This is a genomic window from Duganella sp. 3397, from assembly GCF_031456625.1.
Classification (GTDB): domain Bacteria; phylum Pseudomonadota; class Gammaproteobacteria; order Burkholderiales; family Burkholderiaceae_D; genus Rugamonas; species Rugamonas phyllosphaerae.
The window spans coordinates 626891-857576 of the sequence record NZ_JAVDVB010000003.1 but is presented as its reverse complement, the minus strand read 5'-3'; the positions used below and the strand labels follow the sequence as shown (position 1 = coordinate 857576).

The 230686-nt window shown below is 62.8% G+C and carries 197 protein-coding genes, 7 tRNA genes, 1 pseudogene and 1 riboswitch (2 of these 206 cut by a window edge); of the genes and pseudogenes, 129 read left to right on the top strand and 76 right to left on the bottom strand.

Translation table 11 applies throughout. The features are described from left to right. Both J2X54_RS12565 and J2X54_RS12560 read left to right on the top strand, forming a co-directional pair. Positions 1–1686, top strand: partial view of an efflux RND transporter permease subunit gene (locus tag J2X54_RS12565; RefSeq protein ID WP_310181106.1) — the 3' portion only. The gene continues 1572 nt to the left of window position 1, outside the view; only the last 1686 of its 3258 coding nucleotides appear in the window; the start codon falls outside the window, past its left edge; the stop codon is at positions 1684–1686. A gap of 236 nt (positions 1687–1922) precedes the next feature. Then, on the top strand, positions 1923–3344 hold the full coding sequence (locus J2X54_RS12560; RefSeq protein ID WP_310181104.1) for an OmpP1/FadL family transporter: 1422 nt from the start codon (positions 1923–1925) through the stop codon (positions 3342–3344). Positions 3345–3394: 50 nt separating this feature from the next. Here J2X54_RS12560 and J2X54_RS12555 read toward each other — a convergent pair whose 3' ends face one another. Then, positions 3395–3733, bottom strand: a complete 339-nt coding sequence (locus tag J2X54_RS12555; RefSeq protein WP_310181102.1) for a hypothetical protein — start codon at positions 3731–3733, stop codon at positions 3395–3397. A gap of 74 nt (positions 3734–3807) precedes the next feature. Continuing rightward, on the bottom strand, positions 3808–5226 hold the full coding sequence (locus J2X54_RS12550; RefSeq protein ID WP_070250600.1) for an L-cystine transporter: 1419 nt from the start codon (positions 5224–5226) through the stop codon (positions 3808–3810). A gap of 254 nt (positions 5227–5480) precedes the next feature. Between J2X54_RS12550 and J2X54_RS12545 the strand changes: the two genes are divergently transcribed. After that, a complete protein-coding gene (locus J2X54_RS12545) occupies positions 5481–7106 on the top strand; it encodes a methyl-accepting chemotaxis protein (protein WP_310181097.1) in 1626 nt (541 codons plus the stop codon). Between the two features lie 71 nt (positions 7107–7177). On the opposite strand, the gene J2X54_RS12540 is transcribed toward J2X54_RS12545, so the two are convergent. Genes J2X54_RS12540 through J2X54_RS12515 form a run of 6 tightly spaced genes read right to left on the bottom strand, consistent with a single transcriptional unit; the run spans position 7178 to position 14316 of the window. Next, positions 7178–8476: an ATP-binding protein gene (locus tag J2X54_RS12540; RefSeq protein WP_310181095.1), complete on the bottom strand. Its 1299-nt coding sequence runs from the start codon at positions 8474–8476 to the stop codon at positions 7178–7180. Positions 8477–8483: 7 nt separating this feature from the next. Further along, entirely contained in the window at positions 8484–9926 is a 1443-nt protein-coding gene (locus tag J2X54_RS12535; RefSeq protein WP_310181093.1) for a sigma-54 dependent transcriptional regulator, read from the bottom strand. A 13-nt stretch (positions 9927–9939) separates the two neighbouring features. Continuing rightward, positions 9940–11142, bottom strand: coding sequence for an ABC transporter permease (locus J2X54_RS12530; protein WP_310181092.1), 1203 nt, complete (start codon positions 11140–11142; stop codon positions 9940–9942). Next, positions 11139–12386, bottom strand: coding sequence for an ABC transporter permease (locus tag J2X54_RS12525; protein WP_310181091.1), 1248 nt, complete (start codon positions 12384–12386; stop codon positions 11139–11141). The genes J2X54_RS12530 and J2X54_RS12525 overlap by 4 nt, the downstream gene beginning before the upstream one ends. 9 nt (positions 12387–12395) lie before the next feature. Further along, positions 12396–13058: an ABC transporter ATP-binding protein gene (locus tag J2X54_RS12520; protein WP_310181090.1), complete on the bottom strand. Its 663-nt coding sequence runs from the start codon at positions 13056–13058 to the stop codon at positions 12396–12398. A gap of 10 nt (positions 13059–13068) precedes the next feature. Beyond that, entirely contained in the window at positions 13069–14316 is a 1248-nt protein-coding gene (locus tag J2X54_RS12515; RefSeq protein WP_310181088.1) for an HlyD family efflux transporter periplasmic adaptor subunit, read from the bottom strand. Positions 14317–14563: 247 nt separating this feature from the next. Here J2X54_RS12515 and J2X54_RS12510 point away from each other — a divergent pair, with 247 nt between their 5' ends. The 4 genes from J2X54_RS12510 to J2X54_RS12495 all read left to right on the top strand — a co-directional run bounded on the left by J2X54_RS12510 (position 14564) and on the right by J2X54_RS12495 (position 18667). Further along, complete coding sequence (locus J2X54_RS12510; protein WP_310181086.1) at positions 14564–15388, top strand: transporter; 825 nt, start codon at positions 14564–14566, stop codon at positions 15386–15388. A 9-nt stretch (positions 15389–15397) separates the two neighbouring features. Next, a complete protein-coding gene (locus tag J2X54_RS12505) occupies positions 15398–16939 on the top strand; it encodes a methyl-accepting chemotaxis protein (protein ID WP_310181084.1) in 1542 nt (513 codons plus the stop codon). Positions 16940–17021: 82 nt separating this feature from the next. Next, a complete protein-coding gene (locus J2X54_RS12500; protein WP_310181083.1) occupies positions 17022–17426 on the top strand; it encodes a response regulator in 405 nt (134 codons plus the stop codon). 134 nt (positions 17427–17560) lie between these two features. Next, positions 17561–18667, top strand: a complete 1107-nt coding sequence (locus J2X54_RS12495) for a DUF418 domain-containing protein (protein WP_310181082.1) — start codon at positions 17561–17563, stop codon at positions 18665–18667. 56 nt (positions 18668–18723) lie between these two features. On the opposite strand, the gene J2X54_RS12490 is transcribed toward J2X54_RS12495, so the two are convergent. Continuing rightward, entirely contained in the window at positions 18724–19320 is a 597-nt protein-coding gene (locus tag J2X54_RS12490) for a YigZ family protein (protein ID WP_310181080.1), read from the bottom strand. A gap of 112 nt (positions 19321–19432) precedes the next feature. On the opposite strand from J2X54_RS12490, the gene J2X54_RS12485 reads away from it, so the two are divergent. After that, positions 19433–21388, top strand: a complete 1956-nt coding sequence (locus J2X54_RS12485) for a helicase-related protein (protein WP_310181078.1) — start codon at positions 19433–19435, stop codon at positions 21386–21388. On the opposite strand, the gene J2X54_RS12480 is transcribed toward J2X54_RS12485, so the two are convergent. The 5 genes from J2X54_RS12480 to J2X54_RS12460 all read right to left on the bottom strand — a co-directional run bounded on the left by J2X54_RS12480 (position 21385) and on the right by J2X54_RS12460 (position 23334). After that, positions 21385–21873: a hypothetical protein gene (locus J2X54_RS12480; protein WP_310181077.1), complete on the bottom strand. Its 489-nt coding sequence runs from the start codon at positions 21871–21873 to the stop codon at positions 21385–21387. The genes J2X54_RS12485 and J2X54_RS12480 overlap by 4 nt on opposite strands. Before the next feature lie 9 nt (positions 21874–21882). Then, complete coding sequence (locus J2X54_RS12475) at positions 21883–22245, bottom strand: hypothetical protein (protein WP_310181076.1); 363 nt, start codon at positions 22243–22245, stop codon at positions 21883–21885. Positions 22246–22312: 67 nt separating this feature from the next. Then, positions 22313–22813, bottom strand: coding sequence for a GNAT family N-acetyltransferase (locus tag J2X54_RS12470; RefSeq protein WP_310181075.1), 501 nt, complete (start codon positions 22811–22813; stop codon positions 22313–22315). A gap of 96 nt (positions 22814–22909) precedes the next feature. Beyond that, positions 22910–23047: a hypothetical protein gene (locus J2X54_RS12465; protein ID WP_019924896.1), complete on the bottom strand. Its 138-nt coding sequence runs from the start codon at positions 23045–23047 to the stop codon at positions 22910–22912. 211 nt (positions 23048–23258) lie between these two features. Beyond that, positions 23259–23334 (bottom strand) — tRNA-Lys (locus J2X54_RS12460). Between the two features lie 178 nt (positions 23335–23512). Between J2X54_RS12460 and J2X54_RS12455 the strand changes: the two genes are divergently transcribed. From J2X54_RS12455 to J2X54_RS12445, 3 genes are all read left to right on the top strand, one after another. Beyond that, positions 23513–24664: an acyltransferase gene (locus tag J2X54_RS12455; protein ID WP_310181073.1), complete on the top strand. Its 1152-nt coding sequence runs from the start codon at positions 23513–23515 to the stop codon at positions 24662–24664. 245 nt (positions 24665–24909) lie between these two features. Next, complete coding sequence (locus J2X54_RS12450; protein WP_310181072.1) at positions 24910–27684, top strand: TonB-dependent receptor; 2775 nt, start codon at positions 24910–24912, stop codon at positions 27682–27684. 148 nt (positions 27685–27832) lie between these two features. Next, on the top strand, positions 27833–28057 hold the full coding sequence (locus tag J2X54_RS12445; RefSeq protein ID WP_310181071.1) for a hypothetical protein: 225 nt from the start codon (positions 27833–27835) through the stop codon (positions 28055–28057). A 23-nt stretch (positions 28058–28080) separates the two neighbouring features. On the opposite strand, the gene J2X54_RS12440 is transcribed toward J2X54_RS12445, so the two are convergent. Beyond that, positions 28081–28620, bottom strand: coding sequence for a hypothetical protein (locus J2X54_RS12440; RefSeq protein ID WP_310181070.1), 540 nt, complete (start codon positions 28618–28620; stop codon positions 28081–28083). A gap of 434 nt (positions 28621–29054) precedes the next feature. Here J2X54_RS12440 and J2X54_RS12435 point away from each other — a divergent pair, with 434 nt between their 5' ends. Next, on the top strand, positions 29055–30602 hold the full coding sequence (locus J2X54_RS12435) for a PKD domain-containing protein (protein WP_310181069.1): 1548 nt from the start codon (positions 29055–29057) through the stop codon (positions 30600–30602). 434 nt (positions 30603–31036) lie between these two features. Here J2X54_RS12435 and J2X54_RS12430 read toward each other — a convergent pair whose 3' ends face one another. From J2X54_RS12430 to J2X54_RS12405, 6 genes are all read right to left on the bottom strand, one after another. Next, positions 31037–32146 carry a UvrD-helicase domain-containing protein gene (locus J2X54_RS12430; RefSeq protein WP_310181067.1) on the bottom strand — a complete coding sequence of 370 codons (1110 nt, stop codon included), beginning with the start codon at positions 32144–32146 and terminating at the stop codon, positions 31037–31039. Beyond that, the gene (locus tag J2X54_RS12425) at positions 32143–33780 is read right to left on the bottom strand and encodes an AAA family ATPase (protein WP_310181065.1); all 1638 of its coding nucleotides are present in this window, start codon (positions 33778–33780) and stop codon (positions 32143–32145) included. The genes J2X54_RS12430 and J2X54_RS12425 overlap by 4 nt, the downstream gene beginning before the upstream one ends. Positions 33781–33845: 65 nt before the next feature. Then, on the bottom strand, positions 33846–34715 hold the full coding sequence (locus J2X54_RS12420; RefSeq protein WP_310181063.1) for a hypothetical protein: 870 nt from the start codon (positions 34713–34715) through the stop codon (positions 33846–33848). Beyond that, positions 34712–36385 carry an AAA family ATPase gene (locus tag J2X54_RS12415; RefSeq protein ID WP_310181061.1) on the bottom strand — a complete coding sequence of 558 codons (1674 nt, stop codon included), beginning with the start codon at positions 36383–36385 and terminating at the stop codon, positions 34712–34714. Before J2X54_RS12415 ends, J2X54_RS12420 begins: the two co-directional genes overlap by 4 nt. An 89-nt stretch (positions 36386–36474) precedes the next feature. Next, on the bottom strand, positions 36475–38229 hold the full coding sequence (locus tag J2X54_RS12410) for an ATP-binding protein (protein ID WP_310181059.1): 1755 nt from the start codon (positions 38227–38229) through the stop codon (positions 36475–36477). A gap of 392 nt (positions 38230–38621) precedes the next feature. Further along, positions 38622–39593, bottom strand: a complete 972-nt coding sequence (locus tag J2X54_RS12405; RefSeq protein WP_310181058.1) for a S8 family serine peptidase — start codon at positions 39591–39593, stop codon at positions 38622–38624. Between the two features lie 132 nt (positions 39594–39725). Between J2X54_RS12405 and J2X54_RS12400 the strand changes: the two genes are divergently transcribed. From J2X54_RS12400 to J2X54_RS12385, 4 genes are read left to right on the top strand one after another with little or no spacing between them, the layout of a single operon-like run. Then, positions 39726–40091 carry a helix-turn-helix transcriptional regulator gene (locus tag J2X54_RS12400; RefSeq protein WP_310181057.1) on the top strand — a complete coding sequence of 122 codons (366 nt, stop codon included), beginning with the start codon at positions 39726–39728 and terminating at the stop codon, positions 40089–40091. Then, positions 40057–40773, top strand: a complete 717-nt coding sequence (locus J2X54_RS12395; protein WP_310181056.1) for a hypothetical protein — start codon at positions 40057–40059, stop codon at positions 40771–40773. The genes J2X54_RS12400 and J2X54_RS12395 overlap by 35 nt, the downstream gene beginning before the upstream one ends. Positions 40774–40785: 12 nt before the next feature. Next, positions 40786–41520 carry a hypothetical protein gene (locus J2X54_RS12390; protein ID WP_310181055.1) on the top strand — a complete coding sequence of 245 codons (735 nt, stop codon included), beginning with the start codon at positions 40786–40788 and terminating at the stop codon, positions 41518–41520. Next, a complete protein-coding gene (locus J2X54_RS12385) occupies positions 41517–42461 on the top strand; it encodes a hypothetical protein (RefSeq protein WP_310181054.1) in 945 nt (314 codons plus the stop codon). Before J2X54_RS12390 ends, J2X54_RS12385 begins: the two co-directional genes overlap by 4 nt. A gap of 123 nt (positions 42462–42584) precedes the next feature. On the opposite strand, the gene J2X54_RS12380 is transcribed toward J2X54_RS12385, so the two are convergent. From J2X54_RS12380 to J2X54_RS12335, 10 genes are all read right to left on the bottom strand, one after another. Next, positions 42585–42660 (bottom strand) — tRNA-Lys (locus tag J2X54_RS12380). A 13-nt stretch (positions 42661–42673) separates the two neighbouring features. Further along, a tRNA-Lys gene (locus J2X54_RS12375) sits at positions 42674–42749 on the bottom strand. Between the two features lie 89 nt (positions 42750–42838). Then, a complete protein-coding gene (gene ybgF, locus J2X54_RS12370; RefSeq protein ID WP_070250638.1) occupies positions 42839–43594 on the bottom strand; it encodes a tol-pal system protein YbgF in 756 nt (251 codons plus the stop codon). Between the two features lie 106 nt (positions 43595–43700). After that, a complete protein-coding gene (gene pal / locus J2X54_RS12365) occupies positions 43701–44234 on the bottom strand; it encodes a peptidoglycan-associated lipoprotein Pal (protein ID WP_070250640.1) in 534 nt (177 codons plus the stop codon). Between the two features lie 34 nt (positions 44235–44268). Next, positions 44269–45543, bottom strand: a complete 1275-nt coding sequence (gene tolB / locus J2X54_RS12360) for a Tol-Pal system beta propeller repeat protein TolB (protein ID WP_070250642.1) — start codon at positions 45541–45543, stop codon at positions 44269–44271. Next, positions 45543–46526, bottom strand: a complete 984-nt coding sequence (gene tolA / locus J2X54_RS12355; protein ID WP_310181052.1) for a cell envelope integrity protein TolA — start codon at positions 46524–46526, stop codon at positions 45543–45545. The genes tolB and tolA overlap by 1 nt, the downstream gene beginning before the upstream one ends. A gap of 13 nt (positions 46527–46539) precedes the next feature. Further along, complete coding sequence (locus J2X54_RS12350; RefSeq protein ID WP_070250646.1) at positions 46540–46977, bottom strand: ExbD/TolR family protein; 438 nt, start codon at positions 46975–46977, stop codon at positions 46540–46542. Positions 46978–47007: 30 nt separating this feature from the next. Then, positions 47008–47700: a protein TolQ gene (gene tolQ, locus J2X54_RS12345; protein ID WP_070250648.1), complete on the bottom strand. Its 693-nt coding sequence runs from the start codon at positions 47698–47700 to the stop codon at positions 47008–47010. 15 nt (positions 47701–47715) lie between these two features. After that, entirely contained in the window at positions 47716–48129 is a 414-nt protein-coding gene (ybgC, locus tag J2X54_RS12340) for a tol-pal system-associated acyl-CoA thioesterase (protein WP_070250650.1), read from the bottom strand. A gap of 133 nt (positions 48130–48262) precedes the next feature. Further along, positions 48263–49012, bottom strand: a complete 750-nt coding sequence (locus J2X54_RS12335) for an SDR family oxidoreductase (RefSeq protein WP_310181045.1) — start codon at positions 49010–49012, stop codon at positions 48263–48265. A gap of 235 nt (positions 49013–49247) precedes the next feature. Continuing rightward, a riboswitch (ZMP/ZTP riboswitch) is annotated at positions 49248–49371 on the top strand. Positions 49372–49466: 95 nt separating this feature from the next. Between J2X54_RS12335 and glyA the strand changes: the two genes are divergently transcribed. Both glyA and nrdR read left to right on the top strand, forming a co-directional pair. Then, positions 49467–50714 (top strand): serine hydroxymethyltransferase, encoded by a 1248-nt coding sequence (glyA, locus tag J2X54_RS12330; protein ID WP_070250652.1) that lies wholly within the window; start codon positions 49467–49469, stop codon positions 50712–50714. A 57-nt stretch (positions 50715–50771) separates the two neighbouring features. Continuing rightward, on the top strand, positions 50772–51242 hold the full coding sequence (gene nrdR / locus J2X54_RS12325; RefSeq protein ID WP_070250655.1) for a transcriptional regulator NrdR: 471 nt from the start codon (positions 50772–50774) through the stop codon (positions 51240–51242). Between the two features lie 16 nt (positions 51243–51258). Here nrdR and J2X54_RS12320 read toward each other — a convergent pair whose 3' ends face one another. Beyond that, complete coding sequence (locus J2X54_RS12320) at positions 51259–51972, bottom strand: hypothetical protein (RefSeq protein WP_310181044.1); 714 nt, start codon at positions 51970–51972, stop codon at positions 51259–51261. Between the two features lie 201 nt (positions 51973–52173). On the opposite strand from J2X54_RS12320, the gene pilV reads away from it, so the two are divergent. From pilV to J2X54_RS12280, 8 genes are all read left to right on the top strand, one after another. Continuing rightward, positions 52174–52749, top strand: coding sequence for a type IV pilus modification protein PilV (gene pilV / locus J2X54_RS12315; RefSeq protein WP_310181042.1), 576 nt, complete (start codon positions 52174–52176; stop codon positions 52747–52749). An 83-nt stretch (positions 52750–52832) separates the two neighbouring features. After that, positions 52833–53783: a PilW family protein gene (locus J2X54_RS12310; RefSeq protein ID WP_310181040.1), complete on the top strand. Its 951-nt coding sequence runs from the start codon at positions 52833–52835 to the stop codon at positions 53781–53783. A 4-nt stretch (positions 53784–53787) separates the two neighbouring features. Continuing rightward, positions 53788–54291 (top strand): pilus assembly protein, encoded by a 504-nt coding sequence (locus J2X54_RS12305; RefSeq protein ID WP_310181038.1) that lies wholly within the window; start codon positions 53788–53790, stop codon positions 54289–54291. A 9-nt stretch (positions 54292–54300) separates the two neighbouring features. Next, entirely contained in the window at positions 54301–56586 is a 2286-nt protein-coding gene (locus J2X54_RS12300) for a PilC/PilY family type IV pilus protein (protein ID WP_310181036.1), read from the top strand. Then, a complete protein-coding gene (locus J2X54_RS12295; protein WP_310181034.1) occupies positions 56583–57038 on the top strand; it encodes a type IV pilin protein in 456 nt (151 codons plus the stop codon). Before J2X54_RS12300 ends, J2X54_RS12295 begins: the two co-directional genes overlap by 4 nt. A gap of 38 nt (positions 57039–57076) precedes the next feature. Next, positions 57077–57712, top strand: a complete 636-nt coding sequence (locus J2X54_RS12290; protein ID WP_310181031.1) for a GspH/FimT family pseudopilin — start codon at positions 57077–57079, stop codon at positions 57710–57712. A 7-nt stretch (positions 57713–57719) separates the two neighbouring features. Continuing rightward, the gene (gene ribD / locus J2X54_RS12285; protein ID WP_310181028.1) at positions 57720–58829 is read left to right on the top strand and encodes a bifunctional diaminohydroxyphosphoribosylaminopyrimidine deaminase/5-amino-6-(5-phosphoribosylamino)uracil reductase RibD; all 1110 of its coding nucleotides are present in this window, start codon (positions 57720–57722) and stop codon (positions 58827–58829) included. A gap of 8 nt (positions 58830–58837) precedes the next feature. Next, a complete protein-coding gene (locus J2X54_RS12280; protein WP_070250683.1) occupies positions 58838–59476 on the top strand; it encodes a riboflavin synthase in 639 nt (212 codons plus the stop codon). A gap of 220 nt (positions 59477–59696) precedes the next feature. Here J2X54_RS12280 and J2X54_RS12275 read toward each other — a convergent pair whose 3' ends face one another. Then, positions 59697–59963, bottom strand: coding sequence for a SemiSWEET transporter (locus J2X54_RS12275; RefSeq protein ID WP_070250686.1), 267 nt, complete (start codon positions 59961–59963; stop codon positions 59697–59699). A gap of 134 nt (positions 59964–60097) precedes the next feature. Here J2X54_RS12275 and J2X54_RS12270 point away from each other — a divergent pair, with 134 nt between their 5' ends. Continuing rightward, complete coding sequence (locus tag J2X54_RS12270; protein WP_404990904.1) at positions 60098–61282, top strand: ROK family transcriptional regulator; 1185 nt, start codon at positions 60098–60100, stop codon at positions 61280–61282. Here the strand turns inward: J2X54_RS12270 and J2X54_RS12265 are convergent. Further along, positions 61233–61673 (bottom strand): c-type cytochrome, encoded by a 441-nt coding sequence (locus tag J2X54_RS12265; protein WP_310181018.1) that lies wholly within the window; start codon positions 61671–61673, stop codon positions 61233–61235. The genes J2X54_RS12270 and J2X54_RS12265 overlap by 50 nt on opposite strands. 222 nt (positions 61674–61895) lie before the next feature. Here J2X54_RS12265 and ribBA point away from each other — a divergent pair, with 222 nt between their 5' ends. The 5 genes from ribBA to J2X54_RS12240 all read left to right on the top strand — a co-directional run bounded on the left by ribBA (position 61896) and on the right by J2X54_RS12240 (position 66551). Continuing rightward, positions 61896–63005: a bifunctional 3,4-dihydroxy-2-butanone-4-phosphate synthase/GTP cyclohydrolase II gene (ribBA, locus tag J2X54_RS12260; RefSeq protein WP_070251601.1), complete on the top strand. Its 1110-nt coding sequence runs from the start codon at positions 61896–61898 to the stop codon at positions 63003–63005. Positions 63006–63025: 20 nt separating this feature from the next. Next, positions 63026–63514, top strand: a complete 489-nt coding sequence (ribH, locus tag J2X54_RS12255; RefSeq protein WP_019920536.1) for a 6,7-dimethyl-8-ribityllumazine synthase — start codon at positions 63026–63028, stop codon at positions 63512–63514. Positions 63515–63541: 27 nt separating this feature from the next. After that, a complete protein-coding gene (nusB, locus tag J2X54_RS12250) occupies positions 63542–64012 on the top strand; it encodes a transcription antitermination factor NusB (RefSeq protein ID WP_019920535.1) in 471 nt (156 codons plus the stop codon). 188 nt (positions 64013–64200) lie between these two features. Continuing rightward, positions 64201–64494, top strand: coding sequence for a hypothetical protein (locus J2X54_RS12245; RefSeq protein ID WP_310181013.1), 294 nt, complete (start codon positions 64201–64203; stop codon positions 64492–64494). Between the two features lie 152 nt (positions 64495–64646). After that, complete coding sequence (locus J2X54_RS12240; protein WP_310181010.1) at positions 64647–66551, top strand: MFS transporter; 1905 nt, start codon at positions 64647–64649, stop codon at positions 66549–66551. Between the two features lie 25 nt (positions 66552–66576). Here J2X54_RS12240 and J2X54_RS12235 read toward each other — a convergent pair whose 3' ends face one another. Next, positions 66577–68112 (bottom strand): response regulator, encoded by a 1536-nt coding sequence (locus tag J2X54_RS12235; protein WP_070251598.1) that lies wholly within the window; start codon positions 68110–68112, stop codon positions 66577–66579. 5 nt (positions 68113–68117) lie between these two features. Next, positions 68118–69629 carry an ATPase domain-containing protein gene (locus J2X54_RS12230; RefSeq protein WP_310181008.1) on the bottom strand — a complete coding sequence of 504 codons (1512 nt, stop codon included), beginning with the start codon at positions 69627–69629 and terminating at the stop codon, positions 68118–68120. Positions 69630–69876: 247 nt separating this feature from the next. Between J2X54_RS12230 and J2X54_RS12225 the strand changes: the two genes are divergently transcribed. From J2X54_RS12225 to J2X54_RS12205, 5 genes are all read left to right on the top strand, one after another. Continuing rightward, positions 69877–71079 carry an efflux RND transporter periplasmic adaptor subunit gene (locus tag J2X54_RS12225; protein ID WP_404990903.1) on the top strand — a complete coding sequence of 401 codons (1203 nt, stop codon included), beginning with the start codon at positions 69877–69879 and terminating at the stop codon, positions 71077–71079. 15 nt (positions 71080–71094) lie between these two features. Next, the gene (locus J2X54_RS12220) at positions 71095–74235 is read left to right on the top strand and encodes an efflux RND transporter permease subunit (protein WP_070251595.1); all 3141 of its coding nucleotides are present in this window, start codon (positions 71095–71097) and stop codon (positions 74233–74235) included. Between the two features lie 11 nt (positions 74236–74246). Continuing rightward, a complete protein-coding gene (gene adeC, locus J2X54_RS12215) occupies positions 74247–75725 on the top strand; it encodes an AdeC/AdeK/OprM family multidrug efflux complex outer membrane factor (RefSeq protein WP_310181005.1) in 1479 nt (492 codons plus the stop codon). Positions 75726–75792: 67 nt separating this feature from the next. Continuing rightward, entirely contained in the window at positions 75793–76407 is a 615-nt protein-coding gene (locus J2X54_RS12210; RefSeq protein ID WP_310181002.1) for a TetR/AcrR family transcriptional regulator, read from the top strand. Positions 76408–76467: 60 nt separating this feature from the next. Beyond that, a complete protein-coding gene (locus tag J2X54_RS12205; RefSeq protein ID WP_310181000.1) occupies positions 76468–77175 on the top strand; it encodes a fumarylacetoacetate hydrolase family protein in 708 nt (235 codons plus the stop codon). A 178-nt stretch (positions 77176–77353) separates the two neighbouring features. Here the strand turns inward: J2X54_RS12205 and J2X54_RS12200 are convergent, their stop codons facing one another. Next, on the bottom strand, positions 77354–77632 hold the full coding sequence (locus J2X54_RS12200; RefSeq protein WP_404990902.1) for a hypothetical protein: 279 nt from the start codon (positions 77630–77632) through the stop codon (positions 77354–77356). Between the two features lie 69 nt (positions 77633–77701). On the opposite strand from J2X54_RS12200, the gene J2X54_RS12195 reads away from it, so the two are divergent. Beyond that, positions 77702–77778, top strand: a tRNA-Pro gene (locus J2X54_RS12195). 143 nt (positions 77779–77921) lie between these two features. On the opposite strand, the gene J2X54_RS12190 is transcribed toward J2X54_RS12195, so the two are convergent. The 3 genes from J2X54_RS12190 to katG form a co-directional block, all read right to left on the bottom strand. Further along, complete coding sequence (locus J2X54_RS12190) at positions 77922–78836, bottom strand: lipase secretion chaperone (RefSeq protein ID WP_310180997.1); 915 nt, start codon at positions 78834–78836, stop codon at positions 77922–77924. Between the two features lie 10 nt (positions 78837–78846). Then, positions 78847–79764, bottom strand: a complete 918-nt coding sequence (locus J2X54_RS12185; protein WP_310180995.1) for a triacylglycerol lipase — start codon at positions 79762–79764, stop codon at positions 78847–78849. A gap of 290 nt (positions 79765–80054) precedes the next feature. Beyond that, positions 80055–82298: a catalase/peroxidase HPI gene (gene katG, locus J2X54_RS12180; protein WP_310180993.1), complete on the bottom strand. Its 2244-nt coding sequence runs from the start codon at positions 82296–82298 to the stop codon at positions 80055–80057. Positions 82299–82584: 286 nt separating this feature from the next. Between katG and J2X54_RS12175 the strand changes: the two genes are divergently transcribed. Further along, complete coding sequence (locus J2X54_RS12175; RefSeq protein WP_310180992.1) at positions 82585–82932, top strand: Arc family DNA-binding protein; 348 nt, start codon at positions 82585–82587, stop codon at positions 82930–82932. Between the two features lie 34 nt (positions 82933–82966). Here J2X54_RS12175 and J2X54_RS12170 read toward each other — a convergent pair whose 3' ends face one another. After that, positions 82967–83434: a DUF1854 domain-containing protein gene (locus J2X54_RS12170; protein WP_070251586.1), complete on the bottom strand. Its 468-nt coding sequence runs from the start codon at positions 83432–83434 to the stop codon at positions 82967–82969. A gap of 4 nt (positions 83435–83438) precedes the next feature. Continuing rightward, entirely contained in the window at positions 83439–85715 is a 2277-nt protein-coding gene (locus J2X54_RS12165) for an ABC transporter ATP-binding protein (RefSeq protein ID WP_084640870.1), read from the bottom strand. 331 nt (positions 85716–86046) lie between these two features. Here J2X54_RS12165 and cphA (J2X54_RS12160) point away from each other — a divergent pair, with 331 nt between their 5' ends. The 8 genes from cphA (J2X54_RS12160) to J2X54_RS12125 all read left to right on the top strand — a co-directional run bounded on the left by cphA (J2X54_RS12160) (position 86047) and on the right by J2X54_RS12125 (position 95971). Further along, positions 86047–88224 carry a cyanophycin synthetase gene (gene cphA / locus J2X54_RS12160; protein WP_310180988.1) on the top strand — a complete coding sequence of 726 codons (2178 nt, stop codon included), beginning with the start codon at positions 86047–86049 and terminating at the stop codon, positions 88222–88224. A 21-nt stretch (positions 88225–88245) separates the two neighbouring features. Beyond that, the gene (cphA, locus tag J2X54_RS12155) at positions 88246–90810 is read left to right on the top strand and encodes a cyanophycin synthetase (RefSeq protein WP_310180986.1); all 2565 of its coding nucleotides are present in this window, start codon (positions 88246–88248) and stop codon (positions 90808–90810) included. A 157-nt stretch (positions 90811–90967) separates the two neighbouring features. Then, positions 90968–92431 (top strand): catalase, encoded by a 1464-nt coding sequence (locus J2X54_RS12150; protein WP_310180984.1) that lies wholly within the window; start codon positions 90968–90970, stop codon positions 92429–92431. Positions 92432–92473: 42 nt separating this feature from the next. Further along, positions 92474–93595: a patatin-like phospholipase family protein gene (locus J2X54_RS12145; RefSeq protein ID WP_310180982.1), complete on the top strand. Its 1122-nt coding sequence runs from the start codon at positions 92474–92476 to the stop codon at positions 93593–93595. Positions 93596–93627: 32 nt separating this feature from the next. Further along, on the top strand, positions 93628–94755 hold the full coding sequence (locus J2X54_RS12140) for a M14-type cytosolic carboxypeptidase (RefSeq protein WP_310180979.1): 1128 nt from the start codon (positions 93628–93630) through the stop codon (positions 94753–94755). 2 nt (positions 94756–94757) lie between these two features. Next, complete coding sequence (locus tag J2X54_RS12135; RefSeq protein ID WP_310180978.1) at positions 94758–95222, top strand: CYTH domain-containing protein; 465 nt, start codon at positions 94758–94760, stop codon at positions 95220–95222. 221 nt (positions 95223–95443) lie between these two features. Next, the gene (locus J2X54_RS12130; RefSeq protein WP_167359104.1) at positions 95444–95605 is read left to right on the top strand and encodes a hypothetical protein; all 162 of its coding nucleotides are present in this window, start codon (positions 95444–95446) and stop codon (positions 95603–95605) included. A 21-nt stretch (positions 95606–95626) separates the two neighbouring features. Continuing rightward, positions 95627–95971 (top strand): four-helix bundle copper-binding protein, encoded by a 345-nt coding sequence (locus J2X54_RS12125; protein WP_310180975.1) that lies wholly within the window; start codon positions 95627–95629, stop codon positions 95969–95971. A gap of 45 nt (positions 95972–96016) precedes the next feature. On the opposite strand, the gene J2X54_RS12120 is transcribed toward J2X54_RS12125, so the two are convergent. The 5 genes from J2X54_RS12120 to J2X54_RS12100 form a co-directional block, all read right to left on the bottom strand. After that, positions 96017–97282: a DUF2863 family protein gene (locus J2X54_RS12120; protein ID WP_310180973.1), complete on the bottom strand. Its 1266-nt coding sequence runs from the start codon at positions 97280–97282 to the stop codon at positions 96017–96019. 260 nt (positions 97283–97542) lie between these two features. Next, positions 97543–100251 (bottom strand): aconitate hydratase AcnA, encoded by a 2709-nt coding sequence (acnA, locus tag J2X54_RS12115; RefSeq protein WP_070251577.1) that lies wholly within the window; start codon positions 100249–100251, stop codon positions 97543–97545. 84 nt (positions 100252–100335) lie between these two features. Beyond that, positions 100336–100869, bottom strand: coding sequence for a hypothetical protein (locus J2X54_RS12110; RefSeq protein WP_070251576.1), 534 nt, complete (start codon positions 100867–100869; stop codon positions 100336–100338). Further along, positions 100869–101876, bottom strand: a complete 1008-nt coding sequence (locus J2X54_RS12105; RefSeq protein WP_310180971.1) for an aldolase/citrate lyase family protein — start codon at positions 101874–101876, stop codon at positions 100869–100871. Before J2X54_RS12105 ends, J2X54_RS12110 begins: the two co-directional genes overlap by 1 nt. Positions 101877–101998: 122 nt before the next feature. After that, positions 101999–102988, bottom strand: coding sequence for a malate dehydrogenase (locus J2X54_RS12100; protein ID WP_310180968.1), 990 nt, complete (start codon positions 102986–102988; stop codon positions 101999–102001). Positions 102989–103195: 207 nt separating this feature from the next. On the opposite strand from J2X54_RS12100, the gene J2X54_RS12095 reads away from it, so the two are divergent. From J2X54_RS12095 to gltA, 7 genes are all read left to right on the top strand, one after another. After that, the gene (locus J2X54_RS12095; protein ID WP_310180966.1) at positions 103196–104047 is read left to right on the top strand and encodes a GntR family transcriptional regulator; all 852 of its coding nucleotides are present in this window, start codon (positions 103196–103198) and stop codon (positions 104045–104047) included. 313 nt (positions 104048–104360) lie between these two features. Further along, positions 104361–104783: a succinate dehydrogenase, cytochrome b556 subunit gene (gene sdhC, locus J2X54_RS12090; RefSeq protein ID WP_310180964.1), complete on the top strand. Its 423-nt coding sequence runs from the start codon at positions 104361–104363 to the stop codon at positions 104781–104783. 1 nt (position 104784) lies between these two features. Next, positions 104785–105159 (top strand): succinate dehydrogenase, hydrophobic membrane anchor protein, encoded by a 375-nt coding sequence (gene sdhD / locus J2X54_RS12085; protein WP_070251571.1) that lies wholly within the window; start codon positions 104785–104787, stop codon positions 105157–105159. Between the two features lie 2 nt (positions 105160–105161). Continuing rightward, entirely contained in the window at positions 105162–106940 is a 1779-nt protein-coding gene (gene sdhA, locus J2X54_RS12080) for a succinate dehydrogenase flavoprotein subunit (RefSeq protein ID WP_070251570.1), read from the top strand. Between the two features lie 9 nt (positions 106941–106949). Beyond that, complete coding sequence (locus J2X54_RS12075; RefSeq protein ID WP_070251569.1) at positions 106950–107660, top strand: succinate dehydrogenase iron-sulfur subunit; 711 nt, start codon at positions 106950–106952, stop codon at positions 107658–107660. A gap of 91 nt (positions 107661–107751) precedes the next feature. Then, a complete protein-coding gene (locus J2X54_RS12070; protein WP_070251568.1) occupies positions 107752–108033 on the top strand; it encodes a succinate dehydrogenase assembly factor 2 in 282 nt (93 codons plus the stop codon). Positions 108034–108103: 70 nt separating this feature from the next. Further along, positions 108104–109405, top strand: coding sequence for a citrate synthase (gltA, locus tag J2X54_RS12065; RefSeq protein ID WP_070251567.1), 1302 nt, complete (start codon positions 108104–108106; stop codon positions 109403–109405). A gap of 58 nt (positions 109406–109463) precedes the next feature. On the opposite strand, the gene J2X54_RS12060 is transcribed toward gltA, so the two are convergent. The 4 genes from J2X54_RS12060 to J2X54_RS12045 form a co-directional block, all read right to left on the bottom strand. After that, a complete protein-coding gene (locus J2X54_RS12060; RefSeq protein WP_310180956.1) occupies positions 109464–109919 on the bottom strand; it encodes a hypothetical protein in 456 nt (151 codons plus the stop codon). A 62-nt stretch (positions 109920–109981) separates the two neighbouring features. Beyond that, complete coding sequence (locus J2X54_RS12055) at positions 109982–110359, bottom strand: BlaI/MecI/CopY family transcriptional regulator (protein ID WP_070250358.1); 378 nt, start codon at positions 110357–110359, stop codon at positions 109982–109984. 32 nt (positions 110360–110391) lie between these two features. Continuing rightward, positions 110392–111714 carry a leucine-rich repeat-containing protein kinase family protein gene (locus J2X54_RS12050; RefSeq protein WP_310180952.1) on the bottom strand — a complete coding sequence of 441 codons (1323 nt, stop codon included), beginning with the start codon at positions 111712–111714 and terminating at the stop codon, positions 110392–110394. A 60-nt stretch (positions 111715–111774) separates the two neighbouring features. Then, positions 111775–112641: an MBL fold metallo-hydrolase gene (locus J2X54_RS12045; RefSeq protein ID WP_310180950.1), complete on the bottom strand. Its 867-nt coding sequence runs from the start codon at positions 112639–112641 to the stop codon at positions 111775–111777. A gap of 101 nt (positions 112642–112742) precedes the next feature. Here J2X54_RS12045 and J2X54_RS12040 point away from each other — a divergent pair, with 101 nt between their 5' ends. The 18 genes from J2X54_RS12040 to pbpC all read left to right on the top strand — a co-directional run bounded on the left by J2X54_RS12040 (position 112743) and on the right by pbpC (position 140261). After that, positions 112743–113663: a LysR family transcriptional regulator gene (locus J2X54_RS12040; protein ID WP_310180949.1), complete on the top strand. Its 921-nt coding sequence runs from the start codon at positions 112743–112745 to the stop codon at positions 113661–113663. 302 nt (positions 113664–113965) lie between these two features. Continuing rightward, positions 113966–116818, top strand: a complete 2853-nt coding sequence (locus J2X54_RS12035) for a 2-oxoglutarate dehydrogenase E1 component (RefSeq protein ID WP_070250349.1) — start codon at positions 113966–113968, stop codon at positions 116816–116818. Positions 116819–116888: 70 nt separating this feature from the next. Then, positions 116889–118142 (top strand): 2-oxoglutarate dehydrogenase complex dihydrolipoyllysine-residue succinyltransferase, encoded by a 1254-nt coding sequence (gene odhB, locus J2X54_RS12030; protein ID WP_310180946.1) that lies wholly within the window; start codon positions 116889–116891, stop codon positions 118140–118142. A 94-nt stretch (positions 118143–118236) separates the two neighbouring features. After that, positions 118237–118572: a PspC domain-containing protein gene (locus J2X54_RS12025; protein WP_070250345.1), complete on the top strand. Its 336-nt coding sequence runs from the start codon at positions 118237–118239 to the stop codon at positions 118570–118572. Beyond that, positions 118565–119995 (top strand): dihydrolipoyl dehydrogenase, encoded by a 1431-nt coding sequence (gene lpdA / locus J2X54_RS12020; RefSeq protein WP_310180942.1) that lies wholly within the window; start codon positions 118565–118567, stop codon positions 119993–119995. The genes J2X54_RS12025 and lpdA overlap by 8 nt, the downstream gene beginning before the upstream one ends. Positions 119996–120066: 71 nt before the next feature. Continuing rightward, entirely contained in the window at positions 120067–121164 is a 1098-nt protein-coding gene (gene zapE / locus J2X54_RS12015) for a cell division protein ZapE (protein WP_070250340.1), read from the top strand. 19 nt (positions 121165–121183) lie between these two features. Further along, positions 121184–121885: a hypothetical protein gene (locus J2X54_RS12010; protein ID WP_310180939.1), complete on the top strand. Its 702-nt coding sequence runs from the start codon at positions 121184–121186 to the stop codon at positions 121883–121885. Positions 121886–121960: 75 nt separating this feature from the next. After that, the gene (locus J2X54_RS12005) at positions 121961–122161 is read left to right on the top strand and encodes a YdcH family protein (RefSeq protein WP_008450659.1); all 201 of its coding nucleotides are present in this window, start codon (positions 121961–121963) and stop codon (positions 122159–122161) included. Between the two features lie 154 nt (positions 122162–122315). After that, a complete protein-coding gene (locus J2X54_RS12000) occupies positions 122316–124331 on the top strand; it encodes an ATP-dependent DNA helicase (protein WP_310181169.1) in 2016 nt (671 codons plus the stop codon). A gap of 224 nt (positions 124332–124555) precedes the next feature. After that, on the top strand, positions 124556–125161 hold the full coding sequence (locus J2X54_RS11995) for a toll/interleukin-1 receptor domain-containing protein (RefSeq protein WP_070250336.1): 606 nt from the start codon (positions 124556–124558) through the stop codon (positions 125159–125161). A gap of 20 nt (positions 125162–125181) precedes the next feature. Then, positions 125182–127167 (top strand): KGGVGR-motif variant AAA ATPase, encoded by a 1986-nt coding sequence (locus J2X54_RS11990; RefSeq protein ID WP_310180929.1) that lies wholly within the window; start codon positions 125182–125184, stop codon positions 127165–127167. Between the two features lie 76 nt (positions 127168–127243). Next, positions 127244–127981 (top strand): 5'/3'-nucleotidase SurE, encoded by a 738-nt coding sequence (gene surE / locus J2X54_RS11985; protein ID WP_310180926.1) that lies wholly within the window; start codon positions 127244–127246, stop codon positions 127979–127981. Continuing rightward, the gene (locus J2X54_RS11980; RefSeq protein ID WP_070250333.1) at positions 127978–128841 is read left to right on the top strand and encodes a protein-L-isoaspartate(D-aspartate) O-methyltransferase; all 864 of its coding nucleotides are present in this window, start codon (positions 127978–127980) and stop codon (positions 128839–128841) included. Before surE ends, J2X54_RS11980 begins: the two co-directional genes overlap by 4 nt. A gap of 39 nt (positions 128842–128880) precedes the next feature. Further along, on the top strand, positions 128881–129870 hold the full coding sequence (locus tag J2X54_RS11975) for a peptidoglycan DD-metalloendopeptidase family protein (RefSeq protein WP_310180923.1): 990 nt from the start codon (positions 128881–128883) through the stop codon (positions 129868–129870). Between the two features lie 39 nt (positions 129871–129909). Next, positions 129910–130905, top strand: a complete 996-nt coding sequence (rpoS, locus tag J2X54_RS11970) for an RNA polymerase sigma factor RpoS (RefSeq protein ID WP_070250329.1) — start codon at positions 129910–129912, stop codon at positions 130903–130905. An 89-nt stretch (positions 130906–130994) separates the two neighbouring features. Beyond that, positions 130995–132335, top strand: coding sequence for a 23S rRNA (uracil(1939)-C(5))-methyltransferase RlmD (gene rlmD / locus J2X54_RS11965; RefSeq protein WP_310180922.1), 1341 nt, complete (start codon positions 130995–130997; stop codon positions 132333–132335). Positions 132336–132399: 64 nt separating this feature from the next. Next, positions 132400–138144 carry an MG2 domain-containing protein gene (locus tag J2X54_RS11960; protein WP_310180921.1) on the top strand — a complete coding sequence of 1915 codons (5745 nt, stop codon included), beginning with the start codon at positions 132400–132402 and terminating at the stop codon, positions 138142–138144. A 35-nt stretch (positions 138145–138179) separates the two neighbouring features. After that, complete coding sequence (gene pbpC / locus J2X54_RS11955) at positions 138180–140261, top strand: penicillin-binding protein 1C (protein ID WP_404990906.1); 2082 nt, start codon at positions 138180–138182, stop codon at positions 140259–140261. Positions 140262–140280: 19 nt separating this feature from the next. On the opposite strand, the gene J2X54_RS11950 is transcribed toward pbpC, so the two are convergent. Together J2X54_RS11950 and J2X54_RS11945 are read right to left on the bottom strand one after the other, a co-directional pair. Further along, complete coding sequence (locus J2X54_RS11950; protein ID WP_310180918.1) at positions 140281–140586, bottom strand: hypothetical protein; 306 nt, start codon at positions 140584–140586, stop codon at positions 140281–140283. 102 nt (positions 140587–140688) lie between these two features. After that, complete coding sequence (locus tag J2X54_RS11945; RefSeq protein WP_310180916.1) at positions 140689–141372, bottom strand: Bax inhibitor-1/YccA family protein; 684 nt, start codon at positions 141370–141372, stop codon at positions 140689–140691. A 284-nt stretch (positions 141373–141656) separates the two neighbouring features. Here J2X54_RS11945 and ndk point away from each other — a divergent pair, with 284 nt between their 5' ends. The 21 genes from ndk (at position 141657) to J2X54_RS11840 (ending at position 164385) form a co-directional block, all read left to right on the top strand. After that, entirely contained in the window at positions 141657–142064 is a 408-nt protein-coding gene (gene ndk, locus J2X54_RS11940) for a nucleoside-diphosphate kinase (RefSeq protein ID WP_019920462.1), read from the top strand. 67 nt (positions 142065–142131) lie between these two features. After that, entirely contained in the window at positions 142132–143304 is a 1173-nt protein-coding gene (gene rlmN, locus J2X54_RS11935) for a 23S rRNA (adenine(2503)-C(2))-methyltransferase RlmN (protein WP_070250789.1), read from the top strand. 32 nt (positions 143305–143336) lie between these two features. Then, positions 143337–144131 carry a type IV pilus biogenesis/stability protein PilW gene (gene pilW / locus J2X54_RS11930; protein WP_310180898.1) on the top strand — a complete coding sequence of 265 codons (795 nt, stop codon included), beginning with the start codon at positions 143337–143339 and terminating at the stop codon, positions 144129–144131. A 7-nt stretch (positions 144132–144138) separates the two neighbouring features. Then, positions 144139–145197, top strand: coding sequence for a RodZ domain-containing protein (locus tag J2X54_RS11925; protein ID WP_310180896.1), 1059 nt, complete (start codon positions 144139–144141; stop codon positions 145195–145197). Positions 145198–145220: 23 nt separating this feature from the next. Then, positions 145221–146489 carry a flavodoxin-dependent (E)-4-hydroxy-3-methylbut-2-enyl-diphosphate synthase gene (gene ispG, locus J2X54_RS11920; protein ID WP_070250783.1) on the top strand — a complete coding sequence of 423 codons (1269 nt, stop codon included), beginning with the start codon at positions 145221–145223 and terminating at the stop codon, positions 146487–146489. A 156-nt stretch (positions 146490–146645) separates the two neighbouring features. Continuing rightward, a complete protein-coding gene (gene hisS, locus J2X54_RS11915; RefSeq protein WP_310180894.1) occupies positions 146646–147995 on the top strand; it encodes a histidine--tRNA ligase in 1350 nt (449 codons plus the stop codon). 46 nt (positions 147996–148041) lie between these two features. After that, positions 148042–148704 carry a tetratricopeptide repeat protein gene (locus J2X54_RS11910; protein WP_310180892.1) on the top strand — a complete coding sequence of 221 codons (663 nt, stop codon included), beginning with the start codon at positions 148042–148044 and terminating at the stop codon, positions 148702–148704. Between the two features lie 56 nt (positions 148705–148760). Beyond that, entirely contained in the window at positions 148761–149897 is a 1137-nt protein-coding gene (gene bamB / locus J2X54_RS11905; protein ID WP_310180890.1) for an outer membrane protein assembly factor BamB, read from the top strand. A gap of 4 nt (positions 149898–149901) precedes the next feature. Beyond that, entirely contained in the window at positions 149902–151251 is a 1350-nt protein-coding gene (gene der, locus J2X54_RS11900; RefSeq protein WP_310180887.1) for a ribosome biogenesis GTPase Der, read from the top strand. A gap of 246 nt (positions 151252–151497) precedes the next feature. After that, the gene (hfq, locus tag J2X54_RS11895) at positions 151498–151734 is read left to right on the top strand and encodes an RNA chaperone Hfq (RefSeq protein ID WP_019920453.1); all 237 of its coding nucleotides are present in this window, start codon (positions 151498–151500) and stop codon (positions 151732–151734) included. A gap of 48 nt (positions 151735–151782) precedes the next feature. Beyond that, the gene (gene hflX / locus J2X54_RS11890; RefSeq protein ID WP_310180885.1) at positions 151783–153009 is read left to right on the top strand and encodes a GTPase HflX; all 1227 of its coding nucleotides are present in this window, start codon (positions 151783–151785) and stop codon (positions 153007–153009) included. Between the two features lie 14 nt (positions 153010–153023). After that, positions 153024–154337: an FtsH protease activity modulator HflK gene (gene hflK / locus J2X54_RS11885; protein WP_084640830.1), complete on the top strand. Its 1314-nt coding sequence runs from the start codon at positions 153024–153026 to the stop codon at positions 154335–154337. Next, positions 154337–155230: a protease modulator HflC gene (gene hflC, locus J2X54_RS11880; RefSeq protein ID WP_070250772.1), complete on the top strand. Its 894-nt coding sequence runs from the start codon at positions 154337–154339 to the stop codon at positions 155228–155230. Before hflK ends, hflC begins: the two co-directional genes overlap by 1 nt. 255 nt (positions 155231–155485) lie before the next feature. Continuing rightward, positions 155486–156646 (top strand): ATP phosphoribosyltransferase regulatory subunit, encoded by a 1161-nt coding sequence (locus J2X54_RS11875; protein ID WP_310180879.1) that lies wholly within the window; start codon positions 155486–155488, stop codon positions 156644–156646. A gap of 4 nt (positions 156647–156650) precedes the next feature. Then, positions 156651–157961, top strand: coding sequence for an adenylosuccinate synthase (locus J2X54_RS11870; protein WP_310180877.1), 1311 nt, complete (start codon positions 156651–156653; stop codon positions 157959–157961). Positions 157962–157986: 25 nt separating this feature from the next. Next, a complete protein-coding gene (locus tag J2X54_RS11865; protein WP_070250767.1) occupies positions 157987–158532 on the top strand; it encodes a phosphoribosyltransferase in 546 nt (181 codons plus the stop codon). 51 nt (positions 158533–158583) lie between these two features. Continuing rightward, the gene (locus J2X54_RS11860; RefSeq protein WP_019920446.1) at positions 158584–159180 is read left to right on the top strand and encodes a MarC family protein; all 597 of its coding nucleotides are present in this window, start codon (positions 158584–158586) and stop codon (positions 159178–159180) included. Positions 159181–159401: 221 nt separating this feature from the next. Next, positions 159402–162266 (top strand): TonB-dependent receptor domain-containing protein, encoded by a 2865-nt coding sequence (locus J2X54_RS11855; protein ID WP_310180875.1) that lies wholly within the window; start codon positions 159402–159404, stop codon positions 162264–162266. 140 nt (positions 162267–162406) lie between these two features. Continuing rightward, the gene (locus tag J2X54_RS11850) at positions 162407–162688 is read left to right on the top strand and encodes an autorepressor SdpR family transcription factor (protein ID WP_070250763.1); all 282 of its coding nucleotides are present in this window, start codon (positions 162407–162409) and stop codon (positions 162686–162688) included. Then, entirely contained in the window at positions 162685–163341 is a 657-nt protein-coding gene (locus tag J2X54_RS11845; protein ID WP_310180871.1) for an SdpI family protein, read from the top strand. The genes J2X54_RS11850 and J2X54_RS11845 overlap by 4 nt, the downstream gene beginning before the upstream one ends. A gap of 27 nt (positions 163342–163368) precedes the next feature. Further along, complete coding sequence (locus J2X54_RS11840; RefSeq protein ID WP_310180870.1) at positions 163369–164385, top strand: alpha/beta fold hydrolase; 1017 nt, start codon at positions 163369–163371, stop codon at positions 164383–164385. 13 nt (positions 164386–164398) lie between these two features. Here the strand turns inward: J2X54_RS11840 and J2X54_RS11835 are convergent, their stop codons facing one another. Next, complete coding sequence (locus tag J2X54_RS11835; protein ID WP_070250760.1) at positions 164399–165430, bottom strand: pirin family protein; 1032 nt, start codon at positions 165428–165430, stop codon at positions 164399–164401. Positions 165431–165438: 8 nt separating this feature from the next. Then, entirely contained in the window at positions 165439–167514 is a 2076-nt protein-coding gene (gene uvrB / locus J2X54_RS11830; protein WP_070250758.1) for an excinuclease ABC subunit UvrB, read from the bottom strand. A 279-nt stretch (positions 167515–167793) separates the two neighbouring features. Here uvrB and J2X54_RS11825 point away from each other — a divergent pair, with 279 nt between their 5' ends. From J2X54_RS11825 to J2X54_RS11815, 3 genes are all read left to right on the top strand, one after another. After that, complete coding sequence (locus J2X54_RS11825) at positions 167794–168996, top strand: amino acid aminotransferase (RefSeq protein WP_310180864.1); 1203 nt, start codon at positions 167794–167796, stop codon at positions 168994–168996. 124 nt (positions 168997–169120) lie between these two features. Next, positions 169121–169196 (top strand) — tRNA-Asn (locus J2X54_RS11820). Between the two features lie 86 nt (positions 169197–169282). Then, positions 169283–169358 (top strand) — tRNA-Asn (locus tag J2X54_RS11815). Positions 169359–169503: 145 nt separating this feature from the next. On the opposite strand, the gene J2X54_RS11810 is transcribed toward J2X54_RS11815, so the two are convergent. Then, on the bottom strand, positions 169504–172095 hold the full coding sequence (locus J2X54_RS11810) for a hypothetical protein (protein WP_310180862.1): 2592 nt from the start codon (positions 172093–172095) through the stop codon (positions 169504–169506). 290 nt (positions 172096–172385) lie between these two features. Here J2X54_RS11810 and J2X54_RS11805 point away from each other — a divergent pair, with 290 nt between their 5' ends. From J2X54_RS11805 to J2X54_RS11795, 3 genes are all read left to right on the top strand, one after another. Next, positions 172386–173078: a DUF3334 family protein gene (locus J2X54_RS11805; RefSeq protein ID WP_310180861.1), complete on the top strand. Its 693-nt coding sequence runs from the start codon at positions 172386–172388 to the stop codon at positions 173076–173078. A gap of 415 nt (positions 173079–173493) precedes the next feature. Further along, positions 173494–175680 (top strand): TonB-dependent receptor, encoded by a 2187-nt coding sequence (locus tag J2X54_RS11800; protein ID WP_070251549.1) that lies wholly within the window; start codon positions 173494–173496, stop codon positions 175678–175680. A 56-nt stretch (positions 175681–175736) separates the two neighbouring features. Then, positions 175737–175812 (top strand) — tRNA-Asn (locus J2X54_RS11795). A gap of 57 nt (positions 175813–175869) precedes the next feature. Here the strand turns inward: J2X54_RS11795 and J2X54_RS11790 are convergent. The 3 genes from J2X54_RS11790 to J2X54_RS11780 all read right to left on the bottom strand — a co-directional run bounded on the left by J2X54_RS11790 (position 175870) and on the right by J2X54_RS11780 (position 178631). After that, the gene (locus tag J2X54_RS11790; protein WP_310180859.1) at positions 175870–177075 is read right to left on the bottom strand and encodes a cysteine dioxygenase family protein; all 1206 of its coding nucleotides are present in this window, start codon (positions 177073–177075) and stop codon (positions 175870–175872) included. A gap of 180 nt (positions 177076–177255) precedes the next feature. After that, complete coding sequence (locus tag J2X54_RS11785; protein ID WP_310180858.1) at positions 177256–177411, bottom strand: type II toxin-antitoxin system RelB/DinJ family antitoxin; 156 nt, start codon at positions 177409–177411, stop codon at positions 177256–177258. A gap of 20 nt (positions 177412–177431) precedes the next feature. Next, positions 177432–178631: a YbfB/YjiJ family MFS transporter gene (locus J2X54_RS11780; protein ID WP_310180856.1), complete on the bottom strand. Its 1200-nt coding sequence runs from the start codon at positions 178629–178631 to the stop codon at positions 177432–177434. 244 nt (positions 178632–178875) lie between these two features. On the opposite strand from J2X54_RS11780, the gene J2X54_RS11775 reads away from it, so the two are divergent. Next, positions 178876–179331: an Hsp20/alpha crystallin family protein gene (locus J2X54_RS11775; protein WP_070251545.1), complete on the top strand. Its 456-nt coding sequence runs from the start codon at positions 178876–178878 to the stop codon at positions 179329–179331. Between the two features lie 9 nt (positions 179332–179340). Here J2X54_RS11775 and J2X54_RS11770 read toward each other — a convergent pair whose 3' ends face one another. Further along, the gene (locus J2X54_RS11770; protein WP_310180854.1) at positions 179341–180255 is read right to left on the bottom strand and encodes a hypothetical protein; all 915 of its coding nucleotides are present in this window, start codon (positions 180253–180255) and stop codon (positions 179341–179343) included. Positions 180256–180375: 120 nt separating this feature from the next. On the opposite strand from J2X54_RS11770, the gene J2X54_RS11765 reads away from it, so the two are divergent. The 4 genes from J2X54_RS11765 to J2X54_RS11750 all read left to right on the top strand — a co-directional run bounded on the left by J2X54_RS11765 (position 180376) and on the right by J2X54_RS11750 (position 186851). Beyond that, the gene (locus J2X54_RS11765) at positions 180376–181212 is read left to right on the top strand and encodes a M15 family metallopeptidase (RefSeq protein WP_310180853.1); all 837 of its coding nucleotides are present in this window, start codon (positions 180376–180378) and stop codon (positions 181210–181212) included. Between the two features lie 116 nt (positions 181213–181328). Continuing rightward, positions 181329–185075, top strand: a complete 3747-nt coding sequence (gene tssM, locus J2X54_RS11760) for a type VI secretion system membrane subunit TssM (protein ID WP_310180851.1) — start codon at positions 181329–181331, stop codon at positions 185073–185075. Next, on the top strand, positions 185072–186049 hold the full coding sequence (gene tagF, locus J2X54_RS11755) for a type VI secretion system-associated protein TagF (protein ID WP_310180850.1): 978 nt from the start codon (positions 185072–185074) through the stop codon (positions 186047–186049). The genes tssM and tagF overlap by 4 nt, the downstream gene beginning before the upstream one ends. A gap of 19 nt (positions 186050–186068) precedes the next feature. Continuing rightward, the gene (locus tag J2X54_RS11750) at positions 186069–186851 is read left to right on the top strand and encodes an OmpA family protein (protein ID WP_310180848.1); all 783 of its coding nucleotides are present in this window, start codon (positions 186069–186071) and stop codon (positions 186849–186851) included. 13 nt (positions 186852–186864) lie between these two features. On the opposite strand, the gene icmH is transcribed toward J2X54_RS11750, so the two are convergent. Together icmH and tssK are read right to left on the bottom strand one after the other, a co-directional pair. After that, the gene (icmH, locus tag J2X54_RS11745; RefSeq protein ID WP_070247664.1) at positions 186865–187647 is read right to left on the bottom strand and encodes a type IVB secretion system protein IcmH/DotU; all 783 of its coding nucleotides are present in this window, start codon (positions 187645–187647) and stop codon (positions 186865–186867) included. Further along, complete coding sequence (tssK, locus tag J2X54_RS11740) at positions 187644–188990, bottom strand: type VI secretion system baseplate subunit TssK (protein WP_070247663.1); 1347 nt, start codon at positions 188988–188990, stop codon at positions 187644–187646. Before tssK ends, icmH begins: the two co-directional genes overlap by 4 nt. A 180-nt stretch (positions 188991–189170) precedes the next feature. Between tssK and J2X54_RS11735 the strand changes: the two genes are divergently transcribed. The 9 genes from J2X54_RS11735 to J2X54_RS11695 all read left to right on the top strand — a co-directional run bounded on the left by J2X54_RS11735 (position 189171) and on the right by J2X54_RS11695 (position 198712). Further along, complete coding sequence (locus J2X54_RS11735; RefSeq protein WP_310180844.1) at positions 189171–189761, top strand: hypothetical protein; 591 nt, start codon at positions 189171–189173, stop codon at positions 189759–189761. Between the two features lie 33 nt (positions 189762–189794). Next, a complete protein-coding gene (gene tssB, locus J2X54_RS11730) occupies positions 189795–190304 on the top strand; it encodes a type VI secretion system contractile sheath small subunit (protein WP_070247661.1) in 510 nt (169 codons plus the stop codon). 1 nt (position 190305) lies between these two features. Further along, on the top strand, positions 190306–191802 hold the full coding sequence (tssC, locus tag J2X54_RS11725; RefSeq protein ID WP_310180842.1) for a type VI secretion system contractile sheath large subunit: 1497 nt from the start codon (positions 190306–190308) through the stop codon (positions 191800–191802). A gap of 46 nt (positions 191803–191848) precedes the next feature. Beyond that, on the top strand, positions 191849–192340 hold the full coding sequence (locus J2X54_RS11720; RefSeq protein WP_310180840.1) for a type VI secretion system tube protein Hcp: 492 nt from the start codon (positions 191849–191851) through the stop codon (positions 192338–192340). 73 nt (positions 192341–192413) lie between these two features. Beyond that, positions 192414–192875, top strand: coding sequence for a type VI secretion system baseplate subunit TssE (tssE, locus tag J2X54_RS11715; protein WP_070247658.1), 462 nt, complete (start codon positions 192414–192416; stop codon positions 192873–192875). Continuing rightward, the gene (gene tssH, locus J2X54_RS11710; RefSeq protein WP_310180837.1) at positions 192872–195487 is read left to right on the top strand and encodes a type VI secretion system ATPase TssH; all 2616 of its coding nucleotides are present in this window, start codon (positions 192872–192874) and stop codon (positions 195485–195487) included. Before tssE ends, tssH begins: the two co-directional genes overlap by 4 nt. Positions 195488–195499: 12 nt before the next feature. Further along, positions 195500–196375, top strand: coding sequence for a type VI secretion system protein TssA (gene tssA / locus J2X54_RS11705; RefSeq protein WP_310180834.1), 876 nt, complete (start codon positions 195500–195502; stop codon positions 196373–196375). Between the two features lie 106 nt (positions 196376–196481). Continuing rightward, positions 196482–198044 carry a methyl-accepting chemotaxis protein gene (locus J2X54_RS11700; RefSeq protein ID WP_310180831.1) on the top strand — a complete coding sequence of 521 codons (1563 nt, stop codon included), beginning with the start codon at positions 196482–196484 and terminating at the stop codon, positions 198042–198044. A gap of 11 nt (positions 198045–198055) precedes the next feature. Beyond that, complete coding sequence (locus tag J2X54_RS11695) at positions 198056–198712, top strand: tRNA-uridine aminocarboxypropyltransferase (RefSeq protein WP_310180830.1); 657 nt, start codon at positions 198056–198058, stop codon at positions 198710–198712. 39 nt (positions 198713–198751) lie between these two features. Here J2X54_RS11695 and J2X54_RS11690 read toward each other — a convergent pair whose 3' ends face one another. From J2X54_RS11690 to J2X54_RS11680, 3 genes are read right to left on the bottom strand one after another with little or no spacing between them, the layout of a single operon-like run. Further along, a complete protein-coding gene (locus tag J2X54_RS11690) occupies positions 198752–201646 on the bottom strand; it encodes an Hsp70 family protein (RefSeq protein WP_310180827.1) in 2895 nt (964 codons plus the stop codon). A 29-nt stretch (positions 201647–201675) separates the two neighbouring features. Then, complete coding sequence (locus J2X54_RS11685) at positions 201676–203532, bottom strand: Hsp70 family protein (RefSeq protein WP_310180825.1); 1857 nt, start codon at positions 203530–203532, stop codon at positions 201676–201678. Next, positions 203529–204206, bottom strand: a complete 678-nt coding sequence (locus J2X54_RS11680) for a DUF2760 domain-containing protein (RefSeq protein ID WP_070251427.1) — start codon at positions 204204–204206, stop codon at positions 203529–203531. The genes J2X54_RS11685 and J2X54_RS11680 overlap by 4 nt, the downstream gene beginning before the upstream one ends. A 227-nt stretch (positions 204207–204433) precedes the next feature. Between J2X54_RS11680 and J2X54_RS11675 the strand changes: the two genes are divergently transcribed. Continuing rightward, positions 204434–205600, top strand: coding sequence for a PA0069 family radical SAM protein (locus J2X54_RS11675; RefSeq protein ID WP_404990901.1), 1167 nt, complete (start codon positions 204434–204436; stop codon positions 205598–205600). A gap of 12 nt (positions 205601–205612) precedes the next feature. Here J2X54_RS11675 and J2X54_RS11670 read toward each other — a convergent pair whose 3' ends face one another. Continuing rightward, positions 205613–206626 carry an NAD(P)-dependent alcohol dehydrogenase gene (locus J2X54_RS11670; RefSeq protein WP_310180822.1) on the bottom strand — a complete coding sequence of 338 codons (1014 nt, stop codon included), beginning with the start codon at positions 206624–206626 and terminating at the stop codon, positions 205613–205615. Positions 206627–206729: 103 nt separating this feature from the next. Between J2X54_RS11670 and J2X54_RS11665 the strand changes: the two genes are divergently transcribed. Continuing rightward, the gene (locus J2X54_RS11665) at positions 206730–207362 is read left to right on the top strand and encodes a TetR/AcrR family transcriptional regulator (protein WP_310180821.1); all 633 of its coding nucleotides are present in this window, start codon (positions 206730–206732) and stop codon (positions 207360–207362) included. 2 nt (positions 207363–207364) lie between these two features. Here J2X54_RS11665 and J2X54_RS11660 read toward each other — a convergent pair whose 3' ends face one another. Genes J2X54_RS11660 through J2X54_RS11650 form a run of 3 tightly spaced genes read right to left on the bottom strand, consistent with a single transcriptional unit; the run spans position 207365 to position 209626 of the window. Next, on the bottom strand, positions 207365–208072 hold the full coding sequence (locus J2X54_RS11660; RefSeq protein ID WP_310180819.1) for a gamma-glutamylcyclotransferase: 708 nt from the start codon (positions 208070–208072) through the stop codon (positions 207365–207367). A gap of 36 nt (positions 208073–208108) precedes the next feature. Continuing rightward, complete coding sequence (locus tag J2X54_RS11655; protein WP_310180817.1) at positions 208109–208654, bottom strand: NAD(P)H-dependent oxidoreductase; 546 nt, start codon at positions 208652–208654, stop codon at positions 208109–208111. A gap of 57 nt (positions 208655–208711) precedes the next feature. Then, the gene (locus J2X54_RS11650) at positions 208712–209626 is read right to left on the bottom strand and encodes a LysR family transcriptional regulator (protein ID WP_310180816.1); all 915 of its coding nucleotides are present in this window, start codon (positions 209624–209626) and stop codon (positions 208712–208714) included. A gap of 151 nt (positions 209627–209777) precedes the next feature. Between J2X54_RS11650 and J2X54_RS11645 the strand changes: the two genes are divergently transcribed. Next, on the top strand, positions 209778–210803 hold the full coding sequence (locus J2X54_RS11645; protein WP_310180814.1) for a fumarylacetoacetate hydrolase family protein: 1026 nt from the start codon (positions 209778–209780) through the stop codon (positions 210801–210803). After that, positions 210800–211447, top strand: coding sequence for a maleylacetoacetate isomerase (gene maiA / locus J2X54_RS11640; RefSeq protein ID WP_070251439.1), 648 nt, complete (start codon positions 210800–210802; stop codon positions 211445–211447). The genes J2X54_RS11645 and maiA overlap by 4 nt, the downstream gene beginning before the upstream one ends. A 1-nt stretch (position 211448) precedes the next feature. On the opposite strand, the gene J2X54_RS11635 is transcribed toward maiA, so the two are convergent. Genes J2X54_RS11635 through J2X54_RS11620 form a run of 4 tightly spaced genes read right to left on the bottom strand, consistent with a single transcriptional unit; the run spans position 211449 to position 218391 of the window. Continuing rightward, complete coding sequence (locus J2X54_RS11635) at positions 211449–213506, bottom strand: TonB-dependent siderophore receptor (RefSeq protein WP_310180811.1); 2058 nt, start codon at positions 213504–213506, stop codon at positions 211449–211451. Between the two features lie 30 nt (positions 213507–213536). Beyond that, positions 213537–215351, bottom strand: a complete 1815-nt coding sequence (locus J2X54_RS11630; protein ID WP_310180809.1) for an IucA/IucC family protein — start codon at positions 215349–215351, stop codon at positions 213537–213539. After that, positions 215348–216553: an MFS transporter gene (locus J2X54_RS11625; protein ID WP_310180805.1), complete on the bottom strand. Its 1206-nt coding sequence runs from the start codon at positions 216551–216553 to the stop codon at positions 215348–215350. Before J2X54_RS11625 ends, J2X54_RS11630 begins: the two co-directional genes overlap by 4 nt. After that, a complete protein-coding gene (locus J2X54_RS11620) occupies positions 216550–218391 on the bottom strand; it encodes an IucA/IucC family protein (protein ID WP_310180804.1) in 1842 nt (613 codons plus the stop codon). Before J2X54_RS11620 ends, J2X54_RS11625 begins: the two co-directional genes overlap by 4 nt. A 195-nt stretch (positions 218392–218586) precedes the next feature. On the opposite strand from J2X54_RS11620, the gene J2X54_RS11615 reads away from it, so the two are divergent. The 12 genes from J2X54_RS11615 (at position 218587) to J2X54_RS11560 (ending at position 229137) form a co-directional block, all read left to right on the top strand. Continuing rightward, positions 218587–219909: a glucoamylase family protein gene (locus J2X54_RS11615; protein ID WP_310180802.1), complete on the top strand. Its 1323-nt coding sequence runs from the start codon at positions 218587–218589 to the stop codon at positions 219907–219909. Positions 219910–219958: 49 nt separating this feature from the next. Continuing rightward, complete coding sequence (locus tag J2X54_RS11610; protein ID WP_310181164.1) at positions 219959–220735, top strand: uracil-DNA glycosylase; 777 nt, start codon at positions 219959–219961, stop codon at positions 220733–220735. A gap of 139 nt (positions 220736–220874) precedes the next feature. After that, positions 220875–221357 (top strand): Fe-S cluster assembly transcriptional regulator IscR, encoded by a 483-nt coding sequence (gene iscR / locus J2X54_RS11605; RefSeq protein WP_026637015.1) that lies wholly within the window; start codon positions 220875–220877, stop codon positions 221355–221357. 46 nt (positions 221358–221403) lie between these two features. Beyond that, positions 221404–222660, top strand: a complete 1257-nt coding sequence (locus tag J2X54_RS11600; RefSeq protein ID WP_070249984.1) for an IscS subfamily cysteine desulfurase — start codon at positions 221404–221406, stop codon at positions 222658–222660. Positions 222661–222709: 49 nt separating this feature from the next. Next, positions 222710–223102, top strand: coding sequence for a Fe-S cluster assembly scaffold IscU (gene iscU / locus J2X54_RS11595; protein WP_019920391.1), 393 nt, complete (start codon positions 222710–222712; stop codon positions 223100–223102). 47 nt (positions 223103–223149) lie between these two features. After that, positions 223150–223473, top strand: coding sequence for an iron-sulfur cluster assembly protein IscA (iscA, locus tag J2X54_RS11590; RefSeq protein ID WP_310180796.1), 324 nt, complete (start codon positions 223150–223152; stop codon positions 223471–223473). A gap of 6 nt (positions 223474–223479) precedes the next feature. Continuing rightward, positions 223480–223995, top strand: a complete 516-nt coding sequence (gene hscB / locus J2X54_RS11585; RefSeq protein WP_070249988.1) for a Fe-S protein assembly co-chaperone HscB — start codon at positions 223480–223482, stop codon at positions 223993–223995. A gap of 76 nt (positions 223996–224071) precedes the next feature. Beyond that, the gene (gene hscA, locus J2X54_RS11580) at positions 224072–225952 is read left to right on the top strand and encodes a Fe-S protein assembly chaperone HscA (protein ID WP_070249990.1); all 1881 of its coding nucleotides are present in this window, start codon (positions 224072–224074) and stop codon (positions 225950–225952) included. A gap of 138 nt (positions 225953–226090) precedes the next feature. After that, complete coding sequence (gene fdx / locus J2X54_RS11575) at positions 226091–226432, top strand: ISC system 2Fe-2S type ferredoxin (RefSeq protein WP_070249992.1); 342 nt, start codon at positions 226091–226093, stop codon at positions 226430–226432. A gap of 1 nt (position 226433) precedes the next feature. Beyond that, the gene (locus J2X54_RS11570; RefSeq protein ID WP_141749602.1) at positions 226434–227348 is read left to right on the top strand and encodes an SAM-dependent methyltransferase; all 915 of its coding nucleotides are present in this window, start codon (positions 226434–226436) and stop codon (positions 227346–227348) included. Between the two features lie 20 nt (positions 227349–227368). After that, complete coding sequence (gene ltaE, locus J2X54_RS11565; protein WP_310180793.1) at positions 227369–228391, top strand: low-specificity L-threonine aldolase; 1023 nt, start codon at positions 227369–227371, stop codon at positions 228389–228391. Then, positions 228388–229137 (top strand): rRNA pseudouridine synthase, encoded by a 750-nt coding sequence (locus J2X54_RS11560; protein WP_310180791.1) that lies wholly within the window; start codon positions 228388–228390, stop codon positions 229135–229137. Before ltaE ends, J2X54_RS11560 begins: the two co-directional genes overlap by 4 nt. 25 nt (positions 229138–229162) lie before the next feature. Here J2X54_RS11560 and J2X54_RS25730 read toward each other — a convergent pair whose 3' ends face one another. From J2X54_RS25730 to J2X54_RS11550, 3 genes and pseudogenes are all read right to left on the bottom strand, one after another. After that, positions 229163–229528, bottom strand: a complete 366-nt coding sequence (locus J2X54_RS25730; protein WP_371851802.1) for an FxDxF family PEP-CTERM protein — start codon at positions 229526–229528, stop codon at positions 229163–229165. A gap of 267 nt (positions 229529–229795) precedes the next feature. Beyond that, positions 229796–230020, bottom strand: a pseudogene (locus J2X54_RS25725) (HAF repeat-containing protein); the annotation flags it as partial. A 322-nt stretch (positions 230021–230342) separates the two neighbouring features. After that, a protein-coding gene (locus J2X54_RS11550) for a DUF2721 domain-containing protein (RefSeq protein ID WP_310180787.1) crosses the window boundary here: on the bottom strand, positions 230343–230686 show its 3' portion. It continues 163 nt past the right edge of the window; the window shows 344 of its 507 coding nt (coding positions 164–507); the start codon falls outside the window, past its right edge — the gene reads right to left on this strand; the stop codon is at positions 230343–230345.

The following is a 230686-nucleotide window of genomic DNA, read 5'->3' as shown; positions in this document are numbered from 1 at the left end:
GCCTGGGCGCTGCGCCACCGTACCGCCATGGGCCTGATCGCCGTGGCCTCGTTTGTCGGCGCCCTGGCCCTGCAGCACTTCAAGGGTGGTTCGAGCTTCCTGCCGGCCTCCGACTTCGGCACCATTGCGGTCGATGTGCGCACGCCGTCGTCGTCCAGCCTCGAGTATGCACGCCTGAAACTGCAGAACGCTGCCGACATCGCCTTCACCATCAAGGAAGTCAAGCAGACCAATGCTTACGTGAATGTGGCTGGCGGCAAGATTTACGTGGACCTGGGCAAGAAGCATGAGCGCAACCGTTCCTCGGCCGAGGTGGCCAAGGAGCTGCGCGCCAAGCTGGCCGGCCTGGTCGGCGCCGAATACACGGTGCAGGACGACCTGGCCAACGGCGGCGGCAAGCCGGTGCAGATCCAGTTCACCGGCGCCGATTCGCGCAAGCTGATGGAAATCACCACCGACTACATGGAGCGCCTGCGCAAGGTGCCGGGCGCAGTGGACGTCACGCTGTCCGAGCAGGATCCGAAAGACGAGCTGCAAATCGTGCTCAACCGTGGCCTGGCCAACTCGATGGGCATCGCCGCCGGCGACGCCGCGCAAGCGCTGCGGGTAGCCTTTGCCGGCATCGAAGTGGGCGACTGGGTGGATCCGACCGGTGAATCGCGCGACGTGGCGGTACGCCTGGCGCCGGAAGACCGCGCCAGCGCGGAAAACATCGAGCGCCTGCCGATTTCCGTGGTGGGAACCAACCAGATGGTGCCGCTCGACCAGATCGCTGCCGTCACCATGGGCAAGGGCCCGTCAACCATCAAGCACAAGGACGGCAAGCGCGTGATCACCGTCACTGCCAACGCCCAGGGCCGCTCGGACGGCGAAGTGACCAATGCCGCCAAGGCGCTGGCCGAGTCGATCGACTTCCCGCCCGGCTACGGCCTGTCGCTGGGCGGCGCCGGCAAGGACATGCAGGAAGTGTTCGGCGCCATGGGCATTGCGCTGCTGTCCGGCGTGGGCCTGATGTATTTGATCCTGGTGATGCAGTTCGGTTCCTTCATGGCGCCGATCGGCGTGATGTTGTCGCTGCCGCTGTCCTTGATCGGCGTGGTGCTGGGCCTCCTGATTACCGGCGGCACCCTCAACCTGATGAGCCTGATCGGCGTGATCATGCTGATGGGCCTGGTGGCCAAGAACGCCATCCTGCTGCTGGAAGCGGCCCGCACCCGCGAGGAAGAAGGCCACAGCCGTGAAGAAGCGCTGATGTACGCGGGCCGCATGCGCCTGCGGCCGATCCTGATGACCACGTTCGCGCTGATTGCGGGCATGTTGCCGGTGGCGCTGGCGCTGGGCGAGGGCGGCGAGTTCTACCGTCCGATGGCGGTGGCCATCATCGGCGGCACCATCACTTCGACCGTGCTGACCTTGCTGATGGTGCCGACGTTCTACGACAGCATCGAGATCAAGCGTGAAAACCTGGCCAGCAAGTTCCAGCGCCGCATGGCGTACTGGGGCGCGCGGGCCGGCAACTTCGGCCTGCCACTGGCGGTGATCATTACTGCCATCGAGATCGTGCTGTTCCTGATCCTGGTGCGCTTCGTCTACCGCATCGTGATGCTGGCGGTGCGCTTCTTGATCGATGGCACCCGCAAGGGACCGCCCACCGACCACGTCGATCTCGACAAGAAAGTGGCGTAAATCCAGGCCGGAACCGGATAAGTGCTTGTTTCAAAAGGGACCGCTGGTCCCTTTTGTTTATTCTCAGTGCAGAGCAAGCGCTCGGTTTCAAGCGGAAAATTAGGGGCTTTCCTCTAGTAACTTGACTTTCGTGCGCGGACTTCCATCAGGTAAGCTGCTGGCCTTCCAGCATCTTGTCGCCCAGCCCGGTTGACACGGCGCCGGAACATGACAACCCTACAAAAAGAGACGACACCATGCAACGTAAGATTCTTCCCCTGGTCATTGCCGCCGCCATCGGCGCGCTTTCGTTCAACGCCCACGCTTCTGGCTATCGCTTCGGTTCGCAGAGCGTGTCGGCGCAAGGCACGGCCGACGCCAGCGGCGCCGAAGCCAACGACCCGTCGACCATCTTCTACAATCCGGCCGGCCTGTCGCGCCTGGAAGGCACGCAAATCAGCGCCGGCGCCACCTTCGTGGTGCCGCATTCGACCTACAACGACACCGGCTCGACCCGCTTCGTGGGCAGCCCGACCGGCGGCGGCAACCCGTCCGATTACGTGCCGTCGGTGAAAACTGCGCCGTCGATCTACGCCAGCACGAAAATCAATGACCAGTGGACTGCCGGTATCGGCCTGTTCGTGCCGTACGGCTCCAAGCTCGACTACGGCGATACCTGGGCCGGCCGTTACGCGCTGACCGACGTGATGCTCAAGTCGGTCACCCTGAACCCGTCGCTGTCGTTCAAGGTCAACGAGCGCCACGCATTCGGCTTCGGCGTCTCGGCCGAGTTCATGAAGGCTGAACTGGGCCAGGGCGTCGACGTGCGCGGCACCATCGCCCAGCTGCAATCGCCTGCCAACGCGGCGCAGCGCCAGGCACTGCTGGCAGGCATCGTTGCCGCGGGTGGCAACCCGGCCTTGCTGGCCACCGCCGGCGACGGCCATGGTTCGAACAGCGTCAAGGACTGGGGCTATGGCTTCAACCTCGGCTACATGTTCACGGTCGATGAAAGCACCCGTTTCGGCCTGTCCTACCGCTCGTCGATTGCGCACAAGCTCAAGGGCAGCACGGTATGGGAATTCTCGAACTCGACCACCGACCCGGTCGTCAACGCCGCGCTCAAGTCCGCGTCGCACCGCGTCAACTCGGCCGCGCTGGTCAAGCTGCGCACGCCGGAAACCATTTCCGGCAATATCTTCCACCAGTTCGATTCGAAATGGGCCGGCATGGCTGATATCACCTGGTCGCGCCACAACCGCATGGGCGACCTGCTGATCGAATTCCCGGGCACGCCGGAAGGCGCCGAAGTGATCCGCCAGCAATGGAAGAACACCATGCGCCTGTCGCTCGGTACCAGCTACGCTTATAGCGACAGCCTGACCCTGCGCGCCGGTATCGCCCACGACGAATCGCCGGTGGTCAGCGCCGAGCTGCGCCACCCGGCACTGCCGGACAGCGACCGCCTCCAGTACTCGTTCGGTGCCAAGTGGAAGCTGAACGACCGCTCGTCGATCGACATGGCGTACAGCTACCTCGACTTCAAGGATGCGCCGCTGAACTACACCAACCTGTGCAACACCTTGTCGCGTACTTGCACCGGCAACGGCGAAACCACCCGTGGCGTAGCGCAGACCCACATCTCCTTGCTGGGCCTGTCGTACAACTACAAGTTCTAAGCCGTTCCCGACGGTGTAGCACCAGAGGGCCCTGCGGGGCCCTTTTGGCGTTATTGGCCGCTGGTGGGGGGCGTGCCGGAAGTACCCGAGCCCGAACCGGCATTGCCCGAGCCGCTGGTATCGGCGCCGCTGGTGCCCGAGCTGCTGCCGCTGCCCGGCGTGGTGCCGGAGCTGCCTGTGCCGGTGCCACCGGTGCCGGTGCCGCCACTGCCCGAGCCGGTGGCGCCAGGCGTGGTGCTGCCGGGGGAGGCGGGGGTGGGAGTGGCCGATTCGGGCGAAGCCGAGGGGCTGGCTGGCTGGTCGGCCGGGCGGCGATCGCAGCCGGCGAGGAAGGCTGCGCCCAGTGCCACGCTGAGCGCAATTTTGCCAAAGGTATGCAGGGAAGTCATGATTTTTTCCTTTCAAAAAAAGCAAGAGGAAAATTTAGACCAGCGCCGCGCGGGCGCGTTCCCTGTTTTTTCGATCAGGCGCGCTTGCTGTTGTCCTTGTCACTGCTGTCGCTGTCGATCGACAGGTCGGCATCGCTGTTGAAGACGGCCATATCGGTCTCGCCCATTACCCGGCTGGTCAGCGTGCCGGCCGTGATCGAGCCGCTGACGTTGAGCGCGGTGCGGCCCATGTCGATCAGCGGCTCGATCGAGATCAGCAGGCCCGCCAGCGCCACTGGCAAGTTCATCGACGACAGCACGATCAGCGCCGCAAAGGTGGCGCCGCCACCGACGCCGGCCACGCCCACCGAACCGATGGTGATAATGGCCAGCAGCGGTGCGATGAAGTTAAACGTGAACGGATCGATGCCGACGGTTGGCGCGATCATGATCGCCAGCATGGCCGGGTAGATGCCGGCGCAGCCGTTCTGGCCGATGGTGGCGCCGATCGAGGCGGCAAAGTTGGCGATGCCCTCGGACGTGCCCAGGCGCTGGGTCTGGGTGGCCACGCTCATCGGAATCGAACCGGCGCTGCTGCGCGAAGTAAACGCAAAGGTCAGCACCGGCAGGATTTTCTTCACGAAGCGCAGCGGGTTCAGGCCGGCGCCGGTGACGATCAGCAAATGCACCATGAACATTAGCAGCAAGGCGCTGTACGAGGCCAGCACGAAGTCGATCAGGTGCAGGATGTCGGTCGGGCTCGAGGTGGATACCATGCCCGCCATCAGCGCGAACACGCCGTACGGCGTCAGGCGCAGCACCAGCGTGACGATGCGCATCACGATCGCGTGGGCAACCTTGACGAAATGGTCGAACGAGCTGAACAGCTCGGGCTTCTTGTCGTGGATGCCGGTCGCCGCCACGCCGATGAAGACCGCAAAGATCACTACCGCGATGGTGGAGGTCTTGCGCGCGCCGGTCAGGTCCAGGAACGGGTTGGCCGGAAGGAACGACAGCAGCATATTGGGCAGCGAAATCGCCTGCGCCGTGCCGACCTTGCCTTCCAGGTACACGCCGCGCGCGACGTCGGCGGCCGAGGCGGTCAGGCCCACGGCAGTGAGGCTGAACGCCTTGGCCATCAGGATGCCGATCACGGCCGCCACCAGCGTGGTCAGCATCAGCGTGCCGATGGTCAGCGCGCTGATCTTGCCCAGCGAATCGATGCCCTTGAGCTTGAGAATGGCCGAGACGATCGACACCATAATGAGCGGCATGATGATCATCTGCAGCAGCTTGATGTAGCCGGAGCCGACGATGTCGAGGTACTCGTTGGTGGTGGCCAGCTCGGGTGCGGTCACACCGTAGATGGCCTGCAGCACCGCGCCCAGCGCCACGCCCAGCCCCATGCCGGTGAACACGCGCACCGAAAAGGACGCGTTGCGGCGCTGCAGAATGTAAAGCACGCCCAGCAGGACGGCAGCCGCCACCAGGTTCAGTATCACGTTGATCGCCATATTGTTCTTCTTTCACTGCAATTAAATAAAGCCCGCCAAAACGCAGCGGGTCCAGCTATTTTATAGGGGTTGATCCTGCTGCGGGATACGGAAAGGTTTCAAGGAACGAATAATTGCTTATATGCTCAGCATATTCCTTTATAAAGGTTTCGTGGTCAAATCGCCACGACACATAAAACTCCTTTTATTTTATTGCATTGAAGTAATCGCTTGCCAGTTAGAATCATCTTTCATCGGTATTTCGGAGAGTGAGCATGGCAATCAAACATATGAAGGTTGGAACCAAGCTGAGCTTGGGTTTCGGCCTGGTGCTGGTGTTGTTGTTGGCGATTTCGGCACTGGGCGTGTTCAACATGAGCACGATCCATGCCAAGCTCGACCGTGTGGTCAATGAAAACGCCGTCAAGAGCGACCTGGTGGGGCAGATGTCGGAGTCGGTGCACATCGTGGCGCGCGTATCGCGCACGGTCGTGCTGCTCGAGAACGATGCCGCCATCGTCAATGAAATGAACAAGGTCACCGCCGCCCGTAACGCCTACAACGAGGCGCGCGACAAATTGGCGGCGATGCCGGCCACGGTCGCCGGGATGGCCATCCGTGAACGCATCGCCGGCCTGCAAAACCAGGCGCGCGAGCTGAACAACAAGGTGTTCGAGCTGGCCCGCAGTCACCAGGACGTGGCCGCCACCGAATTGTTGATGAAGCAGGCCGGTCCGGTAACCCAGAAGTGGCAGGACGCCATGGATGAATACGCCGCCCTGCAACGCGCCACCAACCAGGCCGATGCGCAAGCTGCAGGCATCGCGCACGCGCGGGCGCGCACCATGATGCTGGCGCTGAGCGCGCTGGCGATCGCCATCGGCGTGGTGGCCGCAGTGATGATCGCCCGCAACCTGCTGCGCCAGCTCGGCGGCGAGCCCGGTTATGCGGCCGATATCGCCGGCCGCATCGCTGCCGGCGATCTGACGGTGGTGGTCGATACCCGCCACGACGACAACCACAGCATGCTGCACGCGATGAAGATGATGCGCGATGCGCTGTCGGCCATCGTCACCGAAGTGCGCACCGGCACCCAGACCATCGCCACCGCATCGACCCAGATCGCCGCAGGCAACCAGGACCTGTCGTCGCGCACCGAACAGCAGGCCAGCGCGCTCGAGGAAACCGCCTCGTCGATGGAAGAGCTCACCAGCGCAGTGCGCCAGAATACCGACAACGCCCGCCAGGCCAATGCGCTGGCCGACACCGCCACCACGGTGGCGCGCCAGGGCGGCTCGGTGGTGGCGCAGGTGGTCGATACGATGGGCGCCATCAACGAGTCCTCGCGCAAGATCGTCGATATCATTGCCGTCATCGACGGCATCGCGTTCCAGACCAATATCCTGGCGCTCAATGCGGCCGTTGAAGCGGCGCGCGCCGGCGAGCAGGGCAGGGGCTTTGCGGTGGTGGCCACCGAGGTGCGCAACCTGGCGCAGCGCTCGGCCTCCGCCGCGCGCGAGATCAAGGAGCTGATCGGCAATTCGGTCGAGAAAGTGGAAGTGGGCAGCCAACTGGTGGCACAGGCGGGCCAGACCATGGAAGACGTGGTGGCCAGCGTGCAGCGCGTCAACGACATCATGGTGGAAATTTCCAGCGCCGGCAACGAACAGAGCGCCGGCATCGAGCAGATCAACAAGGCCATCACCGAGATGGATACCGTGACCCAGCAAAATGCAGCCCTGGTGGAAGAAGCTGCCGCAGCGGCGGAAGCGTTGCAGGAGCAGGCGGCCAACCTGGAGCGGATCGTCAGCGTGTTCCGCGTCGATGGCCTGGCGGCGGCGCCGGTGGCGGCGAGATTGGCTGCGCCGCGCAAGGCGGTGGCGCGCCTGGCCGCGCATTGACATTGGATTCCCGCCTGCGCGGGAATGACGGATTACCTTGCCTGGCTCTTGATTCGTTCTCCCGGTCGTCGTTAAACCGCCTGCACCATCATCTCGAACTGGGTGCGGCCGTCGCCGGTGGCTGCCAGCCGGTACTGAAAACCATGGCGGCCCATCACTTCGCGCACGAATAGCAGGCCGATGCCCTGGCCACCTTTCTTGGTGGTGAAGAACGGCGTAAACAACTGCTCGGCCGGCACGCCGCCGAGCAGGTTGCCGGTATCGAATACCGACAGCCGCACCGCGCCGTCGTCGCACACCAGCACGAATTCGATGCACTGCGCGATCGATGGCCGGGCGCCGCCGGCCTGATCCACCGCTTCCATCGCATTCTTGACCACGTTGAGCAGCGCCTGCTCCATCAGTTGCCGGTCCAGCGGCAGCAATGGCGCGTCGTCGCAGCGGCCCCAGCCGATCTGGATGCCGCGGCTGCGGCACGGTTCGCGGTACAGGTAGAGGATGTCGTCCATGATGTCGCGCAGCGCGCACGGGCGCAGCTCGGGCGCCGGCATTTTCACCACGCGGGTAAACCGTTCGATGAATTCGCCCAGGCGCACGTTACGCTGCTTGACGGCAGCAATCGCGGTGCCGAAGTCTTCGCCGTCGCGCTCGGCCAGCTGGCCGCGATAATACAGCAGCGAATCGAGCACCGAGCCGGTGGCCGCCACCGTGTTGTTGACCTCGTGCGCCAGTACGCGGATCAGCTTGTCGTAGGTGGATTTTTCCGAGCTTTCCAGTTCCTCGGTCAGTTCCTCGACCAGCAAAAAATGGCGTGGGAAGCCGCGATCGTGGAATTGCCCGCGCTGGCAGCGGTAGCGGCGGCCATCGAGGGCGCTGATCATGCGGCTCTCGCCTAGCGGCACCGCGTCGAGCTGGTCCATCAGCGCGCCGCCGTTGCCCAGCAGCGCCTGGGCGCTGGCGTTGAGCAGGCTGATGTTGCCGTCGAAATCGAACACGATTACCGCGCTCGGGGTGGCCTCCAGCAGCCGGTCGAGGAAACCCTGTTGCTCGCCCAGTTGCAGGCGCTCGCGGTACAGCCGCTCGAGCATGCTGTTGAACAGCGCCACCAGTTCGCCCAGCTCGCCGTCGCTGCTGCCTTGCAGCCGCGCCGCGTAGTGCTGGTCTTGCAGCAGGTCGTGGAAGTGACGGGTGTAGCCGAGCGGCTCGAGCGCGCGCCGGATCAGGCGCAAGCCCGCGAACAGGCTCACCAGCAGCGCGCCCTCCAGCAGCAGCATGGTCTGCGGCGTCTCACGCAGCAGCACCACCACGGCCACGATGACCAGCACGTGCATCGCTACCAGGTACGCGTACAGCTTGTGGCGCAACGTCATGCGCACCTCATGGCTGATTTTCGAACTCTGCCGTGCCCAGGCCATGCCGCTCCAGGCGCCGGTACAGTGCGGTTCGACTGAGCCCCAGCGCCTTGGCCACGCGCGAGATATTGCCCTGGTGCTGGTCGAGTGCGTGGGCGATCATGTGGCGCTCCACCTGCTCGAGCGTCATGCCGTCCACGCCCAGGCGGCGGTTGGCCGACGCGGTGCCGCCGTGTTCATGCTGGCCGGCGGCGATGAAGTCGGCCTGTTTCAGTTCGGTCTTGCCAACCAGGAGCAGGGTGCGTTCCAGCGTCTGCTTGAGCTGGCGGATATTGCCGGGCCACGGCTGGGCCGTCAGCCATTCCAGCGCCTGCGGCGCCAGCGTGGCCGGCCCCAGGCCGTAACTGCGGGCGACGTCGGTGAGGATGTGGCGCGCCAGCAGCGCAATGTCGCTGCGCCGCTCGCGTAGCGCCGGCAGGCGGATGGTGATCAGGTTGAGGCGATAGAACAGGTCTTCGCGAAAGTCGCCGGCCGCCACCAGCTCGGCCAGCTCGCGGTTGGTGGCCGACACCACGCGGATGTCGGCGCGCTCGGTGCGGCTGGCGCCCACCGCCTGGTATGTCTGGTCTTGCAGCACGCGCAGCAGTTTTACCTGGTCGGAGCGATTGAGTTCGCCGATCTCGTCGAGGAACAGCGTGCCCTGGTGGGCGCTGGCCACGTGGCCCTTGCGGTCGGTGCGCGCATCGGTAAACGCGCCGCGCACGTGGCCGAACATTTCGCTCTCGAACAGCGTGGGCGTAATCGCGCCCATGTTGATCTTGACGATGGCCTGCTGCGCGCGCGGGCTGTTGCGGTGGATGGCGTCGGCCACCAGCTCCTTGCCGCTGCCGCTCTCGCCCAGGATCAGCACCGGCGCCCGGGTGGCGGCCACCTGGCCGATGGTGGCCAGTACCTGGAGCAGGCGCGGGTGCTCGCCGACGATGCCGGTAAAATCGAAGCGGGCGTCGAGTGCGCGGCGCTCTAGGGCGTGCGACGTCGCAGGCGACGGTGCTGCTGACGTCGCCAGCGGGGCTGGCGGCGTCAGCGTATCGAGCGTCGCCCGCACCAGCTCGGCCAGCTGCGTGTTGTCCCACGGCTTGGTGAAAAAGTTGGCGGCGCCGGCCTGCATGCCGCGCACCGCCAGGCCGATCGACCCCCATGCCGTCATCAGCAGCACCGGCAGCGCGGGGTAGCTTTGCTTGATGGCGGCCAGCAGCTGCAAGCCTTCGTCGCCGCTGGTGTGCAGCGAAAAATTCATGTCCTGCAGCACCAGGTCGATGGGCTGGCGCGCCAGTGCCGCCAGGGCCTCGGCCGGGTCGTCGCTGCACACGGTGGCGTAGCCGGCCTGCTTGAGCAGCAGCGCCAGCGAGACCTGGACCGCGCTGTCGTCATCGACTATCAGGATGCAGTGCTTGCGGGGTGATTCCATGGATGCGACAGCCTTATTCGTGGTGCAGCGCCTGCACCGGGCTCAGTCGCGCGGCGCGCCAGCCCGGGTACAGCGAAGACAGCAAGGATAGCAGATAGATCACAGCGGCCGATAGCGCCACTGCCACCCAGAACACCGGCCAGTTCAGCGTTTCGCTCATCACGCCGGTGAGCGGCAACTGCACCAGCAACAGCAGGCCCACCAGCATGGCGCCCGAGCTGAGCAGGAATTGTTCGGCGATGATCTGGCGGTAGATGCTGCCTGACGCGGCGCCCAGCGCGCGGCGCAGGCCGATTTCCGGCGTGCGCTGCATGGTGTTTTGCCACAGCACCCCGAACAGCCCGAACGCCACCATCACCAGCAGGAAGGCGGCAATCACGGCGCCGATCTTGAGCGGCACCAATTGCAGGCTCAGCATGGATGCGCGCGCTTCGGTCAGCGGCGTGATCACCAGCGACCATTGCGGCTGCAATTGCTTGATGCGGGTGCTGAGCGCGCTCTCGAACGCGCGCGGCGTGCCGGGCCGCAGCTTGAGCATGATGATCGTCATCGCCTCCTTGCCCACGCCGGGGCGAAAACGCGGCAGCATGAACGGCACCGGGTCCATCAATTCGCCCTGCGAGCGGAATGCGTCAACCACGCCCACCACGCGGTAGCGGGTGGGATTGTTCTCATCGCTGGGGTCGGAAAACAGTTTGCCCACGGCTGCTTTGACCGCACCGGGAAACAGGCGCTCGGCCGCCAGCTGGTTGATCACGACCGGCGTGGTGTCGGCGCCGTCGTCGGCGCTGGAAAACCAGCGCCCGCTGGCAACGCGCATGTCCATGGTCGGGCCGTACTGGTCGCTCGCATCCTGGACGTCGAGTCGGATCGGTCCGGTACCGTCGGCGCGTTCGTATGTGCCGGAGCGGCGCGACATTTGGTACACGGGCAGGGCGGCAAACGCCACCTGCTCCACCTCGGGCAGGGCCAGCAGGTTGCGCTGTACCTGGTCGTAGACGGCAGCGTCGTTGACCAGCGGTTTTTCAGTGCGGATCTGCACCATCCACTGGTTGCGGTATGAAAAGCCGGTGGGCAGCTGTTGCAGCTGGACGTAGCGCGCGGCAAACGCCGCCACCGCGAACACCAGCACGAAGGCGAGCAAAATTTCCAGGCTCAGCAGCAGGTTGCGCGACTTGCGCCGCCAGATCAGTTTCAACAGGTGGCGCAGCATCATGCGGTTCCTTTCAGGGCTTGTACGGGCGCCAGGCGCGACATTTTCCAGGCCGGGATCACGCCCGACAGCACGCCGAACACCAGCGTGAGCAGCAAGCCGTAACCGAACACCGCCAGGTTGAGTTGTACCCGCAGGTACGGTATCAGACCGGAGTTTTCCAGCCACCACAGCACGCCGGCGGCCGCCGCCAGGCCGATCACGCCGCCCGCCAGGCACAGCAGCACGTTTTCCAGCACCAGCTGCGCCACCAGCTGGGCGCTGGTGGCGCCAAAGGCCTTGCGCACGCCGATCTCGCTGCTGCGCTCCAGGATGCGGCCCATGTTGAGGTTGACCAGGTTGAGCGCGGGCAGGGCCATGAACAGCAGCATCAGCACCACGATGGCGGTGAGCAGCTTGCCCACGCCGGCATCCTCGGCACGGCTGGACGTGAGCGTGCGGGCAAACACCTCGAGCTTGGTATCGCCCCAGAAACGGTTGCGATCCATCTTGTTCGGATCGACCGGCGGCACGGTGCGGGCCACGCTGATCAGTTGCTGCTTGATGGCGGGCAGGTCGGCGGCCGTGCGGCCCAGCACCATCACGGTAAACATGCCGTATGTTTCGCCCTTGTATTCGGTGGAGGGCAGGGTGGTGATCGGGGTCCAGATATCGGCGTAGGCATTCAGGTGCAGCGCATCTTCGACCACGCCGATCACGGTAAACAGCTGGCCGCCGACGCTGACCTTCTGGTCCAGGTAGGGCAGTCCGGGAAACAGCCGGCGCGCGGTGGACGCGTTGAGCACGGCCACCATGCGGCCGTGGGCGTCATCGTCTTGGGTGGGCAGGCGGCCTGCCAGCAAGTTGAAATCGAGGATCTTCCAGTACTCGGCATCGACGCGGCGCATCATCACCTCGCTCACGCGGCCTTCCTGGTACACCGAGACCGACTGTGGAAAGAGCGTGGCCGACACCGCCTCCACGCCGCCCTGGCCTTGCAGCGGTTTGAGGTACTGCTCGATCACCTTGTAGCCGAACAGGCCATTGCGGCGGTTGTCCTTGGTGGAATGGCTCGACTCCATCAAGATCATTTGCACGAAGCGCCCGCTCTTGCCTTCTACCCCGGTGGGAAAGAAGGTGTTTTGCAGCAGCGCCGTGACCACCATCAGCACCACCAGCGTGAGCACGATGCACAGCAGGTTAATCGCGGTAAACAGTTTGCGGCGCATGAACACTTTCCACGCCGTCAGCAGGTAATTCCTGAACATGGCGCCCCCTTACGCGACCAGCTGGCCGTCGAACACGCGCACGATGCGCGAAGCCAGGCGGGCGTCGTGTTCGTTGTGGGTGACCATCACCACGGTGGTGCCCTCGCGGTGCAGTTGCAGCAGGATGTCCATCACTTCGCGGCCCATCTGGCTGTCGAGGTTGCCGGTTGGCTCGTCGGCCAGCAAGACCTGCGGCTGGCCGACGATGGCGCGGGCGATTGCCACCCGCTGCTGCTGGCCGCCCGACAGCTGGTTCGGGTAATGGTCCATGCGCGCGCCCAGGCCCACTTTTTCCAGCGCCTCGCGCGCCATGCGGGTGCGCCGCTTGGCGGGCAGGTCGCGGTACAGCAGCGGCAGTTCGACGTTGTCGATCACGCGCAAGTCATTAATCAGGTGAAAGCTCTGGAAGATGAAGCCGAACGTGCTGTTGCGCAGCTGCGCCACGTGCTTGTCCTGGTACGACGCCACCGGCCGGCCGCCGACCGCGATGGTGCCGCCGCCCGGTACGTCGAGCAGGCCGATCAGGTTGAGCAGGGTGCTTTTGCCGCAGCCGCTGGGGCCCATGATGCTGACGAACTCTGCCTTGGCGATATGCAGGTCGATGTCTTTCAGGGCCAGCGTTTCCACCTTGTCGGTGCGGTAGGTTTTGCTCACTTGGTGCAGGCGTATCATATTGGTCCTCTTAGTTGTCGATGCGAACGCTGTCGCGATCCTTGTAGCGGCTGGTATCCGATGTGATCAGGCGGTCGCCCGCGCGGGCGCCTGTTAAAATTTCCACCGCCTTGCCGTCGCCGGCGCCGATGTCGAGCACGGTCTTGCGCGCCACGCCATCGCGCACCACGAACACGTCTTGCGGACCACGGCCGTTGAAGGCGGGCCCGGCGTCCACCAGCAGGGTGTGGTTCTTTTGCGCGGTAATGATGTTGACCTCCACTCGCAGCTTGTTGCGCAGCATGGCGTGGTGCGGTTCGTCGAGCACGACCAGCAGCTTGACGGTGCCGTTCTGGATCTCGGGCAGGATGGTCTGCACCACGCCTCGCAGTTTGACGTTGCCTTGCTCCACCAGCACGGCCTGGCCCGGATCGAGCGCGCGCGCATGGAAGTCCGACAGCGACGCCTCGACCTTGTAGTTGTTCGGTTCGGACACGCGCGCCAGCATCTGGCCGACCGCCACGCTGGCGCCTTCATCGGCCAGCAGCGCACTGAGCATGCCAGTGAACGGCGCCCGCACGGCGGTCTGCGCCAGCAACTGCTGCTGCTCCTGCAACTGCTTGTTGAGGATGTTCTTTTGCAGCCGGGCGCCGTCGATATTGGTGGACGTGGCGCGACGGCTGTCCTCGATCAGTTCCTGCTGCTGGCGCAGGGAAATCTCGTTGCGCTGCACATTCAGTTCGGCCGTCAGCAAATCCTCGGCCGACACGCCGCCCGCCTTGCGCAAGGTCTGGTAGCGGCCCAGCTTCACGCGCGTGGCTTGCAAGTCCAGTTGCAGCAGTTCGATGGCGCTGGCCAGTTGCTTGCGTTTCTGGTCGAGCTCCTGGGTCAGCGCGACGATGCGGTTTTCCTGCAACGCCAGTTGTTCGCGGATGTTGTCGATTGCCAGTACCACGCTGCGATTGTCGAGCTCGAGCAGCAGGTCGCCGGCTTTGACCTCCTGGCCGAGCCGCGCATGGACCTTGCCCACCCGGCTCTGGATCGGGCTGGCCACCTGCTCCTCGTGCACCGGGATGACGATGCCGGACGCGTTGATGGTGTTGTCGATGCCGCCCGCGCGCACGGTGGCGATGGTGACGCTGTCGGCCGCAACGCTGGCGCCCACCGCGCGGTTCAGGCCCCACGCCGCCAGGCACACGCTGGCCAGGACGGCCGTAACGACCAGCGCGATGGTGGTGCGGCGGCGGGCGGTGAAGCGAGGATTGATCGGTTGGTCCATAAGTGTTCCGGCAAGTAAGTATGGCGGGAACTGGTGCAACCACCGTGCCAGCGGCTGTCATCATAAAAATACCTGTCGAATCAAAGTGTTAGATGGCGGCCAACATTGCAGTGCAGGCGCCCGTATGCCCGCCGCCGGGCACCACCGTCCGGATCCGGACACCAGGCTGCTTGTGGAAATTTACCAACCGTTGATTCAAAACAATGTGATACCGTGGGGACACAAAATCAACAATGCGAGGCAAGAAATGACTATCAAAAACTTCGCGACTGTGCCCGGCCTGCTGAGCGTGCTCACTGCGCTGATGCTGCCCATGCTGCCCGGATCGGCCATCGCCGGCGAGGACGACGACGCCATCGTCACTGACCGTCCCGACTTCGTCGAGTCGAGCGACGTGGTGGGCAAGGGGCGCTTCCAGATCGAAACCAGCGTTGCCGTCGAGCGCGACAAATCCAACGGTTTTAAATTACGCACCGTCTCCACCCCCACCTTGCTGCGCCTTGGCATTGCCGAGGACTGGGAGTTGCGCGTGGAAACCGATGGTCGCATGCGCGCCACCGCCGACAACCAGGCCAGCGGCCAGCGCCTGCGCGAGAGCGGCTACGCCGACACCGCTGTCGGCGTGAAATGGCATGCGCTGGACGAGGAGGGTGCGCGGCCATCCGTGGGCGTGCTGGCGCACTGGGAGCTCGATACCGGCTCGGCGCCGTTCCGCGCGCCCGGCAAGGGCGGCTCCCTGCGCGTGGTGGCCGAGTGGGAGCTGCCCGCCGACATGAGCCTGGGCGTGATGCCGGGCGTGGTGCGCCAGCGCAACGACGACGGCCAGCGTTTTACCAGCGGCATCTTTGCCGTGGTACTGGGCAAGGAGTGGAACGACCGCCTGCGCACATTCGTTGAATATTCCGCGCAGCAAGTCGCCCATGCGCGCGACGGCGGTTCGATCAATACGGTTGACGTGGGCGCCGCATGGCTGCTGAGCAAATCGGTGCAGGTCGATACCGCTGTCGCGCGGGCCCTCAATAAAAACGCCCCCGACTGGAGCTGGACGGTCGGCTTGTCGCTCAAATTCTAGGAGTTCTGCATGAGCTGGACCATCAAGCGGCGGTTGCTGCTCTCTAACCTGGTGACGCTGGTGTTCGTGGGGCTGGTCGGCCTGGTCGGCTACCAGGCCGTGGCCGTGATGAGCGGGGCCATGGATGCCATCACCGTCAACGGTTCGGCCATGAAGGATCAATTACAAGCGGACATGATGCACGACGCGCTGCGCGCCGACGTGCTGGCCGCGCGGCTGGCGGCGGACCGCAACGACGCTGCCGAAATCAAGGGCGTGCGCGAGGACACCGCCGAGCATATCGCGCTGTTTCGCAAACTCATCGACGACATGGGCGCGGCCACCACCGACGCCGAAATCCAGCAAGCCATGCGGCAAGTGCGCCCCGACGTTGACCGCTATCTGACCAGCGCCCAGCAGATGGTGACGCTGGCGCTGTCCGACAAGGACGCCGCCCAGGCGCAGTTCGGCGCATTCATGGAAAGCTTCCGCGTGCTCGAGAAAAGCATGTCGGGGCTGAGCGACGTCATCGAGAAGAACTCCGAGGCCACCAAGGCGGTGGGCGACGCGGCCGTCACCCGTTCGCGCTACCAGATCATCGGCTTCGCCGCGCTGGCGGCGCTGGTGTCGCTGGTGATGGGCCGCGCCCTGGCGCGCTCGATCCTGACGCCGCTGAACCAGGCGGTGGGCTTTGCCGCCCGCGTGGCCCAGGGCGACTTGTCCGAGCGGATCGAGGTGGGCGACGACGACGTCTCCGAAACCGGCGTGCTCAAGCGCGCGCTGCGCGACATGAACACCAGCCTGCACCGCATCGTGAGCCAGGTGCGCGGCGGCACCGACGCCATCGCGCTGGCCTCGGGCGAGATCGCGGCCGGCAATATAGACCTGTCGGCGCGCACCGAATCGCAAGCGAGTTCGCTCGAAGAAACGGCGTCGTCGATGGAAGAGATGACCACGATGGTCCATCACAACACCCGCCACGCCAACGAAGCCAATACCCTGGCGGCATCGGCCACCGAAGTGGCCGTGCGCGGCGGCGCCGTGATGACCGAAGTGGTGACCACCATGGCGAAAATTAACGCGTCGTCGCAGCGCATCGTCGACATCATCGGCGTGATCGAGGGCATCGCCTTCCAGACCAATATCCTGGCCCTGAACGCTGCCGTGGAAGCTGCGCGCGCCGGCGAACAGGGCCGGGGCTTCGCGGTGGTGGCGTCCGAAGTGCGCGGACTGGCGCAGCGGTCGGACGCGGCTGCCAAGGAAATCAAGCTGCTGATCGACGCCTCCGCCGGCCAGGTGGAAGCGGGCAGCGCGCTGGTGGGCCAGGCCGGCGGCACCATGGATGAAGTGGTGGCCAGCATCGGCCGCGTCAACGCCATCGTGCGCGACATCGCCAACTCCAGCCGCGAGCAGGAACTGGGCATCGACCAGGTCAACCAGGCCATTGTCAGCATCGACAGCGCCACCCAGCAAAACGCCGCGCTGGTGGAGCAGGCTGCCGCTGCCGCCGGCGCGCTGCAGGAACAGGCTGATCAACTGGCGGGCGTGGTGCAGGTATTCCGGCTGGCGTGACGGCAACATTTCTTGGTGTCATCTTAAGATGAGACCATGCTATGATTTGAGCAACCTCAACACGCGATCTGGAGCGCTCGATATGGAAGCCGGGACGGGGAAAAGACTGGCGGGCCTGCAGTTGCTGCTGGTAGAGGACAATTTTCTCAACCAGCAAATCGCCTGTGAATTGCTGCAGTCCGAGGGCGCGGTGGTCACCGTGGCCAATGACGGCGCCGAAGGCCTGGCCTGCGTCGCCGGTTGCGGCCCCGGCGGATTCAATGCGATATTGATGGACATGCAAATGCCGGTGATGGACGGCTACGAGGCCACGCGCCGCCTGCGCGCCCAGGGCTACACCAGCCTGCCGATCCTGGCGCTGACCGCCCACGTGCTCGACGCCGAGCGCGAGGTATGCCGCGCAGCCGGCATCGACGATTTCATCGCCAAACCGATCGACTTCGATGAACTGATCGGCACCGTGGCGCGCCACTGCGGTTGCGCGTGAGTTAGTTTAGATATCGCAAGAAATCGTTTTCATATAAGCTTGGCATTTTTGCCAAGGATACGCCGACCATGAACGCGCCTTCTTCCCGCCTGGACCTGCTCGACGCCCTGCGCGGCTTCGCCATCGTCTCGATCATGCTGCTGCATAATATCGAGCATTTCGATCTCTATTTCACGCCGCAGGGCGCGCCAGCCTGGCTGGCAGCGGTCGATAAAGTGGTGTGGGACAGCATGTTCTTCCTGTTCGGCGGCAAATCTTACGCGATCTTTGCGCTGCTGTTCGGCGTCACTTTCTATATCCAGTTCCAGCATCGCGCCCAACGCGGCGAAGATTTCCGGCCGCGCTATGCGTGGCGCATGGTGCTGTTGCTGTGCTTTGGCCTGTTCAATTCCATGGTGTATCACGGCGATATCCTGAGCCTGTACGCGGTGCTCGGTTTGGCGCTGATTCCCGTCGCACGACTGCGCAGTGCATGGGTTCTGGTCATTGCTGTGATATTGCTGCTGCAGCCATATGCGTGGCTGGAGTGGTATATGGCCTTATCCGCACCGAATGAAAAACTGGCCGATCCGGCATCGTGGGCTTATTTTGGTCGCGCCAATGACTATATGAAACACGGATCGATTGCCGACGTGTGGATCGGTAATCTCACCAACGGCAAGACCGGTGTGATTTTATGGAGCTGGGAGAATGGCCGGCTGTTCCAGATTCCCGCGCTGTTCATGCTGGGAATGCTGGCCGGCAGGGCAGGCTGGTTTGCGTTGTCGGAAGAAAATAAACGGCGCTGGTGGCGCGTGCTGTTTCTGGCGGTGGTGGCGTTTATTCCCTTGTATTTGATCAAGTCGTCGTCCGTTAACTGGAATGTCGGTCCGGCTTTGGAACGGCCGTTGCTGATCATTATTACCTCGTGGTCAAACCTGGCCTTCATGGCGATATTGGTCGCCTGTTTTAGCCTGGTATTTTATGCCCGTCCCGCGCTGGCATTTTTCTCGCCCCTGGGCCGCATGAGCTTGACCAGTTATGTCGTGCAATCGGTGGTCGGCACCGCGCTGTATTACGGCTATGGGCTCGGACTGTACCAGCACACGGGCGCCACCTTGGCGCTGGCGGTCGGCATCGTGCTGGCGCTGGCCCAGCGCCAGTTCAGCGTGTGGTGGCTGCGTTCCCATGCGCAGGGACCACTTGAAGCGTTGTGGCATCGCGCGACTTGGGCAGGACAGACGCGCCAGAAATTGGCGTGAACGGGCTGCTTTTCAGCGTGCCTGGAGCGGCTGGCTGCACTGCCGGTCTGCCTGGTTTATTCGTCGTCGGGAGCCATCCAGCTAATGCGACCGTGGCCTGACTCGTTCAGGCGCGCTATCAGCGCTTGAGCACCGGTATCGGCCAGGCTGAATTCGAAACGGACATCGTTGCCATGGGCGACATTCTCCAGCACGGCGGCGCTGGACTCCAGTTCGCGCCGTATCATGCCTTCCAGCGCATACGGCGCGGTGCAGATTAAAAAGCGTTGCTTGATAATGGCGATTTTCTCGGCTTTTAATAAGGCCTGGGCCACGCTGTCGGTATAAGCGCGCACCAGGCCGCCGGCGCCGAGTTTCACGCCGCCAAAATAGCGCACCACTGTTGCCAATACGCCTTCGAGATCCTGGTGTCTTAATACATCGAGCATGGGCCGGCCGGCGGTACCACTCGGTTCCCCATCATCGACTGCCGCCGATTGGCCACCGGCCAATAATGCCCAGCACACGTGGGCCGCTTGCGGATGCTGCGCCCATAACTGCGCGACGATCTTTTGCGCAGCGGCGCGATCGGTCATCGGCTGTACGCAGGCAATAAAGCGGCTTTTCTTGATCAGCAATTCGTGCTGGACGGGATTGATAATTGTTTGGGGCATATTCGGCACAGCAACGGTAAACCGGGCCATGGTGCCAGAAACGGCCGGGAAAGACAAAAAACGCGGCAGTGGCGGCGCGATATAATCATGTTTCCAGAAACCGGAAGCGACCATGAGCGAATTAGCAGACCAGGAACACGACGACCAATTGATGCGCGAGCTTGGCCTGGCCGACCTCGGCTTCTCGCTGATGCGCCTCGAAGGCCGGGTGTTCCTGCGCCTGACCGGCGTGGTGCATTACGGCGGCCGCAGCTACCCGTACGACCTGGTGCCGGCGCAAGGCGTGCTGGCCAAGCCGTCGAAGTGGCGCAAGCTCGACGCCGACGCCCGCGCGGCCGTCCTGCGCGAACGCGCCAGCCCGGCGGTGGTCGAGGAACTGCACGGCCACGTGCAGGCGTTCGTACAGGAAATTGCCGACGCCAGCGACGATTGCGACCTCGATCCGCAGCCGTTCCTGCAAGGCCTGGCCGATATGCAGATATCGGAGCCGGCCGGCATGGTGTTCGACCGTATCCGCCAGCGCCTCGAGCACGCGGTCGAGCGCGACATGGAAGAGCAGCACGCCGAGCGCACGCGCCAGAGCATCAACCTGGCCGAGTATCCGGCGTCGTTCGAGGTGGCGCGGCGTCTCAAGCGCAAGTTCATCGCGCTGCTGGGCCCGACCAATTCCGGCAAGACCCACCAGGCCATCGAAGCGCTGGCCAAGGCGCCCAGCGGCGTGTACCTGGCGCCGCTGCGCCTGCTGGCGCTGGAAAACTACGAACGCCTGCAAGCGATGCAGCAGCACGGCCGGCCGCTGGCCGTCAGCCTGGTCACGGGCGAAGAACGGCGGCTGGAACCGGGCGCCACCCACGTCGCCAGCACGGTCGAAATGCTCGACACCCGCACCCCGGTGGACGTGGCCGTGATCGATGAAATCCAGATGCTGGCCGACCGCGACCGCGGCGCCGCCTGGACCGCCGCCGTCTGCGGTGCGCCGGCCCACACCGTGTACCTGGTGGGCGCGCCGGAAGCACGGCGCGCCATCGAAGTGCTCGCCGCGCGGCTGGACTGCGAGCTGGAAGTGCATGTACTCAAGCGCAAGGGGCCGCTGTCGATGGAAGAGAGCCCGGTGCGCAAGCTCACCGGGCTACGGCGCGGCGACGCCATCATCTGCTTCTCGCGCCGCGAAGTGCTGATGTGGCGCGACAACGTCACCGAAGCGGGCCTGTCGGTCGCTACCGTGTACGGCAACCTGTCGCCGGAAGTGCGGCGCGCCCAGGCCCAGCGCTTTCGCGACGGCGCCGCCGACGTGGTGGTGGGCACCGACGCGATTGCCATGGGCCTGAACATGCCGATCGCGCGCATCGTCATGACCACCAGCGTCAAGTACAACGGTGTCGAAGAGGAAGAGATTCCAGCTGCGCTGGCGCGCCAGATCGCCGGCCGGGCAGGGCGCTTCGGCGTCCATGAAGAAGGCCTGGTGGCCGGCTTCGACGCCGAGACCCATAACGTGATGCGCTCGCTGCTGCGCGAAAAGCCGGTGCCACTGAAGACCACCGGCTTTGCGGTCGCGCCCACGCTCGAACATTTGCACCGCATCTCGGCCGTGACCAACGAGCACGGCCTGGCCAAGCTGCTCAAGCGTTTTGTCCACAACATCGACGTGCCCGATGGGTTTTTCTACCCGCGCATCACCGAGGACCAGTTCGAGCGCGCGGCCTGGCTCGACATGCTGCAACTGTCGGTGGCGGAAAAGTTCGCGCTGTCGCTGGTGCCGATCTCGGCCAAGGTGCACAGCCTGCAACATGCCTGGGAAAGCTGGGCAACGGCGCTGGCGCACAAGAAAATCACCCACCTCAAGCCGGAAAACAACCCGCTGCACTACATGAACTTGCAGGAAGCGGAAGACGCCTGCCGCCTGTACTCGGCTTACGCCTGGCTGGCCTACCGCCAACCCGAATACTTCCCCGACACGGCGCTGGCGCTGCGGCTGTCACGTGAAGCATCGGAGCGGGTGGATGCGATTTTGCAAGATCAAAATTCGGCGGCGCGCAGGCGGCAGCCGAAAAAGTTCAGGCGGCGTTAGCCTGCCGCACGCTCATCCGGCATGTCGGGGAGTGGCTTGCCTTCGAGTCTGAACGAGCGGCAAAATTGCCATGGCCGCGACACGCCGCGTGGCTCGGACAGGCAAGGCAAGGCGAACTCCGGTGGCTGCAATAGCACGAGTTTCCAGGTAATGCCGCCGATGAACCGGAACGTTAATTCATTCGGAGGCAACAACTGGAGATCGCTGAAAACGCCGGTCGAGTAGGCTGTCCCAAGCGCGGCAGAATCGATTATCCGATGCTGAGCATCAAGCAGAACCATGCGCAGCGTATCTTCATGCAGGATGTCGTCGGTTAAAAACAGCAGTCGCTTGTCTTCCCACCCGACCGCTGCTTCCAGTATTGCTCCCGTCACCACCAACGCCGTCGCTCTGCCATCGATGATTATTTCTGAGGTTGCCATCGCTTGGCCGGTGTAAGGTCGGCGTGGACGGATGGCGCACTCGGCGTCGGTAAGTAATTTCACGTCAGTTTCCTACCAGATATTACCTGCGCCAAAGGCAGCCACTGCGCCACCGACGAATGCGCCCACTGTGACACACGCGGGTGCGGCAGGACCAACGTCGACGTTTGATTTTCCGGAAGAGGTAGCAATTGCTGCGCGGATGATCTCCATGAGCAGATTGCGGGTTCGACACGCTTGATCTGCAGCTTGCAGCCAGGTCAATTTTCCCGCATGGACATCCGCTCTGAGACTATTGGAAACGGCATTGATCTGATTTGCATAGCTGCGCCTGGCCGTGGAATCCGTCTCCAGATGCGCACCCATGCTTGCTGCGGTCGCCTCGAGGGATTTGATGGCATTTTCAAACGCGATTTCATCTTTGTTCGTCGTCATGACTGTCTCCCGACATGGATGGTGTCGGGAGCTTGCTTGGCGTCCGTAAACGAAGAGTTGAAGAAACTCAACTCAGCATGAATGCATCGACAAGATCGCGCCGCATCACCAGCACGTCCACGCCATGATTTATGGCGCGAAACATCGGCTTCCAGCCCAGCCTGGCATACAGGCCACCTGTAAGCACTTCAGTCTGTAGATGGAGTTGCGTGACGCCGTATTGCCGTGCGCGGTGCACGAGGGCGTCGATCAGGTGTTCGGCAAGATGGTTGCCACGGTCGGCCGCAGCCACATAAAGCGGGCCCAACCAGCAGGTATTTTCAGGGAAGTCAAAGACTTGCTCGGCCTTGAGCTGGACACAGGCGACAACCGCATCGCCGTCGAGCGCGATCAGCACCAGCGGCAAGGCGTTGGCGCGCGTGGCACACAGTGCACGCTCGAAGCGGTCGAGTTCATGTTGGAGCGTGAAGCCGTCGGCGCGTCCCCATTCGTCGTAGCACCAGCGTGCCAGAACAGGCACCGCTGCGGGGTAATCTGCCAGGGTGGCAATGGTGAACTGCTTGGTCATCGTTCGCCTTCTTCCGTGAGTACACCGATTGTGCACTCACGCGAACGATATTTGCTACATTTTTATTACCGGTAATGCTGATCTTGCTGGTGCGGCTTACAGCGGCTGGTAAGGACCGTGGCTGTACGGCTCGGCCCACAGTTCGAAGATGCGGCGAACGATGGCTTTCCACGAACGGCGTGGGGCTTTAGGGGCAGCGGCGATGGTGTTGATGTTGGCGGTAGCGGTGGTCATGATGGGCTCCTGTGAACTGCATTCAATGTGTCGATGAATGAATCTTACCGAAGTCGCAGATATAAAGATAATTTCAATTTCCGATAAATGACATTCTTAAATTGAATTTCTTGGATGGAAGAGATGTGTCTTCTGGTGATATCTGTTATGCCAGGGGCATGGACGAAAAAAAACGCCAACCGGACAGCCGGCTGGCGTTTTGACGATGTCTTGGTAGGCCGTGCGGGATTCGAACCTGCGACCAACGGATTAAAAGTCCGCTGCTCTACCAGCTGAGCTAACGACCCAAGGGCGCGAATTTTACAGGCGGCGGGCGAAAAATTCAACCCTGCGGCAAAGATTTTGCGACCCGATGCTGGCGTGGCCGGATCGTCCGTGCGCCCCCGATTCCCCGACCTCCGCTATGATAGCGACCTTGTTGGCAAGCTTGTCAGCGTATCAACGACAAGTAGGACAAGGAATCACATGACTTCTGCTGTATTAAAAAAACAATATGCGCCATTGCAGTTCGGCTATATCAACCTGCTCAAGGTCGCAGCCGCGCAACTGATCGTGCTGCACCACCTGGCGTTCTACGGGCCGATGGCCGACTACGTGCGCCCGGTATTTCCCGACCTGATCGGCTTCCTGGGCGACAGCGCCCGCATCGCGGTGCAAGTGTTCCTGGTGATTGGCGGGTTCCTGGCGGCCAAGTCCTTGTCGCCTGCCGGTCTGCCGTCGCACGCCCACCCGCTCGGCGCGATCTGGCACCGCTACGCCAAGCTGGCGCCGCCGTTCATCGCCGCCACCCTGGTGGCCGCTGTCGCCTCGGCCCTGGCCAGCCGCTGGATGGTGCATTACTCGATCTCGGAACCTGCCACGCTGGCGCAACTGGCCGCCCACGCGGCGCTGCTGCATGGCGTGCTTGACTATCCGTCGCTGTCTGCCGGCGCCTGGTATGTCGCCATCGACTTCCAGCTGTATGCGGCGCTGGTGTTGCTGCTGTGGGGCGCTGGCGTGCTGGTCGGCAAGCACGCGGTGCGCTGGCTGATGCCGCTGCTGGTCGCCGTCGGCATCATCGTGTCGCTGCTGCATTTCAATCTCGATCCCGCGTGGGATTCCTGGGCGCCCTATTTCTTCGGCAGTTATGGCCTGGGCCTGATGGCGTGGTGGGGCAGCGATCCCGAGCGTAAGCCTGGCGCCGCCACCCTGATCATGCTGGCGGCGCTGTTGCCGGCGCTGGGCGCGCTGGTGCTGGAATTTCGCAGCCGGATTGCGCTGGCGCTGGTGGTCGCAAGCGTGCTGTTCGTTTGCGGCCGCATCAAGACTGCCTCAAACGGCCATGGCTGGGCGGCCATCAACCAGCTCGGCAAAATTTCTTACGCGGTTTTCCTGATTCACTTCCCGGTGTGCCTGCTGGTCAATGCGGCATTCACCCGCTTCGTCGAGCCCGAACCGGAATTGCAAATGCTGGGCATGCTGGTTGCGTGGAGTGGCAGCCTGCTGGCCGGCGCAGCCTTCCATCGCTGGGTGGAACTGCCGCTGGGCCGTGCCGTACAGCTGGTCAGCGACAAGATCGACACACGCGACTGGTTCAAGCCGGACAGCAGCCGCACGGGCGTGGTGACGCTGCGATAAGGACATCGATTGTAGATTTTCAGCAAAACGCCGGCCTCGCGCCGGCGTTTTTCATGGTGTTACTTATATGATTTTGGAATATCAGAACACAAATAAATGATAGCTTGCCATTCCGGTCACAGGCGTAGTATTTCCGTCGTGCAGTCACAATAATTACACAAGCCACTGCGCCGGAACTGCCTGTCACAAAAATATCAACAGGCAGTCATCCATGTCATTTCTAAAAATACAAAGATGGAGACTAAATGGCAATGCAACACTCGAGCCTGCGCAAGACCCTCCTGGCCGCGCTGATCGCCGACATCCTGTTGGCGGCCGGCGCTCAAGCCCAGACGCCCGATCAACCCGCCGTCGATGCCTCCGCCCAGGTGGTGGTGAGCGGCATCCGGGCATCGCTGTCGTCGTCGCTCAACACCAAGCGCATGCAAGATGGCGTGGTGGACGCGGTGTCGGCCGAAGACGCCGGCAAGTTCCCCGACACCAATATCGCCGAATCGCTGCAACGCGTGACCGGCGTGCAAATCCAGCGCAACGGCGGCGAAGGGCGCTACATTTCCGTGCGCGGCCTGGGGCCCGAATTCAACAACGTGCTGGTCAACGGCCGCACCATGACCAGCGATACCGGCGGGCGCGAGTTCTCGTTCGACCTGCTGTCGTCCGACCTGATCTCGAAGGCGCTGGTGTACAAGACCTCGCAGCCGTTCCTGCCCGAGGGCGGCATCGGTTCCACGGTCGATATCCAGACCGCGCGGCCGCTGTCGGGCAAGATTGGCCACAGCTCGGTGGTCAATGTTTCGAGCGCGTGGGATTCCAATTCGAAGAAATACACGCCCAACGCCAGCGGCATGTATTCGTTCGCTAACGCCGATCGCACCTTTGGCGTGACCGGCTCGCTGTCGTACACCGACCGCGCGTCCAAGCAGAACAAGGCCATCAACGATGCCTGGAATTACCGCGACGTCTCGATGATCAATGGCGACCTCAACTCGCGCGGCCTGACCATGGCCGATGTCACCACCCGCAAGCTGTATATGCCGCAAAGCTACGGCTTCCAGCAGGAAGACGAAAGCCGCAAGCGCGTGGTCGGCAATCTGACCGTGCAGTACAACCCGTCGCCGACCTGGAAGATGACTGCCGACGGCCTGTACTCGCGCCTCGACCAGAACAACAAGATCATCGCCTTCAGCGACTGGAACAACCCGGCCCAGCTGGCCGTGAAGTATGACCAGAACGACCAGGTGACCAGCTTCCTGCGCCCCGGTTCCACCTTCTACGCCAACAACCCGGCCTTGGCCGGTCCCGGCACGCTGCTGGGCGAGGCAAATTCCAACGACATGATCGCCAAGGGCGGCGACCGGCTCTCGATCACCAAGGCCTTCGGCCTGAACTCGAAGTGGAAAGTGGGCGACGAGTGGCGCATCGAAGCCGATATCTCCACCTCGCGCACCACGTCCGATTCCAACGACATGTGGGTGGTGGCCGGCATGATCCCGAAGAACGGCGACACGCTCACCTACGGCAGCACGCCCACCATCACCTTTGGCGACAACATCGCCGATCCGAACAACGTCAGCGCCCACGCCGTCTCCAACGGCGACATCCGCAATACCGACAAGCTGCACGAGGGCCGCCTGAGCGCCGCCTGGGAACACGAGATCGGCTACTTCAAGGGCATCGACACCGGCGTGGCCCACTCGCAGCGCAAGGTCGATCGCACCAAGTGGGGCAACGATGCCTGGAACGCGTTCAGTGGGTATCACGTGAAATTGCCGTCATCGCTGTTTACGGTAAAACAGATGGACGACTTCATGAATACCGGCGGCAACATCCCGAGCCAGTACCTGAGCTTCGACCCGTATGCGTACATGAACTACCTGAACCAGCCGTCGCTGCTGCCGCAGTCGAACGATCCGGCCTACTACTCCGACCTGACGCGCTTCCCCAACGGCCCGATGGCGATCGACTACACCAAGCCGTCGATGTGGGCGGTGAAGGAAAAAGTGACCAGCATGTACCTCGACTCGAAGTGGGAGGGCAGCGGCTGGTCGGCCAACGCGGGCGTGCGCCTGGTGCGCGTGAAATCGTCGTCCACCGGTATCAGCCGCGAACTGCTGTCGGCCGTGAAAAGCCCGAACGACACCACCTTCATCCAGGTATGGGGCCCCAACCAGGTCACCACGGTGGACAACAGCTATAACAGCGTGCTGCCCTCGGCGAACATCAAGTTCGACCTGCGTTCCGACATGCTGCTGCGCCTGGGCGCCTCCAAGACCGAAACCCGTCCCACGCTGAACCAGCTGGGCGTGGACAACTGGTACGGCGGCCGTTTCGGCGACGTGCAGACCGGTGGCGGCAACCCGTACCTCAAGCCGATGCAGTCGAAGAACTTCGATGTCTCGTACGAGTGGTACCTGTCCAAGACCAACTACGTGAGCGCGGCCGTGTTCATGAAAAAGGTGTCGGACTTCCTCGAGACCACCATCGTCGACATGCGCATCCCGCAGTTCAACGAGATCGTCCACGACTCGCGCGTGCGCAACGGCCAGAAGGGCAAGATCAAGGGCGTGGAGATCGCCGGCCAGTACGCGTTCGACACGTCGGTCGGCTGGCTGCAGGGATTTGGCGTATCGGCCAACTACACCTACGTGGACGCCAGCGCCCAGCGCGAGACCGACAACGTCGCCACGCCGTCGTGCGGCTATCCGGGCTTGTCGCCGCAGTCGTATAACGGCTCGGTGTTCTACGAGCGCGGCGACTTCCAGGCGCGCGTGAGCTACAACTGGCGCAACCACTTCTCGGTCGATTGCGGCGGCGGCAGCACCCAGGCCCGCAACCGCTCGGCCTATGGCCAGACCGACGCCAGCCTGCGCTACAACCTCACGCCCAACCTGGCGATCTACGCCGACGCGATCAACATCGCCAACTCGCGCACCCACGAGTACGCGGTCAACGAAAGCCAGTTCCTGACGCTGGAGGACGTGGGGCGGCGCGTGAGCGTGGGCTTGCGGGCGGCGTTTTAAGTGTGGCGGGCGGAAGCGTCACCAAGGTGGTGGCGCTCCTGTTTTGTGCTCGTCGTCAGATCGGGGTTGGCGATCCGTCCCGATGCGATTACCATGTGCAACCCTGAGGTTCCATGAATCAATCGCATCAACAAGAGAGGACGGTCGCATGACCTACGAAGAATACCTGGATGAGGTCACCACGCTGATCTTCGAAAAATTTGGCGTGCCGGAAGCGGCTGCCGTGAAACTGGTGGTGTCGGCGCAGGACAAGGAGTTTTTCGTCAGGCACGACGAGGACGAGAAACTGCGCACGGTCGAACAGGCGCACCAGGACGCCAAGGCGATTTACGAAGCGTCGCAATTGGGTGTCAAGAAAGCCCCCAAGCGCTAAGCCGCAACTGTCGCCCGCAAGCGTCAGGCCGATACCGCTGGCGCTTTCTGGCGCTCCAGGTCCAGGCCAAGCGCCGCCTTGCGCAGGCGACCATTACGTCGCACATAGTCGATGGCGGCCCGGGTGTCGTACATCAGCTGATAATGGTAGTAGTTGATCTGCTCCAGTATGGCAATAGAGAGCAGAACACACGAAAACCACAAGTCCTCCACGGTCGCTTCCGCACTTCCCAGCGCGATTAATACCGCCACTCCGACAGTCAGCAAGACGTTGGCATATTTGAAGCGCCGATACAGTGGCTGGAAATACGCGGGCAAGGGCTGGCGCCCGATCAAGGCGCGTGCCTTCAAATGCCAGTACAGCACACCTTGCAGCAGCACGAAAGATACCATCCCCATTGCCGACCAGCGCATCAGCCAATTAACCGGCTCGACCGAGTGGTCGCACTGAATCCAGAATATGGCCGGCATCGCCAGACAGCAGAACGCTTCGGCATTGCGTAGGTATGTCAGTCGTCGGATAAAGTTTGCATGGGGCACCTTATTTGCGTACAACTTTACCATAAGGCAACGCCCTATTTACTTCATTCCGGCTTTATAGTTTTCCAACGGCTGGCACGGAAGCGAAAAATCCACGTGGTAGTGCTCGTCGTGCCTGATCCACGGCGTTGCCTTCATGAACGTCACCGACCTGCGCAGGTAGTCACCGGCACCATGAAGTCGACCGATGTGCCGTTCTGGTGGGTGCGGTGATGTTTCCACAAGCACAAGACGTCAAGCAAGGTTGGCGAAATACAACAAAATTGCACATTTACAATTTGTAAAATAGGCAATATAATTTCCGCCTCTCAATTCCTTAAGCTCCGAATATGAAACAGATCTTTGCGCGTACGCGACCTTGTGCGCCTTCACTTGCGCTGTGCGCTTTGCTGATACTTGCCGGTTGTGGCGGCGGCGGCGACAGTTCACCGGCAGCGAACGTTGCGCCGAAGGCGGTATTGACGTTGGTAGCCGAAGCGGGCGCGCCATCGCTCGGCGCTGAAGTATCGCTGACCGGCGCTGCCAGTACCGACCCGGAAGGCGCGGCGCTCATCTACGCCTGGATCTTGCAGTCCAAGCCGGGCGGCAGCAATGTATCGTTGCCGGCATCGACGGCATCGAGCCTCAAATTTACGCCTGATTTCGTTGGTAACTATGTCGTGCGCCTGCGCGTGACGGACCGTGAGGGTCTGACCTCGGAGCAGGACCTGACCGTGACGGTGGCCAACCGTGTACCTGTCGCAATCATCGACAAGCCTGCCGTTACCGTGCTGGCCGGTGGTGGCGCCAGCATTTCCGGTAGCCTGAGCTACGATGAGGACGGCGACCCGCTTACCTACGCTTGGTCGATCGACAGCAGGCCGAGCGGTTCGACCATGACGCTGGCCAATGCCACCGCCGCCACGCTCAACTTCGCACCTGACGCGCCAGGCAACTACACGCTGCTGCTGAAAGTCAGCGATGGCAAACGTCCGGTGACCGCGCGTGTCGATGTCAAAGTGCTGGCGCAACTGTCTGGCTTTGCCCAGTTGCCGTTTACGCCACTGGCTGCGAAATACAGCAAAACGCTCGACAAGGTGATTATGGTGTCGAGTGGTCCGGATGCCTTGCGCATCGGCGATCCGTTCACCGGTCAGATCAAATCGGTTGTACTGCCGGGCATCTACAAGGCGCTGAGCATTAGCCCCGACGGCAAACTGGCCGCCGTGTTGCACGAAGCGCAGGTCACGCTGGTCGATCTGCAGACGGCCGCCACGCTGCGCACATCGCCGACCGGCGGCTCGCAAACCGAAGTCATGCTCACCGATGCCGGCGTGGTCTATCTGATCGGACAATCCGGCGGCCAGTGGAATACGCCATCGGTCACGGTGCTCAATGCGCGCACTGGCGTCTCCATTCCGGAATCCGGTTCGTCTGGCTACGGCCGTTTCTATGGCACCATGCACGGTGTGTATTCGCAGCTCAATAACAAGGGCTATGCGGCATCCGAGGGCGTCTCGCCGGTGGATATTTCCTATTTCACCACCGATGCAACCAGCAAGGCCGTGAACGGCTACGGCGACTCGCCATACCATGGTGATTACCCGATGAGTTCGACCCTGTTCCTGTCGGCGAACGAAGACCTGGTCATTACCGGGATGGGCACCTACTTCCGTACCGATACGCTGCAGTACGCGGGCCGGCTGGCGCTGACCGGCACCAGTTCCTGGGCCAATTCGATTGTTGCGCTGAGCCAGTCGAGTACGCAGGAGACGCTGGTCATCGAGGGCAAGTATGACTACTACTATCCGGCCGGCTACGCCTGGACCTATCCCGCCACCTACCGGCGCTACACCGGCCAGCAGATGCAGTTTGCCTCCGACCTGAACTTCCCGCTTATCGACGGCCAGGTCAGCTACGGACGCCAGGTCTTCCACAGCGCCGCTGGCAATCACGTCGCCGTGGTGCAGACCGGTGGCGCGATGGATAATGTGAACGGCCTGAAGTTCTACATGATCTATCGCTGATCGGATAAAAAAACCCCGCACATCGGTCATCCGGTGTGCGGGGTTTTTTTATCGGGCTAAAAATACACGCGCAAACAAAAACGCCCACAAACCGAAGCTTGTGGGCGTTCTTGATGAATCTTGGTAGGCCGTGCGGGATTCGAACCTGCGACCAACGGATTAAAAGGGCGTTGGTCGGTCGCTACTTAGGCCGGAAGTATACATGATTTCTCTAGCATCTAGGCACGCTTCTACTCGGTGCTGGCGGCGCGAAGACGAATTTTTGTGCACCATAGCTGGACCAGAGGCGGACCAGATACACGAACTCAGCGCGCTTGACCGGAGATGTACCGGAGCCCGATAGAGACGTTGCGACCCTGGGCTCAGGCCATGGTGTAAATCTTCCATCAGGGGATACAAGGAGTGGAAATGAAACCGATATGTTAAATATCCTGCTAATTGAAATCGTACTCTTTGATGGATACCGGCCACTTGTCTTTCTTCGTTACCACCAGTCCGACACTATATCTTGCGCGGGTGAATGCTACATACAACTTTGATCTTGCAGTTGGTTTTAGTTCAAAATTGTTATCAATGAGCCAATTTAATATTGGTTTGGATGGATATATTAGAGTTCTGTCGAATGTCAGACCTTTAGATTTCCCGAAGTTAAATGCTGCATATTCAGGATGCGTGGCCGATTTCACGCTGTCGCGCAATTGCATGGGGTTGAATAATTCCAAGTATTTCTCTATTTTTTCTTCGGGTATTAAAAATACTCCATCATGCCCCGTAATTTCTTTATTACCCCCTAATGCACTTTCCATCGTTGGGAACAGCTTATTCGCGACATCGCATATGGCTTGGTTACAACGGTGACTGATGTTTAAAGACTTATCATCTATAGTTAAATTTGCCTTAGTGTTTAAAAAGAAATCGATAATTCCACTCTTTGCATATTTCTTGTTTTTTTGGGAAGTATGAGTGGAATAGGTCCCTTGCCTCGGGTCTCCGACTAGTAGAACGTCTATTGGGCTATGAAAGAGAATTTCCAAGATATCCAGGTCTGCACCTGCTAGATCTTGGATTTCGTCGATGAGAATGCAATCAAAACATAGGCCAAGACGTCGAATTACGTTGCCGTTGGACATTTGATTGCATGCTATCACCAGCTTTGCCAACTTATCCGAATAGACGTTGCCGCTTGAGTCTGTGTAGAAGTAACTGGGATTATTTTCTCCCCAATAAACCGGGCGCCCCTTGGAGATAAACCTTAAACCTGATTTTCCATTAAACAAAAGAAGTCCAGCTAGGTCCTTTTGCAATGTTGTCCCTAGATATGGTCTTGCTCCGTGTTCTATAAGAAAAGAAAACCAAGTTTGAATAGTTATGGATGGGGGAATGTAACCGCGATTCAACACCATGCGTTTGCGAATCTCGGATTCGCAAGTTTCTGTGAAGGTGGTTATCAGAACGCGCTTTCCTTGAGTTGCCAACTCTAAGGCGGATTCTATAATCTTTTGTGTCTTGCCGGATCCAGCGGCTGCAACGATGAGGCTGTTCATTTTGCAATCGCGTTTAGTATATAGTCTGGAAAAATTATATTTTCGTTGGATTTGAATATTTTAAGGGCACAATCTGTTTTGTTAGACTTCATATGTAAATGAAGTTCATCAACGCTATTGAATTGCTTGCCTAGAATTTTCTCAATTACGTTTTTCCCATTTGCTTTCACCAACTTTGGTTCCAGCGTATTGTAATTAAACGGAGCCTCTTTCATTTTCAACGCTCCCGCATCTACTATGGGGTCGTAGCAAATTTTTATGTACTTTTTTTCATGCGAATCGTATTTTAAATATTTTTTCTTTAACGCATCTACATCACCATCACTATCAGTTAGCACGCAAACCTCTTTTTTTAAATTGTCTGCGATTTCCAAAAATCTGAGGAATGATATGCCTACCGAAATGACTTCTATTCCATCAGCGATGGGGAGTTTCCCCTGATTATTGTCCATGTAAGCACGCTGGACAATTAGCTCGTCCGAATCACCTTCGACTAAAATAGCTTTTTTGCAAAGGATTAGCCGCAAGGTATCGTAGCCCGCAATTTTTTCAAAGAATTCCTGAGTACTTTCATCGAGCTTACTTAATTTGACGATATTTTTATTATCTAAGAAAATAAGATCATTTAACCCTAATTTATTGGCTACAAAACTACTATGTGTAGTAATGATGATTTGTTTTCCATTTGTATGCTGTTTGATAGTACTGAGTAAGCTGTTAAGCGTGCTGTGGGATAGATGGTTTTCTGGTTCTTCAATCAGTATTAAGTTGGCCTCGGCGGCCTTATTGTGAGACAAGGCCAGTCGAGTCTTTACTAAACATTGTTCTCCCTTTCCGATTTGATGAAACGGAACATTGCTGAGGTAAGTTGTTAAACTGCTTTCCCAAGAAACACGATTTGAAAGATCAATGGCTATTTTTATCGGTTTATCGGAAATATTTTGCTCTTTTATTTTCTTATTCAAAATTTCAATCGAGGGACTATCCATAAATCCCTCTTTCATCTGGCGATGTGATTGCGAAAGTGAAACTAGTTCTTCGTTTGACAGGAGGTCTCTTATCACCCGTCCTATATAAACATCAGATCCATTGTAGTTGCGTGTTGTCGAAGAATCAATTAGCGCGCATTTCGTTGGAATATTTCTGGAAGTGATTGTTTTCCGCGCAAAACTCTTCCAAATAAAGTGATAGTACTCAATCGGAAGTGTCTTAATTTCGTTAGCCTTTAGCAGTTCTGCATAACTATCTCTGTGCTCTTCATTGAATTCAACTTTTATTGAAAGGCCGCAGTGGTCAGCCTTCTCTGAGTTCCCATCTCCGCAAAAAGCTGCGGTTTCTTTAGTTTCCTCAAGAAAGAGTTCAATTTCTAGGGATGGAAGCTCAGCCTTCTTTTCTTGGCGTAGCGCTTCTAAGAAGTTTCTAACGGATTGCTCATTGAAAAGGTATGGTGAGATATCCGTTTGGGCCGAGCGCCCTTGGTAGAGCCCCGTTAGAGCCAGGTGAATTGCCTCCAATATTGTGGATTTTCCAGCCTCATTGTCGCCCACAATCAAATTAATTCCAGTATTAAGCGGAAGCGAGAATATATCGTGAAATCCCTTGAAATTCCTGATTTTAATGCGCTGTATTTTCATATGCATGTCCTATTGAGCCTGGCTTCATGAGGCATTGCTTTTAATCGATGTACATTTCTCAGCCGTCAAAACCCCAAATCAGTTAGGGATGAAGCTGAGTTATTTACTTTTTGTTTCCGTTCCGCTGAGAAATATTCCATTGTTTCTTTGTTGTTAAGGATCGCAAGGAAAAAGGCGTGGTCCCAATTCTCGCTTGGTACACCCAGCCCCCCTTTCTCGTTTAAACGCTGTGAAAACGCAATCGTGACGTCAAGGCCCATTTTCCTAACTAGATCCAGCCAATGATTAAAACTTCTGTGGCAATAGCTGACTATTCTTTTTCTTATTTTTAAATGCTCGACATGCAATTCAAGTCTTTGTTTTTCTAATGCGGAAAGGCTTCCGATGCTTTTGAAATGGACAAAAAAACTTGGAACTGGTTTTATAAACTTCACCTCAATATGAAAAGCTAGCTTTGAAATCAAGTCGGAATAAAATGGGTGAATGAACTTGGCTGAATTTTTAATTTCACAAAAATAATGGCTTCCTTTTGTTGGAGCACATCCTCTGCACTGGGGAACCAGATTATCAGCTAGAAATGCGTATTCCGGCCATTCCTCTTTAGGTATGAAGTGGTCAAGTGTATCGGGAGTATATGGATATCCGCAGTATGGGCACTCATGGAGCGTAGTGTCCGATCGACGCATTACTAAAAGGCGTGACAACTCTGCTGGGGCGGCTGAATAGTAGTCTATTAAAAGCGCTTTTTCTGCAAGAAAAGTGCTGCCGGAAATTTTTGTGGCGACATCATCTATTATTTTTGAATAAGATGCATAAGAATCACGAATCCTGACCGCCTGTGCATCCAGGGCCGTTATATTTTCTTTTCTACTTTTCAGTGCGATTTTTAGCCACTCATCAATTGGGCTAACGCGCATATGATGCAAATATTTCATAGCTCAACGATTTCTATTTTTTGATCTTCGGTATCACTCAAAATTGTTATGGCATATGCAAGTGCTTCATCTCCGACTCGTGCCGATATTTTTTCAATATCGCCAATAGAGATATTTTGATCACGAATCAAATCGGTAATGCTTTTCTGGAAAGGCTTGTTTGTATAGTAATCATCAAATACTTCACCAGAAATTCTGTCGGTCGATTCGCCTAAGGTCTGGAATGGTGGGCGATGGACCGCTGTTCTGCCCTCTCGTTTGCGTAGTATGCTTACCGCGTCTTTGTCAATCTCCCTTACCATTACAGGAGAATGAGTGGCTATTACTGCGTAAGATTTGGTCACACTCAGAACCGTCTTTAGCATGTCCAACAGCGCGATTTCAAGCGTAGGGTGTAAATATAATTCTGGTTCGTCAATAAGCACTAAACTTTCGTCTTCTATCTCGGCCATAAGGGACGGCAACATATAGGCGTAAATGTTCTGACCTGAACTCAAATTTACCTTTACACCATTCAGGAAGAAATTGACTCCCTGATTTGCTTCTAAATGATCGAATTCAATTTTTATTTTTTCTTGATTTTCTTTATTTATGTATGCAAAATCTCCATTTCTTATCTTTATGCCGATGGCATCGAATTCAATATGCCGATTAAGAGCTTCAAAGAGCTGATCAAATTTAGATTTTCCTCGCCACCATCTATTATCGGCATCGTAGGAGAGTAATTTTAGCAAGGAAATTACGCTATGAACTGCAGGCCAAGTCAGGGAGAAATCGCCGTCCTCTTTTTTAAAGCCTATATATGCATAAGAATTTACGTTTAACCTACGTCTTTCTTTCTTGATTTTTGAATCTTTTTTAATAGGTCCTACATGTGTTTCATGCAACGCAGTGGCAATTCCATTTTTAGTGTAAAAATTTTCAAATGGCGAATAGGCAATGCATATTATTTTGTGGAAAAACGGCAATGAATCTCCCGTGCTGTCAATTCCGGTGATACTGCGGACCAATGCTAATAGTGCATGAGATTTCCCAACGCCATTTTCACCCACTAAGACATTTATTCTGCGAGAATTAATGTTGTTCTCGATATTGTCAAAGCTAAGAGTTATAGGGTCGAAGCTGGTAGGTAAGTTTTTAATTGTTACCTGAAAGTTTTCTTCGATTTCGTAGTTGCCGATCGCAATTTGATGCCCCTTTTTAATTGCAGCCTCTGATGCATTTCCAGATCTTAAGATTCCGCTTGAAAAGCCTGACCAAGATCGAAAATTATCTTGCTGTTGATAATGAAAGCTTGCATCACAAATTAATTGAAGGAATTTTTCTATTTCATAGATGTCAGAGAAAATCTTTCCTATTTTTCTATAGTAATCTAGGTCGCTAGATAGCGATATAAATTTCTCGGGATGTAAGATTTCTGTAATTTCAATAATTGAGTCGCTACTCCCATTTGCAAATGCTTTGGATGTGTTGCTTTCGTCCCTTGCGAGAATTTTTACATGGCCTAAATTTTCTTGCTTCTCATCCTTAATGAGAAAGCATTTGAAGGTTATTATATGGCCGTAATCATCCCATGGACTATTATAGGTACTTCCAATATGATCCTGAATTAGGTAGCACCCATCTCCTGCTGTGTTTAATGGTTTTGCCTTGCTAAAAAATATCTTCATTTTTTATTTATTGGTAATTGTTAATGCAAAGAAAAAGACTTTGCGTCCAGACTAATGATGTCGAGTGCAGCTGCTCATCTGCATACTTCTCAAGGAAGCGAGTGCGCCAACTGCCAGTTTAGCTGCCTTCTCGCCGTCGCAATAATGTCAGAGAAAGTCATTGCGTGAACATTTGGCTCGGGGTTGGTGTTGGGGAAATCTGCCGAATTTTTTCCACCAATTAAAAGTACCTGAATGGGTTTGCTAGTGTATTTCGATAAATCGTGTCGATAGTCCGTGGCCTGTTTGTAATCTTCCCTGTTAAGGAAATGCGCAGGCCGCTTAAACTCAATGAGCAAACATTCTCCGTTTAGATTCTCATTGAGTAGAAGATCAGGCCGGTTATTAGCCCGCTCGCCGTCGAACTTCTGGCCGAATCCTTCTTCAATTTGGCGCTGAAGGGTCTTGTTTGAGCTATATAACGAGAATTGTGCACCGAAGATCCACAGGTTCTTCTCTATTGCTTTGTGCATTTGAGTTTCAAGCGTCTTTGGGTCTTGTGCCAATAACTCGAGCTGATCGAGGAATTCTTGACGTGCCTTGGCCTGCTCGACAAGATATGCCATGTCTGTAAGGCCGAACTCAGCAAGTGCGTCTGCCAATGTTGCAATGTCCTTTCGGCTTGCATCTGCTAGGTGTTGAACGACCAGGCCGTAGTCGGAGCGCTCTATGGCTTCCAGTAGGACATAAATGAATGGTGCGATCTTTTCTTCGGATTCTTGATAGAAACGTTCGAGAATTTTTTGAATCGCTTTTTCGGCATACTCACGGCGATTCTCTGGGAGAGCCGCGAGCCGTTCTTTGATGTCACGCCTCAAGCGCGCATGTGCTAGTTGAATCTCGCGGCCGTGCTTCTCTTTGAACGCTGCGAGGATAAGCGGTCGCACGGCATTTGTGACGTGCTCGAGCAACTCACTATTTTCGATGAGGCTATTCCAGCCTGCGGTGACGTGCTTTGACAGACCATCGGCGTCAATCTCGCCGTACAGGCGCTTGAGCAATTTCTGAGGAAAGTCTTCCTGGTCATCGAGACCGAAGAATGAAGGCTTGCCAACCGCCTTACCATCCACACGAATGACAATACCTGGCTGACGTGAAACTGCATTTTTCTCTGAAATGGCAAAGCGTACACGCACTTCTCCGACTTCGGGAACGTCTAGTTTTTCATCTTTAAAATGGCCTTGGACGTCATCGACTCCCAGCACTTTGTCATTTACGTCAATGGCAAAGTCGGTCTCGCGCCCGTATTCCAGCAGCAAAATCTGCCTGAACTTAATTGGGTCGGGGAATGTTAGCTGCTGGTGTAGCGAGCTAAGTGTTATGCGGGTGCCTCGAGATTCTGGTGAGCAAGGCTCGGTGGTCAAATGGATAGGAAGCTGTTCGATATCCTGTACCGATGAGAGATCCTGAACACGGAGCGTGAAACTCGTCCGAATACCTCGGGCATGCGTCTCAAGAGTCATGACTGAGGCAGCCATCAGCCCAGCGAACTTGCCTATACCTTTGCGTCCTTTGACTAGCCTCTTTTTCTTTGCTGTACGCTCGCCACTTCGCTCCCTGCGGTCTGATGCAATAGAGAGATAGTGGCTGCCAACTTCATCCTCTGTCATACCAGAACCGTCGTCACAAATCACGATGGGATCATCGCTCATTGGAGCTGGCAGCAGGATTTTCACATGATCCGAGTCTGCATCCCAGGCGTTGTCCACGAGTTCCTTGATTGCCTTTTCAGTCGAGGAATATTCCTGGCTCAGAAGTTGTGCCAATCGCGAGTTGACATGAAAGCGTACGTTGCTTTTGGTCATATTATGGGAGATTGAAAACGATGACGGCCTCTATGCAACCGCCCCCCGGCTAAGTCAAGAGGGCAATCGCTAAGGATGTTGTGAAACTGGCATATTTTTTTGTAGGAATTACCCTACATTTTGCCGTAGTTTCTCATCGCCAATTCTCTTCAATTGTCACAATTCCGGTCTCGCCAACCCTTGGGGATATCTTGCGCTGATGACCGGTTCAACCGGCAAGGATTTGCACCATGCGACGGTGTACATCCTCTGGGGGATAGAGGGCGTGCAATTGACACTCAGGCTAGGAAGGCCGCTGCTGGAACAGGACCCGCTAAGTTGGACGTCGTTTTGGCCGATACAGTTTGAATCGCTTGTCGAGGAACGGCTTTAGTTCTTTAGCTTCTGTTTGCTTACGTCGTGCGACGCTGCTTTGTGCGGGAGTTTTCCATACACCGCTGCTTGCCTCTTCCCGGTGTACGAAGCGTGAGATGGCCTCGTTCGCGATAGGCGTACTTGATGGCCGAATAGAGTTCATCAGCGGTGCCTGTATCGGGGCTTTGCTGAGGAAGGCAGATGACGTCTGCACCATGATCTACTGACCAGCGAATGCCTTTAGCAATGTCCAGCAGATTTCCACCATCGGGACCTGCTGTCCGTACATTCAAGAGCTGCGCGCCGGGCGCGACGCCTGAAGTGTCAGGCCCATTGCCGTTGCCGCCATGGTTGCCTGCAATGATCGAAGCTACCCCCAGCGAGTGATCCTTATACGCGCCGTTGGCTGGTGACGGGTCCGTGTCGCCGTCCTTGAAGTCGTAGCCGTCGATGATCTTACCGGTGATCTCGGTGTTTGCCGCGATACCGGAGTCGATCACTGCGACTTTGACACCTTTGCCGGTGTAGCCCGCCTGCCAGGCCGAAGGCGCGTTGATGAGGTCTAGGGCGAGGTTATTGTTCTTGCCCTTCAGCGACAGGTCTGGCGCTGTGTCAGGGATGCCGAGAGACTTTGCTACATCGATCACTCCGTAGCCGGTGGAGCTGGACCATTCGCCGAGCGCAGTATGCGTGATGGTTTCGTCGAAGGAGACGAAGGTTGGGCCTGCTATGCCTACCTGTATGTCGCCGTAGGCGGTTGGCATGAACTTGAACCCGATCGTGCCGGTGGCATCCTTCACCTCCCACACGTGCGTGCTATAGGTCTGGTATTGCGCGAGCGTCTTTCCAGGGGCGATCTCTCCATAGGGAACTTCTTTTCCGTCGAAGTCGATCCAATACACCTTTAGCGGTGAGTCGGTCTTGTTTGTGATGATGAAACGTGCGGGTGTTGGGTTGCCCGACGCAGATTTGTCCGGGGCGGTGATTGGTAAAAAGGCAATTTTGGCCATGTATTCTCTACGCTCCTTGGGTTAACTGGTTTTGCTTGTAAATTATCGTTTTATGTCAATAAACTTGCCATATTACATCATTTTATAACGACTCTTGTCATAGGACTATGGGGGCTTTTAAGGAAAGAGCCCATGCCGCGACAGTTGAAGACCGAGAAGGGCGAAGAGCTCGGTAAGCGCATTGGCCGAAACATCAAGGTGGCGCGTACCCAGCTCGGCATTACGCAGGGCCAGTTGGCCGAAGCGCTAGGAATTGAAAATGTAACGGTTTCGCGCATTGAGACAGGTGCGCAGCTGCCTTCACTTGATCGTCTTGATGATGTTGCGAAATATCTGCAGGTGACGCTGCCAATGTTGCTGGGCGATGTAGGTCAAAAAGATAATTTTGCAGCCCTGCTCGCGGAGGTGGTGAAGGACTTGCCTGCGCGGGAACAAGAATTCGTTTATACATTTGCTGTGCAATATGCTCAGCATTGGCGGGCCGGGAAAAAGAAGTAGTGGCTGGATAAGTCTCTATCAGAAGAATAATATATACCTGATTTTTGATTGGATTCGCATGGGTAGTCCAGCTGGTGAAGAGTATAGTTTGTCGACGCCGCAGCAGGCCTTTTATATTCAGTCGATGCTGTTTAATACAAATAGTGCATTGCAGTCATGCTCTCAAGCATCAAGGATAATCCGTGGGATTAGTGATGGGGCGTTTGGACTTCAAGACAAGAAAGATGTGCTGCTAGACGTCCTTCATAATATGATAAATCACTGCGGCGCAATATCTCGATACTTCTATCCGTCCATCGATGGAGTTAAAGGAAAGGGCGAACAATACAAAGGCATCCATAAAAATAGAGGTGCTTTCTTGCGTGATATATTTGAGATAGATGAGGGTAGTCCTCTGGAGAACCGTGGCTTGCGGAACGCTATCGAGCATTTTGATGAGAGACTGGATATTTATCTTGCTGGTGAAATATTCGGGTGTATCTTTCCAAGTTTAATTCTTGGAGAGCCCGACGACAGTGGGGTGAGTCATCACATCTTCCGAGCTTACTATTTAAAAGAAGGAATATTTCAGATACTGGACGAGCGCTTCCATGTTCAACCCATAGCGGATGAGTTATTACGGGTGCATGAACTGCTCGTGCATTTCGACCAAGATGGTGGCATTTTGCGGAAAAGATCCTAGGATGCTCATGCTATGAATGATGGTGGCGAAATCAAGGATGTAGGTTATCGACGCGAACTTAGTGAAGATGCCGACCTTGCTGCGCTTTTTGGTGCGGATTTTGAAGATGTACTTCGTACATGTGGTTGGAACGCCGCTGAGGTCTCAATACGTGACGAGATTGACCTCGCTAAGATTGTTCTCGCGGTAGCTACGCGTCTGGGGCTTCCAATGAAGACAAGACGCGGGTGTGTGACAGATAAATTGAGTCCCGTTGAGGCGGATGAGGCCATCCCGTATTCTTTAAGCAGTAAATACGGATTGCAGGCTTTTCCTTTTCATGTGGATGGTGCGCATTGGCCGGTTCCGCCTAAGTACGTTGTACTTGGATGCCTAGATCCTGGCGAAAATGATACGCGAACACTTCTTGTTGACCGTACGCGAATCAAAATGTCATCCGAAGTACTCAGGCTTGCGAGGCGTGCCGTATTCTGGGTGCGGAACGGAAGGAAATCTTTTTACGCTACCGTCCTGGAGACCAGTCGTGATTTCATTCGTTTTGATCCGGGGTGTATGGAACCGCAGAATGATGAAGCACGAAGGGTGATGGAGCTGCTCTCCTTTAATTCACTTCATGGCCTGTCCGAAGGGATTTCTTGGAAACGCGGAAAGATTCTTGTCTTCAATAATTGGCGTATTTTGCATGCCCGTGACGGGGCGAACCAAATCGATAAACAAAGAATTTTAATAAGAACAGTTACTTTATGAGTAATATGAAGGTTCCTGCGGCATTACATCCTGAGGCAATTTTTTCGAAATCAAAGGAATATATTCGAAAAGCCCTACTACGCAAAGAGGGAAATGATTTAGATGAATATCAGCTTTGGTCTTCGTTGGCATTGGAATTGCTCGGGAAAGCCGCCTTGGCCAAAATTCACCCGAGCCTTATTGCGGACCCCACGCACGCTCCATCTTTGTTCGCCGCTGCGGGGCACAATTTATCAACGGATGTGAAGACAATTGCCGCGCATACGTTGTTCGAACGGCTCAGAACGGTTGTTCCTCGGTTTGACGAGCGGACTAAGAAATTTTGCAGTGAGATAGCGCTCAGAAGAAATGCCGAACTCCATTCGGGTGAAACGCCATTTAAGGCTATGCGACTGGATGCGTGGGAGGCGCAGTACTGGCATGCTGCCCAGATCATTTTGGAGCCCTTGGGGGCGGGGCTGGATGATTGGCTAGGTGCGTCCCAATCAGAGTCGCCGAAAGCACTTCTAAGGCACTCTATTGAGGCCCGAAGGCAAGCGGTGGCTGTCCGCGTTGAGCGTTCGAAGGAAGATTTTCTTGGCCGGAAGAAGGCAGATCAGAAAAGCGCACTGGACCAAGCTGCATCTCGCCACGCCTATCATTATCGCAATCTTTTTACCTTGGTTTCTGACAACGAATGGGGATGTGAATGTCCTGCTTGCACAGGGCTGGCGTTCATGGCCGGTGTGCAGATTAATGAGGAGGTCGTTGATACCTATGGTGACGAGGATGGGGCTTGGGAGTCTGTTGAGACCACTTACTCTGCTGAGCAGTTTCATTGTCCGGTTTGTGATCTCTTCTTGGACGGTGGGGACGAGATTGAGGCGGCGGGATTGGATACGCTGTACTCGGAAACGAGTGAGCGTGAGATGGAGTACGAGCCCGAATATGGTAACGACTAACTCGTGTAGCCTTGCTGAAGGCTGAGTGGGGCATCCGCAGGTACATCGTGACTGACAGGACCAGAAATGGACCAGAAAACAAAAACGCCAACCCGTGAAGGTTGGCGTTTTCGCTTTGAATCTTGGTAGGCCGTGCGGGATTCGAACCTGCGACCAACGGATTAAAAGTCCGCTGCTCTACCAGCTGAGCTAACGACCCAAGGGTTCTTCGGTGGTAGGCCGTGCGGGATTCGAACCTGCGACCAACGGATTAAAAGTCCGCTGCTCTACCAGCTGAGCTAACGACCCCCGAAGAAGCGAGATTATAGGATGTTTCAGCACATCCTGTCAAATGCCTGCCGGACAATTTATTTGTCCGGCCGCCTCACCGCACGCGTTTATTTTCCGCCCAGGCGCTGCTTGGCCGTCGCGGCCGCTTGCGAGTCCGGGAACTGCTTGATCAGGTCCTGCAAGGTCTTCTTGGCCGCTTTGTCTTTCAGCTCGGTCTGGCAGCTGGCAATGTTGAGCATGGCGTCCGGGGCCTTCGGGCTGTCGCCGTAGTTCTTCAGCACCACTTGCTGGGCCGCGATGGCGCTCTTGCAGTCGCGCTGGGCGTAGAACGAGTTGCCGAGCCAGTATTGCGCGTTGGGCGTGTACACGGAGGCAGGGTACTGGCGCACGAAGGCGGCCAGGGCGTCGCCGGCGGCCTTGTAGTCGCCGGCCTTGAACTGGGCCATGGCGGCGTCGTAGCTGCGCTCTTCGTTCGGATCGACCTGGGCGGTTTTGCCGTCCACGTTCACCTCGCGCGGCTCGAGCTTGCGCATGCGCGTGTCGAGGTCGGTGTACAGGTCGCGCTGGCGCTTCTGTGCCATCGAGACTTCGTTGGACAGTACTTCGATCTGGCCGCGCAGCTTGGCGATCTCCTGCAGCGTGCTGTCGTTTTGATTGATCATGTCCAGCGTGCTGGTCTTGTCGGACTTGGTTTCGAGGCGGGCGTTGGTGTCAACGCGCAGGGCTTCGAGCTTGGCGCGCAGGTCCAGCAGCGCCTTGCGGGCTTCGTCGTCGTCGAACAGGCCGGCATGGGCTTGCAGCGGCAGCCAGGTCATCGCAACGAGCACGGCGGCGGAGACGCCGGATTTGGAGAGTTTCATCATGTCGGGCGCTTTCAACAAATCTAAATGGAAACGGGGCGGTGCCTGGACTTGGCAACCAAGTCCGGGTACCGCCCCGTATTATGCCTGTGACCAGGCAAAAGCGAAATTACTTGTAAACGATGTCGGCGCGGCGGTTTTCAGCGCGTGCAGCTTCGTCGGTACCGGCAGCTTTTGGCTTTTCCTTGCCCAGCGAGACCGCTTCGATCTGCGAGTCCGATACGCCCAACGTGGTCATGGCTTTACGCACGGCTTCGGCGCGCTTGAGGCCCAGGGCCAGGTTGTACTCGGAGCCGCCGCGGTCATCGGTGTTACCCTGGATCAGGATCTGGCGCGACTTGTTTTTCGACAGGTAAGCCGAGTGGTTTTCCACCACTGGACGGCCATCGGCGCGCACGCTGTAGCTGTCATAGTCGAAGTAGACGCTGCGGTTGGCCAGCACGCCTTTTGGATCGTCCAGCGGATCGAGCGACTTGGTTTCAACCGGGGCCACGGTGCGGGTATCCGACTGTGCCGGCGCCTGGCCGGTGGCTGGACGCTCCACCACTGGTGGTGGGGTGTTTTCCTTGATCGGGGTCGACGAGCAGGCCGACAGGATCGCTGCCGTGGTCAGGACGAGGGCTAAGCTGCTGATTTGACGCATGAGTTTCTCCTAGTAACGTTAGATTTTGATTGTTTTACTGCATGAACGGACCCCAGGTGGGCTCCTTGATGTTGCCCGCCTGAGTGGTCAAGCGTTGCTTCACACGGCCATCGACCGAGACCACGGCCAGCGATTTGCGGCTGCCTGCCGTGGTGGCGTACATGATGTACTTGCCGTTCGGGGCAAAGCTCGGCGATTCGTCGCTGGTGGTATCGGACAGGCGGGTTTCCTGGCCACTGCCCAAGTCCAGAACATACAGCTGGAAGTTGCCGTCGCGGCGCGAGATATAGGCCAGGGTCTTGCCGTCGGACGATACGCGCGGGCTGGTGTTGTAGGTGCCGGAGAAGGTCACGCGCTTGGCGTCGCCGCCGCTGGCGCTCATGCGGTAAATTTGCGGGCCGCCGCTGCGGTCGCTGGTGAAGTAGATGCTCTGGCCGTCGGCCGACCATTGTGGCTCGGTATCGATGCCGCCGTTGCTGGTCACGCGGCGCAGGTTGCTGCCGTCGGCGTTGACGGTGTAGATCTCGTAGTTGCCATCCTTGGACAGCGCCACGGCCAGCTTGTTGCCGTCCGGCGCCCACGAAGGCGCCGAGTTGTTGCCTTTTTCGTTGGCGACCACGGTGCGGGCGCGGGTGACCAGGTTCTGGATGTAGACGACCGGCTTTTTCTGCTCGAACGATACGTAGGCGACCTTGGTGCCGTCCGGCGACCACGACGGCGAAATGATCGGTTCGTTGGAGCGCAGCGCCAGCTGTTCGCCTTCGCCGTCGGCATCGGCAATCATCAGCGTGTAGCTGCGGCCTTGCTCCTTGACGTAGGAAATGCGGGTGGAAAACGCGCCGCGCACACCGGTCAGCTTGAAGAACACGTCGTCGGCAATCAGGTGGGCCGACAGGCGCGTGAACTGGGCGGTCACAGCCTTGTCCAGGTTGGAGATCTGCGACTGCTTGACGGTGTCGTATAGTTTATAGCGCACGTCGTAGCGGCCGTCGGCCATGGCGTTGACGGTGCCCACCACCAGCGCATCGGCGCCCTTGGCTTTCCAGCCGCTGTAGTCGACGTTGTTGACGTCGCTGATCACGCCGGCGTCGATGATCTTGAAGGCGCCGCTGCGCTCGAGGTCGGCCTTGATGATGGCCGACACCATGTGCGGGGCCACGCCTTCGTTGGCGAAGCCGGCGACGGCGACCGGAATCTGGTTGCTGCCGGCGCCGGTAATTTCAATGCGCATCTGGGCCTGGGCGCTGCCCATGGTGGCGGCGATGGTGAGGCCAGCGTAGAGGATGACGTGTTTAAAATTGGTTTTCATTAATGCATTTCCTTCATGTTGAAGACGAGTTCGATTTCGCGCTCTACCGTACCATCTTTTTTCTTGGGTAGCGGTGACGATTTGGCAATTGCGTTCTCAATTGCACTGTCGTAAGCAGGCGAGGTGCTGCCCTTGACCTTGCGCACGCCGATAATTTCACCGGTCGGCAGCTGGGTGATCTTGTAGGTTGCCGTCAGGCTGTCGTCGGTGCCGCCATAGACCAGGTTGTTCTTGACCTTGGTGCGGATGGCTGCCGCGTAGCCGCCATCGACCTTGCCGCCGGTCGATTGCGCAGCCGTGCCGGTGGAACCCTTGGCGGCCGATCCGGTAATCCGGCTCATTTCCGCTGCAAACGCCTTGTCTTTCGCTGCCTTGTCGGCCTTATCCTTGGCTACCTTTTCGGCGGCAGCCTTTTTCTTGGCCTGCTCGGCGGCGAGTTTCTTTTCTTTCTCTTGTTTCTCTTCCTGCTCTTTTTCTTCCTCTTCCCGGGCTTTTTGCTCGGCGAGTTTTTTCTGCTCAAGCTTCTTCTTGGCGTCGAGCTTGGCCTGCTTCTCGTCCGCTTCTTTCTTCAGCTGGGCTTCCTTGAGCTCTTTGGCTTCGGCGATCTTTCTCTCTTCCTCGAGCTTTTTCTTCTTTTCTTTCAGGCGCTCGAGTGCAATGTCCGGCGCCTTGGGCGCAGGCGGCACTTCCACCGGCGGTGGCGGTGGTGTTTTGACCACGGGCGGCGGCACCGGTTCCGGCTCGGGCGCCGGCTCGGGATCGGGTTCTGGTTGGGGCTCCGGCGGGGCGGCGGGGGCGGCATCCTGCACCGTCATGTCCCAGATTTCTGCCTGGACTTCGGTCGGTTCGGTGTTCTGCCAGCTCACGCCCACCCACAGGAACAGCAACAGCACCGCGTGCACCGATACGGCAAGTATCGTTGCGCGCCAGCCGTTGTGTTGTCGCGGCACCTTGTACGGGCCGCCTGCGCTAGGGGGATTCATCTATTCAACGTTCTTATTGAGTGGCCAAACCCACGCGGGTAATGCCCATTTTCTTCGCTTCCGAGATCAGCTGGATCACGTCGTCGTATTTGCTTTCCTTGTCGCCCGAAATCAGTACCGGGTAGTCGGGATGCTCCTCGTGCAAGGTGCGCAGCTTTTTGACCAGCGCGTCGCGGCTCGGCGCCGTTTCCGGTGCGTCCGCATCCTTGCCCTTGACGCCGATCGACAGCGCGCCGTTGGGCTTGATGACGATCTGCACGTAGTCGCTCGGCGGCTTGGTCGATTTTTCCGCGTGCGGCAAATCCACCACCGAGGCATCGTTGGCCGATGGCATGACCATGAAGATGATCAACAGGCACAACATCACGTCGATGTACGGCACCACGTTGATTTCGGACTTGAGCTTGCGGCCACGGCCGCCGCGCATGCTGCTGTTAAAAGAAGAACCCATGATCGCTCTGCCTTATGAAATGACCCGCGCTTAGCGCGACTGGCGTTGCAGGATGTTGGAGAACTCTTCGACAAAGCTTTCGAAGCGGATCGCCAGGCGATCGATGTCGTGCGAGAAGCGGTTGTACGCGACCACCGCAGGAATCGCCGCGAACAGGCCGATGGCGGTAGCGATCAGCGCTTCGGCAATGCCGGGTGCCACCGCCGCCAAGGTGGCCTGCTGCACATTGGCCAGGCCACGGAATGCGTTCATGATGCCCCACACAGTACCGAGCAGGCCGATGTACGGCGACACCGAACCGACCGACGCCAAAAAGGCCAGGTGCGATTCCAGGACATCCATTTCGCGCTGGAAGGCGGCGCGCATGGCGCGGCGGGCACCGTCCAGGATGGCGCCGTGGTCCATGGTTTCACGGCTGGCGGCGTAGGCGGCCTTGCTCTTGATGAATTCGCCCATGCCGGCTTCGAAGATGCGGGCCAGCGGGCCGCTGCCGGCGCGGTCCTTGCCGGCGTTCTGGTGCAGTGCGTGCAGGTTGCCGCCGGCCCAGAAGGTTTTTTCGAAGTCCACGGTCTGACGTCGGGCGGAACGCACCGCGAACAATTTGCTGAAGATATACGTCCAGCTGACCAACGAGATAATGAGCAACAACGCCATGATCAACTGCACGATCAGGTGGGCATTGGTGATGAGGGAGATGAAAGAGAGGTCTTGGGTGACGTTCATTGTTTATCAGTCTGATCAGTCGGAGATTACGTAGTGACGCATTTTTTCGGCCACGGCAGGCGGTATGGCGCGCAAGCGCATGGCCGTATCGACACAGGCGATGGTCACCTGGGCCGAGTTCAGCAATTGCTCGCCGCACCATGCTTGCTGCTGGAAAGCAACCGATGCACGGCCTAATTTTTGTATAACAAGGGTTAATTTTATTACGTCGTCAAGCTTTGCAGGCGCATGATACTCCGAGGTGACGCTTTTGACGACGAACAACACATCATGTTCCTGCTGCAATGCGCGCTGGTTCACATTGAGATGACGCAACCATTCGGTGCGGGCACGCTCGAAGAATTTCAGGTAATTGGCGTAATAGACAATCCCGCCGGCGTCGGTGTCCTCGTAGTAGACCCGGACATTCCAGTCGAACCGTGCTGGCATGTTGTATTGACCGTATATAAGATTGTGCAATATTCTACGCGAATTTATTGCACTGGTAGAAGGAAGTGCGGGTAATTCCGTCCTTCCCCCGCTAAATTCAGCGCCAATTAAGTTTGGCGCTGCCAAGGTGCACCTACAAGGTGCGCTTGATGTTGAGCGGACCATACCCTTGGCACGTGGGCATCATCTCGATGCGGTTGATATTGATATGCGCGGGCAGGGTGGCAATCCAGTACGCGGTATTGGCGATATCGTCGGCAGTGAGCGGCGTGGTGCCTTCGTACACCTTGGCTGCGGCCTCGTCGTTGCCCTTCATGCGCACGTTGGAAAACTCGGTGCCGCCGCACAGGCCCGGAGCCAGGTTGGTGGCGCGCACGCCGGTACCCACCAGGTCGGCGCGCAGGTTCAGCGTGAACTGCTCGACGAACGCCTTGGTTGCGCCATACACATTGCCGCCCGGATAAGGCGTGTCGCCCGCCACCGAGCCGATATTGATGACGGTGCCGCTGCCGCGCTTGACCATGTCGGGCAGGATGGCGCGGGTCATGGCGACCAGGCCGCTGACGTTGGTGGCGATCATGGTGTCCCAGTCTTCCAGCGACGACTCGTGGGCAGGGGTCGTGCCCAGGGCCAGTCCGGCGTTATTGATCAGCACGTCGATCTGGCGCCAGGCTTCGGGCAGACCAGCGAGCACGGAGGTGATCGAAGTTCGGTCGGTTACGTCGAGCACGACCGGCAGGGCGGCGTCGCCCAATTCGGCAGCCAGTGCCTGCAGGCGGTCGGCGCGGCGGCCGGCAATCAGCACTTGGTGGCCGTTTTGCACGAAGATGCGCGCCATGGCAGCGCCGAAGCCGGCAGAGGCGCCAGTGATGAAGACGATCATGGTGATTCCTTGGGTGAGTGGGAGGGTGGCAAAATTGTAGCTGAAATGATCAAAGTGGCTTGGTGTACAGCGAAAAGCTGCCGCAGCCATCGAGCGGACGATCCGTCATCCTCGCGAACGCGGGGATCCATAGGCCGGTGGTACCGCCAACTCAGCATGGGTCCCCGCGTTCGCGAGGACGACGCGCCCACAAATTTGCTCAAATCTGGCGCATAAATTACAATCCCGGTTCCATTACGTCTCACGTAACTGGCGAAAAGCTGCGATCAGCCCCAAAATGGTGCGCTGTTTTAGCGGCGAAAGATGGGCATCCATCGGGAAACGTGAGATTTCAACAGCCGTTCGCCTGGGCAGCCCATCGATGGAATGCACGAAAGAGGCTGCCTGTCCGCTTTGGCTTCCCTCATTCGATCCAGCCTGCCAGCAATAACGTTACTCATTATTGGAGTTTTTCATGTTCGCAAAAGATCACACCCTCGCCAACGTTGACCCGGAACTGTTCAGCGCCATCCAGAACGAAAACACCCGCCAGCACGACCACATCGAACTGATCGCTTCCGAGAACTACACCTCGCCAGCCGTCATGGAAGCGCAAGGCTCGCAGCTGACCAATAAATATGCCGAAGGCTATCCAGGCAAGCGCTACTACGGTGGCTGCGAATACGTGGACGTCGTCGAGCAACTGGCGATCGACCGCGTCAAGCAGCTGTTCGGCGCGGAAGCGGCCAACGTGCAGCCCAACTCCGGTTCGCAGGCGAACCAGGGCGTGTTCTTTGCCGTCCTCAAACCGGGCGACACCATCATGGGCATGTCGCTGGCCGAAGGCGGCCACCTGACCCACGGCATGCCACTCAATATGTCCGGCAAATGGTTCAACGTGGTGTCGTACGGCCTGACCGCCGAAGAGGACATCGACTACGAGGCGATGGAAGCGCTGGCCAAGGAACACAAGCCAAAGCTGATCATCGCCGGCGCCTCGGCGTTCTCGAAAAAGATCGACTTCGAGCGTTTTGCAGCCGTTGCCAAGGCAGTGGGCGCTTACTTCATGGTCGACATGGCCCACTACGCCGGCCTGATCGCCGCCGGCCTGTACCCGAACCCGGTGCCGCATGCCGACTTCGTCACCTCGACCACGCACAAATCGCTGCGCGGTCCGCGCGGCGGCATCATCCTGATGAAGGCCGAGCACGAGAAAATCATCAACTCGGCCATCTTCCCGGGCATCCAGGGTGGTCCGCTGATGCACGTGATTGCCGGCAAGGCCGTCGCCTTCAAGGAAGCGCTGACGCCTGAATTCAAGGCCTATCAGCAACAAGTGGTGATCAACGCCGACGTGCTGGCCAAGACCCTGATCAAGCGCGGCCTGCGTATCGTTTCCGGCGGTACCGAGTCGCACGTGATGCTGGTGGACCTGCGTCCGAAGAACCTGACCGGCAAGGAAGCCGAAGCGATCCTGGGCACCGCCCACATCACCACCAACAAGAACGGCATCCCGAACGACCCGCAAAAGCCGTTCGTGACGTCCGGCATTCGCCTCGGTTCGCCAGCGATGACCACCCGTGGTTTCAAGGAAGCCGAAGCGGAAGAAGTGGGCAACCTGATCGCCGACGTGCTGGACAATCCGCACGACGCCGCCACCATCGAGCGCGTCAAAGCTGCTGTTAAAGTGTTGGCCGACAAGTACCCGGTCTACGCCAAGTAATTCCCTGGCGCGCCGGCGGATACCCCCGGCGCGCCGTTACACCATTCAGTGGCTCATATGAAATGTCCGTTTTGCCAGCATGACGATACCCAGGTTCTCGATACGCGTGTATCGGAGGAGGGGGACGCCATTCGCCGTCGCCGTCGCTGCACGAAATGTGATAAACGATTTACCACGTACGAGCGCATCGAGCTGGTGATGCCGGCCGTGGTCAAGAAGAACGGCAGCCGTACCGAATACTCGTCGGACAAGTTGCGCGGCAGCCTGTCGCTGGCCTTGCGCAAGCGCCCCGTGGCGGCGCCTGCCGTCGATGCGGCGGTCTCGTCCATCAAAGAAAAACTGCTCACCAGCGGCCTGCGCGAAGTCGACACCGGCTACATCGGCGAACTGGTCATGCAGGAATTGCAGCGCCTCGATACCGTGGCCTACATCCGCTTTGCGTCCGTCTATAAAAATTTCGAAGACCTGGCCGAGTTCCAGAATGCGATTGCCGAAGTGGGCGGGGAAAGCAAGCCGCGCAAGGACTGAGCGGACCCGGAGTCTCTCAGTCGCCGCCGCCGCCGCAACCGCCGCCGCCGCAACCCCCACCGCTGTCGCTGTCACCGCTGCTGTCCCCGATGCGGTCGCTGCCGTTGCCGGCCCCGCTGGTGCCGCCAGAATCGCTGCCGCCCAGGTGGGCGCCGCAATAGGTATCGCCTCCGCCAGCACCGCCTTGCCCGCCCTTGCGCGCGACGCTGTCGCAGTCGGGCACGTACACGAAGCCGTTCGGGATCGCCAGTTTGCTGTCGAGCGCAAACAGCAGCGGCAGCCGTGACGGATTGCGTGGATCGATATTTTCCTCGGCGCACGCGAGACGCCAGCTGCGCCGGATGCCGTCGTTGCCCCGATGACGCTGGTCGAGCGCGATGGCCGGGGTATGATGCAGCAGGCCGCCAAAAGCCTTGTGGCAAAACTTCTCGTAAGCGCGGGTGTACAGGATGAATTCGTGCCACAAGTCGTCCACGACCTGCGACGGCATCGAAACAAATTGCCCGCGCCCTTTGAGATGCACCAGGAAGAACTGGCGCAAGCCCTGCGCCACCAGGTGGCAATCTTTCGGTGTCAGCTGCGGATGGTGCACGCGCAGCGCCTCGAACAAGCCATCGGGCAGTAAAAAAGTACGGATGTGGGCCTCGCGCCGGGTGCGTCGCTGGCGTTGCCAGACCGTGCCGGCACCACACGCCAGGCAAGTGATGGCGACGATAAGGAGAAAGCTCATGCATGGCTCCCGTGAAGTGATGGCGCATGATTGCTTAAAAGTTAATCGAATGCAAGCGACTCGCATGGAATTGTCGTGTTCGCCAGCTGTTGTCAACCGGCCCGCCACCAGCGCACGCTTGATCCATCGCAGATCTCAGCTATAAACCACTGCTAACGTCGAATACTGTCCCGTTAGTGGAGGTGTGCGATGCACGCGCGCATGAAATTGTGGTCGGTTGGTGGCTTTACCTTGCTCGAGGTGCTGATTGCCGTCTTCGTGCTGGCGGTGGGCATCGTCGGTGGCGTGTCGATGCAGCTGGCGGCCATGCGCGCGCGGCACCAGAGCAGCTTGCTGGCGCAGGCGTCCATGCTGGCGACCGGCGCGGCCGAGCGACTGCGTGCCAACCCGTCGCAGCTGCAACTGCCCGATGGCGCCAATCCCTATCTCTCCCTCGACTACGACGTGCTCGACCATCCACCGCCAGCGCCGCCGGCCGTGCTGTGCTATGCCGACACCTGCGATGCAACCCAGCTGGCGCGGTTCGATCTCTACGAAATCAAGATCGCGCTGCGAGCTAACCTGCCCAGCGGCCGGGTGGTGATCTGCCGCGATGCCGGCCTGTGGAGTGGCGGCACCTTGCTGTGGCCTTGCAGCGGCGGGAGTTCTGCACCGCTGGTGATCAAGGTGGGCTGGCGCGGCAAGCACGCCGACGGCACGCCGCAAGTCGATAGCGCCGGCCAGCCTGTACCCGGCGTGGCGCTGCCGGTCGGAGCACTGCCGGTCGGAGCACTGTGATGAAGCCCGTGCGCCAGCAGGGCCGGTATCGAAGCACGGTCACGAAGCCCGCGCGCCGGCAGGGCCGGTATGGCAGCACGTGCATGAGCCGCATCCGCCAGCAGGGCTGGAGCCTGGTCGAGTTGCTGGTTGCTGCCGGCCTGGGCTTGATGTTGACGTTGTTGGCCGGCAGCCTGCTGCTGGCATCGGCCAGCAATTATCGCCACCACGCAGAAAGCGCCTGGCTCGACGATGGCGGCCGCTACGCGCTGGACATCATGGCGCAGGCCATTCGCCAGGGCGCCTACGTCAACTGGAACAGCACCGCTGCACCTGTCTCCCTCGCCGCCGATGCACCGGCCGCCATCGGCGGCTGGGACGCGCACAGCCTCGCCAAGGCTAGCGTCGGCATCGCCACGCCGCTGCCCGCTGTCGCCAATGGCAGCGATGTGCTGGCCGTGCGTTTTGCCGGCCACGGCCAGGGGGCCAGCGGTGACGGGTCGAGCGTCAACTGCGGCGGTTTCGGCGTGGCCGCGCCCGTTGATGACGACGCGCTCGGCTGGAGCATTTTCTACGTGGCGCCCGGCGAGGGCGGTTACGGCGAGTTGCGCTGCAAATACCTCGGCAACGGCAACTGGGGTGCGGACGCCATCGTGCGCGGGGTCGAGTCGTTCCAGGTGCTGTACGGCCTGGACACCGACCAGTCGGCCGATGGCGTACCGAACCGCTACCTGAACGCCACTGCCATCCGCGCGCTGGACGCCACGCTAGTGCCCGTGGGCGCCACGCCCGCAGCACAACAGCACGACCTGCAGCGGCGCAGCCACTGGAAGCGCGTGTGCACCGTCAAGCTGGCCCTGCTGCTGCATGGCGACGGCAATACCCGCAGCGACACGCGCGCCATGCAATTCGACCTGTTCGGGCCGGCGTATGCCGATGGTCACAGCCAGGACCAGGGCACGCGCATCATGGAATCGCAGATCCCGGAGGCGGACCGATGGCGGGCCCGGCGCCTGGTGGGGCTGACGGTCGCGCTGCGCAACAAGAGCGGGTGATGCCATGGCCACGGTCATGCGCGCGCAAAGCGGAGTAACGGTGGTGGTGTGCCTGGTCATGATGTTGCTGGTCATGCTGCTGGGCGCGTCGGCGGCACGCCTGGGTTTGCAGGGCGAGCACGCTGTGCGCGGTGAGCGCGACCGCGAGATCGCCTTCCAGGCGGCGGAGGATGCCTTGGCAGATGCAGAGCGGGCGATCGACAACGGCAGCGCCATGGTGGCGCAGGGCAGCTGCGGCGTCGATCCGGCCTGGCAACGCGCCGACCTGGGCGGTGATGACGGCGGCGCCTGCACGGCCGAATACGGCGCGGCCACGGGCGCTGCGATGATCACCGGCATGGGCTTTTTGCCATTCAAAAAGCCGCGCTACGTGATCGAACGGCTCGAATGCCACCAACCCGGCACCGACGCCGCCGATCCGCAGAATTGCTACCGCGTGACGGCGATCGGCTTCGGCCCCAGGCCGGGCGTGGAAGTGGTGTTGCAGAGTGTATTCATACCGAAATGAGGAGGAGATATGTGGACGCGGATGGCTGGCCTGCGCTGGTGCCTGATGGCGTGCGTGATTGCGTGCATGAGCTGGGGCGTGAGCAACGCCGCGCAGTCTGCGCCGCCGCTGTTGACGATCGCCGCCGGTCCGCTGGCATCGTCGTGTCGGTTTGATGGCACCGGGCAACTCGACGGTCCCGCGCTGGTGCGCACTCCAGCGAAGCCCGACCAGGCCGGCACCTTGTACCAGGCGGCGATGCATTCTGCCGACTGGTCCGGCAGCTTCACCCGCTACGCCATGGCGCCCGGAGCTAACGGCTTGACGCAGGCGAAGCAGGCTGCCTGGGAAGCTGGTGGGCTGCTCACCGGCAGCGCCAGCCGCGCACCATCGCCGCTACCGGACCAGCGCGCGCTCCACACCGCCATCGTCCAGGCCGATGGCACGCTGGCCATGGTGCCGTTCGCCTGGGACGCATTGTCGCCCGAGCAGCGTTCCCAGCTTGATCCAGATGGCGATGGCAGCGGCCCGCAGCGCCTGGCGTGGTTGCGCGGAGAGCGCAGCGAGGAAGGCACGCGGTTCCGTACGCGTGGCAGCGTATTGGGCAATTCCGTCCACAGCACGCCGGTGTACGTGGGCCAGTCTGCACAATCCCAAGCACCGGCGCGGCCGGAGATGCTCTACCTGGGCGCCAACGACGGCATGCTGCACGCCTTCAACGCTGCCGATGGCGCCGAGCTGTTCGCGTACGTGCCGGCGGCGCTGTTCGGTGTTTTGCACTGGCTTGCCGACAAGGATTATGTCCACCGTGCCTATGTCGACGGTCCAGCCCAGGCGGGCGACGTGACCATTAATGGCAGCCAGCGGACGGTGCTGATCTCTGGCATGGGCGGCGGTGCGCAAGGCGTGTTTGCGCTCGACGTGACCGACCCCGCGCGCTTTGCCGAACAGGGCGGCGTGCTGTGGGAATTTACCGACCGCCACGATCCCCACATCGGCAACGTCACCAGCACGCCGCAACTGGCCAAGCTGCGCGTGGGCGTGCACGGCGGCGCGCCGGTCTATCGCTACTTTGCGGTCGTGGCCAGCGGCGTGAACAACTACGCTGCCGATGGCCACGCCAGTCCGTCCGGCGACGGCGCCTTGTTCCTGCTGGCGCTCGACAAGCCGCGCCACGCGCCCTGGCGGATCAACGACAATTACTACCGCTTGCGCACGTCGATCGCGGACGCCGCCTTGGCCAACGCCCTGCACGCGCCGGTGCTGGTCGCCGACCGCGAAGGCGCCATCCGCTACGCCTATGCCGGTGACCTGCAAGGCCATCTGTGGCGCTTCGACCTGGGCGATGGTGCGCTGTCCGGCCAATTTGACCAATCTGGGCCGCGCGCCAACAGCCCACAGCAGTCGCCATTGTTTATTGCACGCGATGCCAGCGGCCGGCGCCAGCCCATTGCGCAGCAGCCGCAGGTGGCTTACGCCAACGGTGGGGGCTACCTGCTGCTGTTCGGCACCGGCCAACTGATCGAGCAAGCCGACCGCGATGCCACCCGGTTCGCGCCGCAAAGCTATTACGCCATTCGCGACAGCCTGCGCACGCCGCTCGAAGCCGTCGCCGGCCGGCGCCAGCTGACGCGGCGCACGTTGACCGGCGACCCGCGCGCCGTCCGCCTGGATATCGAAGGCGAAGCGATGACGCCCGACAGCATGGGCTGGTACGTGGACTTGCTGGCCTCGTCCACCACGGGCGAGCGCAGCCTCGACAGCGGTGTCCTGGTGAACGGTGTGCTGGCCTTCAATACCATGCTGCCGGCCCCAGGGGTCTTGCAACCCGCTCAGCCGGGCCAGCCGGGCCAACCATCCACGCCGACGGCACCGGGCAATCCGGTCACGCCGCCCAGTCCCGGCGCAGCCTGCGCGCCTGCCCACGGCCGCACGTATGTGCTCAACGCTCTGACCGGCCTGGCAGCAGGCCAGAGCGTTACCGCCAGGCTGCCGCCAACGCCGGAAGCGCCGCGTCCCATCGTGGCCGAACGCACGACGCGCTACGTGCCCCGGCCGCTGTTGCTGCCGATAGCATCGATCACCCCCACCGCCCCGGCAGAGCCGACCGGCCGTATCAACCTGGCGCAGGACTTCGCCATTGGCATACCGGGACCGCAGGGCGAACCGGCCCTGGGCACGGTTCACACCAGCAAGCGCGCCGGTCGCCTCAGCTGGCGCGAGGTGGCCAACTGGCGCCAGTTGCACCAGTTGTACCAGTTGCACCACGCGCAGCGGGCGCAGCAGGCGAAACCGCCGCAACTGGAATCGCAATGAACGCGCCGCGCGGATTTTCCGTGATCGAACTGCTGGTCGTGTGCATGATTGCCATGGTACTGGCGGCGGTTGCCGCGCCGGCGTGGAACGACCACCTGGTGCGCACCCGCCGCTACGAGGCGCAAGCGACCATGCAGCGCCTGATGTTGCAGCAGGAGCGGTATTTCACCCAGCACGGCAGCTATCTCGCTTTTGGCGCCGAGGCCAAGGGCGACGATGCCGAGCAACGCCAGTTCCAGTGGTGGAGCGGCGCCACGGCGCCGGCCAGCGGCTACGAGATCGAGGGCAAGGCGTGCGACGGCTACACACTCGATATTTGTGTGCAACTGGTCGCCACGCCCGGTACGCGGCGCGTGGATGCGCGCTTCCGCGACGCTGACTGCGGCCAGCTGGTCTTGACCAGCAGCGGACTGCGCCAAGCTGCAGGCCCGCAGGAAAATTGCTGGCGTTAGTTGCCAGGGAAACTACCAGGAAAACGACCAGGAAAACCATGGACACGACCCCTGCCGCTCACACGCTGCGCACCGAGCGAATCAGGCATACCAAGGGGACGCCGCGCCAATCCGGCGCCAAGCCGCCCAGGTCTGCAGCTACCGGCGTCACACTGGTCGAACTGCTGGTCGTGCTGGCCCTGGCCGGCATCCTGCTCGGTACCGCCGCGCCTGCCTACCAGCAGATGTTACAGCGCCAGCGGCTGCGCGCCGCCGTCACCGACCTGGTGGCCGCCATCGACCTCACGCGCTCGCAGGCCATCGCGCGCGGAAGAATCGTCATGCTGGCGCCGCTCGACCCTGGCGGCGTCGACTGGCGCGGCGGCTGGATCGTGTTTGTCGATGCCAATGGCAATCGCCGGCCCGACCTCGAAGAGACCACCGTCTTCCAGCGCGGCCCGCTGCCCGCCGGGTTACGAGTAAGCGTTTCCTTCTCTTCCAAAGCGCCGCCGAGCTTCGTTGCTTATAATGGCGCAGGACGCAGTTGCAGCGCGAGTAACAGCCTGGCCGCCCGCTGGGGCACGCTGTCGCTGGCGCTGGGCGATAACGCCCGCAATATCAAGATCAATATGCTGGGTCGGCTGCGCGTGTGCGATCCGGCCGTAGAGACTGCCTGCACGGGCACGTCAGATTAAGGACAGAGTGAGAATCCATAACGATACCGAGGGCATGACCCTGGCCCTGGCCTGGGCCGAGCGCGGCCTGTACACCACGTCGCCCAATCCGCACATCGGCTGCGTGATCGTGCGCGATGGCGCCGTGATCGGCGCCGGTGTCACCCAGCAGGTGGGCGGCGACCACGCGGAAATCCAGGCATTGAAAGACGCGCAAGCGCGCGGCCATGACGTGCGCGGCGCCACGGCGTATGTCACGCTCGAGCCGTGCAGCCACCACGGCCGCACGCCGCCCTGTGCCGATGCACTGGTGCGCGCCGGCGTCGGCCGCGTGGTGGCCGCCATGGAAGACCCCAATCCCCTGGTGGCCGGGCAGGGCATGGCCAGGCTGGCCGCAGCGGGCATCGCCGTGAGCAGCGGCTTGCTGGCCGAGCAGGCTTATGAATTGAATATCGGCTTTTTCTCGCGCATGACGCGCGGCCTGCCGTGGGTGCGCATGAAAACCGCCGCCAGCCTGGACGGCATGACCGCGCTGCACAACGGCGCCAGCCAGTGGATTACCGGCGAACGCGCCCGCGCCGACGGCCATGCGTGGCGCGCGCGCGCGTGTGCCATCCTCACCGGCATCGGCACCGTCAAGGCCGACGACCCGCAACTGAACGTGCGCGGCATCGACACGCCGCGCCAGCCGATCCGCATCGTCATCGACAGCCGCCTTGAAATCGACCCGTCCGCCAAGATATTGCAGGGAGGCGGTACCTGGATCGTTGCCGCCGTGCGCGATGCGGAAAAAGGCGCCGCCTTGCGCGCGCTGGGCAATGAAGTGATCCTGCTGCCCAATGCCTCGGGCAAGGTCGATTTGCCCGAGCTGATGCGCGAACTGGGCCGGCGCCAGATCAATGAATTGCATGTCGAAGCCGGCAGCAAGCTCAATGGCTCGCTGATCCGCGAAGGTTACGTCGACGAGTTGCTGGTGTACCTGGCGCCGCTGTTGCTGGGCGATGCGCAAGGCATGTTCGCGCTGCCGGCGCTCACGCACCTGTCGCAAAAAAAGTCATTGAAATTCCACGAAGTAAAGCAGATCGGCGCCGATGTACGGCTGCTGGCCCGCTTTATTCACTCCTCCACTCCTACCTGAGAACCACTATGTTTACTGGAATCGTTGCCGCAGTCGGCAAAATCGCCTCGGTCACCCCGCTCGAAGGCGGCTCGTTTGCAGGCGTGCGCCTGGACATCCACGCTGGCGGCCTGCCGCTGGCCGACGTTGCGCTGGGCGACTCGATCGCCATCAACGGCGCCTGCATGACCGTGGTGGAAAAGGACGAGTCCAGCTTCCGCGTCGATGTCTCGCGCGAAAGCCTCAATTGCACCGTTGGCCTCGACACGCTGACCGAAGTCAACCTGGAAAAGGCGCTGACCCTGAGCGAGCGCCTGGGCGGCCACCTGGTATCTGGTCACGTCGATGGCCTGGGCGTGGTGCGCAAGTTCGAACCGGTGGGCGAGTCGTGGGAACTGGTGATCGAGGCGCCGCATGACCTAGCCAAGTTCCTGGCTTTCAAGGGCTCGATCGTGGTCAACGGCGTCTCGCTGACCGTCAACCGCGTCACTGATATCGGCGCCGGCGCCGACCTGGTGTGCCAGTTCTCGATCAACCTGATCCCGCACACCATCGCCATGACCACCCTCAAGCACCTGGTGGTGGGCGTGCAGGTCAACCTGGAGATTGACCTGATTGCGCGCTACGTGGAGCGCATGGTGTCGGTAGGCGCTGCCGGCAAGCTGTAAGCAGACATGCCAGACGCTGCCCAGGCCTGCTTGACTGGCCTGTTCGCGCAGTTGTGGCCAGATCAGCGTGAGCGCTTCCTTGACGACGGCCGGGTCGGCGCCGTAGTGCCAGCGCTCAAAGCGGTTGCCGCCGTGCGTATCGACATGGTTGAAGTCGTGGGCGCCGATCACTTTCCAGATGTGCTTGTCCACATGCTGGAGCGGGGAACAAACTGCATGTTCAGGGATTGTTCCGGTAAGCCCATTTCATCACCAGCACGGAGCACGCCAACACTAGTGTGATGCCGTTGTTGATGGCGATGGGCCAGGCCTCGATGATCACGCCGTAGATCAGCCACAGCAGTACGCCGAAGCAGAACACGCAGTACATGCCGGTGGAAACCCCGGCAGCAGACTTGCGACGCCAGATCAGCAATACCTGGGGGATAAAGGCGACTGTGGTGCAGAAAGCGGCGATCAGGCCGAGCAGGGTGGCATCGAAGCGCATGGGGTTGTCCTTGTTGATTGATAAGTCAACTTGATTTATTAAATAAAAGGAAACTATACTACAAATTTCCCCACCACCTGGTTCGCTATCCCATGTCATCGTTTTTACGCGCGTTAAGTCCCAACGAGCGCCTCATGCTGCACCATGTTCGCCGCCGGGGCAGTATGGCCAAGGCCGACCTGGCGCGTGCGACCGAATTGAGCACGCAGAGCGCGTCGGTCATCATCAACCGCCTGCTGGACGAGCAGCTGGTGCGCAAGCTAGGCGCGGTGCGTGGCAGGGTGGGGCAGCCATCGCAGCCGATCGCGCTCAACCCCGATGGGGCCTATGCAATCGGCGTCCATATCGGCCGCCGCAGCCTGGAAATAATGCTGCTCGACTTGACCGGCCAGCCGCGTTTCCGCGTGGAGGTGGCCTATCCGCATCCGGTAGTGGACGCCGTGTTCGCCGCCATCGGCGAACAAATCGGCGCCATTGTCGCCCGGCTTGGCGCGGATGGCGCAGCGCGTCTGTGCGGCATCGGGGTGGCCGCGCCGCTGGCGCTGGGCACCTGGCACCGATTGCTGGGCCAAGCGCCAGAGCAGGCGCGGCAGTGGGCCGAGATCGAACTTCGCACCCGCTTGCAGGCAATGACTACGCTGCCGGTTACCTTTGCCAAGGATACTGCGGCCGCTTGCGTGGCGGAGTTGCTGGCCGGGCGCGGGCGGGGCGTGAACGATTACCTGTACGTGTATCTCGATGCACTTGCCGGTGGCAGTCTCGTGCTGGGCGGCCGACCGCACCGTGGCGCCAACGGCAACGCCGGCGCGCTTGGTTCCATGCCGCTGCCGCCAGCGATGGGCGTACCACCTGAACCAAGCGCATCGGGCCGGTCACACGAGCACGGCGCACACGTTGAGCACGCCGAGCAGCGTGGACCCGGCGCGCCGCCGGCGCAATTGCTTAGCGTGGCTTCGCTGGCGATGCTCGAACAGCGTTATGCCGAGGCTGGCCTGGAAGCGGCAGCCGCGCGCGACGCGCGCGCACTCGATGCCCCTTGGCGCGACCTCACGCACGTTTGGGCCGGGCAGGCGGCCGATGCGCTGGCGTACGCGATCTGCAGCGCCGCCTGCGTGGTCGACCTGGACGCGGTGATTGTCGATGGCAAGATCGGGCGCGGCTTGCTGGCGCTGCTGCTTTCTCGCGTGGAAATAGCGCTGACGCGCTACGACTGGTCCGGCGCCAACCGCCCGCCAGTGCTGGCGGGCGAGGTCGGGGTGGACGCCAACGTCATCGGGGCGGCATATCTGGCGCTGCATGCTGCGTTCGCGCCGGGGTAAGGCCTGTGCCGACGCCGGGACTGGACAAGCTCTGCAAGTAAGCAATCAGCGCCGCCCGCTCGGCTGCGCTGCTCACCTTGAAATCCATGTTCTGGCCCGGAATGAAACGCTCGGGATCGGTGAGCCACCGGTCGAGCGACCTGGCGTCCCACGTCACTTGCGAGCGCTTGAGCGCGCGCGAATAATCGTAGTCCTTGATGGCGCCGGCGCGGCGGCCGAACACGCCGCGATGGCGTGGGCCGGTCTCGTCGGTGTCGAGCGCATGGCAATCGGTGCAGCGTTGTTGCCACAGGCGCTGGCCCTGCTTGATCGCTGCCGCGCCCTGGGCGTGCGCCTGCGCTGCTGAGAAAATCAGGTACAGGGCAAGGCAGGTGGTCAGGCGCAAGGGCATCGCGGTCTCCGGGTGGGTGAGCCCATCTTACGCCGGGACTTGCTGCTGTAGAGCAAGATTACCCTTCAACCGCAAGAAACAGGCTGTTGATGTCACGGAATGTTTTCAAAAAGAAAAGCATCAAGCTGGCGGCCCAAGGATAAAAGCGGGCTTTTGCGGTGGGAGTGCCGTAAATCCATTAAAATACCGGGTTATTCTCGCATTAGCTCCCAAGGATTAAATATGTCAATTTCCAGCACCGAAGAAATCGTCGCCGAATTGCGCGCTGGCCGCATGGTGATCCTGGTCGATGAAGAAGACCGGGAAAACGAAGGCGACCTGGTGCTCGCGGCGGACTTCGTTACGCCGGAAGCCATCAATTTCATGGTCAAGCACGCGCGCGGCCTGGTATGCCTCACGCTCACCGAAGAACGTTGTGACCTGCTCGAGCTGTCGATGATGTCGTCGCGTAACGGCACCGCCTTTGGCACCAACTTCACGGTATCGATCGAAGCGGCCGAAGGCGTCACCACCGGCATCTCGGCTGCCGACCGCGCCAAGACCATCGAGGTGGCAGTATCGAAAGATGCCAAAGCCGTCGATATCGTCCAGCCGGGCCACATCTTCCCGCTCAAGGCTCAAAAGGGCGGCGTGCTGATGCGTGCTGGTCACACCGAAGCCGGTTGCGACCTGACCGCGATGGCCGGCTTGACGCCCGCCTCGGTGATCTGCGAGATCATGAAGGACGACGGCACCATGGCGCGCCTGCCGGACCTGATGGAATTTGCCAAGGAACACAAGCTGAAGATCGGCACCATTGCCGACCTGATCCAGTACCGCAGCCGCAACGAGTCGCTGGTGGAGCAGGTGGGCGAGCGCGTGCTCAACACCGCGCAAGGCCAGTTCCGCATGATCGCATACCGCGACAAGCCGAGCGGCTCGGCTCACCTGGCACTGGTGCATGGCCAGATCGAAAAAGACAAGGACACCCTGGTGCGCGTGCACCAGCCGGTCTCCATACTCGACGTGCTGGAATCGGAAGCGACTACCCACTCGTGGAATTTGTCGTCGTCGCTGGCAGCGGTGAAAGCTGCCGACAGCGGCGTGATCGTGCTGCTCAACTGCGAAGAAACTGCCGAGCAGTTCTTCTCGCAGTTTGCCGCGCTCGACAAGCCGGAAGCCAAGCCGAAAGGCCGCGCGGCCAGCATGGACCTGCGCAGCTACGGCATCGGCGCACAGATCCTGCGCGAAGTCGGCGTGTGCAAAATGCAACTGCTGGCCAGCCCACGCAAGATGCCGTCGATGACGGGCTTCGACCTGGAAGTGACCGGCTACCTGGCCAAACCCAACTAACCTGATTAAAGAGGCTCATCATGACCGTAGGAAGCTACGATACCAACCTGAACGGCGACGGCCTGCGTGTCGGCATCGTTCAAGCCCGTTTTAACGAAGACATCGGCCACGGCCTGCTGTCGTCCTGCCTGGCAGAACTGAAACGCCTGGGCGTGGAAGACGAAGACGTACTGCACGTGACCGTGCCGGGCGCGCTGGAAGTGCCGCTGGTGCTGCAAAAAATGGCCGAGTCGCAGCAGTTCGACGCGCTGATCGCCCTCGGCGCCGTGATCCGAGGCGAAACGTACCACTTCGAGCTGGTCTCGAACGAGTCGGGCGCCGGCATCACCCGCATCGGCCTCGACTACGGCATCCCGATCGCCAACGCGATTCTCACCACCGAAACCGATGAGCAGGCAGAAGTGCGCATGGTCGAAAAAGGCACCGACGCCGCCCGTGTGGCAGTGGAAATGGCCAATCTGACCATCGCCCTCGAAGAACTCAATCAGGACCAGGGCGACGACGAATAAGTCGCGTCTTTAACAACAGGTAACCCCATGACAGATAAAAGCCTACACGCAAACCCCAGCAAGAACCGCACCCCGCGCCACCGCGCGCGCGAGTTCGCGCTGCAGGGCCTGTACCAGTGGCTGCTGAACAACGAGCCCGCCACCACGGTCGTCAACAACATCCGCGCCGCCCACGGCTTCGACAAGGCCGACGCCGAGCATTTCACCAAGCTGCTGTACGGTGCGATCCAGGACTCCGTGGCCCTGCGCGAAACGTTTGCGCCGCTGGTCGATCGCGGCATCAACGAGTTGTCGCCGATCGAGCACGCGGTGCTGTTGATCGGTGCCTACGAGCTGAAGAACAACCTCGAGATCCCTTACCGCGTGGTCATCAACGAAGCCGTTGAACTGACCAAGTCGTTCGGCGGTATCGATGGCCACAAGTACGTCAACGGCGTGCTCGACAAACTGGCGCCGAAGCTGCGTGCCGATGAAGTCGCAGGCGACAAGAAGCGCTGATCGCTCAACGAACGTGCAAGCATAGGCCGGGTCTGTTGCAGATCCGGCCTTTTTTTACGCCGGTCGTCCGCCAGCGTTAGCTGGCAGACCCAGCAAGCCAATCTCCGCTTGAAATGCAAACAATTCTCATTTACTATAAAATGAATGAGAATTATTCTCATCAATTTCAAAGTGACTGGGGCAACATCATGGCAAGCATGGAACTCACATCGATGCTCAATTGCGGACTGATCGCTGCCTTGGCGGCGCTGTGCCTCTACCTGGCCTCGTCGCGCCAGCGCCTGTGGCCCGCTGCGCGCGCGCGCGCATATTTCCTGCGCTGGCTGTCGGTGCCGCTGCTCACCGGTGCGCTGGCAGCAGTGGCCGAGGCTGCCGGCTTCTGGGCCGGCTTGGTGATCGTGTTGATTTCCATGGCAGCCGTATTGCTGGTAGTTCCTTCCATCGATCTCTGGCTGCAACGCGGCAAGCCGCAGCGGGCCTAGCCAGCCCCGGCGCTGGCCTCGGGCCTGGCCAGCGCTGCCGCAAGCGCCATCTGCCAGTACCATCATCAAGTTGCCTAATCGCATGTCGAGTCGCACCGGCGTGCGGTTATAATCCGCTCACTCTGGAAACTACAAGAACGGACCCGAGCAACATGAGCCAGCCCAACCAGTTTTCCCTGCTGAAGCAACGCCGCTTCGCTCCCTTCTTCTGGACCCAGTTTCTCGGCGCTTTCAACGACAACCTGTTCAAGACCGCGCTGATCGTCGTCATCACGTTCGATGCGCTGAGCTGGACCAATCTCGAGCCGTCGCTGGTCACCAACCTGATCCCCGGCCTGTTCATCCTGCCGTACGTGCTGTTCTCCGCCACCGCCGGCCAGCTGGCCGACAAGTTCGACAAGGCCGGCCTGACGCGCTGTGTCAAATGGCTGGAAGTGGCCATCATGGTCGTCGCGGGCATCGGCTGGATGACCCATCACCTGTGGCTGCTGGTCGCAGCAGTAGTGGGCATGGGTATCCACTCCACCCTGTTCGGCCCGGTCAAATATGCCTACCTGCCGCAGCACATGAAAAAGGAAGAACTGATCGGCGGCAATGGCGTGACCGAGATGGGCACCTTTGTCGGCATCCTGGCCGGCGAGATCCTGGGCGCAATATTGGTGGTGATGCAACCGCACGGCCTGTACTTCGAGGCGGGCGCCACCATCTTCGTGGCGGTCATCGGCCTGCTGGTCAGCTACCGGATTCCGCCATCGCCGGCGCCGTCGCCGGAGCTGAAAGTGGACTGGAATTTTGTCGCCGAATCGGTGCGCAACCTGCGCTTCTCGAGCAAGAACCGGGTCGTGTTCCAGTCAATGCTGGGCAACTCGTGGTTCTGGTTCTACGGCGCCGTGCTGCTGGCGCAGTTACCCGTGTATTCGAAGGATTACCTGCACGGCGACCACGGCGCGTTCGTGATGCTGCTCACGGTGTTTTCGCTGGGCGTGGGTTCGGGCTCGCTGCTGTGCGAGCGCCTCTCTGGCGGCAAGGTCGAAATCGGCCTGGTGCCGTTCGGCTCGATCGGCCTGACCATCTTCGGCGCCGACCTGTACTTTGCCAGCAATGCCTTTGCCATCAGTGGCGCAGCCCTGGCTGGCACCTCGGCCGACGTGATGACCTTGCTGGGACATCATGGTATCTGGCGCATCCTGTTCGACTTTTTGATGATCGGCATGTTCGGCGGCTTCTTCATCGTGCCGCTGTTTGCGCTGATCCAGCTGCGCGCCGACCCGGCCCACATCTCGCGCACCATCGCCGGCATGAACATCCTCAACGCCCTGTTCATGGTGGCGGCGGCCGGCATGGCCATCGTGCTGCTGGGCCAGGGCTTGACGATCCCGCAGTTGTTCCTGGTGACGGCTTTGCTCAACGCGCTGGTGGCGGTCTACATCTTCTCGCTGGTGCCGGAATTTTTGATGCGCTTCCTGGCCTGGCTGCTGATCCATACCGTGCACCGGGTGCACACGGTCAACGCCGAGCGCATTCCGTCCGAGGGCGCGGCGGTGCTGGTGTGTAACCACGTCAGCTATGTCGATGCGATCGTGATCGGCGCCATCGCCCCGCGCCCGATCCGCTTCGTGATGGACCACCGGATTTTCAAGACCCCTTTCCTGGGCTGGATCTTCCGCACCGCGCGCGCGATTCCGATTGCGCCGGCCAAGGAAGATCCGTGGCTGATGGAGAAGGCCTATATCGATATCGCCCAGGCGCTGCACGAGGGCGACATCGTCTGCATCTTCCCGGAGGGGCAACTGACCCGGGACGGCGAAATCAACCCGTTCAAGGGCGGCATCGCCAAGATCATCGAGCGCTCGCAGGTACCGGTGATCCCGATGGCGCTGCGCGGCCTGTGGGGCCACCTGCTGAGCCGCAACAAGGAAAACATCTTCAACCGCGCCTTCCACGCCGGCCTGCGCTCGAAGCTGGCGCTGGCCGTCGGCCAGCCGGTGGCGCCGCAGGATGTGACGCCAGACGGGTTGCGCGAGGATGTCGCTAAATTGCGTGGGGATTGGAAGTAGGGGCCTGCCCGCCAGCAATTCGAGATTACCGCGCCGCCTGCACTTGCTCGCGGTTATGCCGCGCGCCTGCCAGGCGGATGATCTGCGCCAGCTCCACCGGTTTGACCAGGTGATGGTCGAAGCCCACCTCGGTGGTGCGGCGGCGGGCGTCGCTCTGGCCCCAGCCGGTGAGGGCGATGAGCAGGATCTTGCTGGCGCCCGGCTGCTGGCGGATGGCGCGCGCCGCCTCGTAACCATCCATGCCCGGCATGCCCAGGTCCATGATGATCATGTCCGGGATGCGCTCGGCGGCCGCAGCCACCGCTGCCGCGCCGCTGTACACGGCGCGCACGTCGAAGCCGTCGACTTCCAGCAGCGCCGCCAGCGAATCGGCGGCGTCCTGGTTGTCGTCTACCACCAGCACCTGCATGCGCTTGCCGTCGAGCGCGGCGTGGGCGGGCAGCGGGGCGCTTTCCTGGTCGTGGCCGGCGCTCACGTGCACGATCGGCAGCCGGATCACGAACTCGCTGCCCTTGCCGGCGCCGTCGCTCGACGCTGCCACCGAGCCGCCATGCATCTCGGCGAACTGGCGCGCCAGGCTCAAGCCGATACCGAGGCCGCTGGTGAACTGGCCGGCCACCGTGGTGCTCTGCTCGAACATGGTGAAGATGCGCGCCAGCGCTTCCGGCTCGAGGCCGATGCCGCTGTCGCGCAGCGACACCACCAGCACCTTGTCGGCGACATGCGCGCGCACCACCACGTGGCCGCCCTGCGGCGTGAACTTGATGGCGTTGGAGAGGATGTTGGCGAAGATTTGCACGATGCGTGCGTAGTCGGCGTTGAGCAGAATTTCGCTGACCGGCAGCTGCCACGCCACGTGGATACGCTTGGCGCTGGCGGCCTGCGCGCATAGTTCGTTGACGTGGTTCATCACCGCCTGCAGCGCCACCAGCTGGTTTTGCAGCTTGATCTTGCCGCGCGTGATGCGGGCGACGTCGAGCAGGTCGTCCACCAGCCGCGTGAGCAGCTTGACCTGGCGCTCGACCATGTCGCGGATGCGCGCCACCGGCGCTGCGTCCGGGTACAGATGCGTAAGCAGCGAGACCGAGGTGCGGATCGGCGCCAGCGGGTTGCGCAGTTCGTGCCCCAGGCTGGCCAGGAATTCATCCTTGCGCCGGGCCGCCTCGCGCACCTGGTACTGTTTTTGGCGCGCGCGCAGCGTGGCCTGCAGCGCGGTGATCAGCGTGAGCGTGCGCACTGGCCGCTCGAGCAGGGTCAGGTTGCCCAGGCCGGCAACGGCGCGGCGCACGGTGGCCGAATCGGCGCCGTGGTGGGTGAGCAGCAGTATCGGCAGGTCCGACCAGTCGGGCTGGCGCGCCACCACGTCGTGCAGCAGCTTGTAGCCGGCCGGCGTCAACGCTTCCTCCACCGTGAGCACGGCGCCCACGCCCTGGCCGAGCTGCTGTTCCAGCTCGGCCAGGGTGGCGCAGACGTGGCTGTCGAGCTTGGCCAGCGTCAGCACGCGCGCCGCCAGCGGACCATCCTGGCCGGTGGGCGCATAGATCAGGATGCGGGTTTCCATCGGCCTCAGATCTGGATATCGCCAGCGGGCTGGGAAAACGACTGGGCCACCTCGGCGCTGTCGTACGTGGGCACGCCGGTGAGGATGCCGTGGAAGCCACGCAGCACCGGCCCCACCTTGATGCCGCCGGTGCCCACCTCGAAGCGGCGGATGGTGCGTTCGTGCGCGCTGCCGCGCTTCTTGAAGACGGAAATGGCCTGCCGCACTGCGCCCTCGGCTTCGAAGTAGCGCAACATGATGATGTTGTCGGCGATGTAGCTGGCGTCCACCGCCGAGCTGGCGGTGCCGATCATGCCGCGCTGCACGCCGACGATGATGCTGACCACGCCGCGCTGGCCCAGGTACGTCAGCATCTCGTGCAGGTAGGTGGCCAGGAAGCGCTCGTCGGGCATGGCGTTCAGATACCCGTTCAGACTGTCGATCACCAGTATTTTTACGCCGCGTTCCACCGCCTGCACCACCGCGTGGGTCAGTTGGCCCGGCGCCAGTTCGGCCGGATCGACCTGCTGGATGGTGAGCAGGCCGCTGTCCTCGGCGCCAGCCAGGTCCAGGCCCAGGTTGGCGCAGCGGTTGAGCAGGTTGTTGCGCGCTTCCTCGAACAGGAACATGGCGCTCTTTTCGCCGCGCTGCGACGCCGCGTGCACGAACTGCGCCGCCAGCGACGACTTGCCGGTGCCGGACGGTCCGCTGATCAGGGTGCTCATGCCTTCTTCCAGGCCGCCGCCGATCAACTGGTCGAGCGCCGGCATGCCGGAGGACAGCTGGCGGCGGGCGCTGATGACGCGGCTGGAGGCTGCGACCAGGCGCGGATACACGCGCAAGCCGCCGCGCACGATCTTGTAATCGTGGGCGCCGCCGTGGAACGCGATGCCGCGATACTTGACCACGCGGATACGGCGCCGCTCGGCGCCGTAGGCCTGGTCGGCCAATTCGAGCGTGATGACCGCGTGCGCCACGCTGCGCACCTGCAAGTCCGTCGAGAGCGCGGTGCGGTCGTCGAGCAGCACGGTGGTGCAGGAGCGGCTGGTCAGGTACTGCTTGAGCGCGAGCACCTGGCGCCGGTAGCGCAGCGGGTTTTCGGCCAGCAGTTGCAACTCGGACAGCGAATCGAGCACCACGCGGCGCGGCCGCGATTTGTCGATGGCGGCCACGATGCGCTGGGTGGTGGTGCCCATCTCGATTTCGGCCGGGTGGAAGATGGTGTACTGCTGGTCGGGGTCGAGCGCGTTCTCGCCGGGGATGATTTCCTCGATCTGGATGCCGGCCATGTCCCAGCCGTGCGATTGCGCCACGCTGCGCAGTTCGACGGCGGTCTCGGCCAGCGTGATGTACAGCACGTGTTCGCCCCGGCGCGCACCTTCGATCAGAAATTGCAGCGCCAGCGTGGTCTTGCCGGTACCGGGCTCGCCTTCGACCAGGTACAGGCGGTCGGCAGTGAGGCCGCCGCCCAGCACCTCGTCGAGGCCGGGCACGCCGCAGGAAAGAAAGTCGGTGGTATCGCTGTTTTGTGGTTCCATGGAACGGTCCGGTGGGAGTGGGCGCCGGCACAGTCACAGTCAAGTCACAGCCAGCGTATAACCTTGGCATCTTACCGCAATCCGACCTGGCCCGATGGGAGTTCTTGCCGTGCTGTCGCTCGATGACAATGGTGCATGAATTGCTTCGCGGAATTAAATTTCAGCTTGACAGGGTTAGAATGATCGTTCATTCTAGCGTCTGTGTTTTTATAATCTCTCCAGAACTCTCCTCAGAAAGCCTCACCACATGGAAGCTCTTTTCTGCAAACCGTCCCTGCGGACGGCCGGGGTCGCAGCCCTGATCACTGCAACCGCCCTCGTGGCTGGTTGCTCCAAATCCACGTCCGAAGCACCTCAAAAACCGCAGGTGGCGGAAGTGGGCGTATACAAGGTGGTGCAAGAGCCACTTCAAATCACGACCGAACTGCCGGGTCGCACCAGCGCCTACCAGGTGGCTGAAGTGCGCCCGCAGGTCAACGGTGTGATTCAAAAACGCCTGTTTGTCGAAGGTTCCGACGTCAAAGCCGGTACCGCCCTTTACCAGATCGATCCGTCGATCTATCAAGCCAGTGTCAATTCGGCCAAGGCTGCGCTCGCCAAGGCCAAGGCCAACCTGCTGACCAGCGGTCCCAAGGCGGCACGCTACAAGGAGCTGCTGGCCATCGAAGGCGTGAGCCGCCAGGACTACGAAGACGCGCTCGCCGCCGACGCCCAGGCCCAGGCCGACGTGGAATCAGCCAACGCCGCGCTGCAGGAAGCCAATATCAACCTGCGCTATACCAACGTGTACGCACCGATCAGCGGCCGTATCAGCCGTTCGACCGTCACGCCTGGCGCGCTGGTTACCGCCAACCAGACCAATGCCCTGACCACCGTGCAGCAGCTCGATCCGATCTATGTCGACGTCACCCAGTCGAGCGAGGACCTGCTGCGCCTGAAACGCGAAATGGCCGATGGCAGCCTCAAACAATCGGGCCAGGCCAAGGTCACGCTGGTGCTGGCCGACGGCACCAAGTATGCCGAAGCGGGCAAGCTGCAGTTCTCGGACGTGTCCGTGGACCAGGGTACCGGCAACGTCACGCTGCGCGCCATCTTCCCGAACCCGAAACAGAATCTCCTGCCTGGCATGTTCGTGCGCGCAGTGATCGAATCGGGCGTCGACGAAAAAGCCATCACCGTGCCGCAGCAGGGCGTTACCCGCAATCAGAAGGGTGAAGCCACCGCGCTGGTCCTGAACAAGGAAGGCAAGGTCGAACAACGCGTGCTGACCACCGCCGGCACCTACGGCAGCAAGTGGCTGGTCAAATCCGGCCTGGCCGATGGCGACCAGGTGATCGTCGAAGGCGTGCAGAAGGTCAAGCCGGGCGCGCCTGCCGTGGTCGCCAAGGCGCCTGCCGCCGCGCCTGCTGCCGCCGGTGCTGCACCGGCCGCTCCTGCTGCCAAGCAGTAATCGAGGAGATCACACATGTCCCGTTTCTTTATTGATCGCCCGATTTTCGCCTGGGTGATCGCGATCGTGATCATGCTGGGCGGCATCCTGTCCATCATGGGCCTGCCGATCGCCCAGTACCCCGCCATTGCGCCGCCGTCGATCTCGATCAGCGGCTCGTACCCGGGCGCCTCCGCCAAGACGGTGGAAGACGCCGTCACCCAGGTCATCGAGCAGAAGATGAAGGGTATCGACGGCCTGCGCTACATGGCCTCGTCGTCGGACTCGTCGGGCGGCATCAGCATCACGCTGACGTTCGAATCCGGCACCAACCCTGACATCGCGCAGGTGCAGGTGCAGAACAAGCTGCAACTGGCCACGCCGCTGCTGCCTACCGCTGTGACCCAACAGGGGCTGGTGGTCAACAAGGCCACCAAGAACTTCCTGCTGGTGATCGGCTTCGTGTCGCAAGACGGTTCGATGAACCAGGCCGACATCGGCGACTATGTCACCGCCAGCGTGCTCGATCCGATCTCGCGCGTGGAAGGCGTGGGCGACGTCACCAACTTCGGTTCGCAATACGCGATGCGCATCTGGCTCGATCCTGCCAAGCTGCAAAGCTACCAGCTCACGCCAGCGGACGTGACCACCGCCATCACCGCGCAAAACACCGAGGTGTCTGCCGGTGAACTGGGCGGCGCGCCAGCCGTCGCCGGCCAGCAGCTGAACGCTACCGTGTCGGCCCAGAGCCGCCTGCAAACGGCCGAACAATTCGGCGCCATCCTGCTGAAAACCACCACCAACGGTTCGACCGTGTACCTGCGCGATGTCGCCAAAATGGAACTGGGGCGCGAGAACTATTCGATCCTGGCCCGTTACAACGGCAACGCCGCCACCGGTATCGCCATCAAGCTGGCCACCGGCGCCAACGCGCTCGACACCGCCGAGGCGGTGAAGGCCAAGATCGCGCAGATGGAGAAGCAGTTCCCGCAAGGCTTGAAAGCCATGGTGGCGTTCGACACCACGCCGTTCGTCAAGATCTCGATCGAAGAAGTGGTGAAAACCCTGGTCGAAGCCGTGATCCTGGTGTTCCTGGTGATGTACCTGTTCCTGCAAAACTTCCGCGCCACGCTGATTCCGACGATGGCCGTGCCGGTCGTGCTGCTCGGTACCTTCGGCATCCTGTCGGTGCTCGGCTACTCGATCAATACGCTGACCATGTTTGCGGTGGTGCTGGCCATTGGTCTGCTGGTCGATGATGCGATCGTGGTGGTGGAAAACGTCGAGCGGATCATGACTGAAGAAGGGCTTTCGCCGGTCGAGGCTACTCGCAAGTCGATGGGCCAGATCAGCGGTGCGCTGGTCGGTATCGCCATGGTGTTGTCGGCCGTGTTCGTGCCGATGGCGTTCTTCGGTGGCTCCACCGGCGTGATTTACCGCCAGTTCTCGATCACGATCGTCTCTGCGATGGTGCTCTCGGTGATCGTCGCGATGATCTTCACGCCGGCGCTGTGCGCCACGATGCTCAAGCAGGTACCGAAGGGCCACACCATGGCCACCACCGGTTTCTTCGGCTGGTTCAACCGCAATTTCGATCGCGGCAATCGCAAGTACCAGGGCGTGGTTGGCTCCATCATCAACAAGAGCGGCATTTCGCTGGTCATCTACGCGCTGATCGTGGCCGTGATGGCGTTCGTGTTCCTGCGCCTGCCAACGTCGTTCCTGCCGGAAGAAGACCAGGGCGTGCTGTTTACCCAGATCCAGCTGCCGACCGGCGCTACGCAAGAGCGTACGCTCAAGACCATCGAGAAGGTCGAGCAGCACTTCCTGACCCAGGAGAAGGACTCGGTCGCATCGGTCTTCGCGGTGGCCGGCTTCAGCTTCGCCGGTAACGGCCAGAACACCGGTATCGCCTTTGTGCGGATGAAGGACTGGTCCGAGCGCAAAGGCAAGGATCACGCCGTGAGCGCAATCGCCGGCCGCGCCATGGGTGCGTTCTCGCAGATCAAGGATGCGATGGTATTCGCGTTCGCCCCGCCAGCGGTGCTGGAACTGGGTAACGCGTCCGGCTTCGACCTGATGTTGCAGGACACCGGTGGTGTCGGTCACGCGGCGCTGATGGCGGCGCGTAACCAGATGCTGGGCATGGCCGCGCAGAGCAAGGTCATTGTCGGCGTGCGTCCGAACGGCCAGGAAGATACGCCGCAGTACAAGATCACCGTGGACCAGCAAAAAGCCGTTGCGCTGGGCCTGGCGATCGCCGACGTCAACCGCGTGCTGAGTACCGCGTGGGGTTCGGCGTACGTCAACGACTTCATCGACCGTGGCCGCGTGAAGAAGGTGTACATCCAGGGCCAGGCCGAAGCACGCATGGTGCCGGAAGACTTGAACAAGTGGTTCGTGCGCAATGACGCTGGCGAGATGGTGCCATTCTCGGCCTTCTCGCACGGCGAGTGGATTTACGCGTCGCCGCGCCTGGAACGCTACAACGGCCTGCCGTCGGTCGAGATCCTCGGCCAGCCTGCGCCGGGCCAGAGCTCGGGCGCCGCGATGGCGGAAGTCGAAAGCATGGCGGCCAAACTGCCGCCGGGTATCGGCTACGAGTGGACCGGCCTGTCGACCGAAGAACGCGACTCCGGTTCGCAAACCACGCAGCTGTATGCGATCTCGATCCTGATCGTGTTCCTGTGCCTGGCCGCGCTGTATGAAAGCTGGTCGGTGCCGTTCTCGGTACTGCTGATCGTGCCGCTCGGTATTCTCGGTACGGTGCTGGCGACGTTCCTGTTCAAGCTGTCGAACGACGTCTACTTCCAGGTGGGTCTGCTGACGGTGGTGGGGCTGGGTGCGAAAAACGCGATTCTGATCGTGGAATTCGCCAAGGACCTGCAGGAGCAGGGCGTGGAACTGAAGGAAGCGACCTTGCAGGCGGTGCATACGCGTCTGCGTCCGATCCTGATGACGTCGATCGCTTTCGGCCTGGGCGTACTGCCTCTGGCAATCAGCAGCGGCGCCGGTTCGGGCAGCCAGAACGCGATTGGCGTGGGCGTGCTGGGCGGGATGCTGACGGCGACCTTCCTGGGCATCTTCTTCGTACCGTTGTTCTTCGTCCTGGTGCGCTCGCGCTTCAGCAAGCCTAAAGCCAAGCCTGCGGATACACCAGTTGTGGAGGCACATTAATCATGACAAGCATGCATAAATCCTTATTCACCCTGGCGGCGCTGGCGCTGCTGGGCGGTTGCAGCCTGGCGCCCGTGTACGAGCGTCCGGCAGCACCGGTGGGCCAGGCCTGGCCCACCGGCGAAGCCTACAAGGGCTTGCCGGCAGCTGCGGCCGACGCCCGTCCGGCGTCCGAGATCCAGTGGCGCGAGTATTTTGCCGATGCGCGCCTGCGCCAGGTGATCGAACTGGCGCTGGCCAACAACCGCGACCTGCGCGTCTCCGTGCTCAATATCGAGCGTGCCCGCGCGCAGTACAACATCAGCAGCGCACCACTGCTGCCGACCGTGGCAGCCGGTGTGGGCCAGAACGCCACCCGCACGCCGCGCACCATGACCGGTACCGGCGAAGCCGCGATCACCCGCCAGTACAGCGGCGGACTGTCGCTGGCCGCGTATGAGCTGGACTTCTTCGGCAAGGTGCGCAACGGCGCCGAAGCGGGCCTGCAAACCTACCTCGGCACCGAGGAAGCGCGCCGCACCCAGCAAATCAGCCTGGTGGCCGAAGTGGCCAATGCCTGGTTGACGCTCACGGCCGACCAGCAGCGTTTGAAGCTGGCGCAGGAAACCCTGCGCAGCCAGCAGACCACGTATGACCTGAGCCGCAAGCGCTTCGACGCCGGCGCCACGTCGGGCGTGGACGTGTACGACGCCCAGACCAGCGTGGAAACGGCGCGCAATGATGTGGCCACCTACACCGCGCAAGTGGCGCAGGACCAGAACGCGCTGAACCTGCTCGTCGGCGGCACCGTGCCGACCACGCTGCTGCCGGAAGGCGAGCTGGTATCGGTGACCGAACTGACCACGCTGCCGGGCAGCCTGCCGTCCGACCTGCTGCAACGTCGTCCCGATGTGCAGCAAGCCGAACGCGCGCTGCGCTCGGCCAACGCCAACATCGGCGTGGCGCGCGCGGCCTTCTTCCCCAGCATTTCGCTGACGGCGTCGGGCGGCAGCGCCAGCCGCGACCTGTCCGGCCTGTTCAAGGCCGGCTCGGGCACGTGGAGCTTCGCGCCGCAGATCAACCTGCCGATCTTCGACGGCGGCGTCAACCGCGCCAATCTCGATATCGCCAAGGCCGATCGCGACATCTCGGTGGCGCAGTACGAAAAGGCCATCCAGGTGGCGTTCCGCGAAGTGGCCGATGCCCTGGCCGTTCGAGGCACCATCGACGAGCGCCTGAACTCCCAGCAGGCGCTGGTACAAGCGACCGAGAAGAGTTACAGGATCAACGAAGCGCGCTACCGCAATGGCGCCGACACGTACCTCAACTCGCTGGTATCGCAGCGCGCGTTGTACCAGGCGCAGCAAGGCCTGATCACCACGCGCCTGAACCAGACCAGCAACGCCGTTACCTTGTACAAGGTGCTGGGCGGCGGCTGGCAGCCGGAGGCGGCACAGGTAACGCCTGCACCGCAGGCAACGCAAGCGGTGCAGCCGCCACCACGCGGCTGATCCTGCGACCATGCGGCGGCCGCGCTGATGTACCGATGTGCGGCCGCCGCCTACCCAAGGAAATATCATGACCACTTCTCCCGCAAAACGGCGAGTCGATCCCGAGAAGGCAGCGGGGCGGCGCAACCAGGTGCTGGAAGCGGCAGCCGTCTGCTTTGCACGCAGCGGCTTCCACGGCGCCAGCATGTCGGAGATCTCCAAGCAGGCCGGCATGAGCGCCGGCCATATCTACAACTACTTCGACGGCAAGAACGCCATCATTCTGGCCTTCGTGGAGGCGCACTCCGAGTACGTGAGCGATATGCTGAGCAATCTGGGTTCGCTCGAGGATCCGTTGCAGGCGTTGATTGAGGACGCCGAGCGTCACGTGAATGAGGCGCTCGATCCGCAACCATGGCACGTCTCGATCGAAATGTATGCCGAGGCTTCACGCAACCCGGTTATCGCCGAGCGACTGCGCGCCCACGAAGACACCGCGCGCGGCAAGTTGCGCGAGCTGGTCAAGCGTGGCCGCGAACGGCGCAACCTGCCGGTGGACGACGTGCTGCTCGACAGCCGGATCGACACCATGATCGCGTACTTCCACGGCCTGACCGTGCGTGCTCTGCATCGCCCGGACATGAACCGCGCCGGCCTGGTGGAGGCGTTCCAGGTGTCGATGCGGGCCTTGCTGATGACCTGATGCAGGGCGTCAGCGTCTGTTGTACCATGTCCGGTATCCCCAACACGCTATCGGAGCATCATGACTGCCTATGTAATCCCCGCCCATGACATCGTCGGCCTGCCGGTTGCCGGCACCGACGCCCTGTTCCCCGTGCGCCGCGTGTACTGCGTGGGCCGCAACTACGCGGGCCACGCGCGAGAGATGGGTTCCGACCCGGACCGCGAACCACCATTCTTCTTCAACAAACCAGCCGACGCCCAAGCCGTAATCCCGGTGGCGCCAGGCCAGGTGGCCGAACTGCCATACCCGCCCGTAACCGCCAATCTGCACTACGAGTGCGAACTGGTGGTGGCGATCGGCAAAGGCGGCAGCAACATCGCCGTGGCTGACGCAGCGAGTCACATCTTCGGTTACGCGGTTGGCTTCGACATGACCCGCCGCGACCTCCAATTCAAGATGCGCGACGCCGGCCGCCCGTGGGAAATCGGCAAAGCCTTCGACTACTCGGCGCCGATCGGTGTGATCACCCCGGCCGCCCAAGCCGGCGACATCAACAACGCCGCGATCGAACTGAAGGTCGATGGCGTGACCAAGCAGACGTCGAGCATCGACGACCTGATCTGGTCGATCGACGAAACCATCGCCAACCTGTCCACGCTGTTTACGCTGGCCCCCGGCGACCTGATCTTCAGCGGCACCCCGGAAGGCGTGGGCGCGGTGGTGCGCGGCCAGGTGCTGGTGGGTACCGTTGCCGGCATCGATGGCATCACGGTAAAAATCGTATAAACGATATTGATCGTTAGTGGTCGATTCGTCATCCCCGCGAAAGCGGGGATCCATAGACACTAAAATCCGCTGTACTCACGCGCGAAGCATCCGATCAATCGCCACCAACCCCGCCAACGCCCCGCAATCGAGCCCCACACCAGGCCGCGGCAATGCGGGCACACCGGCGCCGTATTCATCAAGCGGCAAGCCGCCTGATCGACCTGCGGCACAAACCCGTCCGCCGGCCAGATCGCCTCGCCAGCGCCGCATCGTCCTCGAACGTACGCGGCGACGCCACGCTGGCAAACGCCAGCTGCGCGCGTGCCAGGGCAGGATAGGCCTTCCAGAAACCCTCGTTGCCACGAAAATCGGGCAAGCCGGAATCGACGCCCATGCCAGCGCCGGCGGCAACCAGCAGCAGGTCGGCCTGGTCAATGAGGGAAGCGGCGCGGATGATGTCGGCGGTGGTGGTCATGGCAGATATTACCCGGCACAACACAAACATGACAAATGCTTACAGTGGCTGCTATAATCTCGGCCTAGTCGGGGCGTAGCGCAGCCTGGTAGCGTACGTGCATGGGGTGCACGGGGTCGGAGGTTCGAATCCTCTCGCCCCGACCAAGAGAATCAAGGAAAAAGGCCAATCTACGGATTGGCCTTTTTTCTTGTCCGGTAGCCCTACTGGTGGGGATCGAGCTCTGGATAGTATTTCAGGATCGGCTGGAACAAATGTTCGTCACTGTCATGGTGGTTCGATATTCCAGCTAGTTCGCTCCCAATCGCCGTTGCTCATCCTGCGAGAACAGCCCATCGGTCACCCGCTGCACCTGCGCCGGATCTTGTCCGCCAGCCCCCAGCGCCGCCTTCTGCGCGCGCCAGGCCGTGATGCGCTGCTGCCACTGCGCTTCCTCGCGATCGAGTTCACCCAACCGCGCCGCCGCTTCCGGCGTGAACGTGGCGGCGCGAAGGCGGTAGACTTCATTATCGCCGCCACCTTGTGCACGCAGCGCGCGCACCGCGCTGTCGAGCGCGCTCACTTGCTGCGGAGCGTCGCGTTCCAGGCGCTGGGCCGGTGACAGGGCGGCGTCGAGCGCCGCCAGCTTCTGCTGGCGCTGTGTTTCGTCCAGCTTGCCATCAGCCATGACCGCGAGTCGTGCCACGGCGTCGTCGTCACGGGCGTCGTCCGCGCCGAACAGGCCGGCGCTTTCCTTTGGGGTGAAATAGCTGGCGCGCAGTGCGCGCATCGCCTGCAGCCTTGCCTGCGCCGCTTGCAGCGGGTCGGCGGAAGGCGTCAAGCCTCGCTCGACGCCTGTCAGCGCCTGCTTGTAGGCGAGATAGGCGCCCAGCAGGCGCTTCGCTTCGCGCGCGGCTGCGGGCGCCAGGCGGCGGTCGAGCTCCAGCTCGATCTGGCTGCGGATGGCGGCCAGCGACTTTTCACCGAGGCCCGCCAGGTAGTAGTCGAACAGGTGACCCAGCTCCGCGTCGACGACCAGGGCGTCGCCGGCTGCGACCGTGACGTTGCCATCGGGGCGCGTGCCATCCATCGAGCGCACGAACGCGAACAGATCGGGGTCCGGCTTCTGCGGTGGCGGTGCTGGCGGCGCGCTCGGCGCCAGCGACCAGAACAGCGCCAGGGCGCCGAGGGCGCCAGCCACAATCAGTTTCAAGTTCGTGCGCATGGCGGCCTCCTTACAAGCCCAGGCCCTGCAAGCGGTTGGCCTGCTGGCGGAACACGGTCACGGGCGAGGTCTCGAACAGGTTGACGATGCCGACGAACTGGTTGATTTCATCGAGGTGGTTCATGGCGTAGTCGTCGCGAATGACCTTGCCCAGGTGGCTCGAGCAGCTGCTGACCAGGCCATCGTTCCTGGCGCCGCCGAAGGCGAGGCTAATGATGGCCAGCGCGGGATCGCCCACGTCGAGTGCATTGGTGTAGGGCTGGGCGCCGCTCCAGGAAAAGTAGTACACGCCGCGTTCCTGGTAGGCGCCTTCGCCGCAGGCGGTGGTCGGCACGCCTTGCGAATGGCGGCGGTTGAAGGCCAGCGAACCGGCGGTCGAGAGCGAGGTGATCGCCGCGCCGGCGTTTTGCGGCAAGCCCTTGTTGCCGGAGATGATGCCGATCAGCGAGGCGAGGGCGTCGCCCAGTGCGGCGCCGCTATTGGGGATGGTGCCGGCCAGGATGTCCGCCACGGCCGAACCCTTGTTGACGCCGGCCACGCTGGTCACCGATGCCACCAGGTCGGGCCGCACCGAGGCGACATAGCGCGCGGTCGGGCCGCCGTGGCTGTGGCCGATCAGGTTGACCTTGGCCGCGCCGGTGACGGCGAGGATTTGCCGCACCTGTGACAGCAATTGTTCACCACGCACTTCGGTGCTGTTGGCGCCCGACACGGTCACCGTGTAGACCTTGGCGCCGCCGCTGCTCAAAGCGGCGGGAATACCATAAAAATACTCGACGGGACCGATCTTGTCGAAACCGAACAGGCCGTGTACGAGGACGATGGGATACCTGGTTTGCGTGTAGCCGGCAGCACCGGCGGTGGCGGGCAAACCGATGCAGCAGGCCAGGACGAGGGTAGATAGCAGTTGCCAGAAGCGAGTCTTCATTTTGTCTCCATTATATTTTTTTGGGAAATGTCGATGCTGCAGCGGACCAGTTACCGGCGTCGCCCACTGGCGCGATCTTTGTCGCGGTTAATAAAGCAAGCGCTCGGTCTTTTGAATGTAGCACTGACGTGACGAAATAGCATGGTAAATCGTTGTTGCAGTGCAATGCGAAGGAGGGGATGGGGCGGGGCAGGAGATGGGTGTAGCAGGCGTCTCTAGAGCGGCGCGCCAGCCTCCGCTGTGATGAAGCTGGCGGTCCGTTTCAGAACCGCCAGCACTTTAACAGGCGATCAACGCCCCAATTCCATCACCTTGCTCCAGGCCGCCACGAAGTCGCCCACGAACTTCTGCTCGCCGTCGGCGCTGCCGTACACCTCGGCGATCGCGCGCAGGTGGGCGTTCGAGCCGAACACCAGGTCGACGCGGCTGGCGCGCCAGGTGATGGCGCCGGTTTTGCGGTGGCGGCCTTCGAACGCGGTCGCATCCGCCGACGTCGCCATCCACACCGTGCCCATGTCGAGCAGGTTGACGAAGAAGTCGTTGGTCAGCGTGCCCAGGCGGGTGGTGAACTGGCCCGCGTCGGACTGCGGGCTGTTGGCGCCCAGTACGCGCAGGCCGCCAACGAGCACGGTCATCTCCGGCGCGGTCAGGGTCAGCAACTGGGCGCGGTCCACCAGCAGGGCTTCGGCCGGCACGGCGTAGCGCACCTTCTGGTAGTTGCGGAAGCCATCGGCGACCGGCTCGAGCTCCTCGAACGAGGCCGCGTCGGTCTGCTCTTGCGTGGCGTCGGTGCGGCCAGGCGTGAACGGTACCGTGACGGTGTGACCGGCCTGCTTGGCAGCCTGTTCGACGGCGGCCGCGCCGCCCAGCACGACCAGGTCGGCCAGCGACACGCGCTTGCTGCCGGCAGCCTTGCCGTTGAAGTCGGCCTGCACCTGCTCGAGCGCCGCAAGTACCTTGGCCAGTTGCTCAGGCTGGTTGGCGGCCCAGTCCTTTTGCGGCGCCAGGCGCACGCGCGCGCCGTTGGTGCCGCCGCGCAAGTCGGAGCCGCGATACGTCGATGCCGAGGCCCAGGCCGTCGAGACCAGTTCGGCGACCGTCAGGCCCTTGGCCAGGATCGCGGCCTTCAACGCGGCGCTGTCGGCAGCGTCGATCAGCGGGTGATCGACTGCGGGTACCGGGTCTTGCCAGATGAAGTCTTCGGCAGGAACATCGGCGCCGAGGTAGCGGCTTTTCGGTCCCATGTCGCGGTGGGTGAGCTTGAACCAGGCGCGCGCAAACGCTGCGGCGAACTCTTCCGGGTTGGCCAGGAAGTGGCGCGAAATCGGCTCGTAGATCGGGTCGAAGCGCAGCGCCAGGTCGGTGGTCAGCATGGTCGGCAGCAGTTTCTTCGACGGATCGTGCGCGTGCGGGATCACCGCTTCGGCATTCTTGGCGAACCACTGGTGGGCGCCGGCCGGGCTCTTGCCCAGTTCCCATTCGAAGCCGAACAGGTGCTCGAAGAAGTCGTTGCTCCACTTGGCCGGGGTCTTGGTCCACGTGACTTCCAGGCCGCTGGTAATGGTGTCGCCGCCCTTGCCGCTGCCAAACTTGTTATGCCAGCCGAGGCCCTGGGCGGCGATGCCGGCCGCTTCCGGTTCGGGGCCGACATTGTCGGCCGGGCCGGCGCCGTGGGTCTTGCCGAGGGTGTGGCCGCCGGCGATCAGCGCCACGGTTTCCGCGTCGTCCATGCCCATGCGGCCGAAAGTGTCGCGAATATCGTAGGCTGCCAGCAGCGGATCGGGATTGCCGTCCGGGCCTTCCGGGTTCACGTAGATCAGGCCCATCTGCACTGCGGCCAGCGGATTTTCCAGGTTGCGGCTGTGGACGTCGCCGTCGGCGTCGTCGTCCGAGACCAGCACGCCGCCCGCTTTTTCAACACCGTCGCTGCCGTGGGCATAGCGCACGTCGCCGGCGAGCCAGGTGGTTTCGCGGCCCCAGTACACGTCCTGGTCCGGTTCCCACGTATCGACGCGGCCACCGCCGAAGCCGATGGTCTTCAGGCCCATGTTTTCCAGCGCCACGGTGCCGGTCAGGATGATCAGGTCGGCCCACGAGATCTTGCGGCCGTACTTTTGCTTGATCGGCCACACCAGGCGGCGCGCCTTGTCCAGGCTGACGTTGTCGGGCCAGCTATTGAGTGGTGCGAAACGCTGCTGGCCACGGCGGGCACCGCCGCGGCCGTCGCCTTTGCGGTAGGTGCCGGCGCTGTGCCAGGCCATGCGGATGAACAGTCCGCCATAATGGCCGAAGTCGGCCGGCCACCAGTCCTGCGAATCGGTCATCAGGGCAGCGAGGTCGCGTTTGACGGCTGCCAGGTCGAGGCTTTCGAATTCCTTGCGATAGTCGAAGTCGGCGCCCATCGGGTCCGACTTGGCGGAGTGCTGATGCAGCAGGTCGAGGCGCAGCTGGTCGGGCCACCAGTCACGGTTGGTGGTGCCGGCGTTGTTGGCCTGGCTGAAAGGGCACTTCGACGTGCTTTGGTCATTGCTCATTATTTATTCCTTTGTTGAATAAGGGGCGCTCTGCGGACTCATCATAACTGAACGCCCAAGCGCTGCCATCACCCACAAAGCGGGGGAACCGTTAGTACCAAAAAATGAAACCGCTGGTTTTACGCGAGCGGCGTTCGACAGGTAGGGGTAAATCGGGCAGGTGCAGGTTGGTGCTGAATTTGTGTCGCTACCAGGTCATCTTTTTGCTATTTCAAACCGTTTTGTCACTATTTCCAGAATTTCAGGCACTAGCGGCTTTGCTGCGTTGATGCCAAGATAGCGCCCTATGACAAACATCTATCGTAGTCAATTCCGCATGCCGTTCTCGCTGTTCGAAAAGTTGAAGGCAGAAGCCGGCAGGGCCGGCCGCAGCGTCAACGCCGAACTGGTGGGACGGCTGGAGCGCAGCCTCACTGACAGCTCCAACGACATCGATATGCGCATCATCTTCGAGGCGCTCGAGCGGCTATCGAATCGCAACCCCGACTTGCGCTACAGCTTCGGCGTCAACCTCGGCCCACAGAACGACGTACGCCCGTCCGAAATCGAACGCGGCAACTGGACCCTGGCGGCCGATCCGGGCAACCCGGTGGCGGACCTGATTGCCCAAAAAGAAGCCGGCGATTCGGCCTGATACTAAAAAGCGGCCAAAAAAGCGCTGAACCGTTTTACAGGAAACGGTCCAGAATCTTCTTGCTGTGCTTGTCCAACTCCCGCACATCGCGCACCAGGAAGTGGATGCCGTGGATGTCCGATATCAAGAGCGTATCGGCCGTCAGCCGGCGGATGTCTTCCTCGCCGCGCAGCACGAATTCGGTGTCGCCGCGGTCGGTATTGACGGTCCAGGTGCACGGCGTGGCGAAGCTGGTCACGGCCACGATGCGGCTGATCTCGGGCATGAATTCGCGCCCGGACAATTCCTCGCGTACCAGCGCGCCCACCGCTGCCGGCAAGTCCTCGATGCGGTCGATCCAGGCCACCTCCTTGCCGTCATGGTTTACCAGCGCGATGCCGTCTTCGGGCGCCTGCACCGGGAACGCGCGCACTGCCGCCACGCCTTCGTGTACCACTCCCTCGGCCGTGGTCAGTACCAGCTTGCCGAACGGGTTGCGTATCAGTTCAAAGTTGATGCTCATCTGCTTAATCCTTGCTGCCACGGTCGTCGAGGTCCGTGTCCACGTTGCGGGCTTGCGCCTGTACCAGGCGGTAGTACGCGCCTTCCTTGGCCATCAGTTCGTCGTGGCCGCCTTCTTCCACCACCACGCCACGGTCCATCACCACCAGGCGGTCGGCTTTCGCCAAGGTGGACAGGCGGTGGGCGATGGCAATCGTGGTGCGGCCTTTGACCAGGTTTTCCAGTGCGCGCTGGATTTCTTTTTCGGTCTCCGAGTCCACCGAGGCAGTCGCTTCGTCGAGGATCAGGATCTTCGGATCGATCAGCAGCGCACGCGCGATCGAGATGCGCTGGCGCTCGCCGCCTGACAAACCCTGGCCGCGTTCACCGACCATCGAATCGTAACCCTGCGGCAGCCGCAAGATGAATTCGTGGGCGTGGGCGGCGCGGGCGGCAGCCATGATTTCGGCGCGGGTGGCGTCCGGCTTGCCATAGGCGAGGTTCTCGGCAATGGTGCCGAAGAACAGGAACGGCTCCTGCAGCACCAGGCCGATCTGGCGGCGATAGTCTGACACGGCCAGCGAACGGATATCGACGCCATCGAGCATGATGGCGCCTTCGGCCACGTCGTAGAAGCGGCAGATCAGGTTGACCAGCGTCGATTTGCCGGAGCCCGAGTGGCCGACCAGACCAACCATTTCGCCGGCCTTGATGTCGAGGTTGATGCCGCGGTTGACCGCGCGGTTACCGTAGCGGAAGCCCACTTCGCGCAAGGTGATATTGCCTTCCACCTTGGCCAGCTTGACCGGGTTGACCGGATCGGGCACCGACGACACGTGGTCGAGAATGTCGAAAATACGCTTGGCCGCCGATGCCGACTTTTGCGTGACCGAGACGATGCGGCTCATCGAATCGAGGCGGCCGTAGAAGCGGCTCGAGTAAGCGATAAAGGCCGACAGCACACCGACCGTGATATTGCCTTTCGAGACCTGGTAGATGCCGAACACCCAGATCACCAAGAGGCCCAGTTCGGTCAGGAACGACACGGTTGGCGAGAACAGCGACCAGATTTTATTGAGTTTGTCGTTGACGGCCAGGTTGTGCTTGTTGGCGGTGCGGAAGCGCGCCGCTTCGCGCGTCTCCTGCGCAAAGGCTTTCACCACGCGGATGCCGGGGATGGTATCGGCCAGCACGTTGGTCACTTCGCCCCACACGCGGTCGATCTTTTCAAAGCCGGTGCGCAGGCGGTCGCGCACCAGGTGGATCAGCCAGGCGATGAAGGGCAGGGGCGCCAGCGCGAAGATGGCCAGGTACGGATCGATCGAGAACAGGATCACGCCGGTCATGATGATCATCAGGCAGTCGGATGCAAAGTCGAGCAGGTGCAGCGACAGGAACACGCAAATGCGGTCGCTCTCGCTGCCGATGCGCGACATCAGGTCGCCCGTGCGCTTGCCGCCGAAGTATTCGAGCGACAGCCGCAGCAGGTGGTCGTAAGTCTCGGTGCGCAGGTCGGCGCCGATGCGCTCGGACACCAGCGCCAGCACATAGGTCTTGGCCCAGCCGAAAATCCACGCCAGCACCGCCGCGCCCACCAGGCCCGACATGTACAGCGCCACCAGGCTCGAATCGACCGGCGTGCCGTTCTGGTACGGGATCAGCACCTTGTCCATCAGCGGAATGGTGAGATACGGCGGGATCATGTGCGCGCCGGTGGACAGCAGCATCAGCAAGAAGCCCAGGCCCAGTTGCAGCTTGTAGGGCCGGGCAAAGCGCCACAGGCGGAACAGGGTCCAGGTGGACGGCGGCGTGTACACCACCTTGGTGCAGACCGGGCATTCTTCCTGGTCCGGTTCGAGCGGCGCCTTGCAGCTCGGGCAGACGTTGGTGTCGTCGACGATGAGCGGCTGGCCGCTGGCGTGGCTGTCGCGTTGGGCGGCAAATTGTTCGACCAGGCGGATCGCCTGCAGGTTCTGGCCCAGGGTAAAGCGCCAGGCCGCCAGGCGGCCGCGCGCGGACACCAGTTCCAGGTGGCCCACGCCCGCATGATCGTGGTGTTCCAGCGACAAGTCGAACGAGAACGGCCACGCCTGCCATTGCTCCTGGCCCGGTGCGCGCGCCAGCAAACGGGTGTTGGTGATGATCAGGATACCCTTGGCGAAACGAAGTTGCTGATCCAGGTCAACCTCCAGGGCACTTACAACGTTTTCCCCTTGGGAAAGTTGTGCCTGTATATCGGAACGCCAGCGGTCGGGCAGCTCGCCGCCGGAGCTCGATAAGGTGGAAAGTTGTTGGCTTGTCATTGTGTGGCGTACTCCGGATCGGGGATAAAGGCGCCGTGCAGGCCGCAATAGATCTACATGGCTGCGACATGCGCGATTTCAATCGGGCGATGACGCTGGTAAAAGTGAGGAATTACGGTATTCTGTCGCTAATAAATTGACAGAAATTAAGTAAATGCTGACTTTTTTGTTCAGGCGGCAAGTATAACGCACGGACAAAAACGCCGGTACTGCTTGATGAACGTAAGCAGGTCATGGGTGCTGCCAGCAGGTGACAGGAATACAGGGTTTACAATACGGCCCGGCTGGGCGCCAAGCCTGCCGCCGATAACGACGTAACAAAATTCGACACATGATCAAGAAGAAAAGCATAGAAATCCTCCGCGTGACCCATCTGCGCGGCCCCAATATCTGGACCTATCGCCCGGTGATCGAGGCGTGGCTCGATATTGGTGAACTGGAGCAATATCCGTCCAACCTGCTGCCGGGACTGTACGAGCGCCTGACCACGATCCTGCCGGGCCTGCTCGAGCACCGCTGCGGCGTGGGCGAGATCGGCGGCTTCCTCGAGCGCCTGCGCGACGGCACGTACGCCGGCCACGTGCTCGAACACGTGGTGCTGGAACTGCAAAACCTGGCCGGGATGAAGACCGGCTTCGGCAAAACCCGCCAGATCGGCGAAGACACCGGCTACTACAAGATGGCCTTCCGCACCCGCCAGGAACAGGTCGGCCGCGCCGCCCTGGCCGCCGGGCGCGACCTGTTGATGGCAATGATCGAGGACCAACCGTACGACCTGGCCGCCACCGTGGCCGAGCTGACCGACCTGGTCGAAACGCTGTGCCTGGGCCCGAGCACCGGCAACATCGTCGATGCCGCCACCGACCGTTCGATTCCCTCGATCCGCCTCACCGACGGCAACCTGGTGCAACTGGGCCACGGCGCCGCCCAGCGCCGCATCTGGACCGCAGAAACCGAGCAGACCAGCGCGATTGCCGAAGGCATCGCCAGCGACAAGGACCTCACCAAGTCGCTGCTGTCGTCGTGCGGCGTGCCGGTGCCCCAAGGTGAACTGGTCACCAGCGCGGCAGACGCCTGGACCGCCGCCCAGGACATCGGCCTGCCGGTGGTGGTCAAGCCGTACAACGGCAACCATGGCCGTGGCGTGTCGCTGAACCTGATGACCGAAGCCGACGTCACCGCTGCTTACGCGCTGGCGTCCGACGAAGGCGACAGCGCGAGCGTGATCGTCGAGCGCTTCATCGTCGGTAACGAGCACCGCCTGCTCGTCGTCGGCAAGCGCATGATCGCTGCCGCCGCCGGCGAAGCGCTGTGGATTACCGGCGACGGCACCCACAACATCCAGCAGTTGGTCGACCTGCACATCAATATCGATCCGCGCCGGGGCGAGGAAGAAGATTTTCCGCTGAGCCTGATCAAGCCGCAGGAAGCCGGCGAAACCATCCTCGAACTCAAACGCCAGGGCATGGATGCGTTCTCGGTGCCGCTGGCCGGCCAGAAGGTGCTGATCCAGGCCAATGGCAACGTCACCACCGACGTCACCGACAAGGTACACCCGGAAGTGGCGGCCATGGCGACGCTGGCCGCGCGCGTGGTGGGTCTGGACATCGCGGGCATCGACCTGGTGGCGTCCGACATCACCCGTCCGCTGCACGAGCAGGGCGGCGCCATCATCGAAGTCAACGCCAGCCCCGGTTTGCTGATGCACCTGAAGCCCGAACACGGCGAGCCGCGCAACGTTGGCGCGGCCATCGTCGATCAGTTGTTCAAGGAAGAAGACACGGGCCGCATTCCGGTCGTGGGCATCACCGGCAAGCATGGCACCACCATGGCTGCGCGCCTGATCGCCTGGCTGCTGCAAGTGGGCGGCAAGAAGGTGGGCGTGAGCTGCGCCGACGGCCTGTACGTCAACAGCCGCCTGCTGTCGCGCGACGGCCTGTCCGACTGGGAAACCGGCGAACGCCTGCTGCTCAACAAAAACGTGGAAGCGGCGGTGTTCGAATCGAGCGCGCGCATGATCCTTACCGAAGGCCTGGCCTACGACAAGTGCACGGTGGGCGTGGTGACCGATGTCGCCGGCCTGGAAGACGTGGCCGAGTTCCACATCGACACCGAGGACAAACTGTATAACGTGCTGCGCACCCAGGTGGACGTGGTGCTGGCCAGCGGCGCGGCCGTGCTCAATGCCGCCGATCCGCAAGTGGTGGACATGGCGGACCTGTGCGACGGCGAAGTGATCTTCTACGGCGTGGACGAACACCTGCCGGCCATCGTCCAGCATCGCCAGGACAGCGCGCGCGTGGTGTTCCAGCGCAAAGAGGGTGACCAGCAGCGCATCGTCCTGGGCCAGGGTTATGTTGACATGGTCAGCCTGCCGCTGTCGCCGCTGGTGCCGCCCGAAGCCGTGCTGGCCGCGATTGCCGCCGGCTGGGCCCTGGGCCTGACGCCAGAACTGATTGCCGCCGGTTTGCGCACCTTCGATGCGACGCCGAAGCGCCTCCATCACTGATACGAAAGAACAAGCAGATTTATGGAAGTCATCCGCACCCGCGCCCTTCGTGGCCCGAATCTCTGGAGCCACCACACCGCCATGGAAGTGGTCGTATCGTGCCCGCCCGACCAGCGCGCCATCGCGCAATTGCCCGGCTTCGAGCAGCGCCTGCAAGCGCGCTTCCCGGAGGTGGGCGACCTGCACGCCACCGGTGACACGATCTCGCTGGCCAATGTGTTAGAGGCCGCCGCCCTGAGCCTGCAGGCGCAAGCCGGCTGCCCGGTCACCTTCAGCCGCACCAGCGCCACGCCGGAAGAGGGCGTGTACCAGACCGTGGTCGAATATTCGGAAGAAGCCGTCGGCCGCCTGGCCGTGACCATGGCCGAAAACCTGATCAACGCCGCCTTGAACGACACCGCCTTCGACCTGGCCGCCGCACTTACCGAGTTGCGCGACCTCGACGAAGACGTACGCCTGGGCCCGAGCACCGGCTCGATCGTCAACGCCGCGCTGGCGCGCGACATCCCGATCCGCCGCCTGACCGAGGGCAGCATGGTGATGTTCGGCTGGGGCTCGAAACAGCGCCGCATCCAGGCCGCCGAAATGGACACCACCAGCGCCATCGGCGAGTCGATCGCCCAGGACAAGGAACTGACCAAGAAGCTGCTGCATGCGGCCGGCGTGCCGGTCCCGTACGGCCGCACCGTGGCAGACGAAGCGGACGCCTGGAAGGCGGCGCAGGACATCGGCATGCCGGTCGTGGTCAAGCCGAAGGACGGCAACCAGGGCAAGGGCGTAACCGTCAACGTCAATTCGAAAGAACACCTGGAACAGGCCTTCCGCACCGCCAAGGAATTCCGCGACGACGTGATGGTCGAGCGCTATCTGCCCGGCCACGATTTCCGCCTGCTCGTGATCGGCAACAAGCTGATCGCCGCCGCCCGCCGCGACCCGCCGCAAGTGGTCGGCGACGGCGTGCACACGGTGCGCCAGCTGGTGGACCTGGTCAATTCGGACCCGCGCCGTGGCAGCGGCCACTCGACGTCGCTGACCAGGATTCGTTTCGACGACATCGCCCTGGCGCGCCTGGCGCTGCAGGACCTGGAAGCGGACTCGGTGCCAAGCAAGGGCCAGCGCGTAATCCTGCGTAACAACGCCAACCTGTCCACCGGCGGCACCGCCACCGACGTTACCGACGACGTGCACCCGGAAGTGGCGGCGCGCGCAGTGGAAGCGGCGCAGATGATCGGCCTCGATATCTGCGGCGTGGACGTGGTGTGCGAAGGCGTGCTGCAACCGTTCGACGACCGTCGCGGCGGCGTGGTGGAAGTCAACGCCGCGCCCGGCCTGCGCATGCACATCGCACCGTCGTACGGCAAGGGCCGCGCCGTGGGTGAGGCCATCGTCAACACCATGTTCGCACCGGGCGAGAACGGCCGCATTCCCGTGGTGGCGGTCACCGGCACCAACGGCAAGACCACCACCGTGCGCCTGATTGCGCACCTGTTTACCGCCAGCGGCCTGCGCACCGGCATGACCAATACCGACGGCGTGTACATCGAAGGCCGCCAGACCGACAGCGGCGACTGCAGCGGTCCGCGTAGCGCGCGCAACGTGCTGCTGCACCCGGACGTGGACGCAGCGGTGTTCGAAAGCGCCCGTGGCGGCATCCTGCGCGAAGGCCTGGCGTTCGACCGCTGCCAGGTGGCCGTGGTGACCAACCTTGGCGCCGGCGACCACCTGGGCATGAATTACATCAACACCGTGGAAGACCTGGCGGTATTGAAGCGCGTGATCGTACAGAACGTCGCCGCCGACGGCTACGCCGTACTGAACGCGGTCGATCCGATCGTCGCCGCCATGGCTGCCAACTGCCGTGGCAAGATCATTTACTTCGGCGCCGACGCCGGCCATCCCGTCATCGCCACCCACCTGGCGCAGGGCAGCCGCACCGTGTACGTGGCCGACGGCCACCTGGTCGCGGCCGAGGGCAAGCAGCAGGTGCGCATTCCGCTCGCGGAAGTGCCGATCACCCGCAACGGCGCGATTGGCTTCCAGGTCGAGAACGTGATGGCGTCGGTGGCTGCCGCGTGGGGCGCGGGCATCAGCTGGGACGCGATTCGCCTGGGCCTGAAAACCTTTGCCAACGATTCCGACAATGCGCCCGGCCGCTTCAACGTGTTCGACTACAAGGGCGCGACCGTGATCGCCGACTACGGCCACAACCCGGACGCCATCCTGGCGCTGGTGCAGGCCGTGGAAACCATGCCGGCCAAGCGCCGTGGCGTGGTGATCTCGGGCGCCGGCGACCGCCGCGACGAAGACATCCGCCAGCAGACCGAGATCCTCGGCCGCGCGTTCGACGACGTGCTGCTGTACGAAGACGCGTGCCAGCGCGGCCGCGTCGATGGCGAAGTGGTGGCGCTGCTGCGCTCCGGCCTGCAAGGCGCGCCGCGCACGTCGCACGTACAGGAAATCTACGGCGAGTTCCTGGCCATCGACACGGCGCTGGGCCGCTTGCAGGAAGGGGACTTGTGCCTGATCCTGATCGACCAGGTGGAAGACGCGCTGGCGCATATTCGCAAGCGCATCGCCGAAGTCTGATCGGCAGTGTTTTAAAAAAAACCGGGGCGCGTCCCCGGTTTTTTATTGTGGATCCTAATTGGCAATGGCTATGAAAGTCATAGATATTTATAGTTTTTACTTATCGCTGTGCGCCGTTAAAATAGCCTCAGTCTATTAAATAACAAGGAGTCATAGCATGAGCCAGCCACCAATTACCACCGCCTCCGGCATTCCTGTCGCCGACAACCAGAATTCGCTGTCCGCCGGCCCACGCGGTCCGCTGCTGCTGCAAGACTTCCACCTGCTCGAAAAACTCCAGCACTTCAACCGCGAACGCATCCCGGAGCGCGTGGTTCACGCCAAGGGTTCGGGCGCCTACGGCACCTTCACCGTCACCCACGACATCACCCGGTTTACCAAGGCCAAGCTGTTCGCCGCCGTCGGCAAGCAAACCGATACCTTCGTGCGTTTTTCCACCGTGGGGGGCGAAAAGGGCAGCGCCGACACCGAGCGTGATCCGCGCGGCTTCGCCATGCGCTTTTACACCGAGGACGGCAACTGGGACCTGGTGGGCAACAACACGCCGATGTTCTTCATCAAGGACGGCATCAAGTTCCCCGACTTCATCCACACCCAGAAGCGCGACCCGCAAACGAATCTGAAATCGCCGACCATGATGTTCGACTTCTGGAGCAGGACGCCGGAAAGCCTGCACCAGGTGACGATGCTGTTCTCCGATCGCGGCACACCTGACGGCTACCGTCACATGGACGGTTTCGGCAGCCACACGTTCAGCCTGATCAACGACGCTGGTGAGCGCGTGTACTGCAAATGGCACTTCAAGACCCAGCAGGGCATCAAGAACCTGCCCGCTGCCGAGGCCATGCGCATCGCCGGTGAAGATCCCGATTATGCCCAGCGCGACCTGTTCGGCGCGATTGCTGGCGGCGACTTCCCGCGCTGGGACGTGCACCTGCAAGTGGCCACCGAAGCGGAATTGGCAGCATGGGAAGAGCGCACCGGCTGGAACCCGTTCGATCTGACCAAGGTGTGGCCGCACGCGGACTTCCCGCTGATTCCCGTAGGCGTGTTCGAACTCAATCGCAACCCGCTCAACTACCACGCGGAAGTGGAGCAGGCTGCATTGTCGCCATCGAACGTGGTGCCGGGCCTGGGCTACTCGCCCGACAAGATGCTGCAGGCGCGCCTGTTCGCCTACCACGACGCCCAGTTGTACCGCGTTGGGGTGAACCACCAGCACCTGCCGGTGAACGCGCCACGCTGCCCGTTCCACAACCAGCAGCGCGACGGCGCCATGGCGATTGCCAACGGCGGCGCGGCGCCGAACTACCAGCCGGTGGACAGCAATGGCAGCAATCCGCAAGGCATGGGCCACGGCGAACCGGGGCTGGCGCTGCACGGCGCGGCCGGCCGCTACGACGGCCGCGGCAAGGAGGACGATTACACCCAGGCCGGTAACCTGTTCCGCCTGATGCCGGCGCAAGAAAAGCAGAACCTGTTCGACAACATCTCCGGTCCGCTGTCGCAGGTGAGCGCCGAGATCATCGAGCGCCAGCTGGGCCACTTCGACCAGGCCGATCCGGCCTATGGCGCCGGCGTGCGCGCCGCGCTGAAAGCGCGCGGTGTGCAACTGGAATAAGTGCACTACAATCTCCACGTTGCCACCAACGTGGAGTACCGTTTGAACCGCACCCCCGCACCTGCTTCAAACTCCGCCTCGTCGCCCCCTGTTGGCCAGGTTGTCCTGGTCCTGCAGGGCGGCGGCGCCTTGGGCGCTTACCAGCTGGGCGTGTACCAGGCCATGCACGAGGCGGGGCTGGAACCCGACTGGGTGATCGGTACCTCGATCGGCGCCATCAACGGCGCCATCATCGCCGGCAATCCACCGGCACAGCGCCTCGAGCGCCTGCGCGAATTCTGGGAACGGATGGAGCGCAACGCACTCGGTGTGACGTCCTTGCCGCGCACGTTCGCCAACGCCGTCACGATCGGGCAGGGCATCCCTGCGTTTTTCGAACCGAATCCCACCGCCTGGTGGAATCCCGATGCGAAAGTCGGCGTGGAGCATGCGTCGTTCTATCAAACCGGCCCGCTGCGCGCCACGCTCGAACAGCTGATCGATTACGACTACCTCAATCACCAGCAGCCGCGCTTCACCATCGGTGCGGTCAATGCCCGCAACGGCGCCATGCGCTACTTCGACAGCCGCCGCGACACGCTCACTGCCGACCACGTGATGGCGTCCGCCGCGCTGCCCCCGGCTTTTCCGGCCGTGCGTATCGACGGCGAACCGTACTGGGACGGTGGCATCTATTCCAACACGCCGATCGAAGCGGTGCTCGATGACGAACCGCGCCGCAGCTCGGTGATCTTCTCGGTGCAGGTGTGGAACCCGGATGGCCCGGAACCGCAAAGCATCCTCGATGTGCTCGACAAGCAGAAAGAGATCCAGTACGCCAGCCGCTCGAGCCAGATCGAGCAGCAGCGCAAGCTGCACCGGCTGCGTCACGTGATCCGCGAACTGAGCCTGCACCTGCCGCCCGAGATCGCGGCGCTGCCCGAGGTACGCGACCTGTCGTGTTGGGGCTGCGGCACCACCATGCACGTGCTGTCGCTGGTGGCGCCGCGCATCGGCGACGAGGACCATACCAAGGACATCGATTTTTCGTCCACCGGGATCAGCGCGCGCTGGCAGGCCGGCTATGAAGAGGCGCAGCGCATGATCGCGTCGAGGCCGTGGGAATCCAAGGTGGATGTGATCGAGGGCGTGGCGCTGCACACCCTGCCGCCGCTGGTAAAATAGCGTCATCGGTATTTACCTCTATTGGATCGACCATGACCATCAAAATCAGCCAGAATTTCGACTCGGGCGCCATCGAAGTGGTGCGCGCGGAAACCGCCGACGCCATCGACCTCAAGCTGCGCAAGGACTCGCACGCCGACATCCACCAGTGGTTCCATTTCCGCCTGCAAGGCGCGGCGGGGCAGGCGGTGCGCATGCGTTTACTCAACGCCGGCGAAGCCACCTACGCCAAGGGCTACGAGAACTACAACGCAGTGGCCAGCTACGATGGCGAAACCTGGTTCCGCGTGCCCACCAGCTTTGACGGCGCGGTCATGACCATCAAGCACACGCCCGATACCGACAGCATCTATTACGCCTACTTCGAGCCGTATTCGTTCGAGCGCCACCTGCGCCTGTTGGGCGAAGTGGGCGAGCACCCGCTGGCGAAGGTCCAGGACCTGGGCAGCACGGTCGATGGCCGGGACATGAACCTGGTGGTGATCGGCGAGCCCGATGCACCGAAAAAAATCTGGTTCATCGCACGCCAGCACCCGGGCGAATCGATGGCCGAATGGTTTATCGAAGGCCTGATCGATTCGCTGCTCGACGACGCCAATCCGATCGCCCGCAAGCTGCTGCAGCGCTGCGTGTTCTACATCGTGCCGAACATGAACCCGGACGGCTCGGTGCGCGGCAACCTGCGCACCAACGCGGCCGGCGCCAACCTCAATCGCGAGTGGATGACGCCAACGCTCGAGCGCAGCCCCGAAGTATTGTGCGTCAAACAGAAGATGCACGAGACCGGCATCGACATGTTCTTCGACATCCACGGCGACGAAGCGCTGCCTTACAACTTCGTGGCCGGTAACGAGATGCTGGAAAACTTCAGCGACGAGCGCCGCGCCAAGCAGCAGGCCTTCATCGACCGCTACAAGAACGCCACGCCGGACTTCCAGGACAAGGTAGGCTACGCGGCCAGCAAGTACAAGGAAGACATGCTCACGCTCGCTTCCAAGTACGTGGGCCATCACTTCGGCTGCCTGGCCTTGACGCTCGAAATGCCGTTCAAGGACAACGCCGATCTGCCCGACCCGCGCGTGGGCTGGAACGGCGCCCGCTCGGCGGCACTCGGCGCGTCCATCCTGCAACCGATCCTGCTGTCGCTGGACGACTACTGATCATGGGCGTCGAGATCGAGCGCAAATTCCTGGTGCAGGGCAGCGCCTGGAAGGCGCTGGGCGAGCCAGTGTTCTTCCGCCAGGGCTACCTGTCCTCGCAAAAGGAGCGCACGGTGCGCGTGCGTATCGAGGGCAAGCGCGCCGTCATCACCATCAAGGGCAAAAGCGTGGGCGCCACGCGCGGCGAGTGGGAGTATCCGATTCCCGTGGCTGACGCCGCCGAATTGCTCGACGGCCTGTGCGAGCAGCCGCTGATCGAAAAATACCGGCGCAAGATCGCCGTTGGCGCGCACGTGTGGGAAGTCGATGAATTCCTCGGCGCCAACGCGGGACTGGTGGTGGCCGAGATCGAACTGGGCGCCGAAGACGAGGCGTTCGATCAGCCTGACTGGGTGAGTGACGAAGTGACCGACGACGCGCGGTACTACAACTCCAACCTGATCAGGCACCCGTTCTCGAATTGGTAACGAAACAGCCGTAGACCGCCGTTCCACGGACGAGCAACCCCGACCTTCGATGAAGAGCGGGGTTTTTTTTCGTCCATGCGACGTAGGGCTTTTCTTACTCGATCTCTTTGCGCCTGCCTACAAGCACGACTGTATTCGGGGGGATAAGATCGTGCTACTCCCAACACTTGGAGGACGTCATGGCCAGGGCAAGGAAATTCCGTCTCCGTACCGATGAGCGCATGCAGCAGATCGTCGATAACGGTATAGCGTTGCAGGCGATCGCCGGCAGTGCGGAGGCGAACCGGTACCTGGTGGCAAATGGCGTGGACGGGAAGATTTTGAAGCGCGTGCTGTATATGCGGATCGCCAGGCCTCACGCGACCACCGCACGATTTCAATGAACAATTCTGACCGGAGGGATTATGGATCAACTACAGTTACAGGAGATCATCGACGCGTGTAATGCATGCGCCACTGCGTGCGACCGGTGTGCTTCGTCGTGTCTGGCAGAAGACGATGTCACGATGATGGCGCGCTGTATCAGGCTCGACATCGACTGTGCGCTCATGTGCCGCCTCACTGCGAGTTACGCCGCGCGGGCCAGCGAATTCCTGGAGGCGATATGCGCACAGTGCGCCGCCATCTGCACCCAGTGCGCGAGCGAGTGCGCCAGTCATACGGCAGCGCATTGCCAGGCATGTGCCGACGCTTGCCGCCGCTGCGAACAGGCGTGCCTCAGTGCTGGCGCCGGGCCTGCATCGGCCTGACGCGACGTAGCAAGCGACGTAAAAAAAGGCCCTTGCGGGCCTTTTTTAATGGAAGTGCTCGGTGCCGGTAGGGGTATCTTCCGGCATCTCGGCGTGCGCCAGCTCGCCGACCGGGTCGGCAAACAGCGGCGCGCCGCAGTCGTCGCAGAACTCCACCACGTAACGCTCGCCATGGCGCTTGATCTGCGTGACGCCCGCTTCGTTCAGGTGGTTGACGATGTCGTCCATCGGCGTGATCGGTTTTTGCACCGTGGGCAGCAGCGCGGCCGGGCCTTCCGGTGGCGTGCCTTCCTCGTCTTCCTGGCCGTACAAGGGCCACACCACGCCGTAGATCACGTCGGGCGACGAGCGGCGGGTGAACGCCACGCGGTATTCGTCGATCTGGCCTTCGCCATTTTCTTCACCGAAGCCGGCGATGACGGCGCGCAGCTCCGACGGTTCGATCGCCAGCGTGTGCGTCAGGTAGTGCACGGCGGCGCGGATCGAGACCGGGCGGATTTGCTTGTCCGCTTCGCGGCAGGCCATGTAATAGGCTTCCGGCAGCAGCAGTTCCACGCCGCAGCCTGGCAGCAGGCGGTTGACCGTCGGCGTGGCCTGCGCGCGCCATTGTTCCAGCACGTTGGCGCGCTCGGTGGCGAAGTTGGCCTGGTGCGCCGGCATCTGCCAGCGGAACAGCGGGGCGCCGGCCGGCGCCACCACGGCCACCATCAGGTAGCGCGTATCGGCCAGGAATGGCGCGGTTTCCGGCACCTTGGTGTCGGCCTTGAGCACGGTGCCCTTGAGGGCGGCCTGCGCCAGCTTGTGCACCTTGCCCCAGGTTTCCACGTGGCTGCGCGGCAGCTGGTCGATCGAGAACAGCGTGGGCGACATCGCCATCTGCGTGCCGTCGGCCAGCAAGTGGGCCGAGAAGTGGGCCGACAGCGTGGTCAGGATATCGGCCGGGATCGGACCCGAAGCGATGGCGAAACGGGTCCAGGCCAGGATCGGCGCGGCAACCAGCAGCACATCGTAGGGCTTGGACACACCGTCGGCGGTCTCGAGCATGATGGAGCTCGATTCGCTGGCCGCTTCCACGCCGTCCATCAGGACGTCGTAGGCATTGAGGTCTTCGCGGAACAGGGCGTTGAGGGTGGCGTCGATGGTGTCCTGGTGGCCGGTCTTGAGCAGCTTTTGCAGCTGCGCATCGAGGCTGCGCTCCCAGGCCCGCTCTTCGAGACGGCTGGCAGCTTGCCCGACTGCCTGCGCATGGCTGACCAGGCGCTGGCTCTCGGCGGACAATTTTTGGGATGAATCTTTAGATGGACGACGCATGGCGCTATAAAATTCTCAGGTAAGGGAAAGCAATAAAAAACGGATCGGTCATGCAGATCATAACCCTTATGCACCATATTGTAGATGAAACCCGTAAATCAAGGCTACCGATGGTGCAGGCATAAAAAAAGCGCCGGACTAGCCGGCGCTTTCCAATCACGAGGTTGTTTAAAAATGATCGCAGCGAGGCGCAGCGCCGCAGACAGTGCGCCTGCACGGCAAGGCGCTGCAACGACGCTGCGATCTTTTTTAAACGACCGTTACGCAGCGAGCAACTGGCGTAATACGAATGGCAGGATGCCGCCATGCTTGTAGTAGTCGACTTCGATCGGGGTATCGATACGCAGCAGCACTTTCACTTCGGTGCTCGAACCGTCGGCGCGGTGGATTACCAGGGTGGCGGTTTGCTGTGGCTTGATCTCGCCTTCGAGGCCTTTCAGGTCGTAGGTTTCCTTGCCGGTGATGCCCAGGGTCTCGACGCTGTCGTTGCCGAGGAATTGCAGCGGCAGCACGCCCATGCCCACCAGGTTCGAGCGGTGGATACGTTCGAACGAGCGCACGATCACGGCTTTCACGCCCAGCAGCTGGGTACCTTTGGCAGCCCAGTCGCGCGAGGAGCCGGTACCGTATTCTTCGCCGCCGAAGATCATGGTTGGCGTACCTTCGGCAACGTACTTCATGGCCGCGTCGTAGATCGACAGCTGTTCGCCCGATGGCTGGTGGATCGTGATGCCGCCTTCCACTGCCGAGCCGTCAGGCTTGGCCGGGATCATGCGGTTCTTGATACGCACGTTGGCAAACGTACCGCGCATCATGATCTCGTGGTTGCCGCGGCGCGAGCCGTACGAGTTGAAGTCGGCTTTCAGCACGCCATTGGCCAGCAGCCATTTACCGGCAGGACCGTCTTCCTTGATCGAGCCCGCTGGCGAGATGTGGTCGGTGGTGATCGAGTCGCCGAACACGCCCAGCGCGCGCGCACCGGTGACACCGGCTTCGGTGACGACCGGCTCCATCGTGAAGCCGTCGAAGAACGGCGGCTCGGCGATGTAGGTCGATTCAGGCCAGTTGTACACCTGGCCTTCGGTGGTCGAGACGTGTTCCCACAGCTTGCCAGGGTTGCCCTTGACGTCGGCGTAGTTGGTCTTGAACACTTTCGAGTTCATCGCGAACTTCATCAGCTTGGCGATCTCCTGCGAGGTCGGCCAGATGTCGCCCAGGTACACGTCGCGGCCGTCCTTGCCCTTGCCAACCGGCTGGGTCATCAGATCGACGGTCATGTTGCCGGCGATGGCGTAGGCGACCACCAGCGGTGGCGAAGCCAGGAAGTTCGAGCGGATGTTCGGGTGGATCCGTGCTTCGAAGTTACGGTTACCGGACAGCACGGCCGAGGCGACGATGTCGTTCTGGGTGATGGCAGCGTTCAGACCGGCGGTCAGGTCGCCGGCGTTACCGATACAGGTGGTGCAACCGTAAGCGGTCACGCCAAAGCCCAGTTGCTCCAGGTATGGCAGCAGGCCGGCAGCGGTCAGGTACTCGGTGACCACGCGCGAGCCAGGCGCCAGCGACGATTTGATGTGCGGCGCCACGGTCAGGCCGGCTTCCACCGCTTTTTTCGCCAACAGGCCGGCGGCCAGCAGCACACTCGGGTTCGAGGTGTTGGTGCACGAGGTGATTGCAGCGATCAGCACGTCGCCGTTTTTCACGTGGACGCCGTCGCTGGTGGTGTAGGTCTTTTGCAGGTCGTCCGGATTCTTGTTGAAGCCGTTCTCGGTGGTCGGCTTGGAGAACAGTTCGGTGAAGTTGGCCTTGACGTTGCCGATTTCGATACGGTCCTGCGGGCGCTTCGGACCTGCCAGGGAAGGCGTGACGGTGGTCAGGTTCAGCTCGACCACGCGGGTGTAGTCGATGTCGCCGGCTTTCGAGACGCCGTACATGCCCTGCGCCTTGAAGTAGGCGGCAAAGGCGTCGATCTCGGCCTTGGTGCGGCCGGTGCCTTCGAAGTATTCGATGGTGGCGTCGTCGACCGGGAAGAAACCCATGGTGGCGCCGTATTCCGGCGCCATGTTGGCGATGGTGGCGCGGTCGGTGACCGACAGCGTCTCGGTGCCTTCGCCGAAGAACTCGACGAACTTGCCGACGACTTTCTCTTTACGCAGCAGTTCGGTGATGGTCAGCACCAGGTCGGTCGCGGTGCAGCCTTCGCGCAGCACGCCGGTCAGGTTCACGCCGATCACGTCCGGGGTCAGGAAGTACACGGGTTGGCCCAGCATGCCGGCTTCGGCCTCGATGCCGCCCACGCCCCAGCCGACCACGCCGATACCGTTGATCATGGTGGTGTGCGAGTCGGTGCCGACCAGCGAGTCAGGGTAGTACACGCCGTCGTTGTCCTTGTGGACGCCGCGCGCCAGGTATTCCAGGTTGACCTGGTGGACGATGCCGAAGCCCGGTGGCACCACGCCGAAGGTGTCGAACGCCTGCATGCCCCATTTCATGAACTGGTAGCGCTCGTTATTGCGCGAGAATTCCAGCTTCATGTTCAGGTCCAGCGCGCCCGGTTCGCGGAAGTGGTCGATGGTGACCGAGTGGTCGACTACCAGGTCGACCGGCACCAGCGGCTCGATTTTCTTGGCATTGATGCCCATCTTGTAGGCGACGTTGCGCATTGCGGCCAGGTCGGCCAGCAGCGGCACGCCGGTGAAGTCCTGCAGCACCACGCGGGCCACGACGAACGGGATTTCGTCGGTGCGCTCGGCGGTGGCGCCCCAGTTGGCCAGTTGCTTGACGTGTTCTTCGGTAACTTTTTTGCCGTCGCAGTTACGCAGCACGGACTCCAGCACCACGCGGATCGATACCGGCAGGCGGGAGATTTTGGTGCCCAGGCTCTTCTCCAGTGCGGGCAGCGAGTAGAACTTCGCCTTTTTGCCCGAAATGTTGAATTCCTTGAGCGTGTTCAAAGTGTTACGGGACATGACATCTCCTTCAGTGGGTATCGTCAAATGATGAACTAAAACAGTGCCGACCGTGCGCAAGCGTGCGCGGCCGGCCAAAACGCCTTACTGCACCACGGTGGTGGTCGACTCGACCGGCTTCTCAGTGATGGCGACCGGTTGCAGTTGCTCCGGTGTGCGGCACTCGTTGGCCAGCTGGCGATTGAGTTTCGAATCGAGCAGCATGCTCTTGGCCGGAATACCGATCCAGATCAGGCCGTACAGCTGGTTTTCGAAGCGCTGGGCGCCGGTGGTGGTGCCTACGCGCGTCAGGCGGTGCAGGCGCTTTTTCCAGCGCAGCGCGATGTGGTCGACGTCGCCCACGTTCTGGTAGATGGCGACCTTGTTGCCCAGTTCGCAGTCGAACTCGGTAACGCTCGAGTCGGTGATCACCGGTTCGTCTTCTTCCGGGTTCGGTTCTTTCGGTACGACCGGCGCTTCCACGGCTTTCTTGGCCTTGGCCTTGGATTTTGCGGTGGCTTTCTTGACGGTTTTCTTGGCGGCCGGCTTGGTTTCGACGGCGGCCGCTGCCGGCGCGGTGGCCAGGCTCAGCGAGGCCATGGCAAGTCCGCAGGCCAGCAGGATTTTGGAGATGGACATCAGTGTGGTTCCAGAGGGTGGACGGGGGGTGGCTGCATCAATGCGGCAGCCGACTCGGGCAGGGTAAGCCCCGCGAGCCTGGCGCGCTGCAAGATGGTCCAATAATATCGGTAGCTGGCGCGGTCGTGCAAGCGCCCATTTTGGGAGATGGGCCCCCACTGGACATTTGCCGCTTCGTGCAGGATGGCGGCCGCTTCGTTCACTTCGGACAGGCGCGGCGTAAACGTCTTGACGATCGGCTTGATCTGGTCCGGGTGGATGCTCCACATGCGCGTGTAGCCGAATTCGGCGGCAGCGCGCTGGGCATCGTTGGCGGCCACGGCCGGATCCTTGATCTCGGTGGTGACATTATGCGACGGCACCTTGCCGTGGGCGTGGCAGGCCGCTGCCATTTCGAGCTTGGCGCGCACCACCAGCGGGTGGGTAAACTGGCCCGGCGTGCGCATGGCCGCGCCGGGAATGGCGCCGTAGTGGCTCGAGACGAAGTCCATGATGCCGAACGACAGGCATTGAACCTGGGGCAGGGCGGCGATGTCGTAGGCGTCGCGCAGGGCGCCGTGGGTTTCGATCAGCACGTGCACCGGCAGGTCGCTGCGGCCGGCTTGCGTCGCATGGCCGTTGATGAAGGCGATCGCCTCGACGACTTCGGCCACGCTGTTCACCTTGGGCAGGACGATGTAGGCCAGCGCCTGCGCGCCCACGCCGCCGGCGATGATCTCGATGTCGCGCGCAAAGAACGGGCTGTGGACATCGTGGACGCGGGCGCCGATGCGGCGGTGATGATTGTCCGGGGAGGCCAGCAGTTCGGCGACCAGCTGGGCGTGCGCCTCCTCGTTGCCGGCGCTGGCGCCGTCTTCGCAGTCGAGCGTGATGTCGAATACGGGACCAAGTTCTTGTTGCAGGACGATCGATTTACGCATCAGCTTTTCGGAGCCGGCGTAGTGGTCGCAAGCTGGCAGCAAGAGCGGCTGGCGATTACCCTGGAATAAAACCTCGGATGGATGCATGCAGGAAGTGGTGGGGAGAGAAGTAGGGGCGGAAACGGAAACCGCGCTGCTCCTGGCAGCGCGGCGGGTGCTGCGGATCGGTAGATTAACCGGTTCCACGAGCATTCATGAAGAAGTGACTGTTATGGCAGCAGGTGCTTGACGCCTTCGCGCTCTTCGGTCAGTTCTTTCAGGGTCAGGTTGATGCGCTCTTGCGAGAACGCGTCGATTTCCAGGCCTTGAACGATTTTGTATTCGCCGTTTTCGGTGGTGACCGGGAAGCCGAACACGGTGCCTTCAGGGATGCCGTACGAACCGTCCGATGGCACGCCCATGGTGGTCCACTTGCCGGCGGTGCCCAGTACCCAGTCGTGGATATGGTCGATGGCGGCGTTGGCAGCCGATGCAGCCGACGACAGGCCGCGTGCTTCGATGATGGCCGCGCCGCGCTTGCCAACGGTTGGCAGGAAGGTGTTGGCGTTCCATTCCTGGTCGTTGATCAGGTCCTTGACTGCCTTGCCGCCGGTGGTGGCGAAGCGGTAGTCGGCGTACATGGTCGGCGAGTGGTTGCCCCATACGCACAGCTTTTCGATGTCCTTGACGGCGGTGCCGGTCTTGGCAGCCACTTGCGACAGCGCGCGGTTGTGGTCCAGGCGCAGCATGGCGGTGAAGTTTTTCGCTGGCAGCGATGGCGCCGATTTCATGGCGATGTAGGCGTTGGTGTTGGCTGGATTGCCCACGACCAGGACCTTGACGTTGCGCGAAGCGACCGCGTCGAGCGCCTTGCCTTGCACGGTGAAGATCTGGGCGTTGGCTTCGAGCAGGTCTTTACGCTCCATGCCAGGACCGCGTGGACGGGCGCCAACCAGCACGGCGACGTCGACATCCTTGAAGGCGGTCATTGGATCGGAGTGGGCGGTCATCTCGGTCAGCAGCGGGAACGCGCAGTCGTCGATTTCCATCATGACGCCCTTGAGCGCTTTCTGGGCCTTTTCGTCGGCGATTTCCAGCAGTTGCAGAATGACTGGCTGGTCTTTGCCGAGCATGTCGCCGTTAGCGATGCGGAACAGCAGGGCGTAGCCGATTTGACCGGCTGCACCGGTAACAGCAACACGCATTGGGGTTTTTGCCATGATGAATCTCCAAGGTAGGTATAGAACAGAGTCGAATACAGTCCAACATCATACTGCAATTTTGTGCACTCGCTACGCAGCGCATGGCCGGGGAGTGTAGGCCTGTGCCCGGTATCTGTCAATTGTATCTTATGTCTTATATAAGACATAGAAGTTCGGGTGGGTTTTGCTGGACGCCAAGGGGTATTTGTGGTGAAATCTCGGTCTATGAATCCCGTCCCGCCCAACTCGAACAGCAACAGCCCAGCCTCAGGTGCCGGTGGCGCTGCCGGTTCGTCCACGGTAGTGACGGGACCCGGTTCCGGAGGTGCGGTGAATGCGCCGACCGCAGTTGCCGCCGTCGCGCCGACGTTCTCCCCACTGTATCAGCAAATCAAGGCGCTGATCACGCAAAGCCTGCAAAGCGGCGAGTGGAAACCGGGTGAGCTGATCCCCAGCGAGGTCGAACTGGCCAACCGCTTCAAGGTCAGCCAAGGCACAGTGCGCAAGGCCATCGACGAGCTGGCCGCTGAAAACCTGGTGATGCGCAAGCAGGGCAAGGGCACGTTCGTCTCCACCCACCACGAAGCGCGCGCCCATTTCCGCTTCCTGCGACTGATGCCCGACGAGGGCGTTCCTCATTACCCTGAAAGTAAATTCATCGAGGTCAAGCGCCTGCGTGCGCCCGCCGACGTGGCGCGCCTGCTCGACCTCAAAGCCGGCGACGCCGTGGTGTTCATCAAGCGCGTGCAGTCGTTCGACGGCGTACCCACCATCGTCGAAGAGTTGTGGCTGCCCGGCGCCACCTTCAAGGGCCTCACCGCCGAGCGGCTGGTCGAGTACAAGGGGCCGATGTACGGCCTGTTCGAGTCCGAATTCGGCACCCGCATGATCCGCGCCACCGAAAAAATCCGCGCCGTGTGCGCCGACGATGGCGCTGCTGCGCTGCTGAAGATCGCCGCCAGCACGCCGCTGCTGGCCTCGGAACGGGTGTCGTTTACCTACGGCGACAAGCCGGTGGAGTTGCGCCGCGGTTTGTATCTGACCGAACAGCATCATTACCACAACGAATTAAGTTAACAGGGAGCCGGTTGCGGGAGCGCGCCGGGACCCGGGCGGTGAACCGTCTTTGAACCGAACTCATGGAGTGGAGCAGGAGACTCTTGCAGTGCACAAAAGCTGCAAGAGGCGCACAATACGGGGCTGTCACACGCTCGTAGCATTGTTGCGCTGATAATACGTTGAGCTACGGAAAGTGGCCGCTGGGGTGTGTTGCAAAACACTATTTTGGTTATATGTAACAATAGATATTGGTTGTATGAGGGTAAATAGGCGAAAATCGATGTTTCATCCGATTTCACCCAATTTTTGTCAAAGTTTAGGAGGTCTTGTTATGTCAGAAGCCGTACGGGTCGCGCCCAAAAAAGAACGGCCGGAGTTCCGTAATATCCACGTTACCGAACTCATGAATTACCGTCAGCCACTGGCTGCCATCGTGTCGATTTTGCACCGCATCAGCGGCGTGTTGATCTTCGCCTTGCTGCCCTTCGTGCTCTACCTGCTGCAAGAGAGCCTGCGCTCCGAGATCTCCTTCGCGCACTACCAGGGTTTCATCACCTACCCGCTGGTCAAGCTGTTCATCCTCGCCCTGGTCTGGGCCATCATGCACCACATGTTCGCTGGCGTACGCCACCTGGTAATGGACCTGCACGTCGGCCTGGACAAGGATTCGGCCCGTAAATCGTCGGCTGCCGTGCTGGCGCTGAGCCTGACCCTGACCGTGCTGGTGGCACTGAAACTGTTTGGAGTGTTCTGAGATGGCAAATAACGTCAACAACAACGTCGGCCCGAAACGCCTGGTCGTCGGCGCCCACTACGGCATGCGCGACTGGCTGGCACAACGCGTGACCGCCGTCGTCATGGTCGCTTACACCGCGGCCTTGCTGATCACCTTCCTCACCGGCCAGAACTTCACGTACGAAGGCTGGGCGGGCATGTTCTCGCAGCAGTGGTTCAAGCTGATTTCCGCTGTCACCCTGTTCGCACTGTTCTACCACGCCTGGGTAGGCATGCGCGACGTGTGGATGGACTACGTTAAACCGGTCGGCCTTCGCCTGACCCTGCAAGCAGCCACCATCCTGTGGCTGATCGCATGTGCCGCCTGGTCGGTACAGATAATCTGGAGTGTGTAATCGTGGCAGCAATCAAATCTGCAATCCCTACCCGCCGCTTTGACGCGGTAATCGTTGGCGCCGGCGGTTCCGGCATGCGCGCATCCCTGCAGCTGGCTGAAGCCGGTCTGAACGTGGCGGTGCTGTCGAAAGTTTTCCCTACCCGTTCGCACACCGTCGCAGCGCAAGGCGGCATCGGCGCGTCGCTCGGCAACATGGCCGAAGACAGCTGGTTCTGGCACATGTTCGACACCGTCAAAGGTGGCGACTACCTGGGCGACCAGGATGCGATCGAATTCATGTGCCGCGAAGCACCGAAGGTCGTGTACGAGCTCGAACACTTCGGCATGCCGTTCGACCGTAACCCGGACGGCACGATTTACCAGCGCCCGTTCGGCGGCCACACCGCCAACTTCGGCGAAAAAGCCGTGCAGCGCGCTTGCGCCGCCGCCGACCGTACCGGTCACGCCCTGCTGCACACGCTGTACCAGCGCAACGTCCGCGCACGTACCCACTTCTTCGTCGAATGGATGGCGCTCGACCTGGTGCGTGATGCCGAAGGCGACGTGGTAGGCGTGGTTGCCCTGGAAATGGAAACCGGCGACGTCATGATCCTCGAAGCGAAGACCACCATGTTCGCCACCGGCGGCGCCGGTCGCATCTTTGCTGCGTCGACCAATGCGTTCATCAACACCGGCGACGGCATGGGCATGGCCGCACGCGCCGGCCTGCCGCTGCAAGACATGGAATTCTGGCAGTTCCACCCGACCGGCGTGGCCGGCGCGGGCGTCCTGATTACCGAGGGTGTGCGCGGCGAGGGCGGTATCCTGATCAACTCCGAAGGCGAGCGTTTCATGGAACGTTACGCGCCAACCCTGAAAGACCTGGCGCCACGCGACTTCGTGTCGCGTTCGATGGACCAGGAAATCAAGGAAGGCCGTGGCTGCGGTCCGAACAAGGACCACGTGATGCTGGACCTGCGCCACATCGGCAAGGACACCATCGAGAAGCGCCTGCCATCGATCCTGGAAATCGGCCACAAGTTCGCCAACGTCGATGCGACCAAGGAACCGATCCCGGTCGTACCAACCATTCACTACCAGATGGGCGGTATTCCAACCAACATCCATGGTCAAGTGGTGGTCCCGAACGCCGACGGCAGCCAGAAGATTGTCAACGGTTTGTACGCGATCGGCGAATGCGCCTGCGTCTCGGTGCACGGCGCCAACCGCCTGGGCACCAACTCGCTGCTCGACCTGGTGGTGTTCGGCCGCGCGGCCGGCAACCACGTGGTGGCCTCGAATCTCAAGCAGAAAGAGAACAAGCCGCTGCCGGCCGACGCTTCCGACTTCGCCATGGACCGCCTGAACAAGCTGGAAACGTCCACCGGCACCGAAAAAGTGCAGGGCGTCGCCAACGACATCCGCGCCACGATGCAGAAGTACTGCGGCGTGTTCCGTACCGACGAGATGCTGAACCAGGGCGTCAAGGAAATCATGGTCCTCGACGAGCGCCGCAAGCACGTCTCGTTCAAGGACAAGTCGAAAGTGTTCAACACCGCGCGCGTTGAAGCGCTGGAGCTGGACAACCTGATCGAAACCGCAAAGGCGACCATCGTCTCGGCAGCAGCCCGCAAGGAATCGCGCGGCGCCCACGCCCAGGACGACTACCCGCACCGCGACGACGACAACTGGATGAAGCACACCCTCTGGTTCTCGGAAGGCAACCGCCTGGACTACAAGGCAGTCGTGACCAAGCCACTGACGGTCGACACCTTCAAACCGAAACCACGTACTTTCTAAGGCTAGAACATGGCACGCACTATCAAACTGAAAATCTACCGCTACGATCCCGACCAGGATGCGAAGCCGTACATGCAGGACATCACCGTCGAGTTGAAAGACACCGACAAGATGCTGCTCGACGCCCTGCAACGCATCAAGTCCGACGTGGACGATTCGCTGGCCCTGCGTCGCTCGTGCCGCGAAGGAGTGTGCGGTTCGGACGCGATGAACATCAACGGCAAGAACGGCCTGGCCTGCACCACCAACCTGAACGAGCTGAGTGAGCCTATCGTGCTGCGTCCGCTGCCAGGTCTGCCGGTGATTCGCGACCTGATCGTCGACATGACCCAGTTCTTCAAGCAGTACGATTCGGTCAAGCCGTACCTGATCAACGACTCGATCCGCCCTGAAAAAGAACGCCTGCAAACGCCGACCGAACGCGAAGAACTCGATGGCCTGTACGAGTGCATCCTGTGCGCGTGCTGCTCGACCTCGTGCCCGTCGTTCTGGTGGAACCCGGACAAGTTCGTCGGCCCGGCCGGTCTGCTGCAAGCCTACCGCTTCATCGCCGACTCGCGCGACGAAGCCACCGGCGAGCGCCTGGACAACCTGGAAGACCCGTACCGCCTGTTCCGCTGCCACTCGATCATGAATTGCGTGGACGTGTGTCCGAAAGGCCTGAACCCGAACAAGGCGATCGGTAAAATCAAGGAATTGATGGTACGCCGCGCGATCTAACGGCGCAGTGGCGGGCGGCGGCAACGTCGCCCGTTTCGTTTAGAAGTAGCGCTCCAGCATGAACGGCGCGCGCAGTGTAAAGTAGTGACCCATGACTGAACCGAAACAATCAGCACATCAGTCGGACCCAGCCAACAGAGCGCGCCTGCGTTGGCGCTCGCGCCGGGGTCTTCTGGAAAACGACATCATCCTCACCCGTTTTCTCGATGCGCATGAAACCGAATTGACCGACGACGAAGTGGACGCGTTCACGCGGCTCCTCGACTTGTCGGACAATGACCTGATGGATCTGGTACTGGCCCGCAAGGAGCCGGACGGCGAAATCGACCTGCCGCACGTGCATGCACTGCTGCAGCGGTTGCGCCAGGCCTGACGCCATAAGCGGCAGGCCGCCAGGCACCAGAACTTTTTTCGCACCATCTCCCTAAAAGAAGGAAGAGTCCATGAACACCTCTGATAACAAAGCCACCCTGTCGTTCTCCGATGGCAGCCCGTCCGTCGAATTCCCGATCTACAAGGGCACCGTTGGTCCCGACGTCATCGACATTCGCAAGCTGTACGCCGGCACCGGCAAGTTCACCTACGATCCAGGCTTCATGTCCACCGCGTCGTGCAATTCGTCGATCACGTACATCGACGGCGACAAGGGCGAACTGCAGTACCGCGGCTATCCGATCGAACAGCTGGCCGTCAATGCCGACTTCATGGAATCGTGCTACCTGCTGCTGAACGGTGAACTGCCTAATAACGTTCAGAAGCAGGAGTTCGTTGACACCGTCACCAAGCACACGATGGTGCACGAGCAGATGCAATTCTTCTTCCGTGGCTTCCGCCGCGATGCGCACCCGATGTCGGTCCTGGTTGGTACCGTCGGTGCGCTGGCTTCGTTCTACCACGATTCGCTCGACATCAACGATGCCAAGCAGCGCGAAATTTCGGCCATCCGCCTGATCGCCAAGATGCCGACCCTGGTCGCCATGGCGTACAAGTATTCGATGGGCCAGCCGTTCATGTACCCGCGCAACGACCTGTCGTATAGCGCCAACTTCATGCGCATGATGTTCGGTAACCCGTGCGAAGAGTACAAGGTCAACGACGTGCTGGTGCGCGCGCTGGACCGCATCCTGATCCTGCACGCAGACCACGAGCAAAACGCTTCGACCTCCACCGTCCGCCTGGCCGGTTCGTCGGGCGCCAACCCGTTCGCCTGTATCGCTGCCGGTATCGCCTGCCTGTGGGGCCCTGCCCACGGCGGCGCCAACGAAGCCGCGCTGACCATGCTCAAAGAAATCGGTTCGGTCGATAACATCCCGGCCTTCATCGAGCAGGTCAAGGACAAGAACTCGAGCGTCAAGCTGATGGGCTTCGGTCACCGCGTGTACAAGAACTTCGACCCGCGCGCCAAGCTGATGCGCGAGACCTGCTACGAAGTGCTGGAAGAGCTGGGCCTGCAAGACGACCCGCTGTTCAAGCTGGCGATGGAACTGGAAAAGATTGCACTGAACGACGAGTACTTCGTCTCGCGCAAACTGTACCCGAACGTCGATTTCTACTCGGGCATCGTGCAATCGGCGCTGGGCATTCCAGTGTCGCTGTTCACCGGTATCTTCGCCATGGCCCGCACCATCGGCTGGATCGCCCAGTGGAACGAAATGATCGCCGATCCAGAACAGAAAATTGGCCGTCCACGCCAGCTGTTCGTTGGCTCGACCGTCCGCGACGTCAAGCCGCTGGACCAGCGTTAATCCGGATTTAACCGGATACAAAAAAACGGGCTGCGGCCCGTTTTTTTTTCATCCCAAGTCAGGGTTGCGTATCTTCCGACTCGAACAAGGCATCGTCCTCGTCGTGCAAGACAGGTGCGCGGCGGTCGGGGCGGATTACCAGTATCCACCAGCCCAGCACGCCCAGGGTCACTTGCGGCAGGTTGAACAGGAACTTGGCGACGGTGGCGTCGCGCCGTTGCGGCCACAGGGCGTCGGCGGTTTCGGCCATGATGTTGGTGTGATAGAAGCAGGCCGCCAGCATCAGCAGGGCGGCAACGGCCCACAGCAGCACGACATTGGTGAGGCGATGGCGCAGCAGCGCGGCGAACGGGTACACCAGCACGCAAGCGAAGCAGTAGGCGAACAGGTTGGCGGCCAAGTTGGCGAGGTCGAAATGCGGCAGGATCACCGGCACCGCGCAGATGGCGACGCCCAGCATGACGGCGACGACGGGGTGGGGCAGGGCGGGCCAGGTCGTAAGGCTGTGGTTCATCGGTGCGGCGCGGAGTCGGGTGGGGCACCATTGTAGTGGCAATGGCGTGGACGCGATACCTGTTACGGTTTTTCCTGGTCCAGCAGCGCCTGGATTTCCGCGCGCTCCTTCTTGCTCACGTGCCCGCCGCGCAGCGCGGCCAGTACCAGCGCCTTGCCCGAGCCGGAAAAGGCCTTCTGGATCAGTTCTTTGAGCAGGTTGGTCTGGATCGCATCCTGCTCCTGCAGTGGCGCGTACACGTGCGCGCGCTGGCTTTCGTCGCGCTTGAGCAGCCCCTTGGTGTGCATCACTTGCAACAGGCGCAGCACGGTAGCGTAGTTCATGTCGGGCCGGGTGTCGAGCGCGGCAGCGTGGACTTGCTTGGCCGTGGCCGGTCCCAGCGCGAACAGCAGGCGCAGCATCTCCAGCTCGGCAGCGGTGGGTTTGGGTACGGTAGTCATCGATCTAGAATAAAATATCTAGATCGATTTGTCTAGTCCTGTTTAGACTGATCGAGCTCATGCAGTCGAGCAGCGATAGCGGCAAACAAGGGCCGCGCCCCCACCTCGGCCTGGGTGCAGGCAGCGTGCAATGCCGCCAGTTGCGCGCGCAACGCTGGCGGCGCGTCGCAACGCTCGAGCAATTCATCGAGCAGCAGGCCGAAAGCACGCACCTCGATCTGCTGCAACGGCATGGCGGCCGGTGAGGCGGGAGCGTAGAAAGCTGCCGCGCCAAAATCGCTCAGCACGCAGCGTCCATTGTCGTCGTGCAGGATGTTGTGGCCATACAGGTCGCCGTGCAGGATGCCGCGTTGATGCAACTGGGCGGCGGCGGACGCCACGCCGTGGGCGATGGCCAGCATGGCCTGCCAGCCGAAGCGCTTGCCGTCGTCATAGATGTCGCGCGAGCAGCTGGCAAAACTCGGCGGGCCGGCCAGGTTGACCAGGGTCGGGTCGAGCAGCGCCATCACCAGCCCCTGCGCGTGCTCCGGGTGGCCGGTGATGCGGCCCAGCACCGGGATCAGGTTCGGATGCAGGCCGGCCGCCACGCACGCGGCCATTTCGTTGAGCGGCGAGCCGTCGCTGGTCATCTCGCCCTTGTACAGCTTGACCGCGACCGGCGTGCTGCCGCCGTCATGTTGCCAGTCGGCGCGGTGGATCACGCCCGAGGCGCCTTCGCCCAGTTGCTGTTGCAACGTCAACTGGCGCCAGTCGATCAAGCGTGCGGGCGCCGTGCTCATCGCCTGCGCGCGGTCGGCGCCCCACGGATTGCCGGCGCACGCGAGCCAGGCCAGGCGCGGCAAGGTCGGCAGCCAGGCTGGCAGCGTGTCGAACCCATTGGCCGACAGGCGCAGCAATTCCAGCTGGTGCAGGTTGGCCATGGTGTCCGGCAGGCTCTTCAACCGATTCCCCGCCAGCATCAGTTTCTGCATGGCCGGACGGCGGCCCAGTTCGTCGGGCAGTTGCTCGATGCGGTTGTCAGTCAGTACCAGCCAGCGCAGCGCTGGCGGCAACGCCGAGGCGGGCACCGAGTCGATCTGGTTGGCCTTGAAGCCCACCATGGTCAAGGCAGGCATCCGGCCCAGCATGGAGGGCAGTTCGGTAAAGCGGTTGTTGGAGCAGAACAGGATGCGCAGCTTGTGCAGGCGCGGCAAGTCGTCGGGCAGGGCCGAGAGGGCGTTGTCGGTGAGGTCGAGGATTTCCAGCGTGTCGGCCAGGTCGAAGATCTCGCGCGGGAAGTCGGTGAGGCCGCCGCGCAATTGCAGGCGCGTGATGCCCTGCAATGCGCCGGCGCGCAACTGCTCAAGTGTGTGCATGGAAGTGACGAGAATGCTAAAGCCGGCAGTCTAGCATTTCGTCACAGTGCCCTTACAGATTTACCACTTCATTTCGCCCTTGGCGACTTTGGCGCTGGTGTCGAGTGCGGCATCGAGGCCGGCGGTCGGGTACAGCTGCTTCATGCGCGCGATCAGCGCCGCGCTGTTGGCTGCCTTGGCGGTCTCGGCCTCGAAACGCACCAGGTAGTCGTGCGTAAAATTCACGGCGGCCGGGGTCAGCGGCGCACCCGGCTTGAAGTGGCCCGGCACCACGGTGGACGGTTTCAGCGCGTCGATGCCGGCCAGCGTGGCGAGCCAGTTCTTGCGTGCTTGCGGCGTCTGGCTGTCGGCGGTCCACACGTGCAGGTCGTTGAACACCACCACGCCGCCTACCACGGCCTTGATCGACGGGATCCACACATAGGTTTCTTCAGGCGACGGGCCTTTCAAACCTTCGATTGTCAGGGCCTTGCCTTCCAGCGTGATGGTATCGCCCTTCAATACTTGCGGCACGATCACGGATTTCGGTGCGTTGTCTTTCAGGATCGGGCCCCAGTAGGCGACCTTGGCGTCTTTTTTCTTTTCGATGCCGGCTACGGTTTGCGGCGTGGCGACGATCTTGGCGTCAGGGAATGCAGCGTGGATCACGTCCAGGCCGAAGTAGTAATCGGGATCGCTGTGGCTGATGTACACGGTGGTGAGCTTTTTGCCGCTGGCGCGGATTTTCTCGACCAGCTTTTGGGCTTCGCCGCGCGAGAACTGGGCATCGACCAGCACCGCGTCCTTGTCGCCGGTCACCAGCACCGAGGCAACCGGGAAGATGGCCGCTTCGCCGGGGTTGAATACTTCCAGTTTCAGCGGCGCGGCAAAGGCCGGGGCGATGACGGCGGCAGCCAGGGCGGCAGACAATACGGTTTGCTTGATCATGATGGGCTCTGTGTTGGTTGAAGATGTCCCATATTAAATTGATTGATACGGTAGAAAAATCGGGTAATCTTCACATGTTAATTGCATAATTCGGACGAATCATGGATCGCATCACTGCCGCACAGGTGTTTGTCAGTATTGCCGAGCGCGGCAGCATGATCGCCGCGGCCGACGCGCTCGACATGTCGCGCGCCATGGTCACGCGCTACCTGGCGGAAATGGAAGCGTGGGCGGGCGCGCGCCTGCTGCACCGGAGCACGCGCCGCCTGAGCCTGACCGATGCCGGCGACGTCACGCTGGCGCGGTGCCGCGCCATGCTCGAACTGGCTGGCGCCGTGCCGGTGGCGGCCCACGATGTCGAGTCGCCGCAAGGGCTGCTGCGAGTGGCGTGCTCGCAGTCGCTGGCGCAGGCCACGCTGGCGCCCGCGATTACCGCGTTCTTGCGCCAGTATCCGCGCGTGACGGTCGATGTGCAGGTGGACAGCCGCGCCGTCAACCTGGTCGAGCAGAGGATCGACCTGGCGCTGCGCATCACCAATGCACTCGAACCGAACCTGATCGCCCGCACGCTGGCGCAATGCGAGTCGGTCACCTGCGCGTCACCGGCCTACCTGGCTGCGCGCGGCACGCCGCTGCGCCCGCAAGACCTGGGCGGCCACAACTGCCTGACGTACACCTATTTCGGCAAGAGCCTGTGGCATTACACCGATGCGCAAGGCGAGGCGTTGTCGGTGCCGGTGGGCGGCAACCTGTCGGCCAACGAGGATACGGTGTTGTTAAAAGCGGCAGTGGCGGGCGCTGGCGTGGTACTGCAGCCCGCTTATAGCGTGGCAAAGCTGATCGCTGATGGGCACCTGGTGGCGCTGATGCCCGATTACGTGCCGCAAAGCATGGGCATCCACGGAATTTATACTTCCAGGCAACACATGGCGCCGGCCTTGCGCGCCATGCTCGATTTTCTGCTCGATTGGTTTGCCCATGACCCTACATGGTTAAGTGTAAGCAACGTCCGCGGTAAATAGCCGAAAAACCCGTTAAATATAAAACTCGCCGGCTGTCCGGGTAGCAATTATTCGGCTTGGGCGCCACTTAAGTGAAAATTAACCCAAGTAAATTTAGGCAGAAATAAATCACAAACGCGAACACAGGCGGTTGTTACGCTACAATACCGGTGCTATGCTAAGTGGCTGTTTTTAGTGATCGAACAAATTTTAAGCCCTTCCCCACAACTTGATGTGCAATCCGCTAACCGGTCAGGCCGTGTCGCGGAAGGTTAGACTAACCCGCTAATTCCTCGCGAAACGCGAAGAAAGGTGAGCAACAAATGCAACAATCCTCGTCCAATTCCTACCTGTTTGGTGGGAACGCACCGTACGTTGAAGAACTGTACGAAGCGTATCTCAACAATCCAGGCTCCGTACCAGACAACTGGCGCGCCTACTTCGACGCCATGCAGCACGTCCCGGCAGTCGATGGCACCAACAAGCCCGACGTCGCCCATGCTTCCGTCATCGCCTCGTTCGCCGAGCGCGCAAAATCGGGCCCGATCCGCACCGTGGTTGCTTCCGCCGACGCCGAAATGGGTCGCAAGCGTGTTGCTGCAACCCAGCTGATCGCCGCCTACCGCTATCTCGGCTCGCGCTGGGCCAACCTGGACCCGCTGCAGCGCCAGGAACGTCCGTCGATCAACGAACTCGAACCGAGCTTCTACGGCTTCACCGATGCTGACATGGACACCGTGTTCAACATCAGCAACACCTATTTCGGCCCGGAGACCGCGACCCTGCGCGACCTGCTGAACTACCTGCGCGACACCTACACCCGTTCGATCGGCGCAGAGTATATGTACATCTCCGATCCGGCTGAAAAGCGCTGGCTGCAAGAGCGCCTCGAATCGATCCGCTCCACCCCGAATTTCACCGCAGAAAAGAAAAAGCACATCCTCGAGCGCCTCACCGCTGCCGAAGGCCTGGAGCGCTATCTGCACACCAAGTACGTCGGCCAGAAGCGCTTCTCGCTCGAAGGCGGCGAAACCTTCATCGCCTCGATCGATGAAATCATCCAGCGCGCCGGCGAAAAAGGCGTGCAGGAAATCGTTATCGGCATGGCCCACCGTGGCCGCCTGAACGTCCTGGTCAACACCCTGGGCAAGGCGCCGAAAGACCTGTTCGAAGAATTCGAAGGCAAGCACGGCGACGACCTGCCAGCCGGCGACGTCAAGTACCATCAGGGCTTCTCGTCCGACATTTCCACCGCAGGCGGCCCGGTTCACCTGTCGCTGGCGTTCAACCCGTCGCACCTGGAAATCGTCAACCCGGTGGTGGAAGGTTCGGTCAAAGCCCGTATGGATCGCCGCGGCGACCACCTGGGCAAGCAAGTGCTGCCGATCCTGGTGCACGGCGATGCAGCATTCGCCGGCCAGGGCGTGGTCATGGAAACGCTGAATCTGGCGCAAACCCGTGGCTACGGCACCGGTGGTACCGTGCACATCGTCATCAACAACCAGATCGGTTTCACCACCTCCGATCCGCGCGACGCCCGTTCGACCATTTACTGCTCGGACGTGGTCAAGATGATCGAAGCGCCGGTGCTGCACGTGAACGCCGACGATCCTGAAGCCGTGGTGCTGGCCTCGCAAATCGCGATGGACTACCGCCTGCAGTTCCAGAAAGACATCGTTGTCGACATCATCTGCTACCGCAAACTCGGTCACAACGAACAAGACACGCCAGCGCTGACCCAGCCGCTGATGTACAAGAAAATCGGCCAGCACCCAGGCACCCGCAAGCTGTACGCGGACAAACTGGTCGCGCAAACCATCATCGCAGCCGATGGCGGCGAACAGATGCAAGCGGCGTTCCGCGATGCGATGGACGCTGGCAAGCACACCGTCGATCCGGTCATCTCCAACTTCAAGAACAAGTTCGCGGTCGACTGGCTGCCGTTCCTGAACAAGAAATGGACCGACTCGGCCGACACCGCCGTGCCGATGACCGAACTCAAACGCCTGGCCACCCGCATCACCACCGTGCCGGAAGACTTCAAGGTCCACTCGCTGGTTGAAAAAGTACTGGGCGACCGTGGCACCATGGGCCGTGGCGAAATGAACCTCGACTGGGGCATGGGCGAACACCTGGCCTACGCGTCGCTGGTCGCGTCCGGCTACGCCGTGCGCCTGACCGGCCAGGATGCCGGCCGCGGTACCTTCGTGCACCGTCACGCCGTACTGCACGACCAGAAGCGCGAGCGCTGGGATTCGGGCACCTACGTGCCACTGCAAAATATCGCCGAAGGCCAGGCGCCGTTTACCGTGATCGACTCGGTGTTGTCCGAAGAGGCAGTGCTGGGCTTCGAATACGGCTACTCGACCGCAGAACCTAATACCCTGACGATCTGGGAAGCCCAGTTCGGCGACTTCGTCAACGGCGCCCAAGTCGTGATCGACCAGTTCATCAGCTCCGGCGAAGTGAAGTGGGGCCGCGCTTCGGGCCTGGTGATGATGCTGCCACACGGCTACGAAGGCCAGGGTCCCGAGCACTCGTCCGCACGTCCGGAACGTTTCCTGCAGCTGTGCGCCGACAACAACATGCAAGTTGTGCAGCCGACCACGGCATCGCAGATCTTCCACGTGCTGCGTCGCCAGATGGTGCGCCAGTTCCGCAAGCCGCTGGTCATCCTCACGCCGAAATCGCTGCTGCGTAACAAGGATGCCGGTTCGCCGCTGACCGATTTGGCCAAGGGCGCTTTCCAGACCGTGATCGGCGAAGTCGACCAGGCCATCGAAGCGGACAAAGTCAAACGCGTGATCGCCTGCTCGGGCAAGGTGTACTACGACCTGATCAACGCACGCAAAACGCGCGGCCAGACCGACACCGCCATCATCCGTGTCGAACAGCTGTATCCGTTCCCGCACAAGGCTTTCGCTGCCGAACTGAAAAAGTTCCCGAAATTGGCCGAAGTGGTGTGGGCGCAGGACGAGCCGCAGAATCAGGGCCCATGGTTCCAGATTCAGCACAACATCTTCGAGAGCATGGACGCCGGCCAGCGCCTGGCCTACGCCGGTCGCCCGGCATCGGCTTCGCCAGCTGTCGGTTACTACGACAAGCACTACGCCCAGCAAAAAGACCTGCTGGAAACGGCGTTCTCGAAGCTCAAGGGCTTCATTCTGACCAAATAATCACCCTTTCTTGACGGAGCGCCGCCAGCTATGCTGGTGGCGCCGCAATAACAAATATACGGAGTTTTTCATGGCACAAATCGAAGTTAAAGTACCCCAATTGTCGGAATCGGTTGCAGAAGCCACCATGCTGACCTGGCATAAAAAAGTCGGCGACGCCGTTGCGCGCGACGAAAACCTGATCGACATCGAAACCGACAAGGTCGTACTGGAACTGCCAGCACCTGCCGCCGGCGTGCTGATCAAGATCATCAAGGGCGACGGCACCACCGTGGTCGCTGACGAAATCATCGCCGTGATCGACACCGACGGTGTTGCCGCTGCTGCTGCGCCCGCAGCTTCGTCCACCTCGGCTGCCGCTCCTGCTGCTGCTCCAGCACCAACTGCCGCGCCAGCCGCTGCCACCGGTGGCAGCAAGGGCGATGTCGCCATGCCAGCCGCTGCAAAAATCCTGTCGGAAAAAGGTCTGAACTCTGGCGACGTCGCCGGTTCGGGCAAAGACGGCCGCGTGACCAAGGGCGACGCCCTGGCCGCATCGGCTACCCCGGCCGTCGCGCCGCTGGCCGCTCCTGCTGCCAAGGCATCGCTGCCACAAGTGTCGTCGTCGCCAGCCAGCCTCGGTGACCGTCCTGAAGAGCGCGTGCCGATGAGCCGCCTGCGCGCCCGTATCGCCGAGCGCCTGCTGCAATCGCAATCGACCAACGCCATCCTGACCACGTTCAACGAAGTGAACATGGCGCCTGTGATGGAACTGCGCAACAAGTACAAGGACAAGTTCGAGAAAGAGCACGGCGTCAAGCTGGGCTTCATGTCGTTCTTCGTCAAGGCAGCCGTTGCAGCCCTGAAAAAGTACCCGATCATCAACGCCTCGGTTGACGGCAACGACATCGTGTACCACGGCTACTTCGACATCGGTATCGCGGTCGGTTCGCCACGCGGCCTGGTGGTGCCTATCCTGCGCAATGCCGACCAGATGTCGATCGCTGAAATCGAAAAGAAAATCGGTGAATTCGGCGCCAAGGCCAAAGAAGGCAAGCTGACCCTGGACGACCTGACCGGCGGTACCTTCTCGATCTCGAACGGCGGCACCTTCGGCTCCATGCTGTCGACCCCGATCATCAACCCGCCACAATCGGCCATCCTGGGCGTGCACGCTACCAAGGAACGCGCTGTGGTTGAAAACGGCCAGATCGTGATCCGTCCAATGAACTACCTGGCAATGTCCTACGACCACCGCATCATCGACGGCCGCGAAGCCGTGCTGGGCCTGGTCGCCATGAAAGACGCGCTGGAAGATCCAGCCCGCCTGCTGCTGGACCTGTAATTCGCTAGTTCGCCAGAACACCCCGGCAGGGCGGGGTCGGACCCCGACGGGGTCCGACCCCAGGCTTCGAGGGGTTCAACACCAAAGGTGATAAATGAGCATCGCGGAAGAAATCCAGCGCCTGCACGACCTGCATAAAGCTGGCGCCTTGACCGAGGACGAGTTTGCCGAAGCCAAGATGCGCCTGCTCAGCCAGGAAGCGCACCGCCCGCGCGAAGACAACGTGGGCAGCCTGCGCCGCTCGCGCAGCGATCGCTGGCTCGGTGGCGTTTGTGGCGGCTTGGGCCGCATCTCCGGCATCGAGTCGTGGATCTGGCGCGTGCTGCTGGTGCTGCTGGTGCTGACCTTTGGCTTTGGCCTGGCGATTTACATTCTGTTGTGGATCTTCGTTCCAGAAGAAGAAACTGATTGGACATATAAAAATGAGTAAACAATTTGACGTAGTAGTCATCGGCGCCGGTCCTGGCGGTTATATCGCTGCCATCCGCGCTGCACAACTGGGTTTTTCGGTCGCTTGCGTCGATGCCTGGGAAAATGAAAAAGGCGGTCCTGCGCCTGGCGGCACCTGCACCAACGTCGGTTGCATCCCGTCCAAGGCACTGCTGCAATCGTCCGAGCACTTCGAGCACGCCGGTCACGCGTTCAAGGAACATGGCATCGATGTTGCCGGCCTGTCGCTGAACCTGGGCCAGATGCTCAAGCGCAAAGATGGCGTGGTCAAGCAGAACAACGACGGCATCCTGTACCTGTTCAAGAAAAACAAGGTGACCTTCTTCCACGGCCGCGCAGCGTTCGCCGGCGCCGCCGGTGCCGATGGCTACCCGCTTGCCATCACCGGCCCAGCCAATGAAACCATCACCGGCAAGCAAGTCATCATCGCCACCGGCTCCAACGCCCGTCAATTGCCAGGCGCAGAGTTCGACGAGAAACTGATCCTGTCGAACACCGGTGCACTGGCCATCGAAGGCGTACCAGCCAAGCTGGGCGTGATCGGCGCCGGCGTGATCGGCCTGGAAATGGGTTCGGTATGGCGTCGCCTGGGTTCGGACGTGACCGTGCTGGAAGGCCTGCCGGTCTTCCTGGGCGCCGTGGACGAGCAGATCGCCAAGGAAGCCAACAAGCTGTTCACCAAGCAAGGCCTGAAGATCAACCTGGGCTGCAAGATCGGCGCCATCACCAAGGGCGACAACAGCGTGTCGGTGGCGTACGAAAACGCCAAGGGCGAAGACATCACCGCCGAGTTTGACAAGCTGATCATTTCGATCGGCCGTACCCCGAACACCAACGGCCTGGGCGCTGACCAGGTTGGCCTGGCGCTGGACGAGCGCGGCTTCATCGCCGTGGACGACGACTGCAAAACCAACCTGCCAGGCGTGTGGGCAGTGGGCGACGTGGTGCGCGGCCCGATGCTGGCGCACAAAGCCGAAGAAGAAGGCGTTGCCGTGGCCGAGCGTATGGCCGGCCAGCACGGTCACACCAACTTCAACACGATTCCGTGGGTGATCTACACCTCGCCGGAAATCGCCTGGGTCGGCCGCACCGAGCAGCAACTGAAGGCCGATGGCGTCGCTTACAAAGCCGGCACCTTCCCGTTCCTGGCCAACGGCCGCGCACGTGCGCTGGGCGACACGTCGGGCATGGTCAAGTTCCTGGCCGACGCGACCACCGACGAAATTCTGGGCGTGCACATCATCGGCCCAATGGCCTCCGAGCTGATCTCGGAAGCCGTGGTGGCGATGGAGTTCAAGGCCTCGTCCGAAGATATCGCCCGCATCTGCCACGCGCACCCGTCGCTGTCGGAAGCCACGAAAGAAGCGGCACTGGCAATCGACAAGCGTACCTTGAACTTCTAATAAATAGTCACTAGCGGACTGCGGCGGACTGCGGTCCGCCTTTTTTTTGCATACTGCGCACAAGCGAACCCATGAACGTCGAAGAGTTTTACCAGAAGGCGCTGCTCGAGCGCGATTTCAAGGCCGATGCCGCCCAGCGCCGCGCGGTCGACCGCCTCCAGCAATGCTATGACGACTGGGTCCATTACAAGGCCCAGCGCTCGAGCACCTTCAAGCGCCTGATCAACCGGCCGCAAGTGCCCAAGGGCGTGTACATGTGGGGTGGGGTGGGGCGCGGCAAGTCCTTCCTGATGGACAGTTTTTACTCGGTGGTGCCGGTGGTGCGCAAGACGCGCCTGCACTTCCACGAATTCATGCGCGGCGTGCACCGCCAGCTCGACGAACTGCGCGGCGTGGCCGATCCGCTCGACGAGGTGGCCAAGCGCATCGCCAAGAAATACCGGCTGATCTGCTTCGACGAGTTCCACATCTCGGACGTGGCCGACGCCATGATCATGTACAACCTGTTGAAGGCGCTGTTCGACAACGGCGTGTCGTTCATCATGACGTCCAACTACGATCCGCAACTGCTGTACCCGGACGGCCTGCACCGCGACCGCATCTTGCCCACCATCGACCTGCTGTACGAAAAGCTCGACGTGATGAATATCGACGCCGGCATCGACTACCGCAGCCGTGCGCTCGAGCAGGTGCAGTCGTACTACACGCCGCTGGGCGCCGCCGCCGACAAGGCCCTGCGCGACGCTTACACGCGCCTGGCCGAAAGCGCCGATGACGACCCGGTCGTGCGCATCGAGGCGCGCGAGATCCGCGCGCTGCGCCGCACCGGTTCGCTGATCTGGTTCGATTTTCACACGCTGTGCGGCGGCCCCCGCTCGCAGAACGATTACCTGGAAATCGCCAGCCGCTTCCACACCGTGATATTGTCGGAAATCCCGCAAATGTCGGCGTCGATGTCGTCGGAGGCGCGCCGCTTCACTTGGCTGATCGACGTGTTCTACGACCAGGGCGTAAAATTGCTGATGTCGGCCGAGGTCGAGCCGGAAGAGTTATATACGACCGGCACCCTGGCCAACGAATTCCACCGCACCGTCTCGCGCATCGTGGAAATGCAATCGCAGGAATACATGGACCGCGAGCAGCGCGCTGCCGCCGGCTCGCTGGCGTAGTAACAGGAAAAGTATGAGCATGAATCTGAAAATCATGATGGCTGTCGTGATGGCGATGACCGCAATGGCCGTCCGGGCCGAGACCCGGGACCCGGTCCCGGTCGTCACGCCCACGCAATCGGTGGCCCAGGCCGACGCCACGCTCGAGCGGGTCGCGCGCGACCGCGCGGTGGTGGCCGATACCTTCGCTGCCGAAGAGGCCGTTTGCAACGACAAGTTCTTTGTCAACAATTGCATGGACAGGGCCAAGGAAAAACGCCGCATGGCGCTGGCGCAGCTGCGTGCCGAGGAAGTGGAAGCCGAGCATTTCAAGCGTGCCGACTCGGTTGCCAAGCGCGACGCCGAGCTGTCTGAGCGCGCCCGCAAGGATGCCGAGGAGTTCTCGCGGCGCGAAGCTGCGCCGCCCAAGCCGGCCCGCACCGAAGAGGAACTGGCCCAGCCCGCCGCGCCCAGGGGCGGCAAGAGCGTGGCCGAACGCGAAGCCGAGCACGCGCAGCGCCTGCGCCGCGACGCTGCCAAGTCCGCGTCCGAAGTGGACAAGCGCGCCGCCAACGTGGCCGCCTACGAGAAGCGCCAGGCCGATGCCGTCCGGCGCCAGGAGCAGGTGGCCAAGCGCGTGGCAGAGCGCCGGGCCAAGGCCGAGGCCCGTGCGGCCGACGAGAAGAAGAAGGCCGATGCTGCCGCAGCTGCTGCCGCTGCGGCAGCGGCCAAAAAGCAATAAGGTTGTTGGCGCGGCCCCGGTAGATTAAACTATGCACCGTGCCGTATCCCGTGAACCCTCCAGTGACTGAGAAACATGACTGATGTACAAGATATCCAGCGTCGTCTGATTGAACTCGACGTCGAACACCGCGACCTGGACGCGGTCATCGACATGCTCACGCTGGACGGCCACCACGACCAGCTGCAATTGCGCCGCCTCAAAAAGCGCAAGCTGCAGCTGAAAGATCATATTACTTTGCTGAAAATGCAACTCGTACCCGACGTTCCTGCCTGAACCTCGACCCTCAACTAAGCACACATTGACCGAAGCCCTGCCCACGCCAGCTGGTTCGCCCGCGCCGGCCAGCCGTCCGATCCTCAAGCGTCCCGTCGAACCAGCAGCTGAGACGCCAGGCACCGGTGTGCCTGCTGCTCCTGCTGCCCCAGCTGTGCCGGCCGTGATAGGCGCCACGCCAGAACACGCACCCGGCATCCACGATGCCGAAGTCGAACAGCTGTTCGGCGCCGGCGGTCCGCTGGGACCGGCCGTGGGCGACTTCCGTCCGCGCCGCTCGCAAACCGAGATGGCCAAGGCCGTGGCCGACGCCATTGCCAACCAGACCACCCTGATCGCCGAGGCCGGTACCGGCACCGGTAAAACCTTCGCCTACCTGGTGCCGGCGCTGCTGTGGGGCGGCAAGACCATCGTTTCGACCGGTACCAAGAACCTGCAGGACCAGCTGTTTTTACGTGACATTCCGAACGTCCGTGCAGCCTTGAAGGCGCCGGTCTCGATCGCGCTGCTCAAGGGCCGCTCGAACTACGTGTGCCACTATCACCTGGAACGCACGCTGCAAAACGGCCGCATGACCTCGCGCGACGACGTCGGCCACCTGCGCGAAATTTCGCGGTTCCTCAAGATGACCAGTTCCGGCGACAAGGCCGAACTGGCGCGCGTGCCCGAGAACGCGCTGGTCTGGAACCTGGTCACTTCCACCCGCGAAAACTGCATGGGCCAGGAGTGCCAGTACTACCAGGACTGCTTCGTGATGAAAGCCCGCAAGGAAGCCCAGCAGGCCGACGTGGTGGTGGTCAACCACCACCTGTTCTTTGCCGACGTGGCCCTGAAGGATTCCGGCGTGGCCGAGCTGCTGCCATCGGCCAACACCATCATCTTCGACGAAGCGCACCAGCTGCCCGATACCGCCACCTTGTTCTTCGGCGACACTTTCTCGACCTCGCACATCCTCGAGCTGTGTCGTGACGTACTTGCCGAAGGCCTGTCCAACGCCCGCGACGGCGCCGACTGGGGCAAGACGGTCACGGTCGTGGAAAAGGCCGCGCGCGATTTGCGCCTGACCTTCCCGCAAGACATCGTGCGACTATCGCTGCCGCAAATCGCGCCATCGAGCGAGTTCTTCCCGGCCCTGCAACACCTGAAGGACGAACTGGACGGCATGCTGGCCGTGCTGGAAACCCAGGCCATGCGCGCCGAAACGCTGGAGCAATGCCGCCAGCGCGGCCTGGAGCTGGCGGAAAAACTGGCCGCCTGGAAGTTCGACCCCAAGGCCAAGGTGAACAAGGGCGAGGAAGCCGTGTACTGGGTGGAAGCCTACGCCTCGTCGCTGCAACTGCATAAAACCCCGCTGTCGATCGCGCCGATCTTTTCCGGCCAGCGCGAAGGCGTACCGCGCAGCTGGATTTTCACGTCGGCCACCTTGGCCGTCAAAAACGATTTCAGCCACTTTTCGGAACAGATGGGGCTGGCGGACGAGCCATCGCGCACATGGCCCAGCCCGTTCAATTACGAAGAGCAGGGCATCTTGTACGTGCCGCAGGGCTTGCCGGATCCCAATTCCATGGGTTATACGGACGCCGTGCTGGACCTGGCTTTGCCGATCATCGAGGCCGCCGGCGGCAAGACTTTCCTGCTGTGCACCACCTTGCGCGCCGTGAAACGCGCGGCCGAGCGCCTGCGCGACGAGTTCGAAAAGCGCGGCTTGCCGTACCCGCTGTTCATCCAGGGCGACCGTGGCCGTACCGAATTGCTCGACCAGTTCCGCAAGGCCGGCAATGGCGTGCTGGTTGGCAGCCAGAGTTTCTGGGAGGGCGTCGATGTGCGCGGCGACGCCTTGTCGCTGGTGATCATCGACAAGCTGCCGTTCGCGCCGCCCGATGATCCGGTGCTGGCCGCCCGCATCGAGGTGATGGAAAAGCAGGGCAAGAACGGCTTCATGCACCACACTTTGCCCGAGGCGATCATCAACCTCAAGCAGGGCGCCGGCCGCCTCATCCGCGACGTCAACGACAAGGGCGTGCTGATGCTGTGCGACCCGCGCGTGATCTCCAAGCCGTATGGCCGCCGCATCTGGCAAAGCTTGCCGTCCTTCAAGCGCACACGCGAAGCGACGGAAGTGCTGGAATTTTTCAAAAAGCTCAACCAGCCCCCGGCCGAAGCATCGTAACTTCCGGTTTTTCCTGCCGGGTGCGCCGTCCGGTGCGCCCGCTTTCCTTTCTTTCCGTTCATACCTTTCCTTGCCCCATTTTCTCGTGATAAATAAGCTAAATATTGGCGTGTAGCCGCCATTTTCAGGCTTGATTCCGTTTGTGCCAGCGCAAAGTCACTGTCGAGTGGATGTTTAGAGTTGGTTAAATGCTGCTGCCTTGTGGAGCAGGAACGGAGGATGTCATGACGATCCGCCACGGTTGTTTTTTCAGCTATGCCCACGGCAAGCACGCGCACATGAAGAAGTTCAAGGACGACCTGGTCGAGGCCATGAAGTGCTATCTGGAGCCGCACTTCGACAACGAGGAGGAGTTGTTTGTCGACAGCGAACAGCTGGGCGGCGGCGACGACCTCGATGGCAGGATTGCGCGCGCGCTGTGCGAGAGCGTGTGCATGATCCTCATTTATACGCCCAAGTACGAAGCCCATGCCTACACCCGGCGCGAGTTTGCTGCGATGCAATTGATCGAGGCCGAGCGGCGCCAGTGGTACGACCTGCCCAGTCACCTGATCATCCCGGTCATCATGACGCGCCACCCCTTCAACCTGCCGCCGCAGATTTCCGGTCCCGGCATGTATGTCGATTTTTCCACTTATACCCTGGCCAGCGGCGATCTCAAAAACAACCCCGACTACCTGCCGGAAATTGCCAGGATCGTCGATCGCATCGCCGCGCACTACCATCATCTGAAACGCTGCACACCGCCGGGGCATGACTGTGGTCGTTTTGTCATGCCGGACATCCCACCGGAATGGCGCGCCATTCCGCCGCCACATTTCCCTCGTTAGGGTTTAAAAAAGGGTTTGCCATGGAAAACGTTTCCTTGTCCTTGCCGCCGCTCAGTGAGAGCGGTGAAGTTGTCACTTTCTACTCGTACAAGGGCGGCACCGGGCGCACCATGGCCCTGTCCAACCTGGCGGTGCTGCTGGCCCGCCAGCACAACTCGACGTCGCCGGTACTGATGATCGACTGGGACATGGAGGCGCCAGGCCTGCACCATTACTTCGACCTGCACGAAGAGCGGCCCGGCGTGCTCGAGCTGTTCGAAGCCTGCCGCGAGCAGCTGGGGCGGCGCCACCGCAGCGCCGGCACCGATGCCGCGACCGACAGCGCGGCGCCCGAAGGCGAAGCGCTGGCCAACGAAGTGCTGGCGGCGGTCGGCTGGCAGCAATACGTCAGCCGGGTGGACCAGAGCAGCCAGTTGTACCTGATGCGCTCCGGCCGCTTCGATGACACCTACGGCGAACGGCTGGCCGCCATGCACTGGGACGACCTGTTCGACAGTTGCCCGGCGCTGTTCCGCTGCTTTGCAGATCTCATGGCGCGCCATTTCCGCTACGTGCTGGTCGATTCGCGCACGGGCCGCACCGACAGCGCCGGCATCTGCACCACGCTGTTGCCGCGCAAGCTGGTGGTGGTGTTTACGCCCAACCGCCAGAGCCTGGAGGGAGTCGAGGCGCTGGTGTCACGCGCAGCCGCCTATCGCAGCAGCCACGAGGACGAGCAGCGCCCCTTATTGGTGTACCCGCTGCCGTCGCGCATCGAAATGGGCGACAGCACCCAGCGCGCGCAGTGGCGGCGCGGCGCCCCCGAGCAGCACATCATCGGTTACCAGCCCATCTTCGAGCGCCTGATGCGCGACTGCTACGGCTTGCCGCACGTCTCGCTCGATTCGTATTTCGACGAAGTGCAGTTGCAGCAGACCCGCACCTTCGCGTACGGCGAGCAACTGGCAGTGCGCATGGACCAGGGCGGCGACCGCTTTTCGCTCACCCGCACCTTCGAAGCGTTTCTCGACTGGCTGGGTCCCGGCTATTTCCCCTGGCAATCGGCGCGCGAAATCCACCTGCTGTCCGCCGTGGCCGACACCCGCCACGCCCTCGAGCAGGGCGGCGGCGAGGCCGGCATCGGTGCCCGGGCGCTGTCGCAGCCGCTGGCGCGCGACCTCAACCTGCTGGGCGAGATGTACCGGCAGGAAGGGCGGCTGCGCCAGGCCGCCGCCTGCTTCGAAGAAAGCCTGGCGCTGCGCCAGCGTTCCATGGGCGACGACCACCTCGACACGCTAACCAGCAAGAGCAACCTGGCCGGTGTATTGCGCATGCAAGGCCAGCTCGACGAAGCGCAATTCCTGGAGGAGGGCGTGATCGCCGCGCGTGAGCGCATGCTGGGGCCGGAACACCTCGACACCCTGGCCGCGCGCGCCAACCTGGCCGCCACGCTGGCCCAGCAGCACCGTACCGCGGAAGCGCTCAACATCCAGGACAGCGTGCTCGATGCCTACCTGCGCCGGTTTGGCCCCGAACACCTGCTCACCCTGGCCTGCCAGGCCGCGCGCGCCGAACTGCTGTTCCAGCGCGGCGATATCGACCATGCGCGCCAGGCCCAGGAACAAGTGCTGGCCGCGCGCAAGCGCACGCTAGGCGCCGAACATGCCGACACCCTGCGCAGCAAGACCGCGCTGGCGCGTACGCTGGTGGTGGCGCGGGACCTGGATGGCGCCCGCCGCCTGCTCGACGCGGTGTTTCGGGCGCAAGCGGGCCGGCTGGGCGCCGAGCATCCGGATACCCGCCGCACGCAGGCGCTGCTCGATGGCGTGGCGCAGCAGGCGGCGGCGCTGCCGGGCGCGGCAACATCGCCGGAATTGCACCAGGATGCAGCGATGGACGATTATGGCGATGCATTGGCGCGGCCGTTCCACTTGCGCGCGCTGACTCCGCACACGCTGGCGGGGTCCGACCCGGTACGGGGCCTGACCCCGGGCGGTATGGCCTACGTCGCGCACAAGGCGGGGTAGGGCTAAGCAAGTATTTGTTGCTCGCATGGTGGGCAAGATGCGCAGCGATGGCGTTGCTTCAGGTAAAATCTACGCCATGAGAATCCTGATCAGCAATGACGACGGCTACCTGGCGCCGGGCATCAACGCCCTGGCCAAGGCTTTGGCGCCGGTGGCCCATATCGTGGTGGTGGCGCCCGACAGCAACCGCTCCGGGGCGTCCAACTCCCTGTCGCTGGACCGGCCGTTGTCGGTCCAGCGCGCCGACAACGGTTTTTATTTCATCAACGGCACACCGACCGACTGCGTCCACATCGCCCTGACCGGCATCCTCGATTACCGTCCCGACCTGGTAGTCTCCGGCATCAACAACGGCCCCAATATGGGCGATGACACGCTGTACTCCGGCACCGTGGCGGCCGCTACCGAAGGTTATCTGTTCGGCATCCCGGCCATGGCGTTCTCGCAAGGCTCGTGGGGCTGGGAGCATATCGACGACGCTGCCTTGCATGCACGCGATATCGTGATGCGGTACTTCGAGACCCTGCCGCGCCCGTATCTGCTCAACGTCAATATTCCGAATTTGCCTTACGGCCAACTGGGCCAGGTGGCTGCCACCAGGCTCGGCCGTCGCCACCAGGCCGAACCCGTGATACGCTCGCAGGATCCGCGCGGCCGCGAAATCTTCTGGATCGGCCCGCCGGGCGCGTGCAAGGACGCGGGCGAGGGCACCGATTTTCATGCCGTCTCCCAGGGCAAGACGTCGATCACGCCGCTGCAAATCGACCTGACCCACAAAACGCAACTCGCCGCACTCGAAAAAGGCCTGGCATGAGCGACAAACCCCGCAGCTTTCCTTTGCCTCTATCGTCCGTGGTTGACAAGGGCGCCAGGAAGGCGCCGGTGTTTGCCCCCGTGGCCACCCCCCAGACCGCTACCCAGAATGCCGCCCGCCACGTGCCGGTGCCGGGCCAGCATCGTCCCGCCGCCGTGGCCATGCCCTCGAAGTCGCATGGCTATGCCCAGGAACGGGCGCAACCGGTAGTCAGCCGCGACCGGCCGCTGGTGTCCGATGCGATCCGCCACGCCATGGCGCAGCGCGTGGCCAAGCAGGGCGTGCGCGACCAGGTCGTGCTGAACGCGCTGGCCACCGTGCCGCGCCACATGTTCATGGACCAGGGGCTGGTGTCGCAAGCGTATATCGACGCGTCGCTGCCGATCGGTCACCAGCAAACCATCTCGCAGCCGTACATCGTCGCGCGCATGATCGAGGTGCTGCGCAATGGTGGCCAGCTCAAGCGCGTGTTGGAGATCGGCACCGGTTGTGGCTACCAGGCAGCAGTGCTGGCATGCGTGGCGCACGAGGTATTTTCGATCGAGCGCATCAAGCCTTTGCACGAACTGGCCAAGAACAACCTGCGCCCCCTGCGCGTGCCGAATCTACGCTTGCATTACGGAGATGGTATGCTTGGGCTCCCGCAAGCGGCGCCGTTCGATGGCATCATCCTCGCTGCTGCCGGTTTGCAGGTGCCGCAGCCCTTGCTCGACCAGCTTGCCGTGGGCGGCCGACTGGTCGCGCCGGTGGGCGACAGGACGCAGCAACTGGTGCTGATCACACGCACCGGCAAAGCGGAATGGACCAGCGAAACGCTGGAGGATTGCCATTTTGTGCCGCTGCGTGCGGGCACCGTATGACGATCCGGCCGCTGCAACACTACTGAATTTAAGATGAGAATGACTAATAAAAGCAATCTGCTCGTATTGAGCCTGGCGCTGGCGTTCCTGAGCGCTTGCAGCACCGCCCCGAGTCAAGCCCCCGTCATCGACCGTCCCGTCGCACGGCCGGCCGTCAAGCCAGCCACGCCGAGCCAGACCGCGCAAGTGTCGCGCGACGAGCGCGGCCTGTACACGGTCAAGCGGGGCGACACCCTGATCCGCATCGCGCTCGAATACGGCCAGAACTACCGCGACCTGGTCACCTGGAACAACCTCAACGATCCCAACGACATCAAGGTGGACCAGGTGCTGCGCGTGCTGCCACCCGAATCCGGGGCCGGCAACGGTGCATCCAACGGCAACGGCGTGGAAACCGCCGCCATCGTCATGCCGCCGAGCGACAAGCCCACCGCGCCGGCTGCGGTCGCGCGCAAGACCGGGCCGAAGGGCGAGAAGCGTCCGTACACCGACGCCACCCTGGCCGAACTGCAACGCCCTGACGGCGACGCCCCGGCAGCGGCGGCCACCAGGCCTGCACCGGCTACCCCTCCGGCCGCCACCAGCACGACAACTACCACCACGCCGCCAGCCGCACGTCCTCCGGTGGCTGCCGCAGCGCCGGGCTTGACCGCCGAGGATGAAAAACTTTCCTGGATGTGGCCGGCCGAAGGGCGCGTGGTCGCCACCTTCGACGAAGGTAAAAACAAGGGCGTCGACATCGCCGGCAAGGCCGGCCAGCACGTGGTGGCGGCCGGGGCCGGAAAAGTCATGTTTGCCGGCAGCGGCATCCGTGGTTATGGTAATCTCGTGATTGTGAAGCACAGTAATACGCTGTTGTCCGCCTACGCGCACAACCGCGCCATCCTGGTCAAGGAAGGGCAAAGCGTGACCAAGGGACAGTTGATCGCCGAGATGGGCGACTCCGATACCGACTCGGTCAAGCTGCACTTCGAGATCCGCCAGCAGGGTAAGCCGGTGGATCCGTCGAAGTTCCTGCCGCCCCGCTGACCGTCGTCCGACCAGTGTTGAAATGATCCGAGCCGAGCCATGACAAACACGCCCCACGATCCGCTCGATGACGACGTCCCGGAAGATTTTCAGGGCGACGATGACGCCGATGAGGAAGACGTCGCGGAAGATGGGGGTGCAGTTGGCGGCACCGTGCTCGAGCCGGTCGACGAACTGAAAAAAGTGCTGGCGGCGGAACTGTCCACCGACACCACCCAGCACTACCTGAACCAGATCGGCACCCGTCCGCTGCTCACCGCGCCGCAGGAAGTGCACTATGCCACCCTGGCCAAGGCTGGCGATTTTTCCGCCCGGCAGACCATGATCGAGCACAATCTGCGGCTGGTGGTGTCGATCGCCAAGCACTACATCAATCGCGGCGTGGTGCTGCTCGACCTGATCGAAGAAGGCAACATCGGCCTGATGCGCGCCATCGACAAGTTCGAACCGGCGCGCGGCTTCCGTTTTTCCACCTACGCCACCTGGTGGATACGCCAGAGCATCGAGCGCGCCATCATGAACCAGGCCCGTACGGTGCGCCTGCCGGTGCACATGGTGCGCGAACTGAACCAGATCCTGCGCGGCAAATACCACCTCGAAGCGCAGCAGCACGACGGCAAGGACGCCACCGCCGAGGACATCGCCGCGCTGGTCGGCCGCCCGGTTGAAGAGGTGCAGGACATCCTCGCCTTGTCCGAACACGCCACCTCGCTCGACGCACCGCTCGACAACGACCCGCAATCGTCGCTGATGGACCTGCTGCCCGGCGACAGCGACGACAGTCCCGACGCCCGCGCCGAACACCACGAGATGACGGTGCTGATGCGCGACTGGCTGACCAAGCTGCCCGATAAACAGCGCATCGTCATCATGCGCCGTTTCGGTCTGGACAACGACGATCCGGCCACGCTGGAAACCCTGGCCGAGGAAATGGGCGTGACCCGCGAGCGCGTGCGCCAGATCCAGCAGGAAGCCCTGATCAAGCTCAAACGGGCGATGGCGGCGCGCGGCGTGGTCCGCGATTCGCTGCTGTAGTTCCCCCTTCTGCTATCATATCGGCCCTGTGCCATCACCGCCCCCGGCGTGCCCGGACGGGTCGGCGTTCCTCTACCTATTAGAATTTTATGCAAGATACCATTCTCGAGATTAAATCGCTCAGCATGGACGCCAACGGCGTCGGCCACCTGGAAAACGAAGACGGTTCGCAAGGCAAGGTGGTGTTTGTCGAGGGAGCGCTGCCCGGTGAAAGCGTGAGCTTCACGACCTTCAAGAAAAAGAAGAACTGGGAAATGGCCCGCATGACCACGCTGCACCGCGAATCGTCGATGCGCGTGCAGCCGAAATGCCCGCACTTCAATATGTGCGGCGGCTGCTCGATGCAGCACCTGGAACCGACCGCGCAGGTGGCGATCAAGCAGCGCGTGCTCGAAGATAACCTGTGGCACATCGGCAAAGTCAAACCGCTGACCGTGATGCGGCCGATGTACGGCCCCACCTGGGAATACCGCTACCGCGCGCGCCTGTCGGTGCGCCACGTGGTCAAGAAGGACACGGTGCTGGTCGGCTTCCACGAAAAGCATTCGGCCTTTGTGGCCGATATCCAGAGCTGCGAGATTTTGCCGCGCCACGTCTCCGACCTGCTGCTGCCGCTGCGCGCGCTGATCGGTTCGCTGTCGCTGTACAACCAGATCCCGCAGATTGAAGTGGCGATCGGCGAGGGCGTCACCGCCCTGGTGCTGCGCATCATGGCGCCATTGAGCGCCGACGATGAAGTCAAGCTCAAGGCGTTCGCCGACCAGCACGGCATCCAGTTCTGGCTGCAGACCAAGGGCCCGGAGACCGCCGCGCCGTACTACCCGCTGGGGCCGGACCTGCATTACCTGTTGCCGGAATTCGGCATCAAGATGCCGTTCAAGCCGGTGGACTTCACCCAGGTCAACCACTACATCAACCGCGTGCTCGTCGCCAAGGCATTGCGCCTGCTGGACGTGCAGCCGCAAGACCGCGTGGCCGACCTGTTCTGCGGCCTCGGCAACTTCACCCTGCCGCTGGCCACCCAGGCGCGCGAAGTGGTTGGCATCGAAGGCAGCACCACCTTGTCCGAGCGCGCGCTCGACAACGCCAAGGCCAACGGCTTATCAAGCAAGACGACGTTCTACACCCGCAACCTGTTCCTGGTCACGGCCGAGCACCTGGTCGAACTGGGCAAGTTCGACCGCATGCTGATCGACCCGCCACGCGACGGCGCCGCTGCATTGTGCGAAGCGCTGGTGGAACTGCGCCAGACCCGCGCCGACCTGCTGCCGCGACGGCTGGTCTATGTGTCGTGCAGCCCGTCCACCCTGGCGCGCGACGCCGGCATCCTGGTCGGCGCCGGCTATGTGCTCGACAAGGCGGGCGTGGTCAACATGTTCCCGCATACCTCGCACGTGGAGTCGATGGCGGTATTTAATCTGGCCTCCTAAAGTTTATTGACTTTACAAGGGGCGTTTGCAACACTGGGCTGACTACTTCAGCATCGGAGCTTGCATGCGTTCCCTGTTTCGCTTCCTCGGCGCTGCCGCGTTCTGCGGCTTGCCCATTCTCGGCTACGCCCAAACCACCGTCACCGCATTTTCACCCACCGGCACCGTCAAGGGCGTGCGCCAGGTAACTGCGCGTTTCAGCGGCCAGATGGTGCCGCTCGGCGACATGCGCCCGGGCGATCCGTTTGCCGTCGATTGCGCCGAACCGGGCCAGGGCCGCTGGATCGACGGCAGCAACTGGAGCTACGACTTCGAGCGCGATCTGCCGGCCGGTGTGGCGTGCAGCTTCACGGTCAAGGACGAGACGCGCGACCTGGCCGGCCAGCCGGTCACCGGTGAGCGCCGCTTCGGTTTCGATACCGGTGGCCCGGCCGTGGCGCAGATGCTGCCGTACGAAGGGTCGCAGATCGACGAGCGGCAAATTTTCGTGCTCGGCCTCGATGCGCCCGCGAGCGACGCCACCGTGGCGCAGCACGCGTGGTGCCGCGCCGAGGGAATCAACGAAAAGATCGGCGTGCGCATCCTGGCCGGCGCCGAACGCGAACAGATACTGGCGCTGCGCAAGGATTTCACCAAGCGCTACCTGTCGCTGTATTTCAAGGCGCGCGGCGTGGTGTGGCATGCCGACCTGGCGGTGAAGGATAAACGCCTGGAACGCTTGCCGCTGGTGGTGCTGCAATGCCAGCGGCCCTTGCCGGCCAAGGCGAAAATGTCGCTGGTGTGGGGCGCTGGCATGGCTGCCGCCAACGGCATCGCCACGCGCCAGGACCAGGTGCTGGCATTTACCGTCCGGCCCGACTTCACCGCCAGATTCACCTGCGAGCGGCTCACGCCCAAGGCTGGCTGCCTGCCGTTCCTGCCCACCCGCGTATCGTTCTCCGCGCAGGTAAGGCGCACCGATGCACTGGCCGCCACGCTCACCGGCCCCGGCGGCAAGGTCTTCAAGGCGGAAGTGGAAAAATACCAGGCCAATGCCGATTACGTGGACAGCATCAGCTTTGCCGGCCCGCTGCCGGCGAGCAGCAGCTTGCGCCTGGCGCTGCCCGCCGGCCTGAAGGACGACGCCGGCCGTGCGCTGCTCAACGCCGCGCGCTTTCCGATGACGGTCAACACCGACGCCCAGCCGCCGCTGGTGAAATTCCCGGCGCGCTTCGGCATTATCGAGGCGCAGGGCGACAAGCTGCTGCCGGTCACCGTGCGCAACGTCGAGGCGGCGCTGGCCGCCAGGCTGGCTGCGGTCGATATCGAAGGTGCGTCGCTGCGCGTGAACGAAGGCGCCACCGACGAGCAGCAGGACCGGCAGATCGTGCGCTGGCTCGGGCGCATGAGTGGCAACGGCGGCTGGGAGCCGCGCGAACTGTACGGCGATCAGATGTACCAGCAACTGCTGGCCGGCTTCGAAGTCAAGGACGGCAGCGCCGACCGCGTGCAGCGCTTTACCATGCCCAAGCCGGGCGGGCGCCAGCAGTTCGAGGTGGTGGGCATCCCACTGAAAAAGCCGGGCTTCTACGTGGTGGAACTGGCCAGCCCGCGCCTCGGCCAGGCCTTGTCGGGCAAGCGCCAGACCGCGTACGTCAGTTCGGCTGCGCTGGTGACCAACCTGGTGGCCCACTTCAAGCGCGGCGCGCAGTCGTCGCTGGTGTGGGTGACGTCGCTGGACAAAGGCCAGCCGGTACCTGGCGCCAAGGTGGCCGTGCGCGATTGCGCCGGCAAGCTGCTGTGGCAGGGCGCCACCAACAACGACGGCGTGGCCAATATCGCCCGGGAGCTGGCCGAACCGGTGTGCCAGGGGCGCGAAGGCCTGTTCGTCAGCGCGCGCCACGGCGCCGACATGACGTTCACCTTGTCGAAATGGGATCGCGGCATCGAGAGCTGGCGTTTCAATCTGCCCACCGAAGACAGCGGCGCCGACAACGTCATCGCCAACACGGTGTTCGACCGCACCCTGCTTCGCGCCGGCGAGACAGTGCACATGAAGCACTTCCAGCGCCGCAAGGTCATACACGGTTTCGCGCTCGCGCCGAACAAGTCGCTGCCAGCCAGCATGTTCGTGATCCACGAGGGCAGCGACCAGCGCTACGAGCTGCCGCTGGCGTGGCGCGCCAACGGCAGCGCCGCCAACGACTGGAGCATCCCGCTCGACGCGCGCCAGGGCTGGTACCAGGTGCTGGTGGGCGGCCGCGTGGCCGGCCGCTTCCGCGTCGAGCAGTTCCGCGTGCCGACCATGAAGGCGCTGCTGCAGGGGCCGAAGGCGCCGGCGGTGCAAGTATCCGGGCTCGACCTCGACGTGCAGCTGAGCTACCTGTCCGGCGGCGGCGCCGGCGACGCGCCGGTGCAGCTGCGCACCATGGTGCAGGACAAGGCGGTGAGCTTCGACGATTATGGCGACTTCACCTTCAGTAATGGTGATGTGAAGGTGGGCGTGGAACGCAAAGGCGGCGCGTTCGACGATGACGAGGGCGTATTCGACGACGGTGAAGCCGAAGCGAGCACCGGTGCTGTCGGCGGTGCGGTGCGCACCCGCAATCTCACGCTGGACAAGGCCGGCGGCGCACGCGTGACCATCGACCAGCTGCCGGCAGTGACGGTGCCGCGCGAACTGGCGGCCGAGCTGTCGTACCAGGACGCCAACGGCGAAACCCTGTCGGCCGCCACCCGCGTGAACCTGTGGCCGGCGGCCGTGGTGGTGGGCATTGCGCCCGACAACTGGGTGCTCAGCCGTGACGCCCTGAAATTCCAGGTGGTGGTGCTCGACCTGCAAGGCAAGCCGGTGCCTGACAGCCCGGTCTCCGTGGACTTCTTCCAGCGCGAATCGACCTCGCACCGGCGCCGCCTGGTGGGCGGCTTCTACGCGTACGAGAGCAGCAGCGAAGTCAAGGCACTGGGCCGCGCCTGCGCGGGGCGTACCGACGCCAAGGGGCTGATGCTATGCCAGGTCAAGGCGCCCGCAGCGGGCAACCTGATCCTGCGGGCGCAAACGCAGGATGCGCAGCAGCGCGTGGCCACCGCCCACCGCGAAACCTGGGTGGCCGACGGCAACGACTGGTGGTTCGAGGCCACCGACAACGACCGCATCGACCTGCTGCCCAATCACAAACGCTATGAGCCGGGACAGAGCGCCAGCTTCCAGGTACGGATGCCGTTCCGCGAGGCGACCGCCCTGGTGACGGTGGAGCGCGAGGGCGTGATCGACAGTTATGTGCGGCCGTTGTCGGGCAGCGCGCCGGTGTTCACGGTGCCGATCAAGGCCGGCTACGCGCCCAATGTGTACGTGTCGGCGCTGGTGGTGCGCGGCCGCGTGGCCGGCGTGCAGCCGACCGCGCTGGTGGACCTGGGCAAGCCCGCCTACAAGCTCGGTATCGCGCCGGTGCGGGTGGGCTGGGCCGCCAACGAACTGAAAGTGCAGGTCGATACCGACCGGCAGGTGTACAAGGTGCGCGACAGGGCCAAGGTCAGGGTGCATGTCACGCGCGCCGACGGCTCGGCGCCCCCGGCTGGCGCCGAAGTGGCGCTGGCGGCAGTGGACGTGGGGCTGCTGGAGCTGATGCCCAACACCAGCTGGAACCTGCTCGAGGCCATGATGCAGCAACGCGCTTTGCAAGTGCAGACGGCCACCGCGCAAATGCAGGTGGTGGGCAAGCGCCACTTCGGCCGCAAGGCGGTGGCGGCCGGCGGTGGTGGCGGCAAGGGCGGCGGGCGCGAGCTGTTCGAGACGCTGCTGTTCTGGAAGGCGCAGGTGGTGCTCGATGCCGACGGCATGGCGTCGGTCGAAGTGCCGCTCAACGACTCGCTCACCGCGTTCCGCATCGTCGCCATCGCCAGCGCCGAGGCGGGCCTGTTCGGCACCGGCCAGGCCGAGGTGCGCAGCACGCAGGACCTGATGCTGCTCTCCGGCCTGCCGGCGCTGGTGCGCGAAGGCGACCGCCTGCGCGCCATCTACACGGTGCGCAACACCACCGGCGCCGCGCTCGACGTGGCGCTCACGGCCAAGGCGGGCGCGCAGTCGCTGCCGACGCAAAAGGTCACGCTGGCCGCAGGCCAGGCCAAAGAGATCGGCTGGGACTACCAGGTGCCGGCCGGTGTGACAGCGCTGGCGTGGGAAGTTGGCGCCAGCGCGAATGCAGGCGGCGGCGCGCGCGACAGCATCAAGGTCAGCCAGAAAGTGGCGCCGGCGGTGCCGGTGCGCACCACGCAGGCGACCTTGCTGCAACTAGATGGCAAGCAGTCAATGGCGGTGCGCCTGCCTGACGATGCGCTGCCCGGCCGTGGCGCGGTGCAGGCGCAGTTCAGTGCGCGCCTCGGTGGCGATCTGCCCGGCGTGCGCGATTTCATGCGCGACTATCCGTACCGCTGCTTCGAGCAGGTGACGTCGCGCGCGATCGCGCTGCACGACCCGGCGCTGTGGCGCACGGCGGTGGCCACCTTGCCGGCGCACCTGGACAGCAATGGCCTGGTCAAGTATTTCGCCCCCATGTTGCATGGCAGCGATAGCCTGACGGCCTACGTGCTGTCGGCCAGCCAGGAAGCGGGTTACGAACTGCCGGCGGAACTGAAGGCGCGCATGGAATCGGGCTTGCAGTCCTTCGTGCGGGGCAAGCTGTCGCTCGAGTCGCCGCTGCCCACGGCCGATTTGGCGGTGCGCAAGGTGGCGGCGCTGGAAGCGCTCTCGCGCAGCAACGCCATCAACCACGACGACCTCGAATCGTTCACGGTCGCACCGAACCTGTGGCCGACGTCGGCCGTGATCGACTGGTACCTGGTGCTCAAGCGCTCGCCCAAGTTGCCGCAGCAGGCCAAGCGGCTGGGGGAGGCCGAACAGATCCTGCGTGCGCGCCTGAACCTGCAAGGCACGACCATGGGCTTTTCCACCGAGCGCACCGACAACTGGTGGTGGCTGATGTCGTCGGCCGACAGCAACGCCAACCGCCTGCTGCTGGCGATGGCCGACAATCCCGGCTGGCGCGCCGACATGGGCCGGCTGGCGCGCGGCACCCTCGGGCGCCAGCGCGCAGGTCATTGGGACACCACCGTGTCGAACGCCTGGGGCGTGCTGGCCATGGATCGCTTCAGTTCCGTGTTCGAGCGCGAGCCGGTGACCGGCAGCGCCACCGCCAGTTTGGGTGGTACCAGCAAGTCGGTGAATTTTGCGCCACCGGCCCAGGTGGTCGCGGCTGGAGTCGAGGCCAATGCCAACGCCGCCACGACGACCGTCGCGCTGCCCTGGCCCAAGGGCAGCGGCACGCTGGAACTGGCGCACGCGGGCGCCGGCAAGCCATGGGTAACCGTGCGCACGCTGGCGGCGTTGCCGCTCAAGGCGCCGGTCTCGAGCGGCTACACCATCGCCAAGACCATCACGCCGGTCGAGCAGAAGACGCGCGGCGTATGGTCGCGCGGCGACGTGTACCGGGTGCGGCTGGAACTCGAAGCGCAGTCGGACATGACCTGGGTGGTGGTGGACGATCCGATTCCCGCCAGCGCCACCGTGCTCGGTTCCGGCCTCGGTCGCGATTCGGCGCTGCTGGACCAGGGCAACCGCAAGGCCGGCTGGGCGTGGCTGGCGTTCGAGGAGCGCAGCTTCGACGGCTACCGGGCGTTTTACCAGTTCGTCCCCAAGGGCAAGTGGAGCGTCGAGTACACGGTGCGGCTGAATAATCCGGGCCAGTTCAACCTGCCGCCCACGCGAGTGGAAGCGCTGTACAGCCCCGAGATGTTCGGTGCGGCGCCCAATGCGCAGGTGGTGGTCAGGTGAGGGGCCTGTCTGCCGCGATGCTGACGCTGGTGCTGATGTCCGGCGTGGCGCCGGCCTGCGCGGCATCGTCCGTCCCCACCCCGGAACAGGTACGCGCCGCGTATCGCAGTTCGGAATCTGTACTGCTCGACCGCCACGGTGTACCGGTACAGTCGCTGCGCATCGACATGCAGGCGCGCCGGCTGGACTGGGTGGCGCTGGCCGATATCTCGCCGGCGCTGCCGGCAGCGATCCTGCAGGCCGAGGATCAGCGCTTTTATGAACACGGCGGCGTCGATTGGAGCGCGGCGGCCAAGGCGGCTTGGGACAACCTGTTCCGCACCCGCCCACGAGGGGCGTCCACCATCACCATGCAGCTGGCGGCGTTGCTCGATCCGGCCTTGCAGCCTCACTCGAAAGGCCGCAGCTGGGGCCAGAAGTGGGACCAGATCCAGGCCGCGCGCGAGCTCGACGCCGGCTGGACCAAGCCGCAGATCATCGAAGCGTATATGAACCTGGTGTCGTTCCGGGGCGAGTTGCAGGGCGTGGGCGCGACCTCGCGCAGCCTGTTCGGCAAGGCGCCGTCAGGCCTGAACCTGACCGAGTCAGCGATCCTGGCCAGCCTGCTGCGCGCCCCAATGGCGGCGCCGCGATTGGTGTCGCAGCGTGCCTGCTTGCTGGCGCACGAACTGCGCATGCCGGCCACCTGCGCCGACATCGAACTGCGCACCGCCATCGCCCTCGGACGTCCGCAGCTTGCCAGCGGCATCGCCCCGGCGCCCCAGGTGGCGCAACAGCTGCTGGCCGGGATGGCGGCCGGGCAGTCGGTGCGCAGCACGCTGGATGCCGACCTACAGCGTTTTGCCCAGGGCGCGTTGCGCCAGCAGTTGATGGCGCTCACCGCGCGCAACGTCAACGATGGCGCGGTGCTGGTGCTCGACAACGCCAGCGGCGACGTGCTGGCCTACGTGGGCAATGCTGGCGGCGCCGAGGTCGATGGCGTGGCGTCGCTGCGCCAGGCCGGCTCCACCTTGAAACCGTTCTTGTACGAGCTGGCGCTGGAACGCCGCCTGCTCACCGCCGCCTCGCTGATGGACGACAGCAGTTTCGGCATCGCCACTGGCGCTGGCATCTACGCTCCGCAGAACTACGACAAGGGTTTCAAGGGATATGTCAGCGTGCGCACCAGCCTGGCCAGCTCGCTCAACGTGCCGGCCGTACGCACCTTGGTGATGACGGGTCTCGACCGCTTTTACGCACGCCTGCGCAACGTCGGTTTGAGCAGCCTGACCGAGTCGGCCGACTACTACGGTTATTCGTTGGCGCTCGGCTCTGCCGAAGTGTCGCTGCTGGAGCTGACCAACGCTTATCGCACGCTGGCCAACGGCGGCCTGTACGCGCCGGCGCGGCTGGTGGACAAGGGCGCGCTTGCAAAACCGGTGCGGGTGCAGGACGCGCGCGCCAGCTTCATCATCGGCGACATCCTGGCCGACCGGGGCGCACGCAGCACCACCTTTGGCCTGAAAAACGAACTGGCCACCACGTTCTGGAGCGCAGTCAAAACCGGCACCAGCAAGGACATGCGCGACAACTGGTGCATCGGCTACTCGGACCGCTACACGGTGGGGGTATGGGTCGGTAATTTCGACGGCCAGTCGATGTGGGACGTCTCGGGCGTGACCGGCGCCGCACCAGTGTGGCGCGACGTGATGGATTACTTGCACCACGGCCAGCCCAGCCGCGCACCGGATGCACCCCCGGGTGTGGTCAAACGCCAGGTAGCCTACCAGCCGGCGCTGGAACCTGCCAGAGCCGAATGGTTTTTGGCGGGCACCGAAACCCCGGTCGTGGCGCTGGTGCAGGGCAGCGACAGTAGTCAGCCGCCGGCCATCGTCTATCCGGCAACGGGCAGCGTGATCGCCATCGACCCCGACATTCCGGCCGACCGCGAACGCGTGGTGTTCCACGCCCAGGCCGCGCAAGGCCTCACCTGGCGCCTGAACGGCAAGCCGCTGGCCGGCGCCAGCACCGACTACCCGTGGGCCCCCCAGCCTGGCAGCTACGAGCTGGCGCTGGTGGACGGCGCCGACAAGGTGGTGGCCAGCAGCCGCTTCCAGGTGCGGGGCAATGCGCGATAGTGAAGTGTCGAGGTGGAGGTTAGGTTAAATGCCAGCGCTGGCGAACCCAGCGCACTGACGTAACGCCGCCCGCAAGTGCCCCTGTCGCCAGCCAGCCCAGGTAGAAAATGACCGCAAGCTGTGACCTCAGCGTCGGCTCGAAGCCGATCGTCAGCATGGCGAGGAGGGCCGCGATCACGACGCCGGCGCCGGCGCCGCCAGCAAAGATAATCGCCAGGGCGAAGGCAGAGCGGGTGGAATACTTGAAGCGAAATAAACAGAACAGGCCGGTGAACAGCGGTGTGCCGACGATGATCATGAAGATAATCGGGACTGCGGGACCCATGGCGCTCCGATGTGTTTTGATTGATAAAAAAGCCGCCAACCCCTGCAGGTTGGCGGCTTTTGTGGTGCGCCGGTCAGGAAGACCCGGCGTGAGCGCTGCAGCTTAGTCGCGGCTACCGCCGGCAAAGCCCAGCAGGGCCAGCATGTTGGTGAAGATGTTGTAGACGTCCAAATACAGGCGCAGGGTGGCGCTGACATAGTTGGTTTCGCCGCCGTTGACGATCTGCTGCACGTCATACAGGATGTAAGCCGAGAAGATGGCAATGGCCACGACCGAGATCACGATGCTCAGGGCGGGAATGGCGAAGAAGATGTTCGCAATCGACGCCAGGATCAGCACGATCACGCCGGCGAACAGCCAGGTACCCATGCCCGAGAAATCACGCTTGGTCACGGTAGCGATCGAGGCCAGTACCGCGAACACCGAAGCCGTACCACCGAACGCCATCATGATCAGCGTGCCGCCGTTGGAAAAGCCCATGATGCGGGTGAGCAGCGGCGTGAGCATGATGCCCATGAAGAAGGTGAAGCCCAGCAGCAGGGCCACGCCCAGGCCGGAGTTCTTGTTCTTCTCGATCGCCCAGATGAAACCGAATGCGCCGGCCAGGAACACGATCATCATCAAACCGCCACCGAGTGGCAGATGCAGCGCCATGCCGAGCGCAGCGCCCATGACGGTCGGGATCATCGACAGCGCCAGCAACCAGTACGTGTTCCGCAACACGTTGTGCTGCACCGCCCGGCGACCGCTACTGAGGTCGTAGGTGTTTTGTTGCAAGTTGTTCATGATGCCTCCAATAGTTGGTGCGGAGCAAATCCGCTTAGTTAAAAGGATAGCACGCCCGCGCATAATTACCCAAAAAACTGGGGCAAAAGCACTTAAAGGGGGCTTAAACAAGCGGTAAGCGCCCGATATGGTGCCAGTCCGCCCCAAAAATGCCCGCGCAGCGCCATTGTTCGGGCCAATCTGGTGCCGGTTTTAGGAATGCGCAAATGTTCTATGTTAAAATCGAAGGTTGATTGAACTATCAATTCTTGTTTTAAACCTTTCTTTTTATTGGAGTTTTTCAAATGGCAATCGAACGCACCCTGTCGATCATCAAACCAGACGCAGTTGCAAAAAACGTAATCGGCCAAATCTACAGCCGCTTCGAAAACGCTGGCCTGAAGATCGTTGCTGCGCAAATGAAGCAACTGTCGCGTGAAGAAGCTGAAGGCTTCTACGCTGCGCACAAAGAGCGCGGCTTCTTCAAGGATCTGGTCGATTTCATGGTGTCGGGTCCAGTCATGATCCAGGCCCTGGAAGGCGAAAACGCCGTCCTGAAAAACCGCGAACTGATGGGCGCTACCGATCCTAAGAAGGCTGACAAAGGCACCATCCGTGCTGATTTCGCCGACTCGATCGACGCCAACGCCGTTCACGGTTCGGACGCTGTTGAAGCCGCACAAGTAGAAATCGCCTACTTCTTCGGCAAGTAATTTTTTGTAATGTTCCCGTTTCCACCTTGGTGGAAACGGAAATTTTTTGTACTGTTTTGAATAGACTATGAACGCACCTCTGACCAACTTGCTGGACTTCGATCCCGCGCAGCTTATCGCTTATTGCGCCGAGTTGGGGGAGAAACCGTTCCGCGCCAAGCAACTGCAACGCTGGATCCACCAGTTCGGTGCGTCGGATTTCGACAGCATGACCGATCTGGCCAAGTCGCTGCGCGACAAACTGAAAACCCGCGCCTTCGTGGCCGCGCCTGCCATCATCAGCGACAACACGTCCACTGACGGCACCCGCAAATGGCTGATCGACGTCGGCAACGGCAACGCGGTCGAAACCGTGTTCATCCCGGAAGAAAACCGTGGCACGCTGTGCATCTCCACCCAGGCCGGTTGCGCCGTTAACTGCCGCTTCTGCTCGACCGGCAAGCAGGGCTTTTCGCGCAACCTGTCGGTCGGCGAAATCATCGGCCAGCTGTGGATGGCTGAATTTGAACTGCGTCGCACCAAGGGCATCGAGCCCGGCCCCAAGGGCGAGCGCCAGATCACCAACGTGGTCATGATGGGCATGGGCGAGCCGCTGCTCAACTTCGAACCGACCGCCACCGCACTCAAGCTGATGTTGGACGATAACGCCTACGGCCTGTCGCGCCGCCGCGTGACCCTGTCCACCTCGGGCGTGGTGCCGGCAATCGACCGCCTGGCGCAGGAAGTGCCGGTTGCGCTGGCGGTCTCGCTGCACGCGTCCAACGACGAGCTGCGCAACAGCCTGATCCCGCTGAACAAGAAATACCCGCTCAAGGAATTGATCGCCGCCTGCAAGCGCTACCTGCAATATGCGCCGCGCGACTTCATTACCTTCGAATACTGCATGCTCGATGGCGTCAACGACAGCGACGAGCACGCGCGCGAACTGATCGCGCTGGTGCAGCACCCGGTCGATGGCATCAACTGCAAATTCAACCTGATTCCATTCAATCCGTTCCCGGAGTCGGGCCTGCTGCGCTCGAAAAATCCCCGCATCAAGGCCTTCGCCCAGATCCTGGTCGATGCCGGCCTGGTCACCACCATCCGTAAAACCCGTGGCGACGACATCGACGCCGCCTGCGGCCAGCTCGCCGGCGAAGTGCAGGACCGCACCCGCGTCCAGGAACGCATGGGCAAGATGGCCGAGTACCAGCAAAAGTTCGGCGCCAATTTCGGCAAGATCGTGGAGATCCATTCCTGATGGCGCGTTGGGCGCAGCAAAACCGGTGTCGCATGGCCATGCTCGGGATGTTCCCGCTGCTGGCCGTCGCACTGGGCGGTTGCGTCACGACCCCGGATAGTCCACAATCTGCCAGTGGCGCCGACAGCGCGCGGACGCCGGGCAGCGCCGAGCGCAAGGCGGCGATTCGCACGCAACTGGCGGTCGGCTATTTCGAGCAGGGCCAGTACACGGTAGCGCTGGGCGAAATCAAGCTGGCGCTCGCTGCCGAGCCCGACAACGCCGAGGCGCTGGGCTTGCGCGGCCTGATCGAGCAAGCGCTGGGTCAACCCGCTGCCGCCGACGAGAGTTTCCGCCGCGCCCGCAAGCTGGCGCCGGAAAATCCGGACCTGGCCAACAATTACGGCTCTTTTTTGTGCGAGAGCGGCCGCGTGGCCGAGGCGTTGCCGCTGTTCGATACCGCGCTGGCCAACCGCGCTTACCGCTCGCCGGCCGGCGCCGCCAACAATGCTGGCGCGTGTGCATTGAAAATCAAGGATTACGCCAGCGCGGAGCGTTATCTGCTGCAAGCGTTGCAGTTGACGCCCGATCTGCCGGCCACCAACGCCAATCTGGCGCGGCTGTACGTGGAAAAACGCGATGTTCAGCGCGCGCATTTCTTCGTGACCCGCCTGGGCGACGTGGCAAAGATGGAGAGCCTGACGGCCGATGTGCTGTGGCTCGGGATTAAAGTGCAGCATCAGGTGGGCGATACGGGAAAACAAGCTGGTTGGGTCACGCAGTTGCGCACCCGCTACCCCGGCTCGACCGAGTATGCTGCTTATCAACGTGGGGCGTTTGATGAGTGAGACAGCAATGAATTCTGAGTGGGTAGAACCGCCAAAAGACCAGGCCAAAACCGGCCTGGCCACGCCCGGAGCACAATTGAAGGAACAGCGCGAAGCGCTGGGCCTGTCCGTGGAACAGATCGCCGACCAGCTCAAGCTGGCGCCGCGCCAGGTGGTGGCGCTCGAAGCCGGCGATTATGCATCGCTGCCCAATATGGCGGTCACGCGCGGTTTCGTGCGCGCCTATGCCAAGGTGGTGCGCATCGACGCCACGCCGCTGGTGGCGATGATCGAAGTGCGTTCGCCCACCAGCCCCGAGGTATCGCCCCCGCGCAAGGAAATCGCCGCCACCTTCTCCGATACGCGGATGCCGCTGATGAAGTCGCGCCACTCGCATACCGGCGCCTGGGTGATGGGCGGGGTAGCGGTGGTGGTCGTGGTCGGCGGGATTTTCCTCTACCAGAGCGGCCTGATTGCCCACACGCTGGCGTTGTTCGAACGTGGCGCCGATAGCGCTGCCGTGGCCACCGAGCCGGCCAAGACCGATACGACGGTGGCGCCGCTCGAGACCACGCTGGTCAAACCAGGCCAGGAAACCGCAGCGCTGCAGTCGCCCAATGTGCCGCTGGTGTCGGTGCCACCGGTCGATGGTGGCGGCGCAGCCAATGCCGGCACGGTCGCCGGCGTGGCGCCCGCGCCCGCTGCTGCTGGCACTGTCGCAACCCCAGCCACCGCACCGGTCAACACGCCGGCTCCTACCGTCAATGGCCAGCCGGCTACCACGGCAGCCACCAGCACGGCACCTGCCGCTGCAACGGCAGCCACGCCAGTTGCTGCGGCCAGCCTGACCGGCACCGCGCTGGTGTTGAAAGTGACCGAGGATTCGTGGGTCGAGATTCGTCGTCCGGGCGCCGCGCCGCTGATTTCGCGCGTGGTCAAGGCCGGCAGCACCGAAACCTTCGACATCAAGGGCCCGTCGCTGCTGATCGTCGGCAAGCCCGCCGGTGTTCAGGCGTCGCTGGGCGGCGCGCCGCTGGCGTTGCCGCAAATCGCCGGCGGCACCATCGCCCGCGTGAACATTAAATAAATCAAGTACCGAGTTAAACGACCATGTCTTCTACGCCAACAGCTATTCCTTCGGGCCAGTCACCGCGCCGCGCCAGCCGCAGCGTGCTGGTGGCGCACGGCCAGCGCCAGATCTGGGTGGGCGGCGACGCCCCCGTGGTGGTGCAGTCGATGACCAATACCGACACCGCCAACGCCATCGAAACCGCGATCCAGATCCGCGACCTGGCCCGCGCCGGGTCCGAGCTGGTACGCCTGACCGTGGACCGCCCCGAGTCGGCCGAAGCCGTGCCCTACATCCGCGAACAGCTCGACAAGATGGACGTCGATGTGCCGCTGGTCGGCGATTTTCACTACAACGGCCACACGCTGTTGAACGATTATCCCGAGTGCGCCAAGGCGCTGTCGAAGTACCGCATCAACCCGGGCAACGTGGGCAAGGGCGCCAAGCGCGACACCCAGTTTGCACAGATGATCGAAGTGGCGGCGCGCTACAACAAGCCGGTGCGCATCGGCGTCAACTGGGGCAGCCTGGACCAGGCGCTGCTGGCGCGCATCATGGATGAAAACGCCGGCCGCGCCGAGCCGTGGACCGCGCAGCAGGTCATGTACGAAGCGCTGATCACGTCGGCCATCGAGAACGCCGTGCGCGCCGAAGAACTGGGCCTGGCGCGCGACAAGATCATCCTGTCGTGCAAGGTCTCCGGCGTGCAGGACCTGATCGCCGTGTACCGCGAACTGGGCAAGCGCTGCGACTATCCGCTGCACCTGGGCTTGACCGAAGCGGGCATGGGCAGCAAGGGCATCGTGGCGTCCACCGCCGCGCTGTCGGTGCTGCTGCAAGAGGGTATCGGCGACACCATCCGCATCTCGCTCACACCGGAGCCGGGTGGCGACCGCACCAAGGAAGTGGTAGTGGGGCAGGAGATCCTGCAAACCATGGGCCTGCGCAAGTTCACGCCGATGGTGATTGCATGCCCCGGTTGCGGCCGTACTACGTCGACGACCTTCCAGGAACTGGCCGACAACATCCAGACCTTCCTGCGCGACCAGATGCCGGAATGGAAAAAGACCTACCCGGGGGTGGAAGCGATGAACGTGGCCGTGATGGGCTGCATCGTCAATGGCCCCGGCGAATCGAAACACGCCAACATCGGCATCAGCCTGCCCGGCACCGGCGAATCGCCGGCTGCGCCGGTGTTTGTCGATGGCGCCAAGTTTGCGACCTTGCGCGGCGAGCGGATCGTGGAAGAGTTTCACGAGATCGTGTTGAATTATGTGAAGGCCAACTACGGCAAGGCTGTGGCAGCGTAGTTGTATAGTTAAATGCCGTCAGCGCCGCTGGCCGTAGAGTCGTCATTCCCGCGCAGGCGGGAATCCATAGACCGCCGGCCAGGATGCTCAGCATGGATTCCCGCGTGCGCGGGAATGACGGATTCAAGAGTTGTGGTATCGGTAAAGAAAACGAATATGTCCGAAAATAAAAAAGCTGAAAAAATCACCGCCGTCAAAGGCATGAACGACATCCTGCCGCAGGATTCGCACCTGTGGCAGCTGTTCGAGAACACCGCGCAATCGGTCGTGCAAAGCTATGGCTTCCAGCAGATCCGCACCCCGATCGTGGAAGACACGGCGCTGTTCAAGCGCGCCATCGGCGCGGTCACCGACATCGTCGAAAAAGAGATGTATTCGTTCACCGATTCGATGAACGGCGACCAGCTGACCCTGCGCCCCGAAGGCACGGCCGGCGCGGTGCGCGCGGTGATCGAGCATAACCTGGTGTACGAAGGTCCGAAGCGCGTGTGGTACACGGGACCGATGTTCCGCCACGAGCGTCCGCAGCGCGGTCGCTATCGCCAGTTCTACCAGTTCGGTTGCGAAGCAGTAGGCTTTACCGGTCCGGACATCGATGCCGAGATGATCATGCTGTGCCGCCGCCTGTGGGACGACCTGGGCCTGGAAAACATCCGCCTCGAACTGAACTCGATCGGCGACGCCGACGAGCGCGCGCGTCACCGCGTGGACCTGATCGCGTACCTGGAAAGCCACGAAGCGCTGCTCGACGCCGAAGCCAAGCGCCGCCTGCACAGCAACCCGCTGCGCATCCTCGACACCAAGAACCCTGCCATGCAGGACATGGTCAATGGCGCGCCGAAACTGCTCGACTACCTGGGTGAAGAATCGCTGGCGCACTTTAACGGCGTGCGCAAGATCCTCGACCACAACAACATCCCGTACGTGATCAACCCGCGCCTGGTGCGCGGCCTCGATTACTACAACCGCACCGTGTTCGAGTGGGTCACCGATGCGCTGGGCTCGCAAGGCACCGTGTGCGCGGGCGGTCGTTACGATCCGCTGATCGCCTCGTTCGGCGGCAAGCCCACGCCAGCTGTCGGTTTCGCCATGGGCATCGAGCGCCTGCTCGAGCTGATGAAGGAAGTGGGCGAGCCTGAGCAGCCTAACCTGTGCGACGTGTACCTGGTGCACCAGGGCGAGGCAGCCCAGCTGCAATCGTTCGTGCTTGGCGAGCGCCTGCGCGACGCCGGCCTCGACGTGATCATGCATGGCTCCACCAGCAATGGTCCTGGCAGCTTCAAGAACCAGATGAAAAAAGCCGACGGCAGCGGTGCGTCGTTCGCGGTCATCATCGGTGAAGACGAAGTGACCAATCACACCGCGTCGGTCAAGGCCATGCGCGGCGCCGAAGGCGAGCAGCAGGCCACCGTACCGTTCGACGAAGTGGTCGACTACGTGGTGGACCAGATCACCGGCAGCGGCGACCATCACCACCACGTGCACGACGAGCACTGCAATCACTAAGCTGTTTGTATTCAAACCTTCCCAACTTTTTAGCAGACGAACTGACATGGCATACGATCTCGAAGAACAAGAACAACTCGCTACGCTCAAAGCATGGTGGGAGCGTTACGGCAACCTGACGACCTGGATCATCATCATCGCCCTGGCCGCTTACTCGGGCTGGGCCGGCTGGAACTACTACCAGCGCAACCAGACCACCCAGGCCTCGGCCCTGTACGAGGAACTGCAACGCGCGGTCGAAGCCAAGGACAACACCAAGGTCCAGCGCGCCGCCACCGACATGGAAAGCAAGTTCGCCAGCACCGCTTACGCCCCGATGGGCGCACTGGTGGCCGCCAAGAGCGCCTTCGATGCCAACGACGCCAAGACCGCCAAGGCCCAACTGCAATGGGCGATCGAGCACGGCGCCGACGAGTTCAAGGCGATCGCCAAGGTGCGCCTGGCCGGTTTGCTGCTCGATGAAAAAGCGTATGACCAGGCGCTGAAAGCGCTGGACGGCAACGTGCCGCCAGCGTTTGCCGGCTCGGTGGCCGACCGCAAGGGCGACATCCTGGCGGCCCAGAACAAGCTGGCCGAAGCGCGCACCGCCTACCAGGCCGCGCTGGACGCCACCGACAAGAAAAACCCGGGCCGCCAGCTGATCCAGCTGAAGCTGGAAGCGATCGGCGGCAGCGTGCCGGCCGACAAACCAGCCAAGGCAGCGGCGTAAGCGTCAGCGCGTTCCACGACTCCGGATAACCCGTAACGAGCAAGGTTGAAAATTTTATGCGCATCACCGAAAAAGCTATTGCTGCAAGCCTGCTGGCACTGTTGGCTGGTTGCTCCTTGTTTGGCTCGAAAGACACCAAGAACCAGCCAGCACCGCTGGTCGAACCGCCGGGCAGCATGCAGCCGCCCGTGGCCTGGAAGTATTCGCTGGGCAAGGCCGGCAATGCCGTCTTCACCCCGGTGCTCGCTGGCGACAGCGTATACCTGGCCGACGGCGACGGCGTGCTGGCGCGCGTGAATGCTGCCACCGGCAAGGAAATCTGGCGCATCAAGACCGGCACCGACCTGACGGCCGGCGTGGGCAGCGATGGCGAGGTCGTGGTGGTTGGCGACAAGAAAGGTGTTATCCTTGCCTTTGATGCCAACGGTAAAGAATTGTGGAAAGCACAAGCCTCGAGCGAAGTGCTGTCCTCGCCGGTGGTCGGTGGCGGGGTGGTGGTGGTACGCAGTGTCGATAACGTCATTACCGCGTACGAAGCCAAGACCGGCGCCAAGCGCTGGAACGTCACCCGTACCACGCCCGCGCTGACCCTGCGCAATGCGCCGGGCATGGTGATCAACGGCCCGAACGTGTATGTCGCCCAGCCGGGCGGCAAGCTGGTGGTGCTGGCCCTGATTGGCGGTTTGCCGCGCTTCGAAGTGGCGGTCGGTGAGCCGCGTGGCGCGACCGAACTCGAACGCGTGACCGACATTGCCGGCGCACCCGTGATTTTCGAAAAAGATGTGTGCGCCGTGTCGTACCAGGGCCGCGTGGCCTGCTACGACGCCACCACCGGCGCGCCGTCCTGGAGCAAGCCTGCTTCGTCCGACGTGGGCGTGGCAGTGGACCAGCGTTTTGTATTCGTCTCCGACGACAAGGGCGAAGTTGCCGCCTATAGCCGCGAAAGCGGCAGCAACGCCTGGAAGAACGACAAGCTGTCCTATCGCCGCCTCTCGACCCCCGTGTCGTATGGCCGCGCCGTGGCCGTTGGCGACTACCAGGGTTACATCCACTTCCTGTCGCGGGAAGATGGCGCTTTGCTAGGTCGAGTCGCGACCGATGGCAGCCCGATCCAGTCGGCTCCCGTCATCGCCGGCTCGAATTTGATTTTTCAAACTCAAGCAGGAACTGTGACCGCTCTCGCGGTCGAGTAATTCAATGAAGCCGGTAATCGCACTTGTGGGTCGACCCAATGTAGGGAAATCGACCTTGTTTAATCGTCTGACCCGCTCGCGCGATGCGCTGGTGGCGGACTTGCCTGGGTTGACGCGCGATCGTCACTATGGCGAGGGCCGTGTCGGCGAACGTCCCTTCCTCGTCATCGACACGGGCGGCTTCGAGCCGGTCGCCAAGGAAGGCATCATGCATCAGATGGCCAAGCAGACCAAGCAAGCCGTAGCCGAGGCCGACATCGTCGTGTTCCTCGTCGACGGCCGCCAGGGCCTGACGCCGCATGATAAAACCATTACCGACTTCCTGCGTAAAAGCGGCCGTCCGGTCATGCTGGTCGTGAATAAATCGGAAGGCATGCGCTATACCGCCGTGGTCTCCGACTTTTACGAGCTGGGCCTGGGCGAGCCGTATTCGATCTCGTCCGCGCACGGCGACGGCGTGGCCGACCTGGTGGAGGAGGCGCTGAACCTGGCCTTTGCCCAGCGTCCCGACGAGCCGGAAGAACTCGATCCTGCCCAGCGCGGTGTCAAGATCGCCCTGGTCGGTCGTCCCAACGTGGGCAAATCGACCCTGATCAACACCCTGGTCGGCGAAGAGCGCGTGATCGCCTTCGACATGCCGGGCACTACCCGCGACTCGATCGAGATTCCGTTCGAGCGCGAAGGCAAGCAGTACACGCTGATCGACACGGCCGGTATTCGCCGCCGCGGCAAGGTGTTCGAAGCGATCGAGAAATTCTCGGTCGTCAAAACCCTGCAGTCGATCTCGGAAGCCAACGTGGTCGTGCTGATGCTCGACGCCCAGCAGGATATCTCCGAGCAGGATGCCCACATCGCCGGCTTCGTGCTGGAAACGGGCCGCGCGCTGGTGATCGCCGTCAACAAGTGGGACGGCCTGCGCACCGACGAGCGCGACGAGATCAAGATCGACATCGACCGCAAGCTCGACTTCCTGTCGTTCGCCAAGATGCACTTTATCTCTGCACTGAAGTCGCAGGGCATCGGTCCACTGATGAAGTCGGTCGATGCGGCTTACGCGGCTGCAATGTGCAACCTGTCCACGCCCAAGCTGACCCGCGCGCTGATCGAAGCGGTGGAAAAGCAGGAGCCACGGCGCAAGGGTTCGATCCGTCCGAAGCTGCGCTATGCGCACCAGGGCGGCATGAACCCGCCGGTCATCGTCATCCACGGCAACGCCCTGGAAGCGGTGGGCGATCCGTACAAGCGCTACCTCGAGAAGCATTTCCGCGATACGTTCAGCTTGATAGGCACGCCGCTGCGTATCGAGCTGCGCACGGGTAAAAACCCGTTCGACAAGCGTACCGAAAAGAAGTAATCGCGTGACAACGCCGGGTCACGTTATTGTGACCTGGCTTTCTCCTTAGTTTTCAATTAAATAGGCTGTTTTTTTGCGGTGCGACACTGCAAAAAAAGCAAAAACAGGTTACAGTGGCTTGGAAGCACCATTCCCTACGTGGCGAGCGGTGTTTCAGCGAATATCATTTGACTTTCGCTGGGCCACGTACTTGAAATCAAGCGTTTCGCCTCCAAATCTAACACAACAACATAAAATGGAGCTGTTATGAGCAACAAAGGGCAACTGTTACAAGACCCATTCCTCAACGCACTGCGCAAAGAGCACGTGCCGGTGTCGATCTACCTCGTTAACGGCATCAAGTTGCAGGGCCACATCGAATCGTTCGATCAGTACGTCGTACTGCTGCGCAATACTGTGACCCAGATGGTGTACAAGCATGCCATCTCCACCGTGGTGCCGGCTCGCGCCGTCAACCTCAGCATCGATAACGACGCGGACTAAGCGCTTGCCTTACCCTTACTGCGTCACCCCAACCTTACAGATCGTCGTATGCGTGCAGCTCTAGTCGGTATTGATTTCGGCCAGGGCGACTTCGCCGCCAGCGTCGAGGAACTGCAACTGCTGGCCCGTTCAGCAGGTGCGGAACCCGTGACGACGATCACCGCCAAGCGCTCCGCCCCGGACTCCGCGTATTTCGTCGGCAGCGGCAAGGCTGACGAAATCGGCCAGGCCGTGCTCGACGAGCGTATCGAAATCGTCATCTTCAACCACGCTCTTTCGCCGGCCCAGCAGCGCAACCTGGAAAAGCGCCTGAATATCCGTGTGCTCGACCGTACCAGCCTGATCCTCGACATTTTCGCCCAGCGCGCTGCCTCGCACGAGGGCAAGCTGCAGGTGGAACTGGCGCAGTTGCAGCACCTGGCCACGCGTCTGATCCGCGGCTGGACTCACCTGGAACGGCAAAAGGGCGGTATCGGCCTGCGCGGTCCCGGCGAAACCCAGCTCGAAACAGACCGCCGGCTGATCGGCGAGCGTGTAAAAGCCCTGCGCGCGCGCCTGGCCAAGCTGCGCAAGCAGCATGAAACCCAGCGCCGTTCGCGTGGCCGCAGCCAGACTTTTTCCGTGTCGCTGGTCGGCTATACCAATGCCGGCAAGTCCACCCTGTTCAACGCGGTGACCAAGGCCGGCGTGTATGTTGCCGACCAGTTGTTCGCCACGCTGGACACGACCTCGCGTCGCGTCTACATGGGACAGGAAGTGGGCAACGTCGTGTTCTCGGACACGGTCGGCTTCGTGCGCGAATTGCCGCACCAGCTGGTGGCGGCATTCCGCGCCACGCTCGAAGAGACCATCCACGCCGATTTGCTGCTGCACGTGGTGGACGCTTCGTCGCCGGTGCGCATGGAGCAGATCGAGCAGGTCAACCTGGTGCTCAAGGAAATCGGCGCCGATCATATTCCGCAAATTTTAGTGTGGAACAAGATCGATGCCGCTGGCCTGGAGCCTTCGGTCGAGCGCGACGAATATGCTAAGATTTCCCGCGTTTTCCTCAGCGCCCGCACCGGTGTCGGCGTGGACCTGCTGCGCGAAGCGGTGGTGGAATGGGCCAAGGCGGCCCCGGGCGCCAGGCTCAACGAAGCGTACCCGATCGATGCGGACGAAGCAGAGCTCGATACAGACGATGCAGCGCAGGAGCCGGAGCCGGACAGGTCTGATTCCGGCGACGACAGCAGTACCTCGCGCAGTTCCCCTACAACTCACGTTGGATCCCACTAATGCGTGTCCCATCAATGATCAAACGTCTCGGCATCAAGCTGTCGCTGAACGACCCCCGCTGGGGCTCGGACAAGAAAGACGGCGAGCCGCAGGCGAACGAAGGCAAAAAGCCTGGCGAAGGCCCTCCCGACATGGAACAGTTGTGGCGCGATTTTAATGAGCGCCTGAACAATTTCTTCGGCCAGAAAAAACGCCCGGACAACAATAACAACGGCAACAACAACGGCGGGGGCGGCATGCCGCGTCCCGATCCGGCCGGCATGCGCGCCACCGCTGGCGCGATTGCCGGCGTGGCCGCGCTGATCTGGCTGGCCTCGGGCTCGTTCATCGTGCAAGAGGGCCAGGCCGGCATCGTCTACACCTTCGGCAAATACACGCACTCGACCGGATCCGGTTTCAACTGGCGCTGGCCGTACCCGTTCCAGTCGAACGAAACCGTGCGCGTGTCGCAGATGCGCATGGTCGAGATCGGCTATCGCGGCAACATCAAGAACAAGCAGACCCAGGAATCCCTGATGCTGACCGATGATGAAAACATCATCGACATGCAGCTGGCCGTGCAGTTCAAGCTGAAAGACCCCGTGGCCTGGCTGATGAACAACCGCGACGAGGAAGAAACCGTGCGCCAGGTCGCCGAGACGTCGATCCGCGAAATCGTCGGCAAGAACAAGATGGACTTCGTCCTGTACGAGGGCCGCGACAAGGTCGCCTACGAAACCCAGGTGCTGATGCAAGCCATCCTCGACCGTTACGCTTCCGGCGTGCTGATCTCGGGGGTGACCCTGCAGGCAGTGCAGCCGCCCGAGCAGGTGCAGAGCGCCTTTGATGATGCGGTCAAGGCTGGCCAGGATCTGGAACGCCAGAAGAACGAAGGCCAGGCTTACGCCAACGACGTCATTCCGAAAGCGCGCGGTACCGCTTCGCGCCTGATGCAGGAAGCCGAAGCGTACCGTTCGATGGTCACCGAGAACGCCACCGGTAACGCCAACCGCTTCAAGCAGGTGCTGGTTGAGTACCAGAAGGCGCCGGCTGTGACGCGCGACCGCATGTACCTCGACACCATGCAGCAGATCTTCTCGAGCACCAGCAAGGTGATGGTCGACTCCAAGAACGGCAACAACCTGCTGTACCTGCCGCTCGACAAGCTGATCGCCCAGGCCGCTGCTGGCGATGCTGCCCGCAACAGCAATAATAGCAACAGCGCCGGTTCGCCAGCGACCGCGCCGACCACGGCAACGCTGCCGGCCGACGTGATGCCATCGGTGGAAGTGAGCCGCCAGCGCGAGCCGCGCCCGCGGGATTCCTCACGTGAACGGGAGAGTCGTTAATGAATCGCATAGTCAGTACCCTCGTGGCAGGTTTTGTCCTGCTGCTGATCCTGTCGTCGATGATCTTCGTGGTCGACCAGCGCAAGTATGCCATCGTGTTCGCGCTGGGCCAGATCAAGGAAGTCGTGCGCGAGCCAGGTTTGCACTTCAAGCTGCCGCCACCGTTCCAGAACGTGGTGCTGCTCGATAACCGCATCATGACCATCGAGTCGCCGGACGCCGAGCGCTTCATCACGGCCGAGAAGATGAACATTTTGGTCGACAGCTTCGTCAAGTGGCGCATTGGCCGCAACGAAGGCCAGGCCAAGCTGTACTACGTCACCTTCGGCGGCGACGAAACCCGTGCCCGCGACCGCATGTCGGTCATCATCAAGTCGGCGCTGAACGAGGAAATCACCAAGCACACGGTGAGCGAAGTGATCTCGGGCAAGCGTGGCCAGGTGATGGAAGCGATCCGCAACAAGGTGGTGCAGGAGTCGGCCCAGATCGGCGTCGAGATCATCGACGTGCGCCTGAAACGCGTGGAATACGTCGAGCAGATCAACAACTCGGTGTACGAGCGCATGAAAGCCGAGCGCCTGCGCGTGGCCAACGAGCTGCGTTCGACCGGTTCGGCAGCGTCCGAAACCATCCGCGCCGACGCCGACCGCCAGCGCACCGTGATCCTTGCCGAAGCCTATCGCGACGCCGAGAACATTCGTGGTGAAGGCGATGCGAAAGCGTCGCAGATCTACGCCGAAGCGTTCGGTCGCAACCCGGAGTTCTACAAGTTCTACCGCAGCCTCGAGGCGTACCGCACGACCTTCAAGAGCCAGGGCGACGTGATGGTGGTCGATCCGAGTTCGGACTTCTTCAAGTACTTCAAGAGTTCCGGTAGCAGCGGTCAGAAGTAACAGGGGAGGGCGCCTGTCCTGGCGCTTTGTTCCTGCCCGCACCCGCTGTTCCGTCATCCCCGCGCAGGCGGGGATCCAGTTTTTCCGGTCCGCCCGCAAATTGGATTCCCGCCTGCGCGGGAATGACGACTCGGCCCCCAGGGCGCATTTTTTACCTCCCCCCAAGCATTTTCGCGTAAAATATCAGGTTCGGCCTGTCACTTGTTGACACGCGGCGCCCGCGCCCCATTGTTCATTATTTAATCATTGTCTCCCATGCCGAATTGGCTTTTGCCCGAGAATATCGCCGACGTGTTGCCGTCGGAAGCCCGCAAGATTGAAGAACTGCGTCGTTTGATGCTGGATAACTTCCGTCTGTACGGGTACGAACTGGTGATGCCACCGCTGCTCGAGTACCTCGAGTCGCTGCTCACCGGCACCGGTACCGACATCGACCTGCGCACCTTCAAACTGGTGGACCCGATCTCGGGCCGCCTGCTGGGCCTGCGTCCCGACATGACCACCCAAGTGGCGCGCATCGACGCCCACCTGCTCAACCGTGCTTCGGTCACGCGCCTGTGCTACGCCGGCAACGTGCTGCACACGCATCCGTCGGGCCTGCACGCTACCCGCGAGCCGCTGCAGATCGGCGCCGAAATCTACGGCCACGCCGGCCTGGAAGCGGACGCCGAAATCCAGGAGCTGGCGCTGTCCACCCTGGCATTGGCCGGTTTCCCGCAAGTGCGGCTGGACCTGACCCACGTCGGTGTGCTGCGCGCGATCATCGAGGGCGACGCTGCTGCTGCCAGGGACGAAGCGGCGCTGTACCTGGCGCTGCGCGCCAAGGACGTCTCGGACCTGAAAGCGCTCACCGCCAACTACGCGCCGCAAACGCGCGACGCGCTGCTGGCGCTGACCCAGCTGTACGGCGACATCGACGTGCTGAAAAAAGCGCGCGAGGTGCTGCCGGACCTGCCGGGCATCGCCAAGGCCTTGGCCGAACTGGCGGCGCTGGCTGCATCGGTGCTTGGCCGCGCCGAGGTCGCCATCGACCTGGCCGACCTGCGCGGTTACCAATACGAAAGCGGTGCGATGTTCGCGCTGTATGTGCCAGGCTTGCCGAACGCGGTGGCGCGCGGCGGCCGTTACGATCACGTAGGCGAAGCCTTCGGCCGGGCCCGTCCCGCCACCGGTTTCTCGCTCGACCTGCGCGAGCTGGCGCGCCTGTTACCCACTGCGGAACGCAAGCATTCGATCCGCGCGCCGTGGGGCAATGCGCCTGAATTGAAAGAAAAAATCGCCGAGCTGCGCAAGTCCGGCGAAGTCGTGATCCAGAGCATGCCTGGTCACAGCAACGAGCTGGACGAGTTCGAGTGCGATCGCGCGCTGGTGCTCGACGATAACAGTAGTCAATGGATTCTTAAAAACTTAGGTTAGTGTGATGTCAAACAAAAACGCAAAGAATGTGGTCGTCATCGGCACCCAATGGGGTGACGAAGGTAAAGGCAAGATCGTCGATTGGCTGACCGATCATGCACAAGGTGTGGTGCGCTTCCAGGGCGGTCACAACGCCGGCCACACGCTGGTTATCGGCGGCGTCAAAACCGCGCTGCAACTGATACCTTCGGGCATCATGCGCCCAGGCGTGGCCTGCTACATCGGTAACGGTGTGGTGGTGTCGGTGCCGGACGTGCTGCGCGAAATCGACAAGCTGGAAAAAGTCGGTGTCGAAGTGGCCTCGCGCCTTAAAGTGTCGGACGCAGCGCCGGTCATCCTGCCTTACCACTCGGCACTCGACCTGGCCCGTGAAGCCAAGCGTGGCGAAGCGAAAATCGGCACCACCGGCAAGGGCATCGGCCCGGCCTACGAAGACAAGGTCGCCCGTCGTGCCATCCGCGTGGCCGACCTGCTCAACGAAACGCGCTTTGCCGAAAAGCTGGCCGAGAACCTCGACTACCATAATTTCGTGCTGGAACACTATCTGAAAGCACCGAAGGTCGACTACCAGAAGACCCTGGACGACGCGCTGGCCTACGTGCCACGCCTGCGCCCGATGGTCACCGATGTCTCGAGCGCGCTGTACGCCGCCCACAAGGCTGGCGCCAACCTGCTGTTCGAAGGCGCGCAAGGTTCGCTGCTGGACGTCGATCACGGCACCTATCCGTTCGTCACCTCGTCGAACTGCGTGGCAGGCAATGCCGCCGCCGGTGCTGGCGTGGGTCCGAACATGTTGCACTACATCATGGGCATCACCAAGGCCTACACCACCCGCGTCGGTTCCGGTCCGTTCCCCTCGGAACTGCCAACCGATGCAGGCGTTGGCCATCACCTGGCGCAAGTGGGCCACGAGTTCGGCACCGTGACGGGCCGCGCTCGCCGCTGCGGCTGGTTCGATGCCGCGCTGCTGCGTCGTTCGGTGCAAATCAACGGCGTGACCGGCATGTGCCTGACCAAGCTGGACGTGCTCGACGGTATCGAAACCCTGAAACTGTGCACCGGCTACACTATCGACGGCGTCACCGTGGACATCTTCCCGTCGGGCGCCGAAGAAGCGGCCCGCTGCGTGCCGATCTACGAAGAAATGCCAGGCTGGACCGAAAGCACCGTCGGCGCCAAGACCATGGAAGCGCTGCCGGCCACCGCCCGCGCCTACATCAAGCGCATTGAAGCGCTGGTCGGCGTGCCAGTCGACATGGTCTCGACCGGGCCGGATCGTGAAGAAACGATCGTGCTGCGTCACCCGTTCGCCTAATCGTTCGCATAATAAGAGGAATGTCATGAACAACCCGCAAACCAATGAAAAACACCTCTGGGTGTCCTGGGACGAATACCACCGCCTGATCGAGCGCCTGGCGCTCAAGGTGCATGAGTCTGGCTGGAAATTCGACATGGTGCTGTGCCTGGCGCGCGGCGGCGTGCGTCCTGGCGACGTGTTCTCGCGTATTTTCGACGTGCCGCTGGCGATCCTGTCGACCAGCTCGTACCGCGAAGACAAGGGCACCACCCAGGGCGACCTCGACATCGCCAAGTACATGACGATGACCAAGGGCCCGCTGTCGGGCAAGATCCTGCTGGTCGACGACCTGGCCGATTCGGGCGTTACCCTGATCAAGGTCATGCAGCACCTGAAGGAAAACTTCGATGGCGTGACCGAAGTGCGTTCGGCCGTGATCTGGACCAAGGGCAGCTCGGCCTTCCGTCCTGATTACCAGATGGAAGAACTGCCGCACAATCCGTGGATCCACCAGCCGTTCGAGGACTACGACGGCCTGCGTCCGCATCAACTCGCGGCATGGATCAAAAAAGGCGACACCGCGCAGTAATCGGTGACACAAGGGGAGCTTCGGCTCCCTTTTTAATTCAAGAACAAAAACATGACCCAAGATTTCTTTCAGACCTTCATCCTGCTGGTCCTGGTGACCGATCCTTTCGGTAACGTGCCGCTATTTGCCAGCGTGCTCAACCCCGTGCCGCCGGCACGCCGCCCGCGCATCGTGATACGCGAGTGCGCGATCGCCTTTGGCCTGCTGCTGATCTTCATGTTCTTCGGTCGCCATTTCCTGGCCGCGCTGCATTTGTCCGAGGTGGCACTGCGCATCGGTGGCGCCGTGATCCTGCTCTTGATCTCGATCCGCATGATCTTCCCCCATCCTGATGGCGTGCTGGGCCGCACCGACGGCGCCGAGCCGTTCATCGTACCGCTGGCCATACCCGCGCTGGCCGGCCCGTCCGCGCTGGCCACCGTGCTGCTGTTCTCGAGCGAGAGCACCGGCGAGGTGCTGGTGCACGTGGCGGCGCTGGCGGCCGTGGCCGTGGTGTGGCTGGCCGTGTTCCTGTCGGCCGAACGGCTGCAAAAAGTGCTGGGTCCGCAGGTGATGACCGCGTTCGAACGGCTGATGGGGCTGATCCTGACCGCGATGTCGATCGAGATGTTGCTGAGCGGAATACGCGAGTTCGTCAAAACCTTGTAGGGTCGCGGGACCGCGTCCCGATTGAAAAAAACGCTGTACAGTGCGCAAGCAACGGCGCTACAGTGGCTGAAACAACAATGTAAACAATTTACATAGTGATGCGTCGCCTGCCGCCAACTCCGCCGGCGGGGACGCGCAGCCTCACCACTGTCAGCATTATCGGCGCCCCCTTGCGGCGCCATGCCTGGTGATTCTTCCGAACGACAAAACCAGGAGTACCCATGAAAAGCTCTGCCCGGCATACGCCTGCCCTTCGCCTGTCCGTTATTTCCAACGCCGTGGCCGCATCGTTTGCCGCCACGTTGCTGATTGCCCCGCTGGCGCATGCCCAGCTCAGTACGGCCACCATCCAGGGCCAGGTCGCCAGCGGCGCCGCCCCTTCGGCTGGCGCTGCCGTCACCGCCACCAACGAATTGAACGGTTATAAGTACGAAACCACTACCCGCGCCGACGGCAGCTATGTGTTGACTGGCGTGGCGCCCGGCACCTACCGCATCCGCGTGGGTGAGCAGCAGGCCGAACCGGTCACCGTCAGCGTCGGTCAGACCAGCCAGGTCAACCTGCAATTGCAGGCCGGTGTGCAGCAGGTGGTGATCACCGGCTCGGCGTCGCGGCGCGACGTGACCGGTTCCGAGGTAGGCACGTCGGTGTCGCGCCAGCAGATCGAAAAGCTGCCGCAGGTCACCCGCAACTTCCTCTCGTTTGCCGACCTGGCGCCCGGGGTGCGCTTCAATGTCGATACTGCCGGCAACGTCAAGATGCAGAGCGGCTCGCAGAGCCAGGACAACGTTAACGTTTTCATCGATGGCGTCAGCCAGAAGAACAACATCCTGCGCGGCGGCGTCTCCGGGCTCGACTCGAGCCGGGGCAACCCGTTCCCGCAATCGGCCGTGGCCGAGTACAAGGTGATCGCGCAGAACTACAAGGCAGAGTTCGACCAGGTGTCGAGCGCGGCGATTACGGCGGTGACCAAGTCGGGTGGCAACACCCTGAGCGGCGATGTGTTCTGGGACCACAGCGGCACCAACCTCACCGCCAAGGACCCGTTCCAGAAGGAGTCGGAGCGCAAGGGCGTGGGCCGGCCGTCGTCGTCGCAGGACCAGTACGGCGTCACCCTTGGCGGCCCGATCAAGGAAGACGTCGCGCACTTCTTCATCGCGTACGAAGGCAAGAAGATCGACAGCCCGCGCCAGGTGATCGCCCAGCGCACCGACCTGCTGCCCGATGCCGGCATCGTGCCGTCGCTGCTGGCGCGCCAGGGTTCGCAGGTGTCGAGCTTCAAGGAAGACCTGCTGCTGGTGAAGGTTGATGCGCAGATTTCGCGTAACCAGCGCATTGAGGCCACTGCCCGCGTGCGCCGCGAGTCGGACCTGATCCCCGAGGACCTCAAGCTCAGCGTGGCAGAGAACGTTCTGGATCGGACCAACGACGAAGACCGCTTCGACGTCAAGCACGAGTGGAGCGATAAAGGATTCCTCAACGAAGCGCGCTTCGGCTACGAAAAATACAGCTGGAACCCGCGCTCGGACGCGGCCAACCCGTACGTGCGCTACCAGGTTTCGCCCAGCAACAGCGACAACAACGTGGTCGATGTGCTGATCACCGGCGGCTCGCCCAACAACCAGTTCCGCCAGCAGCGCGGCCTGCTGTTGCAGGACGACCTGACTTACACCGGTCTGGAAAGCCATACCTTCAAGGCCGGCGTCAAGGTCAAGCGCATCGACTACAACCTGTCCGGTACCGCGCGCGCGGTCGAGCAGCGCTGGGAGCGCATCGATACCGTTACCGGCATACCGAGCCTGATCCGCGCCGAGCCGGCGATACCGGCTGCCGGCGTGGCGTTTTCCAACAACCAGTACGGCATCTACTTCCAGGACGACTGGCAGGCCACCGACAAGCTGCTGCTCAACCTTGGCCTGCGCTACGACTACGAGAGCAATATGCTCAACAACAGTTACGCCACGCCGGCCGACCGCGTGGCCATCTTCGGCCGGCAGGATCCGCGCGAAGGCGCGCCGGCCGGCCAGACCTATGTGCAGTCGCTGGCCAGAGGCGGCGTTAACATCGCCGACTACATCAGCAACGGCAACAGCCGCAAACCGTTCAAGGATGCGTGGGCGCCGCGCCTGGGCCTCTCGTACGACATCAACGGCGACCGCGCCTCGGTGCTGTTTGCCGGCTGGGGCAGGGCGTATGATCGCGCCATCGCCAACCACGCACTGGACGAGGCGCAGAAGAATTCGCAGCCCGGTGGCGAAATCTGGCTGATCAAGAACAACCACAAGATGGCGTACACCGACCAGTTCAGCTTTGGCCTGCGCCAGGCGCTCGGTCGCTGGAATGGCGAAGTGGGCTACACCAACTCGCGCAGCCGCAACCAGTTCAACTGGTTCGGTGGCAACCGCGACGTCAACGGCACCTGGGGCAACGGCAGCCCGATCGATCCGCTGTTCGGTTCCGTGCCCGGCTACAGCACCCTGGTGCTGGGCGACTTCATCACCCAGGCCAAGGCCGAGAACATCTACCTGAAACTGGACAAGCCCTATACCAAGGCCTCCACCTGGAGCCTGGGCGCCACCTACACCTATAGCCGCGGCGAGACCACCAACAACGAGTGGACCAACAACACCTTCAACTGGACCTACGGCCGCTATGCTACCGCCTGGAATCCGTCGACCGACGTCGAGAAACACCGCCTGGTGGTGGCGGGCGTGTCCGATGGCTTGCTGCCGTTCGGCCTGATGCTGTCCGGGAAAATGACCTACGGCTCGGGCCTGCCGTACCGCATCACCGACTGTTCGCGCGGCTCCACCAGTTGCGTAGCGGCCGAGGGTAAAGGCAGCAACTTCCGCCAGGTGGACGTGGGCCTGGCGAAAGAGGTCAAGTTCGCCTTCGGTGCGCTGTCGCTGCGCGCCGATGTGCTCAACCTGTTCAACAGCATCAACTACGGCGGCTACGACGGCTGGGGTGGTGGACCGGGCAATCCAGTCAACCGCCTCGGCGGCGACAACGCCAACCTGGGCGTGCCCAACTCGATCGGCGGCCCGATGCGCACGGTGAAGTTCAGCGCGCGTTACGCGTTCTGATCCTGTTGTACCTCGCATCCGGGCGTTCCCTGCCCGGATGCTGCCAACCCACGTCGAAATGAATTGACCGCTCCCGGCAATTTGCTTTATATTTCGATGGATGTCTAATTAGATGTTTATCTTAATACGAGTGCCGCTACATGAATGCCAACAACAGTGCCTTCAAGGCGATTGCCGATCCGGCGCGGCGCGAGATCCTGCGGCTGCTGCGCGATGGGGAGATGACGGCCGGCGACCTGGCCGAACATTTCGACACGAGCAAGCCGACCATGTCGCACCACTTTGCGGTGCTGGTGGAGGCCGACCTGGTCGCCCGTCGGCGCGAAGGGCAGACCATCTGGTACAGCCTCAATACCACCGTGTTGCAGGACGTCGTCGCGTGGATGATGGACCTGACCGAACCCACCGGGAGAAAAAAATGAAAGCCCGTTTCATCGTTGTCTGCCTCGTCCTGATCGCCATCTCCAGCGCCATCACCTGGCACTTTTACCCCGCGCTGCCCGAGAGCGTGCCGGTGCACTGGAATGCCGCCGGCGAAGTTGACGGTGTTGGTCCGCGCGCCATGCTCTGGCTGCTGGGCCCCGGCCTGATGGCATTGGTGGGGCTGCTCGGGCTGGTGCTGCCATGGCTGTCCCCGCGCCGCTACGGCATGACCGCGTTCGAGTCCACGTACCTGTATTCGACCGGCGTGGTGGTGGCGTTGCTGGCATATATCCACGTGCTGGTGCTGATCGCTGCCACCGGCGGCCAGGTGGCTATGGACCGCGCGGTAGCGGCCGGGATATGCATCGTGCTGATCCTGGTCGGTAACCCGCTGGGCAAGGTGCGCAAGAATTTCTACCTCGGCATCTGCACACCGTGGACATTGAGCAGCGACCGCGTGTGGTACGCCACCCATCGCCTGGCCGCGCGGCTGATGGTGGCCAGTGGCGTGATGGGCCTGATCGGGGTGCTGGTGGGCGCGCCGGCCTGGCTGTTACTGCTGTTGATGCTCTGGTGGGCGCCGGTGGCCGTGCTGCACTCGCTGGCGTGCTACAGGCGCCTGGAAAAAGCGGGTACTCTTGAATCGAACTGAACCACTACATACCGAAGGAGATCGTTGATGCGTATGACGCTGGCCTTGTGCACGCTGTTGTTCTGCTGGACGGCCAATGCCGCCATGCCTATCGCACCCGCTGCACCCGCTGCACCCGCTGCCCCCGCTGCCCCTGCTGCACCTGCGGTACCCTTTGTCGTGCGCGACGTGACGCTCGATGTCGGTGGTGGCACGCTGCGCGGTACCGAGCTCGTGCCCAAGGCGGAGGAGGGCAAGCTGCCGGTCGTGCTGCTGCACGCCGGCTCCGGCCCCACCGACCGCAACGGCAACAGCATCGCGCTGCCCGGCGCCAACGACAGTCTGAAAATGGTGGCCGAAGGACTGGCTGCGCGCGGCATCGCCTCGGTGCGGTACGACAAGCGCCTGATCGCGGCCAGCGTCTCACCGCAGTGGAGCGAGGCCGACCTGCGCTTCGATGATTTCGTCAACGACGCCGTGGCGTGGATTCGCCAGTTGAAAGCCGATCCGCGTTTTTCGAAGGTGGTGGTGGCCGGGCATAGCGAAGGCGCGCTGATCGCCGCTGGCGCCTGCCGGCGCGGCGCGGCTGATGGCTGCGTGGAGATCGCCGGCATCGGTCGCGGCCTCGACGAAGTGCTCGACGAGCAGTTGAAGCCGCACCTGACGCCGGAACAGTTTACCCAGCATCAGCGCATCGTGGCGTCGCTCAAGGAGGGCAAGCTGGCCGACGCGGTGCCGCCCGAGCTGATGATGTTGTACCGGCCGTCGGTGCAGCCGTACCTGATTTCAGCACTGCGCCACGAACCGCGCGCCGCCATCGCCGCCTTGACCATGCCGGTGCTGATCGTGCAGGGCACGTCCGATATCCAGGTCAAAGTGGCTGACGCGGAGGCGCTGGCCAGGGCGCAGCCAGCGGCGAAAGTGGTGATTGTCGAGGGCATGAACCACCTGCTGAAAATTGTCGGTGACGACCAGGCTTTGCAGGTGAAATCGTATGGCAGCAATGCGCTGCCGGTGGCGCCGCAGTTGCTCGATGCGGTCGCCACCTTCGTGCAGGGCCTGTAAGTTGAGCTAAAGCTCAGCTCTCCCGGCGCTCCACCCGGCCACCGACGTGGCGCGCAAAGCGGGTGGGATCGTCGCCGTGAACGGGCGCCATGTCGGGCCACGGCCAGCCGCCGAAGCCGGTGCGCTGGTAGTCGGCATGGGCCTGGCGAATTTCCTGTTCGCTGTTCATCACGAACGGGCCGGCTTGCGCCACCGGTTCACCGATCGGCCGGCCTTGCAGCACCAGGAACTGCGCGGGTTTGGCGCCGTTCTGGATGACCAGCGGCGCATCGGTACGCAGGTCGTTGGCGCTGCGGGCAGCAATGGCCTGGCCGCCGATGGTGGCGCCGTCGCCGTCGAAATAATACAGCGCCCGCCTGGTCTGCGCACCGCGCGTGGGCGGCAGCGTCCACTCGGCGCCCGGTTCCATCGTGATCACCCAGATCGCCAGGTCACTGTCTTCGGCAGACGCCCACGAATCGGGCGGTGGCGCCAGTGGCGTCATGTCAGCCAGCTTGCCAGCCACGCACAGCACGTCGGTGCGGGCGCCGCCAGCATCGGTCACCACCTGGCGCGGCACATCCTCTGACCACAACATGGTGAAATGCGGTTCGACCATCTTGCTGCGCGCCGGCAGGTTGAGCCAGATCTGGAACAGCTCGAGCGGATTGTCGGCATCGGTCTTTAAAAGCGGGAACATCTCGGAGTGGACGATGCCGCGACCGGCCGTGAGCCACTGCACGTCGCCGGCGCCGAAGCGGGCGGCGGCGCCCAGCGAATCGGCATGGTCGATCAGGCCGCGGCGCACGATGGTCACGGTTTCGAAACCGCGATGCGGGTGGCCGGGAAAGCCCGGCACCTGCTGGCCGTGGTACATATTCCAGCCATCGACGTTGGCGAAATCCTGGCCGATGTTGCGGCCCGAAAGCGGTTTGGCGGGGCCGTACTTGCCGTTACCGTGCGGGTAGCCATCGACGTGGTGGACGCAGAATAAAAACGGGTCCATGGTGGCCCAGGGCATGCCCAGCGGGCCGCTGCTGATGATCGGAGATGAGATTGGATTCATTGAATACCTTATGACGGCAGCGTGTCTGCCCCCGGGGCGCCGAACAGCTGCTTTTTGAGCCCATGGAGCTGGTCGCGCACTTGCGCGGCTTTTTCGAATTCGAGATTCTTGGCGTGATCGACCATGGCTTTTTCCAGGCGCTTGATCTCCTTGGCGATCTGCTTTTCGCTCATCGATTCGTACTTGGCCGATTCCTGCGCCACCGCCAGTTCTTCCTTCGCTTCGGCCGGGCTGAATACGCCGTCGATCATGTCCTTGATCTTCTTCTGCACACCACGCGGCACGATGCCGTTGGCGGTATTGAAGGCGATCTGCTTGGCGCGCCGGCGTTCGGTCTCGCCGATCGCGCGTTCCATCGAATCGGTCATGCGATCGGCGTACAGCAGCGCCACGCCGTTGAGGTTACGCGCGGCCCGGCCGATGGTCTGGATCAGCGAGCGCTCGGAGCGCAGGAAGCCTTCCTTGTCGGCGTCGAGAATCGCCACCAGCGACACCTCGGGCAAGTCCAGGCCCTCGCGCAGCAGGTTGATCCCGACCAGCACGTCGAAGGTACCGAGGCGCAGGTCGCGCAGCAGTTCGACGCGCTCCACCGTTTCAATATCGCTGTGCAGGTAGCGCACCTTGATGCCATGGTCGCTCAGGTATTCGGTCAGCTGCTCGGACATGCGCTTGGTCAGCGTGGTCACCAGCACCCGCTCGTTCTTGGCCACGCGGTCGGTGATCTCCGACATCAGGTCGTCCACCTGCGAGCTGGCGGGACGCACGATGATCAGCGGGTCCACCAGGCCGGTGGGCCGCACCACCTGCTCGACCACCTGGTCTGCATGGGTCTTTTCGTAGTCGGCCGGCGTGGCCGAGACGAACACGGTCTGGCGCATCTTCTGCTCGAATTCCTCGAACTTCAACGGCCGGTTGTCGAGCGCGGACGGCAGGCGGAAGCCGTAGTCCACCAGGTTGGTCTTGCGCGAACGGTCGCCGTTGTACATGGCGCTCAACTGGCCGATCAGCACGTGCGACTCGTCCATGAACATCAGCGCGTCCTTGGGAAGGTAGTCGACCAGCGTAGGGGGCGGGTCGCCCGGCATGGCGCCGCTCAGGTGCCGCGAGTAGTTCTCGATACCCTTGGTGAACCCGATTTCCTGCATCATCTCGAGGTCGAAGCGGGTGCGCTGTTCCAGGCGCTGCTCTTCGATCAGCTTGCTCTCGTTGCGGAAGAATTCCAGGCGGTCGCGCAGTTCGAGCTTGATCGACTCGACCGCGCGCAGCACGGTCGAACGCGGCGTGACATAGTGCGAGCCGGGATAGACGGTAAAACGCGGGATCTTCTGCTTGACGCGGCCCGTGAGCGGGTCGAACAGCTGTATCGATTCGAGCTGGTCGTCGAACAGGTCGAGGCGCACGGCCAGGTCGGCATTCTCGGCCGGGAAGATGTCGAGCGTGTCGCCGCGCACGCGGAAGGTGCCGCGGCCGAAATCGACTTCGTTGCGCGTGTACTGCATCTGGATCAGGCGCGCGATGATGTCGCGCTGGGAGACGCGGTCCTTCGCGCGCAGCGTCAGGATCATCTGGTGGTATTCGCTCGGGTTACCGATACCGTAAATGGCGGAGACGGTGGCCACGATCACCACGTCGCGCCGCTCCATCAGCGACTTGGTGCACGACAGGCGCATCTGCTCGATATGCTCGTTGATCGACGAGTCCTTTTCGATGAACAGGTCGCGCTGCGGCACGTAGGCTTCGGGCTGGTAGTAATCGTAGTACGAGACGAAGTACTCGACCGCGTTCTCGGGGAAGAATTCCTTGAACTCCGAGTACAGCTGCGCGGCCAGCGTCTTGTTCGGTGCGAAGACGATGGCGGGGCGGCCCTGGCGCGCGATCACGTTGGCCATGGTGTAGGTCTTGCCGGAACCGGTCACGCCGAGCAGGGTCTGGTAGAACAGGCCGTCGTTGATCCCTTCGCACAACTGGTCGATCGCGGTGGGCTGGTCGCCGGCCGGTGGAAACGGTTGGTGCAGCTTGTAGGGCGAGTCGGGGAAGGTGACCACGGTTGCTGCGGAGTTGTCTACTACGGGTAATTCAGCCATCTTGATCAGACCTTTGTTAGAATGACGGCCTGCCAGCGGCCTAATTTTCGGGTACCAGCAGCCTGTGGGACTTGGGGAGTCAGAGCGAAAAAATAGCTGGTCGAGGACAGATTTTTGTCGCTTTCTCGGCCCATAGCGGGCTATGGGCCGAGAAAGCGGCGAAATATGGACCGATCCAGGTATTTTTGCAGCTGACGATCCCAAGTTCGACAGGCTGCCGCAAGGGGCGCTGTCAAAATTTTCCACTGCGAACCGCTCTCAATCGAATCCAATCTTATCATGACGAATCCTAGCTTGTTCAGCGCCATCGACATGGCACCACGCGACCCGATCCTGGGTATTACCGAAGCTTTCAACGCCGACCAGAACCCGGCCAAGATCAACCTTGGCGTCGGTGTCTACTATGACGACAATGGCAAGGTGCCGCTGTTGGCTTGCGTACAGAAAGCGGAGGAAATCCTGATCGCCGCGCCGGCGCCGCGCACCTACCTGCCCATCGAAGGCCTGGCTGCCTACGACAAGGCGGTGCAAGAGCTGGTATTTGGCGCCGACAGCGCAGTAATTCAAGAGAAGCGTGCAATTACCGTGCAAGCCATCGGCGGCACCGGCGCCCTGAAAATCGGCGCCGACTTCCTCAAGCGCTTCGCGCCCGACGCCCAGGTCTACATCAGCGACCCGAGCTGGGAAAACCACCGCGCACTGTTCGAAAGCGCCGGTTTCACCGTCAACAACTACAGCTACTACGATCCGGCGACCCACGGCATCAACTTCGCCGGCATGATCGCCGACATCAAGGCCATGCCAGCCGGCTCGATCGTGCTGCTGCACGCATGCTGCCACAACCCGACCGGCGCCGATCTGACCTCAAGCCAGTGGGATGAAGTGATCGCAGCCGTCACCGGCGGCGGCCTGGTGCCGTTCCTCGACATGGCCTACCAGGGCTTTGGCGCAGGCATCGCCGAAGACGGCGCCGTGGTGCGCCGCTTTGCCGATGCCGGCGGCCCGCTGCTGGTGTCGAACTCGTTCTCGAAATCGTTCTCGCTGTACGGTGAACGCGTGGGCGCCCTGAGCGTGGTGGCGGCCAGCGGCGAAGAAGCGGCGCGCCTGATGTCGCAGCTGAAGCGCGTGGTGCGCACCAACTACTCGAACCCGCCGGTCCACGGCGGCAAGGTGGTTGCCACCGTCTTGACCACGCCGGAACTGCGCCAGCTGTGGGAAGACGAACTGGCCGGCATGCGCGTGCGCATCAAGGAAATGCGCGAGGCATTCGTCGCCAAGCTCAAGGCCAAGGCGCCGGCGCACGACTTCGACTTCGTGCGCGACCAGGTGGGCATGTTCTCGTACTCGGGCCTGACCAAGGAGCAGGTGGGCAAGCTGCGCGAGCAATCGATTTACGCCGTCGACACGGGCCGTATTTGCGTAGCAGCACTGAACTCGCGCAACATCGACACCGTTATTGACGCCATCGCCAAAGTGCTCTAAAATCTTGCTTCTTCGGATCGCGGCAACGTGATTCGAGAGGGCAACAAGATGTACGGTTAAGAATTGCACTGAAAGAATTATTTCTTGTTAGTGCACGACAAACAGTATAAAATGTTGCCTCTTTTCCCTGATAGCTCAGTTGGTAGAGCGACGGACTGTTAATCCGCAGGTCCCTGGTTCGAGTCCAGGTCGGGGAGCCAGAATTCTTCAGGCAGCGCCTAGGTGCTGTCTGAACCGATGAATGCAATGCTCGCAGCATGCATCGGGTAGTACCAAGCGACACAATTCCCTGATAGCTCAGTTGGTAGAGCGACGGACTGTTAATCCGCAGGTCCCTGGTTCGAGTCCAGGTCGGGGAGCCAGAATACAGAAAAGCCACGTTGAAAAACGTGGCTTTTTTCGTTTACCTCCTACCTCGGGGTCAGTGCCGACATTCGGACACCGCCTCAACCATTAAATGGCTGGGCTCGTGTCCAAATGTCGGCACTGACCCTGAAGTTCCGTACCTTAAGGCCAGACGGCCTCGGTCCAATCACGCCACACCTTCAACCGCCCAGGCTCCACACCCATCTGCGTCGCCTTCCACAGCCCGTACTGCTCGGTCTGCTCGGTGGTTACCTGGCCGATCGAGTTGGTGATCATGTAGTAATCGCCGTTGCTGTACTGGCCCAGCGGCGACTTGGCCTGGTCGAGGCAGTAGCGGAAGCCGGCGACGTTTTCCGGTTCGCCGAGCTGGGTATTGCCGGGGTCGCAGCGGCGCCAGGCGTTCACCGGTTGCCAGGTGTACAGCGCGTTGAACTGGCCGATGGCGCCGTTCACGGTTTTCAGGTACAGCCCCGATTGCAGTTCGTCGAGGAAGCGGTAGCGCGCCGGTTGCACGCCTTCGCGGGTAGCCTTGTCGAGGAAGTTGGCGGTGGCCAGGTGCTTGACGATCTGGGCGCGGCCGTAGCGGGCGGCGTTGTCGTAGCCGGTCGGGCCGTTCGGGTCCCAGATCGGGATGTCATTGTTGACGTACTGCGCGCCCTTGATCCGTCCTTGCAGCAGGCGGATGTTGTGGCTGTTTTGCAGCGCGCGCGCGGCCGGCGTGTTCGAACCGACCAGGTCGCCGATGTACTCGTCGAACGCGGTCAGGTATGGCCAGTCCATCGGATAGTTGACCCAGCCGCTCTGGCCGCCCGGGTTGACCGTCATCTGCAACTGGTACCACTGGTTGCTGCGGTAATAGGAGCCGACGATATTGTCCGCCTCCCATGCCGTGTACCACTCGCGCGTGATCTTGCCCAACGCGTTCTTGTCCTCCTGGTACACCATGTGCGGCGCCAGGAAGAACAGGCTCACCGACTGGAACGGCCAGCCGTGCGCTTCGCCGCGGCCTTTCCACTGGCCGGTGGTTTTGTCCTTGTCGCCGATGAACCAGGTCTGGTTGCCTTCGAGCTGGTAGTCCTGCGCCAGTTCCCATTGCTTGACCGCGTTCCAGTGCAGCATGCTGGCCACCGAGCGCTCGATGAAGGCGTTGGTGGTGAAGTCGCGTGGCTTGGCCGCTGACATGGTGGTGCTGTTGGCCAGGGTTTGCAGGTAGGCCGCGCCGCGCTGGGCGCCGTATTGCTGGCCATTGTCGGTGACGTGGTTGCCGCGTCCGCCGCCGAGGAACTTATAGGCGTCCCAGCCGGTAAAGGTCATCATGGCGTTGATCTGCACGCGCAGGTCGGGGATCAGGTGGCTGTAGTCGGCGCGGTTGCCGTTGGGGTTCTTGTGCTGCTCGAACCAGTTGATCAGGTCGTGGTAACGGCCGTTCGGATTCTGCCAGCCTTCGTTCGGGTGCTGGATGCCGTTGGTAAAGCCGCTGCCGTCCGCTGCGGTCGGCCAGATGTCGAGCGGGTGGGTAGTGGGCAGCCAGGCGTTCCAGTCGGGGAACTGCATCGGGATCGCGGTCTCGCGCACGTTCATGGTGGCGTTCGGATTCATCACGCGGTCAATGTCGGCCTGGGTCAGTGCCAGCGGCGCGTTGAGCGGTTTGCCGAACAGCGCTTTCATGGCGTCCGCCGGGGTAGTCAATACCGCGTCGAGGCCGGCGCCGGCCGACCATTCGGTGGCGCAGGCGGCGGTAGTGCAGTCGAGGCCGGGGCCAGGCTGGTACGGCGGATTCCATGGCCGCGCCTTGCCCACGTACGGCACGTCCTTGAGCGACGAACGCAGGAAGGCGGCGATCTGCGCGCCTTGCGTGTCGGACAGGCCGTGGAAGCGGCTGCGCTGGACGATGGCATTGTTCGAATAATTGAAGTATTGCAGGTCGCGGCCGTTGTCGGCGTGGCACGAGGCGCACGCGGCCTGCAGCTTGCGGGTGACGATGGCCGACTTGACGTTGCTGCCGTGGGCATACCACAGCGCCTTGCCGGCATCGATATCGGCCTGCGCCAGGTTGCCGGTGCCGCGCTCGCTCAGCGGGTCGAAACGCTGGACGGCGGTGGTGTCCACCTGCGCCGCGCTGGCGTCCTGCAATTGCAGGTTGAGGATGCGGTAGCCGTTCGATTCGCCGTCGGTACCGTTGAAGCGGAACTGGATGCGGTTCATGCCCGGCAGCGCCACCAGCCGCGCCTTGGCAGCAGCGTCGAGCGGCAGGGTAATGCGGGTGGTGTAGAAGCCGCCATTGACGCCGCCATGCAGGCGCTCGTCGTCGGCCAGCACCATGTTGGCGTCGGTAACATCGATCCAGGGAGTGTTGCTGTCGTCGCCGGCGCCGCCCAGGATGCGGATGCTGGCCTTGATCTTGACGGGCAGGGCGGTGGTGGCCTCGAACTCGGGCGCGCCATAGAAGCCGCAGCGGTGGCATTGGAACCACAATTGTGTCGCGGCGCCGAGCTTGTCGGCCGCCAGTCCCAGCCGCGCCTCGGCGATCACCGGTGCGGCTGGCGAGCCGTTGCCCAGCACCTCGAGCGGCAGTACCAGGGCGTCGCTGGCGGCCACCACGGTGGTGGCGGCCAGGCGCGATGCCTTGGCTGACGCTTGCTGGTCGGTGCTGTCACCGGCGCCGCAGGCGGCCAGCAAGGCGGCCGCAGCCAGCGCGCACGCCGTCCTTAGCCGTAATCGTAAGTTGTTCATTGGTTTTCCCCGGGGATTGGTTGTGATGTCAATTCGATATGATTGATCAGGCGGTATTGCCAAAGAATGTTACCGGAAATCAAATTCGATTTGAAACGAACAAGGTCTGCTATGGGAGATAGGCGGAAGGCTCACAGAATTTGCAATTCGGCACAAATGTTTCATGAAATTGCAGGTATCGGTGGACGTGAATCTTGCATCTGGTTATTCTTCTTACTCGGGACGTGGTCGTTGCGCAGCGCGCACCCGCCCCCAGGTTTTTACAATTGAAAAGGTCACAGAGGTTCACCATGAGTTTTGAAAAAGAAGTGGTTGTCTACGGCACCGAAGATGTGCTCAAGAGCTTGTGCGATTCCGTCTCGCGCGTGATCAATGTGGCCACGCAGAGCCGCGTGAACTATTCGGGCATGGTGCAGCGCATTACCAAGATCGGGCTGAAGCCGGACATCGGTTGCTTCGTGCTGTTCGACGGTGGCTTTACCGGCCTGGTGGTACTCAATTTCAGCGCCGCCACCGCGATGGAAATCTACGAGCGCTACATGCTAACCATGGGTATGCCGAAGTCGGAACTGGCGACCGCCCATACGTCGGACGAGGTGTCCAACATCATGGGCGAGCTGATGAACCAGATCGTCGGCGACTTCACCGGCAAGGTGCGCCGCGAACTGCAAACCAACATCACCCAGAACCAACCGAAAATGCTGGTGCTCAACAAGCAGGTGATGCTCAACGTCGATACGCCGCTGGACCGCCCGGAAATTCGCCGCGTCACGTTCTACACCGAAAAGAACAACATCTTCTACCTGGAACTGGCGATCGACCGCACCGAGTTCATCCGTTTGCATGACTTCGACGCCAACGAAGAAACCGATGCCGATGCCCTGATGGATGCCGAGCACGCCAGGGGCGGCAAGCCGTCGCAGTACACGCCGGCCGATGACGAGGACGACAACTCCGACCTGCTGCGCTCACTGGGCATGTAATACAGGCAGAGGGTGTGGTGTTTTTTACACACCTACCACGATGATTGCAGAAAAAAAGTCGCGCTCAGTCGACCAGGCGTAACGCGCTAAACAGTATTGATGATTCAGCCAAAAGGCGCCCCGCTCCCAGCCGGGCGCCTTTTTATATTCTGTTTACAGCCGTTGTGTACCGAATATCTAACACTTCAGCGGCCAGGCTATATATTCGGCTTGCAATACCACCTATCAATGAAAGAAAATACCGCCTTTCTCAAAGCGGGTGCATTCTAGACATCTTCAAGATGCATCGCCCCGCTTGAACCGCCATGGTCGCGACAGATGATCAGCCGGAGCCAGACCACCAAAGAGAAGACAGGAGACACTGTTTTGCACTCTTTTCGCACTCTTTAGCTAGCCAATTAAATCGGGAATTCGAATGATCAAACTGTCCAAGATGCACAAGCGCCTGCTGGCGCTGAGCGCCGTTATGCCGATGGGCGCCGCCCTGGCCCAGACCGCCACCCAACCACAACTGGAAACCGTCGTGGTGACCGCCCAGCGTCGCGCTGAAAACATCAAGGACGTGCCGGTATCGGTCACGATGCTCAAGGACGAGCGCCTCGACGTGCTGTTGTCCGGCGGCCAGGACATCCGCGTACTGGCTGGCAAAGTGCCATCGCTGAACATCGAATCGTCGAACGGCCGTACCTTCCCGCGCTTCTACATCCGCGGCTACGGCAACACCGACTTCAACGCTTTTGCCTCGCAGCCAGTGTCGCTGATCTACGATGACGTCGTGCAGGAAAACGGCATCCTGAAAGGTTTCCCGATGTTCGACCTGGCCGGCGTGGAAGTGCTGCGCGGCCCGCAAGGCACGCTGTTTGGCCGCAACACCCCGGCCGGCGTGGTCAAGTTCGAATCGGCCAAGCCGAACCTGGACAAAGTGGAAGGCTATTACAGCCTGTCGGCCGCCACCCACAACACCATCAACCTCGAAGGCGCCGCCAACGTGCCGCTGTCGAGCGAATGGGCGATGCGCGTATCGACCCTGCGCCAGCACCGTGACGACTTCGTCGACAACACCTTTACCGGCGCCAAAGATTCGCTGGAAGGCTACAACGAACACGCCGAGCGCGTGCAGTTCCTGTACAAGCCCAGCACCACCTTCAACGCGCTGTTCAATGTGCACTCGCGTTCGACCACCGGCAGCGCGCGCCTGTTCCGTGCCAACCTGATCCGCCAAGGCACCAACGACTTCGCCGACGGCTACGACTTCACCAAGATCGGCACCAATGCGCAGAACGGCCAGCACCTGCGCACCAACGGCGCCAACGCGCGCCTGTCGTGGGACCTGGGTGCGGTCAAGCTGTTCTCGATCACCGGCTACGAAGGCGTGGACGACTACCTGAGCCGTGGCGACATCGACGGCGGTTTCCCGAACCAGCCGGGCGTGCCATTCCAGGTCGAGACCGCAGGTGGCCTGAGCTACCTGAAGCAGTACAGCCAGGAATTCCGCGTCGAATCGAAAAACGCCGGTCCGCTGAACTGGCAGACCGGTGTGTACTGGTTCAAGGAAAGCGCCGAAGGCCTGACCGACAACTTCGACACCGCCGGCATCCGCACCTCGCGCCTGGTAAGCCATCAGAACAACACCGCCAAGGCCATCTTCGGTTCGGTCACCTACGACCTGAGCAGCGACCTGGTCCTGCGTGGCGGCGTGCGCTACACCAACGACAAGAAGGACTTCCGCACCGTCACCAACATCAACGTGGCGCAAGTTGGCCCAAGCACGGCCGATGCCGACAAGAGCAAGGCCAACTGGGACGCCAGCCTGACCTACAAGATCAACCCGGACGTGAATGCCTACGCCCGCGTGGCGACCGGCTTCCGCGCGCCGAGTATTGCAGCCGCTTCGGCAGCAGTGCCGATCACCGTGGCCGATGCGGAAACCATCACCTCGTACGAAGCCGGTATCAAGGCCGACCTGTTCAACCGTCGCGCCCGCGCCAACTTCAGCGTCTACAACTACGAAGTCAAGAACCAGCAGCTGACCGTGGTCGGCGGCCTGTCCAACGCCAACCAGCTGATCAACGCTGCCAAGACCAAGGGTCGCGGCGTGGAAGCGGACTTCGAAGCCTTCATCACCCCGGCCTTCAAGGTGACTGCAGGCGGTTCGTACAACTTCACCGAGATCAAGGATCCGTCGCTGCGCGTGGCCACCTGCAACCCACTCCGCTGCACCGTAACCGATCCGGTCGACGCCAACGGCTTCGCCCGCATCGACGGCAACGCACTGCCACAGGCGCCGAAGTACACCGTCAACGCCACCGCCCGCTACAACTGGGCGCTGGAAAACGGCAACCTGTTCGTGCTGACCGACTGGGCTTACCGCAGCAAGATCAACTTCTTCCTGTACGAGTCGAAAGAGTTCACCGGCAAGTCGATGGTCGAAGGCGGCGTACGCGTGGGCTACAACTGGGATGGCGGCAAGTATGAAGTGGCAGCATTCGGCCGCAACATCACCAACACCGCGCGCATCATCGGCGGCATCGACTTCAACAACCGCACCGGTTTCGTGAACGAGCCACGCCAGTTCGGCGCCCAGTTCCGCGGCAATTTTTAAAAGTCGCCGTTCAGCGTAGACAGCTGACAAAGGGCCGTATATAATGCGGCCTCTTTTCCCTGATAGCTCAGTTGGTAGAGCGACGGACTGTTAATCCGCAGGTCCCTGGTTCGAGTCCAGGTCGGGGAGCCAGAATTTGTAGCATCGAAAAGCCCAGCCTTTACCGGTTGGGCTTTTTGCATTGGCCCCTTATTTTGCAGCCGTCTCCATCGCTTTTCCCCACTCTTCCCGGATCTTCTTTTTGAAGTCCAGGTACTCCCAGTCGGAGTCCGGCGAGAAGTGCTCGATTTGACCGTTCTCGATGTAATCGAAGTATTCGTAATGCGCCTCGTCGTCGTCCGGGTAGCGGTAGCACTGGATGGTCGCGCAGAAGTCGCCGCCGGCTTTCGGTGACGGATTTTTCAGTTGGTGGATCTGGTAGTAGTCGGGCGTGAGGAAGGTCACATCGCCGGCATGGGCGATCATGCTGCCCCAGGGCGTGAGGAGTTTCGGGCTGAGCGAGCTGAACCACGACACCTGGATTTGCCCATGCAGTACCTTGATCACGGCGCAGGCTTTGCCATGGTCATGGATCGGCGAGCCATTACCCGCCGGCCAGATCTCGAGCACGTAAGGCTGGCCGGGGGAGTCGCCCATATTGGTGTCGAGCGTGATGCGCAGGTAGCCGAACTCTTTGTTCTTTTCCTGGAGCTTGTCGTAACAGAGCGCGCCCTCGGTGACGATGGAATACTGGATCGCCTGGGCGAACTCCGGGAAGTCCGGCGAATTGAGGGTGATGCCGGGGCCGGCAACGTTGGCGTACAGGCGCTGGCACACCGGAGAAAGGTCGTTGACCACCGAGGCGCTGTTTCCGGCGATGACTTCCATGGTGATGGCCGACGTCGGGATGACGGTCGGTGGTGGATCGAGCGTGACCGGGATCTGCATCACCCGCAGGTGATCCTTCACGGTACCCTTGATGTCGACATGGCGCAGGTCTTTGCTGAAGTCCTTCAACGCGTAGGTCGATTCGGTATCCCATTGAAATTCGAGCAGCATCAGGTGACGCAGCATTTCGCCCTTGCCGTAGCGGATGCGCATATTGTTGCTGTCGATGCTGACCCAGTACGGTTGCCTGAGTTCGGGCAGGGTAAGCAGCAGCTTTTCGTCTTCCGATGTCACCAGGTTGGTGAGGTCACTGCCGGTTCTGCAGTCGATGCTGAAACGTGTGCGGCTGATCGCCACCTCCAGCGCGCTGCCTTCTTCGGTGGTAAACACAAAGCGCAGGGTGTCGTCGACAACATCGGGCTTGATCGATACCGTCCCTTGTCCCTTGATCGGCAATACCGCGCCGTTATCGGTGGCAACCGCGTAGTGCAAACTGACGCGCTGTTTCGGGGCTTGCAAACTCGTCATGGTGATCTGTCCTCGTAGATAGTTGGAATGCCGTTAGGCAACTCCAACTATATAAGACAGGACCGGGCTGGAAATGCGCGCATTGTCACTTGATTGGTTTTTCACCGAGGCGGGCGCAACGCTCGGCCATGAGTGCTCGGGCTTCGATCATTGCAGCGCGGGTTGCTGCATTCGGCACTTTCAGGTCCAGCGGAAAGCTTGCTCGGCAACCACGCGGCGCAGCAACATGCTCACCGCATCGGACATGGTCAGGCCCATCGACGCCAGTATTTCACTTGCCTGAGCTTTGAGCTCCGCGTCCACGCGGACGTGCAGCATTGAAGTGTTGGTTGCCATTAGTTACTCCTGTCACATTATCACGCCCTAAGCACCGTGAACTCGGCCAACGCCTTCTGCCGCCAGCCCAGCACAGCAGCAATCAGCAACGCACCGGCCGACGCCATCAGCCCACGCTCGAGACCCGCCGGCCCGTCGGCGATCCAGCCCACCATGCTGGGGCCGACAATTTGTCCGAGCGCGAAGGCGGTGGTGAACGCGCTGATGCCTGCCGACCAGGCTGCCTGCGGCAGGTTGTGCCGCACCAGCGCGGTGGTCGATGCGACGACCGACAGGAACACGCCGCCGAACACCAGCCCCGACAGAAATACCACTGGCGCCGCGCCCGTCAATGCAGGCAAGATCGTGACAGTGGCCAGCAGGGCGTTGAGGATGGCCAACGATTCGCCGCCCTTGAAATGGTCGAGCATGCTGGCCCAGATGCGCGATGAGGCGACCACTGCCAGGCCCAGCAGCGCATAGAAGCCGGTGATCAGCCCGGCCTGCATGCCTTGCTGCTTGAGCAGGGCCACCACGAACGTCATGTAGCCGATATAGCCCACACCGAACATGAAATAGCTGCCCAGGCCGAAGGCAAAGTCGTGCACCGCAAAGCTGCGCGCACCGGCGACGGCAGGCGCGGCGTCGCCGATCGCCCTGGCTGGCCGCGCCATGATGGCGGTACCCAGCAGGCAGGCCGCCGCCATTGCCCACCATGCCCATTGCCAAAGATGTGAGGCGCGGTAGTGCGATGCCAGCGCAATGGCGGCCGGCACCAGCAGGGCGGACACGGTGATGCCGATGCCGGTGCCGCCGTAATACAGGCCGATGATCAGTCCCGCACGGCCGCTGTGTTGTGAGCCGAGCCGGGCCGCCAGCACGCCGCCAGTGATGAAGATAAACGCGCTGGCGATGCCGGCACCCAGGCGCTGCAGGGCCAGCAGCACGGTATCGGTCGTCAGGCCCGCCGCCAGCATGATCACGCTCGCGGCGATGGCTCCCGTCACCAGCAGGCGCCAGACGCCGACCCGCCGCATCAGCGCGGGAGTACTCAGGGCGCCGAGAAAATAGCCGAGCGCGTTATAGGTGTTCATGGAGCCGGCCAGCAGGTAGGACCAGCCAAGATCGTCGCGCATGGGCGGCAGCAGCAAGCCATACGAAAAGCGCGTCAGGCCCAGCGCAATCGCGGCCCCCAGCGAGAGCGCGGCGGCGGTCCGGAGCGTTGAGCGCGGTGCTGGCATGGCTCAGGCCCCGTGGCAGGCGACAATGCGGGCAAGTCGGACAGCGCGGTCAGTGTTGGTGCGACTTGTCTTCATGATCAACCTCCCGTCATTTCGGATACCAATGATGCACAGTAGGCTGAAGACCGTCAACATGCACGTAAGCACCCCTGCGCCCTCGCCGGATTTGATACGGATCAAACGAAGCGCCGCAGTCGATTTTTATCATGATCAGTCCATCAACCCACAATCCAAGGAGGATGTCATGGCGAACAGTCTGATGCGTATCGATCCGTTCCGCGATCTCACCCGTTTCGATCCCCTGCGCGATATCGACGAATTGTTTCGCGACCTGGCCGGCCCGGCCTGGCGTACCGAGCAAATGCCGCGCATGCGCATGGATGTCTCGGAAACCGAGCAGCACTACCTGGTCAAGGCCGAGCTGCCGGGCGTGCAGAAGGAAGACATCAAGGTCTCGATCCACGGCAACCAGGTGTCGCTCAGCGCCGAGGTCAAGAACGAAAAAAGCGCCGATGCCGCCGGCAGCGGCAGTGCCGGCAACCTGCGCAGCGAGCGCTACTACGGCCAGGTGCAGCGCAGCTTCACGCTGCCGCAGGAAGTCGATGACGACCAGGCCGAGGCCCGTTACGAGAACGGCGTGCTGAGCCTGACGCTGCCGAAGAAAATGGGCGCCGGCGGCAAGCAACTGGCGATCCAGTAATCCTGCAAGTTATTGCGCGGGCGCGCTGCAGGCCGGGTCCGACTCCCAGCTGCCAGAGCAGATGCGCGAGCGGCACAGCATCCCTTCCATCAGGCCGAGCTGTTTGCAGCGACCCAGCAAGTCCGCGGTCGGCACGCCGTTCGCGCGTTCGACCACGTCGCGGCTGCGCTCTGGCGCCACGCTGGCAGGCTGGCCGGCGTGGGCGACCAGCGCGGTCAGCAGGGTGACGTCGGAGTCGCTGGTGGTACTCGGGCTCGGGCTCGAGCCCGGGTGTCTGCGTGGTGTCTTCGGCGCCAGTGTGCCGCTTACCGCGGCTGTGTTCTGGTGGGCGCCGGCGTTGTCGGCGGTCTTGGCCACCTTGGCGGACGTAGCGCGCAAGTTGGTCGAATCGGGCGTCTTGGGCGCGCCGCCGGTGAGCGTGCGTGGCGCCGCTGGTGTTGCTGCCAACCCCATTGCCGGCGTTCCATGGTGCGCGTCGATGATCGCCGCCGGGCGGTCGCCGTCGTCGTTGCGAGTGGCTGCGTTGGCCGCCACTGGCGCGGTTCCTGCCAACGCCATCGTTTCTGCGGTTGGCGTCGCTGTCGCTGACCGGACGGGCGCGGCAGTCGTTGCAGGCGCCGTCGCCGTGGTCTGCGCGAATAGGTCGGCTGCGCTGCGGCCGCCGTCCGCGTGACGCTTGAACGTCACCGGCGTAATCGTTTCCTCGTGCATCAGCCAGGCCACGCCGCCAATGGTCAGCAACAGCACGACCAGGCCCATGGTCCAGCCGTCAAGACGCGAGGCGCGGACCGGATGGTTGGCGCGGCTGGAAGCCTTGGGCCCGTGTTCCAGTTGCGCCAGGATGCGCCGGTTGCGATCGGCCGCACCATGTAACGGTCGATGGCTCGCACCCATAAGGTTCGGCATCTGCTTGAAGGTGTCCACATTTATCTCCCGGGTTTGATCTGGTCTTTCACGCGAATTGCCGGCCGGCATACCATTGGGTTTTGCGGCCGCCTGCCAGTGTCCATCCGGCAGCGCGCCCCGTTGTTGACGGAGCGCACTATGTTTCTCTTTTGCATGCTGATGTTTTTTGTCGTGGTCTGCGCCGGTGCGTGGCTGCTGCTGTTTCCCGCCGGGCGGACGCTGCTGGCGCAGGCAGTGACCGGTGTGGCCGGCCGCATCGAGCAGCACCTGCGCAGCCGGGCGGCCCACGGTGTGCTGCAAGCCGGCGTGCTCGGTCGCGGCGCGCGCGCTGGCCTGGCCGGTGGCGCGCACTTGCTGTGGCGGCGTTGGCCGTTGCTGGTGGCCGCTGCGGTGCTGCTGACGGTGCCACCGCTGCTGGCGCTGGTGCTCAGCAGCCCGACCATGTTAAGCGGCTACGAGGACCATCGCGTCACCAACGAGCAGGTGGCGCTGCTGCTCAAGGGCGAACGGCTGGCGGCGCCGGCCGCGCTGCCGCCACCCGTGTTTACCACCGCCGAAGTCACGCTGGTGCGCCCCATGCTCGACAGCGCCAACCGCAACTGGCAGCTGCTCGACCCCGACTTTTCGCGGCGCTTGCTGGTGGTGTTTCGCATCATGAAGGAACAGCACGGATACGACATGGCGATACTCGAAGGCTATCGCAGCCCCGAGCGGCAGAATGCGCTGGCGGCGGCCGGCCCGGCAGTCACCAATGCGCGCGCATTCCAGAGCTATCACCAGTTTGGCCTCGCCGCAGATTGCGCCTTTGTGCGTGACGGCAAGCTGGTGATCTCGGAAAAAGATCCATGGGCCATGCGCGGCTACCAGCTGTACGGCGAGGTGGCGCAGTCGGTGGGGCTGACCTGGGGCGGGCGCTGGAAGATGATGGATTTCGGCCATGCCGAGCTGCGCGTGGCCGGCACGCTCGCTAAATAGTTCCAGGTGGCTATTGTTGTTATTGCTCAAGATTTGCTGGCAATCCAGGTGGCAACATTGATCGGTCCGCCTTCTGCCCAGGCGCCGAATTCTGCTGCCTGCCCGTGAGCCTGCCGATGCGACGATTCTGGAATTACATCACCGATGCCCGCCGCCTGACGATCGCCGGTCTGATCGCCATGGCGGCGCTGTTCTACCTGGGCACAGAAGTGCTGGAGCTGGCGCTGATCTGGGCCCTGGGCGCCTCCGTACTGATGCTGCTCGTTACCGCTGGCATATGGTGGTGGCGCCGCCGCCGCGCCGGCAGCGACGCTGAACAACTGGCGCAAGCCATCACCGCGCCCACGCCGGCCGAGGCCAGTGAGCGCGATCACTCGGTGGAAGAAGTCAAAGCCATCCGCGAGGGCCTGCTCAAGGCCATCGACACCATCAAGGGTTCGCGCCTCGGCATCGTGGCCGGCGCGCGGGCCTTGTACGAGCTGCCGTGGTACATGGTGATCGGCAATCCGGCGGCGGGCAAAAGCACGGCGATCACCAATTCGGGCCTGCAGTTCCCGTTCGCTGACGGCAAGGTGGTGCAGGGCGTGGCCGGCACCCGTAATTGCAACTGGTTCTTCACGCCCGACGGCATTCTGCTCGACACCGCCGGTCGCTACTCGGTGATGGACCAGCACCGCGCCGAGTGGTTCGGCTTTCTCGACCTCTTGAAAAAATACCGGCGCCGGGCGCCGATCAACGGCATCCTGATCGCGGTCAGCATCGCCGAACTGCGCGGCGACGATCCGGACGCCGCCATCCAGCTGGCGCGCGGCCTGCGCAAGCGGGTGCAGGACCTGATCGAGCGGCTGGAAGTGTTTGCGCCGGTGTACGTGGTGTTTACCAAGGCCGACCTGGTGGCCGGCTTCGGCGAATTTTTCGCCCAGGCCGAACGGGCCGAGCGCGAACGTGTGTGGGGCGCCACCATGCCCTATCGACGCAAAAACGCCAGCGGCCAGATCCTGGCCTTCTTTGACCATAGTTTTGATGAATTGTGCGACGGCCTCAAGGCGCTCTCGATCGCCAACATGGGCCAGCAGCGGCGCGACCGCATGGACCCGGGCGTGTTCACGTTCCCGCTCGAATTTTCCACCTTGCGTGCGCCGCTGCGCGCCTTCCTGGCCGCGCTGTTCGAGGAAAATCCGTACCAGTTCAAGCCGCTGTTTCGCGGCTACTACTTCACCAGCGCGCTGCAGGAAGGATTGCCGGTCAGCGCGCAGTCGCAGCACGTGGCGCAGCGCTTCGGCTTGCAGGCGACCGAGCGCGGCGCCGCTGCGCGTGCCGGCACTGGCCACTCGGGCTTTTTCCTCTTCAACCTGTTTCGCAACGTGATCTTCGCCGACAAGGACCTGGTTTCGCAGTATGCCAGCCGCCACCAGGTGCGCCTGAGGTACGCTGCATTCTTCACGGCGATGCTGCTGCTGGGCGGCGCGCTCGGTGGGTGGGGCTGGTCGTACCTGGGCAACCGCCAACTGGTGACCAATGTGCAGGCGGACCTGGACCAGGTGATCAAGCTGCAGCAGGGGCGCCTCGATTTGCAGTCGCGACTGGAGGCGCTGGCGGTCCTGCAGGACCGTATCGATCAGCTGGAGCGCTACCGCGACGAACGGCCCTGGTCACTGCGCATGGGGCTGTACCAGGGCGAGCTGCTCGAGCAAAAGCTGCGCGCCGAGTATTTTGCCGGCGTCAGGGAGGTGATGGTCAAGCCGGTGGTCGCCAACCTGGAAGAACTGCTGACGGCGATGAACACCCATGCCGACCAGCTGCACGCATCCGGCGGCGAAGGCCCGTCTGCTGCGGAGACCATGCAGACCACGGCCGTCACCGAGGCCGCGCAATTCCAGCAGGCGTCCGCCGTCAACGTGGACGATGCCTACAACGCCTTGAAAACGTACCTGATGCTGGCCGATAAATCCCACGCCGAGCCGGGCCACCTGAACGACCAGCTGACCCGTTACTGGCGCGGCTGGCTCGAGAGTCAGCGCGGCGCCATGTCGCGCGAGCAGATGATCCAGGCGGCCGAGCGGCTGCTGACGTTCTACCTGGCGCAGGTGGCCGATCCGTCGTGGCCGCGCATCGAACCGAAGCTGGCGCTGGTGGACCAGTCGCGCGAGAACCTGCGCCGCGTGGTGCGCGGCATGCCGGCGCGCGAACGCGTGTACGCCGACATCCGGGCGCGCGCCAATACCCGCTTCCCGGCCATGACGGTGTCGCGCATGGTGGGCGAACAGGACCAGGCGCTGGTGGCCGGCAGCCATGCGATTGCCGGCGCCTATACCCGCGAGGCCTGGGAAAAATACGTGCAGCCGGCCTTCCGCGAGGCCGCTGCGCGCGAACTGCAAAGCACCGACTGGGTGCTCAAGAGCGCTACCCGTGACGACCTGACGCTCGAAGGCAGCCCGGAACAGATCCAGAAGGGCCTTACCGACTTGTACAAGGCCGACTACGCGCGCGAATGGCAAAAGTTCGTCACCGGCGTCACCGTCGCCAACCTCGATAGCCTTGGTGCCGCCGTTGTCGCCATGAACCGGCTTGGCGATCCGCAGTCGTCGCCGCTGGCTAAATTGCTCGCAACCATCGATCAGCAAACCTCGTGGGACAACCCGTCGGTGATGAACGCGGAACTGCAGGCGGCGCAGGGCGGCCTCGTCAACTGGATCAAGAACCGCGTGCTGCGGCGAGCGTCGTCGCAGGTGAACATCAACCTGCAATTGCCGAACGCCGCAGACCAGCCAATGGGGCCGATCGGGCGCGAGTTCGCCGGCGTGGCCAGACTGCTGGCGGCGCGCGACAAGAATGCTTCGCTGCTGGACGGCTATCTGCACACCCTGTCGAAGCTGCGCGGTCGCCTCAACCAGCTGAAAAACCAGGGTGACCCCGGCCCCGGCGCACGCCAGTTCATGCAGCAGACGCTGGAGGGCACCGGCTCCGAGCTGGCCGATGCGCTGCGCCACGTGGACGAGCAGATGATGAACGGCATGAGCGACAGCCAGAAGCAGGCCATCCGGCCGCTGCTGGTGCGCCCACTGATGCAGACCTTCGCGGTGCTGATCGCACCGGCCGAAGCGGAGATCAACAAGACCTGGCTGGCGCAGGTGGTCGAGCCGTTCCGGCAGACGCTGGCCGACAAGTTCCCGTTCGCGCCGAACGGGCGTAGCGAGGCGGCCGGCGCCGACGTCGCCCGCTTTTTCGGGCCGGAGGGACTGGTTGCCAAGTTTGCCACCACCGCCATGGGACCGCTGGTGGTGCGGCGCGGCGACGTGCTCGCGCCGCGCACCTGGGCCGACATGGGCATTGCGCTGGCGCCGCAAACGGCCACGCGCTTTGCCGGCTGGATCGCACCGCTCGATGGCACGGGCGCCGCCGCACCGACGCCGGCGCAAACGGTGTTCCAGATCCAGCCGCTGCCGGCGCCCGGCGCGCTCGAATACGTGGTCGATATCGACGGCCAGCAGCTGCGCTACCGTAACACGCCGCCGCAATGGGCGCACATGGTCCATCCTGGTCCCAACGGCGTGCAGGGCGCCCGCATTACCGCCACCGGCGTCGATGGCCGCAGCGTGGACGTGTTCAATCAGCCTGGCCCACAGGGCTTGAAAATGATGATCGACGCCGCAGCCAGGCAGCGGCGCGAAGGCGGCGGGTTCGAACTGCGCTGGACCAGCGGCACGGTGACGGTGGCGATGGGCCTGAAAATCATCAGCACCCCCGATAGCGGCGACAGCGAGCCCGAGCCGCCTGCGCCGGGCCAGCGCTTCAAGGGCATGCAGTTGCCCGAGACGGTGGTCGGCGCACCGGCCGTGGCAGTCGCCGGGACCGCGCCATGAAAGGCGGTGCGCAAGCGGCGCGTATCGGCTACTTCGGCAAACTGCCGGCGCGCGCAGACTTCATCAAGGCGGCCGACAACCTGGCGCTGGCCACGCTGCTCGACGACTGGCTGGCCGAGGTGATGAACCGCCTGAGCGCCGCGCCGCGCTGGAAGCTGCATTACGATGCCCTGCGCCCCGTGCATTTCGCCTTCGTGGGCACGCGCAGCCGGCGCGCCATCGGCGGTCACCTGGCGGCCAGCAGCGACGCCTCGCAGCGGCGCTACCCGTTTTTGAGCATGAGCGCGATCGAGGTCGGCGACCAGCCCGGCTTTGCCGCGCTCAGTCCGCTGGTGCTGGCGCCGTTGTGGAATACGCTCGACGTGCTGGCGGCCGAGGTGCTTGGCGCGTGCGACCCGGAGGCAGCCTTGCAGGCGCTGGCTGCCGCCACCGTCGATCTCGACCCCGGCGCGGCCGAGCACCAGATCCTGTTCACCGATTTTCTCGACCGCCAGACCATAGCCGGGCTGGAGGCGCTGCTGGGCCGCACCCAGGTACGCCGCACGATCCTGGCACTGGGCCTGCTGCTGCGGCAGCTGCGGCGCGGCTGCGCGGGCGCCACCATCCGCACGGGCAAAAGCCTGGTACTGCCGCTGCCGGCGGCGAGCCGCGCGCGCTACCTGGTGGCCGCCTTCTGGCTCGACCTGGTGACGCCGTTCGTGCAGCAGGCCGACGTGGAGCTGGCGCTGTTCCTGGCCGACAGCGGCGACCGCCCGGCGCTGGTGATCGGCTTTGCCGGCGCCGCGCCCGAGACGCTGCAGGCGATCATCGATCCCGAGTGCGCGGTGGAACACCAGGTCGGCTTCGACAATACCGCCTGGATCGATGTGCCGGTAGCTTCCGACGCCGCCGTACAAACCCTGTCCGCCTACCTGGACCAGGGCCAGCTCTCGCTGCGCTCGGCGCGCGAGCTGTTTCACGAAACCTTTGTTTGACCATCCTTGGGAGTATGCGATGCGCCAGCGTTCGATCTGGCCGGCCCTGGCGCCGGCGTTGTTTGTCTTTTTGGTTCTAGCGACTGCCCAGGTGAGCGCCGATCCGCGCCCGGGGCAGGTGGTAGTCAACGGCGCCGTCGCCGACGAGGGTGGCAAGGCCGCCTTGCTGGCGCGGGTGCGCGAGTTGTATGGCGTCGAGCGGGTAGTGGACCAGGTGGCGATTTCGAAGGTGTCGCTGCCGCCCAACTGGCATGGCTATGTGCTCAAGCTGATCGGGCCCAACCTGAAGTGGATCAGCAAGGGCGAGATCAAGATCGACGGCACCAATATTACGCTGCGCGGCGAGGTGGCCAACGAGGCGCAACGCCAGCAGATCGCCAGCGACATCGCCACCAGCCTCAATCCCACCTACACCGTCAACAACGGCTTGCGCGTGAGCGCGGCCGAACAGAATCTCCTCGACGCGGCGCTGGCCAAACGCATCATCGAATTCGAGAGCGGCAAGGCGACGCTGACCGATTCGGGCAAGATGATCCTCGACGAGATGGCGGCCGCGCTGCACAAGGTCAAGGGCAAGCAGGTGGAAGTGATCGGTCATACCGACAACCTGGGCCAGCGCGACAGCAACCTGGCGCTGAGCCATGCCCGCGCGCAGGCGGTGCGCAGCTACCTGGCGGAGCAGGGCGTGAGCCAGGACATGGTGCTGGTGTCGGGCCAGGGGCCGGACCGGCCAGTGGCGGAGAACACCACGGCGGAGGGACGCGCGCGCAACCGGCGCATCGAGTTCCGGGTGGCGCAGTAATACTGGCGGCTTATCAGGGCAAGGTAATCGTCACATACGCCGGTCGTGGCGCCAGTTTTACCAGGTCCGAATATCCCGCCAACTGCTCGCGCGCTTCGCTTGCCAGCGACGCTCGCAAGCCGAGGAACGCCCCCAGCCCGCATACCGCGATCAGCGCACCGGCAGTCCACAACGGCGTGTTGGTGCGCAGCTTGTGGACGATCTGGTCGGGCCGTTCGGCCTGCGGCGCGAAGCCGCGGCTTTTGCCCTGGATGTGGGTGATCTCGTCGCCCAGGCGCGCGGTCATGTAGGCCAGCTTGTCGCCGCTGTCGAGCGCGTACTTGCCCTTGAAGCCGATCAGCAGGCACATATGGAAGACCTGCAGCGCGGCCAGGCGTGCGCCGCCGCTGCTGCGCAGCGCTTCCAGGCGGTCGAAGAAGTGTTCGCCGGCCAGCTGGTCGCCGAAGATCACCAGTTGCAGCGGGCGCCGCTCCCACGCTGCGCGCATCGGGAACTGCGACGCCAGGATGATCTCGTCGAGCGCCGCGCAGTAGGCGTACTTGGCGGCGTCGATATCATCCCCATGGGCGCGCAGCTTGCGCGCTTCGCGGTCGAAGTCCGCCAGGTACGCGGTGACGTTGTCGAGGAACGTCGCCTCACCCGGCGGCACGCTGCCGTTCCTGAGCATGAACAGCAGGTAAAAGCCTTCCTGCAGCAAATCGAGCAGGGTTTGAACGTGGCCGTAGCCGGGCTGGATCTGGCGCCGTTGGCCGCCCATCAGGGTGGGATTGGCGCGCCGCTCGACGTGGGTGTTCATGCCGTCACCGCGATCAGGTTCAGGCGCAGGTCGCGAATCCCGGACGGCACGTAGATCGAGATCGATTGCGCCTTGAGCATATGTTCATACAGCATACCCTTGCCCTCCAGTGCGAAATAATAGGTGTCCGGCTGGACCGGTATGGCCGCCGGCACCTGCGGTGCGTGCGTGAGCTTCACGCCCGGCATGGCCGTCAGCACGCATTTTTCCACGTCGTCCGGCGCGCCCACTTTGACCCGCAGCGGCACCACGTCCACCAGTTCCAGCGCCGACAGCGCGGCGCCCACCGCCAGGTACAGCGTGGTGCGCTGGTCGATCTTGCCCGAATCGAGCTTGCCCAGGTGGTAGCTGGGCTTTTCCTCGGTGAGCGCGATCGAAAAATAGCGGGTAGAGATGACGGTGTCGAGCAGGTCGCGGATGATGTGATCGAGGCCTGAAAAACACAGCGCCAGGTCGTCGTGGCGGTAGGCCGGCAACTGCACCAGCGAGTACTGCTTGGAGTAGGTCATCATGGCGCCGGCCAGCGCCAGCAGGCACTCGAACAGGCGCTCGGGGTGCATGCCCGGATGGCGCACGTAGTGCATCAGCGTGGCGGCCGACGTGCTGACCGTGTGCAGCAGCCAGAACGACGAGACATCGCCGGAACGAAACTCAATCACGTTGCGGCTCGGCTCCCGCATATGACCTTGCAGCGATTGCACCTTCGCTTGCAGCGCCTCCATCAGCCGGTCCAGCATGTCCTTGAGCGCCGGCGCACCGGCGATCGACAGGGACGGCGGGATAAACGACGGATCGGGTTCGAAGCCGCCAGTGACCGTGCGTCGCAGCCGTATCACCGGCACGCAGTCGAAGGCCCCCAGCGGTTCCTGGTCCGACACCAGCCGCACCGATTGCTTGAGCAGCGCCAGCTCGGTGCCCACCGCGCCGGTGTACAGGTCTGCGGTCTCGCGCGCGCTCCGGGTGTAGCGTGCGCCCTGTTGGTGCGCTGGCGCGGCAGCGGCATTGCCGCCGCCTGGCGCCAGCGCGGGCAGGGCCGCGTACCACGTCACCTCCTGCAGTGCGGCGGGCAGGGCGGCCAGGTCCACGGCCGTTGGCAGCGGCTCGCTGCCGGGGGCGTCGAAGATTTCGCCGTCGCGGAAGATCAGCGACAGTGCCTGCAGGCGCAGGCGGTCCGCCTTCAACGCATCGAGATCCCACTCGATACGGCGCACGCCCCACAGGAACGGTTGCAGCGCCAGCGCCACCTGGTTCAGGCGCGCCTCGTGGTAGCGGTCCTGCTGTTGAAAATGCTGCGGCCGCAGGAACAGGCCCTCGCCCCACAGCACCCTGGATGGAATGGTCATGCGAACTCCTTTCGGCCGACGATCCTGCATTAGAGCGAATCGTGCGCGGTCGATTGTTGCGTGGTCGCAAGAAAATTGGAAACGCGGAGCAACCACCAGCGCGGTTGCGTAACCGCAATTTCACTTGTTTTGCTTCATGAATAATGGGCCCCTTCCCATGGTTCGGCAAAGGAGAGTGTGATGATGACGAAGAGAAGATGGTTGCCCCTGGCCAGCGCTATCGCTGGCGTGATGCTGGTGTGCGGCTGCGCCACCGACGGCCAGGCGATCCGCACCGAACCACCGAAGGTGGCCACACTGAAAGCCGCGCTGGCCGATGCCAACGTCGCGCTCAGGGCAGGCCAGGGCGACAAGGCGCAGGCGCTGCTCAAGGAGGCCGCGGTGAACTACCCGGCCGACAAGGCGCCGTGGCTGCAGCTGGCGCAGATCAAGTTCGACCGGGCCAGCTACGGCGAGGCCATCATTAACGCCCAGGAGGCGCTGCGGCGCGATCCGGTCGATACGCTGGCCAACAGCATCGTCGCGGTCAGCGGCTTGCGGGTTTCGACCAGGGCGCTGGCCGACCTCAGTGCGCAGAACAACCTCAGTGGCTCGCTGCGGAACGAGGCGCGCGAACTGGCCAAGCTGCTGCGCACGACCCTCGGCGAAGACGTCCTGGTGCCCACTGTGGCGCCGCCGCCGGTGCGCCCCAAGGCTGCACCGGCCAGCCGCATCAAGGGCGCAGCAAAGAACCAGTCGAACAGCAACGAGCCCTTCGGCGGCTTGAAATAGGCCGACTCCCACGATTCAATGAAAGGAATTGCCATGGCCAAAGCTGAAAGTGTTCAGAAACGCCTGACCCGCGTGCGCCCGCCGCGCGTGCAGATGACGTACGACGTGGAAATCGGCGACACGCTGGAGAACAAGGAGCTGCCGTTCGTGGTCGGCGTGGTCGGCGATTTCGGCGGCAATCCGGACGCCGACAAGACACGCCTCAAGGACCGCCTGTTTGTCGGCATCGATGTCGAAAACTTCGACGAGGTGATGAGCGGCGTCGATCCGGTGGCGCGCTTCACTGCACCCAATATGCTCTCTGGCGACGACAGCAGCATCGGCGTGGAACTGCACTTCAAGTCGCTGGCCGACTTCCGGCCCGAATCGGTGGTGCGCCAGGTGGCGCCGCTGGCGAAGCTGCTGGATGCGCGCGGCAAGCTGGCCGACCTGCGCAACAAGCTGGCCGGCAACGACAGGCTCGAAGACATTCTCGGCGAAGTGCTGGGCAATACCGACCAGCTGGCGGCGCTCAAGTCGGCGCAAGCCGGCAAGGGAGAATGAGATGACCGCAGCCGCACAGCAAGTGCAAACCGACAGCGCCATTTCCATTGACAGCGCACCGGCGGACAACCTGCTCGACCGGATCGTCGAGCAAAGCAAGGTGGCCAAGTCTGCGGTCGAGCATGCGCGCGCCCGCGACATCATTGCCGAACTGGTGGACCAGGTGTTGGCCGGCGCGGTGGTCGTGTCGAACAACCTCACCGCTACCCTGGACGGCCGGGTGGCGGAACTGGACCGCCTGATCTCGAGCCAGTTGAGCGCCATCATGCACGCGCCGGCGTTCCAGAAGCTCGAGCAGAGCTGGACCGGCCTGCACTACCTGGTTGCCAATTCCGCCAGCGGCCAGGGCGTGAAAATCCGCATGCTCAACGCCACCAAGCGCGAGCTGGTGAAGGACTTCCAGGCCGCGCTGGAATTCGACCAGAGCACCATGTTCAAGAAAATCTACGAAGAAGAATTCGGCACCTTCGGCGGCGCGCCGTATGCCGCGCTGCTGGGCGACTTCGAGATTTCGCGCCAGCCGGAGGACATGTATTTCATCGACCAGATGTCGCACGTGGCCGCCGCCGCCCACGCACCGTTTATCTCCGCTGCGGCGCCCGAACTGTTCGGCCTCGATACCTACGGCGACCTGGGCAAACCACGCGACCTGTCCAAGGTCTTCGACACGGTCGAATACACCAAGTGGAAGGCGTTCCGCGAATCGGAAGATGCGCGCTACGTGGGCCTGACGCTGCCGCGCTTCCTGGGACGCCTGCCATTCAACCCGGCTGATGGAACCGTGGTGGAAGGCTTCAATTTTGTCGAGGAAATCGATGGCAGCGACCACCATAAATACCTGTGGTGCAACGCCGCGTACGCCTTCGGCGCCAAGCTGACCCGCGCGTTCGAGGACTTCGGCTGGTGCGCGGCAATCCGCGGCGTGGAGGGCGGCGGCCTGGTGGACGACCTGCCCACCCATACCTTCAAAACCGACCAGGGCGAGGTGGCGCTCAAGTGTCCGACCGAGGTGGCGATCACCGACCGCCGCGAGAAGGAGCTGAGCGACCTCGGTTTCATCTCGCTGGTGCACTGCAAGAACACCGCCTACGCCGCATTCTTCGGCGCGCAGTCGGCGCAGAAGGCCAGGAAGTACGCGAGCGACGCGGCCAATGCCAATGCCGTGCTGTCGTCGCAGTTGCAGTACATCTTTGCCGTCTCGCGCATCGCCCACTACATGAAAGCCATGATGCGCGACAAGGTGGGCAGCTTTGCCGCCGCATCCAATGTCCAGGACTTTCTCAATCGCTGGCTGATGCAGTACGTGCTGCTCGACGATAACGCCAGCCAGGAACAGAAGGCGCATTTCCCGCTGCGCGAGGCCTCGGTGCAGGTGCACGAAGTGCCGGGGCGGCCCGGCGTGTATCGCGCAGTGTCGTTCCTCCGGCCGCATTTCCAGCTCGACGAGCTGTCCGTTTCCCTTCGTCTGGTCGCCGAGTTGCCGAAGTCGACCAGCTGATTTACCGAAGTCACCCCCGTAGTTCAACTGCAAAGAGGAGCATGCAATGGCAATCGACGTCTATCTGCAAATCGATGGTATCAAGGGCGAGTCCAATGACGACCGCCACAAGGACTGGATCGAGTGTAAATCGGTCAGCTTCGGGGTGGAGCAGCCGCGCTCCGCAACCTCGTCCACCGCCGGCGGCCACACTGCCGAGCGTTGCGAACATCGCGACATCATACTGTCGAAACTGGCCGATCTGGCTTCCCCGATCCTGCTGCAAACCTGCGCCGCCGGCCGCACCATCCCCAAGGCCAAGCTGGAGTTCATGCGCGCCGACGCCCAGGGCGAACGGGTGAAGTACTACGAGATCGAAATCGAGAATGTACTGATCGGCGCCGTCTATCCGACCGTGACCGAAGGTGACATCCTCACCGAGGACGTGTCGCTCAAGTTCTCGAAGATCAAGTGGCGCTACACGCAGCAAAAAGTGAGCGGTGGTTCCGGCGGCAATACCTCCGGTGGTTGGGACTTGTCCGCCAATCGCGTGGTGTAAACGCCTGGCGTTGATGCGCCGCGCACCAAGCCGGGCCGTTCTGGCCCGGCTTTTTTCTCGACAGGGGTTCTCGATGAATGGCTACACACCCGGCCTGCTGGACCGGCTGCTGGGCGCGCACCTGGGCGGCCTGAGCCTGGAGCAGTACAAGGACAGCGTGGCGCGCGACCTGGAAGATCTGCTCAACACCCGTTGCGCGCTGCCGGAGGAGCTGTTGCGCGCCTATCCCGAATGCGCGCGTTCAATCGTCAACTACGGCCTGATCGATTTTGCCGGCCTCTGTCTCAACAGCGCCGAAGACCGCGACCACGTGTGTACCGCGCTCAAGGTGGCGATCGAACGCCACGAACCGCGCCTGCGCCACGTGCAGGCGCGCCTGGAGCGCGAGCGCGGCAGCATCAACCGCATCAGCTTTGCCATTACCGCCACCCTGGCCGGAATGCCGCAACGCGAGACGGTCAGCTTCGACGCCGTGCTGCAACCATCTTCGCTGCACTATTCCATCAACCGCAATGCGCGTGGAGTGTCACCATGACCATGAACCTGAAAACCCTGATCGGAAAACTCAATGACACCACGCGCCAGGCAGCCACCCGCGCCGCCAGCATCTGCATGGCGCTGGGCCAATACGAGGTGGAAGTAGAGCACCTGCTGCTGGCATTGCTGGAGCAGCAGTGCTGCGATGTCGCCATCATCGCCCGCCGGTGTGGCGTGGACCTCGGCCGGCTGGAGGCCGACCTGCACCGCCAGGTGGACCAGCTGAAAACCGGCAGCACGCGCACGCCGGTGTTTTCGCGCCAGCTGCCGCAACTGCTCGAACATGCGTGGCTGCTGGCATCGCTGGAAACCGAACCGTCGGCACGCATTCGCAGCGCTCACCTGCTGGTGGCGCTGCTGACCAACCCCGAACTGACGCAACTGGCGCAGCGGGCATCACCGCTGTTTGCCTCCATCCCCATCGACGAGATCAAGCACCGACTGGACCAGGCCACGCGCGGCTCGCAGGAGGAGAGGGCGGTGGCGTTAGCGCCGGCGCTGCCGGACCAGGCCCCCGAGGCCGCACAACAGCTGGCCGCGCGCACTCCCGCACTCGACCAGTACACCACGCGCCTGACCCAACTGGCGCGCGATGGCAAGCTCGATCCCGTGATCGGGCGCGAGGCCGAGGTACGGCAGGTGATCGACATCCTGCTGCGCCGGCGCCAGAATAATCCCATCCTGACCGGCGAGGCTGGCGTGGGCAAAACCGCAGTGGTGGAAGGGCTGGCGCTGCGCATTGCCGCCGGCGATGTGCCCGACGTGCTCAGAGGCGTCGAGATTCATACGCTGGACATGGGATTGTTGCAGGCCGGCGCCAGCGTCAAGGGTGAGTTCGAGAACCGCCTGAAAAACGTCATCGATGAAGTCAGGCACAGCACGCACGGCATCATCCTGTTCATCGATGAAGCGCACACCATGATCGGCGCCGGCGGCGCGGCCGGCCAGAACGACGCCGCCAACCTGCTCAAACCGGCACTGGCGCGCGGCGAATTGCGCACCATCGCCGCCACCACCTGGAGCGAGTACAAGCAGTACTTCGAAAAGGACGCGGCGCTGGCGCGGCGCTTCCAGGTGGTCAAGGTGGAAGAGCCCACCGAGGATATCGCCAGCGCCATGCTGCGCGCGATGGCGCCGCTGATGGAAGCCCATTTCGGCATCCATATCCGCGACGAAGCGGTGACCGAGGCGGTGCGGCTGTCGCATCGCTACATCAGCGGCCGCCAGCTGCCCGACAAGGCGGTGAGCGTGCTCGATACCGCGTGCGCGCGGGTGGCGCTGGCGCAAAGCGGCACGCCCGCGCTACTGGACAATGCCGCGCGTGAAATGGAACGCATCGGGGCGGAGACCTCGGCCCTGCAGCACGATGACGACGGCGAGGCTCATCCCAATGCCGCCCGCAAAAAGCGCCTGGCGCTGCTGGCCGAACGGCATGCGGCGCTGACCAGAGATCACGCGCAGCTTGCCCAACGCTGGGAGCGCGAGCAGGGCCTGGTGGCCGCCATCGGCCGCCAGCGCAAGGAAGGGACTGGCGCCGATTTGCGGACCCTCAAGACCGAACTGTCGGCCTTGCAGGGCGAGGCGCCGCTGGTGCCGGTGGAGGTCGACGGCGCCACGGTGGCGGCGATAGTCTCCGGCTGGACCGGCATCCCGCTGGGCAAAATGGTGCGCGATGAAATCAACACGGTGTTGAAGCTGCAGTCCACGCTGCAGGAGCGGATACTGGGCCAGCCGCAGGCGATTGCCGCCGTGGCGCAACGCGTGCGCACCGCGCGCGCCAACCTCGACGACCCGAACAAACCCAAGGGCGTGTTCCTGTTCGTGGGGCCGTCCGGCGTGGGCAAGACCGAGACCGCGCTGGCGCTGGCCGAGTTGTTGTACGGCGGCGAGCGCAAACTGCTGACGATTAACATGACCGAATATCAGGAGGCGCACAGCGTCTCCGGTCTGAAAGGCTCGCCGCCCGGTTACGTGGGCTATGGCCAGGGCGGCGTGCTGACCGAGGCGGTGCGCCGCAATCCGTACAGCGTGGTGCTGCTCGACGAGATCGAAAAGGCCCACCCGGATGTCGTCGAGCTGTTCTTTCAGGTGTTCGACAAGGGCGTGATGGACGATGCCGAAGGGCGCGAGATCGACTTCCGCAACACCATCATCATCGCCACGTCCAACGCCGGTTCGGCCACCATCATGCAGGCCTGCCTGAACCAGCCGACTGCACCGACGGTCGAAGAACTCGAGGCGCTGCTGCGACCGCAACTGATCAAGCACTTCAAGCCGGCCTTTCTCGGCCGCCTGAAGGTGGTGCCGTACTACCCGATACCGGACCCGGTGCTGGCGCAGATCATCGCGCTCAAGCTGGCGCGCATCGGCCAGCGCATTCACCAGCAGCATCATGCGGAATTCAGCTACGACGAGGCGCTGGTGGAGGCGGTGCTGGCGCGCTGCACCGAGGTCGATTCCGGCGCCCGCAACGTCGATCACATCCTGAACGGCAGCCTGCTGCCGGAGATCGCGGAAGCGGTGCTTGAGAAGATGGCGCAGGGCGCGGCGATCAGCAAGATCAAGGTCGGCGCCAACCGCCAGGGTCAATTCAAATATCAGATCAAGTAGCGGAGGCCAGCCATGTTCAGCATCGCCCAAATGCTGTTGCCCATCAGCGCCGAGCGCGCGTGCGGCGACGATGTCGCGTTCAGCGCCGAGGTGGACGCCATCGCCCGCGCCCGCACCTGTGACGATCCCACCCTGGACCAGGGCGAATGGGTTGCGGAACTCAAAGAAGCCGACTGGGGTTTTGTCGCTAGCCGCTGCGCCGCCATGATTGCTTCCCGCAGCAAGGACATGCGGCTGGCGGTATGGCTGGCCGAAGCCCACGCCAAGACGCGCGGCTTGCGCGGCCTGGGCGATGGCTACGCCGTCCTCACCGGGCTGTGCGAGCACTACTGGGACGGCCTGTATCCGCTGGCCGAGGACGGCGACTACGATCAGCGCATCGGCAACCTGTTCTGGCTGCTCAACCGCACGCCGGTGCTGGTGCGCGAGATGGTGTTCGCGGACGGGCTGGCACCGCAGGACGACACCGAGTACTGCATCGCCATGCTGGGCGACCTGGAACGGGTGGCCGATGTGCGCCACGGCGCCGACGGGCCGGGGTTCGCGCCAGCCAGGGATGCCTTGCAGGCGCTGGTGCGCGGCCGCGCGCCGCTCGGGCATATGGCCCATGAAGCCGGCGCGGCGCAGGCAAGTGCGACACCCGGTGTGGCGACCAGTGCGTTCATGGCAGGGCAGCCGTGCAACCGCGCCCAGGCCCTGCAGCAACTGCGCCTGGTGGCCGATTTCTTCCGCCGCACCGAGCCGCACAGCCCGGTGGCCTACCTGGCCGACAAGGCCGCCAGCTGGGGCGACATGCCGCTGCACCTGTGGTTGCGGGCGGTGATCAAGGATCCAGGCGCGATTTCGGGCGTGGAGGAATTACTGGGCTCAGCGTCGTCGGACAACTGACAGTTGCTGCGTTGCTGCAACGCACTACCGATAGTTTCTTTCTAACCTATAACATTTTGTTGATCGGTGCTAGCATGGACTCGACTGTTTTCTGAGGGAGTCCGGCATGAAAAACCTGAAAATCGGCACCCGCCTGGGGATTGGTTTTGCACTGATCCTGGTGCTGCTCACAGCGATGACCGTCATCGGCATCCTGCGCCTGAGCGCCGCCAGCGCCCTGACCGACCACATGATCGAGGTGAAGATCCGCGACCAGCGCCTGATCGCCGAGTGGACCAAGATCGTCGAAGTCAACGCCGCCCGCACCATGGGCGCGTGGCTGGTGGCCGATCCGCTTGATCAGAAAATGATCGAAGGCCTGATGACCAGGTCGTCGAGCCGCGCCACCGAAATCCAGGACCGCATCGGCGCCGACATCGATGACGACGCACTGCGGCCGCTGTTCCAGAACGTGATGGATACCCGCAAGGCCTACACCGCCTCGCGCAAGTCGGTGTTTGCCGCCAAGACGGCAGGCGACCTGGCGCTGGGCAAGCAGATTTTCGAAGGAAAAATGGCACAGGACCGCGTGGCCTACCTGGCTGCGCTGGACGCCTTTTCGCAGAAACAGGGCGCGCTGCTCGACGCCACCGCCGCCACCATCCAGCAGCAGTACACCAGCGGACGCACGCTGCTGGTGCTGCTTGGCCTGGCCGCCATGCTGCTGGGCGTGACCGCCGCGTGGTGGATCACGCGCACCATCACGCAGCCGATCAACGCCGCGCTCAAGGTGGCGGAAACCGTGTCGTCGGGCGACCTGACCAGCCATATCCAGGTCGCCAGCAATGACGAAACCGGGCAGCTGATGAATGCGCTGAAGGTGATGAACGCCAACCTGGTGGGCATCGTTGCCCAGGTGCGCAGCGGCACCGAATTGATGGCCACGGCATCGACCCAGATCGCCGCCGGCAACCAGGATCTGTCGTCGCGCACCGAACAGCAAGCCAGCTCGCTCGAAGAAACCGCGTCGTCGATGGAGGAACTGACATCCACCGTCAGGTTCAACGCCGAGAATGCGCGCCAGGCCAACGAGCTGGCGATCAACGCCTCGCACATCGCCAGCCGGGGCGGCTCGGTGGTTGGCGAGGTGGTCAACACCATGGGCTCGATCAACGACTCGTCGCGCAAGATCGTCGAGATCATTTCCGTTATCGACAGCATCGCCTTCCAGACCAATATCCTGGCCTTGAATGCGGCGGTGGAAGCGGCGCGCGCCGGCGAACAGGGACGCGGCTTTGCGGTGGTGGCGTCCGAAGTGCGCAGCCTGGCGCAGCGCTCCGCTGCCGCAGCCAAGGACATCAAGGTCCTGATCGACGACTCGGTGCAAAAGGTGGCGCTGGGGTCGGACCTCGTGGACAAGGCCGGCCAGACCATGTCCGAAATCGTCACCAGCATCGGCTGCGTGACGCAGATCATGACGCAGATCAGCAATGCCAGCGAAGAGCAGAGCCAGGGTATCGCGCAAGTGAACGACGCCATCACGCAAATGGACCAGGTGACCCAGCAGAACGCCGCGCTGGTCGAGCAGGCGGCGGCAGCGGCCGAATCGATGCAGGAGCAATCGGCCAAGCTGGCCGACGTGGTGAGCGTGTTCAAGCTGCATGACACGGGAGTGTTGGCGCTTCGGTAGAATACCGGTCCATGACTACCCGTACCGACAGCGCCTCCACCGATTCTTCAACAACACCAGCACGCCAGCACTGCCTGGCGTGCCTGCGCCCGCAGCGCACCTGCATCTGCTGCTGGGTGACGCCGATTGCGGCGCAAGTCGAAGTGCTGGTGCTCCAGCATCCGATGGAAGTGTCCAACGCCAAGGGCAGTGCGCGGCTGCTGCATTTGTGCCTGGCCGGCAGCCGGCTGGAAGTGGGCGAGGCGTTCGAGCCTGAGCGTTTGCGGGCCTTGCTGTCCGGTGAGCGTCATAACGTGCTGCTGTACCCGGAAACGGCGGAAGAAAAATCGCTTGGTGTCGCCACGCCGCCGGCGTTCGATGCCGCCTGGCTGGCGACACCCGAGCGCCTGCGGCTGGTGGTGCTGGACGGCACCTGGCGCAAAAGCCGCAAGATGCTGTATCTGAACCCGCAGTTGCACGCGCTGCCCCGGCTGCCGTTGACGGATACGCCGGCATCGCACTACCTGATCCGCAAGGCACACCTGCCGGACCAGCTCTCGACGCTGGAGGCGACCGCGTATGCGCTGGCGCAGCTGGAACAGGCGCCCGAGCGTTACGCGGCGTTGATCGACGCCTTCGATGGCTTTGTGGCGCAGCTGGGCAGCTATGTGCCTTGCCATGCGCCCTGATCACATCGGGTCCCCGCCTGCGCGGGGACGACGTCTCGCTTAGCTGAGCAGCTTGAGGCCCGGCGGCAGCGCCTCGCCCAGCATGCGCTTCTCGTCGGCCTGGTCGAGCTGCACCACTTCGCGCACCATCGCGCTCCAGTTGGCGGGCGCACCCACCGCTGACAGCCGGCGCAGGATCTCAGCGCGCAGCGTGTCGTCGATGTCGCGCGTGCGGTCCCCTGTCATGCGCGCCAGGTGGGCGGCGGCAAAGCCGGCCGGTTCCACCTTTTTCCAGTCCAGCGCCAGGATCGCCGCCAGCCACTGGCCCACCGTGCTGGCGGCGACCACGTCGTGCGCGCTGCCGTGGAACGGCTGGCGTGCGCCCACCCGCGAGAGGCCCCACAGGAAGCGCGCCTGCGTGGCCTCGGCCTTGCCGGCATTGGCCGCCCCGGCGCGGGTTTTATTGAGCGCTGCCTTGGCGGCAGCCTTGGTGGCCGCGTCCAGCCGGCCCAGCATCCAGGCGCCGATCTCCGCCTTGTAGCTGCCCGGGATGCGTTCGAGCGAGGCGCCCAGGCGCAGCATGTCTTCCTCGCTGCCATTGACCAGCGTATGCGGCCGGCGCCCACGTTCCTGGGCGTCGGCCTGCACGTTGAAGGCGAAGTCGTCGAGCACGCGCAGCTGGGCTTCGACCGACAGGCCACCGGCCACGCGGCGCCACAGGGTCCACCATTCGGCGCATACCTGCCCGTCGGCGTGGTGCTGCACACCGGTCTCGTACAGGGCCCACAACTGCTCGATGCGCCACTCGTCGAGCGGGTGGCCAAAGCCGGGCCGCAGGCTGTAGCCGGCCAGGTTGAGCCAGGCTCGTTCGTGCTCGGACGAGCGGCGCCGGCCGCGCGCGCGTTCGATCAGGGCGTCGCACAGGCGCCGCAATACCGGCGTGGTCCAGCTTTCGCGGCTGCCCAGCAGGTGTTCCAGTTGCCCGCGCAGCTGTTTGACTTCTTTCAGGTCGACTTGCAGCGCGCGGCTGCCGAAGATGCGGTCGATTTTTTCCAGCGCGGCAGGCAGGCCGGCGGGCATAACCGCATCGGGCGATGGCGCGCCATCGATGGTGGCGATGTCGTCGTCTTCGGCGCTGGCTGCATGGCCGTCATCGCGCAGCTGAAACTCCAGCTGCCAGCGCTGGCCGCCATCGGTGGCCACGCAGTGTATTTCCAGCGTGCCCACTTCGCTCAGCGTGGCAGCCAGGCGCACGGGTAGTTCCTTGCGGCTGCTGGTGGCGTGGCTGTCGCGCAGTACGGTGGCAATCGGCGGCAGTTGCACGTAGTCGTCGGGCTGCAGATCGACCAGGTCACCGGCTTGCGGCGTAACGACGTCGGACGTGGAAGACGCGATGTGGAAGCGCACCGGGCGCCCCAGCCGCAGGGCGAAAGTGCGCTCGGCCAGCAGCAGTTCGCGGTTCTCGGCGCTGCCGCGCGGCAGCAGGCAGATCGCGCGGCGCGGCTTGTCAGGGCGTTCGTCGTCGAGCAGCAGGAAGTAGCTGCGTGGCGAGCCGCCGCCGATCACGGGCGCCCGCCCGGACTGGCCCAGTGCGTAGGCCACGCCGCCACGTGCCACCGCCACGTCGGGATTATCGTTGTGAAGCACGCGCAGCGGCGCGCCGCGCCATTGCGCCAGTACCTGCTCCAGGCGTCGGCCCAGTGCGTCGGCGCGGAATACGCCGCCGTTGAGCAGCAGCGTGTCCGGTACGGGAATGGTGGCATCCTCGGGCGCCAGGCCCAGCGCCGCGCGCGCGGCCGGTGCATGTTGGCGCAGGAAGCCGGCCAGGTGACGTGTGATGGCGGCGTCGCTGGCGTAGGGCAGGCCGAATTCGATGATGGCGCCGCGCCCGCGCCGCGCGGGCTCACGTTCTTGGTTGAAAGGGAAAAAGCCATCGACCACCAGTTGCACCACTTCTTCGCGCGTGAGGTCGGCCGAGCGCGAGCCGCCGATCAGCTTCGATCCGGCGCCCAGCAGGGTGACCGTGGCCTGGTCTGGTGCATTGGCGGCCAGCAGTTGCTCCTTGGCGGCGCGGCAGCGCTCTGTCAGCTGGGCCAGGCGGCCGGCCGACAGCCGCGCCGGTGCGGCGCCACCAGGTACCGGCAGGCGCGACTCCACCAGGTGCGCCAGCGCCAGGTCCATATTGTCGCCGCCGAGGATCAGGTGGTTGCCCACGCCAATGCGGCTGATCTGTGGCGCACCGTTCACCACTGTCACCTGGATCAGCGAAAAGTCGGTGGTGCCGCCGCCCACGTCGCACACCAGCGCCAGGCGCGTATCGGCCAGGTCGGCAGCCAGCGTGGCGCGCTGGCGGTACAGCCAGTCGTAGAAGGCCGCCTGCGGTTCTTCCAGCAGCCGCAGCGCAGGCAGGCCGGCTTGCCGCGCTGCCTGCAATGTGAGGGCGCGTGCGCCTTCGTCGAACGACGCGGGGATGGTCAGTACCAGTTGCTGCTGTTCGAGCGGGTAGTCGGGAAAGCGGGTGTTCCAGGCGGCGCGCAGGTGTGCCAGGTACGCTGCGCTGGCGGCCACCGGCGACACCTTGGCCACATCGGCTTCCGTGCCCCACGGCAGGATCGGCGCGGTGCGATCGACCCCCTGGTGAGACAGCCAGCTCTTGGCGCTGGCCACCAGCCGGCCCGGTACCTGGGCGCCAAGCTTGCGGGCCAGGCGGCCGGTGACCACTTGCGCCAGGCCTGCGACATCGACATCGCGCCACGGCAGTTGCAGCTCGCCGGCGGCGAACTCGCCTTCGGCCGGGTGGTAGCGCACCGAGGGCAGCAGGGTGGCGGCGCCGATTTCGCCCGGCGCCACCAGTTGTTCGATGTCGAACAGTTCGATGGCCGAGCTGTTTGGCGCCGCGTAGGCCAGCACCGTATTGGTGGTGCCAAGATCGATGCTGACGAGGTACTGGCCCATGCTGGTTCTTCGTGAAGGTAACGTTAAGATCAGGCGCCGCTGCGCACGTCGAACTCCACCTTCCAGCGCTGGCCGTCGCTGGCCACGGCCAGCAGTTCGAGCGTGCCCGATTCGGTGGCCATGGCGTGCAGGCGCACCTGCACCACGTCGCCGGACTGGCGGCCCTCGGGCGACAGGGTGGCCTGGATTTCGTTCATCTCGACCAGTTCATCCGCGCCCCAGAAGTCGAGCAGGTCGCCGATCTGGTCCTGGCGGCGCACCGACGAGCCGAAGAAGCGGAACTGCACCGGCTCGCCGACCACCAGGCCGAACTCCTGGTTCGGCAGCTCGATCTCGCTGCCTTCTTCCATGCCGAACGGCGCCACGCACAGCGCCTGGATCGGCGGCTCCATGCCAGGAATGGCGGGCATCGATGACTCGATCGCCACGTAGTACGAACGCGCCGTGCCGCCGCGTATGCGCACGCCAGTACCGCGCCGCACATAGCTGTAATAGGCCGCGCCGCGCGCCACCGCCAAGTCGAGGTCCGCCCCGCCCAGCATGCGGGCAGGCTCCGCGCCTTCCATGTACAGCCAGTCGTTGAGGGTGGCCATGATGCGCTGGGCCAGCAGCTCGGACTTGAACACGCCGCCGTTGAACAGCACAGCAGTCGGATGGAGGAAGGTAGCATCAAGCTTTTGCTGGCCGCTATAGCCTTCGAGCTCGCTGGTGGCGCCCACCTGGCGCGCCAGGAACGCGGCCAGGTGGCGCGTGACGCCGGCGTCCTGCGCGTATGGCAGACCCAGTTGGGTCAGGCCTGCGCGCTGGCGCACGGCCGGTCGGCTCGATGCCTCAACCGTCGGGAAGAAGCCGTCGAGGATGAACGTGGTCACCTCAAGCCGGGTGAGTTCGGTGCGGATCGAACCGCCGATCAGTTTCGAGCCACGGCTTGGCACCACGATCGGCCAGGTCTCGATGCTGGCGTCGGCCAGCAGCCTTTCCTTGGCGGTGCGGCTGCCGTAGGTTAGAGCGCGCATCTGCCACGCATCGAGCTGGGTGCCGCTGGCGGCCAGCTTGCGCGCGACCAGGTGCGCCAGCGCCAGGTCCATATTGTCGCCGCCCAGCAGGATGTGGTCGCCGACGGCGATGCGGTGCGGTTCGAGCACGCCGTCGCGTTCGAGCACGGCGATCAGCGAAAAGTCGCTGGTGCCGCCGCCCACGTCCACCACCAGGATGATTTCGCCCGGTTTGACTTCCTTGCGCCAGCGGCCTTCGCTGCCCTGGATCCAGCTGTACAGGGCCGCTTGCGGTTCTTCCAGCAGCGTGAGGTTCTGGTAGCCGGCGGCACGCGCCGCTTCGGCCGTCAGTTCGCGCGCGCCCGGGTCGAACGAGGCGGGAATGGTGACGGTGATCGCCTGCTCGTTGAACGGCGCTTCAGGGTGCGCCTGCTCCCACGCCTGGCGCAGGTGGGCCAGGTAGCGGGTGGACGCCGCCAATGGCGACACGCGCGTGACTTCTTCCGGCGCGTCGGCCGGCAGCAGGGCCGAGCGGCGGTCCACGCCGGGATGGCTCAACCAGCTCTTGGCGCTGGAAACCAGTCGGATCGGCGTGGTGGCGCCACGGCTGCGCGCCATTTCGCCGGTTACGCCAGCCACGCCGGATAGCTCGGCGTCGCTCTGCTGCCAGGGCAGCTTGTTTTCTCCGGGCGCCAGTTCGTCGGCGTGCGGCAGGTACAGGAACGACGGCAGCAGCGGCAGGTCTTCCACCGTGCCTGGCGCGGTCAGCTGGGGAATCGCCAGCACGCCGTGCGCGGTCTTTTCGCCGTCGCTCGCTTGCAGGTTCACATAGGACAGGGCGCTGTGGGTGGTGCCCAGGTCGATGCCGATGGCGTAACGTGGATCGCTCACAGTTCCACCTCCGCCGGGGCCAGGATGGCGGCGTCGTGCGCTTCGGCCAGCTTCGGCAGGCGCACGTCGGTCGAGCGCCAGCCGCGATGGCTGAGCGTGCCACGGAACGGCGCCTGGCCGACCACGTTGCCGGTCAGGCGCACGGCGGCGGCATCAAACCCCTGTTCCAGCACCACGCGGCTGCCTTCGGCTTCGCTGCGCACGGCTTCGATGGTGAAGTGTTCGCGCAGCACCTTGCTGCAACCTTCGTGCACCACGCGGGCAGCGGCGCCGATGTCGGCGTCGGAATAGGCAGACAGGTTTTCCTGGGTGAAGTCGATCAGGCGCGCCTCACGCTGGAACAGGCTGAGCAACTGCAGGGCGGCGTCGGGCGTGGCCACGCGCAGGGTGACCGGCGGCGGTGGCGGGGTAGTGACTGGCACCGGCGTCGGCACGGGTACTGGCGTTGGCACCGGCACCGGCGTTGGAACCGGCAGTGGCGTCGGTACCGGCACCGGCACCGGGGTAGGAACTGGAACCGGCACCGGCGTCGGGGCGGCGACCGGGGCGGGCGCGTCGTCCATGCGGGTCAGGCGGGCGGCGTATTCAGCATCGGAAATGGCGCGGAAAAAGGCGCCGATGGCGATCGAAATTCGGCTGAAAAAAGACGGCAGCGGTTGGTTTGGTGTGTTCATCAATTGCTCGCGGTGAGTGTGCCGGCGCGCCGCATGAGGCGGCGTTCCGGCGTGTATTGGTTGGAGTCGCGCAAGGCGCGCGGGGGCCTGGCCCCCGGAAGCCCTGCATGATACCAGTTCGGGCAGGGGCGCCAAAGTGGCCCGGGTGCGCACGCCAGATTTAGCGCTTGATAAGGCGGAGGTGCAGGCCTAGAATACTGTCTATATATACAGTATCAAGGCCGGATATGTCCCAAGATGAAACCCATGACGATAACAACCAGTCGCAAGTGATGCTGCCGCCGCAGTCGCTCAAGGCGCACAAGGGGCGTGGCGCCGTGTCCAATCTGCAGGGCCGGTTCGAGGTCCACGCGCGCGAGGCGTACGACGACGGCTGGCAACGCGAAGAAGAGGAGGCCACCGCATGGAAAACCCAGGTCATCGACGAGGTCTGCAAGTCCATCCTCAGCCGCAATGCCTCGCCGGACTTGCCGTTCGGTGTCTCGCTCAATCCGTATCGTGGTTGCGAGCATGGCTGCATTTATTGTTTTGCGCGCCCCACGCACAGCTACCTGGGCCTGTCGCCGGGCATGGACTTCGAGAGCAAGATTTTTGCCAAGGTCAACGCACCCGATATGCTGCGCCGCGAACTGGCCAAGTCCGGCTATGTGCCGGAATCGATCGCGCTCGGCGTCAATACCGATGCCTACCAGCCGTGCGAGCGCGAGCGCAAGCTCACGCGCCGCGTGCTCGAAGTGCTGCAAGAGTGCCACCACCCGGTGGGGCTGATCACCAAGTCGGCGCTGATCGAGCGCGATATCGACATCCTGGCGCCAATGGCGGCGCAGCGCCTGGCCGGTGTGGCGATCACGCTCACCACGCTCGACCCGGCCATCGCCCGCACGCTGGAGCCACGCGCGGCCGCTCCGGCCCGCCGCGTGCGCACCATCCGCACGCTCACCGACGCCGGCATTCCCGTGGCCGTGAGCGTCGCACCGATCATCCCGTTCGTGACGGAGCCGGAGATCGAGCGCCTGCTGGCGGCGGTCAAGGACGCCGGCGCCGTCTCGGCGCACTACACGGTGCTGCGCCTGCCGTGGGAGGTGGCGCCGCTGTTCCACCAGTGGCTCGAAGCGCACTTTCCCGACCGCGCCCGGCGCGTGATGAACCGCGTGCGCGACATGCGCGGCGGCAAAGACTACGACAGCAACTTCGCCACCCGCATGAAGGGTGAGGGCGTGTGGGCCGACCTGATCAGGCAGCGCTTCACCATCGCCGCCGAGCGGCTGGGCCTGACCGGGAAGGGCAGCCGCTTTCACACCATGGATGCCACGCAATTCGTGCGGCCGCTGGTGGTGCCGCCGCTGGGTGGGCGCGCCAAGGCGCTCAACGGCGGGCAGCTCGACCTGTTCTGACCGACTGCGATGTCAGAACCTGATCATCACCTTGCCGACATGGTTGGCGGCCGCGTAATAGGCATAGGCCTCGGGCGCTTCGGCAAAGCCGAAGGTCTTGCTCACGGTCGTTGTGATGCGGTTGGCGGCCACGGCCCGCAGCAGGTCGCTCATCATGGCCCGGCTGCCGTTGGCAATGCCGCGGATGGTGATGTTGCGGGTGATGAAACTGACGTAGTCGGGCACCGCCGGCTGCTGGCCCGGCGTCACGCCGATAATCACGATGCGGCCGTTGACGGCGGTCGCGGCGATCGAGTGCCCGAGCGTGTCCTGGCCGCCGGTTTCGATCACGATGTCGGCCCCAGCGCCGCCGGTTTGCGCCATCAGCTCGGCGGCCCATTGCGGATGGGTACGGTAATTGATGGTGATGTCGGCGCCCAGCTCGCGCGCGATCACCAGCTTGGCATTGCTCGACGAGGTGATGGCCACGCGCGCGCCGAGCACCTTGGCAAGTTTCAGGGCGGCCAACGCCACGCCGCCCGTGCCCAGGCACAGCACCAGTTCGCCGGGTTTGACGCGGCACACTTCGACCAGCGCGTTCCACGCGGTCAGGCCGGCCGATGCCAGGCCGGCCACGTCCTCGTCGGCCAGCGCGGCGGGCACCGGGAGTACGGCGGCGGCCGGCAGCACCACGGTTTCGGCCAGCCAGCCATCGTGGGTAATGCCGATGTCGTGGCCGAACACGGCGGGATTGAAAGGACCGTCGATCCAGCTGGTGAAATGGCCGCAGACCACGCGCTCGCCCACCTTGACACTGGTCACGCCTGCACCGACGGCAGTCACCACACCCACGCCTTCGGAGACCGGGATGCGCGTTTCGGGCTGGACGCCGCCGTAGGTGCCGCGCACAAATTGCAGGTCGCGGCTGATCAGACTCACCAGGCGCGGGGCAACCAGCACCTGTCCCGGGCCCGCGACCGGTGTCTCGCGCGTGGTTGCGCGCAGTGCATCGAAGCCATCGCGCTTGCCGATTTCAAATGCTTTCATGGTGGTTTCCTTGAGGGTAGTGTTAATTGTGGATCGAATAGTCCATAATTATACAAGTGATCAACACGTGATGATTTGGCGCTGCAGCAAGCGAGGAAAACTTATGGCAACAGCAGGAAGACCGCGCGGTTTCGACCGTGAGGCGGCAGTGGACAGCGCCATGCTGCTGTTCTGGGAACGCGGGTACGATCGCGCCTCGCTCGATGAACTGCGCCGCGCGATGGGGGCTGGCAAGGGCATTTCGTCCGCCAGTTTTTACGCGGCGTTCGAGTCGAAGGACGCTTTGTACCGCGAGGCGCTGTCGCGTTACATGACCCTGCATGGCGGCATGGTCGGCATCTTGCGCGACCAGGGCTTGCCGCCGCGCGAACGGCTCGAACGGGCGCTGCGTGCCTCGATCGCGGTGCAGGGCGATAGCGCGCACCCGTTGGGCTGCATGTTGACGCTGTCGGCGCCGTTCAGCTCCGGGCCGGGTAACCGCGCGCAGGAGGGCGCGCACGCGGTGGCGGCGGCGGGACGGGCTTACACGCGCGAGGTGTTGCGCGACTGCCTGCAAGCAGGCGTCGATGCAGGCGACCTGGCGCCTGGCGCCGACCTGCCGGGACTGCTAGCGTTGTACGACGGTTTTCTGCTCGGTGTATCGATCCAGGTGCGCGATGGCGTGCCGATGGCGGCCATCGAAGCTGCGGTCACGTGCGCCATGGCGGCCTGGGACGCCTGCCGAACCGGGGGCTGACGTCAGGTGCGCGCCATGCGGCTGGCCAGTTCTGCCAGGTGGCGCTCGATCTCGAACACGTGCGCGTCGTCGCGGCCCAGTTCGCGCAGCGCGTGGGCCAGGTGGTTCAGGTAGTCGCTATTGGGACCGCTGGGGCCGGCCGAGCGGGCGATGTGCTCGGCGATGTCGCGTTCTGAGGCTTCGCCAATGAAGGCAATGTTGTCCGGCGTGGCGATGTAGACCAGGCCCAGCACGCTGCCGGCTGCCGTACCAGCCTGGTTGCCCGAACCGTCGCCAGCCGCGCTGCTGAATGCGGCCCCGGCGGCGCCGACGACCTCGGCGGCAGCTGCATCATCGCCGTTGCCGTTGCCATCCCCATCCCCATCCCCATCCCCGAAACTGATCGGCGTCGCCAGCCGCAAATAGCCATTTTTCTCGCGATGGTCGAGATGGGCAAACACCTCGGGCGTGATCAGGTAGGCCATGCCGTGGCAGATCGCGCCCGGGGCTTCGATCAGGGTCACCACGCGGCCCGGCGCCTCGGGCGTGCCGCGATGGTCGTGCGAACCCTGCCAGAAGCGCCGGGTCCAGTTGGCGATGCTGGCGGGGCGCCGTTGCAGGTAGGGGAAATCGGCCTTGTAGATCAGCGAGCCGTAGCCGAACAGCCATACGCTGTGGTGGCCGTCGAACTGGTCCATCTTCTGGTTGATGGCGATGGTGTCTGCTGTCATGTCCGTGTTGCTTTGTTCTGCCGTGCTCTGCTGTATTTAGCTGCGTTCCGCCTGCGCAGCGAAGTCGCTGCTGCGCGCGATCTGCAATTGTCGCACACCAATCGTGGCGAAGGCCGCCTGCAGCAGTTCTTCGTAGTGCTGCACGAGCGGGGCGCTGGCCCGATCGTCGGCGCCGGAGGTGACCAGGATCACCCGTACCTCGGCCATGCAAACGTTTTCACGCGGGTCATGCAAATGCAGCAAACGGTCCAGCCACACCTTCAGCGACGACGGCGCAAAGTAGTTGTGCATGGGGGCGCCGACGACCACCACGTCAGCCTCGATGAATTCTTGCAGCAGCGCGGCGCTGAGCAGGATTTCGGCGCGCAGGTCGGGATGCATGGGAATGGCGGCGTTCCATTGCCGGCTCATCGCTTGCAGCAGCGGGCCGCTTACGTGCGACAGCGGCGCTGCGGCCAAATCGCGGTAGATGACGCGGGCGCCGGGGGTGGTGGCGGCCAGGTTGGCCACGGTAGCGGCCGTATGTCGGCGTGAGCGCGACTGGTCGCCGAGCACGCAGGAGTCGATATGCAGAATGTTCATCCGGTGAGCATAAACAGGCGCTTGTCAGTGTGTCATCGGATTAAATGTAAGTATTCTTTACAGCAATGGTACTTGCCACGGATGGGCAGCGACGAATTGCTTGAGGAAGCCGACAAAACTCTCGGCCGCCGGCGAGAGCGCGCGGGCGTTGCGGGTGTACACGAAAAAGCGCCGGGTCAGTGCTGGCGCCTGTAGTTGACGCATGTGCAGGCCGTACCGGGCCACCATTTTCTCGGCGTACGGCAGGCAGACGGTGATGCCCAGGTTGGCGTGCACCATCGCCAGCGCGGTGGTCATGAAGGTCACTTCGTTGGCCGGCCGCAGCGATAATTCACGAAACGAAGTGTGCATATCACGCAACAACCGTTCGGTGAACTGGCCCTGCAAGGCGATGAACGGGTAGCGGTCAACGTCGGCCCAGGTCACGTGTTCTGCCTGTTGCAGGGGGTGGTCCTGCGGGAATACCACCACGAACGGCATCTCGAACAGCGTTTCGGCAGCGATGTCGGCCGTGGTATCGCGGTCGGGACCGATGCCGAAGTCTACCTCGCCAGAAAATACCCTGGCCGACACCTGCTCCACCGGGCTGTCGGCCAGGCGCACCTGCACGTCGGGATGCAGGTCGCGGTAAGCGGCAATTGCTTCGGGCAGCAAGGTGCACGACAGCATCTGCGGCGCCGCCACCCGCACCATGCCTTGTTTCAGTGCCTTGCGGCTGGCAATGTCGGCCATGGCGCGGTCGAGGTCTTGCAGTATTTTCTCGAACAGCGGCGTCAGTTCGCGCCCCAGTTCCGACAGCTGCGCTTTGCGCGTGGTGCGCTCGACCACGCGCAGGCCCAAGATCTGCTCGAGCTCCTTGATCTGGCCGCTCAGGGCCGACTGGGTCAGGTGCAGGTGCTCGGCGGCCAGCGTAAAACTGCCGGTCTTGGCCAGCGCCACCAGGGCGCGCATGTGGCGCAAACTTGGATTCATCAGAAAACTTGATAGGTGATGTAGGAAATCTCGTTTGCATGATATCTCGGATTGGCGTCTAATCCGAGGGAAACCATCGCATACCAGGAGACCTCATGCACATGCACACCACCGCGATCACCGCCGCCGCCAACACAACGGGAGCCCGCGCATGAAGCTCGCCACCCTCAAGGACGGCAGCCGCGACGGCCGCCTGGTCGTGGTCAGCCGCGACCTGACGCAGTACCAGCTGGTGCCCAAGATCTCGGCCACCATGCAGCACGCGCTCGATAACTGGGACCTGGTATCGCCGCCCCTGCAGTCGGTGTACGACATTCTCAACAGCGGCGAGGCCATCGACGCCAAGCCGTTCGACCAGCACGCATTCCACTCGCCGCTGCCGCGCGCCTACCAATGGGCCGACGGTTCGGCCTACATCAATCACGTGGAACTGGTGCGCAAGGCGCGCAATGCCGAGGTGCCGGCGTCGTTCTACACCGACCCGCTGATGTACCAGGGCGGCTCCGACAGTTTTATCGGGCCCAACGATCCGATCTACGCACTCACCGAAGAATGGGGCATCGACCTCGAAGCCGAGGTGGCCGTGATCACCGGCGACGTCGCGATGGGCGTGACGACTGCCGATGCCGCCGCCGCGATCCGGCTGGTCATGCTGGTCAACGACGTCTCGCTGCGCAACCTGATCCCCAACGAACTGGCCAAGGGCTTCGGTTTCTTCCAGTCGAAAGCGGCCAGCGCCTTTGCGCCGGTGGCGGTCACGCCCGACGAATTGGGCCAGCACTGGCAGGACAGCAAGCTGCACCTGCCGCTGCTGGTGGCGCTGAACGGCCAGCCGTTCGGCAAACCCGACGCCGGCGAGGACATGACCTTCAATTTCGCCCAGCTGGTGGCGCACGCCGCCGCCACGCGCGAGCTGGCGGCCGGCACCATCATCGGGTCCGGCACCGTCTCCAACAAGCAGGGCAACCTGCACGGCTCGAGCATCGCCAACGGCGGCGTCGGTTACTGCTGCCTGGCCGAGGTGCGCATGTACGAAACCATCGAGACCGGCAAGCCGCAAACCGCGTATCTTCAATTCGGCGACCGGGTGCGCATCGAGATGCTGGATGCCAGCGGCGCCAGCATCTTCGGCGCGATCGACCAGGCCGTGGTTAACTACAGCGAAAAAGTGCAATGAAGCTCTACACCTACTTCCGCAGCTCGGCCGCCTACCGGGTGCGCATTGCGCTTGCGCTCAAGGGCATAGCGTATGAGGCGGTGCCCGTGCACCTGCTGCGCGGCGGCGGCGAGCAGCTGGCCGACGCCTACCGCCAGGTCAACCCGTCGGCGCTGGTGCCCACGCTGGAAGACGACAACGGCGTCGTCATCGGCCAGTCGCTGGCCATCCTCGAATACCTGGAAGACACGCATCCAGCCACGCCGCTGCTGCCGGCCGATGCCGCCGGCCGCGCCCACGTACGTGAGCTGGCGCTCACGCTGGTGGCCGACTCGCACCCGCTGGGCAACCTGCGCGTGCTGAAATACGTGAAGGGGGAGCTGGGGCAAAGCGAAGACACCAAGCTGGCCTGGCAGCGTCACTGGCTGCATGCAGGACTGGCCACGTTCGAGGCCATGCTGGCGCGCGCCGGCAGCAGCGGCACCTATTGCCATGGCGACCAGCCCACGCTGGCCGACTGCTGCCTGGTGCCGCACCTGTTCAGTGCGCGGCGCTTCGATGTCGACCTGGCGCCATTTCCGGCGCTGGTGCGCATCGATGCCGCGTGCGCGCAACTGCCGGCGTTCCAGGTGGCGCATCCGTCGCGCCAGCCCGACGCCGAGTAGATCAGAAGCGCGCGCTCACCGTCAAGCTGGCGCTGCGCGGCGCCCCCGGCTGGATCTGCACATTGTTGATGGCCGATTCGAAGAAGCGCGCATCACCGAGGTTGTTGATCTTGAAGCGCACGTCGTACGCCGGCTGGCGGTAGGTCAGCGCGGCATCCACGCGGCCATAGCCGGGCAGGCGCACGGTGTTGTCGGAAAGGGCGAACTGGTCGCTGTTGAGCAGCACGCCCAGGCCTGCGCTCCACGACGCGGCCACCTGCTGGTCGAGCCACAGGCTGGCGCGATGGCGCGCCGTCATCTCGGCGCGGTTGCCGCTCGCAATATCATTGGAGGCGACGATGCGCGCATCGTTATAGGTGTAAGCCGCGCTCACCCGGCCGCCTTGCCACAAGCGACCCTGCAACTCGAGCTCCACGCCTTCGTTGCGCTGCTTGCCTACTTGCAGCTGGCGCAGGCCGGCCGGATCAGTCGGGTCGAGCGTGAGCTGGTTGCGCTGCTCGATGCGGAACAGCGAGGCGGTGGTGAAGAAGCGGCCGCCGAGCCAGTCCTGCTTGTAGCCCACTTCCTGCAAATCGGTTTGCAACGGCTGCACCTGCGAGAGCGCCGTATTGCCGGTGTAGAGCAGGTCGCCGCCGCCCGGCTGGTACGAGCGCCCCACGTTCAGGTACCACGACTGGCCGTCCACCGGCTGGTACACCAGCCCCACGCGCGGCGACGACTTGTTGTCGGTGCGTTCGCTCAGCACATTGGTCAGGCGGTTGGTCTGCTCCTGTTCAAAACGGTCGAAGCGCACGCCCGCCAGCGCCTTCCACCTGGGCGCCAGGTCGATCTGGTCCTGCACATAAAAGGCCTGGGTCTTGGCGACGAAGGCATTGTTGAGCGACACCGGCAGCGCCGACAGATCTGGCATGGCCAGCACGTGCTGCGGCGCGTACAGGTCCACCGGGAAGGCGATGCCGGTTTGCGCCGTCACCACGTCGCGCTTTTGCTTCGATAGCTCGAGGCCGACCAGCACCGCGTGGCCGTTGCCGGTGTAGGTGATCTCGGTCTGGTTGATCAGGTTGCGCTGTTGTTGCGGGAAGAAGGTCACCTGGCGCGACACCGTGCCGTTGGCGTTCACGCGGCGGTTGCGGGTATTCACGCCATCGAGGTCGGTGCGGCTGTATTGCAGCGTGTTGACCAGTGCCAGGCGGTCACTGAAGCGGTGTTCGAGCCTGGCCTTGCCCATGTCGCTGTCGGTGCTGGTGTAGTCGTACCGCTCGCCGTAGAAGGTGGCCGGATCGACCGCGACCGGGCGGCCATTGAGCGACGGCACGCCGCGATCGGGCGTACGGTCTTCGCGCTGCACCTCGGCCTGCAGCAGCAGCGAGGTGGCCGGCGCCAACGCCCATTTCACCGAGGGCGCCAGCAGCTTGCGGGTGTGCTCGACCACGTCGCGGTAGCTGTCGCCGGTGTCGTAGACGGCGATCAGGCGCGCATCGACCTGCTGGTTCAGGGCGCCGCCGGTGTCCACGCTCACGCGCCGCTCGGCGTTCGAGCCGATAGTGGCGGTTATCTCGGTCTGCTGTTTGGCGCGCGGTTGCTTGCTCACCCGGTTGATGATGCCGCCCGCCGAACCGCGCCCGTACAGCGCTGCGGCGGCGCCCTTGATCACTTCGATCTGCTCGACCGTCGCCAGGTCGCGCGAATACAGCGTGTCGTCGCGCACGCCGTCGAGCGTGGTGTCGCGCAGCGAATAGAAGCCTCGGATATAGAATTCGTCGCGGCGGCCTTCGCCCTGGCCGGCCACCACGCTGCTGGTGTAGTCGAGGGCGTCCTTGCTGGTCAGCGCCGAGCGGTTGCGCAGGCTTTCCTGGGTGACCACGCTGACCGCTTGCGGCGTATCGAGCACGCCGCCACGGGTCTTGGCGCCGGCGGCAACCACCGCCGCGCCGTCGGCGCTGCCGGTAACCGTCACTTGTTGCAGCGTCTGCGCCTCCTGCGCACGGGCGCCGGCCTGGAAAATGAACAGGCCGGCGAGCAGCAGCGGCAGGGGTTTGAGTTGGGGAATGGAAGTCATCATATTATGTAATTATCGGAATCGTAGAGGTTAAAGGATGGAAGAAGCCGCCGCGCTGTTGACCACTCCCAGCGGGTGGTACAGCGGCAGGTAGCTGGCTTGCCGGTCGGCCTGGCGCATGAAGCGCGTGAGCAGATTGCCTTTGGCCGGCAAGGGTTCGCCCGCCAGCAAGCCCTGGATGCGGCGGCTGGCGGACGGATTTGGAAACTGCGCGAGATAGTCTTGCAGCGTATCGCGCAGCACGCCCCACAGTCCCAGCGACAGCGCGTGGTTGCCGTTGGCGATGGCGGCGATCACCTCGCACAGGTTGTTGACGAACAGGCAGTAGCCGATGCGAATCCAGGCCCGCTCGTCGTCGCAGCACAGGGCGGCCAGCGTGGCCGGTTCCAGCGCCATGGCCTGCGCCAGGTGGTGCGCGCGCGGCGCCAGGCGCGTCAGCTCGAGGTCGCGCACGATGAAACTGACCGGCGCACCCTTGGCGTCCAGCCCCACCAGGGTGTTCTGCATGTGCGGCTCGAACGCCAAACCGTGCTCGAACAGCAGGTGCAGCGTGGGGTGTACCGCCGTGCGCGCGTACTGCGCGAACCAGGCGCGCGCCGCCTGTTCCAGGCCCAGGCCGTGGTGCAGCGCATAGCGTTCGATCAGCGCGAACGCGCGCTGCCGCCCCGGCGCGCCGTTACCGAACAGTGCTGCGCACACCACCGGCTGGATCTGCTGGTGCAGCAGGCCGGCCACGCCTTCACGCAGCAGTACGCCGAAGCCGTCTGCGATAGCAGCGTCGGCGCCGGGGATGTCGACGGTGGCGTAGGCCTGTTCATCGAGCACGTGGAAGCCGGGGAAGCGCGCCCGCATCGGCTCGCGCAGAGCGCGATACAGGCGGGTGCCGGTCAGCGCGCCCTGCAGCTCGTGGCGGGCGTTGTTGCGCACGCAGTTGGTGATACGCATATTGAGCGAGAGCTTGATGAACGACGCCGCGTCGGCAGCCAGCAGGGTGCGCACCGAGGCGGTGGTGCGGAAGGCAGCGCCGTGCACGCCCAGGTCGCGCATGGCGCCGCTGCGCAGCGCCGCCGCAATGCCGGGCTGGCGCTGCATCCAGCCGGCCTGCCACGGGTGCATCGGCACGATGGCGCAGCCGTTGTCGGGCGCCAGTCCGCCGGCCAGGTGATGCAGCGCTTGAACGGACTGGTCATCGACGCCGTCGCCATGCAGCCATGCCAGCGGCACTTGCAGGTAGTGCAGGCGCAGGCTGGCCTTGTGCTCGGGCGAATACACGCGCTGCTCGGCGGGCGACCAGTCGGAGCGGCTCTTGGGCGCCGGGTGGAACGGATGCCCGGTGACCAGGCTTTGTTCGCTGTCGATGTAGGCCTCCAGCGCCGTCATGGGTGCCCGGCCCAGGAGGGGCGACTGGTCGGGGTGGCGCGCCAGTACATCGTTCATGGTGGCGATGCTGTCGCCGATCTGCTGCAGCAGGTCGTTGTTGAAGGGCGTCTCGGTGCGGCGCGACAGGTCTTCGATGATCAGCGTCGCCACGTCGTGCCATCCGGCCAGGCGCCACGGCTGCGCGCCGCTGCGCAGGTAGACGTCGGTGGTGTACTCGAAGTTGGCGGTCGCACTCACGTGCAGCACGCCGATCCGCAGCCAGCTGTCCATGCGTGGCAGCGAAATTTCCAGCACCTGGCCGTGGTGGCCCGGTGGTGCAGCGCTGGCCAGCACAGCCAGCGTATGCTCCTGCAGCGCCACTTCGCGGGCGTAGCAGTTGATCAGGAGGCGGCTGTTCTGCTGTTCGGCGAAGCGTGCCGGCGCGGAAGCTGGTAGCAATTGGCCGGCTGAGAGCGGAACGTTCATAACAGTTTCCATTTCAACGAGAAAAACACGGTGGACACCAGCACCGCACCGAGCCACAGTGGCGCGGCGTAGCCCAGCGTGGGCGCCAGCAGGCTGGCAAACAGGCCGGCGCAGACGGCGCCCCATTTATTCGCCCCTTCCAGCCGGCCGAAGTGGCGGCCGGCACGGGCCGCCTGGGAGCTGGCAGCCGCCAGGGTATTGATGGCGAGGTAGGCGCCGGTCATGCCGATGCCCATCACCACGCGGCCGGCGATCATCAACGGCAGCGACACCGCCAGCGCCTGCGCCAGCATGCCGACGCAGGTGAGGGCGGCGTACCGGCCAAGGCTGGCGCGGGCGTTGCCGACGCGTACGCGGCGCCCCAGCGGCCAGGCCAGCAGCAGGAACAGCGCATGCGGCAAGCCGAACAGCATGCCCGCCATGGCGGCGTCGATGTCCAGCCGGGTGGCCAGATCGGTGACGAAGTACGGGTACGACAAGACCGTGCCGACCGCGAACAGCGCCTGCAGCCAATACAGGCTGGCCGCGCTGACGCCGCACGGGCCGACGTTTGCTGCGCCGTCGTCAAGTGGCTGCGGCTGCGCGCTGGCGCCAGCGGTGCGGATCACCGGCGGCTCCGGCAGCAGGGCCAGCGCCACGCACGCCACGCCGGGAAACAGCGCCAGGTACAGGAACAGCTTGAGCATGTCGGCGTGGCCGGACAGCAGGCCGATCAGCGCCGGTCCGGCAAACAGCGCGGTGCGCGCCGAAGCCTGCATCACGCCCAGCAATGCGGCCAGGCGCGGCGCGGGCAGGCGCTCGGCCAGAAAGGCGTTGGACGCGGAAAACGTGCCGCCCAGGACGCCTTGCAAGGTCAGGCCGATGGCAAATTCCAGCGGGCTGCGCGCCAGGCCGGTGATGACGAAACTCAGGCACAGTCCGGCGTGGGCGCGGATCAGCGAGGCCCGCTTGCCGATGCGGTCGGCCAGCCGTCTCCAGGCCGGGTTGGCCAGTGCGGCAGCGAGCGTGGGCAAGGTGAAGTACCAGCCGGCCAGCGCCAGCGACGGCGCCTGGCCGGCAAAACTCGATTGCAGGATCTGGGCGTAGAACGGCGGCATGCACAGCGCCGCAAAGGCGGCGCCGAAATGGCCGGCCACGGTGATCGCGACGGCACGGGCCGGCAGGCTGGTGCCGGCGCTGGCGCTGGCAGGAACCGCGCTCATAGCCGGCCGTTGCCGTCTGGCGCCGGGGTCGGCAAGTGAGTTGGCAAGTGAGTTGGCAACTTGGCTGGCACGCCGGTGGCATCCGGGTGGAGGCTGCTGAGAGGATTGGCGACCGTGCGCAGGCGCTGGCTGCTCCAGCCGAGCAGGCGGCGCGCGGCCAGGCATTCGATGCGGACCTGGCCGCCCAGCAGGTCGAACTGCGCGTGCACCGGCGCCATGGCCGGAAACTGTGCCTGGTAGCTGGCGATGCTGGCGGCGGCCTGGCGCCAGAACAGCGCCTCCGGGTAGCTGCAATGCTGCTGCAGCTGCCAGGCCAGCTCGCCCAGGTTGATGAAGAACAGGACTTCCAGAAGATAGTCGCGCGCCTCGGCCGTCCCGGAAAACAGGAAGCCGCCGCTGGCATTGAGGGCGTTGCGATAGGCCGGCGCTGCGCGCAATGCCGCCAGCTGGTCGGCGCCGGTGGCGCCGTCGAGGTAATGCAGGCCGCCCGGCAGGTCGCGCATGGCGATGCGGCGCGGCAGGCCGTCGCGCAGGATCAGCAGGGTGTTCTGGGCGTGGCATTCGAGCAGCACGCCATGCGCCATCATCAGGTGCAGCAGCGGCGGCGCGGCCGCTTCCAGCAGCGCGGCCACCCACTGCTCCACGCCATGCCGGTCCAGCCACGGCGCGATGGTGAGTGCGCCGTCGGCGTCCTGCGTGGTCAGCGCGGTCATCGGAAACACCTGTTCGCCCGCGTGCAGCACCGACTGCGGCGACTGGCGCCAGATCGCGCCCAGCAAACCGTAGGCGCCGCTGCGCTGGTGCGAGGCGTTCACCGTAATGCCGGCCGGCTCCGCCAGGATCGCCAGGCGCGGCCCTTGCGCCAGGAAGGGATCGGCAGCGCACACGCCTTGCAGCCAGGCCGAGATGATGGGGGCGTTGTGCACATGGTGGTCCGACAGGATGCGATCGGCCGAGCTGTTGGCGATGGACAGCGGCAGCTTGAGGTTGTGCCGGTGGTCACCCTGGAGGCTGCTGAGCGAGCGGATCGATTGCTGCGCCAGCCAGTTGCCGCCGCCTTGGCCCAGGTGCAGCAGCGTGCCATCGGCCAGCCAGCCGGCAAAGTGCAGGGCGAGGGCGTGGTCCCATTGCCATGGATGGACCGGCAGCAGCCGGTAACGCGCGGGTGGGTGACCCTGCGCTTCGATCTCGCCGCGCAGCCGGCGGTACTCCGGCGTGCCCAATTGCGCTTCGACGAAGCTCTCGTAGTCGAGGCCATCGAGGGTATGGGTGCTGCTCGCTGCCACCGCGATGGCCAGCCACACCAGGGCGAACGGTTGCGCGTGTTCGGGTGCGTAGCGCAGGTTGTCCTGCACGCTGAAGCCGATGCGCGAGCGAAAGCACGGGTGGTAGGGGTGGCCGTCGCCGAGCTGCGCCTCCTGCAGCGCGTATGGCGATGCCAGGGTAGCGTGCGCAGGGGCCGCCAACGCCCAGGCCTGGTTCAGGGCCGTGTGGCGCAGCTCGTTGATGAACTGGCGCAGCGCCGACGGCGCCGGTTGCAAGTGGCGCACCAGCGCGCTGACGACACCGTCGATGTCGTCCGGTGGCGCGGCGCCCGGCTGCGTGCTGCGCAGCGCGCCCTCCAGGCGCAGCCGGTCGAAGCCGCCGTGGTGGGCGATGTCGATGTGGTAGCTCCTGGCTTGTCCGTGATCATCGCGGCCGTCGAGCCGCAGTCGGGCGCCGCCCGCTTCGATGGCGCCTTGCAGGCATCCTTCGTTCCAGAATGCTTCGATCCATTGGCGCACGGTGCGGGTGTGGGCGGCGGGGTAGCGCGGTGCGAATGACTGGGTCGGTTGCATGGAAGAATATCAATGAGTGAAGGTTGCCTGATTGCTATGCGACCACAATAAAATTTCATGTTGTGACTGTCAATGAAAATGATAATGATTCGTATTTATACTGTTGGTTAGAATACGATCCCATCCGTGCGATGGAAGACATACCATCAGGCCGCGCCGTGTAACGATGTTATTTTTAGACATTGTTGCCAGAAAATGAACAGGATCGCGCTACCCGCCAGCACTGCCGCCACGCGCAAGCTGCTGACCGAGCTGCAGAGGCAGTCGTTCGACTACTTCGTTACCGAAACCAACCCGGCCAACGGCCTGGTGCGCGATAAAACCGCCGGCGCCGGCTGGCCCGCCAGCATCGCGGCAGTCGGCATGGCGCTCACCTGTTACCCGATCGCGGTCGAACGCGGCTTCATGCCGCGCGTGGATGCCATCGCCCGCACCCTGGCCACCTTGCGTTTTTTTGCTGCCAGCGAGCAGAGCGAAGCGCCCACCGCCACCGGCTACAAGGGTTTCTACTATCACTTCCTCGACATGGAGACCGGCGCACGGGCGCGCGACTGCGAGCTATCGAGCATCGACACCGCGCTGCTGATCGCCGGTGTGCTGGCCACGGTCGAATATTTCGCTGGCGACGACCAGCAGGAGCGCGAGATCCGCGAGTTGGGCGACCTGCTGTACCGCCGCGTGGACTGGCAATGGATGCGCCGCCGCAAGCGCTTGCTGTGCCACGGCTGGAAACCGGGCAAAGGTTTCCTGCGCTGGCACTGGGAGGGTTACGACGAGGCGCTGATCCTGTACGTGCTGGCGCTCGGTTCGCCCACGTACCCTATCGAGCGCGACAGTTACGACGCCTGGGCTGCCAGCTACGAGTGGAAGACCATCTACGGCATCGAGTACCTGTACGCGGGGCCGCTGTTCATCCACCAGATGTCGCACGTGTGGCTCGATACGCGCGGCATCCGCGACCATGCCATGCGCGCCCACGACCTCGACTATTTCGAGAACAGCCGCCGCGCCACGCTGGTCCAGCAACGCTACGCGATCGAAAACCCGCTCGGCTTCCCCGAGTACGATGCGCTGCACTGGGGCATCTCGGCCTGCGACGGCCCCGGTCCCGGCACGCGCAAGATCGGTGGCGTGCAGCGCAAGTTTTACGACTACACCGCCCGCGCCGTGCCGTATGGCCCCGACGATGGCACCCTGGCGCCGTGGGCGGTGGCAGCTTCCTTGCCGTTTGCGCCCGAGATCGTGCTGCCCACCATCGCCCACTACCAGGCGATGGACCTGCACGAGGACCGGTCATGCGGTTTCAAACCATCGTTTTCCACCGTGTTCCACCAGGCGCGCGGCGGTTGCGTGCGCTGGGTGTCGCCGTACCACTTCGGTATCGACAAGGGCCCGGCCATCATCATGGCCGACAACTACCTGCACGATTTCGTTTGGCGCCTGATGCGCGGCAGCGCTTGCATCCGCGCCGGCTTGCTGCGCGCAGGCTTCGACGGCGGCTGGCTGGAGCAACAATAAAGGCGACAGGCACGCTACAATGGCGCCTTTGTCCGCTTGCCTTGCCGCCATGACCATTCCCGATCCGATACTTGCCGCGCTCGAAGGCGCCCACGCTTCCTGGCGTCCCCTGTTAATCGAGGGCCTGCAAGCGGTCATGCACGCCACGCCCGCTTACCTGCCGCAACTGGCAGTTGACGAGTATCTGCCCACCGAAGGCCGCTTGTTTGCCGCGTTTGCCCTGCCGCTGGACCAGGTGTGCTACGTGCTGATGGGCGAGGGCCCATATCCGCGCGCGGCCAGCGCCACCGGCGTCTGTTTCATGGATGGCGCCGTCGGCAGCCTGTGGTCGAGCGAGGCGGGCGGTGGCCTGTCGAAATCGGTGAACAAGGCCACGTCGCTGCGCAATTTCATGAAGATGCTGCTGGTGGCCGATGGGCAACTGCAACGCGATAACACCGCCGGCGACGCCATGGCGGCCGTATCGGCCCTTGCGCGCAGCGGCGCCGGCACCCATATCCAGACCCTGGACGATATGCAGCGCAAGCTCACCAGCCAGGGCTTTTTGTTGCTGAACGCGTCGCTGGTGTTCCGCAGCCACGTGGCGCCGGTCAAGGATGCCAAGGCCTGGCTGCCGTTTTTCGAGACCGTGATGGCCGGACTGGCCGCGCAATCGGTCACGACGCCCACCATGATTTTATGGGGCAAGATCGCCGAATTGCTGAAGAAATTGCCGGTTATGCAAGAGTTTCCACAGATCGTGGCCGAGCACCCGTACAACCTGAGTTTCATTGCCAACCAAGACATGCATGCGCTGTTCGCACCGATGCAGCTATTGAAGGCCTGATCGCTGGTGGAAAACCGGGGGCAGACCGGCAAGCTTCGATAAAGTTTGGTATACTTGACTAATTCGATCAACTACTCAGGCTTAAGTCAGTGCCGGGCAGGGAAGTGAAGGTCGATATTTTAACCGAACCGAGGTAGTGATGCGTCTGACCACTAAAGGCCGTTTTGCTGTGACTGCGATGATAGACCTGGCCCTGCGCCAAGGCAAAGGCCCGGTCACGCTCTCGGGCATCAGCCAGCGCCAGGCCATTTCGCTGTCGTACCTGGAGCAGTTGTTCGGCAAGTTGCGCCGCCACGAAATCGTCGAATCGATCCGTGGCCCGGGCGGTGGTTACAGCCTGGCCCGGCGCGCGGACAAAGTCACGGTGGCCGACATCATCATCGCCGTCGATGAGCCGCTCGACGCCACCCAGTGTGGCGGCAAGGAAAATTGCCACGGGGCGGACGCCGCCAGTGGCGTGCGTTGCATGACCCACGAGCTGTGGGCCACGCTCAACGAGAAAATGGTTGATTACCTCGATTCCGTGTCGCTGCAGGATCTGGTCGATCAACAGAAGCAAAAGCATGCCGACCAGAGCGTGGTAGTCATGCACCGCAATGAAAACCAGGCCGCATTGGGTTGAGCGATTGCTTGCCAGGCTAAAAACAAAAGATGAACGGAGTTACCAGATGAACGCCCCAGAAAAAAATCTCGCCGCCGTAAAGTTCCAGACCGCGCCGCATTTCCCTATTTATATGGACTATTCGGCCACCACGCCGATCGACCCGCGCGTGGCCGACGCCATGATTCCTTACCTGCGCGAGCAGTTCGGCAATCCTGCATCGCGCAGCCATATGTACGGCTGGACCGCTGAAAAAGCAGTGGAAGAGGCGCGCGCCCACGTGGCCGCCCTGGTCAATGCCGACCCGCGCGAAATCATCTGGACCTCCGGCGCCACCGAGTCGAACAACCTCGCCATCAAGGGCGCGGCGCAGTTCTACAAGACCAAGGGCAAGCACATCATCACGGTCAAGACTGAACACAAGGCTGTGCTCGACACCGTGCGCGAACTGGAACGCCAGGGCTTCGAAGCGACCTACCTGGAACCGCAGGACAACGGCCTGATCACCATCGAGCAGCTGACCGCCGCCATCCGTCCCGACACCATCCTGGTCTCGGTCATGCTGGTCAACAACGAGATCGGCGTGATCCAGCCGATCGACGAAATCGGTGCGCTGTGCCGCTCGAAAGGCATCATCTTCCACTGCGACGCTGCGCAAGCGACCGGTAAAGTCGTGATCGACCTGCAAAAGACCAAGGTCGACCTGATGACCTTTACCGCGCACAAAACCTACGGCCCGAAAGGCGTGGGTGCGCTGTACGTCTGCCGCAAGCCGCGCGTGCGCATCGAAGCGCAAATGCACGGTGGCGGCCACGAGCGCGGCCTGCGTTCGGGCACCTTGCCGACCCACCAGATCGTCGGCATGGGCGAAGCGTTCCGCCTGGCCAAAGTGGAAATGGACACCGAAATCGCCCGCATCAAGGCGCTGCGTGACCGCCTGGCCACTGGCCTGCAGGAAATCGAAGAAACCTATATCAATGGCGACATGGAACACCGCGTGCCGCACAACCTCAACGTCAGCTTCAACTACGTCGAGGGCGAGTCGCTGATCATGGCCGTGAAAGACCTGGCCGTGTCGTCGGGTTCGGCCTGTACTTCGGCCAGCCTCGAGCCATCGTACGTATTGCGCGCTCTGGGCCGCAGCGACGAACTGGCGCACAGCTCGATCCGCTTTACCATCGGCCGTTTCACGACCGAAGAAGACATCGACTTCGCCATCGAACTGATGAAGTCGAAAGTTGGCAAATTGCGTGAACTGTCGCCGCTGTGGGACATGTTCAAGGAAGGGATCGACATCAGCTCGATCCAGTGGGCCGCGCACTAAAATACCGCGCGCTACGTACGAATCACCTAAAAGATACAGGAGCAACAAAATGGCTTACTCGGAAAAAGTACTGGACCACTACGAAAACCCACGCAACGTCGGCGCTTTCGACAAGGGCGATGACAGCATCGGCACCGGCATGGTCGGCGCGCCGGCCTGCGGCGACGTGATGAAACTGCAAATCAAGGTTGGCGCCGATGGCCTGATCGAAGATGCCAAGTTCAAGACGTATGGCTGCGGTTCGGCTATCGCCTCGAGCTCGCTGGTAACCGAATGGGTCAAGGGCAAAACCCTGGACCAGGCACTGGCCATCAAGAACACGCAAATCGCCGAAGAACTGGCGCTGCCACCGGTCAAGATCCACTGCTCGATCCTGGCAGAAGACGCGATCAAAGCCGCTGTGCAAGATTATCAAGCCAAGCACCCAGCGGTTGCAGCTTAACGTCAAGTGAAATACGCGTCCCTTCGGGGACGTAACGGAGAAACACCATGGCAATTACCCTGACCGAAAAAGCAGCCAAGCACATCAATCGCTACATCGAACGCCGCGGCAAGGGCGTCGGTTTGCGTTTTGGCGTGCGGACCACCGGTTGCTCGGGCCTGGCGTACAAGCTCGAGTATGTCGATGAGCAGGCCGACGAGGACAGCGTGTTCGAGTCGCACGGCGTCAAAGTGTTCGTCGATCCGAAAAGCTTGCCGTACATCGACGGCACCGAACTGGACTTCGCCCGCGAAGGCCTGAACGAAGGCTTCAAGTTCCACAACCCGAACGAAAAAGACGCTTGCGGTTGCGGCGAGAGCTTCCGCATTTAATCGCTTATGCAAAATCATTACGAGCTGTTCCAGCTGCCACAGCGCTTTGCCGTCGATACCGGCGCGCTCGACAACGCCTATCGCGACGTGCAGAGCCGGGTTCATCCCGACAAATTCGTGGGCGCGACCGACGCTGAAAAGCGCGTCGCCATGCAGTGGGCCACGCGCGCCAACGAGGCGTATCAAACGCTGAAAAATCCGCAAAAGCGCGCCCAGTACCTGTGCGAACTGCACGGCGTCGATCTGCAAACCGAGTCGAATACCGCGATGCCGGTGGCGTTCCTGATGCAGCAGATGGAATGGCGCGAAGCGCTGGGCGACGCCCGCGCAGCGAAAGACAGCGATGCCCTCGACGCGCTCGACCGCGACCTGCGCGCCGCCCGCAAGGCGCAGCTGGCCGAGATCGAACAGCAGCTCGACGCCGCCGACTACGTTGGCGCCGCCCAGGGCGTGCGCGCGCTGATGTTCCTCGAAAAATTCGGCGAAGAAGTCCGCTTCGCCTTCGAAGCAATCGAAGCCTGACGCCTGCGGGGCTTGCGCAAGCTCCGCAGGTTGCTGTCACCGCTCAGGCAAACCAACAAGAATACAGGTTCCACCCATGGCACTTCTGCAAATCTCCGAACCAGGCATGTCCACCGCACCGCACCAGCATCGGCTGGCGGTCGGGATCGACCTTGGTACCACCAATTCGCTCGTTGCCACTGTGCGCAACAGCATTCCAGAAGTGCTGGCTGACGAGGAGGGCCGCACGCTGCTGCCGTCCGTGGTGCGCTACCTGCCCAACGGCCATGCCAATATCGGCTACAAGGCCCAGCAGGCGCAAGCGACCGACCCGAAGAACACCATCGTCTCGGTCAAGCGCTTCATGGGACGCGGCCTGGCCGATATCGCTTACGTGGAAAACATGCCGTACGATTTCCAGGACACGCCCGGCATGGTGCAACTGAAAACCGTCGCTGGCGTGAAAAGCCCGGTGGAGATTTCGGCGCAAATCCTGGCCACCCTGCGCCAGCGCGCGGAAGATTCGCTCGGCGACGACCTGGTGGGCGCGGTGATCACCGTGCCAGCATACTTCGACGACGCCCAGCGCCAGGCCACCAAAGATGCCGCGCAGCTGGCCGGTATCAACGTGCTGCGTTTGCTGTCGGAGCCGACTGCTGCAGCGATTGCCTACGGCCTCGATAACGGTTCCGAAGGCGTGTACGCGGTGTACGACCTCGGTGGCGGCACCTTCGACATCTCGATCCTGCGCCTGTCGAAAGGCGTGTTCGAAGTACTGGCCACCGGTGGCGATTCCGCCCTGGGCGGCGACGACTTCGACCACCGCCTGTTCTGCTACATCCACCAGCAGGAAAAGCTCGCGCCGCTGTCCGATGAAGACACTGCCACCCTGATGATCAAGGCGCGCGAGGCCAAGGAACTGCTGTCGAGCAAAGCCGAAGTGACGGTCGATGCGATCCTCAACTCGGGCGAGGAAGTACACCTGCGCATCACGGCCGAGACCTTCCACGAGATCACCAGGCACCTGGTCGTCAAGACCATGAACGCGATCAGGAAAGCGCTGCGCGACGCCAGCATCGATCCGGACGACGTCGACGGCGTGGTCATGGTCGGCGGCGCCACGCGCATGCCGCACGTGCAGCGCGCGGTGGGCGAGTACTTCCATACCACCCCGCACGCCAATATCGATCCCGATAAAGTCGTGGCGCTGGGCGCCGCCGTGCAGGCCAATCTGCTGGCCGGCAACCGCGCCGCCGGCGACGACTGGCTGCTGCTCGACGTGATCCCGCTGTCGCTCGGCATCGAGACCATGGGCGGGCTGGTGGAAAAAATCATTCCGCGCAATTCGACCATTCCGTGCGCGCGTGCGCAGGAATTCACGACCTTCAAGGACGGCCAGACTGCCCTGGCCGTGCACGTGTTGCAGGGCGAGCGCGAACTGGTGACCGACTGCCGTTCGCTGGCCCGCTTCGAGCTGCGCGGCATTCCGCCGATGGCCGCCGGCGCGGCGCGCATCCGCATCACGTACCAGGTCGATGCCGATGGCTTGCTGTCGGTGTCGGCGCGCGAATTGCGTTCGGGCGTGGAGGCGTCGATCAGCGTCAAGCCGGCTTATGGCCTCGGTGACGACGACGTCGCGCGGATGCTGCAAGAGTCGTATAAATCGGCCGACGTGGACATGATCGCCCGCGCACTGCGCGAAGAGCAGGTGGAAGCGGAACGCATCCTGCTGGCCACGCAGGCGGCGCTCGATGAAGACGCTGCGCTGCTGTCCGGTGAGGAACGCGCATCGGTTGACGCGCTGCTCGCTGCCACCCGCGACGTGCTGGCCAAATCGCAAAGCGGCGCAGCAGACCACGGCGCCGTGAAAGCGGCAGTGGAAGCGCTGGCCCATGGCACCGAAGAATTCGCGTCGCGCCGGATGGACCGCAGCGTGCGCAGCGCGCTGGCGGGCAAGGCGTTGGACCAGGTCGTGTAAGACGTAAAAAACCATTAGCCGAAAATCCGTCATTCCCGCGCACGCGGGAATCCATACTGAGCCGGCTAAGTCAAGTGTCCATGGATCCCCGCGTTCGCGAGGATGACGGCGGCGCCAAATTTAATGTAGAGGTATCAAGTGCCACAAATCGTATTCCTGCCCCACGCCAAACTGTGCCCGGACGGCGCCGTCGTTGAAGCCAAGCCGGGCCAGACCCTGTGCGACATCATGCTCGAGAACGACATCAACATCGAGCACGCGTGCGAAAAATCGTGCGCCTGCACCACCTGCCACGTGCTGGTGCGCGAGGGGATCGAGTCGCTGAACGAAGCGAGCGAAACCGAAGAAGACATGCTGGACAAGGCCTGGGGCCTGGAAGCCGTGTCGCGCCTGTCGTGCCAGGCCGTGGTGGCCGATGCAGACATGGTGATCGAGATCCCGAAATACACGATCAACCACGCCAGCGAAGGCAGCCACTGATATGGCGTCTGCCAAGGCCGGTGCAAAGAAGCCGGTAGCACCAAAGATTGGCGCAGGTAAAATCGGCACCACCGTCACCGGCGCCGACAACATGCCGGAAATCCGCGAAGGCCAGACCGTGGCGCTGCTGCAGGAACTGCACATCCTCACGCGCGACGGCAAGATGAACCAGGACAGCCGCCGCAAGCTGAAACAGGTCTACCACCTGTACCAGTTCATCGAGCCGCTGCTCAAAGACGTGCTGGCCGCCAAGGGCCATGTGTCGCTGGTCGATCACGGCGCCGGCAAGTCGTACCTGGGCTTCATCATCTACGACCTGTTCTTCAAGGCGCTCGAAGCCGGCTCGCACATCTACGGCATCGAGACGCGCGAAGAACTGGTCGCGCGCTCGCAGCAGCTGGCCGCGCAATTCGACTTCCCCGGCATGTCGTTCCTGCCGCTGTCGGTGGCCGAGTCCACCGAGTCGAACCTGCTGCCGCCGCAAATCGACATCGTCACCGCGCTGCACGCCTGTAACACCGCTACCGACGACGCCATCGATTTCGCGCTGCAAAAGCGGGCGCAACACCTGGTGCTGGTGCCGTGCTGCCAGGCCGAGGTGGCGTCGGTGCTGAAGAAGAACAAGGGCCAATCGATGGGCAAGTCGGCGCTGTCGGAAATCTGGCGCCACCCGATCCACACGCGCGAATTCGGCAGCCAGATCACCAACGTGCTGCGCTGCCTGCAACTGGAAGCGCATGGTTACCAGGTGACGGTGACGGAGCTGGTGGGCTGGGAGCACTCGATGAAAAACGAGCTGATTATCGCCACGTACAAGAACCTGCCGCGCCAGCGGCCTGCCGAGCGGTTGAAGGAAGTACTCGACACGGTAGGTTTGCAGGAAATGGACAAGCGGTTCTTTACAGAGCAGGTATAACTTCAAAGGGGCAGGGCACGATGGCTGAGCATCATGAAAACTGGCTGGACCTGCGCAGCGACACTGTCACCCGCCCCAGCGCGGCCATGCGCGCCGCCATGAACGCAGCGGAAGTCGGCGACGATGTCTACGGCGACGACCCCACCGTCAACCGCCTGCAGGAATATGCCGCCGACCTGTTCGGCTACGAGGATGCGCTGTTCGCGCCGTCCGGCACCCAGAGCAACCTGCTGGCGCTGCTGGTCCACTGCGGCCGCGGCGACGAATACCTGGTCGGCCAGGAAGCGCACACCTACAAGTACGAAGGCGGTGGTGCAGCCGTGTTGGGCAGCATTCAGCCGCAGCCGATCATCAACCAGCCCGACGGCAGCATCGCGCTCGACGACATCGCCGCCTACATCAAGCCCGACGATTTTCATTTCGCGCGCACGCGCCTGCTGGCGCTGGAAAACACCATCGGCGGCCGGGTGCTGAGCCTCGACACCACCGGCGCGGCCACCAAGCTGGCGCATGACAAGGGCCTGGCCACGCACCTCGACGGCGCGCGCCTGTGCAACGCCGCCGTCAAGCTGGGCGTGAGTCCGCGCGAGGCGCTGGCCGGTTTCGACAGCGCCTCGATCTGTTTGTCGAAAGGTCTCGGGGCACCGGTCGGCTCGATCCTGTGCGGCACCCGGCCCCTGATCAAGGAAGCCAAGCGCTGGCGCAAGATGCTCGGCGGCGGCATGCGCCAGGCCGGCATGATTGCCGCCGGCGGCCTGTACGCGCTCGAACACAATATCGGCCGCCTGGCAGACGACCATGCCAACGCTGCCTACTTTGCCGGCGAACTGGCCAAGATGAAGAACATCAAGGTCAGCACGCCGCAGACCAATATTTTTTACGTCGACATTCCCGCGTTCGTATGCCAGGGCTTGAACGACGTGCTGCAACTGACCCGCATTCGCGTGTCGATGGCGCCCCGGCTGCGCATCGTCACGCACATGGATGCCACGCGCGACGATATCGATCGCGCGATTACCGTATTTGGAGATTTTTTCGGATGAACACCCCTGACAAGGACAACGACAACACCGTGCGCCTGGCCAAGCGCCTGGCCGAGGAACGCCCGTGCTCGCGCCGCGAGGCCGAGGTTTATATCGAGGGCGGTTACGTCAGTGTCGATGGTGTGCTGGTGGAAGACGCCGGCGCACGCGTCACGGCCGAGCAGCAGATCACCGTGGCCGACGACGCCACCTTGCTGGAAATCGTGCCGGTCACGCTGCTGCTGCACAAGCCGGCCGGGGTGAATGGCGGCGTCGGCAAGGACGGCCAGCAGGCGCTGCACCTGCTGCAGCCGGCGTCACTCACGCGCACTGCGCCGGCGCAGCGCGTACTGAAACGTCACTTCGCCAACCTGACCTTGACTACGCCGCTGGAGACCAAGGCCAGTGGCCTCTTGATTTTCACCCAGGACTTCCGCGTGACGCGCAAGCTGGTCGATGATTCGAGCAAGATCGAAGAAGAAATTATCGTGGAAGTGGGCGGCCAGATCCGCGACAACGGCCTGGCGCTGCTGAACCACGGTTTGCCATTCAACGGCAAGCCGCTGCCACCGATCAAGGTCAGCTGGCAGAACGAGAACCGTCTGCGCTTCGCGGTGAAAGCCCCCAAGCCCGGCCAGATCGAGCACATGTGCAAGATGGTGGGCCTGGAGGTGGTGTCGATAAAGCGCATCCGCATCGGCCGGATCGCCATGTCGAGCTTGCCTGCAGGCGAGTGGCGCTACCTGCAGGATCACGAGCGCTTCTGATTACTTCTGATTACTTCTGGTTACATTACGCGGTGCTTTTGGCCGCGCGGCGACGACGCGCCATGAAGCCGAGCATGCCCAGGCCGCCAAGCATCATGGCGTAGGTAGTTGGCTCCGGCACTGCGGAGACGCCTTGCGCCGACAGGATCAGGGTACCGCACTCCAGCGCGCCAGTGGTACGGCAGCCGAACGCGGCAATCTGGTTGTTGTCGTTGATGCCGACGGCCGACTGCAGATACCAGCCCGAAGCCGGATCGATGAGGCTGTTCAGGTTGTACAGCGTGCCGCTGTCCCACAGGTGCGCCGAACCGCCGCCCAAGGCGTTGGTACCCACCACCAGCGATGAGCCGTTGATGTCGAGGCCGCTGAACTCGCCGATGTTGGTCAGCACACCCTTCGAATAGACAAAACTCTCGATGCTGCCGCTCGGGCCATAACGGCCATTGAGCAGGACATCACTGTTGTCGCTGATGCCGCTGGCGTAAATCTGGTAGCCATCGGGGCGGCTGTTGGCCAGTGGCGTGCCGGTGCCATTGGCGTAGATGACCGGGGTGGCCGACCACGAGTATTCGCCGGCGGTGCCAGCGATCTGGCCCTGGTTGTTGATGGCGGTGGCCGATCCCTCGAAAGGCGCAGCCTGTCCCTGGTTGAGGTCGGTCAAAGTACCATCCTGGTACAGGAAGGCGTGGCGCTGGTCGCCCGCCACACCGAAGGTGCCGGCCACTTGGCCCGCATTGTTGATTGACAGATCGCCCACGTCCACGCTGGCGGCGCCGATGTTGGTGAGGGTGCCATTGGACTGGATGAACGCCTGGCGCACACCGGTGTTCGAGGTTTGGTAGCCGACGACAGTGGCGGCATCATTGATGCCGGTCACCACCATGTTGCTGCCACCGAGGACGGACAGGCTGCTGCCGCTGTACAACACGGTTGCGCCGGCGACGCGGCCAACGACCTGGCCGGAGTTGTTGATGGCGGTCGGCGAAAAGTCACCAGCGTAGGTCACGCCGAACAGCGGCACGGCCATTGCAGGCATGGCGGAAGCGCCAACGATCAGTGCTGCCAGAAGTTTCATTTTTGTAAGTTTCATGTGGTGTCCAGGAAGGTTGGCAGGAAGATTGCACTGGTAGGTGCACCGCCTTGTAGTGGATACCACAAGGCTTGTACTTATTATAATTCAATAATTACAAGCATTTATGACAAACTTATTGCGGCGCCAAGGTTTTTCGCCCTTGCTGTGCCGATAGTACCGGCTTGGATGAGCCCTGAAATTCTTCCAGGTCGGCCAGTTCCAGCTCGATCGGCCGCCGTATCATCTGGTTCTCGATGATCATCAGGATCGCCGCCGGTATCACCAGGAACAGTCCCATCACGATCGCTGCGCCGCCCACGTATTTGAACCATTCCACTTGCACCATTGCGTCCAGGCCGCTGATGACCAGCGCCAGCAATAACAGGATCGCCGCGCCGATGCCGATATTGGTGGAGTACAGCATGTACACCACGCGTTTGCGGTAGATCTCGATCTCTTCTTGCAGCACCTGGCGGC

Bases quoted from the DNA above. Each gene is read 5' to 3' on its own strand.
- J2X54_RS12560 (WP_310181104.1), top strand. From the start codon at position 1,923: ATGCAACGTAAGATTCTTCCCCTGGTCATTGCCGCCGCCATCGGCGCG.
- J2X54_RS12555 (WP_310181102.1), bottom strand. From the start codon at position 3,733: ATGACTTCCCTGCATACCTTTGGCAAAATTGCGCTCAGCGTGGCACTG.
- J2X54_RS12550 (WP_070250600.1), bottom strand. From the start codon at position 5,226: ATGGCGATCAACGTGATACTGAACCTGGTGGCGGCTGCCGTCCTGCTG.
- J2X54_RS12545 (WP_310181097.1), top strand. From the start codon at position 5,481: ATGGCAATCAAACATATGAAGGTTGGAACCAAGCTGAGCTTGGGTTTC.
- J2X54_RS12540 (WP_310181095.1), bottom strand. From the start codon at position 8,476: ATGACGTTGCGCCACAAGCTGTACGCGTACCTGGTAGCGATGCACGTG.
- J2X54_RS12535 (WP_310181093.1), bottom strand. From the start codon at position 9,926: ATGGAATCACCCCGCAAGCACTGCATCCTGATAGTCGATGACGACAGC.
- J2X54_RS12530 (WP_310181092.1), bottom strand. From the start codon at position 11,142: ATGATGCTGCGCCACCTGTTGAAACTGATCTGGCGGCGCAAGTCGCGC.
- J2X54_RS12525 (WP_310181091.1), bottom strand. From the start codon at position 12,386: ATGTTCAGGAATTACCTGCTGACGGCGTGGAAAGTGTTCATGCGCCGC.
- J2X54_RS12520 (WP_310181090.1), bottom strand. From the start codon at position 13,058: ATGATACGCCTGCACCAAGTGAGCAAAACCTACCGCACCGACAAGGTG.
- J2X54_RS12515 (WP_310181088.1), bottom strand. From the start codon at position 14,316: ATGGACCAACCGATCAATCCTCGCTTCACCGCCCGCCGCCGCACCACC.
- J2X54_RS12510 (WP_310181086.1), top strand. From the start codon at position 14,564: ATGACTATCAAAAACTTCGCGACTGTGCCCGGCCTGCTGAGCGTGCTC.
- J2X54_RS12505 (WP_310181084.1), top strand. From the start codon at position 15,398: ATGAGCTGGACCATCAAGCGGCGGTTGCTGCTCTCTAACCTGGTGACG.
- J2X54_RS12500 (WP_310181083.1), top strand. From the start codon at position 17,022: ATGGAAGCCGGGACGGGGAAAAGACTGGCGGGCCTGCAGTTGCTGCTG.
- J2X54_RS12495 (WP_310181082.1), top strand. From the start codon at position 17,561: ATGCTGCTGCATAATATCGAGCATTTCGATCTCTATTTCACGCCGCAG.
- J2X54_RS12490 (WP_310181080.1), bottom strand. From the start codon at position 19,320: ATGCCCCAAACAATTATCAATCCCGTCCAGCACGAATTGCTGATCAAG.
- J2X54_RS12485 (WP_310181078.1), top strand. From the start codon at position 19,433: ATGAGCGAATTAGCAGACCAGGAACACGACGACCAATTGATGCGCGAG.
- J2X54_RS12475 (WP_310181076.1), bottom strand. From the start codon at position 22,245: ATGACGACGAACAAAGATGAAATCGCGTTTGAAAATGCCATCAAATCC.
- J2X54_RS12470 (WP_310181075.1), bottom strand. From the start codon at position 22,813: ATGACCAAGCAGTTCACCATTGCCACCCTGGCAGATTACCCCGCAGCG.
- J2X54_RS12465 (WP_019924896.1), bottom strand. From the start codon at position 23,047: ATGACCACCGCTACCGCCAACATCAACACCATCGCCGCTGCCCCTAAA.
- J2X54_RS12455 (WP_310181073.1), top strand. From the start codon at position 23,513: ATGACTTCTGCTGTATTAAAAAAACAATATGCGCCATTGCAGTTCGGC.
- J2X54_RS12450 (WP_310181072.1), top strand. From the start codon at position 24,910: ATGGCAATGCAACACTCGAGCCTGCGCAAGACCCTCCTGGCCGCGCTG.
- J2X54_RS12445 (WP_310181071.1), top strand. From the start codon at position 27,833: ATGACCTACGAAGAATACCTGGATGAGGTCACCACGCTGATCTTCGAA.
- J2X54_RS12440 (WP_310181070.1), bottom strand. From the start codon at position 28,620: ATGGTAAAGTTGTACGCAAATAAGGTGCCCCATGCAAACTTTATCCGA.
- J2X54_RS12430 (WP_310181067.1), bottom strand. From the start codon at position 32,146: ATGAACAGCCTCATCGTTGCAGCCGCTGGATCCGGCAAGACACAAAAG.
- J2X54_RS12425 (WP_310181065.1), bottom strand. From the start codon at position 33,780: ATGAAAATACAGCGCATTAAAATCAGGAATTTCAAGGGATTTCACGAT.
- J2X54_RS12420 (WP_310181063.1), bottom strand. From the start codon at position 34,715: ATGAAATATTTGCATCATATGCGCGTTAGCCCAATTGATGAGTGGCTA.
- J2X54_RS12415 (WP_310181061.1), bottom strand. From the start codon at position 36,385: ATGAAGATATTTTTTAGCAAGGCAAAACCATTAAACACAGCAGGAGAT.
- J2X54_RS12410 (WP_310181059.1), bottom strand. From the start codon at position 38,229: ATGACCAAAAGCAACGTACGCTTTCATGTCAACTCGCGATTGGCACAA.
- J2X54_RS12405 (WP_310181058.1), bottom strand. From the start codon at position 39,593: ATGGCCAAAATTGCCTTTTTACCAATCACCGCCCCGGACAAATCTGCG.
- J2X54_RS12400 (WP_310181057.1), top strand. From the start codon at position 39,726: ATGCCGCGACAGTTGAAGACCGAGAAGGGCGAAGAGCTCGGTAAGCGC.
- J2X54_RS12395 (WP_310181056.1), top strand. From the start codon at position 40,057: ATGCTCAGCATTGGCGGGCCGGGAAAAAGAAGTAGTGGCTGGATAAGT.
- J2X54_RS12390 (WP_310181055.1), top strand. From the start codon at position 40,786: ATGAATGATGGTGGCGAAATCAAGGATGTAGGTTATCGACGCGAACTT.
- J2X54_RS12385 (WP_310181054.1), top strand. From the start codon at position 41,517: ATGAGTAATATGAAGGTTCCTGCGGCATTACATCCTGAGGCAATTTTT.
- ybgF (WP_070250638.1), bottom strand. From the start codon at position 43,594: ATGATGAAACTCTCCAAATCCGGCGTCTCCGCCGCCGTGCTCGTTGCG.
- pal (WP_070250640.1), bottom strand. From the start codon at position 44,234: ATGCGTCAAATCAGCAGCTTAGCCCTCGTCCTGACCACGGCAGCGATC.
- tolB (WP_070250642.1), bottom strand. From the start codon at position 45,543: ATGAAAACCAATTTTAAACACGTCATCCTCTACGCTGGCCTCACCATC.
- tolA (WP_310181052.1), bottom strand. From the start codon at position 46,526: ATGAATCCCCCTAGCGCAGGCGGCCCGTACAAGGTGCCGCGACAACAC.
- J2X54_RS12350 (WP_070250646.1), bottom strand. From the start codon at position 46,977: ATGGGTTCTTCTTTTAACAGCAGCATGCGCGGCGGCCGTGGCCGCAAG.
- tolQ (WP_070250648.1), bottom strand. From the start codon at position 47,700: ATGAACGTCACCCAAGACCTCTCTTTCATCTCCCTCATCACCAATGCC.
- ybgC (WP_070250650.1), bottom strand. From the start codon at position 48,129: ATGCCAGCACGGTTCGACTGGAATGTCCGGGTCTACTACGAGGACACC.
- J2X54_RS12335 (WP_310181045.1), bottom strand. From the start codon at position 49,012: ATGATCGTCTTCATCACTGGCGCCTCTGCCGGCTTCGGCGCTGCCATG.
- glyA (WP_070250652.1), top strand. From the start codon at position 49,467: ATGTTCGCAAAAGATCACACCCTCGCCAACGTTGACCCGGAACTGTTC.
- nrdR (WP_070250655.1), top strand. From the start codon at position 50,772: ATGAAATGTCCGTTTTGCCAGCATGACGATACCCAGGTTCTCGATACG.
- J2X54_RS12320 (WP_310181044.1), bottom strand. From the start codon at position 51,972: ATGAGCTTTCTCCTTATCGTCGCCATCACTTGCCTGGCGTGTGGTGCC.
- pilV (WP_310181042.1), top strand. From the start codon at position 52,174: ATGAAATTGTGGTCGGTTGGTGGCTTTACCTTGCTCGAGGTGCTGATT.
- J2X54_RS12310 (WP_310181040.1), top strand. From the start codon at position 52,833: ATGAGCCGCATCCGCCAGCAGGGCTGGAGCCTGGTCGAGTTGCTGGTT.
- J2X54_RS12305 (WP_310181038.1), top strand. From the start codon at position 53,788: ATGGCCACGGTCATGCGCGCGCAAAGCGGAGTAACGGTGGTGGTGTGC.
- J2X54_RS12300 (WP_310181036.1), top strand. From the start codon at position 54,301: ATGTGGACGCGGATGGCTGGCCTGCGCTGGTGCCTGATGGCGTGCGTG.
- J2X54_RS12295 (WP_310181034.1), top strand. From the start codon at position 56,583: ATGAACGCGCCGCGCGGATTTTCCGTGATCGAACTGCTGGTCGTGTGC.
- J2X54_RS12290 (WP_310181031.1), top strand. From the start codon at position 57,077: ATGGACACGACCCCTGCCGCTCACACGCTGCGCACCGAGCGAATCAGG.
- J2X54_RS12280 (WP_070250683.1), top strand. From the start codon at position 58,838: ATGTTTACTGGAATCGTTGCCGCAGTCGGCAAAATCGCCTCGGTCACC.
- J2X54_RS12275 (WP_070250686.1), bottom strand. From the start codon at position 59,963: ATGCGCTTCGATGCCACCCTGCTCGGCCTGATCGCCGCTTTCTGCACC.
- J2X54_RS12270 (WP_404990904.1), top strand. From the start codon at position 60,098: ATGCTGCACCATGTTCGCCGCCGGGGCAGTATGGCCAAGGCCGACCTG.
- J2X54_RS12265 (WP_310181018.1), bottom strand. From the start codon at position 61,673: ATGCCCTTGCGCCTGACCACCTGCCTTGCCCTGTACCTGATTTTCTCA.
- ribBA (WP_070251601.1), top strand. From the start codon at position 61,896: ATGTCAATTTCCAGCACCGAAGAAATCGTCGCCGAATTGCGCGCTGGC.
- ribH (WP_019920536.1), top strand. From the start codon at position 63,026: ATGACCGTAGGAAGCTACGATACCAACCTGAACGGCGACGGCCTGCGT.
- nusB (WP_019920535.1), top strand. From the start codon at position 63,542: ATGACAGATAAAAGCCTACACGCAAACCCCAGCAAGAACCGCACCCCG.
- J2X54_RS12245 (WP_310181013.1), top strand. From the start codon at position 64,201: ATGGCAAGCATGGAACTCACATCGATGCTCAATTGCGGACTGATCGCT.
- J2X54_RS12240 (WP_310181010.1), top strand. From the start codon at position 64,647: ATGAGCCAGCCCAACCAGTTTTCCCTGCTGAAGCAACGCCGCTTCGCT.
- J2X54_RS12235 (WP_070251598.1), bottom strand. From the start codon at position 68,112: ATGGAAACCCGCATCCTGATCTATGCGCCCACCGGCCAGGATGGTCCG.
- J2X54_RS12230 (WP_310181008.1), bottom strand. From the start codon at position 69,629: ATGGAACCACAAAACAGCGATACCACCGACTTTCTTTCCTGCGGCGTG.
- J2X54_RS12225 (WP_404990903.1), top strand. From the start codon at position 69,877: ATGGAAGCTCTTTTCTGCAAACCGTCCCTGCGGACGGCCGGGGTCGCA.
- J2X54_RS12220 (WP_070251595.1), top strand. From the start codon at position 71,095: ATGTCCCGTTTCTTTATTGATCGCCCGATTTTCGCCTGGGTGATCGCG.
- adeC (WP_310181005.1), top strand. From the start codon at position 74,247: ATGCATAAATCCTTATTCACCCTGGCGGCGCTGGCGCTGCTGGGCGGT.
- J2X54_RS12210 (WP_310181002.1), top strand. From the start codon at position 75,793: ATGACCACTTCTCCCGCAAAACGGCGAGTCGATCCCGAGAAGGCAGCG.
- J2X54_RS12205 (WP_310181000.1), top strand. From the start codon at position 76,468: ATGACTGCCTATGTAATCCCCGCCCATGACATCGTCGGCCTGCCGGTT.
- J2X54_RS12200 (WP_404990902.1), bottom strand. From the start codon at position 77,632: ATGACCACCACCGCCGACATCATCCGCGCCGCTTCCCTCATTGACCAG.
- J2X54_RS12190 (WP_310180997.1), bottom strand. From the start codon at position 78,836: ATGCGCACGAACTTGAAACTGATTGTGGCTGGCGCCCTCGGCGCCCTG.
- J2X54_RS12185 (WP_310180995.1), bottom strand. From the start codon at position 79,764: ATGAAGACTCGCTTCTGGCAACTGCTATCTACCCTCGTCCTGGCCTGC.
- katG (WP_310180993.1), bottom strand. From the start codon at position 82,298: ATGAGCAATGACCAAAGCACGTCGAAGTGCCCTTTCAGCCAGGCCAAC.
- J2X54_RS12175 (WP_310180992.1), top strand. From the start codon at position 82,585: ATGACAAACATCTATCGTAGTCAATTCCGCATGCCGTTCTCGCTGTTC.
- J2X54_RS12170 (WP_070251586.1), bottom strand. From the start codon at position 83,434: ATGAGCATCAACTTTGAACTGATACGCAACCCGTTCGGCAAGCTGGTA.
- J2X54_RS12165 (WP_084640870.1), bottom strand. From the start codon at position 85,715: ATGACAAGCCAACAACTTTCCACCTTATCGAGCTCCGGCGGCGAGCTG.
- cphA (WP_310180988.1), top strand. From the start codon at position 86,047: ATGATCAAGAAGAAAAGCATAGAAATCCTCCGCGTGACCCATCTGCGC.
- cphA (WP_310180986.1), top strand. From the start codon at position 88,246: ATGGAAGTCATCCGCACCCGCGCCCTTCGTGGCCCGAATCTCTGGAGC.
- J2X54_RS12150 (WP_310180984.1), top strand. From the start codon at position 90,968: ATGAGCCAGCCACCAATTACCACCGCCTCCGGCATTCCTGTCGCCGAC.
- J2X54_RS12140 (WP_310180979.1), top strand. From the start codon at position 93,628: ATGACCATCAAAATCAGCCAGAATTTCGACTCGGGCGCCATCGAAGTG.
- J2X54_RS12135 (WP_310180978.1), top strand. From the start codon at position 94,758: ATGGGCGTCGAGATCGAGCGCAAATTCCTGGTGCAGGGCAGCGCCTGG.
- J2X54_RS12130 (WP_167359104.1), top strand. From the start codon at position 95,444: ATGCAGCAGATCGTCGATAACGGTATAGCGTTGCAGGCGATCGCCGGC.
- J2X54_RS12125 (WP_310180975.1), top strand. From the start codon at position 95,627: ATGGATCAACTACAGTTACAGGAGATCATCGACGCGTGTAATGCATGC.
- J2X54_RS12120 (WP_310180973.1), bottom strand. From the start codon at position 97,282: ATGCGTCGTCCATCTAAAGATTCATCCCAAAAATTGTCCGCCGAGAGC.
- acnA (WP_070251577.1), bottom strand. From the start codon at position 100,251: ATGTCCCGTAACACTTTGAACACGCTCAAGGAATTCAACATTTCGGGC.
- J2X54_RS12110 (WP_070251576.1), bottom strand. From the start codon at position 100,869: ATGTCCATCTCCAAAATCCTGCTGGCCTGCGGACTTGCCATGGCCTCG.
- J2X54_RS12105 (WP_310180971.1), bottom strand. From the start codon at position 101,876: ATGCATCCATCCGAGGTTTTATTCCAGGGTAATCGCCAGCCGCTCTTG.
- J2X54_RS12100 (WP_310180968.1), bottom strand. From the start codon at position 102,988: ATGGCAAAAACCCCAATGCGTGTTGCTGTTACCGGTGCAGCCGGTCAA.
- J2X54_RS12095 (WP_310180966.1), top strand. From the start codon at position 103,196: ATGAATCCCGTCCCGCCCAACTCGAACAGCAACAGCCCAGCCTCAGGT.
- sdhC (WP_310180964.1), top strand. From the start codon at position 104,361: ATGTCAGAAGCCGTACGGGTCGCGCCCAAAAAAGAACGGCCGGAGTTC.
- sdhD (WP_070251571.1), top strand. From the start codon at position 104,785: ATGGCAAATAACGTCAACAACAACGTCGGCCCGAAACGCCTGGTCGTC.
- J2X54_RS12075 (WP_070251569.1), top strand. From the start codon at position 106,950: ATGGCACGCACTATCAAACTGAAAATCTACCGCTACGATCCCGACCAG.
- J2X54_RS12070 (WP_070251568.1), top strand. From the start codon at position 107,752: ATGACTGAACCGAAACAATCAGCACATCAGTCGGACCCAGCCAACAGA.
- gltA (WP_070251567.1), top strand. From the start codon at position 108,104: ATGAACACCTCTGATAACAAAGCCACCCTGTCGTTCTCCGATGGCAGC.
- J2X54_RS12060 (WP_310180956.1), bottom strand. From the start codon at position 109,919: ATGAACCACAGCCTTACGACCTGGCCCGCCCTGCCCCACCCCGTCGTC.
- J2X54_RS12055 (WP_070250358.1), bottom strand. From the start codon at position 110,359: ATGACTACCGTACCCAAACCCACCGCTGCCGAGCTGGAGATGCTGCGC.
- J2X54_RS12050 (WP_310180952.1), bottom strand. From the start codon at position 111,714: ATGCACACACTTGAGCAGTTGCGCGCCGGCGCATTGCAGGGCATCACG.
- J2X54_RS12045 (WP_310180950.1), bottom strand. From the start codon at position 112,641: ATGATCAAGCAAACCGTATTGTCTGCCGCCCTGGCTGCCGCCGTCATC.
- J2X54_RS12040 (WP_310180949.1), top strand. From the start codon at position 112,743: ATGGATCGCATCACTGCCGCACAGGTGTTTGTCAGTATTGCCGAGCGC.
- J2X54_RS12035 (WP_070250349.1), top strand. From the start codon at position 113,966: ATGCAACAATCCTCGTCCAATTCCTACCTGTTTGGTGGGAACGCACCG.
- odhB (WP_310180946.1), top strand. From the start codon at position 116,889: ATGGCACAAATCGAAGTTAAAGTACCCCAATTGTCGGAATCGGTTGCA.
- J2X54_RS12025 (WP_070250345.1), top strand. From the start codon at position 118,237: ATGAGCATCGCGGAAGAAATCCAGCGCCTGCACGACCTGCATAAAGCT.
- lpdA (WP_310180942.1), top strand. From the start codon at position 118,565: ATGAGTAAACAATTTGACGTAGTAGTCATCGGCGCCGGTCCTGGCGGT.
- zapE (WP_070250340.1), top strand. From the start codon at position 120,067: ATGAACGTCGAAGAGTTTTACCAGAAGGCGCTGCTCGAGCGCGATTTC.
- J2X54_RS12010 (WP_310180939.1), top strand. From the start codon at position 121,184: ATGAATCTGAAAATCATGATGGCTGTCGTGATGGCGATGACCGCAATG.
- J2X54_RS12005 (WP_008450659.1), top strand. From the start codon at position 121,961: ATGACTGATGTACAAGATATCCAGCGTCGTCTGATTGAACTCGACGTC.
- J2X54_RS11995 (WP_070250336.1), top strand. From the start codon at position 124,556: ATGACGATCCGCCACGGTTGTTTTTTCAGCTATGCCCACGGCAAGCAC.
- J2X54_RS11990 (WP_310180929.1), top strand. From the start codon at position 125,182: ATGGAAAACGTTTCCTTGTCCTTGCCGCCGCTCAGTGAGAGCGGTGAA.
- surE (WP_310180926.1), top strand. From the start codon at position 127,244: ATGAGAATCCTGATCAGCAATGACGACGGCTACCTGGCGCCGGGCATC.
- J2X54_RS11980 (WP_070250333.1), top strand. From the start codon at position 127,978: ATGAGCGACAAACCCCGCAGCTTTCCTTTGCCTCTATCGTCCGTGGTT.
- J2X54_RS11975 (WP_310180923.1), top strand. From the start codon at position 128,881: ATGACTAATAAAAGCAATCTGCTCGTATTGAGCCTGGCGCTGGCGTTC.
- rpoS (WP_070250329.1), top strand. From the start codon at position 129,910: ATGACAAACACGCCCCACGATCCGCTCGATGACGACGTCCCGGAAGAT.
- rlmD (WP_310180922.1), top strand. From the start codon at position 130,995: ATGCAAGATACCATTCTCGAGATTAAATCGCTCAGCATGGACGCCAAC.
- J2X54_RS11960 (WP_310180921.1), top strand. From the start codon at position 132,400: ATGCGTTCCCTGTTTCGCTTCCTCGGCGCTGCCGCGTTCTGCGGCTTG.
- pbpC (WP_404990906.1), top strand. From the start codon at position 138,180: ATGTCCGGCGTGGCGCCGGCCTGCGCGGCATCGTCCGTCCCCACCCCG.
- J2X54_RS11950 (WP_310180918.1), bottom strand. From the start codon at position 140,586: ATGGGTCCCGCAGTCCCGATTATCTTCATGATCATCGTCGGCACACCG.
- J2X54_RS11945 (WP_310180916.1), bottom strand. From the start codon at position 141,372: ATGAACAACTTGCAACAAAACACCTACGACCTCAGTAGCGGTCGCCGG.
- ndk (WP_019920462.1), top strand. From the start codon at position 141,657: ATGGCAATCGAACGCACCCTGTCGATCATCAAACCAGACGCAGTTGCA.
- rlmN (WP_070250789.1), top strand. From the start codon at position 142,132: ATGAACGCACCTCTGACCAACTTGCTGGACTTCGATCCCGCGCAGCTT.
- pilW (WP_310180898.1), top strand. From the start codon at position 143,337: ATGGCCATGCTCGGGATGTTCCCGCTGCTGGCCGTCGCACTGGGCGGT.
- J2X54_RS11925 (WP_310180896.1), top strand. From the start codon at position 144,139: ATGAATTCTGAGTGGGTAGAACCGCCAAAAGACCAGGCCAAAACCGGC.
- ispG (WP_070250783.1), top strand. From the start codon at position 145,221: ATGTCTTCTACGCCAACAGCTATTCCTTCGGGCCAGTCACCGCGCCGC.
- hisS (WP_310180894.1), top strand. From the start codon at position 146,646: ATGTCCGAAAATAAAAAAGCTGAAAAAATCACCGCCGTCAAAGGCATG.
- J2X54_RS11910 (WP_310180892.1), top strand. From the start codon at position 148,042: ATGGCATACGATCTCGAAGAACAAGAACAACTCGCTACGCTCAAAGCA.
- bamB (WP_310180890.1), top strand. From the start codon at position 148,761: ATGCGCATCACCGAAAAAGCTATTGCTGCAAGCCTGCTGGCACTGTTG.
- der (WP_310180887.1), top strand. From the start codon at position 149,902: ATGAAGCCGGTAATCGCACTTGTGGGTCGACCCAATGTAGGGAAATCG.
- hfq (WP_019920453.1), top strand. From the start codon at position 151,498: ATGAGCAACAAAGGGCAACTGTTACAAGACCCATTCCTCAACGCACTG.
- hflX (WP_310180885.1), top strand. From the start codon at position 151,783: ATGCGTGCAGCTCTAGTCGGTATTGATTTCGGCCAGGGCGACTTCGCC.
- hflK (WP_084640830.1), top strand. From the start codon at position 153,024: ATGATCAAACGTCTCGGCATCAAGCTGTCGCTGAACGACCCCCGCTGG.
- hflC (WP_070250772.1), top strand. From the start codon at position 154,337: ATGAATCGCATAGTCAGTACCCTCGTGGCAGGTTTTGTCCTGCTGCTG.
- J2X54_RS11875 (WP_310180879.1), top strand. From the start codon at position 155,486: ATGCCGAATTGGCTTTTGCCCGAGAATATCGCCGACGTGTTGCCGTCG.
- J2X54_RS11870 (WP_310180877.1), top strand. From the start codon at position 156,651: ATGTCAAACAAAAACGCAAAGAATGTGGTCGTCATCGGCACCCAATGG.
- J2X54_RS11865 (WP_070250767.1), top strand. From the start codon at position 157,987: ATGAACAACCCGCAAACCAATGAAAAACACCTCTGGGTGTCCTGGGAC.
- J2X54_RS11860 (WP_019920446.1), top strand. From the start codon at position 158,584: ATGACCCAAGATTTCTTTCAGACCTTCATCCTGCTGGTCCTGGTGACC.
- J2X54_RS11855 (WP_310180875.1), top strand. From the start codon at position 159,402: ATGAAAAGCTCTGCCCGGCATACGCCTGCCCTTCGCCTGTCCGTTATT.
- J2X54_RS11850 (WP_070250763.1), top strand. From the start codon at position 162,407: ATGAATGCCAACAACAGTGCCTTCAAGGCGATTGCCGATCCGGCGCGG.
- J2X54_RS11845 (WP_310180871.1), top strand. From the start codon at position 162,685: ATGAAAGCCCGTTTCATCGTTGTCTGCCTCGTCCTGATCGCCATCTCC.
- J2X54_RS11840 (WP_310180870.1), top strand. From the start codon at position 163,369: ATGCGTATGACGCTGGCCTTGTGCACGCTGTTGTTCTGCTGGACGGCC.
- J2X54_RS11835 (WP_070250760.1), bottom strand. From the start codon at position 165,430: ATGAATCCAATCTCATCTCCGATCATCAGCAGCGGCCCGCTGGGCATG.
- uvrB (WP_070250758.1), bottom strand. From the start codon at position 167,514: ATGGCTGAATTACCCGTAGTAGACAACTCCGCAGCAACCGTGGTCACC.
- J2X54_RS11825 (WP_310180864.1), top strand. From the start codon at position 167,794: ATGACGAATCCTAGCTTGTTCAGCGCCATCGACATGGCACCACGCGAC.
- J2X54_RS11810 (WP_310180862.1), bottom strand. From the start codon at position 172,095: ATGAACAACTTACGATTACGGCTAAGGACGGCGTGCGCGCTGGCTGCG.
- J2X54_RS11805 (WP_310180861.1), top strand. From the start codon at position 172,386: ATGAGTTTTGAAAAAGAAGTGGTTGTCTACGGCACCGAAGATGTGCTC.
- J2X54_RS11800 (WP_070251549.1), top strand. From the start codon at position 173,494: ATGATCAAACTGTCCAAGATGCACAAGCGCCTGCTGGCGCTGAGCGCC.
- J2X54_RS11790 (WP_310180859.1), bottom strand. From the start codon at position 177,075: ATGACGAGTTTGCAAGCCCCGAAACAGCGCGTCAGTTTGCACTACGCG.
- J2X54_RS11785 (WP_310180858.1), bottom strand. From the start codon at position 177,411: ATGGCAACCAACACTTCAATGCTGCACGTCCGCGTGGACGCGGAGCTC.
- J2X54_RS11780 (WP_310180856.1), bottom strand. From the start codon at position 178,631: ATGCCAGCACCGCGCTCAACGCTCCGGACCGCCGCCGCGCTCTCGCTG.
- J2X54_RS11775 (WP_070251545.1), top strand. From the start codon at position 178,876: ATGGCGAACAGTCTGATGCGTATCGATCCGTTCCGCGATCTCACCCGT.
- J2X54_RS11765 (WP_310180853.1), top strand. From the start codon at position 180,376: ATGTTTCTCTTTTGCATGCTGATGTTTTTTGTCGTGGTCTGCGCCGGT.
- tssM (WP_310180851.1), top strand. From the start codon at position 181,329: ATGCGACGATTCTGGAATTACATCACCGATGCCCGCCGCCTGACGATC.
- tagF (WP_310180850.1), top strand. From the start codon at position 185,072: ATGAAAGGCGGTGCGCAAGCGGCGCGTATCGGCTACTTCGGCAAACTG.
- J2X54_RS11750 (WP_310180848.1), top strand. From the start codon at position 186,069: ATGCGCCAGCGTTCGATCTGGCCGGCCCTGGCGCCGGCGTTGTTTGTC.
- icmH (WP_070247664.1), bottom strand. From the start codon at position 187,647: ATGAACACCCACGTCGAGCGGCGCGCCAATCCCACCCTGATGGGCGGC.
- tssK (WP_070247663.1), bottom strand. From the start codon at position 188,990: ATGACCATTCCATCCAGGGTGCTGTGGGGCGAGGGCCTGTTCCTGCGG.
- J2X54_RS11735 (WP_310180844.1), top strand. From the start codon at position 189,171: ATGATGACGAAGAGAAGATGGTTGCCCCTGGCCAGCGCTATCGCTGGC.
- tssB (WP_070247661.1), top strand. From the start codon at position 189,795: ATGGCCAAAGCTGAAAGTGTTCAGAAACGCCTGACCCGCGTGCGCCCG.
- tssC (WP_310180842.1), top strand. From the start codon at position 190,306: ATGACCGCAGCCGCACAGCAAGTGCAAACCGACAGCGCCATTTCCATT.
- J2X54_RS11720 (WP_310180840.1), top strand. From the start codon at position 191,849: ATGGCAATCGACGTCTATCTGCAAATCGATGGTATCAAGGGCGAGTCC.
- tssE (WP_070247658.1), top strand. From the start codon at position 192,414: ATGAATGGCTACACACCCGGCCTGCTGGACCGGCTGCTGGGCGCGCAC.
- tssH (WP_310180837.1), top strand. From the start codon at position 192,872: ATGACCATGAACCTGAAAACCCTGATCGGAAAACTCAATGACACCACG.
- tssA (WP_310180834.1), top strand. From the start codon at position 195,500: ATGTTCAGCATCGCCCAAATGCTGTTGCCCATCAGCGCCGAGCGCGCG.
- J2X54_RS11700 (WP_310180831.1), top strand. From the start codon at position 196,482: ATGAAAAACCTGAAAATCGGCACCCGCCTGGGGATTGGTTTTGCACTG.
- J2X54_RS11695 (WP_310180830.1), top strand. From the start codon at position 198,056: ATGACTACCCGTACCGACAGCGCCTCCACCGATTCTTCAACAACACCA.
- J2X54_RS11690 (WP_310180827.1), bottom strand. From the start codon at position 201,646: ATGGGCCAGTACCTCGTCAGCATCGATCTTGGCACCACCAATACGGTG.
- J2X54_RS11680 (WP_070251427.1), bottom strand. From the start codon at position 204,206: ATGAACACACCAAACCAACCGCTGCCGTCTTTTTTCAGCCGAATTTCG.
- J2X54_RS11675 (WP_404990901.1), top strand. From the start codon at position 204,434: ATGTCCCAAGATGAAACCCATGACGATAACAACCAGTCGCAAGTGATG.
- J2X54_RS11670 (WP_310180822.1), bottom strand. From the start codon at position 206,626: ATGAAAGCATTTGAAATCGGCAAGCGCGATGGCTTCGATGCACTGCGC.
- J2X54_RS11665 (WP_310180821.1), top strand. From the start codon at position 206,730: ATGGCAACAGCAGGAAGACCGCGCGGTTTCGACCGTGAGGCGGCAGTG.
- J2X54_RS11660 (WP_310180819.1), bottom strand. From the start codon at position 208,072: ATGACAGCAGACACCATCGCCATCAACCAGAAGATGGACCAGTTCGAC.
- J2X54_RS11655 (WP_310180817.1), bottom strand. From the start codon at position 208,654: ATGAACATTCTGCATATCGACTCCTGCGTGCTCGGCGACCAGTCGCGC.
- J2X54_RS11650 (WP_310180816.1), bottom strand. From the start codon at position 209,626: ATGAATCCAAGTTTGCGCCACATGCGCGCCCTGGTGGCGCTGGCCAAG.
- J2X54_RS11645 (WP_310180814.1), top strand. From the start codon at position 209,778: ATGAAGCTCGCCACCCTCAAGGACGGCAGCCGCGACGGCCGCCTGGTC.
- maiA (WP_070251439.1), top strand. From the start codon at position 210,800: ATGAAGCTCTACACCTACTTCCGCAGCTCGGCCGCCTACCGGGTGCGC.
- J2X54_RS11635 (WP_310180811.1), bottom strand. From the start codon at position 213,506: ATGACTTCCATTCCCCAACTCAAACCCCTGCCGCTGCTGCTCGCCGGC.
- J2X54_RS11630 (WP_310180809.1), bottom strand. From the start codon at position 215,351: ATGAACGTTCCGCTCTCAGCCGGCCAATTGCTACCAGCTTCCGCGCCG.
- J2X54_RS11625 (WP_310180805.1), bottom strand. From the start codon at position 216,553: ATGAGCGCGGTTCCTGCCAGCGCCAGCGCCGGCACCAGCCTGCCGGCC.
- J2X54_RS11620 (WP_310180804.1), bottom strand. From the start codon at position 218,391: ATGCAACCGACCCAGTCATTCGCACCGCGCTACCCCGCCGCCCACACC.
- J2X54_RS11615 (WP_310180802.1), top strand. From the start codon at position 218,587: ATGAACAGGATCGCGCTACCCGCCAGCACTGCCGCCACGCGCAAGCTG.
- J2X54_RS11610 (WP_310181164.1), top strand. From the start codon at position 219,959: ATGACCATTCCCGATCCGATACTTGCCGCGCTCGAAGGCGCCCACGCT.
- iscR (WP_026637015.1), top strand. From the start codon at position 220,875: ATGCGTCTGACCACTAAAGGCCGTTTTGCTGTGACTGCGATGATAGAC.
- J2X54_RS11600 (WP_070249984.1), top strand. From the start codon at position 221,404: ATGAACGCCCCAGAAAAAAATCTCGCCGCCGTAAAGTTCCAGACCGCG.
- iscU (WP_019920391.1), top strand. From the start codon at position 222,710: ATGGCTTACTCGGAAAAAGTACTGGACCACTACGAAAACCCACGCAAC.
- iscA (WP_310180796.1), top strand. From the start codon at position 223,150: ATGGCAATTACCCTGACCGAAAAAGCAGCCAAGCACATCAATCGCTAC.
- hscB (WP_070249988.1), top strand. From the start codon at position 223,480: ATGCAAAATCATTACGAGCTGTTCCAGCTGCCACAGCGCTTTGCCGTC.
- hscA (WP_070249990.1), top strand. From the start codon at position 224,072: ATGGCACTTCTGCAAATCTCCGAACCAGGCATGTCCACCGCACCGCAC.
- J2X54_RS11570 (WP_141749602.1), top strand. From the start codon at position 226,434: ATGGCGTCTGCCAAGGCCGGTGCAAAGAAGCCGGTAGCACCAAAGATT.
- ltaE (WP_310180793.1), top strand. From the start codon at position 227,369: ATGGCTGAGCATCATGAAAACTGGCTGGACCTGCGCAGCGACACTGTC.
- J2X54_RS11560 (WP_310180791.1), top strand. From the start codon at position 228,388: ATGAACACCCCTGACAAGGACAACGACAACACCGTGCGCCTGGCCAAG.